The sequence below is a fragment of the Labrys neptuniae genome (genome assembly GCF_040797145.1).
GTDB lineage: Bacteria > Pseudomonadota > Alphaproteobacteria > Rhizobiales > Labraceae > Labrys > Labrys neptuniae.
Genome location: NZ_JBFNQD010000007.1, coordinates 166,428 through 349,725, shown reverse-complemented (window position 1 = coordinate 349,725; position 183,298 = coordinate 166,428). Strand labels below are relative to the sequence as shown.

Sequence of the window (183,298 nt, the reverse complement as noted above, 5' to 3'; positions counted from 1 at the left end):
GAAATCCCGCTGATCGTGTGCATCACCGAGGGCATTCCGGTCACCGACATGATCAAGGTGAAGCGGGCGCTGTCGGGCTCGAAGTCGCGCCTGATCGGGCCGAACTGCCCGGGGGTGATGACGGCGGACGAATGCAAGATCGGCATCATGCCGGGCAACATCTTCAAGAAGGGCTCGGTGGGCATCGTGTCGCGCTCGGGCACGCTGACCTATGAGGCGGTGTTCCAGACCACCCATGAGGGGCTGGGGCAGACCACGGCGGTGGGCATTGGCGGCGACCCGGTCAAGGGTACCGAGTTCATCGACGTCTTGGAGATGTTCCTGGCCGATCCCGACACCCATTCGATCGTGATGATCGGGGAGATCGGCGGCTCGGCCGAGGAGGATGCGGCGCAGTTCCTGGCCGACGAAGCCAGGCGCGGGCGGGCCAAGCCGACGGTGGGCTTCGTGGCCGGGCGCACCGCTCCCCCCGGACGGCGCATGGGCCATGCCGGCGCCATCATCTCCGGCGGCAAGGGCGATGCCGGCTCCAAGATCGCCGCGCTCGAAGCCGCCGGCGTCAGGGTATCACCCTCCCCGGCGCGCCTCGGCACCACGCTGACGGAACTGCTGAAGGGTTGACATCAAGGGGCTGAGAACGGGCCGGAACCAAGGTTCCGGCCTTCAGAACCGAAGGAACGGGACGATGGATCGTCAAGACGATAGGAACCTGCAAAGCTTCGCCTATGGCGGCGACGCCGAGTATCTCGAAGATCTCTATGCGCGCTACGAGGACAATCCGTCCTCGGTCAATGGCGAGTGGGCGGCCTTCTTTGCCGGTCTCGCCGACGACAAGGCGATCGTCGAGAAGAATGCGCGCGGCGCGAGCTGGGCCAAGCCCAACTGGCCGATCGTGGCCAATGGCGAAATCGTCTCGGCTCTCGACAGCAATTGGGGCCAGATCGAGAAGAAGGTCGGCGAGAAGATCAAGGCCAAGGCGGACGCCCAGGGCGCGGCCATCTCGTCCGAGGCCATGCTGCAGGCGACGCGCGATTCCGTGCGCGCCATCATGCTGATCCGCGCCTATCGCATGCGCGGCCATCTCTTCGCCAATCTCGATCCGCTCGGCCTGCAGGAGGCGCGCGACCACGAGGAGCTGCATCCGCAGACCTATGGCTTCTCGGAAGCCGACCTCGATCGCAAGATCTTCATCGACCATGTCCTGGGGCTCGAATTCGCCACCGTCCGCGAGATCGAGGCCATTCTCAAGCGCACCTATTGCTCGACCCTCGGCGTCGAGTTCATGCATGTCTCCGATCCTGCCCAGAAGGCGTGGATCCAGCAGCGCATCGAAGGGGCGGACAAGGAGATCACCTTCACCCGCGAGGGCAAGCGCGCCATCCTGTCCAAGCTGATCGAGGCCGAGGGCTTCGAGAAGTTCATCGACGTCAAATATACCGGCACCAAGCGCTTCGGCCTCGACGGCTCGGAATCGGCCATTCCCGCGCTGGAGCAGATCATCAAGCGTGGCGGCGCGCTCGGCGTGCAGGACATCGTGCTGGGCATGGCCCATCGCGGCCGCCTCAACGTGCTGGCCCAGGTGATGGGCAAGCCGCACCGCGCCATCTTCCACGAGTTCAAGGGCGGCTCCTACGCGCCCGATGACGTGGAAGGCTCCGGCGACGTGAAATACCATCTGGGCGCCTCGTCGGACCGCGAGTTCGACGGCAACAAGGTGCATCTGTCGCTGACCGCCAACCCCTCCCATCTCGAGATCGTCGATCCCGTGGTGCTCGGCAAGGTGCGCGCCAAGCAGGACCAGCAGGACGATACCGATTCCCGCGCCAAGGTGATGCCGCTGCTCATCCATGGCGATGCTGCTTTCGCCGGGCAGGGCGTGGTCGCCGAATGCCTGGGCCTGTCGGGCCTGAAGGGCCACCGCACCGGCGGCTCGATGCATTTCATCATCAACAACCAGATCGGCTTCACCACCTATCCGCGCTATTCGCGCTCCTCGCCCTATCCTTCCGACGTGGCGAAGATGATCGAAGCGCCGATCTTCCATGTGAACGGCGACGATCCCGAGGCGGTGGTGTTTGCCGCCAAGGTCGCGACGGAGTTCCGCCAGACCTTCCACAAGACCGTCGTCATCGACATGTTCTGCTATCGCCGCTTCGGGCACAATGAAGGCGATGAGCCGGGCTTCACCCAGCCCTTGATGTATCGCAAGATCCGCTCGCATCCGGGCGTGGTCGAGATCTACTCGAACAGGCTGATCGAGACCGGCGTGGTCACGGCCGGTGAGGTCGAGAAGATGAAGGCCGACTGGCGCGCGCGCCTGGAAGCCGAGCACGAAGCCGGCCAGGCCTACAAGCCCAACAAGGCCGACTGGCTCGACGGGCAATGGGCGGGGCTGCGCGCCATCGGCGCCACCGACGACGATCCGCGCCGCGGCGCCACCGGCGTCGACGCCGCCAAGCTGACCGCCATCGGCAATGCCCTGACCACCGTTCCCGAGGGCTTCCAGGTCCACAAGACCATCCAGCGCTTCCTCGACACGCGGCGCAAGATGATCGAGACCGGCGAGGGCATCGACTGGGCGACGGCCGAGGCTTTGGCCTTCGGCACGCTCTGCGACGAGGGCCATCGCGTGCGGCTGTCGGGCCAGGACTGCGAGCGCGGCACTTTCTCCCAGCGCCATTCGGTGCTGATCGACCAGGAGACGGAGAAGCGCTACACGCCGCTCAAGAACATCCGCGAGGGCCAGGGCAAATACGAGGTCATCAACTCGATGCTCTCGGAAGAAGCCGTGCTCGGCTTCGAATATGGCTATTCGCTGGCCGAGCCCAAGGCGCTGACCCTGTGGGAAGCCCAGTTCGGTGACTTCGCCAACGGCGCCCAGGTGGTATTCGACCAGTTCATCTCCTCGGGCGAACGCAAATGGCTCCGCATGTCGGGCCTCGTCTGTCTTCTGCCGCATGGCTATGAAGGGCAGGGGCCCGAGCATTCCTCGGCTCGCCTCGAACGCTTCCTGCAGATGTGCGCCGAGGACAACATGCAGGTCGCCAACTGCACGACGCCGGCGAACTATTTCCACATCCTGCGCCGGCAGCTCAAGCGCGACATCCGCAAGCCCTTGATCCTGATGACGCCGAAATCGCTGCTGCGCCACAAGCGCTGCGTGTCGAAGCTCAGCGAGCTGGGGGCCGATACCACCTTCCACCGCATTCTGTGGGACGACGCCCAGTTCGGCAACTCCACCACCAAGCTGGTGGCGGACGAGAAGATCCGGCGCGTCATCCTGTGCACCGGCAAGGTCTATTACGACCTGCTCGACGAGCGCGAGAAGCGGGGCATCGACGACATCTATCTGATGCGCGTCGAGCAGCTCTATCCCTTCCCGCTGAAGTCGCTGGCCAACGAGCTGTCGCGCTTCCGCAAGGCGGATGTGGTCTGGTGCCAGGAAGAACCCAAGAACATGGGCTCGTGGTCCTTCGTCGAACCCTATCTGGAATGGGTGTTGGGACAGGCGGGCACCAAGGCCAAGCGGGCGGCCTATGCCGGCCGGCCGGCCTCTGCTGCGACCGCGACGGGCCTGATGTCCAAGCATCTGGCCCAACTGCAGGCCTTCACCGACGAAGCCCTGACGATCTGACGGGCTCATTTCGCATCGACAGGCGGGACCCGCTTCCGCTTGTCGCAACTCCATTGAAAAGAGGGCGCCTGAAGGCGGGCGTGAAATCATGGCGACGGAAATCAAGGTGCCGACCCTGGGCGAGTCGGTCACGGAAGCCACCATCGGCAAATGGTTCAAGAAGCCGGGCGAGGCCGTGAAGGCCGACGAGCCGTTGGTGGAGCTCGAGACCGACAAGGTGACGCTGGAAGTCAATGCTCCCGCCGCCGGCGTGCTGGGTGAAATCCTGGCCAAGACCGGCGAGACGGTCGGCCCGGGGGCCACGCTCGGCACCATCGCGGCCGGCTCCGGTGCTGCCGCTGCCCCGGCGGCCGCACCCGCTCCAGCCCCCGCTGCCCCGACGTCGGCCCCCGCCGCGCCGGCTGCTGCCGCACCGGCCTCGCCCGCTGCACCGCCTTCGCCCGCTGCAGCCAAGATCGCCGCCGATCGTGGGCTCGATCCGGCCCAGATCGAAGGATCGGGCCGCCGCGGCCAGGTCCTCAAGGGCGATGTGCTTGCCGCGCCGGCTCCTGCGGCTGCTCCCGCTCCGGCTCCCGCCGCTGCTCCGGTGCCATCGGCGCCGCGGGTTGCTTCGCCGCCGGCCGATGCCGCACGCGAGGAGCGCGTGCGCATGACCAAGCTGCGCCAGACCATCGCCCGCCGTCTGAAGGAAGCCCAGGCCAACGCCGCCATGCTGACGACCTTCAACGAGGTCGACATGACCAACGTCATGGCGCTGCGCAACCAGTACAAGGACCTGTTCGAGAAGAAGCATGGCGTTAAGCTCGGCTTCATGTCCTTCTTCGTGCGGGCTTGCACCCAGGCCCTCAAGGAGATGCCGGCGGTCAATGCCGAGATCGACGGGCAGGACATCATCTACAAGAACTATTGCCATGTCGGCGTCGCCGTCGGCACCGACAAGGGCCTCGTCGTGCCGGTGATCCGGGATGCCGAGACGCTCGGCCTGGCCGGCATCGAAAAGACCATTGCCGATTTCGGCAAGCGGGCCCGTGACGGCCAGCTGAAGATCGAGGAGATGCAGGGGGGCACCTTCACCATCTCCAATGGCGGCGTCTATGGTTCACTGATGTCGACGCCGATCCTCAATGCGCCCCAGTCGGCCATTCTCGGCATGCACAAGATTCAGGAGCGCCCGATGGTGGTCGGTGGCCAGATCGTGGCACGCCCGATGATGTATCTGGCGCTGTCCTATGATCACCGCATCATCGACGGCAAGGAAGCGGTCACCTTCCTGGTGCGCGTCAAGGAGAGCCTGGAGGATCCGGCTCGCCTCGTGCTGGACCTGTAACAGCCGTCATCCTGGACGCGGCGCAACATGCAATGTTGTGCCGCAGATCCGGGATCGCGGGCCGCAATATTCCTCATCCTGATGACGGTCCCGGGTCTGCGCAGCACCGCTTCGCGCTGCGGCGCGCCCGGGATGACACCCAGAAGCGAGTCTCCCCATGCCCTCTCATGATCTCGTCGTTATCGGCACTGGCCCCGGCGGCTATGTCTGCGCCATCCGCGCCGCCCAGCTCGGCATGAATGTCGCCGTGGTCGAGAAGCGCGCCACCTATGGCGGCACCTGCCTCAATGTCGGCTGCATCCCGTCCAAGGCGCTGCTGCACGCCTCCGAATTGTTCGATGAGGCCGGGCATGGTTTCAAGGCCTTCGGTATCGAAGTCCCTGCGCCGGTGCTCAATCTGCCCCAGATGCTGAAGCACAAGCAGGAGACCGTGGACGCCAACGTCCAGGGCGTTGCCTTCCTGTTCAAGAAGAACAAGATCACGGCCTATCGCGGCACCGGCAAGATCCTGGCTGCCGGCAAGGTCGAAGTGACGGCCGATGACGGTTCGAAACAGACGCTGGACACCAAGTCGATCGTGATCGCCACGGGCTCGGACGTCGCCCAGCTTCCCGGCGTCACCATCGACGAGAAGATCGTGGTCTCCTCCACGGGCGCGCTCGAACTGGCTGCCGTGCCCAAGAAGCTGGTCGTCATCGGCGCCGGCGTCATCGGCCTCGAGCTCGGCTCGGTCTGGCGCCGCCTCGGCGCCGAGGTCACCGTGGTGGAGTTCCTCGATCGCATCCTGCCGGGCATGGATCTGGAAGTCGCCAAGCAGGCCCAGCGCTTGCTCGGCCGCCAAGGCATCGAATTCAAGCTTGCCACCAAGGTGACCGGCGTCGAGACCAGCGCCTCGGGTGCCGTGGTCTCCGTCGAGCCGGTCGCCGGCGGTGACAAGCAGACCATCGCGGCCGACATCGTCCTAGTCGCCACCGGCCGCCGTCCCTATACGGACGGCCTCGGCCTGGAGGAAGCCGGCGTCGTCACCGAGCGCGGACGCGTGATCATCGACGACCATTTCGCCACCAATGTCCCCGGCATCTACGCCATCGGCGACGTGGTGCGCGGGCCGATGCTGGCGCATAAGGGCGAGGACGAGGGCATCGCCGTCGCCGAGATCCTGGCCGGCCAGCACGGCCATGTGAATTACGATGTCATTCCGGCGGTGGTCTACACCTATCCCGAGATCGCTTCGGTGGGGAAGACCGAGGAAGAGCTCAAATCGGCCGGCATCGCCTACAAGGTCGGCAAGTTCCCCTTCACCGCCAATGGCCGTGCCCGCGCCAACCGCACCACCGAAGGCTTCGTCAAGGTGATTGCGGATGCGACAACCGACCGCGTGCTCGGCGTGCATATCCTCGGCGCCGGCGCCGGCGAGATGATCCATGAGGGCGTGGTGCTGATGGAGTTCACCGGCTCCTCCGAGGATCTCGCCCGTTCCTGCCACGCGCATCCGACCATGTCGGAAGCCGTCAAGGAGGCGGCGCTGGCCGTCGAGGGGCGCGCGATCCATATTTGATCGCGGCTTCTGCACCGCTTTGTTGTCACAAAGCCGCTAAAAGGCCATAGACAGGCTATAGGGCACATTTCCCAAGCAGAAGTCTCCCGGCGAGGTCCACGATGGGGCTCGCCGGGAGACTCTGCAAATGTTTGGTATCCTGCACAGTCCTCTTGATCGTGCCTGCGGCTCGATCAAGAGGACTGTGCTTGGAGCAAAGCGCGTTTGGCGAAAACGCTGCCTTGCTCTAGTCGTTCGCGCTCACGCGTCTTTGCGATTCCTTGGTGACATCGTCGAATCGCAAAACGTTTTGGAATGTGCCCATCTTGTTGCCAGGTGCCGGTTCCGGTCCCGCAGACCGGCCGTCTCGGAGTTTGCAATGCCCTTTGCCCGTACCGTTCTCGTCGCCCTGAGCCTGCCCCTGCTGGCGGGCACCGCCTTTGCGCAGAACGAGTCCGGTGCGCCACCCGCCGCCACGGTGCCGGCTGCCGCCGACGCTGTGCCGGCACCTGATCTTGTCGCCTCCAATCAGCCGCTCGAGATCGACACCCATCGCATCAATCCCAAGGCGCTGAGTGCGGCCGACAAGGCGACGCTCGACCAGATCGACAGCTATTTCAACAATATCAAATTCTTCTCCGGCAATTTCGTGCAGGTCGGTTCGGACGGCAAGCGCATCAACGGCAAGTTCTGGGTCTCCAAGCCCGGCCGCATGCGCTTCGACTACGACCCGCCGTCCTCGCTGCAACTCCTGGCCGACGGCACCTCCGTGGCCGTGCGCAACCGCAAGCTCAACACCCAGGATCTCTATTTCATCAAGCAGACGCCGCTGCGCTTCCTTTTGGCCGACAGGCTCGACCTGATCGAGGATTCCAGGGTGCTGGCTGTCGGCCGTGAGCCGGCCGGAATCAGCGTCATCCTGGAGGAGGGCTCGGCTGCCAGCGGCGGCAAGTCGCGCATCCAGCTGACCTTTCCGGCACCGAATTACGAGCTGAAGCAGTGGACCGTCACCGATCCGCAGGGCTACGACACCACGGTGACGATCTCCGGCATCGACCGCAAGCTGCAGCTGCCGGACAAGATCTTCTATATCGACCAGACCAAGATCCTGAAGTAGTGCGCGGCTGCCCGAGATCCCGGGAGGAGCCGATATCGAGGTGAAATGGCGCAGATTCCCTCATTGCGCTGGCTCGGTAAGTTCCTTTTCGGGCAGAACGGGCTTCGGCAGGGGAATGAGGTCGACATTCTTGGACTGGCCACCCAGGAAGGCGGGATCGAGCACGCCACCACCCGATGGATCGCCACCCGGCGGCGCATTCACGTTGACGGGGCCGGACAGGCCTTGCGTCGACGAATGATCGCCGTAGTAACGGGGCTTGCCGCCGACCAGCATGCCGTCCTTGATCTGGCCCTGTGCCTGGGTGACCTGGTCCGCCAGCTGTCGTGAATAGGGCAGCAGATAGGAACGGGGCTCGCCGCTGGGCAGATTGGCGGCGTCGAGTTCCTCGACCCACAAATGTACGGCACCGGGATTGGCGTGGGCCGGGTCGGGTTCGATCACATAGGTCCACAGCACCTTGAAACGCTCGGGCAGGGCAACCGGCGCCGACCAGCCGAGCAGGCCCTGTGTAGAAAAGAAGACTGCAATGTAGAAGCAGCTGGCCAGCACGATCGCGGCTGCCTTCGCGAGCCGGTTGAAGGCCATCCGGCTCAGGATGGCGAGCAGCAGGGCCGTCGTCGTGACATAGGCCAGCGTGAGCAGAAGCACATGGGTCTGGACCCAGCTCATGGCTTGGCCCCGTTGGCGCGAGGATTGTAGAAGGTCTGGAGGATCGACTTCGGCGTTCGCTCGACCTTCGTCACCGTGCCCTTGTCATCCATGGTAAAACGCAGGGCGGTTTTCTCGGTGCCGCCGTCGACCACCTCCAGCGTTTCCTTGCCCACGATCGTCACCTTCGGATTGAGTTTTTGCAGCGTGACCGTCACCGGCACGGCGCGGCCGGTCAGGGCGGTGAAATGATAGACGTTGATGGTGTACTCCCCAGCGACGAAGCCGCGGATGCTGACGAGTTCCTGCCGGGTCGCCGTCGGAACCTTGCTGCCATTGACCATGACGAAATCGTTCAGTCCGCCCCTGTCGTCGCGATCGAGCAGCATGAAGCCCGCCTCCCGGCGGCGGTACCAGACCACGTTGCCGAGCGGGTCCTGGACGAAGATATCCATGTCGTCGGGGTGATTGTCCGGCCAGTCCATGCTGATCAGGAACTCGGCCTTGCTGTCGACCTTGCCGTTATCGGCCTTGGGCGCCACGATCACCAGGGCGATGAAGAACAGGAAGGCGACGACCTGCAATGCCTTGAACAGCACCACGCTGAACGGATCGAACGCCTCCTCGCGAGGCATCAGGTCGAAATCGTCGATCATGCCGCTTGAGCCCGCCGCTCCAGCGCCGAGACCACATAGACTTCGGTAATATCCACGGCGAAGGCGAAGATGGCGGCGGTGGCGCTCTCCAGGAACTGGTACTGGATCTTCAGGAGGATGGAGCCGGCCAGCCCGACGAGCGTGGTATACATGGCCACGGCCATGCCGTCGCTCATCAGCGACATCGAGGTTCGCATCGCCGCATGGTTCTCGACGTCGAGACCGGCGATCGGCGCCAGCATCATGATGAAGCCGATGATGGTGCCCAGGAGCCCCAGCTTCATCAGGGTATCGCTGGCAAAGGCCCCCAGGCCGTTCGAGCCTCGCAAGCGATTGGCGAGAACGCGCAGGAGCAATGTCTGGTCGAGGCGCATATGCCCCTGCAGGCTGGCCTTCGTCTTGAGGTCCCGGATATGGGACGAGACAAGTCCTGCCGGCAGCTCCTTGACGAGATCGATTTTCGGCTCATCGGAACGACCATTCTCGTGGCGGACGAGAAGTCGCGCCGACCGCAGGGCTGCTTGGCCCTCCTTCGAGATGATCAGGACGCGCCACAGGCAGTGGAGGCTGGCGACGACATACAAGACGACAATGACGACCGAGATGAAGGTGCGGTCACCCTCGACCATCCTGGCGATCAGCCCGAAATACCAAGCCAGCAGGAAAGCGAATATAGTCACGCCAGTAAAGATCAACCAGGCCGGAAGCGGATCGCTGCCTGGCAAGTCTGCCACTTCCTCCGTCCTCACCGCGTCCTCCTTGCTGAATTCCGGCCGCCTTCAGGGCAAGCCCTCACGTTTCAGAAGGATAGGATGAGATATTTTTGGTATTCTGTCTTTATTTCTTCGATGAATGTAAATTAATAAGGGCTTTATTAGAGTAATCGCCAGTTGTTGTGACGGCGCAGTTGCTTCCTGTTCTATGATTGGGCCGTCGGGTATAGGGCCAGAGGCCGGCGCCGTAGGGAAACGCCTGTCCGGGACAGGCAGGATCAGCGCCGAGGTTTCGCCATCAGGGCGATCCGCATCAAGGCGCGCGAGACGATGGCCTGCCCCAGAACGGCGTTGCGGCGGGCATCGAGCACGGCTTCCGACAGATCGGCTACGATGCGGTCGAGCCGAGCCATGGTCAGGGCAGAAAGCTGGGCCGCGACGCCGGCCTTGCGGCGGAAATGCACCTGCATGCCCATCGAATCGACCACCGAGGCCGCAGGGCGGCCCTTCTCGACCTCGCCGCGCAGGCGATGAAGCAGCAGAGCGTGGCGCAGCGCCGTTCCCGCCAGTTGCGAGGTGTTGACGCCCTCGTTCCAGGCTTTGGCCAAGGTGGCGTCGAGCAGATCGGCCCGGCCGGAAAAGGCGGCATCGATGATCTCGTCGGTGGCGAGCGCACTGGCATCGCCCACCACGGCCTCGACGTCGCTCAATTCGATGCGCCCGGCGCCATGGGCGTAGAGCGTGAGTTTCTTCAATTCGCTGCGGGTGGCCAGGCGGTCGCCGCCGAGAAGGCCGATCAGCGTCTCGCGCGCTTCGGGCGCGATGGTCAGGCCTGAAATGGCAACTTCCTCGGCGATGATCTGGCCGATATTGGCATTCTCGTCGCCGAAGCAGGCGATCACCGCGCCAGCGCGGGATTTCTCCACCAGGGAGACCAAGGCGTGGCTCTTCTTGAGGTCGCCCGCCTCGATCACCACCCGGCAGGCTGTCGGCGGGTTGGCGAGCACGGGCTCGACCGCCGGCACGATGTTGCGGCTGCCGGCGCGCAGGCGTACGGCGCGGCGTCCGCCGAAGAGGGGAATGGTGAAGACCTCGTCGGCGAGCCGCGCCGGATCACTGCTGATCTCGTCGCCATCGAGGCGAACGAGCTGGAAGGGATCCTCGACATCGTCGACCGAGGCCGCGACCAGGGCACGCACCCGCTCGCTCACCAGGCCGGTATCCGGCCCATAGACCATGATCACCGCGAAATGGGCGTCCGGCTTCTTGATGAAGGCATCGACGGCGCGCCGTTCGATGGAGGCCATGTCTCAATCAGCCATCAGGGATGGTCGGCGAGCCAGGTCGCCAACCTCAGGCGGATCTGGTCAGCCATCACGTCGGCCGCATCGTTCTCCGCATCGCGTCGGGCACGCACGGTGGCGAAACGCTGCAGGCCGGAATTATAGGACTTGCGCGTGAAGTTCTTCGCCTTGAGCAGGATCTTGTCCGTGGCCGGGTCGAGCAGCGTGTAGTCGGTCGTCAGTGTCACCGTGTCGATTTGCGGCGTGGCGTTCAGCGCGTCGACCAGCGCCGAATCGGAGCTGGAGGAGGTTACCAGCACCAGCCGGTAGCGCGCCGGCGGAGCCTCGGCGCCGCCCGTGAGATTGAACGACAGCCGGTTGCGCACCTGCTGGCCGACACGATCCTCGACCGGATCGATGGCGATGGCGGCAAGCCTCCCCTTCAACCCAGGCGAACCGTTGCCGGGCTCGGCCAGCATCGGACGGAAGCAGCCACCCAGCATCACCGCCGGCAGGAGGGCGAGGGCCAACAGCGCGCCGCGGCGCGAGGTCTGACTAGACGACGACATTCACAATCCTTCCCGGCACCACGATGATCTTCTTGGGAGCGCGCCCTTCCAGCACGCGCTGGACGGTTTCGTTCGCCAATGTGGCAGCTTCGACTTCCTTTGGCGATGCCGATTTCGGCACCGTCAGATCGGCCCGCTTCTTGCCGTTGAACTGCACTGGCAGGGTGACGGTATCGTCCTCCAGCAGCGCAGGATCGGCCACCGGCCAGGAGGCCTGCGCCACCAGGCCCTGACCGCCGAGCACGCTCCAGCATTCCTCGGCCAGATGGGGCATCATCGGCGCGATCAACTGCACCAACATGACACCGGCTTCCTTCAGCGCAGCGGCCAGATTGGCAGGCACGGCCTCGCCGTTCTTGGTGCCGTCCAGCGTGCGGCCGAGGCTGTTCACCAGCGTGTAGATATGCGCCACGCAGCGGTTGAAGCCGAGACGTTCGATATCGCCTTCGACGGCTGCCAGGGCGCGGTGCGCCGCCTTGCGCACGGCGAGGACGTCATCCTCGCTTGCGGCAGGGCTAGCCGGTGAGGCCGAATGGGCGGCGATCTCGTTGACGATGCGCCAGATGCGCTGCACGAAGCGGCCGGCGCCCTGGACGCCGTCCTCGGTCCAGATGACGTCGCGCTCGGGCGGCGAATCCGACAGCATGAACCAGCGCGCAGTATCGGCGCCATAGTCGGCGATGATGTCGTCGGGGTCGACGACATTCTTCTTCGACTTCGACATCTTCTCGATCGAGCCGATCTCGACCGGCTCGCCGGTGCGGTTGTTGAAGGCGCGGCGCTCGGCACCGTCGCCCTCGATGCGCACGTCGGCCGGCACCACCCATTCGCCATTTTCAGCGCGGTAGGTCTCGTGCACCACCATGCCCTGGGTGAACAGGCCCTTGAAGGGCTCGTCCAGGCCGACATGGCCGGTCTTTTTCATGGCGCGCACGAAGAAGCGGCTATAGAGCAGATGCAGGATGGCGTGCTCGATGCCGCCGATATATTGGTCGACCGGCAGCCAGGCATCGGCTTCCTTGCGCACCGTCGGCGCCGTCTCGATCCACGGATCGGTGAACCGGGCGAAATACCAGGAGGAGTCGACGAAGGTGTCCATCGTGTCCGTCTCGCGACGGGCCGGCTTGCCGCATTGCGGGCAGTCGACATGGCGCCAGGTCGGATGATGGTCGAGCGGATTGCCGGGCCGATCGAAGGTGACGTCGTCGGGCAGCTTGACCGGCAGATCCTTCTTGGGCACCGGCACCACGCCGCAGACCTCGCAATGGATCACCGGGATCGGGCAACCCCAGTAGCGCTGGCGCGAAATGCCCCAGTCGCGCAGGCGGAAATTGACCTTGCGCTCGGCCACGGGTGCATTGCCATGCGTCCGGCTTTCCAGGCGACGGGCGACCTCTTCCTTGGCTTGCTCGATGGTCATGCCGTCGAGGAAACGCGAATTGATCATCAACCCGTCGCCGTCATAGGCGACGTCGGTGATCACGAAGCTGGCCGGGTCCTGGTCGGGCGGGCACACCACCGGCGTGTTGCCCAGGCCATAGGCATTGACGAAGTCGAGGTCGCGCTGGTCATGCGCCGGGCAGCCGAAGATGGCGCCCGTGCCGTATTCCATCAGCACGAAATTGGCGACGTAGACCGGCAGCTTCCAGTCCGGATCGAAGGGATGCACGGCGCGGATGCCGGTGTCGAAGCCCTTCTTCTCGGCCGTTTCGATCACGGCTGCCGAGGTGCCCGTGCGCTGGATCTCCTCGATGAACGCAGCCAGTTCCGGATTGTTCGCCGCAGCGGCCTTGGCGAGCGGATGATCGGCCGCGATCGCCATGAACTTGGCGCCGAACAGCGTGTCGGGGCGCGTGGTGTAGATCAGCAGTTCGTTCTCGCCCGCAGGCGCCGTAGCCGCGTCGAGCTCGAAGCGCACCTGCAAGCCTTCCGACTTGCCGATCCAGTTCTTCTGCATCAGCCGGACCTTTTCGGGCCAGCGATCCAGCGTATCCAGGGCCGAGAGCAGGTCCTGCGAGTAATCGGTGATCTTGAAGAACCACTGGGTCAGCTCGCGCTGCTCGACCAGGGCGCCCGAGCGCCAGCCGCGGCCGTCGATCACCTGCTCATTGGCCAGCACGGTGTGGTCGACAGGATCCCAATTGACCTTGGAGATCTTGCGCTCCACCAGGCCTGCCTGCAGGAAATCCAGGAACATCGCCTGCTGGTGACGATAATAGGAAGGATCGCAGGTCGCGATCTCGCGGCTCCAGTCCAGCGACAGGCCCATCGATTTGAGCTGGCCGCGCATGGTGTCGATATTGGCATAGGTCCATTTGGCCGGATGCGTCTTGTTCTGCATCGCAGCATTCTCGGCCGGCATGCCGAAGGCGTCCCAACCCATCGGGTGCAGCACGTTGAAGCCCTTGGCCCGGCGATAGCGCGCCACCACATCGCCCATGGTGTAGTTGCGCACATGACCCATATGGATGCGCCCAGAGGGATAGGGGAACATCTCGAGCACGTAGTAGCGCGGACGCGGATCCTCATTCCTGGTTTCGAAGATCGCCTGGTCGGCCCAGGTCTTCTGCCATCTGGGCTCGGCGTCGCGGGCGTTATAGCGCTCGGTGGTCATGGGGAAGGGAACTCGAAGTTGAGACGTCACCAAATGAGTGACATTGGAAAGGCCGCTTTTAGCGGGCGTATTGGTGCAATGCTAGCCTTGTCTCCTTTCGAAGGCCTGAAGAATCTGCGGGAAATCACCCGATAGGGTCGGCACAGGCACGGTTTTGTCATGCCCGGGCTTGACCCGGGCATCCAGCGCCGACGGATTTCCGCGCTGGAAACGAGAGTTGGATAGCCGGGTCGAGCCCGGCAATGACAAGGGTTGAGCCGACGTCGACGGCCGAACGTCGGACAGACCCTGCCTACTCGGCGAGCCTGACCGGCACCGGGCGCGTCAGGAGGTCGACGTAGAAGTCGAAGAAGCGCTTGTTGTCGAACTGCTTGACCACCTTAACCTTCTGCAGCAGGTCCGTCGGCTGCTTCTGCCAATAGCCGAGCGTGCGGCCATAGCCCGGCCCGAACGCCACATCGACGTCGATATAGAGATCCTCTACCTTGGTCGCGTAGCTCGGATCGACCAGATAGGCGAGGGCGAGCGTATCGAACACGCTGGCCTTGGCCTTGTCGTCCTTGGCGAATTTCTTGGCCATCCAGCTGTCCCGGAAGAGCTTCTGGACCGGGCCTTCGCCGGCGGTGAGGCGGTCGAATTCGGGCTTGCCGATCTGGGTGATGTCGGTGACGTCGAGGGGAATGAGGGCCTGCTCGATCGGCTCGCGCATGACGATGCGGGCGGCTTCCGGATCGATCCAGACATTCATCTCGGCGGCGGGCGTGGTGTTGCCCTTCACGTCGACTGCGCCGGCCATGTAGACGATACGCTTGATCAGCGGCACGATTTCCGGGTTCTTGCGGATCGCCAGGGCGATGTTGGTGGCCGGGCCGATCACCAGGAGCGAGACTTCGTGCGGATTGGCCTTGACCGTGTCGACGATGAAGTCGACGGCATCTTCCTTGCGCAGCTTGGCCTTCTTGGCGAAGCCGTCCGGTGGGGCGATCAGGTCGGCATCCTTGGGCTGCGGGCGATGGAACGAGGTCTTGTAGCTTTCGCCGAAGCCGAAAAGGGCCCGTTCATGCTCGAAGCTCCTGGGATCGTGGACGAGGGGCAGGTTCGCGCCGGCATAGACGCCGATCCTGTTCTCGATGCCGAGGCGCTCGACGGCGCGCAGGGCATCGGCGACTTCCTGTTTCAGCCAGTCATTGCCGGTGACCACGGTGATGCCCAGAAGGTCGATCGCCTTGTCCTTCTGCAACTGGGCCGCCATGATCAGCACTTGGCCGTCATCGCCGATCGTCGAGAAATCCGTGTCGAGAATGATCTTTTCGGGAGCCGCCTGGGCGGGCGAGGCCAGAAATGCACCCGCGGCCAGTACAAGAGCGGCCATTAATCGCTTCATCGAAAATTTCCTCCTGATCCAATTGTCTGGCCGCGCCTGAAGAATGGCGGGCCATGCCGCTCGAGTGGCGGCAACGCCACATTCGAGCCTGTAACAGGGGATGGCAAGCCGGCATGCGCCAAGCCTGGCCGGCGAGGCGTGAAGAGAGCCGATTTCTTTGATTACGGCGCTTTCTTGCCCGTCAGCCCAATCAGGCTCTCGAATGCGGCTGACGTGGCGTGACCGTCGGCCTTGGCCTTGACCAGCAGCTTGTCCTGATCCTGGGCAAAGACCGCCCGCTCGATCTTGACGTCGAGGCCCGGTATCGCCGGCACGGAGGCCCGGGCCTTGTCCTCGTCGAGGGCCTTGGCCACGGCAACGGTGAAGCGCTGGTTGAGATTGCCGAGCACGGCGGTCGCGATTTCGGTGATTTGCGGATCGCCCGTCTTGATCGAGGCTTCTCCCTTCACCCGCAAGGCGACCTGGCGCGGCGTCGGGATGTAGAGCTCGACCGGGATGGTGATGGCAATCCGGTCGGTGGCGATCTTGGTCTTGATCTTCTGTCCCAGCACCTTGGCGCAGCCCCAGGCCGTCACCTTGCCGGCAACGTCGATCACCGCCGTATCGCCCTCGGCCCGAATATGGGCGCTATCGATGCTGTTGACCACGAGATTGGGGCCCTTGCGGGCACAGGCATCCTCGGGAAACGGCAATTTGCGCGCGATCGCCAGGGCATTGTCCTGCAGCGATTTCAGGTCGCCGGTAACGGCGAGATCGAGTTGGACGCCGTCCGCCTCGCTCTTGCTGTCGAGGGAAGCCTGGATCGGAATGTCGAGGGGAATGCCGAAGACCGGCACGGAAATCGTGGTCGGGCCAATGTCGAGGGAGAAGGCTGCCCGTCCAAGTCCGCAGATCAGGAGCGCTGCCAGGGTGCTTCTTGCCAAGATCGATTTGGCCACCTTGAATTGCATCATCGGCCTGCCCTCCGCAAAGCGTTTTGTGATTTGGTCGTTTCACCAAGAATCGCAAAGACGCGTCGAATCAAAGAGCTAGAGCAAAATAGCGTTTTCGTCCAAACGCGCTTTGCTCTAGGCAACCCTTGTCCATGCGGGGCTTTTAGCATGGTCCGGCTAGGTTCCGGTAGCAATAGCCCGTCCGTCCTATTATGTCGGAGGCCTGTTTCGTCCTTTCGCCACTCTCTGGAAATCATGCCATGTCCGACGCTCCGGCCCGCCTTGCGGAGGTTCGCCTTGCCATCGCCCGCGCTGAGGCCGACGCGCTGCGCCCTGCAGGCACGGTGACCCTGATCGCCGTTTCCAAGACGTTCGGGCCGGAAGCGATCGAGCCGGTGCTTGCCGCGGGCCAGCAGGTCTTCGGCGAGAATCGCGTGCAGGAGGCGCAGGGCAAATGGCCTGCTCTCAAGGCTGTCTATCCCGATATCGAGCTTCACCTCATTGGTCCGCTGCAGTCCAACAAGGCCAAGGAGGCGGTGGCCCTGTTCGATGTGATCCACACGGTCGATCGCTCCTCGGTGGCCCAGGCGCTCGCCAAGGAAATCGCCAGGCAAGGCAAGGCGCCGCGCCTGCTGGTGCAGGTCAATACCGGCGAGGAAGCCCAGAAGGCCGGTGTCGCGCCCCAGGAGGCCGATGCCTTCATTGCGGCCTGCCGGGATGACTATGGTCTCGTCATCGACGGGCTGATGTGCATCCCCCCGTTCGAGCAGTCGCCCGGACCGCATTTCGCCCTGCTCGCCAAGATCGCCGCCCGCAACGGGCTTTCGATGCTGTCCATGGGCATGTCGAGCGATTTCGAGACGGCCATCGAGGTTGGTGCCACCCATGTGCGTGTGGGCAGCGCCATCTTCGGGACGCGCTGAGCCCTTTTCCGGGCTTTTCGAGAAATCGCGCATGTCATCCCCGGCGGTGCCTTTGGCTCCGGGAAGGGGATCCAGGGGCCACGCATATATCCCTTTAGCCCCTGGATTCCCTTTCCGCCGCTTGCAGCGGCGCCGGGAATGACAGGCCCGACATAGTCCGTTGATCTTATTGCGATAATGCTCCGTTGGGAGGTGTGGGACCGCTATTTCTTGCTGCCGTCGCTGGCGGGATCGGCGAGAGGATAGCTCTTGTCGGTCAGGCAGGCGCGCAACCAGGGGCTATCCTCATCCTCGCCGAGATCGGCGCTGATCTTGGGCGACGGTGTGTTCGTGCCGTTGGCATTGGCGGTTGCAGCCGGCTGGAGGGTCCAGTGCCGGTCGGCAGAAGGCTGGCCGTCGGGGCAGGGGCTGCTGCCGTTCTCGTCGCCGCAGGTCGCGATCGTCTTGAGCTTGCCATCGGATACCTCGGCCACGGTCTGGGTGATGTAGAGCGCGTTGGTGGCGAAGTCCGTCGTCACGGAGCAGACCCGGTCCTCGTTCTGGTAGGTGCGCGTTCCCAGGCAGGTATAGATCTGATCACTGCCGCTCGGCAGAAAGTCGCAATCCGCGCTGTAGCCCGCGAAGGGGCCTCCGGTGAATTGGGCGTTGAACCGGCGTTGCTTGAGGGCGATCTCGATCAGCCGCGGCAGCTTGGCAGCGGTCTTGGAGAATTCGGCCAAATCCGCGGTGCGCGCCTGGATTGCCTTGAGGAGATTGTTTTTGGGTGCTTCCTCGCCGCTATCTTCGGCACCTTCCGCTCCGTCCTCCTGGTCGAGACGAAGATCCCGCCGTGCCAGCCAGTGTTTCTGGCTTTCGATCAGCATGGCGCGGATCTCGGGATCCTGGCTGGCCTTGAGGATCCTGGCATAGGCCGCGCCCATGGCGGCGTCCGCCTGCCGCAACGATTTGTCGGCGCAGATGCGGCGTTCGATCGAGGTCGAGGCCTTCTTGCAGTCGATGGCGTGGGCGGGCAGGGTGTGGAGCACGGTCAGGGCAGCGATGCTGAAAGCCAGGCGTTTCATTGCGGATGTTCCAAGGAAAGGGCAAAGGAGGAGCGGCAGCGGAGTCGGGGGGCAAGGCGAGCGGGAAAGTTCAGGCGTCAGCGGCTTCTGCGCTGGTAGGTGCCGTCTATCAGGCCGCCCTCGCCGCCGCAGATGGCAGCGGCATCGGCGCCACGAACCGTGATCGCGCCCTTGTCGATGGAGAAGGAGAAGCCGAGACCGGGCTTGGCCGCATCACCCTGTTCATCGAGGCCGGCCACGATGTTGACGCGGGTGACCTTGCCTTCGAAGGCGTGGCCCGTGATCGAGCCTTCGGCAATGAAGCCGCAATCGGCAACCGTTGCCGCGCCGTTCGGAACGCCGCCGATGGCGGCACTTACCCGCCAATGCTCGCCGGTGCGCTTGACGATGAGCGTGGCTTCGCCGTTTTCCCGGCGGACATAGGTGCCGGTGGCGGTATCCTGCATGCTCATGGCCGCCGTCGCATCGGCGAAAGCCAGGGCGGCAATCGCACAGCCGGCTGCTGCGAAAATGATCTGTTTCATCAATAACCCTTGCTATGAAATATCCTGCCGACGTCGCGGAGCGGACGCCTCCGTCAGTCGATGACCATCACGGCACGGCGCGACAGTCTCGGCAGCACCTTGCGGAACACCTCCGGTGCCACGGCGACGCAGCCGGCGGTCGGCGCGTTGTTCTCGCGGGAAACGTGCCAGAAAATGGCGCTGCCCCGCCCCCTGACGATCGGTGCGTCGTTCCAGCCGAGCGGCACGATGACGTCATAGAGGCGATCGCCGCGGGCCAGCCTTTCCTCGGCGTTCTGGTCGAGGGGGCGCTGGATCAGCGTGTTGTAGCGCCGGTCGCAGACATCGTCGCACCAGGCATCCTGCGGGCGAATGGCGCGGAAGGGTAGTTGGCTGGGAATGCGGGGGGCGCGGTCCAGCCGCTGGAACAGGCCGCGGAGCGGCAGCACGGCCCGGGGCGTGACGCCATCTCCCTCCCGTTTGGTGACGGCAATGCCGCTGCGGCCCAGCACGCAGGGATAGGAAACCCCGCCCACCGTCAGGCGGCCACGGCTGCGCGAAAGCGGGGATGCCTGCACGCGAATGAGATCGATCTTGCGCTTCAAGGGCCGACTTCCAAATTTTTCACCGCAAATCCCTGTCGAAAGTGCCGTCATGCGATTCACAAATCATGGCGCACGCCGTCATAATGCGATAGAGCGCTAAAGCGTTTTGCGATTTGTCGGAATCACCAAGAATCGTAAAGACGCGTCAAGACAAGGAGCCGGAGCAAAAGGGCGTTTTCGCTAAAACGCGCTCTGCTTTGGTATTCAAAGCGCGAAAGCATACCGGGTTTCCTGCCGCGCACGCCGAGCGCCCTGGCAGATTCCTCCTGATCGATCGCTTTCGCCTTCTGGGGAATGTCATGTCCGGCAGCCGCAAAATTCTGATCGTCGACGATGATAATGAACTGCGCCAGGCGCTGGCCGAGCAATTGGCGCTTTATGACGAATTCGAGATCGATCAGGCCGAATCCGCCAGCCGCGCGGTCCAGATCGCCAAGACAGACCATCTCGATCTGGTGATCATGGATGTCGGCCTGCCCGATATGGATGGGCGGGAAGCGGTCAAGCTGCTGCGCAAGAACGGCTTCAAGTCACCGATCATCATGCTGACCGGCCATGATTCCGATGCCGATACCATTCTTGGCCTCGAAGCCGGCGCGAACGACTATGTCGTCAAGCCCTTTCGCTTTGCCGTGCTGCTGGCGCGTGTGCGCGCCCATCTGCGCCAGCACGAGACGAGCGAGGATGCCGTGTTCAACATCGGCCCCTTCACCTTCAAGCCGGCCTCCAAGCTCCTGTTGACCGACAAGGGTTCCAAGGTCCGGCTGACCGAGAAGGAAACCTCGATCCTGCGCTATCTCTATCGTTCTGGCCAGAAGGCGGTGCAGCGCGATGTGCTGCTGCAGGAGGTCTGGGGCTATAATTCGGGCGTGACCACCCATACGCTCGAAACCCATATCTACCGCCTGCGGCAGAAGATCGAGAAAGATCCCTCCAACGCGGCCTTGCTGGTGACCGAGGGCGGCGGCTACAAGCTCGTGCCGTGAGATCGTCACTGCACGTGATCGTGTGGCTGGAATCTCGTCATTGCGAACGCAGTGAAGCAATCAAGGGGGCAGGGTCCCAGCCCTTTGCCTGGATTGCTTCGTTACGCTCGCAATGATGGTGTGAATTATTGTTTGCGCGTAGGACGTTTCCTTCCGAACCCAAGGCCGCAGATGGCGCTCGAAGACGATATGGCATTGCTGGAAAGAGTGGCGCTGTTCCGCTCCATGGACCGTGATGCCCTGCGCCTGCTCGCCTTCTCGTCCGAGACCAGACGGCTGCGTGCCGGCGACACGCTGTTTCGCAAGGACGACATCTCCGAATATGGCTTCGTCGTCGCCTCGGGCGCGATCACGCTGATCGACGACGACGTCGCCACTGCCATCGTCGGACCCGGCACCCTGATCGGCGAAATGGCCCTGCTGTCGGAAACCCGCCGTCCCACCACGGCGATCGCGCGGGAGGCCAGCGTGGTGCTGCGCGTGTCGCGCCAGATGTTCAGGCGCACGTTGGAGGAATATCCGGCGACGGCGGCCCGCATCGCCGACGAGGTTCGCCGCCGCGTGCAGGACATGTCGAGCGAGCTGGCCGGGGTGAAGGACCGCCTGCGCCGTATCGGCATCGACCATCATGACGAGGAAAGCTGATTCGCTCGCTTTTCGTTCCAGTGCTGTTCGCTTTCCTAAAGTGTTGGCTGCAATAGGCTCAAGTTGTTCCACTGCGGGACATGCACCTGTGCCGTTCAGCTACGGTTCAGCCGCTGCCTGCTAAATTCGATACCCAGAAACCCTCATTGTTTCGACGCGTCTTTACGGTGCCTGGCGTTATTACCGAGCCGTAAAACGGTCAAGGAGAGTGCAGGATGAGAACGCCTATCGGGTTGATCTTCGCGGCTTGCTTTGCTGCGATTGGTTTCTTCGCGACCGCCCAGAGTTCATCGGCCATGCCCATCGCCCCCGCCGGCCAAACCAGAGCCGACGGTCAGGCGCTGAATAACGGCTTGGTCCAGACTATCCGCCATCGCCGCCATTGGCGTCCCTATTACCGCTACCATTACCGTCCCTATTACAGGCGCCATTACTACCGCCCCTATTATTATCGCCCCTATTATCGCCCCTACTACCGGCGTCATTATTATCGGCCCTATTACCGTCCCTATTATCGCCCCCGCTACTATCACCATCGGGGCTGGGGATGGGGCCATCGCCGTTGGCATCGCTGGTAGGAGCGCGCTTCGTCACCTAAAGACGACGTGGTTCGCGGGCCGGTCTCACGACCGGCCCGTTTTTTTGCCGGACGAAGTCGGTGATTCGGGCGCCCTTTGTTCCATGCCCGTACCAGGCCTTAAGCTGCGCTGCCGAAAACCAGGCCGGGTGGCCCATTCCGGGAATTAATCCATGCCGGCCGGAAGGAAGTGGCTGCAACGCTTTCTCCATGGACGAAGGGAGGCAGGTGCGAAGCTGCATTGCTCGGCGCGAGGCTTTCGGGGATTGCGGAACGCGGCCCGGCGGGACGGTCGGTGATTCGCTCCCGCTTCGTTCAAAGGCCGTTCCCAACATTAACGACCCACCACGAAATGCCGAAAGCTCGAACCAAAATGGGAACGAGTTCCTCGCATTGCCGGCATTGGCCAGGCCCGTCCTTAACCCTGTTCAGACATGGCGCACCAATCGTGCATGCCTGCCGACGACAGACGAGTGAAGCGGGAATTTCGCCCGGGCAGCGATTCGGGCGCCTTCCGTTCCAGTCTCGTTCGGGGGGTTAAATTTCGGCCATTCACGCCCATATTTGCGTTTCATGGCGAGACAGAATGATACGTGTCTGGTACCAGAATGCAGGAAATGCGCACAAAAGCCGTATTTCCTTGACGTCGCGGGGCATTGGGTGTCTGGCGAATCCTGAAACCGGGGTGCTCCGGCTTCCCTCGAGGCGTCTTGAGATTTGACCAAAGCAGGCCAAATCTCAAAGACGCTCTGGCCAATCGATTGGATTGGCTTGGAAACAACGAGTTAGAGCCAGGAAGCGTTGCCGCCGAAACGCGCTTTGCTCTGCGAAATGACGCCCGAAAGACCGCCGACCTTGATGCTGCCTCCCATCCTGCCCCCATCCGTGCGCGCCCGCGGTGTTACAGCGGTGCTGGGGCCGACCAATACCGGCAAGACCTATCTGGCCATCGAGCGCCTGCTCGGCCATGGCGCCGGTATCATCGGCCTGCCGCTGCGGCTGCTGGCGCGCGAGGTCTACAACAAGCTGGTGGAGCGTGTGGGCGCCGAGTTCGTGGCGCTCGTGACCGGCGAGGAGAAGATCAAGCCCGACAAGGCCCGCTATTGGGTGGCGACGGCGGAGGCCATGCCGCGGGACCTCGAAGTGCCGTTCGTGGCGCTCGACGAGATCCAGATCGCCGCCGATCTCGAGCGCGGGCATGTCTTCACCGACCGGCTGCTCAACCGGCGCGGCACGCATGAGACGCTGCTGCTCGGCTCGGCGACGATGAAGCCGATCGTCGAGAAGCTGATCCCGGGCGTGAATGTGGTGACGCGGCCGCGCCTGTCCCATCTCCTGTTCGCCGGCGACCGAAAGCTGACGCGCCTGCCACGGCGCACCGCCATCGTGGCCTTCTCGGCCGACGAGGTCTATGCCATCGCCGAACTGATCCGCCGCCAGCGCGGCGGCGCCGCCGTGGTGCTGGGTGCCCTGTCGCCGCGCACCCGCAATGCCCAGGTGGCGATGTATCAGAACGGCGATGTCGACTTCCTGGTCGCCACCGACGCCATCGGCATGGGCCTCAATCTCGACGTCGACCATGTCGCCTTTGCCGGCGACCGCAAATTCGACGGCTACCAGTTCCGCCGCCTGACGCCCGCCGAGTTCGGCCAGATCGCCGGCCGCGCCGGGCGCCATGTCCGCGACGGCACCTTCGGCTCGACCGGGCGCTGCGATCCGTTCGAGCCTGAACTGGTGGAGGCCATCGAGGGGCATTCCTTCGACAGCGTTAAAGTGCTGCAATGGCGCAATCCCGCCCTCAATTTCTCTTCGCTGGAAGCGCTGCAGGCCTCGCTGTCGGCAACGCCCGAGGAGCAAGGACTGACCCGGGCTCCCGACGCCGACGACATCCGGGCCCTGTCCATCCTCGCCCGTGACGAGGAGGTGAGGCGCCTCGCCAAGGGCGGCCAGGCGGTGGCGCGGCTGTGGGAAGTGGCCGGCTTGCCCGACTATCGCAAGATTTCCCCTCATTCCCATGCCGACATCATCACGAATCTCTATGGATTTTTGATGCGGGAGGGTAAGGTCCCGGACGACTGGTTCGCCCGTCAAGTTGCCATGTCGGATCGGACCGACGGCGACATCGATACGCTTTCAACCCGTATCGCCCATATCCGAACCTGGACTTTTGCGGCAAATCGGCTTGACTGGCTGAAAGACCCCGCTCATTGGCAAGGTGTGACACGCAGTGTGGAGGACAAGCTCTCCGACGCATTGCATGAACGGCTTGCCCAACGCTTTGTCGACCGTCGCACCAGCGTGCTGATGCGGCGCCTTAGAGAAAACGCCATGCTTGAGACTGAAATTACCAAAACCGGCGATGTGATTGTCGAGGGACAACATGTCGGAACGCTGCAGGGTTTCCAGTTCGCGCCCGACCCGAGTGCCGGCGACGGTGAGAGCGGCCGCGCCTTAAGGGCCGCGGCGGCCAAGGCTCTGGCAGGCGAGATCGACGCGCGCAGCCAGAAATTCGCGCAGGCGCCCGATACCGAATTCGCCCTGGCGGCGGATGGCACGGTGCGCTGGATCGGCGAGCCCGTGGCCAAGCTCATCGGCGGGGAGAAGCCGCTGACGCCGCGCATCCGTTTGCTGGCGGATGAGCAGCTGACGGGCCCGGCGCGCGATTCCGTGCAGACGCGGCTCGATATCTGGATCGGCAACCACATCACCCGCTTGCTCGGGCCGCTGCTGCTGCTCGACAAGGCCGAGGACCTGCAAGGCTTGGCCAAGGGCATCGCCTTCCAGCTCGTCGAGGCACTGGGCGTGCTCGATCGCTCCAAGGTGGCCGAGGACCTCAAGCAACTCGATCAGAATCAGCGCGCTTCGCTGCGCAAGCATGGCGTGCGCTTCGGCGCCTATCACATCTATCTGCCGATGCTGATGAAGCCGGCGCCCCGCGCGCTCGCCGCGCAGTTGTGGGCTCTCACCCATGGCGGCCTCGACCAGAAGGGGCTCGACGAGATCCCGCATCTGGCGGCCTCGGGCCGGACCTCCATGCCGGCCGACAAGACCATCGACAAGGGGCTCTATCGCCTGGTCGGCTATCGCGTCTGCGGCGAGCGGGCGGTGCGCGTCGACATTCTCGAGCGCCTCGCCGACCTCATTCGCCCGGCGATCGCCTATCGCCCCGGCACCACGGTGGGCCAGCCGCCGGCCGGTACCGCCGATGGTGATGGTTTCGTCGCCACCGTGCAGATGACCTCGCTGGTCGGCTGCTCGGGCGAGGATTTCGCCTCGATCCTGCGGGGCCTGGGCTATCGCTCCGACAAGCGCAAGGGCCCGGCGATCACCCAGGAAATCCGGCTGCCGGCGCCGACCGAGCCTGCCGCGCCCGTCGAGGCTGCCGCGGCTGAGGCTGCGGACGGTGCTGAGGCTGCCGAATCGAGCCAGGAAGCCGCCCCGACGCCCGCCGAGATCGATGCCATGGAGGCGATCGGCTCGCCGCCGCATGAGCACAGCTTCCAGGAAGTCGCCGAGGCTGCCGGAGAGGCGGTGAGCGACGCGCCGGCCGACGACACGCCCAGCGCCGAGGCTCCGACCGAGGAAGTGCAGATCGCGGAGGCCCTGGCCGAGGAAGCCCAAGGCAAGGAAGCTCAAGCCGAGCAGGTCCAAGCCGAGCAGGTCCAAATCGAGCAAGTTCAAGCCGAGCAGGCTCAGGTCTCCGAAGCCCCGGTCGAGGAAACGGCCGGGGCCGAGACTGCGGCTTTTGAGGAGCCCGCTGAGGCGAGCGAAGGCATCGAAGGTGCAGAGGCTGCGACCACGGCCGAAACCTCCTCCGAGACGCCCGCCGCCGAGGCGGCGGTCGAGGAAGTACCGGAGATCGAGGTCTGGCGACCGGCACGCTTCGAGCGGCACCAGCGTCCGCATCACCATGGCCGTCCCCAGCATGGCAACCGCCAGCCCGGCGCCGAGCGCAAGCCGGAGGCAGGCGGCGGCTTCCGCCGTGGTCGTCCGGCGCCAGCGGAAGGCGCAGCTCCTGCCGAAGGTGCGGAGGCCCGGCAAGGTGACCGGCCCAACCGCTTCGACCGGCCGCGCCGCGATGATCGCGGCAATGGCCGGCCGCGGGAGGACAGGGGCTTCGGCGAGCGCAAGCAGGGTAGCGAAGGCGGGCGGCCCCGGGGGGATGCCCGTCCCGACCGCGGACCGCGTCCCGATCGTGGCCCGCGGCCCGATCGGCAGGAGCGGGGCGGCGACCGCCCGCGCAACTGGTCGAGCGACTCCAAGCCGCAGGGAGGACGCGAATCCAATCGCGCGCCGGATCCCAATTCGCCTTTCGCCAAGCTGCTCGCCCTCAAGGAGCAGATGCAGGGCGGCAAGCCGGACAAGACCTGATCCACAGCGTTTTGCGATTTGACGGAGTCACCCCGAATCGCAAAGACGCGTCTGAACGCGTTTTGCTCTAGGGAACCGACTTATGAGCCAGGCCGGAAGCCAGGATCGTCTTCGGATCGACAAATGGCTCTGGCACGCACGCGTGGTGAAGACACGCTCCTTGGCCGCGAAACTGGTGGCGGACGGTCATGTCCGCCTCAACGGCACGCGCACGGATAGCCCGGCCAAGGCCGTCAAGGTGGGCGATGTGCTCACCATCGCCCTGGAGCGTACCGTCCGGGTCTATCGCGTTCTCGCCTTGGGCGATCGACGCGGCCCGGCGAGCGAGGCCCAGACGCTCTACGAGGACCTGTCACCCGAGCCGCCGGGCCGGCTGGCGGTGACCTGAGGCCATCGGCAATCCCGGTATAGGCGGCCTTTGCGCGGTCGAGGCAGAATTGGTGTGCCGGTCTGGAGATCGACACACCCGTCCGGGCCCTTATCGATTCGGTCCATAATCCCTATATTCGTGATAGACAGGATGGACTTTGTCCTGCGTGGAGCGAATCGGGCAATGCTGACGAACAAGGGCAAATATGGTCTCAAGGCGCTGGCGCACCTCGCCAGCCTGCCGGCCGGCGAGACGGCGCAAAGCCAGGAAATCGCCGAAGCCAACCGCATTCCCAAGAAGTTTCTCGATGCGATCCTGGGCGAGTTGCGCGTGGCCGGCATCGTACGCTCCAAGAAAGGCAAGGGCGGCGGCTACATGCTGGCGCGCGAAGCCAGCCAGATCAGCGTCGGCAATGCCATCCGGGTTCTCGACGGCCCGCTCGCGCCGATCGCCTGCGCCAGCCACACCGCTTATCAGCCTTGCCTCGACTGCCCGGATGTTCCAGGTTGCACCGTACGCCTTTTGATGCGGCGTGTGCGGGACCTCTCTTCCAACCTGCTCGACAACATGTCGGTGGAAGAGATGCGTCAGGCAGGGGGCGGGGAACAAGAGCTGACCTATTCGATTTGAACTCCCTGCGGCCCTTGAGCCCGAACCGGCACGGCCAAGTGCCGGACGGGTCCATTTGTTGTCATGAATATGGAGAGCATTCATGGAAAAACGTGCGATTGGACGGTCGGATCTGTCGGTTGCTCCGCTTGGCCTGGGTGGCAATGTCTTTGGCTGGAGCGCGGATGAGAAAGCCTCCTTCGCCGTCCTCGATGCTTTCGTCGGGGGTGGTTTCAACCTGATCGACACTGCCGATGTCTATTCATCCTGGGTTCCCGGCAATCAGGGCGGCGAATCCGAGGTCATCATCGGCAAGTGGATGAAGGCTCGCGGCAATCGCGCCGACATCGTGCTCACCACCAAGGTCGGCTCGGAAATGGGGCCGGGCAAGAAGGGCCTGTCGCGCGACTACATCGTCCAGGCGGTGGAGGACTCGCTCAAGCGCCTGCAGACCGACTATATCGACCTCTATCTCTCCCATTGGGAGGATCCGGAGGTCGAACTCGAGGAAACGCTGGGCATCTATGCCGAGCTGGTCAAGGACGGCAAGGTGCGGGTGATCGGTAATTCCAATCATAGCGCCAATACCATGTTCAAGGCGCTGGCGATCAGCACCAAGGAGATGTGGCCGCGTTTCGAGAACCTGCAGACGCAATATAATCTCTATGATCGCTCCGGTTATGAGCGCGAGCTCGAGGCTTTCTGTCTCAAGAACGAGATTGGCGTGACCAGCTATTTCTCACTGGCCAAGGGCTTCCTGTCCGGCAAATATCGCAGCGAAGCCGATTTCGCCAAGAGCAATGCGCGTGGCGGCGACATGGGCACCTACCTCAACGAGCGTGGCCTGCGCATCCTCGCCGCCCTGGACGCGGTGGCCGAGGCCAAGAACGCCACGCCCGCCCAAGTCGCCATTGCCTGGCTGATTGCAAGGCCCGGTATCGTCGCTCCGATCGCCAGCGCCACCAGCGTCGAGCAGCTCTCCGACCTGATCAAGGCGACCGAGCTCAATCTTGGTTCGGCCGAGATCGAGCAGCTCACCAAGGCGAGCGCATAATTTTCCTGTCGCTGTCGAAAGCGAACGGGATGGCGCGTCATTGTCATGCCGGCGCATCATGCGCCGGCGGAGACAGGAGGAACCCATGCAGTTCGCAATTCTGATCTACAGCAGCGAAGAAGCCATGCTGAAGGCGGATCCCGCCAACAAGCAGCAGATCCTAGCGGCCTATCAGGCCTATACGCAGGCGCTCCAGTCGGCCGGTGCCCTCGGCCCCTGGAGCCGCCTGCGCCCGACGGCTTCGGCCACCACCGTGCGCATCGCCGACGGCAAGACCCAGGTGCTCAACGGGCCCTTCGCCGACACACGCGAGCAGCTCGGCGGCTTCTATATCATCGACGTGCCGGACCTGGATGCCGCGATCGGCTGGGCGGCGCGCTGCCCGAGCGCCGCCATCGGGACCATCGAGGTCCGGCCGATATGGGACCCGAAGGACTATTGAGCGAACGGCCCGAGCCGGTGTCTTCAGCCCCCGCAGCCGAGCTTGCCGAAATCGTGGCGCGACGCAGCTATGGCCGGCTCGTCGCTCTTCTCGCGGCGCGCTCGGGCGACATTGCGGGGGCCGAGGATGCCCTGGCCGACGCCTTTGCTGCGGCCATGGAACATTGGCCGGCGGGCGGCGTGCCCGTCAATCCCGAAGCCTGGCTGCTGACCGCGGCCCGGCGCCGCCAGATCGATGCGGCCCGCCGCGCCAGGCTGCGCGGCGAAAAGGCGGACGAGGTCAGCCGCCATGTCGAGGCCCTCGCCTCGGGGCAGGGCGAGCGGCATGCCGTGCCCGATGAGCGCCTGCGCCTGATGTTCGCCTGCGCCCATCCCTCCCTCGATGCCACCGTACGTGCTCCCCTGATCCTGCAGGTGATATTGGGGTTCGATGCCGGCGCGATCGCCAGCGCCTTCCTGGTCTCGCCCGTGGCGATGAGCCAGAGGCTGGTGCGGGCCAAGGCTAAGATCAAGCAAGCCGGCATCCCTTTCCGCATCCCGGAGCCCGACGAGTTGCCCGGCCGTCTCGACGCGGTGCTGGAGGCCGTTTATGCCGTCTATGCCGAAGGCTGGGCCGATCCGGAAGGGGCTCATGCCCGCGAGCGCAATCTGTCGACGGAGGGGATCTGGCTCGGCCGGCTGCTGGCCTCGCTCCTGCCCGGCGAGCCCGAAGTGCTCGGACTGCTGGCCCTGATGCTGCACGCCGAAGCGCGGCGGGCGGCGCGCCGCGGCCAGGATGGCGATTATATTCCGCTGGAGCAGCAGGACACCGCGCTCTGGGATGCGGGGCTGATCGAGGAGGCCGAGGCCTTGCTTGCCCGGGCCGGCCAGGTGCGCCAGATCGGCCGCTATCAGCTGGAAGCCGCGCTGCAATCGGCCCATGCCCATCGACGCATCTGCGCGACGACGGACTGGGCCGCGATCGTCACATTGTATGAAGCCTTGGTTCTGCTGACAGCTTCTCCAGTGGCCGCCATCAACCGGGCCGTGGCGCTCGCCCGCCTCATGGGGCCGCAGGCTGGTCTGGCTGCACTTGACGAGGTCGCCGGTGACGGACGCATCGTCGATTACCAGCCCTATTGGGCCGCGCGTGCGGACTTGCTGGTGCGGGCCGCCAGACCGGAGGAGGCCCGCAATGCCTATTTGCGGGCGATCGGCCTGGAGAGCGATCCGGCCATCCGCCGCTATCTGCAGGCACGCCTGGCGGATTTGGCAGCGTGACTGCGCAGCGAGGGAGGAGGGCGGATATCGTCGCCCACTCTTGCTCTCTACGTCGCGCAACCCCTAACCCTCTCCCCGTAGGAGCGTGGTGAGGGCGCAACGCAGCCTTGGCGAAGCGGAGCGAGCGGGCAATGCCCGCGAAACGCGCTCAGGATTGCTTGGCGAAGGTCTCGTCGAAGGAATAGCCGGCACCGCGCACGGTGCGGATCGGATCGATCTCGCGCGTGCGGTTCATCGCCTTGCGCAGGCGGCCGACATGCACGTCGACCGTGCGCTCGTCGATATAGACGTCGCGGCCCCAGACGCTGTCGAGCAACTGCTCGCGCGCGAAGACGCGTCCCGGTGCCTGCATCAGGAATTCGAGCAGGCGGAATTCGGTCGGGCCGAGGCGGATCTCGCGATTGCCGCGATGGACGCGCTTGGTCTCGCGGTCGAGAGAGATGTCGCCGGCCTTGAGCAGGGAGGCGACGTGATCGGGCTTGGCCCGGCGCAGCAGGGCACGCACGCGGGCCGAGAGCTCGGGCACGGAGAAGGGCTTGACGACATAGTCGTCGGCGCCGGTGGCCAGACCCCGCACGCGTTCGGTTTCCTCGCCGCGCGCCGTGAGCATGATCACCGGCAGGCGCTCGGTTTCCGGCCGCATGCGAATGCGCCGGCACAATTCGATGCCGGACAGGCCCGGCAACATCCAGTCGAGCAGAACCAGGTCCGGCACGCTTTCGCGCAAGCGGATCTCGGCGTCGTCTCCGCGTGCGACACTATCCACCTCATAGCCTTCGGCTTCGAGATTGTAGCGCAGCAGCAGGGTCAGCGCTTCTTCGTCCTCGACGATCAGAACCTTGGGAGGCATGGCCTATCCCTTGTTATTTAGCCGGCACAGGAAGGTCGACGAGATCGGTGCTGTTGTCCGCCTTGGGCCGCTCTCCGGCCGGCGATTCACCGGTCACGAGATAGTGGACCGTCTCGGCGATGTTGGTGGCGTGGTCACCGATGCGCTCGATGTTCTTGGCGCAGAACAGCAGATGGGTGCAGAAGCCGATATTGCGCGGATCTTCCATCATGTAGGTCAGCAATTCGCGGAACAGCGAGGTATACATCGCATCGATCTCGCCGTCCGAGCGCCAGACCGAGAGGGCTTCCTCGACATTGCGCTGGGCGAAGGCGTCGAGCACCTGCTTGAGCTGCTCGAGTACCAGGTCGGCCATGTGGTCGAAACCGCCGAAGAGCTGGGCCGGCTGGGCGTGACTGTGGATGGCCACCACGCGCTTGGCGACATTCTTGCCGAGGTCGCCGATCCGCTCGAGGTCATTGGCCACCCGCAGGGCCGAGACGATCTCGCGCAGGTCGAGGGCCAGCGGCTGGCGCTTGGCGATGATCAGGATGGCCCTGTCCTCGACCTGGCGCTGCAGCTTGTCGATCGCGGCGTCGAGATCGATCACCGCCTTGGCGCGCTGGGTGTCGCGCTTGAGCAGGGCTTCGACGCTGTCGGCTACGCTCTTCTCGGCATAGCCACCCATTTCGGCGATCATGTTGCGCAGCTCGCGCAGTTCCTGGTCGAAGGATGTAACGATATGGTCGGACATGCCGCCTCCAAATGAATTCGACGCTGGCCGAGGGATCAGCCGAAGCGGCCGGTGATGTAATCCTGCGTACGGCTGTCGTTCGGGGTGGTGAACATCTTGTTGGTCTGGCCGACTTCGATGAGGTCGCCCAGATAGAAGAAGGCCGTCACATCCGCGCAGCGCGCCGCCTGCTGCATATTGTGCGTGACGATGACGATGGTGAAGTCCCGCTTCAATTCGTCGATCAATTCCTCGATCTTGGCGGTCGAGATCGGATCGAGCGCGGAGGTCGGCTCGTCCAGCAGGACGACTTCGGGCTTCACCGCGATGGTGCGGGCGATGCACAGGCGCTGCTGCTGGCCGCCGGACATGCCTAGGGCTGAAGCGTGCAGGCGGTCCTTGACCTCGTTCCACAAGGCGGCCTTGGTCAGGCACCATTCGACACGCTGGTCCATCTCCGCCTTGGAGATGGATTCATGCAGCCGCACGCCGAAGGCGATGTTGTCGTAGATCGACATCGGGAAGGGCGTGGGCTTCTGGAACACCATGCCGATGCGGGCGCGCAGCACCGCCGGGTCGATCTCCTTGCCGATGACGTTCTGGCCGTCGAGCAGCACGCGGCCCTTGGCGGTCTGCCCCGGATAGAGGTCGTACATGCGGTTGAGCACGCGCAGCAGGGTCGACTTGCCGCAGCCGGAGGGACCGATCATGGCGGTGACCTGCCGGTCGATCATGTCGAGATTGATGGCCTTGAGCGCATGCTTCTCGCCATAATAGAAGTCGAGATTCTCGACCTTGAGCTTCACGGCGGCGGCTGGATCGGCGAGGGGGCGTTCGGCAACCGCGATGGAGGCTTGGGGGGTAGCGGACATGGGAGCACTCATTTCTTGGGAGCGAGCACGAAGCGGGTCAGGATATTGAGCGCCAACACGCCGGCGGTGATGAGGAGGGCGCCGCTCCAGGCCACCGAGACGGCCTTGGGATCGGGGTAGGGCGCGAGCTGGTAGATGGCAGCCGGCAAGCTGGCAAAGGCATTGCCGAGATTGAGCGACCAGTTGGAATTGCCGAAGGCCGTGAGCAGCAGCGGTGCGGTCTCGCCGGCGGCGCGGGCCAGGGCCAGCAGGATGCCGGTAACGATACCGGTGCGAGCCGAGCGCCAGGTCACGAAGGTGATGACCTTCCACATCGGCGATCCCAGGGCAAAGGCGGCTTCACGCAGGCTGATCGGCACCAGCGCCAGCATGTCCTCGGTGGTGCGCACGACCACCGGCAGGATGATGATGGCCAGCGCCACCACACCGGCCCAGCCGGAGAACCCGCCCGTCGCCACCACGATCATCTGGTAGACGAACAGGCCGATCAGGATGGACGGCGCCGAGAGCAGGATGTCGTTGATGAAGCGCACCGCATCGGCGAATTTGCTGCCGCGGCCGGCCTCGGCCAGGAAGGTGCCGGCCATGATGCCGATCGGCGCACCGATCAGGAGGGCGAGCAGTACCATGACGAGAGAGCCGACGATGGCATTGCGCAGGCCGCCATCGGCCATGTCCTTGGTGAAGAGGTCCATGGTCAGCGAGGGCAGACCCTCGCGCAGCAGCGTGAACAGGATCCAGGCCAGCGCCAGCAGGGAGATCGCGGCAAAGCTGATCGAGACGACCTTGTAGGCATAGTCGAGGGCGCGGCGGCGGGCGAGACGGGCGCTGCTTTGGGCGAGATGGGCCATGATGCTCTCCCTTACTTGGCGTTGGTGCGCACGAGCATGCGGGAGATCGCAAGCACGATGAAGGAAATCACGAAGAGCACGAAGCCCAGCTCCAGCAGCGACTGGCTGCGCAGCGAGCCGGCCGGCGCGTCCGGGAATTCGTTGGCGATGGTGGAGGCGATGGTCGCGCCCGAGGAGAACAGCGAGGCCGATATTCGGTTGGCGTTGCCGATCACGAAGGTCACCGCCATCGTCTCGCCCAAAGCGCGGCCGAAGCCGAGCATGACGGCGCCGACCAGCGCCGTGCGGCCATAGGGCACCGAGACGTTGCGGAAGACTTCATAGGTGGTGGCACCGACGCCATAGGCCGATTCCTTCAGCATGGCGGGCACCGATTCGAGGATCTCGACGAACATCGCGGTGATGAAGGGAATGATCATCAGGGCCAGGATGATGCCGGCCGTGAGCATGCCGGCGCCGTTGGTGGGGCCCTTGAACAGATAGCCGAGCACCGGCACGTGCGAGAGGACGGAGATGATCGGCGGGTAGATCGTCTGGGCCAGGATCGGCGCCACGATCAGCGACCCCCACATGCCGAAGATGATCGACGGCACGGCCGCCAGGAGCTGGATGGCGATGCCGATCGGCCGCCGCACGCTCTGGGGCGCGATCTCCGTGAGGAAGAAGGCGATGCCGAAGGACATCGGCAAGGCAATGATCAAAGCGAGAATGCCGGTGAACAGCGTGCCGTAGATCATGACGCCGGCGCCGAATTTCTCGGTGACGGGGTTCCAGGCGGTGGACCAGTAGAAGCTCGGCCCGAAATGGGCCAGCGCCGGCCAGCCGCCATAGAAGAGCAGCACGACGATCGAGCAGAGCAGGATCAGCACGAGGGAGCCGCAGCCATAGAGGGCGGCCTTGAAGATGGGATCCAGATTGGCGCCCGGAACCGTCTTGGCCCCGGGCGAGGGAGAACCCTGCGCGACCTTTGCGGCCGAGTTGGATGCGTCCAGCGAGGAGTCGGCTACGGCGCTCATGGCGATGTTCCAGCCTGTGATTCGATCAGGGACGACGACCCGGCGCAGAACCGCGCCGGGTCGGGGTTTCAGCTTATTCGTAGACGGCCTTGCCGTCGGCAGCCTTCACTTCGCTCTTCCAGGCGGTGCGAACGGTATCGATCACCTCCTTGGGCAGCGGGATGTAGTGCAGCTTCTCGGCCGTCGCGCCGCCATCCTTGTAGGCCCAGTCGAAGAACTTCATGACTTCGGCCGACTGCTTGGCGTCCTTGGGATCCTTCGGCAGCAGGATGAAAGTGGTGGAAACGATCGGCCAGGAGGTTTCTCCGCCGACGTCGATCATCGAGACGGCGAAGTCCTTGGCACCCTTCCAATCGGCCTTGGCGGCTGCGGCCTGGAACGCAGGAACGGTCGGCTTGACGACCTTGCCGTCCTTGTTCTGCAGCTGCGTGGTGGTCAGGCTGTTGTTGGCGGCATAGACATATTCGACATAGCCGATGGCGCCCTGGGTGTTCTTCACGGCGCCGGCGACGCCGTCATTGCCCTTGGCACCCGAACCGGTCGACCACTGCACCGAGGTGGCGGCGCCGATATTGCTCTTCCAGTCGGGGCTCACGGCCGAAAGATAGGACGTGAAGACATAGGTCGTGCCCGAGCCGTCGGCGCGGTAGACCGGGGCGATGTCGAGATCGGGGAGCTTCACATCCTTGTTGAGCTCGGCGATCTTCGGATCGTTCCACTTGGTGATCTTGCCCTGGTAGATGTCGGCGATGATCGCGCCGGTCAGCGTGAGCTGATCGGCGGATACACCCTCGATGTTCACGATCGGCACGATGGCGCCGATGACGGTCGGGAACTGCAGCAGCTTGGCAGCGGTCAGCTTGTCGGTGGCCATCGGAGCATCGGAAGCGCCGAAATCGACGGTGCGGTTGGTGATCTGGGTCTGGCCGCCGCCCGAACCGATCGCCTGGTAGTTCAGCGCGGTGCCGGTCTTGGCTTTGAAATCGCTACCCCAGGCATTGTAGACCGGGGCGGGGAAGGTGCCACCGGCGCCGGTGATGTCGGCTGCGAAGGCGGCGGTCGCGGCGATCGTGCTGGACAGGGCTACCGAAGCGGCGAGCGCGAGGAAGGAAAGCTTCACGGTCTATCTCCGTTGTTCTCTGGACAGGCGCTACGATCGTTTACCGGTCGGCAACCCTGTCTACGGCGCGACTCCTAACAAGCCGGCAGCAACGGTTCTATGACAGTTAGGCTATCGTTTTATGACAAATAAAACCGTTATAATTCAATGGGTTGAATGTATTCTGTCAACCGCGTCGCAACGGTGGTGACGCGATTGTTAAAACCCGTCGAAACCCTATGACGATGGCTGCAGCCTCGATCGTCATGCCGGATTCGGGGATACGGGCCTGTCCTTGTTCGGGTGCCCGGCGATTTTCGAGGCCAAATCAAAGATTTGGCGAAATGGCCGAAAGAACCGGCAGTTCCTGAAAATGCCTCGCCGTCTCAATCGATCTGGTCGATCCGGACCGAGAAAACCGTGCTTTCACCCGGTACGCTCTCGATGCCCAGGCGGCCGCGGTGGCGCGCCACGATGTGCTTGACGATGGCGAGCCCGAGGCCCGTGCCGCCCTTCTCGCGGGATTTCGCGGCATCCACCCGGTAGAAGCGTTCGGTCAGGCGCGGTACATGCTCCGCCTCGATGCCCGGGCCGTAATCGCGCACCGTCACCACCGCCTCGCGGCCCTTGCCCTGCGGCTTGGGTTGCGAATCGAGGGTAACCTCGACCTTGCCGCCGGACGCGCCATATTTGATGGCATTTTCCACCAGATTCTCGAAGACACGGATCAACTCGTCCCGCTCGCCCCGTACTTCCAGCATCGGGACGCGCTTGTCGACGCTGAGCGTGACGCTGCGGTCCTGGGCGAGGGGCCCGAGCGTATCGGCGACATGGCCGACAACGGCACCGAGCTCGACCGGCTTGTCGGGCTGGACATGGGCATTGAGTTCGATGCGCGAGAGCGACAGGAGATCGTCGATCAGCCGGGACATGCGATTGGCCTGGGACCGCATGATGTCGAGAAATTTTTCGCGTGCAGCCGCGTCGTTGCGGGCCGGTCCCTGCAGGGTTTCGACGAAGCCGAGCAGGGAGGCGAGTGGCGTGCGCAGTTCGTGGCTGGCATTGGCGACGAAATCGACCCGCATCTGTTCGACACGGTGGCGCTGGGTGACGTCGCGCAGCACGATCACCACGAAGGCCGTGCGGCCGTTCTCGCCGGCAATGGTGGAGATCTGCGCCTCGATGACGCGATCGATCGGTACGCGTTCGGAATATTCGATCTGCCGGCTGGCCCCGGTGTCGAGGGCCGAGCGGATGGCATCGATCAGTTCCGGCACGCGCAGTGCATAGGTCAGGGCTTCCGAAATGCGCAGATTCGGCACGATGTCGCGGGCGCGGCGGTTGAAATAACGAACGGCAAGCTCCGAATCGAGCACGATGACCGGATCCGGAATGGCCATCACCAGATCGTCGAAGGAAGGCTTGCCGCCACCCTCGGGAAGAGTGGGCTGGATGCTGCCGTCATGCCCGCCGGTTGAGGGAATGGTGCCCGTCGCGGCGACGATCATGGCGAAGATGAGCAATCCATGCCAGGGATTGGCGCTGTCCCACAGCACGAGAGCGGCCAGCAGAACCGCGATCGAGAGCACGAGCCAACGGCGACCCCAGATGCGGTTCAGGATGTTTCGGTTCGAACTCACCGGACCAGCTACACCGCTCCAGGCCAATTTCGTCAAGAGCCAGGAGCGTTCCATCACCATCGACATTGCGGCTTTCCATCCAAAGCGTTTTGCGATTTGACGGATTGGTCTCGAATCGCAAGGACGCGTCCAACCAGAGAGCCAGGGCAAAGGGCGTTTCTACCAGAATGCGCTTTGCTCCAGGCGTTGTGGAAATCGTTCATGCTGGCAATGTAGACAGAGCGATGACAGTTTCACGACGATCGCGCGGATTTGGAGAGGTTCCATGACAAAGAAGGCGGGCAAGCAGACGGATGAAGCGCTCAAGAAGGCGATTGCCGGATTTCGTCTCGATGATCTCGACCTGCCTCCGGAGATCGACGAGGCAGCTTTCCGGTCGGGCAACTACCCGCACAAGGAAAAGCTGAAGTCCAAGACCTATGAACGGGATCTTCGCGCCTTGCAGATCGAGCTCCTCAAGGCGCAGACCTGGGTCAAGGAGCAGGGCGAGCGCGTGGTGGTGGTGTTCGAGGGGCGGGACACGGCCGGCAAGGGCGGTGCCATCCATCGCTTTACCCAGCATCTGAGTCCTCGGGATGCGCGCGTGGTCGCATTGTCGAAACCCACGCCCACCGAGCAGGGACAGTGGTATTTCCAGCGCTATGTCGGCCAATTGCCGACCAAGGGCGAGATCGCGATCTTCGACCGCTCCTGGTACAATCGCGGTGGCGTCGAGCCGGTGATGGGGTTCTGTACGCCGGAACAGACTGACAAGTTCCTGCACGAGGCGCCGCAATTCGAGGCGATGCTGGTGCGTGACGGCATCCGGTTGTTCAAGCTCTTCCTCACCATCGGCCAGGCCATGCAGCTCAAGCGCCTGCATGCGCGCTATGCGGACCCCCTCAAGCAGTGGAAGCTCTCGCCGATCGACCACCAGGCGGTGGGCAAATGGGACGACTATTCCCAGGCCTATGACCGCATGCTGGCGGCGACCGATACCGTCGACACGCCCTGGACCATCATCAAGGCCAATGACAAGCTGCGCACCCGCCTTGCCGCCATCCGCGCCGTGCTGACGGATCTGCCCTATCCCGACAAGGACGAGAAGCTGGTGGGTGGGCAGGACAGCAAGATCGTTCTGAGCGCGGAGCGTTTTCTCGCCAATGGCGGGGAGGTCTGAGACGCCTGCAACGCGGGTCCGCCGATGACCGGCTCTATCCTCGGATGCCGATCATCTCCACCTCGTGAGGGAGTGCAGGAGACCGGCACACCAATCCTGCCCGCCTGGGGAACCAGGCGCCCGCCCGCACGTTTTCATCGTGGCGGCCGGCCGATCGCGGTTTGGGCGAATGTCGTGCCATGACTTTGCCCGGTGCCCGACCCGTGCCGCCCCGTACAACGCGACGAGGGAGCGCAGCAATGCCACACACGACCGAACAGCGTATTCGAATGAAGGCCTACGAGATCTGGCTGCGCGAAGGCTGTCCGGAAGGCAGCGATCTTCGCCACTGGGAGATGGCCAAGAAGTTCATTGTCGGCGAGGAGGCAAAATCGACGCTGACCTCCCGTTTCTATGACGTGCACGAGCTGAATGAGAAGGGGGAGCCGGAGGAAAAGGCTGTCCCTGCTGTTGCCAAGCCCAAGACCCGCAAACATTGAGCCGTGTCGGCGGCTTGCCGGACATTCGCATTGTCCATCGCCTTTGGGCCTTGCTTCTCTAGCGGCTAGAGGAGTTAGGGTCCCTCCTGTGCCGCGGCATTGGGGTTGCGGCAGTGGCGAGGGGTTAGGATGGGACACGGGCACGCGCACGGGGCGGTCTCGCGCGGAGAGACGGCCGCTGGCCGCCACAAGGGCAGTTTGCTGGCTGCCCTTGCCTTGACCGCGGCCTTCATGGTGGCCGAGGTGGTCGGTGGCTTGTGGACCGGCAGCCTCGCTTTGCTGGCGGATGCCGCGCATATGCTGACCGATGCCGGCGGCCTGGCCCTGGCCCTGATCGCCATCCGTTTCGCCGAACGGCCCGCCACGCCGCAGAAGACCTATGGCTATGTCCGGACGGAGGTCTTGTCGGCGCTGACCAATGCCGTCGTGCTGCTGCTGCTGACCGTCTACATTCTCTATGAGGCCTATGAGCGCTTCCGCAATCCGCCCGAGATCCTTGGCGGCCCGATGCTGGCCGTTGCCGCGACAGGGCTGGTGGTCAACCTGATCAGCATGAAGCTCCTGTCCGGCGGTTCCTCGGAGAGCATCAACGTCAAGGGTGCCTATTTCGAGGTGCTGTCGGACATGCTCGGCTCCCTCGGCGTCATCCTGGCCGCCCTCGTGGTGATGCTGACGGGTTGGACGCTGGTCGACCCCATCATCGGCGCGGGGATCGGCCTGTTCATCGTGCCACGCACCTGGATCCTGCTGAAGCAGGCGGTGCACATCCTGATGGAAGGGACGCCGCCCGAGGTGGATCTCGCGCTGCTCGAGAAGAAGCTGGCCGAAATTCCCGGCGTGGTCGCCGTGCATGATTTGCATGTGTGGACGATCACCTCGGGGCTCGATGCCATGAGCGGCCATCTGGTGCTGGCCGACATGGCGAGGGCGCGCGAGGTGCTGGTGGCGGCGCGTGAGCTGGTCGAGCATGAGTTCGGCATCGGCCATGTCACGATCCAGACCGAGGATCAGGCATTGCGTGAGGCCGAAGGCGAAACCAGGCTGTAACGGCTATCCGGATCCGGCAGGCTCAATCGACGGCCGCGCCGATGCAGCGAGAAGCCGGTTTCGCCTAGCGTCTCGAGCCCGGCCCGCAGCTGCATGGTCGGGATCAGATAGTCGCCGGCATTCTGGCGCCGGTAGGGGATGGGCGATGTCGATTGCAGCGTTCGCATCCTGTCGCGCAGGCGTTCGGCCAGGGGCTCGAAACCCGCTTCCTTGAGGCCATCGGCGCGATAGGCCACGAAGGGCGGCAACACGTCATAGCCGGGATAATAGAGAATGCCGTGGTGGATCGGGAACAGGAGGTCGTCGATCGGGCCATTGATGCCGCGCGGCGTGTAATGCTCTTCCCAGCCTCCGGCCGTCACGATCAGCATCGCGCGCTTGCCGGCCAGGCTTCCTTCGCCATACCGGTCCCCCCAGCGCCGCTCGCTGTGCTCACCCACGCCATAGGCGAAACCATAGGCGAAGACGCGGTCGACCCAGCCCTTGAGGATGGCCGGCATGGTGAACCACCAGAGGGGAAATTGCAGGATGAGGACATCGGCCCAGAGCAATTTCTCGATCTCGGCCTTGACGTCGTCGGTCAACGTGCCGGCCTCGAAGGCCTTCTTGGAGGCTTGCACCGGCATCAGCCTGGCTTCGGCTTCCAGTGCCGGAAAATCGGCCTGGTCGACCTCGGATTTCCAGTTGTCGGCATAGAGGTCGGAGAGGCGAACTTCGTGGCCCTGGGCCTCGAGTTCGGCGATGGCGACGTCGCGGAGCCTTCCGTTGAGCGAGCGGGGTTCGGGGTGTGCGAAGACGAGCAGGACTTTCATGGGTGTTTCCAGGAATGAGAAATCATTCCTCAAAGCTAGGGAAGGTTCCTATAATCCGCTACATCGAGAGAATGCATAATATTGTGCCGGATTATGGATAAATCAGACGTCACTCTGGAGCGCATACGCAGCTTTGTCCGTGTCGCCGAGCGTGGAAACTTCTCGGCGGTCGCGCGCGAACTGAATATCGGCCAGTCCAGTGTCACGCGGCACCTGAGCGAGCTCGAGGATGCGCTGGGCGTGGCTCTTCTCAGCCGCACGACCCGGCGTGTCTCTATCACCGAGGAGGGCAGCCGTTACTATGCCCATGCCGTCCAGATCCTGCGTCTCGTCGAGCAGGCCGGCGACGAGGCGCGACAGGGGCATGGCGAGCATGCCGGCACGGTGCGCCTGTCCTGCACGGCGGCTCTCGGGGTTCGGCATATTGCCCGCCTGCTCTTCGCCTTCCAGGATCGTCATCCCGACATCAGGGTTGAATTCAGTCTCACGGACGAGCGAATCGATCTCGTCCGAGAAGGAGTCGACCTGGCGCTGCGGCTCGGACCGCTGAGCGAGAGTTCGATGAAGAGGCGGTCGCTGGGCCGAAGCCGGCGGGTCCTCGTGGCAGCGCCGGACTTTCTGGCCCGGCACGGCCGGCCCGAGACTCCGGAGGACCTGGCAGGCCTCGAGGGCATACGCATGTCGAACATCGCGGGCAGCGAGACGCTCGTTCTCGAGGGGCCGGACGGAAGCCGCCATGCCGTGCCCTTCGGTGGTCGCCTGCAGGTCGACCACGGACTTGCGGCGCGCGAAGCGTTTGCTGCCGGCCGCGGTTTCGGCCCGACCCATGTCTGGCTGGTCGACGATCTCCTGGAGCAAGGGCGGCTGGAGCCGATCCTGCCTGACTATGCGCCGCTGCCGACACCTTTGAACATGCTCATCGTGCCCGAACGCGCCGGCATTGCGCGTGTCAGGCTGTTGATCGAATTTCTCGTCGGCGCGATTGCCCGCCTGCCGGGCATCGACGCCAAGGCCCCCTGAGGGCTGTCGTCCTAACGCTATGGCCGTGCGCCTCAGCCGCGCATCGTTCCGGTTCCTTGCGATGGCGAGATAATGCACCTCTGGGTTGCAGGTAATATCAAACCTGTCAAAAGAGGGATGGAGAGACGTTTGCCCGAGCCAATCGATTCGGGACGCGTCGCTGCATTGCCTTCACGCCGGGTGGGGTGAGTGCAGCCAGACCTCCCAACCCATGAAGCGGCGCCCATGAATCTGGAAGAAAAGCGTCTTGCAGTTACGCGTAGGCTCGTCGGGGAGGTCGCCGACAAGCTTGGGGCGGATCTCAGCCTCGAATTGTGGAACGGCGAAGTTCTGCCGCTCGGACCTCATGCCAGAGACGATATCCGCTTCGTGTTGCGCTCGCCCGAGGCGATACGCCGGATGTTGACGCGCCCGAGGCTGATGACGCTGTTCGAGCTATACGCCGAACAGGAAGTCGATATCGTCGGCGGAAGTCCCCTCCAGGCGGCGGCACGCTGGAATCACAGCAAGGCACTCGCCACGGGGCGGTCATTCCCCAAAATGAAGTTGTTGGGGTTTGCCACGCCCTTCCTGTTCGGCCGCATGGCCAAGGCAGCCCCGCTGCCCAGCTTCGATGGCTCCGTCCCGATGCACTATGCCAAGGGGCGGGACGACAAGGAACTGATCCAGTTCCACTACGACGTCTCGAACGAGTTCTATCAATTGTTCCTCGATCCCGAGATGGTCTATTCGGCGGCCTATTTCCCCAGCCCGGAAGCCTCGCTCGAAGATGCGCAGCGGACCAAGCTCGACCGTATCTGCCAGAAGCTTCAGCTGAAACCCGGTGACCGATTGCTCGACATCGGTTGCGGCTGGGGCGGGCTGGTCTGCCACGCCGCCAGGCACTACGGCGTCACGGCCTATGGCGTGACGCTGGCGCAGCGCCAGCTGGAATTCTGCCAGGCAAAAATCGAACGGGAGGGGCTGGGAGACAAGGTCAAGGTAGAATTGCGCGATTATCGCAACATCGAGCCATCGGGGCAGTTCGATGCGGTCGCGCAGATCGAGATGTTCGAGCATGTGGGGCTGAAGAATCACGACCGCCATTTCATCCACATGCGTGACCTGATGACCCCCGACGGCCGCTATCTCCATCAGGCCAGCGTGCGGCGTGCCTTGTTCGACATGTCCAAGTTCGGCCGGGAAACGGCCTATATGAGGGTCATCCGTCGCTATATTTTCCCGGGGGGCGAGATGGACCATATCGGCATGACCGCGACCAATCTGGAGCGGCATGGCTTCGAAATCCACGACATCGAGCCGATGCGCATGCATTTTTACCTGACCCTCAAGCGCTGGGTCGACAATCTCTGGGCGAACCGGGAGAGGGCCCGCGCCATGGTCGGCTGGGAACGCACGAGGCTATGGCTGCTCTATTTGTCGATGTGCTGCATCAGTTTCCAGCGCGGCGGTATCAATGTGTTCCAGACCGTGGCAACCCGGCGCATTCATGGTCCATCGATCCTGCCCCTGCGAAGAGCGGAGTGGTTTCAGGAAGTCTGAATGTCCGCTGTCTGTCGTAAATGCATCGGCCTGCGAGACATGAAGGCATCGGACTCGGTTCAGGGGCCAGGTCCGATGCCGTAGGGACTGTTGCATCGTCGTCTTTGCCAAAAACCGGTGCCCGCCGTTTGGCACGACGCCCTATAGTCTGAAGATGCGCTTGGGCAGCAATTCGCCGCTATCGAGTTCGGCGAGGGCGACCAGCGTGCCGCCGGACATCACTGCCGCCACGCCTTCAAAGACCGGCGCGTCGCGTCCGCGCAGGATCACGCCCTGGCCGCGGGCGAGGCGGCCGGCGTCGTGCTGGGAAACCACCAGGGTCGGCAAGGCCTCGAGGGCGGTTTCGACCGGCAGCAAGGCTTCCGCCAGTGGCGGCAGATCGGTGGCACCTTCCTTCATGGCGCGCAGTTCGTCCGGCGTCACCGCATCATGCTCGTCGAAGGTGCCGACCACTGCCCGGCGCAGGGCGGTGACGTGGCCGTAGCAGCCGAGATCCCGGCCCATGTCGCGGGCAAGCGCCCGGACATAGGTGCCCTTGCCGCACTCCGCCTCGAAGGTGGTGGCCTCGCGGGAGTATTCCACGATGCGCAGGGCGTGCACCTCGATGTTGCGGGCCTCGAGTTCGACCTCCTCGCCGTCACGCGCCAGGTCATAGGCGCGCTCGCCATCGATCTTGATGGCGGAAAAACGCGGAGGGACCTGGCTGATCACGCCGGTATAGCGCGGCAGCAGAGCCTCGACCTCGGCCCTTTCAGGCCTGGCGTCGGAGGTTGCCACGGGGCCGCCCTCGGTGTCGTCGGTATTGGTCTCCACGCCCCAGGCCACGGTGAAGCGATAGACCTTGCGGCCGTCCATGACATAGGGGACCGTCTTGGTCGCTTCGCCCAGCGCGATGGGCAGGATGCCGGAGGCCAGGGGATCCAGCGTGCCGGCATGGCCCGCCTTCTTGGCGTTGAACACGCGCTTGACCACCGAGACGCCCTGGGTCGAGGTCATGCCGACGGGCTTGTCGAGGATGATCCAGCCATTGACCTCGACACGGGTAGAACGGGGAGCGCTCATTCCTCGTCCTCCTCCTGGCCCGGCAGCTTTTGCTCGAGATCGCGGCTGACGTCCGGCTGGCGCAGGAGCGTATCGACCTTGGAGGCGTAGTCGAAGGTCGTATCGATGAGGAAGCGGAAATTGGGGGCGTATTTCATGGTCACCCGGCGGGCGATCAGGCCGCGCAGATATTTGGCATGGGAGGCCAGCGCCTTGATCACGGCCTCGCCGTCCCCGCCGCCCAGCGGCATCACATAGACGGTGGCGACCTTGAGATCGGGCGACATCCTGACCTCGGGCACGGTGATGACCTTGCCTTCGAGCACGGGATCCATGATTTCGCCGCGCTGCAGGATGTCCGCAATGGCATGGCGGATCAGTTCCGCGACGCGGAGCTGACGCTGCGAAGGGGCCTTGGAGGAGGAGGGGGTAAGACGGGGCATGGTTCGTGGTCCAGATCGCGTCATTGCGAGCGCAGCAAAGCAGTCCAGTCTCGATCAGGCAACAAGACTGGATTGCTGCGCCATGCCAATCGAACCGATTGGCAGAGCGCGCAATGACGAACAGGCGGATTCATTCTTCATAAAACAGCAATGGCCGGGCGAAACCCGGCCATTGCTTGATTTTCTGCCGAGACCGATCAGAGCGTACGCTTGATTTCCTCGACGCGATAGCACTCGATGACGTCGCCCGAGCGCATGTCCTGGTAGTTCTCGAAGGCCATGCCGCATTCCTGGCCGACCTGGACTTCCTTGACCTCGTCCTTGAAGCGCTTGAGCGTGGACAGCTTGCCTTCGTGGATGACGACGTTGTCGCGGATGAGGCGGACATTGGCACCACGCTCGACATGGCCGTCGGTAACGCGGCAGCCGGCGACCTTGCCGACCTTCGAAATGTTGAACACTTCAAGGATCTGGGCGTTGCCGAGGAATTCCTCGCGCAGGGTCGGTGCCAGCAGGCCGGAGAGCACGCCCTTCACGTCATCCACGAGGTTGTAGATGATGTTGTAGTAGCGGATCTCGGTACCGGTACGCTCGGCCGCCTCGCGGGCTTCCTTATGCGCACGCACATTGAAGCCGATGACGGCAGCGCCCGAGGCCTCGGCCAAGGTGATGTCCGACTCGGTGATGCCGCCGACACCCGAATGGATGACACGTGCCTTCACTTCGTCATTGCCCACCTTGTCGAGGGCACCGATGATGGCTTCCACCGAACCCTGCACGTCGGCCTTGACGACCAGCGGCAATTCGCGGGCACCGGTGCCGGCCTTGACGGCCGCCATCATGTCGGCGAGCGAGCCACGGCCGGTCGACAGGCGCACGGCGGCGTTCTCGCGCTTCTGGCGCTCGCGATATTCGGTGATCTCGCGGGCACGAGCCTCGTTCTCGACCACCGCGACGCGGTCACCCGCTTCCGGCGTGCCGTTGAAGCCGAGCACCTCGACCGGCACCGACGGGCCGGCGGCCGGCATGGTGGCGCCGATATCGCTGACCAGGGCGCGCACGCGGCCCCATTCGGCGCCGGCGACGACGATGTCGCCGACCTTGAGCGTGCCGCGCTGAACCAGCACGGTCGCCACCGGACCCCGGCCGCGATCGAGCTTGGCTTCGATCACGGTGCCTTCGGCCGCACGATCGGGATTGGCCTGCAGGTTGAGGATCTCGGCCTGCAGCTGGATGGCTTCCAGCAGCTTGTCGAGATTGGTGCGCTGCTTGGCGGAAACCTCGACTTCGAGGGTCTCGCCGCCCATGCTTTCGACCTGGACGTTGTGCTGGAGAAGCTCGGTGCGCACGCGCTCGGGCTTGGCATCGGGCTTGTCGATCTTGTTGACCGCCACGATCATCGGCACCTTGGCGGCAGCCGCGTGATTGATGGCTTCCACCGTCTGCGGCATGACACCGTCATCGGCTGCCACCACCAGCACCACGATATCCGTCACCTTGGCGCCGCGGGCGCGCATGGCGGTGAAGGCGGCGTGGCCGGGCGTGTCGATGAAGGTCACCTTGCCGCCGAGCGGCGACGTCACCTGATAGGCGCCGATATGCTGGGTGATGCCGCCGGCTTCGCCGGAGACGACATTGGCCGAGCGGATGGCATCCAGCAGCGAGGTCTTGCCGTGGTCGACATGGCCCATGATGGTCACGACCGGTGGGCGCGGCTCCAGATGATCGTCGATGTCGGCCTCGTCGAACAGGCCTTCCTCGACGTCCGCTTCCGAGACGCGCTTGGCGGTGTGGCCAAGCTCTTCAACGATCAGCTGCGCCGTATCCGCGTCGATGACGTCGTTGATCTTCTTCATTTCGCCCTGCTTCATCAGCAGGCGAATGACGTCGACCGCGCGTTCCGACATGCGGTTGGCGAGTTCCTGAATGGTGATCGCTTCCGGAATCACCACCTCGCGCATGATCTTTTCCTTGGCCTCGACATGGCGATGGCCGGTCATGCGCTGGGTGCGGCGGCGGAAGGAGGCGACGGAGCGCGTACGCTCGTCCTCGTCCCCGGTCGCACTGGTGACGGTCAGGCGGCCGCGGCCCTTCTGTTCGGTCGTGCGCGGGGTTGCCTCGCGACGCGGCGCGGCGGCATTGCCACGCCCGGCGCCGCTGGGGCCGCGACGAACGCCACGGTTGCCGTCATCGTCATCCGCAACGGCGCGAGCACGAACCGGTCCACCGACATTGCGGCCGGCGGGCGGCGTGATGGCCGGCTCCGAAGGGGTGAAGGCCGTGGCGCCGCGATTGGCACCGAAGCCGCCGGGACGGCGGTCACCGAAGCCGCCACCGCCTTCGCGCGGCGGACCACGACGTTCACCGAAACCGGCGCCGCCCTCGCGCGGCGGACCACGGCGTTCGCCGAAGCCACCACCCTCACGCGGCGGACCACGGCGCTCGCCAAAGCCCGAACCGCCTTCACGCGGCGGACCGCGGCGTTCACCGGCCGGCCCTGCGCCGCCTTCACGGGGACGCCTGTCACCGAAGCCGGAACCGCCTTCGCGCGGCGGGCGCCGGTCACCGAAACGATCGCCGGAGCCTTCGCGCCGGTCGCCATAGCCGCTCGGCCGGGCCGGTGCGGCCCCTTCGCGGGGCGCAGGTGTGGCTTCGCCAAGATGGCGTCGTGCCTCGGCCTCGCCATGACGGCGGGTTTCTTCCTCGCGGCGATGACGCTCTTCTTCTTCGCGCTTGCGGATTTCGGCGGCCTTGCGCTCTTCCTCACGGCGAGCTTCCTCGGCCGCGCGGCGCACCGCTTCCTCGGCCGCGCGCTTGCGCTCCTCGGCTTCGCGGACACGGGCTTCGGCCAGCACGCGGGTGCGGGCATCCATTTCCTCGCTGGAGAGCGTGCGCAGAACCATGCCGGCACCCGGACGGTTCGGACGCTGCCCCTGGGGGCGGCCTCCCATCGGCTGTCCGGGCCGTCCACCCTGCTGGGGCCCACCGGAACGTCCCGGGGCGGGAGCGGCCGGACGCGGTGCCGGGGGAGCGGCAGCGGCGGGAGCCGCGGGGCGAGGAGCCGCCGGGGGCGCTGCAGCCGGAGCCTGGGCCGCGGGACGCGGGGCCGGTGCTTCTGCCTGCGGGGTCGGAGCCGGAGCGGCAGCCACCGGAGCGGCAGGCTTCTCGACAGCGGCCGGCGCGGGCTGAACCGGCGCGGGCGTCGGGGCCTTGGGCGCTTCCACGGGCGGCGGTGCGGGCGCCGGCTCGGCAGCGCGCGGAGGCGGAGCCGGCTGGGGCACTGCCGCCGCCGGAGGTGCGGCCGGCCGCGGAGGTTGCGCGACGGGGGCGGCCTGGCGCGGGGGCGGCGCGGCAGGCGGCGGCGCGGCAGGCGGTGTAACGGGGCCTGACGGACGGCGCTTCACCGTCTCGACGACGACAGTCTTCGAGCGGCCATGCGAAAAGCTCTGGCGAACCGTATCCGGCGCGCTCGAGGGCCGCTTCAGTGTCAGCGTCTTGGTGGGCGGAACAGTCAGCGTATCGCCCGGGTTTTTCGTATCAGTCATTCCGTGCCAAATCCTGCGGGTCGCCCCGTTTCATTCGAAAGTTCAGCTGACGTCGTCGCCGTCTTGCGACGGGGCGGCATCTTGCGTTGAGGGTTCGTCGTCCGCCTGCAGCGGGGCTTCGGAGGATGGATGTGGTTCAGCCGAAGCCAGTCCGCCATCCTGCCAGAAAGCAAGCGCTGCAACGCGATCCAGGAATCCGGTAACCGCCGGGCCCGCGCAGAGCGCAGCATGTATCACATTTGTCCGCCCTAATGCCAAATCCAAATGGGCAGAATCGAAAATCGTAATGAAGTTTGGTGCATTTTTATCCCAATAGGCCCGTTTGACGGCTTGTGCAAGCTTGCGGCCACCGTCTTCGGCACCGTCACGCGCTTGAATCACGGCCACGAGGCGGCGTGAAACACGTTCGGAGTCGATGGCATCCATCACTTTGGCGAAGCCGGAGAGTACGAGTCCGGCCTTGTTGGCAAAGCTGAGCATGTCGAGGGCCGCCTTGCGCAGGAGCCGCTCGATGACATCGGGTAGATCGGTCGGCACCTCGACCGGGCGTTTGAGCAGGCGGGCGAAGGCCCGCTTGCGCATGGCTTCCTCGACGCTGGCACGGTTGGCGGTGACCCAGACGCCGCGTCCGGGCAGGACGCGCTTGAGATCCGGGGTCAGGGTGCCGTCGGGCGCTGCGACGAGGCGTATCAGCGTATCGACAGGACGCACGAGGCGCGTGGCCGCACACAGGCGCTCGCGCGCCCGGCGGTCATCGTCATCCTCGATGCGTTCTGTCAGCACTATGGGTCATGCTCCATGCTCGGAGAGTGTGGAGGCTTCTTCCTCGGCGGGCTCTTCTTCGGCCGGAGCAGGAGCCTCGACCCAACCTGCCTTGATGCGGGCGGCCATGATGATCGCCTCGGCCTCGTCGCGGCTGAGTTCGAAGGCATCGAGATAGCCGGCATGCTTGGTGGTCTCGCCATCCTTGCGCTCGGTCCAGCCGACGAGATCGTCGGTGGCGCAACCGGCAAGGTCCTCGACCGATTTCACGTCGTTCTCGCCCAGCGCCACCAGCATGGCGGTGGAGACGCCCTCGACCGTCTTCAGTTCGTCTTCCACGCCGAGCGCCTTGCGCTTGGCATCGAATTCTTCCTCGACGGCGGTGAGGTAATCGCGGGCGCGGGTCTGGATCTCCTCGGCCGTCTCCTCGTCGAAGCCTTCGATCGACGATACGTCGGAGGGGTCGACATAGGCGACTTCCTCGACGGTGCGGAAACCTTCGGAGGCAAGCAGCTGGCCGACGACCTCGTCGACGTTCAGGGCGGTCATGAAGGTCTGGGTGCGCTGCACGAATTCCTTCTGGCGGCGCTCGCTTTCCTCGGCCTCGGTGAGGATGTCGATGTCCCAGCCGGTGAGCTGGGAGGCGAGGCGCACGTTCTGGCCGCGGCGGCCGATGGCCAGCGACAGCTGGGCCTCGGGCACGACGACTTCGATCTTCTCGGAATCCTCGTCCAGCACCACCTTCGACACTTCGGCCGGCTGCAGCGCGTTGACGATGAAGGTGGCCACATCAGGCGACCAGGGGATGATGTCGATCTTCTCGCCCTGCAGTTCGCCGACCACCGCCTGCACGCGCGAGCCGCGCATGCCGACGCAGGCGCCGACCGGATCGATGGAGGAATCGCGCGAGATCACGGCGATCTTGGCGCGCGAACCGGGATCACGGGCGACGGCCTTCACCTCGATCACGCCGTCATAGATCTCCGGCACTTCCTGCTCGAAGAGCTTGGACATGAACTGGGGATGGGTGCGCGACAGGAAGACCTGCGGACCGCGCTGCTCGCGGCGCACGTCGAAGAGATAGGCGCGGATACGGTCGCCGGGGCGGAAGACTTCGCGCGGCAGCAACTCGTCGCGGCGCACCACGGCTTCGCCGCGGCCGAGATCGACGACGACATTGCCATATTCCACGCGCTTGACCAGGCCGTTCACCACGGTGCCGACGCGATCCTTGAATTCGTCGAACTGGCGGTCACGCTCGGCCTCGCGCACCTTCTGCACGATGACCTGCTTGGCCGACTGGGCGGCGATGCGGCCAAAATCGAAGGGCGGCAGGGTTTCGGCGATCCAGTCGTCGACCTGCGCGGCCGGGTTCTTCCGGCGGGCGTCTTCGAGCAGGATCTGGACGGCGTCGTTCTCGATCTGGTCGACCACCTGCAGCAGCCGCGACAGGCGGATCTCGCCGGTCTTGGGATTGATCTCGGCCCGGACTTCCGTCTCCTGGCCGTAGCGCGAGCGGGCGGCCTTCTGAATCGCGTCTTCCATCGCGGCGAGCACGATCTGACGATCGATCACCTTCTCGCGGGCGACGGCGTCGGCAATCTGCAACAGTTCCAGGCGGTTCGCGCTGACGGCCATGATTCTTTCCTCTCAGCGGGTTTTTGGTTGTCTATGCGGCTGCTTGGACGGCGATTCCGGATCGGAGCTGTCGTCCGATTCCAGCTCGGCGGCTTCCTGAGCCTCGAGTTGTGCGGCCAGCGCCTTGGAAGCAGCCTTGGCCCGGCGCAGCGATTCCGTCACCAGCGCGTCGGTCAGAATGAGATGGGCTTCGCTCATCTCATCGACCTTCAATTCCACGTCGGTGGCCTCACCGGGGCCGGCATCGATACGGCGGATCCTGGCCTTGTTGCCTTCGGCGCCCAGCAGGATGCCCCGGAACCGGCGGCGGCCGGCCACGATCAGGGTCATCTCGATCTTGGCCTCGTGCCCGGCCCAGCGCTGGAAGTCGCTGACGCGCACCAGCGGGCGGTCGATCCCCGGCGAGGAGACCTCCAGGTGATAGGCCTTGCCGATCGGATCGTCGACGTCGAGGACGGGCGAGAGCGTCTTGGAGATCAGCTCGCAATCCTCCACCGTCATGGTGCCGTCGGGGCGTTCGGCCATGATCTGCACGGTGCCGCCATTATTACCGTTGAGGCGCACCCGCACGAGACGGAAGCCGAGCGGCAGGATGGTGCGCTCGGTGATTTCTGCCACGCGCGCGGCAACGCCCGTCTCGGTGAGACGGCGCGGTTCGTTCAACGCGTCGGCCGACGAATCGGCCTGGCTGACAATGGCTTCGGGTTCGGTCACGCAACCCTCGAAACAAAAAGAGCGGGTCCCGGGTGGGGCCCACTCTCAAAACCAATGATCCAGTGGACCATCTATGAGATGTCTCATCGAGACAGGCGCAATATAGGGATTTTTTGCCGTCATGCAAGGAAGGATTTGTTCACCTTGTTGATGAGCGACGCGCAAAGCCCATTTCAGGGGACAATTCCAGCCGCCTCGGCCGCTTGAGCGACGCTGAACCTGCGCCATTGCCCGGCCTGGACGACATGCATGGTGTCGTGCCGAGCCTGGAAGAGCGAAGGAGCGTTCTCCCGGTCGAAGGCGATGCCGGCGATTTCTTCCGTCAGCACTTCCGCGCCATCGGTTCCCAAGCGCAGCAGGACGAGGTCGGTGGCCTTGCCATATCCCCCCACGAGCATGGCCAGGGAGCCATCCACCGCAACCGCGCCGGCGCCATGGATCGGTGTCTGCCATTGGCGGCATTGCCTGGTTTCGTCGATCCGCATGATTGGAAAGTCGGAGTAGTAGTAAGCCCAAACCTGGTTGCCGCTGACATTGAGGGCGTAGCAGTCGTCGATGACGGAGCCCGTACCCTCCCAGGAATAGGACCAGGACGGACGGCCCTGGCAATCGAAACGCCGCAAGCCGGGGGCGCCGATCGGCTCGGGCCCGCCGGCATTGCCCCATCCCAGATTGCCGTAGACGCCCTCGTCGAAATAGCCGCACCAGATGCCGCCATCCGTGTCGCATTGCAGATGCTGAATGCCGTCGCCGAGGCAGAAGCGGCCGATGAGCGTGCCATCGGCCGCAAGGTGGCGGGCATTGTCATGTCCGACCGGGCATCGCGCACCAGCAACGATCCAGCTGTCATCGGGAAACTGGTCGACAAGGAGAAACCAGTCCTCCAGGGCGAATTCCGCCGTTTTGCCCCGTGCCTTGCCGTCGAAGCTGAACAAGCGTGCCCGCGCCCCGGCCGGCAAGGGCTTGCGGGCTCGAAACAGCGCCGCGACATCGCAATCGGCCTGCAGCATGGCGAGCGCCCCCGCCTGCGTTACGGCCTGGCTGATGTCGAACCAGCCGTTTTCCGGGGAAGGCAGGGGAATCGACAGGCCCTGCATTGTTCTGGATTGGACTGCCATGGCACCGAACGCAGGAATTGGGGAAGGGGATCCGCATATTTGACGGAGCGGCGAGAGGCCTGTGCCTGTTTCAGTAATAGACCCCGGCGGCCAGAGCCACATCCATCACGCTCAGGCGGTGCCATTGCTCGTTCCACACGACATGCAACATGTCGTGGCGGGCCGCAAACAGCCGCGCCGGCTTTTCGCGGCTATAGCCGAGGTCGAGATCGAAGGTGGCGAGAATCGTGATCTCATGGCCGCCACGCCGGAACAGCGCGATGCGGTGGCTGTCTTCTCCATAGCCGCCGATCAGCAGGCCGAGGTGGCGATCGATGGCGACGGCTTTGACACCGCTGATCTCATTCGACCAGAGCTGGCAATAGCCGGACCCGTCGACGCGCAGGAGGGGAAAATCGGTATAGTAGCAGCTCCAGATCTCCCTGCGCCCGACATTGAGCGCATAACAGTCCACCATCGGCAAACCAGCCCGGGCCATGCCCTGCGACCACAACGCAGTTCCGTCGGTGTCGAAGCGCATCAGGCCGCTGGCCGGCATGCCCGGCCCTCCTCGGCCCCAGGCGCGATTGATCAAGGCGCCTTCGTCCCAATAGCCGCACCAGATCCTGCCCTCGTCGTCGCATTGCAGATGTTCGATGGCATCGCCCAGGCACAAATGCCGCAGCACGGTGCCGTCCTCGGCCAGATGGCGGGCATTGTCCTGCCCCTGGCGACAGCGCGCATCGGCGACGATCCAGCCACCGCCCGGCAATTCGTCGAAAGCCGGATAGTCGAATTCCAAGGGAAAATGCGTTTGATTTCCCCGCCACTCGCCGTCGAAGCTCGTGAGCCTGCCTGTCGTCGACATGGGTTTGGGGGATGGCTCGTCCCCCAGGGCCAGCATGTCACGATTCGTATCGAGGCAGGCCAGCCGGCCATCCAAGGTGACTGCGTAGGCAAGTTCGAACCAACCGGACCCGCGCCCCGGCAGAGGAACGGTGCTGGAGGGGGCGATCTTCGATCTTGCCGTTCTATTGCCCTCGCTGCCACTCACTCGATCACCGATCCTGCGCTCTCCCGCTCGTCGAGCGCACCCTTCAGCATGGTCAGGCGGTCGGGGACGGTTTCGCCCCGCATCATCGCCAGGAGCAGAGCTGCGCCGGTGGAACCGAGTTCGAAGCGCGGCTGGCGAATGGTGGTCAGGGTGGGCTCGACGAAATCGCCGAACTCGATGCCGTCGAAGCCGACGATGGACACATCCTGCGGCACCTTGAGGCCGCCGCGGCGGATGGTCGTCATGAAGGCGATCGCCATTTCGTCGCTGGTGGCGACCACGCCGGTCGGCCGGCGGTCGAGGGCCAGGAAGGCCCTGCCCGAGGCGACGCCGGAGGCGAAGTCGTAATTGCCCTCGAAGCGCACGAAATCGTCGGCTCCAAGGCCGGCGGCGGCGATCTCGGCCTGGAAGCCGGCATAACGATGGCGTTCGTTGTAGTTGCCCCTGGGGCCTGCGAGATAGGCCAGATGCCGATGGCCCCTGTCGAGAAGATAGCGGGTTTGGGCCCGGCAGCAGACCTCGTCGTCGACCACCACCGCCGGTATGCCGGGAACGTCCGTCTCGGCGCAGATGCCGACGATAGGAAGGCCGGAATCGGCAATGGTGCGGCCGGCATGCGAGGGCACCGTCGAGGCAAGCACCAGGGCACCGTCGATATGGCCGCCGAAGACGAGGTCGACCAGATATTTCTCCTTGCCATCGATGCTGTCGAGATTGCCCATCAGCACGGCATAGCCGGCTTGGGAGAGGGCGACGTCGATGCCCCGGAGAACCTCGCTGAAAAAAGGCGGATTGCGGCGGGGGCCGACGACCACCAGCACAGTGCGGGAAGAACCGGCGCGCAACTGCCGCGCAGCGCTGTTGGGGATATAGCCGAGTTCGCGCACGGCAGCTAGCACGCGCTCACGCGTCTCGGCCTGGACACGATCAGGAAAGGTGAGGGCGCGGCTGACGGTGGCAGTCGAGACGCCGGCGGCGCGGGCGACGTCGCCGATGCGGGTCTTGGAGACATCGCGCGGTGCGCGTCTCTGGATGCGTCTGGTGCGTTCCTTGGCGGGCGGCATGGGACCACCGTTCTCCAACCTGCTGGCAAAACTTCGAAAAAGCTCTGCCATCTGCCTGTTGCGGGTGCGACCGGAGCCCTGAGTCAATCCCCTTGACACGAACCCCGATCGCAATCAATATCCCGACGCGTGCAATCGATTACATAAACACAGCATGCGATCCTTTAGGGAGGATGTCCATGGAAAAATTGAGGGCGATTCCGCAACGGGCTCCGGTGCGTTCCATGCTTGTCGGTGCACTTGCTGCGCTGGCGCTCGCTGGGCCGGCCGTGGCGCAGGACAAGCCCAAGGCCGAAGTGATGCATTGGTGGACATCGGGCGGCGAGGCGGCGGCCGTGAAGGTCTTCGCCGACCAGTACACCAAGGCCGGCGGTATTTGGGTCGACTCGGCGGTTGCCGGCGGCCAGGCCGCGCGCTCCGCTGCAATCAATCGCATCGTCGGCGGCAATCCGCCCACGGCCTCGCAGTTCAACACCGGCAAGCAGTTCGACGATCTGGTCAGCCAGGGCCTGCTCAACACCGTCGACCAGGTTGCCGAGGAAGGCAAGTGGAAGAGCTTCCTGCCGCCTTCCTTCATCGAAGCCGCGAGCCGGGAGGGGCATATGTATGCCGTTCCGGTGAACGTGCATGGCCAGAACTGGGCTTTCTATTCCAAGGAAGTGCTCGACAAGTCCGGTGTCACCGCAGTGCCCACCAACTGGGACGATTTCTTCGTCGCTCTCGACAAGATCAAGGCGGCCGGCTTTACGCCGCTGGCACAAGGTGGCGAGCCCTGGCAGGAGCGCCTGCTGTTCAATGTCGTGCTGCAATCGGTCAGCAAGGACACGTTCATGCGGCTCTATGCCAAGAACGATGCCACCGCTATCGATACGCCCGAGTTCAAGAAATCGGTCGAGATTTTCGGCAAGTTGCGTGCCTACACCGATGCCGGGTCGCCAGGACGCAACTGGAACGATACCACGGCTCTCCTGATCACCAACAAGGCCGGCGTGCAGTTCATGGGTGATTGGGCCAAAGGTGAATTCAAGGCGGCCAACAAGGAGGCCGGCAAGGATTTCTACTGCCAGATCGGCATCGACGACAAGGAACTGGTGATCGGCGGCGACGTCTTCGTTTTCCCCAAGACGACCGATGCAGCCCAGGTCAAGGCGCAGAACCTCCTCGCTTCGACCATGCTGTCGCCTGAGACCCAGGTGCTGTTCAATATCCAGAAAGGCTCGATGCCGGTGCGCACCGACGTCGACGCCAGCAAGTTCGATCTATGCGCGCAGAAGGGCATGAAGCTGCTCGCCGATCCTGCGCATCAGACACCGGTGATCGACATGCTGGCCAGTGCCGATCTGGTTGGAGCGCTCGAGGATGTCATCACCAATTTCTGGAACAACAAGAGCCAGACGCCGGACGAGTTCACCGCCAAGTTCGCGGATGCGCTGAAGTCGGCGCAGTAAGCTCCTCTGGGGCGGGTCTTCGGGCCCGCCCGGCCTGCGCACCGGCAAGCCGGTCTCGCGATTGCGACTTTTCCGTCAAATCGCCGAGAAGACCGGGCCCCAATTCCCACCGCAAGACGGATCCTGAAGGAGGTCGCAATGGCCGAGCCTGCAAGATTGTCGCGTCCACATCGTCGGCCCCACCGTCTGAGCATGGCGGCGCTGGCCTTGATACCGGCCTGGATCATCGTCGTCGCCGCCTATATCGGCACGGTGATCTGGACGATCGTCATCTCCTTCACCGGTTCCAAGCTGCTGCCGGTCTACAATTTTGTCGGTTTGGATCAGTATGTCCGGTTGTTTGCCTCGGATCGCTGGCAGGTTTCGGTGTGGCATCTGGCCGTCTTTGGCGTGCTCTTCATTGTCTGCTGCCTGATCGTCGGCTTCCTGCTGGCGGTGGCGCTCGACCAGAAGATCCGCTTCGAGAACACGTTCCGTACCATCTTCCTCTATCCCTATGCGATGTCCTTCATCGTCACGGGCCTGGTCTGGCAGTGGCTGATGAACCCCAATCTCGGCATCCAGAACACGGTGCGCAACTGGGGTTGGACGAGCTTTACCTTCGACTGGGCGGTGAATTCGAAGCTCGCCGTGTTTGCGCTGGTGATTGCCGCAATCTGGCAGGCTTCCGGCCTGGTGATGGCGCTGATGCTGGCGGGCCTGCGCGGCGTCGACAGCGAATTGTGGAAGGCGGCGAAGATCGACCGCATCCCGACCTGGCGGGTCTATGTCTCCATCATCCTGCCGATCCTGACCCCCACCATCACCACGGCCACCGTGCTGCTCTCCATCGCTGTGATCAAGGTCTATGACCTCGTGGTCGCCCTCACCAATGGTGGGCCGGGTACGGCCTCGGAAATGCCGGCCAAATTCGTGATGGACAATCTCGGCCAGCGCCAGAATATCGGCCTCGCCACGGCGGCCTCGACGGTGATGCTGATCACGGTGATCTGCGTGGTCTCGCCATGGCTCTACCATACCTATTTCCGCCGGCAGTCGCGGAGGCCGGCATGAGCGCCCTAGAGACACCACGCGGGCGCAAGCCGGCCCGCCTGACCCCCGGCCGCATCGGCCTCTATGTCTTCCTCGTCGTGGCAGCAGCCTTCTTCCTGCTGCCCGCCGTGGTGATGGTGCTGACTTCGCTTAAGACCATGGAGGAGATCCGCCAGGGCCAGATCTTCGCCCTGCCGCTGGCCTTCGATCTCGCCGCCTGGAGCAAGGCCTGGTCGAGTGCGAGTACGGGCCTTGTCCACAGTGGAATTAGTGTCGGTTTCTTCAATTCAGTTAAGATCCTCTTGCCTAGCCTCGTTATCTCCATCGCTGCGGGCGCCGTGAATGGCTATGCTCTGTCGCTATGGAACGTGCGATACGCCAACCTCCTGTTCGGCGTGCTCCTGATCGGCGCCTTCATTCCCTATCAGGTCTTCATTTATCCCTTCATCCGGATATTTGCATGGGCCAACATCTTCGGGACATTGCCCTGCATCGTCATCGTGCACACCATCTTCGGCATGCCGCTGATGACGCTGATATTCCGCAATTACTATGCCAGCCTGCCGGCCGAATTGTTCAAGGCGGCACGCGTGGATGGCGGCGGCTTCTGGCAGATCTTCTTCCACGTCATCCTGCCGATGTCGACGCCGATGCTGATCGTGGCCGCCATCCTGCAGGTCACCGGCATCTGGAACGACTTCATCCTCGGCCTGACTTTTGCTGGGCGAGACAATGTGCCGATGACGGTGCAACTCAACAACATCGTCAATTCAACCACGGGCGAGCGGGCCTACAACGTCAACATGGCGGCGACCCTGCTGACCGCCTCCGTGCCGCTCATCGTCTATTTCGTCTCCGGACGCTGGTTCGTGCGCGGCATCGCAGCCGGCGCGGTGAAGGGATAAAGCGCATGCACACCACGCCTTCCTCCGTCACCGTCAAGGACCTGTCGATCCGCTATGGTGCCGTGTCCGTCATCGACAATCTCCAGCTCGACATCCGCCAGGGCGAGTTCATCGTGCTGCTCGGACCCTCGGGCTGCGGCAAGTCCACCTTGCTGAACGCCATCGCCGGCCTGCTGGAGATCAGCGATGGCGAGATCTGGATCTCCGGCAAGAACGTCACCTGGGCCGAGCCGGCCGACCGCGGCATCGGCATGGTGTTTCAATCCTACGCGCTCTATCCGCGCATGAGCGTGGAGGGCAACATGTCCTTCGGCCTGAAAATGGCCCGCGTGCCCAAGGCGGAGATCGCCGCGCGTGTCGCCAAGGCCTCCAGGCTCCTGCATCTCGATCCGCTGCTGCAGCGCAAGCCCTCCGAATTGTCGGGCGGCCAGCGCCAGCGTGTCGCCATCGGCCGCGCCCTGGTGCGCAATGTCGACGTCTTCCTTTTCGACGAACCGCTGTCCAACCTCGATGCCAAGCTGCGCAACGAGCTGAGGGTCGAGATCAAGAAGCTCCACCAGAGCCTCGGCAACACCATGATCTATGTCACGCATGACCAGATCGAAGCCCTGACCCTGGCCGACCGCATCGCCGTGATGAAGGGCGGCGTCATCCAGCAATTGGCGAGCCCGCTCGAGATCTACCACAAGCCGGCCAACCAGTTCGTGGCGGGCTTCATCGGCTCGCCCGGCATGAACTTCGTCGAAGGCGAGCTTACGGGCGGGCCGGGAGGCTGGCGTTTCCAGGCCGCCGGCGAGAGCATCGACCTTGCAGCCTACGCATTCTCTGCCGATCCCGGCGCACGCAAGGCGGTACTGGGCATTCGGCCCGAGCATATCGATGTCGGTCCTGCATCGGCGGGACGGCATGCGGCTCGCGGCAGGATCGACATCGTCGAGCCGATGGGCGCCGAGACGGTGCTGTGGACCAGCTTTGCCGGCAAGCCCGCCACCATTCGCGTCGACGGCGACAATGAAAGCGGGCCCGGCGACGAGATCGGTTTTCATTTCGATGTCGGGCGCGCCTCGCTGTTCGACGCGGAAAGCGGAGAGCGCCTGTGAAGAAGCTTTGCCGCAATTGCCACCCAACCCGTTGATTTTTCTCATTTCATGAAAGGATCTATCATGGCTCTGCAATATCCCCTGTCGTTCCAGCTCTATTCGGGCCGCAACTTCCCACCGCTCGAGGGGCAGCTCAGGACGATCGCCGAGGCCGGCTTCAGCAATGTCGAGCCCTATGGCGCCTTCTACCAGGACGTGCCCGCCGCGGCCCGGCTGTTCAAGCAGTTCGGCCTGACCGCCAAGAGCGGCCATTTCGGCATCGATGCCCTGGAGGCCGATTTCGATGGAAATCTTCGCATTGCCGAGGCGCTGGGCATCGAAACCATCGTGGCGCCCTATCTGATGCCCGATGCCCGCCCGAGGGATGCGGCGGGATGGAAGGCGTTCGGCGCCCGGCTGGCGGCTGTGGCGCGCAAGGCCAGCCAGGCCGGCTACGCCTTTGCCTGGCACAACCATGATTTCGAGTTCATCGCCCTGCCGGATGGCTCCTATCCGATCGAGCACCTGCTGGTCGAGGGCGTGAAGTGGGAAGCGGACATCGCCTGGATCGTACGGGCCAATGCCGATCCCAAGCCCTGGATCGCGCGCTATGGCGCCATCATGCCGCTCGTCCATGTCAAGGACATCGCGCCGGCCGGCGAGAAGGTCAATGAGGATGGCTGGGCCGATGTCGGCACCGGCGTGGTCGACTGGGCGACGATCTGGCCGCTCTGCGTGGCCGCGGGCGCGGAGATCATGGTTGCCGAGCACGACAATCCCTCGGACCTCAAGCGTTTTGCCACGGTGAGCGGCGAGGCCATGCGCAAGCTGGCCGGCGTGTGACGCAGTGCGCCGGCCTTCTCAGCGACATCGACTGACTGTCGATGTCGTGGGACCGGCACCTGATTTTGAAGAATTATGCCGGGTCCGAAGTCCGGCGCACCAAAGTTCCTGGAGACCACCATGCCCTTACGCGTCGGATTGATCGGCTGCGGCAATATTTCGGACATCTACCTTCTCAACGCCGCCCTGTTTCGCGATTTCGATTTCGTCGCCTGCGCCGACCTCAGGGAGGAAGCAGCCAAGAAACAGGCCCAGAAATACAACCTGCAGCGGCGCAGCATCGAGGCGCTGCTGGCGAGTGACGATGTCGACATCGTGCTCAACCTTACCGTGCCCGAGGCGCATGCCGAGGTCTCGCGCGCCGCGATTGCGGCCGGCAAGCACGTCTATGGTGAAAAGCCGCTCGCCACACGCCTCACCGACGGCGTTGCGCTGATGGAGGCGGCGAAATCGAAGGGGCTGAGGGTCGGCTGCGCGCCCGATACCGTGCTGGGGGCCGCCATCCAGCAGTCGAGGCTGCGGATCGATGCGGGCGAGATCGGCCGGCCGCTGATCGGCACGGCCGCCGTGCTCGGCCATGGCATGGAGCACTGGCACCCCAATCCGGAGTTCTTCTTCAAACCCGGCGCCGGGCCCGTCTTCGACATGGGCCCCTATTATCTCTCCACCCTGGTCAACCTGTTGGGGCCGGTCGCTTCGGTGATGGCCCTCAGCCAGAGCGGTTTTGCGGAGAGGGTGGTGACCACGGAGGGCTCGCCCTTCAAGGGACAGAGCATCGCGGTGGAGACGCCCACCAGCATCCAGGCCCTGCTTGCCTTCAAGTCCGGTGCGCAGATCACCTTCCTGGCAAGCTGGGATGTCTGGGCCCATGGCCAGCAGCCGATCGAGCTGCACGGCACCGACGCGTCGCTGCGCGTGCCCGATCCCAACTGGTTCGGCGGCGAGGTTTCGCTGGCCCGCCCACGCGAAGCCTGGGAAAGCCATGCTTCGTCCGGCGACCGGTTCGGCCAGCCGAACTGGCCGGCCGACCATCCCGTCAATGCCAATTATCGCGGCCTCGGCCTCGCCGACATGGCACGGGGCATCATCGACGGCCGTCCCCATCGTGCCAGCGGCGAGATCGGCTTGCACGTCCTTGCGGTGATGGAAGGCATCCTCACCGCCGCCGAGCAGAAGCGGCCGGTGCTGATCGAACAGGGCTGCGAGCGGCCCGCGCCGCTCGGCGACGAGGAGGCGAGGGGACTGCTGGCCTGAAGCTGGCCGTCGATCAGCGGCTCTAGCTTCCGACCAACGGCTTCTTCGTGAAAAAACGCTGACCTTTGTCATGCCCGGGCTTCGACCCGGGCATCCAGCGGCCCGGCGCTTGAAGCTGGATTGCCGGGTCGAGGCCCGGCAATGACAAAGGTCGAGCCTGTCTGGGAGACGAACGGCATGCGTACTCGTCGCATGCGGCGGGCCGGCCTTACTCGTCCACCGGCTTCCATTCGTCGCGACCGAGGTCGATAACCTTGGGATCGCTGCTCGCGGTGCCGGTGCGCCCCTGAGGGGCAGGAGCCGGCCCTTCGCGCCACTGCCGCAACAGGCTCGGCAGAAGGAGGGCGAAGCCGATGACGTCGGTGACGAAACCGGGAATGATCATCAAGACACCGCCGAGCGCCACCATCAGGCTCTCGCGGGCGGCGCCGTTGTTCGGCTCACCGCCCTGCATTGCCCGCATCAGGCGGGAGAACACGCTCGTGCCCTGCCGGCGCAGCAGCGAGGCGCCGATGAAGGAGGTCGCCACCAGGGCGATCAGCGCAAGCGCGATGCCGATCCGGCTCGCGACCCAGACGAAAGCGGCGATTTCCGCGAAGGGCAGGATCACAAGTCCGGCCAGCCCGAGCCATGCCCAGCCAGCGGGAACATTGAAGCTGCGTGCGATCATCGGTGTCGTTTCTCCTGGAGCAAGGACGCGTTTTGCCAAAAATGCGTCTTTGCGGTTCCCTCTGGGCAAGACCTTGCGCAACGGCATACGCCGCATGCTGGCCATGTTTGCCCTTCATGGTAGCATGAAGCTGGCAAACTGCTCGATGCACACCATATAGGTGAGGATTGTGGCATTGCCACAGGGGGCTTGAGCCGTTATTTCGAGTCGTCACTCGGTCGGTGGGGATGCTGAAGGCACAAATGGGTAGTTTTGATATCATCACGCTGGTGTTTCTGGGGCTCGCGGTGTTCGTGATCTTCAAGCTGCGTTCCGTGCTGGGGGAGCGCACCGGCGCCGAGCCTCCGACATTCGAGGGATTGCGGCGCGATGCCCAGCCTGCGTCCCGCGACGACAGGGCCGCCAATCCGCCGCAGCGCGATGCCGAATCCCCGATCGAAACGCAGGCGCCGACGTCAGCTTTCCGCTGGGAAGGTTTTGCCGAGAAGGACACGCCCCTCGCAGCCGGGTTCGATGCGATCGCGACTGTCGATCCGAGTTTCCAGCCCCAGAGCTTCGTCCCGGGCGCCAAGGCGGCCTATGAAATGATCGTCACCGCCTTCAACAATGGTGATCGCAAGACCCTGAAGAACCTGCTGTCACGCGAGAATTTCGACGCGTTTTCCCAGGACATCACCGAGCGCGAGGCGCGTGGCGAGACCGTGCAGGCCAATTTCGTTTCGATCGACAAGGCCGATATCGTCGCCGCCGGCGTCAAGGGCCGCGTCGCCGAACTGACCGTCAATTTCGTCTCGCAGATGATCAGTGCCACCAAGGACAGGAATGGCGCGGTCGTCGACGGCAGCGTCGATCAGGTGGCTGTTGTCACCGACACCTGGACATTCGCGCGCGATACCAGCACCAAGGATCCGAATTGGCGCCTCGTGGCGACCGGCGGTTGAGCGCGGTCGGAAGAGGCGGGCGGGCCACGGTATCGATGTCATGGGGATCTTGCGCCGAGTCGGGCCCTTCGTCGCTTTCTTCGTCGCGGCCAGTCTAGCCTGGGCGGGCGAACGTCCGTCGCCACCGCCGCTGCCGGCGGGAGCGACGGCTACGCGGGTGCCTTTCGGCAAGCTTGCCGGATGGAAACGGGACGATCACGCCAAGGCCTGGCAGGTCTGGCTCGCCTCCTGCCGCTCCCAGGCCGAGAACAATCCCGCTCTCGATGCCGGTGTACCGGTTCCCGAGGACCTCGCGCGCCTTTGCGGCGAGGCCTTGAAGCGCGGCGCGCTGGATGCGCCCGCCGCCCGCGCCTTCTTCCAGGCCCATTTCAACGCCTGGCGCATCACTACGCGCAAGGGCAGCGGGCCCACCGGCGGAAAGGCCTTCTACACCGGTTATTACGAGCCCGAGATCCGGGGTTCGCTGGTGCGCGAGGGCGAGTTCCAGACCCCGCTCTATGACCGGCCGGCAGATCTGGTCAGCTTCGAGCCCAACGCCATACCGCCAGGCTTCCAGGGCTACAGCGCAGCCCGGCGCAAGCTCGACGGCAGCCTGGAAGTCTATCCGGATCGCAAGGCGATCGAGCAGGGAGCCCTCGACGGGAAGGGCCTGGAGATCGCCTATGTCGCCGATCCCGTCGACCGCTTCTTCATGCAGGTGCAGGGCTCGGGGCGGCTGCGGCTGCCGACCGGCAGCGTTGTGCGCTTTGCCTATGCCGGCAAGAACGGCCAGCCCTATTCCGCCATCGGCAAGGCGGTGGCCGACAGGCTCAACATCCCACCCCGCGACGTCACCATGGCGGGTTTGCGGGATTTCCTGGCGCGCGACCCCAAGCAGGCGCGCGAGGTGATGTGGGTGAACAAATCCTTCGTCTTCTTCAAGGTGGCTCCCTTCCTCGGCGCCGATGCCGGCCCGATCGGCGGCGAGGGCCTGCCGGTCACGCCGCTGCGTTCCATCGCCATCGACCGCAGGATCTGGCCCTATGGCTTGCCCGTCTTCGTCGAGACGGCAATCCCCGATGTCGGTGGCGGGGTGAAGCCCGAGCCCATCCGCAAGCTGATGATCGCCCAGGATACGGGATCGGCCATCATCGGCCCGGCACGCGCCGACATCTTCTTCGGATCGGGCGCCAAGGCGGGAGCGGTTGCCGGCGCTGTCCGCCATGGCGGCGGCTTCTACGCGCTATGGCCCAAATCGCAGCCTGACGCCAAAGATGGCGCCGGGGGGCGACCATGAGCCGCCGTAAGGGACTGACCGCCGAAGACAGTGAGCTCTGGGCCTTCGTCACCCGGGAAATCACCCCGCTGAAACGCCGTCGCCGCAAGCTGGCCGTCGCCAAGGCCGCGACGAAGGCAGCGGAAACGCTGCCCGAGCCGGAGACGACGCCCGTCAAATCGCCCGCGAAGCCGAAATCCGCGGCCAGCCGTCCGGTCAAGCCGCCGCCCGCGCCGCCGATACCGCCGATAGCGCCCATCGACAAGCGCGAGCGGCGCCAGGTCGTGCGCGGCACACGCGCCATCGACGCCAGGATCGACTTGCACGGCATGCGGCAGGCCGAGGCCCACGGCGCCTTGCGCGGCTTCCTCGCCATTGCCCAGATGCGTGGCTATTCCATGGTGCTGGTCATCACCGGCAAGGGCGGCGGCGGCGATATGGCGTTTTCAGGCGATGAGCGCGGAGTGCTGCGCCGCGTCGTGCCGCAATGGCTGCGCATGCCCGATCTCAGGCCGCTGATCCTCGGCTTCGAGGAGGCACATCACGGGCATGGCGGCAGCGGCGCCCTCTATGTCCGGCTGCGCCGCATCCGCAGGCTCGGCGACCGATGACCCCCTTCGGTGCCAGATTGCGCGCCCTGCGCGCGGCCCGTGGCCAGAGCCTCAAGGAGATGGCGGAGGCGCTCGGCGTCTCGGCCGCCTATCTGTCGGCCCTCGAGCATGGCAAGCGCGGGCAGCCGACCTGGATCCTGCTGCAGCGGATCATCACCCATTTCAACATCATCTGGGACGAGGCCGAGGACCTGCAGCGCCTGGCTGCGCTGTCCGATCCGCGCGTCGTGGTCGACACCGCCGGCCTGACGCCGCAGGCCACCGAGCTCGCCAACCGCCTTGCCCAGGACATCGCGAAACTGCCCGAGGCGGAGGTCGAGGCGATGCTGGCAAGGTTGAAGGCGATCGATGGCGCATGAAGGTTGGAACTCCGGGCGTGCCAAATCGCACCACGCCCCTCTTCACAATTCGGTCTTCCTGCGCGCATAAGGCAAGCCGTTCGACAAGAGCCGGTATTTCGGGAGTTGGTGTGTGACGGCGAACAAGGACGAGAACAAGCAGACCGCGAGATTGCTCGTCCTGCCGCCTGAGAATGAGAGGCTCTCCACCGTGCGGCGCCTGCTGCGCCGCGTGCCCTGGCGCTATGTCGGGCCGATCCTGTCGATCGGCCTGTTCGTCGGTGCGCTCGTCGTGCTGGCCTCGATCCTGCGTGGTGTCGAACCGGAAAAGGTGGTGGCCGCCTTCACCGCCACGCCGACCATGGCAATCGCTCTGTCGATCCTGTTCACCGCGCTCTCCTATCTGGCCTTGACCGGCTATGACGGCCTGGCGCTACGCCAGATCGGCGCCAAGGACATTCCCTATTCCACCGCAGCCATCGGCTCCTTCACCTCCTATGCGATCAGCTACACGCTCGGCGTGCCGCTATTGACCGCCGGCGCGGTGCGCTACCGCGTCTATGGTGGAGCCGGGCTGTCGGCGCCGCAGATCGCGGCGCTGACGCTGGTGTGCACCCTGACCTTCTGGCTCGGCATGGGCGCGGTGCTGGCGCTCGGCCTGGTGCTGGTGCCGGGATCGGTGGCGGGCGTCGACCATCTGCCGCTCTCGCTCAACATGTCGATCGGCGTCGCCATCATCGCGGTGATCGTCGGTTATGTCGGCTATGTCTCGACCGGCCGGCGTGTCGTTGCCGTCGAGGGCTGGTCGATGCCGCTGCCGGGCGGCAAGGTCACCGCCGCGCAGATCGTGCTCGGCATCTTCGATGTCTGTGCCGGGGCCGGCGCGCTCTACATCCTGCTGCCGGACCAGGCGGCGAGCGTGCCCTTCTTCACCTTCATGGTGATCTATGTGCTGGCGGCTTTCCTCGGCGTGCTCAGCCACGCGCCCGGCGGCATCGGCGTGTTCGAGACCACCATGCTGATCGCGCTGCCGACCATCGCCAAGGACGATCTGCTCGGCCGTATCATCCTCTACCGCGTCATCTATTATTTCGTGCCTTTCGCCCTCGCTCTGGCGATCCTGGGGGCCTATGAGCTGGCGCGCCGGCGCCATGTCGTCGGCAAGATGGTCGACCAGGTCGCCGGCATCATGAAGCCGCTCGCCCCGATCCTGGTGGCGGGCGCCATGTTCCTTGCCGGTGGTGCCCTGCTGATCACCGGCGCGGTGCCGGCCACCGAAGCCCGCCGCATCCTGCTCACCAGCCTGGTGCCGTTGCCGGTGGTGGAGACGGCCCATGTCATCGCATCGCTCTCGGGCGTGGCGCTGCTGTTCCTGGCGCGTGGCCTGATCCGGCGCATGGAGGCCGCCTGGCGCACGGCGATGATCGTCCTGGTGATCGCCACCGTCGCCACCCTGCTGCGCAGCGCCGATTGGCGCTTCATGCTGACCCTGTGCTGCGCCCTTATGGTGCTCGCCCTCAGCCGGCCGGCCTTTCCGCGCGGTGCCTGGCTGTTCGGCATCGATTATTCGCCGCTCCTGCTCGGCGCGATCGCCGCCATGCTGGCCGTGACGGTGTGGATCGGCTTCTTCGCCTTCCGCTTCGTCGACTACACGCCGGAACTGTGGGTCACCTTCGGCTATGGCGATGAGATGTCGCGCTTCCTACGCTCGACCAGCCTGGCGGTCGCAGCCGCCATCGTCATCGGTATCCTGAGCGCCTATTGGAAGGGTGGCATCGCCCTGGTGCCAGCGGCGTCGATCGACATATCGGGCCTGGTCGCGCGGGTGCCTTCGGCAGAGGCCAGGCTCGCTTTGCTGCCGGGCCAGATGCTGCTTGCCAACGACCAGGGCAACGCCGCCATGGTGGTGGCCCGCGCCGGGGCCTCGTCGATCGCGCTGGGCGATCCGATGGGCGATCCGGCCATGGTGCAGGACCTGCTCTGGGTCTTCGGCGAAAGGGCGGAGCAGCAGAGACTGTGGCCGGTGATCCTGTCCGCCTCGCCACGGATGCGGGCCGACTATCTGGAGGCCGGCCTGACGCTGACGCCGATCGGCGACCATGCCAGCGTCGATCTTGCCAGCCTGGGGGACGAACCCTATGCCGGTGCCAATGCGATCTTCTCCTGGGCCGATATCCACGCCCTCAGCCTGGATCTGGTTCCTGCCGGCGCCACGGCCACGATCATGCCGACTCTGGAAGCGGTGTCCCGCTCCTGGCTCGCCGGTACCGGGCGAAGCGAGGGCCATTTCGTCGTCGGGCGCTTTTCGCCCGGCTGGATCCGGACCAATGACTGCGCCATCCTGCGCCGGGCTGGCGCGGTGGTCGGCTTTGCCGTGGTGATGCGCAGCGCCGACAATGAGGAGTGGGCCGTCGACATCCTGCGCTATCTGCCGGAGCTCGGCATCTCGACGCTCGATTTCATGCTGCTGCGCCTCATCCGCCTGGCCAAGGCGCGCGGTGCCAAGCGCTTCGACCTCGGCCTGACGCCCAACCCGGCGCAGGCGGGCGAGAATCTCGGCCCGGCCTGGCAGCGCGTCACGCCGCTGCTGTTCCGCTTCGGTGACCACATCGCCAATTTCGACGCGCTGCGCGGTTTCAAGGCCCGCTTCAATCCCCGCTTCGAACCGCGCTATCTCGCCTGTACGGCCGGTTTCGCCCTGCCGCACATCCTTCAGGACGTCACCACCCTGATCGAGAAGGGTGGGGATGGCGAGGTGCGCGCCGACAAGGGCTCGTCGGCGCGGAGCTGACGGCGATGCGCTTCAGGCCGCTTTGGCGAAGCGCTGGGCCCGGAAGGGCGCCAGCAGGGGATGAGGGGAGCCCCAGGCGATCTCGCCGGCCAGGAGCTCTCCGGCGATGAGACCAAGCGTCGCGCCGCTATGGCTGAAGGCGACGTGGTAGCCGGGAATGCCCTCGATGGCCCCGAAGACCGGGTCGCCGTCACCCGGAATGGGCTTGGGACCGGCGCCGTAGCCGTCGAGCTCCAGCGTCGGGTTGCCCTCAAGCACCCTTGAGGCTTCTTCCAGCAGACCGTGAATGGTGGATTGCCGGATTTCGAAGCTGCCATCGTCGCGTATCACGATTTCTTCTTCCGACCAGGCGGAGTCGAGTACGAGGGCGCCGCTCGGCGTGGGGCGAACCGCGACGCGCGGTGTGTTCAATACGGCGCGCAGCCTGGTTGCGATCGGCTTGGTGCGGACGAGGAGTGCGATCGGGGTAGCGTCGGCGATAAACCGGCCTTCCCTGGCGACGAGGGCGGGAACGTCGGCGCCGGTCGCGACCAGAACCGCATCGGCCTCGAACAGGCGGCCGTCGGCGATCGAGACACCACTGGCGCGTCCGGCCGTGAGCTGTACGCTGGCCTTGCCCGCATCGGTCACCAGGGCACCGCCTTTTTCGATGAATTCGGCCAGCATCACCTCAATCACCGACGGCAGGTCGACCCAGCCTTCGCCGGGATTGAAGATCGCGCCCTGGGGCGTGATCGCTCGCCGATCGATGCCGGGTGTCACGTCGGCAACCTCTTCCGGGGAAAGGAGGAGGGCGTCATATCCCAGGGCCCGCTCATGGGCGAAGACGGAGCGGATCTCGTTGGTCGCGTCATCGGCATCCCAGGTCAGGCCTCCGTCGAAACGCAGCCAGGCCGCCTCCGGATGGCGTGCCGCCAGCGTGCGGTAGCGATCGATGCCGATCATGCGCAACTGGTGATAGGCCGCCGAGCGTCGCCGTGACGAATTGAGCCAGGCCAGAGACCGCCCCGAGGCACCGCTGGCCGGCCGGCTCTCCGTCACCAGCGTGGTGGCGATGCCGAGGCGGACGAGATGGGTGGCGGCCGAGACGCCGAAGATGCCGCCGCCGACGACGATGGCGCGGGATGGGGACGATGCTGCAGTCATGGCTGGAACTTTCAAGGCAAGATTGGATTTGGATGAGGGCCGGGACCGTCACAGCATTTCCGACAGGAAGCGCCGCAGGCGGGGGCTTTGGGGATTGTCGAAGATGGCATCCGGGGGACCGGCCTCGACGACCTGCCCCTCGTCCATGAACACCACCTGGTCGGCGACCCGGCGCGCGAAGTTCATCTCATGCGTGACCACGACCATGGTCATGCCGCTCTTGCCGAGCCGTGCCATGAGATTGAGCACGCCTTTCACCAGTTCCGGGTCGAGTGCGCTGGTGACTTCGTCGAACAGCATCAGTTCGGGCTTGAGCGCCAGCGCCCTGGCGATCGCAACGCGCTGCTGCTGCCCGCCCGACAGGTCGATCGGCCGATGATTCATCCGGGTTGCGAGGCCTACCTCGGCCAGACGTTCCTCGGCGATACGGCGGGATTCGGCCGTCGAAAGCCCCTGAACCTTGCGCAAGGCGAGTTCGACATTGCCGATCGCCGTATGGTCGGGGAAGAGGTTGAACTGTTGGAATACCATGCCGACACGGCGGCGGAGCAGGTCCGGCTTCATGCCCAGCACGCTCTGCCCGTCCAGACGAATATCGCCCGAGACGGGCTCGGCGAGGCGATTGAGGCAGCGCAGCAACGTCGATTTGCCGGACCCCGAGGGGCCGATCACGCAGGTGATCGTGCCGGCTTCGGCCTTCAGGCTCACGCCTCTCAGGACCTTGAAATCGCCATAGGCCATGTCGAGGCCGATGACATCGAGGCGGGCGCCCCGGATCGCCATCGGCAGGCCGGCTCCTGCTCCGGCGTCCGAAGGATGGCCTGCCGGCGTCTCGTCGAGCTCGCGCACCTCCTCCAGGCCGCTGGTAACCGCGCTGACCTTGCGGCCGGTGCGCAGGCGCCCGTCGATGGCGTTGACGACATGCGTCAGCGGCACGGTGATGACGAGGTAGAAGATACCGGCCAGCATCAGGGGCGATAGATTGCCCGACACCACGGCCTGGTCCTGGCCCACCCGGAACAGCTCCCGCTCGGATGCCAGCAATCCGAGAAAGTAGACCAGGCTCGAATCCTTGATGTTGCCGATGAACTGGTTGACCAGGGCGGGCAGCACGCGGCGCACGCCCTGGGGGATGACGATGAGGCGCATGCCCTTGGGATAGGTCATGCCGAGGGCACGGCAGGCTTCGAGCTGGCCGCGCTCCACGCTCTGGATGCCCGCACGGAAGATTTCGCCGATATAGGCGCCGGCGATCAGGCTCAGCGCCAGGATGCCGAGCGGATAGGGCGACGGCCCGAAGATCTGGCGGCCGATGCCGGCGAAGCCCTGGCCGATCAGCAGGATGGTGACGATGGCCGGCAGGCCGCGAAAGACATCGGTGTAGATGCGGGCGGGCAGGCGGATCCAGGCCGCGCGGGAGATGCCCATCACGGCCAGCACCATGCCGATGACGATGCCCAGCAATGTCGAGGCGACGGCCAGGATCAGGGTGTTCTTCAGGCCCACCATCAGCATGTTGGGCAGCACCTCCGCCATGGAGTCCCAATCGAAGAAACTCCGCTGGAGGATATCGAACCAGCTCATTGGGTGGTCTTTCGTGGCAAGCTAAAGCGCCTTGCGAGTGGGAGGGATCATCGGGAATCGCAAAGACGCTCCAGCCAATCCAGCGGATTGGCTTGGAAACAAGGAAGGGGAGCAAGAGAGGGGTGAGCACGGGCTCGACGCGGTTTCTCCCAGGATTTCTCCCAACAGATGCACCCGCGTCGTGTTCCCCGCCGTGCCTCAGCACCGGCTGTCAAGCGGCCCGCTTGGGAGGGCGTCACTTGGGCGATGTCATTTGGGCAGATATTGCTCGGGCATCGGCGAGCCCGGGAACCATTTGGTGTAGAGGGTTTTCCAGGTGCCATCCTGCATGGCGTCATGCAACGCCTTGTTGAGGGCCTGGCGAAGGGCGTCGTTGCCCTTCTTGACGACGAAACCGGCCGGCGCGTCGAAGGAGGGGATGTTGATCGCCAGCTTCAGGCCCTTGAAGCGCTCTCCATATTGCTTGGCCGCTTCGTAGTCGAGGAAATGGGCATCGACCGTACCGCTGTTGAGGGCGGAGATGGCCGAATTATTGTCCGGAAAGTTGACGATGTCCGACTTGGTGAAGTGGGTCTTGGCGTAGGTCTCCTGCAGCGTACCCTGCACGGCGCCCAGGCGCTTGCCGGCGAGATCGTCGGCGCTCTTGATCCCGGCCTGGGAAGTCAGCACCGTCAGGTAACCCGCCAGGTAGCCATCGGAGAAGTCGACGGTTTTCTTGCGCGCCTCGGTGGTGCCGATGGCGGCGACGGCCACGTCGAAGCGGCCATTGGCGACCGAGGGAAGCAGGGCCGAGAAATCCTGCCCCGTGAATGTCACGTGATCCTTGTCGAAGCCCAGCCTGCGCGCGACGTCCCGGAACAGTTCGATGTCGAAGCCGCTGAATTCGCCGTTGGCGTCGGTGAAGGTGTAGGGCTTGGCGTCTCCCATGCTGCCGACGCTGATCGTTCCGGCATCGATGAGATTGTAGGGATTGCTGCTCGCGGCGGCGCGCCCGCCGCCGGCCGTCATCCATGCCAGTGCGCCGAGCGCGGTGGCGGCCATCACGTCGCGTCGATTGGGATTCTTCATTTATTTCCCCTGGATTTTTTATTGAGACCGGTCTCTTAACATGAGAGACCGGTCTCTTCAATTGAAACTTCGCATTGACGCAGCTCCGGCAAAGGCGATAGTGGCGAGCATGGACAAGCACAATCCGACCCGACGACCCGTGACCGTCGCCGATGTGGCGCGAGCCGCCCAGGTGTCGAAGGCGACGGCAGCCAGGGCGTTAGGTGGCTATGGCGCCGTGCGTGCGGATCTGAAGGAACGGATCCTGGAAGCTGCGCGGCGACTCGACTATCGGCCCAACGAACTCGCGCGCACCATGGCGACGGGGCGTTCCGGCACGATCGGGGTGATCGTCGGCGATATCGAGAACCCCTTTTTCGGGCTGGCCGTGCGCGGGATCAGCGACGTTGCGGCCCAGGCGGGCTTCGATGTCATCCTGTCCAATTCCGGTGAGACGCTCGCCACGGAAAAGGCCTCCACCGAAGTCTTCCTCGCCAAGCGCGTCGACGGGCTGATCGTTGCGCCGGCCACGCGCCATGATGGCAGCCATCTTCAGGATGCCCTGGGCCGCGCTTGTCCCCTGGTGCTGCTCGACCGTGACGTACCGGGGCTGTCGGTGGATGTGGCGCTCGTCGACGACCACAAGGCGGCGCGGGAGGCCACGCAATTGCTCCTCGCCGCGGGGCACCGCCGGCTCGCCTACATTACCGCCACGGCCGCCGCCGATGTGCACTATCGCGGCCCCGAACAGATTCCCCTCACGACCGTGCTCAACCGCATTGCCGGTTTCCTGGAAGCCTCGGATATTGCGGGCCTAGCCGAGGCAGAGCGGCAGATACGCCTGGATGCGGCCAAGACGGCTCGCTCGCAGACGATACTTCTGGATCTGTTGCGGGCCTCTGGCCGACCGACCGCCTTGCTGGCATCCGACAGCAAGATCGCGCTCGAAGTGTTCCGGGCCGCCCGGGCCCTGGGGCTTCACATCCCCGGCGACCTGTCGCTGGTGAGTTTCGACGATGCCGATTGGACGAGCGCGGTCTCTCCGCTGGTGAGCGTGGTGTCCCAGCCCTCCTACGAACTTGGAGCGGCCGCGGCCCAGATGCTGGTGGCGCGCATCATGGGCGACAAGGCGCCACCACGCAGGCACATCCTCGACACGATCCTGATCCGGCGTGAATCGGTGGCGCCGCCCCGGTCTTGACAAAAGGGGATACCGGGTCGAGTATCGTTAGTATACAAACGAATTTGACCCGCCTTCGGGAGCTCGCTCCATGCCTTCTTATAGTGAGTTTTCCGCGCATAGCGAGTTTGAGGCGCCGGTTCCGGTGGCCTCGCCGGACGGCAAGATCCGCTGCGATGCCTGCCCGGTGATGTGCTACATCAAGCCGGGCATGGCCGGGGCCTGCGACCGCTACGCCAACGACAATGGCACGCTGGTCAGGGTCGATCCGCATATTCTCCTGGAACGCACCGTTTCCGAAGGTGGCGACCTCGTGCCCTTCGGCGGCAGCAAGGGATGGGACGGTTCCCTGGTGCCGAATCCGGAGAAATTCGTCACCGCCATCGGCGCGGGCACCACTTATCCCGACTATAAGCCGGCCCCCTTCATCGTCTCGTCCAAGGTCGAAGGCGTCGACATGGTCACGGTGGTGACCGAGGGCATCTTCTCCTATTGCGGCGTCAAAGTGAAGATCGACACGGATCGCTTCGTCGGCCCCGAGCAGAGCACGGTGCGGGTGAACGGGGAGGCGATCGGCCATGTCACCACCGGCGAATATGGCTCGCAGATGCTGTCGCTGGGCGGCGTGCATCACCTCACCGGCGGCTCGAAGAAGGAGGGGCGCGTCACCTGCGATGCCCTGCTCGATCTGTGCAACTGCAAGCCGGTCGAGATGACCGTCGATGGCGGCGCCACGCTGGTGATCGAGGCCGGCAAGGCGCCCGTTGTCAACGGGCAGCTCGAACAGCGCATGCGCGTCGGCTGCGGCTCGGCCACCATCGGCATCTTTGCCCGGCAATGGCTCGGCAAGGCTGACGAGGTGGTGGTGGTCGACGACCACATCACCGGCGTTCTGTCCGAGCACCAGGCCGGCAAGCTGCTCGACATTCCCGATACCGGCATCAAGCTCAAGGGGCGACGCTCCACGCCCGGACGCTATTTCCAGGTGGCGGAACCCGGTACCGGCTGGGGCGGTACCAATATCGACGACCCTCTTGCCATTCTCGGCCCGTTCGATGCCAAGATCGCCTGGCCGGGCCTGCGCCTCTTGATGGTGAGCACGACCGGGGAGCATCACGGCTATTACGAACTCGACGAGGCGCTCCAGCCGGTGCCGCGGGACCTACCGGCATCGCTGGTGGAGTCGGTGGAGCGCATTGCCGAAAATTGCGAGCCGGCCCTCGCCACGGTGCTGTTCATCGGCGGTGCCGGCGGATCCCTGAGGGCCGGGGTCACCGAAAACCCGGTGCGGCTGACCCGCTCGGTCAAGGACGCCCTGACTTATGTCACCTGCGGCGGCGCGCCCGTCTATGTCTGGCCGGGCGGCGGCATCACCTTCATGGTCGACGTCACCCGCCTGCCCGACAACGCCTTCGGCTATGTACCGACCCCGGCTCTGGTCGCCCCGATCGAGTTCACCCTGCGGCTCGACGACTACGAGGCGATGGGCGGCCATATGGGCCATGTCAGGCCGCTATCGAGCCTGCGCGAGGGGGTCGATCTCGCCCAGCGTGCCGACAATCCCTGGCCTTTCGCGCCGCATGCGGCCCGGAGGTCGCACGGATGAGGGCCGGGCCGCAGGCGGCGTTCCTGAACGATCACAGGCGCCTGCATTTGCAGCATGGCCCGATCGATCTCATCATCGAGGCGCAGGCCGAGCCCGAGGCTGTGCGGGCCGCTTACGCAGCGGCGGCGCAGCGTTTCGAGGGCCTGCTGGAAACGCTCTGCGAGGAACTGCCGCTGCTGCGGGCGCCACACACGGCAGGCAGCCTGCTCGCCCGAGGCGTGGTCGCGCGGCGCATGCAGGCCGCGGTCGCGCCCCATGCCGGCAGCCATTTCATCACCCCGATGGCCGCGGTCGCCGGCGCCGTGGCGGACGAGATCCTGGCGGCGATGCGCGCGGTGGCGCCGCTCGACCGCGCCTTCGTCAACAATGGCGGCGACATCGCCCTCTATCTGGCCGAGGGCGAGGATTTCGCCATCGGCCTGGTCGACCGCCCCGACAGGCCGAGCCTGTTCGCCCGCAGCCATGTGCGGGCAGGCGAGGGCATCGGCGGCATCGCCACCTCCGGCTGGCGCGGACGCAGCTTTTCGCTCGGCATCGCCGATGCCGTCACCGTGCTGGCCGGTGATGCTGCGGCGGCGGATGCGGCGGCCACCATCATCGCCAATGCCGTCGATATTCCCGGCCATCCCGCCATACGGCGCGTGCCGGCGTCCTCGCTGCAGCCCGACGGCGATCTCGGTGAGCGCCTGGTGACGCGTGCCGTCGGACCTCTTATGCGCGAGGACATCGCCCTGGCCCTGCGGGCAGGCGAAGAGAAGGCTCGCGGCCTCATCGGCGGCGGGCTGATCCGTGCCGCCGCCCTCCACCTTGCCGGCGTCACCACACTGGTGTCGACTGCCAACACCTTGCTGCAACCGAAAGCCGCCTGACATGCCCGAAATCGTCCTGCGCAAGCGCGCCGTCATCGTCGAAGAGATTTTCCATGAGGGCGGCCCCATCAGCGCCGTGCCGCTGAAGCGCGGCGCCATTCTGAGCGTGATCCACAACCCCTTTGCGGGGCGCTATGTCGAGGAGATTGCGCCCTTCATGGAGGAGTTGAAGCCACTCGGCGTCGAGATGGCCGCCGCCTTGCTGGCGGCGCTTGGCGGCAAGGCCGGGGATGTCCAGGGATACGGCAAGGGCGCCATCGTTGGCGCCGCCGGCGAACTTGAGCATGGCGCGCTCTGGCATGTGCCCGGCGGCTATGCCATGCGCGAGATTCTCGGGGACGCCAAGGCGATCGTGCCGTCGGCCAAGAAGCTCGGCGGCCCCGGCACGCGGCTCGACGTGCCCGTCACCCATATCAACGCCTCCTATGTGCGCAGCCATTTCGACGCCATGGAGGTGGGGCTCGCCGATGGACCGAAGGCCGACGAACTCCTGCTCGTCCTGGTGATGACCACGGGCGCACGCATCCACGCCCGCGTCGGCGGCCTCGCGGCCAAGGACGTCAAGGGCGTGGACGGTCTGCGCTGAGGCATCGTCCGGAAATAACTGAAGCGCCACCTTTGTCATGCCCGGGCTTGACCCGGGCGTCCAGAAGTCCCGCCTTCGATGTCTGGAAAGGGGCCCTGGATTGCCGGGTCAAGCCCGGCAATGACAAAGGTCGAATGAATTCGATTCACCTGTTGACCGGCGAGACCTAACTCTGCTCCGGAAAGGACCATCATCATGCCAGCCAGCATCCGCAAGCTCGTCACCTTCGTCGAGGAAGTGCGCCGCGAGATGGATCGTCCCATCGAGCCGCCGACGAGGCGCGCGGCTGCGATTGCCGTGATCGCCAATCCCTTCGCCGGCCGCTATGTCGAGGATCTCACGCCGCTGATGGAGATCGGCGAGGAGCTCGGCGCCCTGCTCACCCAGCGTGCGGTCGACGCCCTCGGCATCGAGGGGACAGCCGCCGAGAGCTATGGCAAGGCTGCGGCCGTGGGCGAGAATGGCGAACTCGAACATGCCGCCGCCATCCTGCATCCGAAAATGGGCACGCCGGTGCGCAAGGTGCTCGGCAAGGGCGCGGCCCTGATCCCGTCCGCCAAGAAGCGCTGCGGCCTCGGCGGCGTGCTCGACGTGCCGCTCGGCCACAAGGACGCGGCCTATGTGCGCAGCCATTTCGATGCCATGGAGGTGCGGGTGCCCGACGCACCGCGCCCCGACGAGATCCTGGTCGCCATCGTCGTCACCGACAGCGGGCGTCCCTTGCCGCGTGTCGGCGGCCTGACCAAGGCCGAGATCAAGGGCGAGGACGGTTTGCGGTAGAGGGACCGACAAGCGAGACGTTTGCAGTCTGGATGCTCATATTGAATTCAGCCTCAATCAAGGGCAAATACTTACCACTTGATCTGCTTGAGCTTTGTATTCTTCCCTATGGGAATTTCAAACATTGAAGGCGCTGCAACCAGTTTAGTGAACTGCTCAAGCTCAGGCCACTTCAAAACAATGGTGGAGGCGATCAAATGGCTTGGCGACTTCTGATATGCTGGTGCCAGCACGAAGCCATGCAGGCCCGCGGATCGAAGTGCCGCCCTCTCCGCAGGGTTCTTTAGCACTCGGCTATCCCCGGTCACGAAAATCCACACTTCAGGGGAGCTACGAAGATGATTGATCCAATCGACATCTTTCGCATTCCGTCCACCTGGCAGCCCAGGAACATCCTTAATATGAAATGCCCGATGGCCGAGGTGCGTGATATATCCGTCTAACGTCGACGCGAGCACAGGCGAAGTGCAATTGTCGAACATGACATTCAAGCAGCAAGGCCTTTCTCAAGCTGCATTTCAAATTTCATTGCTCGTTTTACCGACGTAAGGGGCACGTCAAATGCCCGCGCAGCAGGTCCAGCCCCTTCGGCACGCCCGGCAGCAGCAAGAACGCTGGTCGGGACGCCGGAAACCTCGTCGATAGGTTGTCCGAACGACCGAGCTGGATCGACAATGATCCGCTCCCTATGACCGACGGGCCACCAGAGCGATGGCGCACCGGTTTCATCGAACTCCACGCCCTTCAGCGAGCGCTCGATAATATGTGCAAAAGTATACTGCCGATGAAACGTATTCAGAAGCTTCTCCTGCTCTGAACCATCGGCGATATCGTCAATAACTCGCAGGAATATATCTTTGCCATCGGTTTTGAACCGATCGGTCGAAAGTGGATGGTCGTATCCATACACATCCCGGGCGACTTCAATAGCTGCTCGAACGCGTATGGCGGAGACGCCGTGCTTGATGAATTCCGCTGCCACCTTCAATTCCATGAGGTCACGAAAACCGAGATAGGTGTGGCCGTCTTCCAGATCAATCTGCGATTGCCACAACGGCTTGTAGGGCTGGCCCTTGATCATATGGCCGTTCAACCAGCGAACGATCTTCGCCGCCGGCACCCGCGTCAAACGCGCTGCCTCTGCCGGCGTGTAAAGACCGATCCCGATAAGCTCGCTCATAACGTCTCCAATCATTGGCATATGGTCAGCGCTGCTGTGGTCATGTCAATATCGATTTGAAGCAACAGCTTGCGGTCGCAGCACAAGGTCTCTCGCACCTGTTCTTTCCTGCAAATACAGCGGTTCCAAGGGATGGATGGGACGTCTGCAGTCCCAGGTGTGGTGTTTCTTAAACCTCGCATGACAGCCTTGACGCCGCCTCGCCCGATCTGTTCCCTGGGGCATTGCCGACGGCTCTGCTTCGGCCGACGGTCCGGCGCAGGCAGCGACAGGGAGCTTCGAGGATGCGGTTTTCACTCCGGCCGATGCTTGCCGGTCTTGCCTTTGTGCTGGTCGGGTGCACGGCTCTCTCCGCTCCCGCTTGGGCGGACAAGCGCATCGCCCTGGTGATCGGCAATTCGGCCTATCGCAACACCGTGCCGCTGCCCAATCCCCGCAACGATGCCACCGACGTCGCCAAGGCCCTGAAGGCGGTCGGCTTTACGGTGGTCGAAGGCTATGACCTCGACAAGCGCGGCATGGACGATGCCTTCAGGCGTTTCGCCAATGAGGCCGACGGCGCCGACGCGGCGCTGTTCTATTATGGCGGCCACGGTTTCCAGTTCCAGGGCTCGAACTATCTGATGCCCGTCGATGCCAAGCTGACCGGCGTCGGCGATGTCAATTACGAGATGGCGCGGGTCGACGACATCCTCAACGACCTGCAGCGCGCCAACGGCGTGCGCATCGTCATGCTCGATGCCTGCCGCGACAATCCCCTGGCCCAGCAGCTCTTGTCCAAGGCGAGTCCGACGCGTTCGATCGGCATCAGCCGCGGCCTCGCGCGCATCCAGCAGACGGCCGGCAGCGTGATCGCCTATTCCACCCAGCCCGGCGCCGTCGCCGCCGATGGCGGCGGCCGCAACAGCCCCTTTGCCGCGGCCTTTCTGGGGGAGGTCGGCAAGCCTGGGGTCGAGATCGGTGCCTTGTTCCGCCGTGTCGCCGCCAATGTCTACAAGGCTACCAATGAACGGCAACTGCCCGAGGTGACCTTCTCGCTGCTCGGCGATTTCTATTTCGCGGGCGGGGCTGCGGCGCCCACCCCGGTGCCGCCTGTATTGCCCACGCCTGCACCACAGACGCCCGCACCCGCGCCACTCGACGCTGCTGCCCAGGCTGCGGTGGAAGGATGCGACAAGATGGCGGCTTCGCCACAGGACATAGATCGCCCCTCCGGCGTGCCCGGTGTCGAGTTCAACCGCATCCAGCCCCGCCTGGCCGTCGAAGCCTGCCGGGCGGCCCTGGCCGCCGCTCCCGAGGATCGGCGCGTGCAGTTCCAGCTGGCGCGGGCGCTCGATGTCGCCGGCAGCGATGCCGAGGCGCGGGACCTGCTGACCAAGGCCGCCGCCGCGGGCTCGGTCTCGGCCATGTCGGACCTGGCCCTGATGCTGGAGACGGGCGAGGGCGGCCCCATGGATCTGCCGCGTGCCGTGGCCCTGTTCGACCAGGCCGCGGCGGCCGGCAATATCTCGGCCATGCGCAATATCGCCATCGAGTTCGAGAATGGCACCGGCCGCCCGCGCGATGCCGTGCAGGCGGCGCAATGGTACCGGAAGGCCGCCGACACCGGCGATCCGCAGGCGATGGGCTTCCTGGCCGTGCTCTATCTGCAGGGCACGGGCGTGCCCAAGAATGCCGGAGAGGCGCGCCAATGGATCGACAAGCTCGTCGAGACCGAGCACACCCAGACCATGCTGCGGGTCGGCTATGTGCTGCTCGGCCAGACCGGTGCGGTGAAGGATTTCGCCACGGCCCGCAAGCTGTTCCAGCGTGCGGCCGAACTGGGCGATGGCGACGGCAACGTCATGCTCGGGAACATGGCGGCCAACGGCATTGGCGGGCCGCGCGATTTCGGCAGGGCCACGGATTTCTTCGAGAGGGCCGCGGCGATCGGCAACCTCAATGCCAAGGCCAGCCTGATACCGTTCTTGATGGCGGGGGCTGGTGGCATCAAGCGCGATCCCGGCAAGGCGGCCGATTACGGCCTGGAAGCCTTGAGGGGCGGCTCGCCGGTGGCCCGCGGTCTCCTGATCGACAAGGCCTCGACCTCGCTTACGCCGCAGCTGCGCAAGGCCGTCGAGCAGCGGCTGGCCAAGGCCGGCCTGCTCAATCGCGCCCCGGACGGCAGCTACGGGGCGGACACGTTGGCAGCCCTGCAGGCCTTCGTGCTGGCGAAATAGGCCTCGTCGATGGCAGATAGGGCCTGTTTCTGACGATACAGGCAGGAATCGCAGGTCATGTCATCAACAGGACAGCAATCCCCAACAGGAACTGTCCCATGCGTCTGCGTCTTGCCCTAGCCGCCCTCATCGCGAGCGCCACCCCGGTCCTGGCCGCCGACCTCGGCTACACCACCGCCGAGCCGATCGCCCCGGTGGTGCCCTATAGCTGGACCGGCTTCTATGTTGGTGCCCATGCCGGGGCCGTGTTCGGCAATGCCAGGATCAGTGCCGACACCGGCGGCTATCGTCAGAATTTCAACGACGTCGGTTTCATCGGCGGCCTGCATGCCGGCTACAATTACCAGTTCGAGAACAATGTGGTGGTCGGGCTGGAAGGCGACATCGACTACACCTCCCTGTCGAAGACGCGCCACAGCGTCGCCGGTGCCGTCCCTTATAGCGTCCGCTTCAAGAGCGACTGGCAGGGCTCGATCCGCGGGCGGGTCGGCTATGCCTTCGACCGCTTCCTGCCTTATCTGACCGCCGGCGTCGCCTTCGCCAACCAGAAATACAACGTCAACGCCCCCGGCCTCGGGGCTTTTTCGGCCAGTACCACCCGGGCCGGCTGGACCGTCGGCGCCGGCCTCGAATATGCGCTCAACGACAATTGGTCGGTGCGCGGCGAGGTGCGCTACAGCGATTTCGGCAAATGGCGGATCCGGGCGGCCAATCCAGGCAAGGTCCGTTTCCACGAGACTACGGCCCTGCTCGGCGTGAGCTACAAATTCTGAAGGCGAGAAGCCGGGCGGGTGACGATCGTGGCGTGGTCCCACCAGGGATTGCGGTGGATACGGTGATCCACGATGTCGAATCCGGCCTCACCCAATTCGGCCAGGAGTGCCGGCAGCGGCCTGAGAGTACGGCTTGGAACGCCGCCGTCGACAAGGCATTGGTGTTCCACGTCATAGCGGGCACACGCTTCGGGCGAACGCGGCGGGCCGCACATGGTACTGGCGATGAAGATGCCGCCTGGCTGCAGAATGCGGCGAATTTCCGCCAGGCAAAGGCTGCGATCCGCGCCGATCAGGCAGTGCAGGCAGGCGCCGTCGAAGACCAAAGCGAAAGATGCCGCCTCGAAATCGGGCATGGTGCGCACATCGCCCCGGATGAAATGGCCAGCAAGCCCGGCGGCCTCAAAGGTTTCATGGGCCCAGTCGATGGCCGTTGGCGAGATATCGATGCCGTGCACCCGATAGCCGCGTTCGGCCAGCAGCAGGGCTGCCATGGCGGCATTGCCGCAGCCGAGTTCGAGGGCAGGGCACGGGGCAGGCGGCAGGAGATCGGATCGATGGAGGTCGTCCAACATCGCAGCGAGCTTCAGCCGGTTGCCGGCATGACAATCTCCGGCCCAACCCGGCAGGCCGGCTGCGCGCAGGTCCCGGTATCGTTTCTCGTAGTCCTGCATGCTTACCCGGAGGCTCGACCTTCCGCCGTGTTTACGTCAAACTTCGCGCTGACCTCAGGGAAGCAAGCGTGAGTCTGGGGGAATCATGAAGAGCATTCGTGGCCTGATTGCCATCACATTCATCGCGACCCTTGGGTTTTTTGCAACCGGTCCGGGTGGTTCCGCGTACGCCGCCGGCACTTGCGAGCATCGGGCCGCACCGGCCGGGGTGAGCGGCAAACGGGTGGCGCTGATCGTCGGCAATGGCAGTTATGGCAATGGCATTCCGGCCCTGCCCAATCCGGCTCGGGATGCGCAGGCCGTGGCCAAGGCGATGGGGGCGCTCGGCTTCGAGGTCTTCCTCGCCGGCGATGCCGACAGCGCGAGCCTGCAGAACTGCCTTGCCACCGCCTATGCCGGGGCGGCCGGGGCCGATGTGGCGATGTTCTACTATTCCGGCCACGGTATCCAGATCAAAGATGAGAACTACCTGGTGGCCGTCGATGCCACCTCGAAGGATCTCCAGCATGGCTTCGTGCCGGTGCAGCCGATCGTCGACACGCTGCAGAAAGGCGCGAAGGCGACCCTGGTCTTCCTCGATGCCTGCCGCAACAACCCGATGGCCGAGGGCGGTCAGGCCGGGCTTTCGGTCTCGACCGGGCGCGGCCTCGCCCGGGTCGAGGGGGCGGGAGCCACGGCAGCGCCGGGCGCCGTGCAGGCGCGCGGGCTGATGGTGGCCTATGCCACCTCGCCCAATGCGGTGGCGCTGGACGGCAAGGGCGAGCTCAGCCCCTTCACCGGTGCCTTCGTCAAGGCGGTCGGCACCTCCGGCTATTCGATCCAGCGCATCATGAGCGACGTCACCAAGGCGGTGGGGGAAGAGACCGATTGGGCCCAGACGCCCTGGATGAAATCCTCCCTGACCGACGAGCTCAAGCTCGGCGGCGGCCAGACCCTGGCCGAGGCCCAGTCCGTCTCCAACAATCATGCCACCCGTTCGCTGGAACTGCTCTACCAGGACAGTGACAAGCAGGCGGCGATCATCGAGGCGCTGAAGGGACTACCCTCCCAGTCGGACGATACTGCGCTGAAGCGCTTTCCCAAGGCCTATCTGGCGCTCTACACCGCCGTTCAGAGCCGCCAGATCAAGCTGCCCGTCGACACGGGCAAGACCATCCTCTGGACTGCTGTCTCGCCGCTGAACCGCGTTGGCCTCCTGGCGTCCAGTGCCGACTACCAGTCCGGCGAACTCGATTTGTGGTCGACGGACAAGGGCAAGATCGTGGCGAGGCTGGCTCTTGAGACGGGCGCCCGCAATCTGCTGTTCAGCCCACACGGCAAGTTCCTCGCCGTGAGCTCCTCCGGCAAGGTCTCGGTCTTGAACGGGCTTGATGGCACCAAGCTGTTCGACCTGCCGCGCGAAGGCGCGGTCTCCATGATGGATTTCAGTCCGGATGAGAGCCGTCTGCTGCTGGCGGGCGACAATTCCGGGTTCCTGACGGTCATTGACGTCGCCACGGGCGAGCCCATGATCCGGATCAAGGAAAGTGCGCTTGGCCTTGGCAAGGTCAACGCCTCGAAAGTGGCTTCCGCCGTCTTCGGCGGCAATGATGCGATCTGCCTCAGGCTTCAGGCCGACCTGATCCGTGCGCAGAAGGCACCCGGCGGGAATGCGGTGGCGATCTTCGATCTGCGCGAGAGCCGCACCACCCATCTGCGCTCGATCGATGCGTCCATTGAGCGCGTGTTGTGCGATCCCACACGCAAATATCTGATCGGCGCTTCTTCCATCGGCTTGGGCGATGGGCTCCTGGAAATCTGGGATCTCGCCCGCGATGAGATGACCGAAGTCAAGACGACGAACGAGAAGGTCGACGGGCTCGATCCAAGCGGGCGCTATGTCCGGACGACTGATCTGAGCGGGCGCAAGGGCGGCTTTGTGTATGAACTCGCCACCGGCAGGAAGGTGAGCCTTGCCGCCATTCCTGACGGGTTCCAGAATTCCGGGCCCCTCGTCTACAATATGTCGGGCGGGGTCGTCGGCCTGGACATGACCTCGAATCCCTGGCGCGACTGGCCGGATGAGAGCCTGTTCGGACCAAGCCTGGTGCAGAAGGCCGAGGCGGGATTGACCCCGCCGCAACGCCAGGAAGTCGCACGCGACCGGATCACCTTTGCCGAGGTTGCCACGGCACCGTGAAGCGACGCCGGCCTGGACCTTGAGCCGATTTCGGCTAGGGTTCTTCCGCAGACGGCCATTTGTTTTCGGGGTGACACCAGGAGGCAGCATGGAAAACGACATTTACACCACGGCCCTGCTCGCTCTGGGTGGCCTGTTCATAGGCCTGGGGTTGGTGATTGCCATTCTGTGGGGTTCGGCGGCCTGGGAGAGGCGGCGCCTTTCCAGACGGCGCCACTTGCGCCCGCTCTCTTTCGCTTTTGCGGCATCGGAGTGGGACGCCAGCGACACCGATGCTCCGGTCGGTAGCGGGGATGGCCATGGCGGCTGCGGGCATGGCGACGGAGGGCATTGAGGCAATTGTGCTGGGATCCGCGTTTGCGACGGCCAGGCCGGTCCTGCGCCTGCCTGGGGTGGTGGGTTTCGAGCCATGGCCACGGAGGCTGCGACGCGCTGCGTCATCGGGGTCTAAGAGGAACTGGGGTGGCAGGAGATCGTCCATGTCATCCACCCCGCAACCAGGCCTCCATCGCTGAGACCAGAAGGCTCGGTTCGGAGCGGTGGGGCTCGACCGAGTTGCCCCCGCCCTACAGCGGTACCCTCTGCGAACTCTACGGGCAGCGGCGCGGATAGGGGTTCTGGCGCGCGGGGGGCAGGAACAAACTTCGCGCTCAAAGGTTTCATTTTTTTACGATCATATCTTGACGTTAACGTAAACTGAATATATCTCCCGGTCATCTGCAAAGCAGGGGTCTCCGATGTCACTGAGCGAGATGGCATTCGCCGAAGAAGCAACCGACCCGCGCAAGGGTGGACAGCGCAAGGAGCAGTTCACCATCCACGAATTGGTCACCGAATTCGAGGTGACCTCGCGTACCCTGCGTTTCTATGAAGAGAAGGGCCTGCTGATCCCCACCAGGCGGGGGCAGGAGCGCATCTATTCCCGTCGCGATCGCGCACGCCTCAAGCTCGTCCTGATGGGCAAGAGCGTCGGATTCTCGCTCGAGGAGGTCAAGTCGATGCTCGACCTCTACGATCTCGGCGATGGCCAGGCCACGCAGCTGCGCGTCGCCCTCGAGCGGTTCGAGGAGAAGCTCGCCGAGCTCGACCGCCGCCGCCGCGACATCGACCACGCCTATGCCGAACTCAGCCATGCGCGCGACATCGTGCGCGGTCGTCTCGGCCGCCAGCAGAAATAATTCAACAGGAGCAGACCGATGCCCAGCTACAAGGCTCCCGTGGAGGATGTGATGTTCCTCCTCAACGACGTGCTCGACATCAACAAATACAACAATCTCCCCGGCTTCGAGGACGTCTCGCCCGAGACCGTGGGCGCTATTCTCGGCGAAGGCGCCAAGATGTGCGAGGAGTTGCTGCAGCCTCTCAATGCCAGCGGCGACCGTGAAGGCTGCATCCGTTCCGACGACGGCACGGTGACGACGCCGGATGGTTTCAAGCCGGCCTACCAGGCCTACCGCGAAGGCGGCTGGGTCGGCTTGCCGGCCCCGGCGGAATATGGCGGCGCCGGACTGCCGGCGGTGCTCAACTCGGTCATGCAGGAATTCGTCTCGGGCGCCAATCTGGCTTTCGGCATGTATCCGGGCCTGACCCAGGGCGCCATCGCGGCTTTGCTCGAGCATGGCAGCGACGCGCAGAAGCAGACCTATCTGCCCAAGATGATAGCCGGCGAATGGACCGGCACCATGAACCTCACCGAGCCGCATTGCGGCACTGATCTCGGCCTGATCCGCACCAAGGCCGTGCCCGCCGGCGATGGCTCCTACAAGATCTCCGGTACCAAGATCTTCATCTCCGCCGGCGAGCATGACCTCGCCGACAATATCGTGCATCTGGTGCTCGCCCGCATCGAGGGCGCGCCAGCGGGTACCAAGGGCATCTCGCTGTTCGTCTGCCCGAAACGTCTCGTCAATGCCGACGGCTCCCTCGGCGCCGGCAACAAGGTCTCCTGCGGCAAGATCGAGGAGAAGATGGGCATTCACGCCAATGCGACCTGCGTGATGAACTACGAAGAGGCGACCGGCTATCTCGTCGGTGTCGAGAACAAGGGCCTCGCCGCCATGTTCGTGATGATGAACGAGGCGCGGCTGGCCGTCGGCATGCAGGGCCTGGCGCTCGGCGAGGTCGCCACCCAGAATGCCGCGGTCTATGCCCGCGAGCGTCTGCAGGGCCGGGCGCTCACCGGTGCCAAGGAGGCCGACAAGGCGGCCGATCCGATCATCGTGCATCCCGATGTCCGCCGCACCCTGATGACGGCCCGCGCCCTCAACGAAGGCGGCCGCGCTCTGGCGCTCGCCACCGCGCTGCAGGCCGATATCCATCGCCGTTCGCCCGATGCGGCCGCCCGCCAGGCCGCCGACGATCGTCTCGGCCTGCTGACCCCGATCGTCAAGGCCATCCTCACCGAAAACGGCCTGCAGAATGCGATCAATAGCCAGCAAATGTTCGGCGGCCACGGTTATATCGCCGAGGTTGGTGTCGAACAGTTCGTGCGCGACGCCCGCATCACCCTGATCTATGAAGGCGCCAACGGCATCCAGGCCCTCGACCTCGTCGGCCGCAAACTGCCGCGTGACGGCGGCCGTGCCATGATGGCCTATCTCGGGGAATTGAACGGTTTCCTCAAGGCCTATGAGGCGGACGAGGCCCTCAAGCCCTATATTGCGCCCCTGAAGGCTTCGGCCGGCCATCTGCAGCAGGCAACGATGTGGCTGATGCAGAATGCCCTGGCCAAGCCCGACAATGCCGGCGCGGCTTCGACCGATTACCTGCATCTCTTCGGCCTGGTGGCGCTCGGCTATATGTGGGCGCAGATGGCCAAGGCAGCGTTGGCAATGGGAGAGAGCGATTTTGCGAGGAACAAGCTGATTACGGCGAAATTCTTTGCCGATCGGTTGCTGCCGGAAACCGGACTGCGCCTGGCCCGCGTCACCGTCGGTGCCGGCGACGTGATGGCCCTGTCGGCCGAGGCGTTTTGATCGGAGCGCGGACATCTTGTCCGCCCTTGCAGGCCAGATAATCTGATGGGGAAGAGCGGACAGGATGTCCGCGCTCCCAGGGAGAGACCCAATGAGCGAAGCCTTCATCTACGACGCCGTGCGCACACCGCGCGGCAAGGGCAAGGCCGACGGCGCCCTGCATGAGGTCACCAGCCTGTCGCTGGCGAGCCAGACGCTGCGGGCCGTGGCCAAGCGCAACGAACTCCCCGAGAATGCGGTTGAGGACGTCATCCTCGGCTGCGTCGATCCGATCGGCGAGGCCGGTGGCGACATCGCCCGCATCGCCGCGCTGCATGCCGGTCTCGGCGAGAAGGTGCCGGGCGTGCAGATCAACCGTTTCTGCGCCTCGGGCCTGGATGCGGTGAACCTGGCGGCCGGCCAGATCGCCGGGGGCCAGAAGGATCTCGTCGTCGCCGGCGGCGTCGAGAGCATGTCGCGCATCGGCATGATGGCCTCGGGCGGCGCCTGGGCGCTCGATCCCTCCAGCGCGGTGCCGACCTGGTTCATGCCCCAGGGTATTTCAGCCGACCTGATCGCCACCAAATATGGCTTCTCGCGGGACGACGTCGACGGCTATGCGGTTGAGTCGCAGCGCCGCACCGCCCAGTCCTGGAGCGAGGGGCGCTTCGCCAAGTCCGTCATCGCCGTCAAGGACATCAACGGCCTGACTATCCTGGACAAGGACGAGCATATGCGCCCTGCTACCACCATGCAGTCCCTGGCCGCCCTCAACGCCTCTTTCGTGCAGATGGGCGAGATGGGCGGCTTTGACGCCGTCGCGGTGCAGTCGCATCCGGAGGTCGAGAAGGTCAGCCACGTCCACCACGCCGGCAATTCCTCCGGCATCGTCGACGGCGCTTCCGCCGTGCTGATCGGTTCGGCCGAGGCCGGCAAGCGCTTCGGCCTCAAGCCGCGGGCCCGCCTTCGGGCGGCGGCCTCGATCGGTTCGGATACCGCCCTGATGCTGACCGGCCCCGTCGACGTCACCGAGCTTCTGCTGCGCAAGGCCGGCATGAGCAAGGCGGACATCGATCTGTTCGAGATCAACGAGGCCTTTTCCTCGGTCGTGCTGCGCTACATGCAGGCCTTCGACCTCGATCCGGCCAAGGTCAATCCCTGCGGCGGTGCCATCGCCATGGGCCATCCGCTCGGCGCCACCGGTGCGATGATCCTGGGCACCGCCCTCGACGAACTCGAGCGCACCGGCAAGTCGACAGCCCTGATCACGCTGTGCGTTGCCGCCGGCATGGGTGCCGCCACCATCATCGAGAGGATCTGAGATGAACAATTTCCGCTTCGATGTCGACAGCGACGGCATCGCCCTCGCCACCTGGGACATGCCAGGTCGCTCGATGAACGTCATCACCGTGGAGGTGATGGAAGAACTCGGCCAGGTTCTCGAGCGCGTGACTTCCGATGCCGCCATCAAGGGCTGCGTCATCGCCTCGGGCAAGGACGCCTTTTCCGGCGGCGCCGATCTCACCATGCTCGAGGGCATGGGCCAGCGTTACGCCAAGGCGCGGGCCGAGCTCGGCGAAGACAAGGCGATGGAGACCTTCTTTGCCGAGAGCCGCTTCCTGTCGCAGCTCTATCGCCGCATCGAAACCGCAGGCAAGCCCTTCGCCGCCGCCATCAACGGCGTCTGCCTGGGCGGTGCTTTCGAACTCACCCTGGCCTGCCACTATCGCGTCGGCGCCTCCGACAATGACAAGGCCCGCGTCGGCTTGCCTGAAGTCAAGGTCGGCCTGTTCCCCGGTGCCGGCGGCACCACCCGCGTGTCCCGCCTGATGAAGCCGGACCAGGCCCTGCAGATGCTGCTCAAGGGCGACCAGCTGCGCATCGGCCAGGCTCAGAAGATGGGCCTGCTGCACGCTGTCGCCCCGCGCGAGGAGCTGGTTGCCAAGGCCAAGGATTGGATCAGGGACGGCGGCTCGCCCGTGGCGCCCTGGGATGTCGAAGGCTTCCGCCTGCCCGCAGGCCCGGTCTATTCGAAGGCCGGCATGATGGTATTCCCGCCGGCCAACGCGCTCTATCGCCGCGAGACCTACGACAATTATCCCGCGGCCCGCGCCATCCTGCAGACGGTGTATGAGGGCCTCCAGCTGCCCTTCGACCGCGCGCTGACGGTGGAATCGCGCTATTTCGCCCATGTGCTGCGCTCGACCGAGGCGCGCTCGATGATCCGTACCCTGTTCGTCTCCATGCAGGAGCTCAACAAGGGCGCGCGCCGTCCGGCCCTGCCGCCGTCGAACCTCAAGCGCGTCGGCGTGGTCGGCGCCGGTTTCATGGGCGCGGGCATCGCCTATGTCTCGGCTTTGGCCGGGCTCGACGTGGTGCTGGTCGATCGCGACCAGGAAGCCGCCGACAAGGGCAAGGCCCATTCCGACGGTTTGATCACCGGCCAGATCAAGAAGGGCCGCGCCTCGATGGCGGACAAGGAAGCCCTACTCGGCCGCATCACCGCCACGGCCGATTTCGGTGCGCTGGCCGGCGTCGACCTCATCGTCGAGGCCGTGTTCGAGGATCGCACCGTCAAGGCCGAGGTGATCAAGAAGATCGAGGCGGTGATCGGCAAGGACACCATCTTCGCTTCGAACACGTCGACGCTGCCGATCTCCTCGCTGGCCGAGAACTCGGCCCGACCCGAGCAGTTCATCGGCGTGCATTTCTTCTCGCCTGTTGACAAGATGCTGCTGGTCGAGGTGATCAAGGGTGCCAAGACCGGCGACAAGGCCATTGCCGTCGCGCTCGACTTCGTGCGCGCCATCCGGAAGACGCCGATCCTGGTCAATGACGGCCGCGGCTTCTTCGCCAATCGCTGCGTGCTCAACTATATCCGCGAAGGCCATCTGATGCTGGGCGAGGGCGTGCCGCCGGCGATGATCGAGAATGTCGCCCGGGCCGCCGGCATGCCGGTCGGGCCGCTCTCGCTCAATGACGAGGTCGCGATCGACCTGGCCTGGAAGATCCTGCAGGCCACCAAGAAGGACCTTGGCGAGGCCGCCGTCGATCCGGCGCAGGAGAAGCTGCTCGACGCCCTGCTCAACCAGCATGGCCGCCTCGGCCGCAAGAACGGCAAGGGCTTCTACGACTATCCGGCCGGCGCCTCCAAGCGGCTATGGCCGGGCCTGTCGGACCTCCAGGCGGTGAAGCTCGATCCCGATACCATCGACCAGAAGACGCTGAAGCACCGTTTCCTGGTGGTCCAGGCGCTGGAAGCAGCCCGCACGGTGGAGGACGGCATCATCACCGACATGCGCGAAGCGGATGTCGGCTCCATCCTCGGCTTCGGCTTTGCGCCCTTCACGGGGGGAGCCCTGTCCTATATCGACGGCGTGGGCAGCAAGGCCTTCGTGGCTCTGTGCGACAAGCTCGCAGCCGCCTATGGCCCGCGCTTTGCGCCCAATAAGCTGCTGCGCGACATGGCCGTCAAGGACGAGCGTTTCTATCAGCGCTTCAAGCCTGAAAAGAAGGCGGCGTAAGGTTGTGGGGAGTGTCGACCAGGAGTCCGTGCTTCGGAGCGCGGACTTCTCAGCGACATGTCTTCATGTCGCGATGTCCGCATCTTTGAACCACAGAGCTAGCAGAAAGAGGCGGACAGGATGTCCGCGCTCCAAACTTACCGCAGTCCCTTCTTGATCTGCCGGATCAGGCCGGGGCCTTTGTAGACCAGGCTCGAATAGAGCTGCACCAAGGTGGCGCCGGCCGCGAGCTTGGCTTTGGCGGTCTCGGCCGAATGGATGCCGCCAACCCCGATCAGGGGGAAGCGGCCGCCGACGCGCCGGGCCGTCTCGGCCAGGACCTGGGTGGAAAGCTCGAACAGTGGGGCCCCCGACAGGCCGCCGGCTTCCTTGGCCGTCTCGCTCTCCCTCAGCGTCTCCGGCCGCGATATCGTGGTGTTGGAGACGATCATGCCGTCGAGCTTGTGGGCGAGCGCCCGGTCGACGATGTCGTCGAGCTCGAACATGGTGATGTCGGGCGCGATCTTGAGAAGCAGCGGTCGGCGCGGCCCGATGAGCGCAGCCGTATCGCGCGCCTCCACCGCACGGGCCAGCAACTCGTCGAGCGCCTCGCGCTTTTGCAGATTGCGCAGGCCCGGCGTGTTGGGCGAGGAAATGTTGAGGGTGAAATAGGAGGCGACGGGGGCGAAGACGATGATGCCGGCGGCATAGTCGGCAGCCTTGTCCTCGCTGTCCTTGTTGGCGCCGACGTTGACGCCGAGAATGCCGCGGCCCTTGCGGGCCTTGAGCCGGGCCAGCACGGCGGCATGGCCCTGATTGTTGAAGCCGAAGCGATTGATGACGCCCTCGTCCGCCGGCAGGCGGAACAGGCGGGGGCGGGGATTGCCCTCCTGGGGCCGCGGGGTGACGCTGCCGATCTCCACGAAGCCGAAGCCGAGCCTGAACAGGGGATCGACCACCTCGGCATTCTTGTCGAAGCCCGCCGCCACGCCGACCGGATTGGGGAAATCGAGCCCGAAGGCCTTCACCTGGAGCGAGGCCGGATCGGGCAGGGACGGAGGGATCGGCAGGCTGCGCAGGGCGGAGAGGGTGGCCTCATGCGCCTCTTCGGGATCCATGCGAAACAGGCGGGGGCGGATGAGGGCGAAGGCGGCGCCGATCATGGCTGCTGGCTCGAGAGAAATTCGAGCGGGAAGACATGGCGGCCATCCGCTCCGAGCGGCAGTGGCGCCGTCCATTCGATCAAATCGAGGGGCAGGGCGGCATAAAGGTGGGGGAACAAGGCGCCGCCGCGCGAGACTTCCCATTTGAGGGCTTCGCCGAGCCTGTCGGCTTCGACGGCGGCGAGGACGAGATCGTCCTGGCCGGCGAAATGCCGCGCCGCCGTCTCCTGCGCCGTCTCGGCGGAGGAGAAATGGATATAGCCGTCCTGGACGTCGATGGGGGCGCCGTCGAAACGCCCGGCAGCCTCGGCGTTGCGCCATTGCTGCGCCGTCAGGATCTTGAAAATGAGCGCCATATGTCCTCCAGCCTTTCGCCGCACGTCCTCTACAGGGCCTGAAGACTTTACGAAAGGGCCTGCCGCAGGGCGCCTGCACGGATTTTCCATCGGATACAGGGCTTCGAGGCTTGAATACGCCACGACAATGACGGATTGACGCCTTGTTCATGCCTTTCCCTGAGTGGAAAGCAAATGTCGCAAGCTGCGGTAGCCCTTGCTTAACCCGGCGCTGATATGACTGATCTGATTGTAATGATTTTGGAAGGCTGGGATGGCGCAGGGCCAACGGCGCATGGTTGAGCGGGTCGAACCCCGTTTCGAGCCCGAAAAGGGCGAGGAAGCCGATCAGGGCGATAGTTTCCGCCTGACCCGGGAAGACCGCCCCGCGCCGGTACCGCTGGAGTTGCGCGAGCGCTCGCCCTCCCGCGCCAAGACCGCGCGCTCGAGCAAGGGCTGGAGCCTGTTCGGCGGATCCTCCTCGCGGGGCGGCGGCTCCAACCGTCGTGGCGGCGGGGGCGGCGGCGGCAGTTCGGGAAGCGGGCGCAAGCCCAAGCGCCGGCGCTCCATGCTCTATCGCCTGACCTACTGGTCCTTCCTGCTGTGCATGTGGGGCCTGCTCGGCGTCGGTGGCGTCGTGGCCTGGTATGCCGCCAATTTGCCGCCGATCCAGAATCTGGAAGTGCCTCCGCGCCCGCCCAATGTGAAGATCGTCTCGGCCGACGGCACCGTCATCGCCAATCAGGGCGAAATGGGCGGCGCCGCCATCTCGATCAAGGACCTGCCGAAATATGTGCCGCAGGCCTTCATCGCCATCGAGGACCGGCGCTTCTATTCCCATTACGGCGTCGATCCGCAGGGCCTGGCCCGCGCCGGCTATGTCTATCTCACCACCCACCGCCTGACCCAGGGCGGCTCGACGCTGACGCAGCAGCTCGCCAAGAACGTCTTCCTCACGCCCGAGCGCAGTCTGCGCCGCAAGATCCAGGAAGCCATCCTCGCCGTCTATCTCGAGCGTAAATTCTCCAAGAACCAGATCCTGGAGATGTATATCAACCGCGTCTATTTCGGCGCGGGCTCCTACGGCATCGAGGCCGCGGCGCAGCGCTATTTCCGCAAGCCCGCCAAGGAACTCACCATTGCCGAGGCCGCGACCCTGGCCGGCCTGGTCAAGGCGCCGTCTTCGCTGGATCCAACCAAGAACCCCAAGGGCGCGCATGACCGGGCCCAGCTCGTGCTCGACGCCATGGTCGATACCGGCGCGATCAGCGCGCAGGACGAGAAGACGGCCCTGGCCACGCCCGTCAAGGTTTCCAAATTCGCCGCTCGCTCTTCCGGCAACTATCCGGCCGACTGGATTTCCAACCAGCTCAGCGACCTCACCGGCCCGCTCGACACGGACGTGGTGGTGGAGACCACCATCGATGCCAAGCTACAGAATCTTGCCGAACAGTCCCTGCGCCAGGGCCTCGACAAGTCGGGCGGCAAGCTGCGCGTGAGCCAGGGCGCCCTGGTGGCGATGGATCCCGATGGTGCCGTCAGGGCCATGGTGGGCGGGCGGTCCTATGCGGAGAGCCAGTTCAACCGGGCGATTTCGGCCTATCGCCAGCCTGGCTCCACCTTCAAGCCTTTCGTCTATCTCGCCGCGCTGATGAACGGCGCGACGCCCGATACCGTCCGTGATGACGCCCCGATCACCCTGGCGGGTTGGAGCCCGAAGGACTTCTCGCGCGAATATCGCGGCCCGGTGTCGCTGACCACGGCGCTCGCCCTCTCGCTCAACACGGTAGCGGTGCGCCTGTGCGCCGAAGTGGGGCCGAAGGCAGTGGTCGCCGTCGCCCACAGCCTCGGCATCAATTCCAATCTCGATCCCAATCCCTCCATCGCCCTCGGCACGTCGGAAGTCACGCCGCTGGAGATCACCTCGGCCTATGCCACCTTCGCCAATGGCGGGCGCATGGTGATCCCCTATGTGGTCAAGCGTATCAGGACCGAGAAGGGCAAGGTGCTGTTCCAGCGCCAGGCGCCCGGCAATCAACGCGTCATCGAGGACGACAAGGTCGGCATGATGAATGCGATGATGAGCCAGACCCTGACGGTCGGCACCGCGCGCAAATATGGCCTGCCGGGCTGGCAATCGGCCGGCAAGAGCGGCACCAGCCAGAACTATCGCGATGCCTGGTTCATCGGCTACACCAGCCACATGGTAACAGCCGTCTGGCTCGGCAATGACGATGGCACCTCCACCTCGCGCATGACCGGCGGCAGCCTGCCGGCCCAGATCTGGAACGAGTTCATGCGCGGTGCCCATAAGGGCGTGCCGCCGGCGCCGCTGCCGGGCCGTCCGTGGGTGCGCGAGGCGCCGCCGCCGGAGGACGTCATCGCGCAGCAGCCGCAATTCGACGGCGCACCGGAGGACCAGCCGGTGGCTGTCGAGCCGGTAATGACGGCGAATGCGCCGCGCAACACCGGCCGGCCGATCGCGGACTGGCTGAACCGGGTGCTGGGACGGTAAGTTTTGGGGGGCGGGTCTTCGGACCCGCCTTCTTTGCCTTCAGGCGCTGTGTTTCAGGCGGGTCCGAAGACCCGCCCCCCAAATCACCCCAGATCCATCTCGAACCAGTTGGCCTGATGGCGCGGCCAGCGCCGCGGCATCACGAAAACCGCATCGAAACGCTGGATCAGCTGGGTCTGATCGGGATGGCGCGCCAGCCAGGCCCGGGCGGCGGTGGCGATGCGCCGCTGCTGGGTGGGCGTGATCGCCTCCAGCGCTACGGCGAGGTCCGCACGCGCCTTCACCTCCACGAAGATCAGCGTACCCCCGCGCCGAGCGATCAGGTCGATCTCGCCGCCCGGCACCTTGAAGCGGCGGGCGAGCAGGCGATAGCCCTTGAGGCGCAGCACCCAGCCCGCTTTTGTCTCGGCATTGAGGCCGACGCGGAAGGCAGCCTGGCGTTCGAGCCTGCTCAAGAGGCCCTGCTGCGGCGCTCCGAGGCCATCTCGACGGCGCGAGCATAGACGTCGCGCTTGGGCAGGCCGAGGCGGGCCGAAACGGCGGCGGCGGCATCCTTGACCGAAAGCGTTTCGAGGGCTGCGGCCAGCGAGGCTTCGATGTCGTCGGCGCTGGCCTTTTCCTCGACCGGCGGTCCCACCACCACCACGATCTCGCCCCGCGGTTCGTCGGCAATGGCAAAATCGGTGGCCAGCGACACGAGCGTGCCGCGATAGACCGTCTCATAGGTCTTGGTGAGCTCCCGTGCCACGCTCGCCGCGCGGTCGCCGAGCGCCGTCGCCATGGCAGCCAGGCTGTCGGCGAGGCGCGGGCCGCTTTCATAGAAGATCAGCGTGGCCGGGATGGTCTTGAGCTCGGCGAGGCGATTGGAGCGCGCGCCGTCCTTGTTGGGCAGGAAGCCCTCGAAGAAAAAGCGGTCGGTCGGCAGGCCGGCAACTGCCAGGGCCGCGAGCGCGGCGGAGGGGCCGGGCGCCGCGAAGACGGGAATTTCCTCTTCGATCGCCTCGCGCACCAGCTTGAAGCCGGGATCCGAGACCATGGGCGTGCCGGCGTCCGAGACCAGGGCGACGCCCTGGCCGCTGGTCAGCCGCTCCAGGATCTGGGGCCGCACGCGGGGGGCGTTGTGGTCGTTATAGGCCAGGAGCTGGGCGCTGATACCATAATGGTTGGTGAGGCGGCTGGTGACGCGCGTATCCTCGCAGACGATGAGATCGGCGGCGGCCAGCGTGGTCAGCGCCCGCAGCGTGATGTCCTGGAGATTGCCGATGGGCGTCGCCACCACATGGAGGCCCGGCAGCAGGGAGGGAGCGGTCAGCCGCTGGCCATGCAGCAAATAGCTGTGTTCGGCGCCGACGATGGAGGGGGAGAAATCTGGACGCATGGGGTCCTGCCTTTGCCGGCCGCGAGTCGCAATCCGCAGCCTGTTCTCCTGTGTAGCTCCTTGAGAATCAAAGGCAAGTTGATCTTCCGGCCGGGGTGATCAAGATAGAGGCATTACGCCATCAAGAGAGAGATTTCATGAAGCCCGGCCCGAACGACGTCCTGTTGGTGATCGACGTGCAGAATGATTTCTGCCCGGGTGGGGCGCTGGCCGTGCCCGACGGCGATTCGGTGGTGCCGGATATCAACCGGATGGCCGTGGATTTCGCCCATTGCGTGCTGACGCAGGACTGGCACCCGCCCGGCCACTCCTCCTTCGCCTCCAGCCATCCGGGCAAGGCGCCGTTCACCACGACGACCATGCCCTATGGCGAGCAGACGCTCTGGCCTGATCACTGCATCCAGGGCAGCCCGGGAGCCGAGTTCCATCCCGGCCTGGCCCTGCCCAGGGCGGAGATGATCATCCGCAAGGGCTACAATCCCGCCATCGACAGCTATTCGGCCTTCTTCGAGAACGACCGCACGACGCCGACCGGGCTCTCGGGCTATCTCAGGGAACGCGGTCTCGGCCGGTTGTTCTGCGTCGGCCTCGCCACCGATTTTTGCGTGCGCTTCTCGGCCGAGGATGCCAGGCGCCTGGGCTTCGAGACCATCGTCGTGCTCGATGCCTGCCGCGGCATCGACCTCGGCGGATCCGTCGCGGCGGGGATTGCCGCGATGCGGGAGGCTGGCGCCACCCTGGTCGACCGGATCTAGGGCGTGCCCGGCTTGAAGACCAGTACGCCGGCTGGACTCAATGCGCCTGCGCGGTCGCCGCCGTTTGCGGCATGGCGCGGTACAGATGTCGGGTCAGCCGCTTCTCCAGCAGGTTCCAAACATGGGCGATGGCGAAGACCATGATCAGATAGAGGATCGCCGTCCACATATAGGCCTGGAAATCGAAGGTGCGCGAGAAGGCAAGGCGGGTCACGCCCATCAGTTCGGGGACTGCCACCAGGGCGGCGACCGAACTCGCCTTGAGCATCAGGATCAGCTCGTTGCCATAGGGGCGCAGGCTCACCATCAGGGCCTGGGGCAGGATGATCTTGCGGAAGATCTGGCCCGAATGCAGGCCGAGGGCGAGGCCTCCCTCGGTCTGGCCCCGCGGCAGCGACTCGATGCCGCCGCGCAGGATTTCGGCCTGGTAGGCGGCGGTGTTCAGGGTGAAGGCGATCACCGCGTAGTAGAAGCCGTCGCGCAGCAGCCACCACAGGCCGAGATCCTCGAACAGGGATTTGTGGGCGCCGAGAAAGATGCCGAGGCCGTTATAGATCAGATAGACCTGGGCCAGCAGCGGCGTGCCGCGAAAGAAATAGATATAGCCGAAGGCCAGCCCCCGCAGGATCGCATTGTGCGACATGCGCGCCAGCGCGATCGGGAAGGACAGCAGGGCGCCGAGTACCATGGCCAGGGCGACCAGCAGCAGCGTCAGGCGCAGGCCGGCCAGGAGACGCGGGCCGTAGGTCGCCAGCAGGTCGCTGTTGAGGCCGGCATCGCCGACGAGAGTGAGAAAGCCGGTCCAGAGCGTCTCCATGCTCAGGCCCTCGCCAGGTTCTGGCCGCGATTATAGTGCTTTTCCAGCATCGTCTGGGCGATGCCTGATAGAATGGCCATCACCAGATAGAGCAGGCAGCAGGCCGCGTAGAACATCAGGGGTTGCTTGGTCGCGAAGACGGCCCTGTTGGTCATGTACATCAATTCGCTGACCGCGATGGCTGAGACGAGCGAAGTATCCTTGAGGAGCGCCATCCAATTGTTGCCGAGGCCGGGCAGGGCCGTCCGAATCAGCTGGGGCAGAATGATCTTGCGGAATGTCTGGCCGCGGCTGAGGCCCAGTGCCGCCGCGCCCTCGCTTTGTCCCCTGGAAAGGCTGCGCAGGGCGCCGAGCCAGACCTCGCTGGAAAAAGCGCCGAGCACCAGGCCGAGGGCCACGAAACCGGCGGCGAAACCACTGACCTCGATCTGGATGCCCAGCCCGAGCGCCGCCAGAAGCGTATTGATGGCGGACTGGCCCAGGAAATAGACGATCAGGATGGTGAGCAGTTCGGGCAAGGCGCGGAACAGCGAGGTGTAGATACCGCAGACGACGCCGAGCCAGATGGGGCCGCCATGCTTGGCCATCGCCACGCCGAGCCCGAGCAGCAGGCCGAAAGGCAGGGTACACAAGGCCAGGCCCAGGGTCATCATGGCGCCCTGCAGCAGCGGGGTGCCCCATCCCGTTGCGCCAAATCCCAGAAGTTCCATTCCATGCCCCCGCCGCTGAGCCCTCGGGATATGGCTCTGGCACCGGATTCGGTGTCAGGCCGATCAAAGCGCTGCCAGGTCAGGCCGACGGCTGCATTCGATGCAGCCGGCCAAAAGCGTTTTGTGATTTGGCACAATCGCCAAGAATCGCAAAAACGCGTCTGACCAGAGAGTTAGAGCAAGGCAGCGTTTCCTTCTAAACGCGCTTTGCTCCAGGCCTGACGCGTCTCAGGCGGTGGCGTCAGGGCACCCAGAGGTCGAACGGAAAATATTTCTCGTTCAGCTTCTTGTAGGTGCCGTCGGCGTGAATTTCCTCGATCGCCTTGCTGATGGCGTCGCGAAGATCGGTGTCCTCCTTGCGCACGGCCGCACCGACACCGAGGCCGAAATATTTGACGTATTTCTTGATGTCGATCTCGGCCTTGATCTCGCAGCATTTGCCGGCATCGGATTTGAGCCATTCCATCATGGCGCTCTTGTCGGCTTCCACGGCGTCGATACGTCCGGCGGCGAGGTCGGCATTGGCCTCGTCCTGGGCGGGATAGAGCTTCACCTGGGCGCCGCCCGGGCCGATCTCACCCTCAAGGAAGTTGGAATGGATGGTGGAGGACTGGGTGCCGACGATGGAACTCTTCAGGCCGTCGGCGTCGAAGGATTTGACCTTGCTGTCCTTGGGGGCGACCCAGACGGCCGGCGTCTGGTAGTAGGACCTGGAAAAATCGACCTGTTTCTTGCGCTCGTCCGTGATCGACATCGAAGCGAAGATGGCATCGTATTTGCCGGCCTTCAGGCCGGGAATGATGCCGTCCCAATCCTGGGCGACGACGGTGCATTTGGCTTTCAGCTTCTCGCAGACGGCCTTGGCGATGTCGACGTCGAAGCCGACGATCTCGCCTGATGGCGTCAGGCTGTTGAAGGGAGGATAGGCCCCCTCGGTGCCGATCTTGATGGTCGACCAGTCCTTGGCGTGGGCCATGCCCATGCTGGCCATCAGCGCCAGTGCACCGGCGGCGAATGTTACGAAACGCATAAAACCTCCCTGGGTAGTATCGGAATGCTTCTTGGCTGGTGTCGTGCAAATGTCATCCCGTCGGGCGAATGAAACACCGCCCCCAGGCAAAAGCAATAGGGCTGGGATGGCGCCCGATGGTCGCTTTCGCTTCGTCGCTCTTGCTAAGGCTGGGCGTTTGTGATCACAATTCCAGGATGAGTCACTGGGATCCGTCCGATGAAATCCGTCTATTCCGAGCGTCACAAGGGCCATGCCGGCAATGTTGAACTGGTGGCCGGTGCCATCGTCCCGGCTTTCGAGATGCCCTCGCGCGCCGAGTTCATCCGCGCCCGCATCGACGAGGTCGGGCTCGGCCCGGTGCTGGCACCGCAGACCCATTCGCTCGATGCCGCCCGGCGCGTGCACAAGCCCGATTTCATCGATTTCCTCGAGCGGGCCTATCCGATGTGGAAGGCCGCCGGACGTGAGGGCACCGCGATGCCCTTCACCTGGCCGACGCGCGGCCTCAGGGGTGACAGGCCGCCGGAATCGATCGAGGCGTTGCTCGGCTATTATTCCTTCGACGCCGGCGCGACCTTCGTGGAGGGGACCTGGGATGCGATCAAATCCTCCTACGAGGTGGCGCTGACCGCCGCCGGACTGATCAAGGGCGGCGAAAAGTCCGCCTTCGCCCTCTGCCGCCCGCCTGGCCATCATGCCGGTTCCGGCTTCATGGGCGGCTATTGCTTCATCAACAATGCGGCCGTGGCGGCGCAATGGTTCCTCGACAATGGCGCCCGCAAGGTCGCGATCCTCGATATCGACTACCACCACGGCAACGGCACGCAGGAGATCTTCTACGAGCGTGACGACGTGCTGGTGCTCAATCTGCACGGCGACCCCGCCAATGAATATCCCTTCTTCCTCGGCTTTGCCGACGAGAAGGGCGCCGGCAAGGGGGAGGGCTTCAACGTCAACTATCCGATGCCGGCGGGCACGACCTTCGAGGTCTGGGGCGCGGCGCTGGACGATGCCTGCGCCAAGGCGGCGGCCTACAAGCCCGACGTGCTCCTGGTCTCGCTCGGGGTCGACACTTTCGAGAAGGATCCGATCAGCGCCTTCAAGCTGAAGACCGAGCATTATCCGCTCATCGGCGCCCGCATCGCCAGGCTCGGCCTGCCGACGCTCTTCGTGATGGAAGGCGGCTATGCCGTGGCCGAGATCGCGGTGAATGCCGTCGGCGTCCTCACCGGCTTCGAGGGCGCGTGATGGCAAAGACGACATTCGGCGTGGTGCAGTTCGCCTGCACCGACAGTGTTGATCAGAACGTAGCCACGGCGACGCGCCTGGTGCGCGAGGCGGCCGGGGCCGGTGCCCAAATCGTGCTGGTGCAGGAACTGTTCGAGGATCTCTATTTCTGCCAGGAAGAGAAGGCCGAGCACTTTGCCAAGGCCCGCACGCTCGACCAGGATCATCCGACCCTCAAGGCCATGCGCGCCCTGGCCGCCGAACTCGGCGTGGTCCTGCCCGTCAGCCTGTTCGAGCGTGCCAACCAAGCCTATTACAACAGCCTGGTCATGGTCGACGCCGATGGCGGCGTCCTCGGCCTCTACCGCAAATCCCATATCCCGGACGGGCCCGGCTATGAGGAGAAGTTCTATTTCCGGCCCGGCGATACCGGCTTCAAGGTCTGGCCGACCCGCTTCGGCACCATCGGCGTCGGTATCTGCTGGGATCAGTGGTTCCCCGAGGCGGCGCGGTCCATGGCGCTGATGGGTGCGGATGCGCTGCTCTATCCCACCGCGATCGGCTCCGAGCCCGCCACCGGCTTCGATTCGATGGAGCACTGGCGCACGGTGATGCGGGGCCATGCCGGCGCCAACATCATGCCGGTGATGGCCGCCAATCGCATCGGCGTCGAGCGTTTCGGCGAACAGGAACTGACCTTCTACGGCTCCTCCTTCATTGCCGGCCAGCATGGGGAATTGCTGGCGGAAGCGGGGCGCTCCAGCGAAGCGGTGCTGACGGCAAGCTTCGATCTCGAGGCGATTCGCGCCGAACGCGCCGCCTGGGGCCTGTTCCGCGACCGCAGGCCCGAGCTTTACGGCCGTATTGCTACTGGAGACGGCAGTCTTCCCCTGCGATGACTGGTTCGTGAGGCGATAAAACTTGAACGCGACGCGGATCGGCGCAATCATGACAGTGTGACGACAGGCCGTTTACACAGGAGGCGTCATGACGGAGGCTGATCCGCCTGGATCGCTGTTTTCGCGAAGCGAAAGCGCAGATGTCGCGCACCTTCCCGCTTCGCGCCGCCCCGATCCACCCGCCATCGCCTTCGACCGGCACGAACTGCGCCAGATTATGAATCTTTACGGCCGCATGGTCTCCTATGGCGAATGGCGCGACTACGCCATCGATTTCCTGCGCGACAAGGCCGTGTTTTCCATCTTCCGGCGTGCCTCGGAGATGCCGCTCTACCGTATCGTCAAGGATCCCTCCCTCGCCCAGCGCCAGGGCGCCTATAGCGTGCTGGCCCCGACCGGCATGATCCTCAAGCGTGGCCATGACCTGGCGCGCGTGCTGCAGGCCATCGACAAGCCGCTGCGGCTGGTGGTGTGAGCGCGCTCTTGATTCGCGTGGGGTGAACGGTAATCAGCCAAGCCGCAATGCCTGGGCCTCCTCGCCCCGTTCTTACGGGGAGAGGTAAGGTGAGGGGTGGCGCTGTGGCTGGCCAAGGCTGTGTAGCCCTCACCCTTACCCTCTCCCCGCTTTGCAGGGCGAGGGGGGCTTCGATGTGGCTGCTCGTCCTTGAGGACTTCAACTCGCCCGTCCGTTATACCCCGCCATCACGCAGAGCAGTTCGAACATCAGCGTCGCGCCGGTCAAAGCGGTGAGGCCGGACGGATCGAGCGGCGGGGAGACTTCCACCAGGTCCGCGCCGACCAGATGGGCGCCTTCCATCAGGCGGATCATCGCCTGGGCCTCACGCGTCGACATGCCGCCGATCTCCGGCGTGCCGGTGCCGGGTGCGAAGGAAGGGTCGAGCGCGTCGATGTCGAAGCTGAGATAGGCGGGCTGGTCGCCGATGATGGCGCGCGCTTCGGCCATGACATCGGCCACGCCGCGAGCCATGAACTCCTCGATGAAGACGATGCGGACCCCGGCGGCCCGGGCGAAGTCGTAATTGGCGGCATCGGAGATCGCGCCGCGAATGCCGATCTGGATCATGCGCCTGGGATCGACCAGCCCCTCCTCGATGGCGCGGCGGAACGGCGTGCCATGGTTGTAGCGGCTGCCGAAGAAGCTGTCATAGGTGTCGGAATGGGCATCGAACTGGACGAGGCCGACCGGCGCCTGTTTCGCCAGGGCACGCAGGATGGGCAGGGTGGTGAGATGGTCGCCGCCCGCCGTCAATGGGCGGGCGCCGGCGGCCTGGATCTGCGCATAAAAGGCCTCGATGCTTTCCAGGCTCGCCATCAGGTCGAGCGGATTGATCGGTGCGTCGCCGCAATCGCCGGCCCGGATCCGGTCAAAGGGCGAGATGCCGGTGACGTGGTGCACCCGCCGTACCAGGCTCGACTGGTTGCGGATCTCGCGAGGGCCATGCCGTGCGCCGGTTCGGTTGGTCGCGCCGCCATCGAAGGGAATGCCGACGAGGGCGATATCGATCTCGTCCGGTCGGGCCATGGGTAGGCGCATGAAGGTCGAGGGGCCGGCAAAGCGCGGCACAAGCCCCGAATCGAGCGGCTGGAAGGGATGGTTGCTGCTCACTTTTGGTTTCCTGTCCGGGAGCCTGAGACGATCAGTCGATGGTGTAATGCGCATCCCGGGGCATGCAGTCGGCGCCGTTCACCGGCACCAGGTCCTGGGGACAGGCCGAGAAGACGACGATCAGGTCCATCTCGGCCTTGAGGCGGACATGGGAGCCCGGCGTCGACACCGGCGGCTGGAAGGAGACGCTGCCATCGGCGCCGACCGGGATGTTCATGAACAGGTTGAGCGGGCTGGGTGTCTCCGCGCCGGTGACGCCGAGCGAAGCCAGGGCATGCGCCAGATTGTCGGTGCAGCTGTCGTGATGGCCGACATGGCCGAGCTGTTCGTAGCGATAGCGATCGCAGGCGGCGATCAGCGTGTCGTGGATTCCGCCGGAATTGTCTTCGACCAGGGTGAGCATGGGGCGTCGGCGATTGCTGCGCAGCGTGTTGCCGAGCTGGGGATTGACGCGCAGCATGGCGCCGCGGCTGTGCTCCATCGACATGAACTCGCCGGGATCCTCGGCATTGAAGGCCCAGCTGTCGACGACCTGGCTGCCATGGGTGTTGATGACGGTCACCGTCTGCCCGGCCCTGACCCGCTCCGCCACGCCCTTGCGTGCCGGGATGAGGCGCAATTCGCCCTTCGCTCGCCCCTCGATGCCCATTCGTGCTGCCTCCCTTGAATTTGCGTCGGCGCCTGACGCGCTCAACCTTTGGTGCGCAGCCTTATCGCAATTTCTTTACGAACTCCGCTACCACCGGTGCCAGCCTGGTGATGATCGCGTCGACGCCGGCAGCGGTCGGATGCATGCCGTCGGCCTGGTTGAGGCCCGGTGTGCCGGCGACCCCATCCAGGAAGAAGGGATAGAGTTCCGCCCCATACTGGTTGGCGAGATCGGGATAGATGCCATCGAACGCCTTCTGGTAATCGGCGCCGAGATTGGGCGCGGCGCGCATGCCCATGAGCAGGACCGGGATCTTGCGCTCCTTGAGCCGCTCCAGCATGGCCGCGAGATTGGCTCGGGCGAGCTTGGGATCGATACCGCGCAGCATGTCGTTGGCGCCGAGTTCGAGCAGCACAGCCTTGGTGCCGTCGGGGACCGACCAGTCGAGCCTGGCAAGGCCGCCGTCGGTGGTGTCGCCGGAAACGCCGGCATTGTCGATCGTCACTTCGATACCGAGCTTGGCAAGCGCCGCCTGCAGTTTGGCGGGATAGGCATCCCCAGCTTCCAGGCCGAGCCCGGCGGTGAGGCTGTCGCCCAGGGCCACCAGCCGCAGCGGTTCGGCGGCTGCCGACACGGTCGTGAGCGGGGTCATGACAAGCAATGTGAGAATTGCCACAATCGATGCATAAATACGATACACGATCACGAAAACCTTTCAGGCAGGATGCGAATGAGCGAAGCGATCGATCTGGCTGATGTCCATCTCAGCCTCGGCACCGGCGCGGCACGCGTTCACATTCTCAAGGGCGTTACGCTGAAAATAAGGCAGGGGGAAGCGGTCGGCCTCGTCGGCCCCTCCGGTTCGGGCAAATCCACGCTTTTGATGACGCTGGGCGGCCTGGAGCGGCCCGATAGTGGCAGCATCCGTATTGCCGGGCAGGATCTCGGCGTCCTCGACGAGGATGGCCTTGCCAAGTTTCGCGGCCGGCATATCGGCGTGGTTTTCCAGTCCTTCCATCTCATCCCCACCATGACGGCCCTCGAAAACGTCGCCGTGCCACTGGAACTGGCCGGCAGGCGCGATGCCTTCGCCCGCGCGGAAGCGGAATTGGAAGCCGTGGGGCTCGGTGCGCGCAAAGCCCATTATCCGGCCCAGCTCTCGGGCGGCGAACAGCAGCGCGTGGCGCTGGCCCGCGCCTTGGCGCCCGAGCCCGCCATCCTGATCGCCGACGAGCCGACAGGCAATCTCGACGAGGGGACGGGCGCCGGCATCGTCGAATTGATGTTCCGCCTGAAGCGCGAGCGCGGCGCCACCCTCGTGCTGGTGACGCATGACCTCGGCCTTGCCGCCCGCTGCGATCGCATGATTCGCATTCGTTCCGGCCATATCGAGGCGGACGAGGCCATGAAGGTGGAAGCGGCGGAATAGATCTCCCCGGCTCCATCAGGCCGATCGAGCGTGGCCGGCACGCCGGATGCAGCGCTTTTCGATAAGGCCGAGATCCCGAACTCGCCGTGCCATGGCCATGGAATGCGCCAGATTGCCGATTAGGCAGGTCCGTTTCGGGTCTCGCGCCCTGCGCGAGGGGCATTGGGGAAAAGTATGGTTGATTCGCAGCAGGGCAGGCGTGCCCTCTTCATCGTCAATCCCAACGCGCGCAATGGCGGCAAGGGCACCGATGCGATCCGCAAGGTGCTGGAAACGGGCGGCATTCATCTCATCGAGGCGAACCCGCAAGGGGACGAGAAGATTGCCGATGTGATCTTGCGACGCCAGGAAGAGTGCGACCTCGTCATCGTCGGCGGTGGTGACGGCAGCCTCAACGCCGCCGCCCGGGGGCTGATGGAGACGGGCCGGCCGCTCGGCGTGCTGCCGCTCGGCACTGCTAACGACTTCGCCCGCACCGTCGAGATCCCGGCCGATCCCCTGAAGGCCGCCGAACTCATCGTAACCGGACAGCCCAGGCCCATGGATCTCGGCGAGGTCAATGGTCAGCTCTATTTCAACGTGGCGAGCATCGGCTTCAGCGCCGACCTTGCCGCCGAACTCTCCGAGAAGGCCAAGAAGACGTTCGGCAAACTCGGCTACGGCATCGTGGCCGCCCGGCTGCTGGCGCGCTCGCAGCTCTTTACCGCCTATCTCGACCATGACGGCACCACCGAGAAGCTCAAGACCCTGCAGGTCTCGGTCGGCAACGGCAAATATTACGGCGGCGGCATGAGCGTGGAGCAGACCGCCACGGCCGATGACGGCAAGCTCGATTTCTACAGCCTGGAGGTCGACCATTGGTGGCGTCTGCTCAAGCTGCTGCCGAGCCTGCGCAAGGGAACCCATGGCCAGTGGGACGACGTGCGGGCTTTCGGCACCACCGAGCTGGTGATCCGCACCAACCGGCCGCGCCCTGTGAACACCGATGGCGAACTCACCACCTGGACGCCGGCGCATTTCAAACTCCGGCGCCACGCCATCGAAGTCTATGCCCCGCCGGCGAAATCCGGCTGATCAATGCCCCGACAGGCGCTGCGCCAGGAGTGAGCAGAACAGCGCCCATCCGGCGCCGATCACCCATCCGGCAATCACGTCGGTGGGCCAGTGCACGCCGAGATAGACGCGGCTGACGCCGACCACGAAGGTCAGCAGCGTGCACACCACCATGATGTAGATCGACAGGGCCCGCGTGGGAAAGCGGCGGGCCAGCATGATGCCGAGCGTGAAATAGACGGTCGCCGACATGAAGGAATGGCCGCTGGGAAAGCTCGACGTGTAGACCCTGGAGCCGTGCGCCACCAGGTCGGGCCTCGGCCGGTCGAAGCCATATTTCAGGAGCGAGCTCATCAGGATGCCGCTGCCGATGGCGAGGATGACGAAGACGGCGCTGCGCGGCGATCCTGATAAAGCGAGAAAACCTGCCACGGCCAGCGTTGTCAGGGTCAGCACGCCGACGCCGCCGAGACCAGTGAAGTCTCGCATCATCTCCTCGAGCCAGCCCGGCCCGAGCGGATCGGTGAGATCGGCGGGATCGCGCATCATCAGGAGGATGGCGCGATCGAAGGCTTCCGTGCCGCCTCGCATGACCAGGCCGGCCAGCACGGCGAAGATCAGAGCGGCGCCGGCGACGCACAGGATGGCGACCAGCGCCGAGCGCTCGGGATGTTGCTGGATCATGAGGATTGCTGGGCCTTAGAACTCGATGCCTTGCTGGGCCTTCACGTCGGCGGCGAAATGATGCTTCACCAGCGTCATCTCGGTCACCAGGTCGGCCGCCTCGATCATCTCGGGCTTGGCGTTGCGGCCGGTGACGACGACATGCAGGTCCGGTCGGCGCGCCTTCAAGGTCTCCACCACCTCGGCGAGGTCGAGATAGTCGTAGCGCAGGGCGATGTTGATCTCGTCGAGCACGAGGAGGCGGATGCCGGGATCCGCCAGCATCGCCTTGGCTGCGTCCCAGGCCCGGCCGGCGGCGGCGACGTCGCGCTCGCGGTCCTGGGTCTCCCAGGTGAAGCCCTCGCCCATGCTCTTCCAGGTCACCAGGTCGTCGAAGCGCTCCAGCGCCGTGCGCTCGCCGGTCGACCAGGCGCCCTTGATGAACTGCACCACGCCGATGCGCCAACCATGGCCGAGCGCGCGCATGATCAGCCCGAAGGCCGCGGTGGACTTGCCCTTGCCGGGACCGGTGTTGACGATCAGCAGGCCCTTTTCGGTGATGGTCTTGGAAGCGACCTCGGCGTCCTGCACGGCCTTGCGCTTTTCCATCTTCGCCTTGTGGCGTGCGGCATCGTCGGTCATTTCAGCATCCACTCACTTCACCACCAGAGGCAGGCCTGCCATCATGAAGATCACCCGGTCGGCGAGGGCGGCGATCCGTTGATTGAGCCGGCCCTGCTCGTCGCGAAAGGCCCGGCCGAGAGCGTTGTCCGGCACGATGGACAGGCCGACCTCGTTGCTAACCATCACCACCGGGCCGGAGACCGCCGCCAGGGCTTCCTGCAGCCGGAGAAAGGCGGATTTGAGGTCATGTCCGCCCAGCATGAGATTGCTGAGCCAGAGCGTCAGGCAGTCGACCAGCACCGGACCCCGTGTAGCGGCAAGCGCTTCCGGCAGGGCGAGCGGCGCATCGACCGTATGCCAATTGGCGTCGCGCCGGGCCTGGTGCTCGCCGATGCGCTCGCGCATCTCGTCGTCGAAGGCTTGCGCGGTGGCGATATAGGTCCAGGGCGCGGGATGGGTCGAAATCAGGCTCTCCGCATGCCGGCTCTTGCCGGAACGCGCACCGCCGAGCACGAGGGTGAGTCGAGAAGGAGACATGCCACCTTCCTGCCGGGTCTTGGGCAGGAAGGCAAGGGGAGCGATTTCACCCTTCCCTGGAGGGGAGGGTGAAGACTCACACCGGTCCCCATTTCAGGTCGGTGTTCTTGACCGGCAGGCTGCGGATGCGCTTGCCGGTGGCGGCGAAGATCGCATTGCACACCGCCGGTGCGATCGGCGGCGTACCGGGCTCGCCGATGCCGCCCCATTTCTTGCCGCCGCTGAGCACCAGATGGGTCTCGATCGGAGGCGTATCGGCGAGGCGGGCGACCTGGTAGTCGTCGAAATTGCCCTGCACCACCGCGCCCTTCTCGATGGTGATCTCCCCAAACAGGGCGGCCGACAGGCCATAGACGACCGCGCTCTCGATCTGCATCTCCACGGTGAGCGGATTGACGACATGGCCGCAATCGACGGCCGCCACCACGCGCTGGACCTTCACTTCACCCTGGGGACTGACGGCGAGTTCCACCACCTCGCCGACGATGGTGCCGAAGGATTCGTGGATGGCGATGCCGCGTCCCTGGCCCTTGGGCAGCGGCTTGCCCCAGTCGCTCTTCTCAGCCAGCGTATCGAGCACGGCGAGAAAGTCAGGCTTGCCTTCGAGCAGCTGGCGCCTGAAGCGGTAGGGATCCTGGCCGGCTGCCACCGCCATTTCGTCGATGAAGCTCTCCAGGGCGAAGGCATTCTGTGACGAGCCGACCGAACGCCAGAACATCACCGGCACATGGGTGTTCTTGAGGATGCAGTCGATCTGGGCCGCGCCGGAGCGGTAGGGCATGTTGGCGAGGCCCTCGACGGCGGAGGGCTCGACGCCGTTCTCCACCTTGCCCCAGCCGAGCGAGCGCTGGATGGAGCCGACGGCCGTGCGGACATGGATGGCCGCCGGCAGGCCGTCCTCGCCAAGGGCGGCCTGGAAGCGGATGGCCGCCTGGGGGCGATAGCGGTCGTGGCGCATGTCCTCCTCGCGCGTCCACACCAGCTTGACCGGCTTGCCCACCGCTTTCGACACGGTCACGGCCTGCACGAGCTCGTCGTTGACGGCGCGCCGGCCGAAGCCGCCGCCGAGGAAGCAATTGTGGATCTCGACCTGGGAGGGGGCCACGCCGGCTGCCTTGGCGGCAAGCTGGAGCGCCATGTCGGGGTTCTGCGTGCCCATCCAGACCTCGACCTTGCCGTCATGGACATGGGCGGTGCAGTTGAGCGGTTCCATCGGCGCGTGGGCGAGATGCGGGGCCTGGTAGAGAGCGTCGACCCGTTTGCCGCGGGCGAGGGCGGTGTCGACGTCGCCTTCCTTGTGCGCCGTGACGGCAGGGCCGTCGAGCGCGGCGACATAGTCGGCGTCGAAGCGCTTGCTGTCCGTTTCGGCAGCCGGACCCTCCTCCCAGATCACCGGCAAGGCGAGCGCCGCTTCCTTGGCGCGCCAGAACCGGTCGGCCACCACGGCGAGGCCGCCTTCGATCGGCACCACGGCCAGGATGCCGCGGCGGCCCTTGACGGCGCTTTCGTCATGGGATTTCACGCGGCCGCCGAAGACGGGACAGGTCACCACGGCGGCATAGACCATGTCGGGCAGGCGGATGTCGATGCCGAATTTTGCCGTTCCCGTCAGCTTGGGGGGCGTATCCAGGCGTGCCAGCGGCTTGCCGATCAGCGTGAACTGTTCCGGCGTCTTGATTGCCGGCTCCTTGGCGAGCGTGACCTTGGCGGCTTCGCCGGCAAGCTCGCCGAAGCGCAGGCTGCGATTGCTGGCCCGGTGTAGCACCTTGCCGGCATCGACGCTGCAGCTTTCGGCCGGCACCTGCCAGCGCGCGGCAGCTGCCTGCACCAGCCTCTCGCGGGCATTGGCGCCGGCCGCCTGCAGGAATTCGCGCGAGCGGCGCACGGCGCCGGAACCGCCGGTGCCCATGCGCTTGTAGACGGTGTTCTCGCGCAGGTTCCGGCTGGCCGAGGCGTATTCGGGCCTCACCCTGGCCCAATCGCAGCCGAGCTCCTCGGCGACGATCATCGGCAGGGCCGTGAAGATGCCTTCGCCCATTTCCGATTGCGCCACGCGGATGATCACGGTGTCGTCGGGTTCGATCAGGATCCAGGCGTTGATCTCGCTGTCAGTGGCCGTGCCGGTCCACGGCTCGTCGGCAATGGTCAGAGCGTGGGCGGCATCGGGGATGAACCCGCCGATCATCAGGCCGCCGGCGGCCGAGAGGCCGATGGCGAGAAAGCTGCGCCGGCTCAGCGCGGCGGAGGTGCGGTCGATCGCGTTCATGGCCTCACCCCTTCATCAGTTCGGCGGCGCGGTGGATGGCGGCGCGGATGCGCGGATAGGTGCCGCAGCGACAGATATTGGTGATGCCGTTGTCGATATCCGCGTCGGTGGGCGCTGGCGTGTCCTTCAGGAAGGCGACGGCGGCCATGATCTGGCCCGACTGGCAATAGCCGCATTGCGGCACGTCCTCGGCCAGCCAGGCCTGCTGCACCGGATGCTTGCCGTCCGCCGACAGGCCCTCGATCGTGGTGATGGTGGCGCCGTCGACGTCACCGATCTGGGTCTGGCAGGAACGGATGGCGGCGCCGTTCACATGGACGGTGCAGGCGCCGCATTGGGCGATGCCGCAGCCGAACTTGGTGCCGGTGAGGCCGAGTTCATCGCGCAGGACCCAGAGCAAAGGGGTCTCGGGCTCGATGTCGAGCTGGTGGGTGGTCGAATTGACGGTGATGGCAACCATGGGCAGGCCTTCCAGCGGCTGATGCCGGGCAGAAGAACCGGGCCCATCGGCGTCGGCCTTCTGGTGGGCGATTGCGGGAAGGCCAAATTGTGGCGGCAATCATGGCGCCGGGGTGACGGGTAACGCAGACGTGAGAGTTTGTGCAGTCTGGAAACGATCGAGAAACGTCGCCGCCCGTTCGGAAGGCCTGACTATTGCTTGAACCAGATCCGGCTGTAGCCGAGCGCGTCGCCGGCGATGGCGACAAGGACGCCGACCGAGACGAGGATAAGGCCGATCATGAAGGTGCGCACGATGCGGCGATAGACTGCTCCCTCCAGTGAAGTGGGCGAGAGCATGCCCGCCAGCGCCCAGACCTGGAAGACGATGCCGCCCCCGATGAGAAAGACGGCTGCCAGGTCTTCCGGGATCCAGGTTCCCGGCTGCGAGGCCCAGTTGTTGAGGAAGCCGAGCGAGAAGGCGAGCACGACGCCGATAGCCGTCACCGAACCGCCGCGGAAGATGACGTCGATCTTTTGCGGCTCGGGCGGCGGTGCCGGCGGCTTCTCTTCGGGCATGGCAATCTCGTTGGTGCGGCGACGTTGCTGCCCTTTATGCCGGATTTTGCGCCTCCTTTGGAAGCGGGAACATTGACAAGCCTGTCCGCGCACCCCTTATGTCAGCCACGATCGGTCTCTCGTTAAGAGAGAAGAGGGAATGCGGTGCGGATAAGAGGAGGCCGGTCGACGGCTGCCTTGGATGCCAAAGCCGCGGCTGCCCCCGCAACTGTAAGCGGCGAGCGTCCCGCCTTGAGGCCACTGGGTGACCGGGAAGGCGGCGGGAGGCGATGAGCTGCGAGCCAGGAGACCTGCCGGTCGCACTGCTGTCACCGGTCCGGGCGGGGCGCCTCGGAGGCCGGTTCCGTCTACCCGGACGATCGCCGGCCCTGCCGTCGGTCCCGCGCCCTCCATCCGCTTCGGCGGCGATGAACAGGGCCGATGCCAGAAACACCTCTTCCAGTCCGGCTGCTCGTCTGCGTGACCTGCAGGCGCGAGGGCGATGACCCCGAGGCGCCGCGCCAGGGCGCCCGGTTGCGCGATGCGCTCGCCGGCATGCTGCCGGATGACGTCGAGCTGCAACCTGTCGAGTGCCTGGGCAACTGCAAGCGCTCCTGCACGGTGGCGCTGTCGGCGCCCGGTACCTGGACCTATGTCTTCGGCGACCTCACCGCCGAGAGCGGCCCCGACATTCTCACCGGCATCGGGCTGCTGGCCCATTCCAGCGACGGCCTGATGCCCTGGCGCGGCCGTCCCGAAGTCTTCAAGCGCAGCATGATCGCGCGCATCCCACCCCTATCAACTCTCAAGGACGCCGCCGAATGAACGCGCATACCAAGGTTCCCTGCACCATCGTCACCGGCTTTCTCGGGGCCGGCAAGACGACGCTGATCCGCAACCTGCTCGCCACCGCCAATGGCCGCAGGCTGGCGCTGATCGTCAATGAATTCGGCGATGTCGGCGTCGATGGCGACATCCTGAAGTCCTGCGGCATCGAGAGCTGCCCGGAAGACGCCATAGTCGAACTCGCCAATGGCTGCATCTGCTGCACGGTGGCCGACGATTTCGTGCCGGCTTTGGAGACGCTGCTGGCGCGTCCGAACGCACCCGAGCACATCGTGATCGAGACCTCCGGCCTCGCTCTGCCCAAGCCGCTGGTCAAGGCCTTCAACTGGCCGGCGATCCGCTCGCGCGTCACCGTCGACGGCGTCATCGCCGTGGTCGACGGTGCCGCGGTTGCAGCCGGCCGCTTCGCCGATGATCCGGAGGAATTGAAGCGCCAGGCCGAGGGCGATGCCTCCCTCGACCACGACAATCCGCTCGAGGAGGTCTATGAGGACCAGCTCCTCTGTGCCGACCTCGTCGTGCTCAACAAGGCTGATCTCCTCTCAGCCGGCGAGGCCGACAGCGTGGAGAAGGACATCGAGAAGACCGTGCCGCGCGCCGTCAAGGTGGTGCGCACCTCCGAGGGCCGCATTGATGCCGCCGTGCTGCTCGGGCTCGGGGCAGCGGCCGAGAACGATCTGGAGGCGCGTCCCTCCCACCACGATCACGAAGCCGAGCACGACCACGACGATTTCGACACCTTCATCGTCGACCTGCCGGCCATCCTCGATGCCGATGCCCTGGTGGGCAAGCTGAAGGCGGCGGCCGAGGAACATGATATCCTGCGCATCAAGGGTTTCGTTGCCGTCGACGGCAAGCCGATGCGCATGCTGGTCCAAGGCGTCGGCGCCCGCTTCTCTCAGCATTTCGACCGCGCCTGGGCGCCGGAGGAAACCCGTTCGAGCCGCCTCGTCATCATCGGCGAGAAGGGCATCGACCAGGCCGGCATCCGCAAGACGCTGGAGGGATGATGCATCTGCTGCCGGCCGATACGCGTTCGCTCGATGCCAGCGAGGCCGCCATCGATCTGGGTCAGGCACCCGGCGCTATCGTGTTTGCCTCGCTGACCGACAGCGACCTCGCCCTGGCAGCCGCTTCCGGCCTCGACGATTTGCGCCTGGCGCCGCTGCAGAAGCTGCGCCATCCGATGTCCGTCGACCTCTACATCGATCAGACGGCCCGCCATGCCAAGGCGATCGTGGTGCGCCTGCTCGGCGGCCTCGACTATTGGCGCTATGGCGTGGAGGAACTGGCGGCGGCGGCGCGAACCCATGGCATCGCGCTCGCCCTCATTCCCGGTGACGACAGGCCCGACGGGCGCCTGTCTCAGCTCTCCACCGTGCCGCAGGAAGCCTTGGACCGGCTCGCGCAGTACTGGCGCGAAGGTGGCCCCCGGAATGCCCAGGCCTCGCTGCTCTATGCCGCCAGGCTGGGCGGTCTCGATTTCGGCGAGCCGGAAGCGCCGGTGGCCGTGCCGAAATACGGGGTGTTCCTCGGAGCGCGGACATCTTGTCCGCCTTTGACGGGGTGCATTGGTGAGAAAGATGCGGACAGGATGTCCGCGCTCCAAGTCGTCATCCTCTTCTACCGCTCCATCCTGCTCTCCGCTGACACTGCCCCCATCGAAGCCCTGGTGCGGGCGCTTGATGCCGAAGGCTTGGCCGCTACCGCCCTCTATGTCGGTTCGCTCAAGGATGGCGAAACGGCGGAATGGGTGCGCCGGCAGCTTAGGGAACTCAAGCCGGCGGTGATCCTCAACGCCACCGCCTTTTCGGCCCTGGACGACGATGGCGCCTCGCCGCTCGACGTAGCCGGTTGTCCGGTCCTACAGGTGATCACCTCTTCCTCGGCGCAGGAGGCCTGGGAGGCCTCGACCCGCGGGATGTCGGCCAGCGACCTTGCCATGCATGTCGCACTGCCAGAGCTCGACGGCCGCCTTTCGGCCGGCGTGATCTCCTTCAAGGCCGAACGCGAGGAGGGCGCCTTCACCCGCCTCGCCCATGCCCCCCATGACGAGCGCATCGCCGCAGTGGCCGCCAAGGCCGCTGCCTGGGCTCGGCTCGGCGCCAAGGCGCGGACGGAGCGCAGGCTTGGTCTGATCCTCTCCAACTATCCGGGCGCGGATGGCCGTCTCGCCCACGCCGTCGGCCTCGATGCGCCCGCCTCGGCCCTGGCGATCCTGGAGCGGCTCCGCGACGAGGGCTATGCGGTGGGGGACCTGCCGGAAAGCGGTGCCGATCTGCTGGAGTTGTTGGGCCGGTCATACCCTCCCCTGGAGGGGGAGGGTCGACGCATAGCGTCGGGGTGGGGTGACTGCCTCGACCGTTGTGATTCCCACCCCACCCCGAACCTGCGGTCCGACCCTCCCCCTCCAGGGGAGGGTAAGGCGCTTTCCCTCCCGCTCTCAGCCTATTCCGCCTGGCTCGACACCCTACCTGCCGCCCTCCGCGACAGGCTCGCGGCCCAATGGGGCGATCCCTCGGCCGACCCCCTTTGCCTCGACGGCGCCTTCCGCTTTGCCGGCCATCTCTGCGGCCATGTCGCGGTGGCGGTGCAGCCGGACCGCGGCTCGGCCCTTGACCGCAAGGGCGACCACCACTCGCCCGATCTGCCGCCGCGCCATGCCTATCTCGCCTTCTATCTGTGGCTGCGCCAGGCTTTCGGCATCGATGCGATGATCCATCTCGGCACCCATGGCACGCTCGAATGGCTGCCCGGTAAGGCGGCCGCGCTCTCCGCCCAGTGTTTTCCGGAGCTGGCCGCCGGAGCCGTGCCGGTGCTCTATCCCTTCATCGTCAACAATCCCGGCGAGGCGGCGCAGGCCAAGCGCCGGCTCGGGGCTGTCACCATCGGCCATCTCACCCCACCCCTGCGAGAGGCGGGCCTTTCCGGCGGCGCCATTGAGGTCGAGCGCCTGATCGACGAATATGCCAGCGCCGACGGCCTCGATCAGCGCCGCATGACCTATCTCAGGCGTGAGATCATCGAGCGGGCCATGGAGACCGGCCTCACCGCCGAATGTGGCATCGCACCCGGCCTCGATGAGGACGAGACGCTGGCGCGCCTCGATGCCTTCCTGTGCGACGTCAAGGAATTGCAGATCCGCGATGGCCTGCATGTGTTCGGACGTCGGCCGGAGGAGAGCGACCACCTCCTCGATGTCCTCGCCGCCACCAGCGGCGCGGAGGAGCGCCCGGCTTTGGCCGCGCGTCTCGACAGTTGCGGCGACAGCGAAATGGCCAGCCTTCTTGCCGGCCTCGACGGACGCTTCGTGCGGCCCGGCCCCGCCGGGGCGCCGACGCGCGGGCGTGCCGACGTGCTGCCGACCGGGCGCAACCTCACCACGCTCGATCCAAGGGCGGTTCCGACCCGTGCCGCCTACGCGATTGGATCGCGTGCGGCAGATGCCTTGATCCAGCGTTATCTGCAGGATCACGGCGACTATCCCCGGAACATCGTGTTCGACCTGTGGGGCTCGGCGACCATGCGCACCGGCGGCGACGATCTTGCCCAGGCCCTGGCCCTGCTGGGCGTCAAGCCGGTATGGGACAACGGCTCCAATCGCGTCTCTGGCTTCGAGATCCTGCCGCAGGCCCGGCTCGACCGGCCGCGCGTCGACGTGACGCTGCGCATATCCGGCTTGTTCCGTGACGTATTCGCCCAGCAGATCACACTGTTCGACGAAGTCGTCAGGGCCGTCGCCGCCCTCGACGAAAGCGCCGAATGGAACCCGCTGGCCGCCGCGGCGAAGGCAAGCGGCGAACGGCCGCTGCGCATTTTCGGCGCTGCGCCCTCGGCCTATGGCGCGGGGATCACCGATCGCATCGCACGCGGAGCCTGGGATAACAGGGCCGATCTCGGCCGCGACTATCTCGCCGCCAGCAGCCATGCCTATGGCGCCGGTATCGAAGGTGACGCCGTGCCTTCCGTCTTTGCCGAGCGGGTCGCTGCCGCCGATGCCCATGTGCATGGCCAGGACCATCGCGAGATCGACATCCTTGATGACGTCACCTTCGCCGCCCATCAGGGTGGCTTTGCGGCGGCGCTGGAGGCGCTGGGGGCCAAGGCCGCCCTTTATCACGCCGACCTTTCCAATCCTGACAAGCCCCGCCTGCGCAGCCTCGGCGAGGAGGTCGGCCGCCTCGTGCATGGCCGCGCCGCCAGCCGGCGCTGGATCGACGGCATGATGGCGCATGGCTATGCCGGCGCCGCCGAAATGGCCAATGCCATGGATTCGCTGTTCGCCTTCTCGGCGACGGCCGGCATCGTCACCAATGCCGCTTTCGACCGCATGCACGAAGCCTATGTCGAGGACGAGGAGGTCGCGGCCTTCCTCGCTTCAGCCAATCCCGCCGCGGGCCGGGCGATCCGGGCGCGGCTGGCCGAGGCGATCCGCCGGGGGCTGTGGCAGCCGCGCCGTAATTCGGCCAGCCGCCTGCTGGACGAGGCTGGGAGAGCGGCGTGAGCGAACCGTCCAATCAGGTCAAGGGCTGGTGTCCCGGGGCGCTCAGGCCGATGCGCTCGGGGGACGGATTGATCGTGCGCGTGCGCCTGACGGGCGGGGAACTTGCTCCGGAGCGTGCTGCCGCCCTGGCCGAGGCGGCCCGGCGCTTCGGCAATAGCCTGATCGATTTGACCTCCCGTGCCAATCTGCAGATGCGCGGGGTCCGCGACGAGACCCTCCAACCCCTGCTCGACCGGCTCGCGGAACTCGGCCTGCTCGATGCCAGTGCCGCCGCCGAACAGGTCCGCAACGTGATTGCGAGCCCGCTCGCCGGGCTCGATCCGAGCGCGCCCGTCGATGTGCAGCCTTTGATCCGGGCGCTGGAGCTGCGCTTGATAGGAAACGATCGTTTCCATTCCCTGCCGGCCAAGTTCGGTTTCCTGCTCGACGGTGGCGGCGTGCTGTCGCTTGACGGTGTCGAGGCCGACATCGCGTTGAGGGCCGAGGATGACGCGCATTTCCGGCTGGAAGCCGGTGGTGAAGCATTGGGACGGGTGAGGGTAGAGGAAGCTCTGGAAGCCGCACTCAGCGTCGCCGAACGCTTCCTCGCTCTGCGCCAACCCGACGAACGCCGCATGCGCGATGTGGTGGGGCGGATCCCATTACCCTCCCCTGGAGGTATCGGCACTTCCAAGAGGAAGTGCCTGGGGTCGACGCGTAGCGTCGGGGTGGGGTGGGAGGCGGAGGGCGTAGAGGTTCCCACCCCACCCCGGCCTTCGGCCGACCCTCCCCCTCCAGGAGAGGGTAAAGACCAGAGTCGCCTTGCCGGCCCCCACGCCGCCGGCTTCTTCACCGCGGCTGCTCCCTTCGGACGGCTCGATGCCCACCAGCTCGAGGGCCTCGCCGGCGTCGCCGCCCGGCATGGCGCGACGTTGCGCTTGACGCCCTGGCGCTCCATCCTGCTGGCGCCGCTTGCCGTCGACGTCACTCCGGAAGTGTCGTCCCTCGGCCTCGTCGTCGATCCCGGCGACCCGCGGCTTGCCATTGCCGCTTGCCCCGGCAGCCCTTCTTGTCTATCCGGCGAAGCGCCGGCGCAGGCCGATGCCGGCAGGCTGGCGCCGGTGCTGGCCGGTTTCGTCGAAAGGGGGGCGAGCGTACATGTCTCGGGCTGCGCCAAGGGTTGCGCGCGGCGCACGCCGGCTTCCATCACGCTGGTGGGGCAGGGAGGGCGCTATGGTATCGCCTTCGACGCCGACAGCAAGGCGCCGAGCGAGACGGAACCGATGTCCTTGGGCGAATTGACGGCGTTTTTGGCCAAGCGCCTGGCTGAGAAGAGTTTCAAGAGCAGTGAGCAGCGATGAACAGGGCGTTGTCATTCCGCACGTGCTGCATCATGAAATGATGCGGCGCAGATGCGGAACCGCCGTGAAAGTATGCCTTGTTCTGCCAGCGATCCCGGATCTGCATCGCATCACTGCGTGCTGCGCCGCGTCCGGGACGACCAAGTGAGTGACCATGTCTGAACGCGACTATATCCGTGACGGTGCCGAGATCTATCGCCGCTCCTTCGCGATGATCCGTGCCGAAAGTGACCTGTCGCGCTTTTCGGCCCTCGAGGCCCCCGTCGTCGTCCGCATCATCCATGCCTGCGGCATGGTCGAGGTCGCTGCCGATGTCGAGATGTCCGGCGATCTGGTAGCGAGCGCGCGCGCTGCGCTCAGGGCCGGCGCACCTTTGCTGTGCGATTCGAAGATGGTGGCCAATGGGGTGACCCGCGCCCGCCTGCCGGCCGACAATGACGTGATCTGCACGCTCGACGATCCGCGCACGCCCGAGCTTTCCCGGCAGATCGGCAATACCCGCACCGCTGCCGCCATGGAGCTCTGGCGCGACCGCCTTGGCGGCGCCGTGGTTGCCATTGGCAATGCGCCGACCGCGCTCTTTCATCTGATGGACATGATCGACCGGGGAGCGCCCAGGCCCGCCGCCATTCTCGGCATTCCCGTCGGTTTCGTCGGCGCTGCCGAATCCAAGGACGACCTCAAGGCCTGGGGCAAGGTGCCCTGGCTGATCGTGCGCGGCCGCAAGGGCGGCAGTGCCATGACTGCGGCGGCCATCAACGCCCTGGCGAGCGAAATCGAATGAGTGCCGGTCGTCTCTATGGCGTTGGCGTCGGCCCGGGCGATCCCGAGCTGATGACCCTGAAGGCGGCCCGGCTGATCCGCGCGGCACCGGTCGTCGCCTATTTCTGCAAGCAGGGACAGCGCGGCCATGGTCGCACCATCATCGAGGGCTTCCTGGCCGATGATGTCATCGAGGAGAAGCTGGCCTATCCGATGACGACCGAAGTGCCGGCTGGCGATCCGGTCTACCATTCGGCGCTCGGTGGCTTCTATGACGAATCGGCTCGCCGGCTCGCCGCTCATCTCGATGCCGGCCGCGATGTCGTGGTGGTGTCGGAAGGCGATCCCTTCTTCTACGGCTCCTTCATGCCGATCTTCCATCGCCTGGCCTCCTCCTACGAGACCGAGGTGGTTGCCGGCGTCTCGGGCATGGCGGGCTGCTGGACGCGGGCCCGCACGCCGATCACCTATGGTGACGACATCCTTACCGTGCTGCCGGCAACGCTGGACGCGGCGGCGCTCAAGCGTCATCTCGAACTGGCAGACGCGGCGGTGATCATGAAACTCGGCCGGCATTTTCCGAAAGTCCGCGCCGTGCTGGAGGAATTGGACCTTGCCGCCCGCACTGTTTATGTCGAGCGCGGCACTATGGCCGGCGAAAAGATCATGAAGCTGCCGCCGGCCGATTTCACCGGCGCGCCTTATTTCGCCATGCTGCTGGTGCCCGGCCAGGGGCGGCTGCTGTGACCGGCCGCGTCATGATCATCGGCCTCGGGCCGGGGCCGGCGAAATGGATCACGCCGGAGGCCAGCGCGCTGCTGGCCGAGGCGACCGATATCATCGGCTACGGCCCCTATGTCGACCGGGTGCCGCCGAGCCCGGCAAAACGCCATGCCAGCGACAACCGCGTCGAGGTCGATCGCGCCCGTCACGCGCTCGAGCTCGCGATGGCCGGCGCGCGCGTCGCCGTGGTCTCGGGCGGGGATCCCGGTGTCTTTGCCATGGCCGCGGCGGTCTTCGAGGCGGTCGAGGCGGGGGATCCCGCCTGGCGTGACCTCGATATCGTGGTCGTTCCCGGGGTCACCGCCGTGCTCGCCGCTGCCGCGCGGCTCGGCGCGCCGCTCGGGCATGATTTCTGCGTGGTCTCGCTGTCCGACAATCTCAAGCCCTGGTCCGTGATCGAGAAGCGGCTGGTTGCGGCGGTGGAGGGCGATTTCGTGCTCGCCTTCTACAACCCGGCCTCGAAGGCCCGGCCCGACCAGATCGGCAGGGCCTTCGAAGTGCTGCGTCGCCAGGCGGGCGAGCGTATCGTCGTGCTCGCCAAGGCCGTGGGCCGGCCGGACGAGGAGATCATCCTGACCAGCCTGTCCGCGGTGAAGCCTGAAGAGGTCGACATGCGCACGCTCGTGCTGATCGGCTCCTCGCAGACGAGGTTGATCGAGCGCGGGGAGGCCGAGCCCTGGATCTATTCGCCCCGGAGATGGGACGCGTGACCTCCTGGGACCGCAGGCTTCCAGCCTGCTCTGCCTCTCCGGCGTGTTCGACGTTTCCAAGAATGCAAGCTGGAAGCCTGCTATCCCAGGGGCAAGCAGTTCCGGGGGGCGGGTCTTCAGACCCGGCTTTGTCTTTCCGGCGGGCGCGACGTCTCCGGGCTGGTCTGAAGACCAGCCCCCCGGTGCTCGATCCAGGCCAAAGCCTCCTGCGCCGTTGCCACCGTCTCCACTTCGGCCGTCCCAGGCCGGCGCAGCAGGATGACCGGCAGGCCGAGGCGGCGCGCGGCGGCGATCTTGCCATAGGTGGCGCTGCCGCCGGAATTCTTGGTGACCAGGATGTCGACGGCCTCTTCCTGCATCAGGCTGTAATCATCGGCCTCCGCGAAGGGACCGCGGGCAAGGATCAGCCTGGCGCGCGGCGGCAGCTCTTCGGGCGGATCGACCGAACGGACCAGATAGAAATGCTGGGGTGCGGCGAGGAAGGCCGGCAGTTCGAGCCGGCCGGTGGTCAGGAAGACGCGACGTGGCGCGGTGCCGAGCGCCTCAACCGCGGCCTCGGCGTCAGGTACTTCGCGCCAGCGATCACCGTCCACCGCCAGCCAGGCCGGACGCCGCAGGGCCAGCAGCGGCACGCCCATGCGCCGGGCGGCCTCGACCGCATTGGCCGACATCCGCTCGGCGAAGGGATGCGTGGCATCGATGAGCGCGGTGACCGCATTTTCCTCGAGGAAGGCGCAAAGTCCTTCGACGCCGCCGAAGCCGCCGATCCGATGGGCGATCGGGGGCGGGGCGGGATTGATCGTCCGCCCGGCAAGGGACACCATGGCCGGAATGTCGGAGCGCGCGGCCAGGAGCCTCGCCAGGGCCGAAGCCTCGCTGGTGCCGCCGAGCAGCAGGACATGGGGACGGGAACGGGTCACTCAAGCGTCATTCAAGTTGGTTCGATCTTTGTCATTGCCGGGCTTGACCGGCAATCCAGCCTATTGCCCGATTGCGTGTGGCTTCTGGATAGCCGGGTCAAGCCCGGCTATGACAAACCGGATCGTTTCTTCTTAAGTGAATTGCGTTGGAACTGAAATGCGCTGTCGTCTCTTGAGGGTCGGATGAGCCCTGTCAACCATTCGGATCGCTGGCTGTCCATCGTCGGCATCGGCGAGGACGGCATGGCCGGCCTGTCGCCGCTGGCCGCCGCCGTGGTCGCCGGGGCCGAACTGCTGGTCGGTGGCGCCAGGCACCTGGCCATGGTGCCGGACAGAGCCGCCGAAAGGCCGGCGGAAAGGCTGGCCTGGCCGAGCCCGCTGACCGACGCCATCGGCCCGATCAGGGCGGCGCGTGGGCGGCGCGTCGTCGTGCTGGCCTCCGGAGATCCGTTCCTGTGGGGTGTGGGTGCCACGCTGGCGCGCTTCATCCCGCCCGAGGAGATCGCCTGCCATCCCGCGCCTTCGTCCTTTTCCCTGGCGGCGGCGCGGCTCGGCTGGGCGCAGCAGGATTGCGCCCTGATCTCGCTGCATGGCCGGCCCTTCGAGACACTGGTGCCGCATGTCCAGCCCCAGGCCCGCATCCTGGCCCTGACCTGGGACGGCCGCACGGCGGCCAAGGCGGCGGCCCGCCTCACCGAGCTCGGCTTCGGCGCGTCCCGCCTGACCGTGCTGGAGCGCATCGGCGCAAGCGCGGAGAGGATCCGCTCCGCCCGGGCCGAAGCCTTCGATCTCGACGGCATCGATCCGCTCAACGTCCTGGCCATCGAGGTGGTCGCCGGCCCCGACGCCCGGCCGCTACCGCTCGCCAGCGGCCTGCCCGACGATTTCTTCGAGCATGACGGCCAGCTCACCAAGCGGGAGATCCGCGCCGTCACGCTGTCGGCGCTGGCCCCGCTCAAGGGCCAACTGCTCTGGGACATCGGCCTGGGGGCGGGGTCGGTCGCCATCGAATGGCTGCTGCGCCATCCGTCCAACCGCGCCATCGGCATCGAGGAGAATGCCGACAGGGCGACGCGCGCGCTGGTCAACGCCGTCAATCTCGGCGTGCCGCATCTGCGCCTCGTCACCGGAGCGGCACCAGCCGCCCTTGCGGGACTGGAGCGCCCTGATGCCGTCTTCATCGGTGGCGGCACGGGTGATGAGGGTGTGTTCGAGGCTGCCTGGGCCGCCCTGTGCCCGGGCGGGCGCCTCGTCGCCAATGCCGTTACGCTGGAGAGCGAGCAGGCCCTGGCCCGGCGTTTCACCCAATATGGCGGCGATCTGATCCGTCTGGGCGTGGAGCGGCTGGTGCCCGTCGGCAGCATGCATGGCTGGCGCCCGGCGATGCCGGTGACGCAATGGAGCGTGGTCAAGCCAAGCCATGTCGCACCTGGAAATCCTGGGCAATGAAGCCGTTCGTCGCCGCCGGCCTCGGCTGCCGCAAAGGCTGCCCGGCCGAGGAAATCACCGCTCTCGTCCGGCTGGCCCTGCAGGAGGCCGGCTTGGAGCTTGCCGCGCTTTCGGGCCTGTTCGCGCCCGCCTTCAAGCAGGGCGAGGCGGGGCTGGCGGAGGCCGCCACCAGCCTGGGCGTCCCACTCGTGCTGATCCCCCAGGCTGCGCTGGAGGCCGCCGAGCCGCGCGTGCTGACCCGTTCGGAGCGCGTGGTCGCCCTGACGGGGCTGGGCAGCGTGGCCGAAACCGCGGCGCTCGCTGGCGCCGGCCCGCAATCCACCCTCAAGCGGGCGCGCATCGCCAGTGCGAACGCCACCTGCGCCATCGCCGTCAACGAGGCCTGACATGACCGTTCACTTCATCGGCGCCGGCCCCGGCGCGCCCGACCTCATCACCGTCAGGGGCCGCGATCTCGTGGCGCGTTGTCCGGTCTGCCTCTATGCCGGCTCGCTGGTGCCGCCTGAGATCATTGCGCTGGCGCCTGCGGATGCACGCGTGGTCGATACCGCGCCGCTGACGCTGGACCTGATCATGGCTGAGATCGAACAAGCGCATGAAGCGGGCCTCGATGTCGCGCGGCTGCATTCGGGGGATCTGTCGATCTGGAGCGCGCTGGGCGAGCAGACGCGGCGCCTGCGCGCCCTCGGCATTCCCTACACCATCACCCCGGGCGTGCCGTCCTTCGCCGCCGCCGCGGCGGTGCTCGGCAAGGAGCTCACGCTGCCGGAAGTGGCGCAATCGGTGGTGCTGACGCGCACGTCGGGCCGGGCCTCGGCCATGCCGGAGAACGAGACGCTTGAGGCTTTCTCCCAGACCGGTGCGACGCTGGCGGTGCATCTTTCCATCCACGCACTGGCGCGCGTGGTAGCCGAGACGACGCCGTATTACGGCAGCGCCTGCCCGGTCGCGGTGGTCTTTCGGGCAAGCTGGCCGGATGAGCGTGTCGTCACCGGTACGCTCGGCGATATCGAAGACAAGATCGCGGCCGAGCCGATGGAGCGCACCGCTTTGATCCTGATCGGGCGCACGCTGGCCACCGATGATTTCCGCGAAAGCGCGCTCTACGACACCGACTACAAGCGGCGCTATCGCGGCTTCGAGGGGTGACGAGCCGGTCCTCACGCCCCCTCCCAGGGTGTTGGCGTTTGAAAGCCCCGAGAGGGTGGCGCAGCCCCTCGTCCGCCTGCCGGCACCTCCAGTCAACGCAAGAGAGTTGACGACACCGCCAAGGGGAGAAAGCTGCCCATCGTTCTCAGCGACGCGCTGGTGCAATCGTCCGTCAATTCCGGCTCGGATCAGCCAGAAATGTCGCGCCTGGACTATTCGATGTTCGCTTTCCCGGCATTGTGGAAGTTCTTCCTCCTGGTCGCGTCCCCGTCATGTCTTCCCGTGGCTCCCACCTTTTTGGTGCGTTCCTCGCCCTCGCGGCGGGAACGGTGTTTTCGTTCGGCAGCATCACCATTCGTGAGTCGCCGCATCTCGACGCCGTGCAATATCTGATCTGGCGCAGCTTCGGCCTGCTGCCGCTGGTTCTCGGTGTGGCGCTGCTACAGGGCAAGTCGCCGCTGCAGCAGTTGATTTCGGGCGGCTGGCTGGGACTTGGTGGCGCGCTGTGCATGACGGTGATGGCTGATTTGTTCATCTTCGCCATGAAGACGACCACCATCGCCAATGCCCTGCTGTTTTCGAGCGCGGCGCCGCTGATCGGTGCCATATTGGCCCGCCTGATCCTGAAGGAGCGCATCTTCGTCTCCACCTGGTGCGGCATCGCCATCGGCATCGCCGGATTGCTGATCATGACCTGGGGGGAACTGGGCAGCGGCAATGCCATCGGCAATCTGGCTGCCTTCGGCGTGGGCTTTGCCTATGGCCTCTATTCCATCATTGCCCGGCTCGGCCGCGACAGGGACATGTCGGGTGTGGTGACGGGTTGGGCGGTGCTGACCATCCTCACCTGCGGTGCTTTCATGGCGCTGAGAGGGATCACCATCGCCACGCCGATGCTGGAAAACACCTATGCCATGATCCATGGCGCCGTTTTCATCGGTGGCGGCATGTATCTGCTCAATGCGGCCGCCCGGCATGTCGGCGCCGGGCAACTCACCTTGCTGGCCCAGACCGAGATGATCCTCGGGCCGGTCTGGGTCTATCTCTTCTTCGACGAGACACCGCGCCTGACCACCGTCCTGGGTGGCGGGGTGCTGCTCGCGGGCGTGCTCGTCGCCGCTCTCGGGCGCAGCTTCGCCCGCGATGAGGAAGCGCAAGTGGCGGCGCGTGCCTCGGTGTGATCCCGGGGCTATACGGCCTCAGGACGACTTCAGGCGCCAGCCACCGAGAATGTGCCAGATCACAGCCAGGAGCACGATGGCGCCGCCGATGATCGCGGCCATACCCGGATCCTCGGCGAAGATCAGATAGACCCACAGCGGGGCCAGCACCACGTCGAGCGTGGAGATCAGGCCGGATTCGGCGGCGGGGATCCGGCGTGCACCGGCCAGGAACATGAAGAAGGCCAGGGGGATCGAGGTGAAGGCGAACAGCGCCAGCACCACCCAGTCCTGCGCCGTCGCTGCGGCGGGCGAGGCGAAGGGCAGGCCCACCAGCGCGGTGAACAGGCAGCAGAACAGGTTGACCGGCAGCATTTCCAGCCCTGGACGGGCCCGCGCGACCACCGCCACGATGGCGAAGGAGGCGGCCATGCCGAGCGCCATGGCGTCGCCGAAGAGATGGCCGGATCCGAAGGAGCCACCCACCATCACGACCACGCCGACGAGCGCGCCGCCGGAAGCGATCAGCGTGCGCCGGGAGACCCTCTCGCGCATGATCAGCCAGGCAAGGCCGGCGGCCAGGAAGGGCGTGGTGGCATAGATCACCGATACGTTGGCGATGGTGGTGTGATAGAGCGCCCCGACGAAGAACAGCATCGACAGCGAGGCGCAGGCCGCGATGATGAGGCCGAACCAGCCGATCGAGCGGATCGCGGCCAGGCTGTCGGCGCGATGCACATAGACGAGACCGACCCCCATATAGATCGCGCCGATCGCCGCGCGCAGCGACACGGTCGTCCAGGCGTCCACCGTGAGCATGCGGGCGAAGATGCCGCTGATGCTCCAGGCGATGGCGGAGGCGACGACGAGAAAGACACCGAGCCGATGAACGGAACGGGCGTCGGGCGAGGCGGTGATGGCGGACATCGGAAAACCGGGGGTGGGAGGACGCAACTCACATGATTTTCAGCGGCACTCCCAACGGGCCGATGAAGCTGTGATCAGCCGCAATCTCCTTGTTTCCGATGCTTCGTTCAAGGGAGGAAAGCTATCTTGAACGACAAGAAAAGCTTGATGACGGAGACGGCGCTTGCGCTGTTCCTCCACTGTCTCTGCGTTCCTCGATCGCTTTCCGCTCAGTCGTGACATTGACAACTTACGCTATCCGATAGAGCGGCCGGGTCCGCCATCGTCGCCGGGCAGTGCCGCGTCTGTCGCAAGGGCAGCCGGACGGCGATCGTCGTCAGCCTGCGCTCATCTTGCTCTCGTAGTCGGCTTCGAGCCGCGTATGCAGGCCCCAGAAGCTCGGCGGTGCGTGTCCTCCGAGGCGGGCCGCGAGGATGTCGAGATGGGTGTGCCAGCCGGCAGCGACGCTGATCAGTTCGTCGCGGGTGAGCAGGCGGCTATGGGTGATGGTGATATGGGTCCGCCCGAGCTCCGGCTTGAGGTCGATGCGCACCTGGGAGCCGTCCCCCCAGGCATATTCGATCAAGGTGGGCGGCTCGCAGGCGATCACCCGCCCATGCATTTCCACCGTGCCGTTCAGATGCACATATTTGGGCGGCGGCGGGTCGTCGGGCGACGACAGGTCGCCATTGCGGAAGACATGGTTGACCCGTCCGCCCGGCTGCAAGTCCATCTCGCCGCCGGCCAGCCATTGCTGGCGCTTCTCGGCTTCGGTCAGGAAGGCCCAGACGCGTTCGATCTGTCCGGAAAGAACGCGTTCGATGCGTACGGTCTCGGTGTCGATGATCACGCCGTAGTCGGACATGGTTCAACTCCCTAGAGTAAAGCGCTTTCATGAGCGCTTGTTTTCTCTGATGCTTTATTTCCCAGCCAATCCGACGGATTGGCCAGGGCACCTTTGCGATTCCTGCAGATACCGGCAAATCGCGAGACGCTTCAGGCTCAACTCCCTTGAGGGTTGGCAATCGCATCCGCGATCAGCAAGGCGTCAAGCGTGTCGAGCCGCTGATTCCAGAGTTTTTCATAAAAACGCATCCATTCCAGGCCGGCATGCAGAGGCCGCGGATTCAGCCGGCAGGTATGGGTGCGTCCTTCGACACGGCGTTCCACCAGGCCGGCCTTCTCCAGCACCTTGATATGCTTGGAGGCGGCGGCCAGAGAGATAGCGAAGGGGTGGGCGAGTTCGCCCACCTTGCGGGGCTCGGCGGCGAGGCTGCGCAGCATGGCCCGCCTGGTCGGATCGGCCAGGGCATGAAAGACGGCGTCGAGAGGATCTTGATATTCAACCATACGGTTGAATATCTTCCTTTGCCCCTCAACTGTCAACCAAATGGTTGACGACAGCATCGGACCGATCTCGAAATCGGGGCCGATACTGTCGATTTGGTCGTCGCATGGTTTTTCCGAAAACCGGTGTCCACTTTGCCGACGATGCTGACTGTTTCCGTCGCGTTCGGCACCTGGGATGTCGCGCCATGCAAAGGCGTTTCCGGCAAGGCCCTGTCTAGTCGCCACGAGCAAGAGGGAGAATTCCATGGCCGCAGCAGCCAAGACATTTGCAGCTAAGACATTTGCAATCGTTGGAACCGGGGTCATCGGTGCCGGCTGGGCGGCACGGGCGCTCGCGCACGGCCTGGACGTCGTCGCCTACGATCCGGCTCCGGGCGCCGAGGAAAAGCTGCGCGCGGCCATCGACAATGCCTGGCCGGCCCTGGAGAAGCAGGGGCTCGCCGCCGGTGCCGACCGCAAGCGCCTCAGCTATGCCGGTTCGATCGCCGAGGCGGTCGCCGAGGCGGACTTCATCCAGGAGAACGCACCGGAGCGCGAGGAGCTCAAGCAGGACCTGCTGGCGCAGATCGACGCTGCCGCCAAGCCCGGCGCCATCATCGGCTCCTCCACCTCGGGCCTGTTGCCGAGCCGGCTGCAGGCCAAGATGGCCGATCCGACCCGGCTGGTGGTGGGCCATCCCTTCAACCCCGTCTACCTGCTGCCCCTGGTGGAAGTGCTCGGCGGCGAGAAGACCTCCCCCGAGACGGTCGAGGCCGCCAAGGCGTTCTACACCTCGATCGGCATGCGCCCGCTGCATGTCAAGGTGGAGATCGAAGGCTTCATCGCGGACCGGCTGATGGAAGCGCTCTGGCGCGAGGCTCTCTGGCTGGTCAATGACGGGGTTGCCACCACCGAGGAAGTCGACGCGGCCGTGGTCTATGGCTGCGGCCTGCGCTGGTCGCTGATGGGCACCTTCCTGACTTTCCATCTCGCCGGCGGCGAGGGCGGCATGCGTCACATGCTGCACCAGTTCGGCCCGGCCCTGAAGCTGCCCTGGACCAAGCTGGTGGCTCCGGAACTGACGGATGAACTGATCGACCGCGTCGCCGATGGTTGCGAGCAGCAGGCCGCCGGGCGCTCGATCAAGGCGCTGGAACGCCGCCGCGACGACTTCCTCATCGAGGTGATGGCGCTGGCCAAGAAATATTGGCCGGAGGCCGAGGGGCTGGAGGGGCGGATCTAGCTCTCAGGGGACCGCAGGCTTTCAGCCGGCTCTTGGAACCGTCACACTTGCACGATGGGCGATGCAGGCGGGACGCCTGCAATCCTAGAGCAAAGCGCGTTCACACGTGAACGTTTGTTTGCTCTATCTCTTTGTTTCGACGCGTCTTTGCGATTCTTGATGATTCCAAGAAATCACAAAACGCTTTGGGGGCCTCCCATGCACCTTCTCGACGAAACCGTCCGCTCGGAATGGATCGACTATAACGGCCATCTCTATGACGGCTATTACGCGGTGATCTTCGCCAAGGCCGTGGACGAGTTCCTTCCCCGCGTCGGCCTCACGCCGGCGGTGCGCGAGACGACGCGCCATACCATCTATACCATGGAGACCCATGTCCGCTTCCTGTGGGAGGTCAAGCTCGGCACGCCCGTTTCGGTGACCTGCCAGGTGCTGGACCTCGATGCCAAGCGCGTCCGCATCTTCCTGAGCATGTATGACAAGGTGCGCAACCTCGTGGTGGCGACCTCAGAACAGCTCCTGATGTCGATCGACCAGACCGAGCAGCCGCACGCCGCGCCTTGGCTGCCGCAGAGCGCGGCAGTGCTGGAGGGGCTGCTGAAGGAGCACGCCACCCTGCCGATGCCGAAGGATGCCGGCCGCAGCATCGGCATCAAGCGGTAGAAAAACCCGCGATAAGGTATCGCGACTTATTTGTATGTCGCGATGTCCTTCCTTCTCGTTTTCCAGGTGTGGTGTTTCCAAGAGCGGACGGGACGTCCGCGCACCCGGAAAGATGTCATCTCCCGGGTGCACGGGCATCTTGCCCGTACTTCCTATCCTACAAGCACGACGCCTCAATCCGGCCAGCCGCCGGGGCTGGTCTCGGCGCCGTCGTCATATTTCGACAGCCACTCCACCGCGGTGTCGCGGAAGCGGGTGAGGCCCTTGTAGTCGACCAGTTCGGGCGGCAGGGTCTGCAGCACGCGATGCAGGCGCCGGCCCCATTTGGGCACCGTCACCAGTTCCTCCAGCTTGATCAGGTAGCAGCGGATCGGGAAGACGATGGCGTTGGAGCGCGGCAGGCGGAAGAAGCTCTGCAGCTCAACGCGCAGATGCAGCTTGTTGCCGATATTGTCCAGCGTCAGCGTGGTGCGATCCTTACCCCATTTGTGATAGTTCTCGGGCGAGGTATCCAGGCGCGGATTGACCGTCATCGTCCAGTTGAGCCGCCGCGTCGGCGAGCCCTGGCGCAGGTTCAGCATGAATTTGAGCGCCCGTTCGAACACGCCGAGCTGGTGGGCCAGCGGCACCGGACCGTGCCATTCCATGAAGTTCATGCCGATATCGAAATCGAGCGACCAGTCGGCCTGGGTGGTCACGATGCCCGCATCCATCCACAGATTGCCGTCGCGCTGGTCGAGCAGGCAGAAATCGCCCTGGGACTGGCGGGTGATGTATTCCATCGGCCCATAGGGCAGGGTGGCGACATCACCGAAGGTGAAGCGATCGTCGATGCCCAGGGGACGGTTGATCCAGTGCCATTGGTCGCCGTTCCGCTCGAGCGTGAAATGCTCGGGATAGGAGGTCGACATGCTCTCCATCAGGAGTTCGAGCAGATCCCAGCCCGCCAGCGTCATGTGGGGCAAGGACTGGCAGCGCAGCGGATCTTCCTTGAGGACCTGTGCCCGATCGGCCATCTCCGAGACATAGTGCTCGTCGACGTCGATGGGATGCTCGAAGACCGAGCCGTTCGGGCCTGCGGTATGCGGTTCGATATTGACCGCATACATGTAGTTGTCCTTGTCGAAGGGGAACGGGAAGCGGCGGATCCCCGTTTCCGAATTGCGGAAGGTGAAGTCGTCGCGGAAGGTTTCCTGGCGGAATTGGATGCCCATGGTGCGTATCCTCTGTGAGAGCTTCCTGGGCCGGCAGGCGTCTCGCCTGCTCTTGGACACACGGCGATTCAAGAGCAGGCGAGACGCCTGCGGTCCCAGGAATTAAGTTACAAATCCAGCACCAGTTCCCGGCCCTCGAAGCGCGAGACGCAGGGCATGACCTTGGTGCCGGAGGCCTTGTCGGCTTCCGAGAGGTAGTGGTCGTTGTGCATGAGCGTGCCGTCGCAGGAGAGCACTCGCGTCTCGCACTGGCCGCAGGCGCCGCCGCGGCACAGATAGGGCGCGTCGACCCCGGCCGCCTCGATCGCCTCCAGCATGCTCTGATGCGGCCCGACCTGGGCCTTCTTGCCTGATTGGGCCAGGGTAATCTCGTAGGGCTTGCCGGAAGCCGGCGCGAGGAACTGCTCATTGTGCAGGTTCTGCTCGGGCCAGCCTTCGTTGCGGGCGGTGTTGAGCACCCATTTGATCATGCCGCCGGGCCCGCAGACATAGAGATGCGTGCCGAGGGGCTGGCGGGCGAGCAGGTCGACCAGGGGGATCGCTTCGCTCTTGGCGTCGCGATAGATGTGGATCCGGCGGCCATAACGCTCGGCCAGATGGGCGAGATAGGCGCCGTGCTCGTCCGAGCGCACGGCGTAATGCAGCTCGAAGGGGCGGTCCTCGTCGGAAAGCTGGGCCATCATCGCCATGAAGGGGGTGATGCCGATGCCGCCGGCAAAGAGCAGGTGCTTCTTGGCGCGCTGGTCCGGCGGGAACAAATTGACGGGATGGCTGATGCGGATGATGTCGCCGGGGCGGACCCTGCCATGCAGGAACAGCGAGCCGCCACGGCCGTTGTCGTCGCGCCTGACGCTGATGGTGTAGCAGGCCGTGTCGCCCGGGCGGCTCATCAGCGAATAGGGGTTGCGCCGGAGGGTGGCGCCGTCTTCCATCTCCACCACCACATGGGCGCCGCCCGAGAAATTGGGCAGGGGTGAGCCGTCTACGGGCTTGAAATGGAAGCGCTTGATCTCGGGCGTGACCTGGTGGATCTCGCTGACGCGCACCTCGATCTTGGGTGTCTTGTCACTCATGGAAAGGCCTCCTCGGTCGGCGGAACGACACCGGGCTCTTCGGCGTCGATGCACACGCCCTGGAATGCGGCGATGCGGCGCGAATAATGGTCTCGCACCAGCAGAGTCAGGCCGCAATGGGCACATTTGACCGGCTGCGTGCGCACATGCTCGGTGATGCCCTTGCAATGCACGCATTGCACCCGGCGCTCTTCCGAGCCGCGATGCTCGGTCTGGATGGAAAGATGGTCGACGCCGGCCTCGATCGCAAGCTTCATGGCCTGGCCGATCAGGCCTTCCGTGCCGGCCAGATAGATCTGGGTGCCCATATGGGCCGTCGCCAATGTCTGGGCCAGGCGCGGCAGGGCGGCGGCGATGCTCGGGCCCTCATAGAACATGTCGGGACCCAGTGCCCTGAGCGCCTCTCCCAGATTCTTGGCAGCGGCTCCGCCGGGCACATAAATGATGTGAGCCCTGTCGAGAAAGGCGGCGTCGGCCGTCTTGGCCGCGTCGAGGATCGCCTGACCGCCCTCGGCATCCGCCACGAACAGGTGCCGCTTGGCGCCGGGGCGGATGGCAAGCGTGCCATAGACAGGACGGCTCTTGATGCCGGATACGAGCATGGTTCTATCGAAACTCCAGCGCGAACGGAAACAGACGCAGCCAGGATCTGGCTATCACGTATGAGGGGCCCTCTCCCGTGGGAGAGGGCCAGGCACCTTACAGCGCCGTACGCTTCTTCTTCTCCGGATCATCGAAGGTGATGGTGTGGGCGATGGCCGAGCACTGCACATTCTTGCCCTTGACCTCGAGCTTGGTGCCCTGCTTGGCGACGTCGACGGCCATGCGGGCGATCGCCATCGAGCGGTTGGTCAGGCGCGAATACATGCCGCAGGTGACCACGCCCACCTTCTTGCCGCCGGCCCAGAGCTCGTCGCCGGCATCGAGGATCTTGTCGGTGTCGGCGAGGACGCCGAAGATCTTGAAGCGCTCCTTGCCCTTGAGGCGGTAGTGCTCCTCGGCGCCGCGGAAGCCGGTCTTGCCGGGCGAGACGGTGAAGGTGAGGCCGAGTTCCCAGAGCGTGTCGCCCGGGCCCTCGTTCTCGAAGGGATACATCTGCGAATTGTCATAGGGATAGAACAGCAGATAGCTCTCCACCCGGAGCCAGTCGAGCGCGGTGAAGGAGGCGGGCACGATGCCCATGCGCTTGCCTTCCTTGAGGATGGTGTCCCAGATCTCCACCGCGTCCTCGGACTTGCAGAAGATCTCGTAGCCGCGCTCGCCGGTATAGCCGGTGCGCGAGATCATCACAGGCTTGCCGAACAGCGTGGTCTGCATGTGGTGGAAATATTTGAGGTCCTTGATGCCGGGCACATGCTTGGTGAGGTATTTCACCGCCAGCGGGCCCTGCAGCGACAGGTCCTGCAGATCGTCGTCGAAGATGACGGCAACATTCTTGCCGGCGGCATCGCGAGCCATGTCCTCGAAGCCGGTGCCCGAGCCATAGACCGTCATCCAGCTGTTGGGGCCGGTGCGATAGAGGATGCAGTCGTCGGTGAACTTGCCGGCATCGTTGAGCACGCAGGCATAGGCCGACTTGCCGGGCACGATCTTGCGCACGTCGCGCGTGGTCAGGCGCTGCAGCACCTGGTGCGAATGCGGGCCGACCAGATGGGACTTGCGCAGGCCGGACACGTCCATCAGCGCCGCCTTTGTGCGGATCGCCTCATGCTCGTCGGCGAGGTCGGACTTGGTATAGGTCCAGGCCGTCTCCATCCCGTTCCAGTCTTCCAGGGTGGAGCCGAGGGCTCGGTGGCGGGCTGCGAGCGGCGAACGCCGCCAGGACATGACACTCATGGATGTTCCCTTCTGTGATTGGTGGCCGGTCTTCGGCCCGGTGTGGTTGGGCTGGCAAGGCCGGAGAGCGAGGCCGTGTTACATCCTCACCCTCGTCTTGTCCGGGTCGTAATGGGCAAAGCGCACGACCTTGGCCTTGAGGCGCTTCTGGTGGCCGTCGAGCTTGCCGATCTCGAGTTCGGTGCCGATCTCGGCCGAGCCGATATCGACGCGGGCGAGGGCGATGTTCTTGTCGAGAATGGGCGAACGCATGCCGGAGGTAACCACGCCGATGCGGGCGCGCCCGGCATAGACATGATCGCCGTGATGGGCGGTCTCGCGTCCCTCGATTTCCAGGCCGACGAGCTTGCGCTGCGGCTCGGCCTTGCGCTTGACCAGGGCCTCCTTGCCGACGAAGTCACCCTTCTTGGAGACCAGCGGCACGGTGAAGGTGATGCCGGCCTCGAACGGGTCGGTCTCGTCGGAGAATTCGTAATGGGCGAAGATCAGCCCGGCCTCGATGCGCAGCATGTCGAGCGCTTCCAGCCCCATGGGCACCACGCCGAGCGGCTTGCCGGCCTTGAAGACGGCATCCCACACGGCCTCGCCATCGCGGGGATGGCAGAAGATCTCGTAGCCGAGCTCGCCGGTATAGCCGGTGCGAGAGACCACAACGGCCGGGCCCTGGGCATGGCCGAGCCGGCCGACGGTCGAGCGGAATACGCCGATCTCGTTGGCAGCCGGCTGGGCCGGCGGCGTCCAGATGATCTTGGCGATGAGGTCACGGCTCTTGGGGCCCTGCACGGCGAGATTGTGGAGCTGGTCGGTCGAGGAGCGGATCCAGACCTTGAAGCCCTTTTCCTCGGCGAGCTGGCGCAGATGCACGCCGACATAGGGATCGCCGCAGACGAGGCGGAACTGCTGCGGCCCGAGGCGGAACACGGTGCCGTCGTCCAGCATGCCGCCATGTGGGTAGCAGATGGCGGTGTAGACCACCTGGCCGACCGAAAGCTTGGTGATGTCGCGCGTCACGGCATAGTCGAGCAGCGCCTCGGCATCGGGGCCGAGTACCTCGAACTTGCGCAGGGCGGAAAGGTCGATCACCGCCACCTTTTCGCGGCAGGCCCAATATTCGGCCACCGCGCCATCGGCGAGGAAGGAATTGGCGAGCCAATAGCCGCGATACTCGACCATGCGGCGCGAAAGGGGAGCGACCTTCGAATGGAACGCCGTCTCCTTGGTGAAGACCGGAGGGGAATCGGGTGTCATGCGCGTAGCGATCGCCTTGGGGAATTCGTGATCGGAGTCATAGACGCGGACCTGGATGTCGGTGGGGTTCCAGCCATTGGCTGGATCGATGTCGTCGGCACAGGAGGAGGCGGCGCAGGTGAGGTCGATCAGCGCGCGCATCAGCACATAGTCGCCGGGGCGCGACCAGGGCTCGTCGGCACTGATGGTGCCGTCATGGTTGACCTGCGTGTTGAAGAAGAAATTGATCGCCGGCCAGCCGGGGCGGGGGGCGATGCCGTCCTGCGCCAGCACCCTGTTGAAGTTCTCCGAGCAGGAATCATGGCCCGGATAACCCATGTCGTCGTAATATTTCATGGTGCAGGCGAGGCCGAAGGTGTCGTGCCGTCCGCAGGTGTCCTGCACCACTTCCACCGTGGCCCGCATGCGCTGGTCGAAGAATTTCGAGAACAGGCCGGGGCCGGGATAGGCGCGGCCCATCAGGGTGCGGGTCGCGGTGGCGTCGAGGCCGCATTCGATGCCCTGCTTGAGCAGCTCAGTGTCGAAAGCCAGGAAATCCGAGCATTGGCGCCCGTCAATGTCCATGATCTGGATATATTGGCCGGCCTTGACCTCGAAACGCTCCGCGGTCGCGGCCTTCACCCGAAAATCCTGGACCGGCGTGGCGAGAGGGGCGGCGGGCTGGCTCTGCGGCGCGCGCTTGGCGGTTTCATCGCTGCGCGCGATCTCCAGATGGAAGTCGGTGGCCGGAACCACGGCATCCGCCGTCGAATCGCCGGCCGGCACGATCAGCACGCAGGTCATGTCGCGCTCGGCCGCCAGCGAGAGGGCCTCTCCCGCCGGGGCGTCGGGTCCGGAGATCAGGATGCCGCTGGCACTGGCAAGATCGCGGCCGGCGAGTTGGTGATGGGTGGCGGCGGCATTCTCATTGGCGGCGATCAGGCCCGCCAGTGCATCGCGCGGGGCAGCGGGATGGCCCGAAGGCAGGCTCTCCTGCGCCGCAAAGGCATAGAGCAGGGCGTTCTGGCCGCCCTCCAGATCGGTCAGACGCAAGCGATCGCCCTTGCCGAGGGCGAAGACCTGGCTCGATCCGCCGGCGACACGAAGCATTTCGGCTTCAGGCATGGCAAACCACTCCTACAGGCAAGCGAACGGGCAGGACGCGCCCGGATGATTGACGATATGCAGCGCTACTCGGCTTCCTCTCCCAGCACCCGGTAGCGGCCGCCGAAGAAGAGCAGCGGCTCGCCCTCGACATTGTGCTCCATGTCGACCACCCGGCCGACGATGATGCGGTGGTCGCCGCCCTCGTACTGGGCATGGTGCAGGCAGTCGAAGGCCGCCATCGTGTCCGGCAGGATCGGCGCCCCGAAGCGCCCGGCCGTGTAGGCCACATCCGCCCATTTGTCCTGGCTCTGCCGCGCAAAGCGGGCCGAAAGGGCGCGTTGTTCCTTGCGCAAGACGTTCACGCAGAAGCCCGGCGCTTCCAGGAAGGCCGACAGGCTGCGGGCCTTGTTGGCGATGGAGAACAATACCAGCGGCGGATCGAGCGAGACCGAGGAAAAGGAATTGGCGGTGATGCCGATCAGCCCCGCGGTCGGATGGGCGGCGGTCACCACGGTGACGCCGGTGGCAAACAGGCCGAGCGCCCCGCGAAAGCGCAGGGGATCGATGGTTTCTGGAACGGTATCGGCCTTCGCTGGCTTTGTTGCAGAACCCTGGACCATCTTGCCTCATACCCTTACCGACGTCGGCGCTTACGCTCCGACACCGGTATACCCCGGATTCGCTCGAATCCGGGAGGCGGCCGCAAACCATTGCCGCCTCGTCGGGGCGGAAACCGAAACGGACCGCATTTCCTGCCGGGGATTGCGTTTCCAGCCGCATCTTACGCCGTCTTCCGAATGGCAGGGGGATTGATTTCCGCCAGAAGCCGCTCGGCCAGAGCGCGCTTGGCGTCCACATCCATCTTCTTGATCTCGTTGTTGAGAACGCGCTCGTTGATTGAGGTGTTCCAATAGTCGACCGCCTCGAAACCCAGCAGCGAGGTCTTGCCCACGAACTGGCGCAGCACTTCGTTGGTGGGCCCCATCACCCAGCCGGCCTTGGCGTCGCGCAGATAGCGCTCGATCTGCAGCTCGGGCTTGTAGCCAGTGCCGCCGCAGGCATGCAGCATCTTGTCGGAGACGGCGGCGACGTTCTTGGCGGCAGCGAATTTCAGCTGCCAGAGCCAGTGCAGCAGGCCGGCGCGCGGCAGGAAGGAGACATCGTTCTTGTGGATCGACCAGTCATTGTTGCCGGTGGCGTCGTCCAGCGCCTTGGCGATGAGGAAATCCATCGAGCGCACCACATTGGTGTCGATGATCGCTTCGCCGACGTAATCCTGGATGGTGGCGTAGTCGGCCACCCGCATGCCGACATCCTTGTGGGTCTTCTTGGTGGTGTGCGCCTTGGCGATGTCGATCATGCCCATGGCGATGCCGCTCCAGCAGGCGGAGGAGCACAGCAGGAAGAAGGGGTCGACGATCTCGTCATTGGAGCGGGCGCCGTCCCCGACCGGGCCGACCAGGCGGTTGCGCGGCACCACCTTGTTGACTTCCAGCGGGCCGGACTGGTTGCCGCGCAGGCCAAGGCCGTTCCAGCTGCCGGGATCGCTGGTGATCTCGTCGCCGAGGATGAGGAAGCAGGAGAGGTCGGCATAATTGCCGTTGAAGTTGGGGGAGGTCGTCTGGACGATATACCAGTCGGCAAAGCCGCCGGAGGTGGTCCAGGACGCCTTCTTGCGAACGTGCCAGCCTTCCTTGGTCTCCTCGACGCCCGAGGAGATCGGATACCAGAAATGCGATCCGGTCTCCGGATCGGAATAGGACAGGGTGCCGATCAGGCAGTCCTTGTCGAGACGGCGCAGGATGTCCTTCAGGGCTGCATTGTCGTGATGGCGCAGCAGGGCGGCGGCGACGGCACCGGTATGCATGGTGTAGCACATGGCCGTGGAGGCACAGCCATAGCGGGCGATGGTCTCCACCACCATGGCGACGCAGATGTGATTCTCGCCCTGGCCGCCGAGCTCCTTGGGCACGATCAGGCCCAGGAAGCCATGCTCGGCCAGGATCTGGAAATTCTTGCGCGGATAGGCGCGGTTGCGGTCGCTCTCGACAGCGTTGGCGCGCATCTCCGTCTGGCACAGCTCGATGAGCTTGGCCTGCAAGGCCTTCTGGCGGTCGGTCAGCATCCATTGCGGATCCCACTCGAAACCGAGGCCCCAGAATGGCTCATTCCCCCACATCTTGCGTGACGACATACGGGCATCCTTCGAATGGTTCGTCCCGCGCATTTTGCTTGCCCGGTGACGCCTGAAGTTTCCAGAGAAGAAACAAGTTTGTCCAGCAGGAAATTTTATCAGCCCGAATTCTTTTTGGTCCGTGACGGTTGGAGCCCTCCAATCGGATTGCTGTTGTGCTCAAAAAATAGGCAGAAATTCGGTTATTTCCCAGGGAATCGCAGAAAACTAAGGGTTGACGCTTCCTCAGAGTGTGTCAATCTTCACTCGCAGTAAAAAAGAGAGACGGTGGGTGAAGACGAGAGCCGTCGTGGAACTCTCGCAGCCAGCACCGCCCCAGCATCCAGTGCAGTCGATCAGATCCGGGGAACACAATGACGGCGACAACTGACGCAAATACGAGCGCAGGGGGCGAGAGCCAACTGCTGCGCCATATCGATTGGCGAGGAGCCTTCTGGGTAGCAAGCGGCGTACCGCCGCTCGTGCTGTTCTCGATCGGCGGCATTGCCGGCACCACCGGTACGCCGGCCTTCCTGATCTGGACGGCCTCCATGATCATGGGCTTCATCCAGTCCTTCACCTATGCGGAGATCGCCGGCCTGTTTCCCAACAAATCGGGTGGCTCCTCCGTCTATGGCGCCACGGCCTGGCTGCGTTACTCCAAGTTCATCGCGCCGCTCTCGGTCTGGTGCAACTGGTTCGCCTGGTCACCCGTGCTGTCGCTCGGCTGCTCCATTGCCGCCGGCTACATTCTCAATGCCCTCTTTCCAATCCCCGTCTTCACGGACAGTTCACCCGAAGTCCTGGCCTATATCGCTGCCCATGCCGGCACGGCGCCAGCTGACGCCATCACGGCGCTGACGGCGGCGGCGACCCCGGCGATCCGGACCTGGACGCTATTCAGCCATACCTTCCCGCTCTTCGGCTTCTCGCTCAATTCGGTCTTCTTCATCGGCGCCGCGCTGATGCTCCTGACCTTCGCGATCCAGCATCGCGGTATTCTCGGCACCGCCAACACCCAGAAGATCATCGGCCTGATCGTCATCATCCCGATGCTGATCGTCGGCATCGTGCCGATCATCACCGGCCAGATCAACTGGGCCAACTATTCGCCACTGGTCCCCCTCGCTACGGCCTATGCGCCGGCGCCCGGCAGCTGGAACGTCGCGGGCTGGACCCTGGTGCTCGGCGGCATGTTCATCGCGGCCTGGTCGACCTACGGCTTCGAGACCGCGGTCTGCTACACCAGCGAGTTCAAGGATCCGGGCCGCGATACCTTCAAGGCCATCTTCTATTCCGGCCTTCTGTGCATGCTGCTCTTCATCCTGGTGCCCTTCACCTTCCAGGGCGTACTCGGATTGAACGGCATGCTGGCGACCCCCATCGTGGACGGTTCGGGCGTGGCAGCGGCGATGGCCGACATGGTGCATGGCGGCGCCATCATCAGCCAATTGCTGGTCATGCTGATGATCCTGGCGCTGATCCTGGCCATCATGACCGCGATGGCCGGCTCCTCCCGTACCCTCTATCAGGGCTCGGTGGATGGCTGGCTGCCCAAATATCTGAGCCATGTGAACTCGCATGGCGCCCCGACCCGGGCGATGTGGACCGACCTCATCTTCAATCTGATGCTGCTCGCCATCGCTGCGGCCGATGCCACCAGCTTCTTCTTCATCCTGGCCGTGTCGAATTGCGGCTACATCATTTTCAACTTCCTCAACCTCAATGCCGGCTGGATCCACCGGATGGACAATGGCCACATCAACAGGCCTTGGAAGGCGCCGACCTTCGTCATCGCCATCGGCGCCATCTTCGCCTATGTGAATGCCATGTTCATGGGGGCGGGCGCCAAGGTCTGGAACCCCCTGGCGCTGTGGGCGGGCCTGTGCACCGCCGCCCTCATCATCCCGGTGTTCTGCTACCGGCATTACATTCAGGATGGCGGCAAGTTCCCCGAGCACATGCTCGACGATCTCGGCCTCAGATCCGTCGACCTCCAGCAGAAGAAGGCGGGCATCCTGCCCTACCTTACCCTCGTGGCCGGCTTGGCCGTGGTGCTGCTGGCGAACTGGTACTTCGTCCTCTGACAAGGCCATACGGCCTTGACGACGAACGGGGCGCTTCGGCGCCCCGTTTTGCGTGAATAGGTTGAGACAATCCAGGGACCGGGCTTCGTCCCGCCGGGCCGATCAGGTCCGATAGCGTTCGAGCTGCGCGATGCCGAGCCGCGCGATGCCTGCGAGCTCCTCGCTGCTGGCGCCGTCCTGCGCCTGCACGGACATGCCCTGCACCAGGGCGCCGAGGAAGCGGGCGAGAGCAGCCGTATCGGTATCCGGCTTGAGGTTGCCCTCCCTGACGGCGCGCTCCAGGCGTTCGCGAAACATGGCAAGGGCGCCCAGGCGCAATGAAGAGACATGTTCGGCCACCGGCCGGTTCTCGCTGGCGCAGCGCAGCACGGCGGTGGAGATCATGCAGCCTCGAGGGTGTTCCTTGCGGGCATATTGGTCGGCCCAGGCGAGCAGGATGCGCTCGAAGGCTCGGACCACATCCGCTTCCTGCGCCAGTATTTGCGGCCCGAAAGCACCCACATGGCCGCGATACCAGATCAGGGCCTCCCTATGCAGTTCGGCCTTGGAGCCGAAGGCGGCATAGAGGCTCTGCGGCGTGATGCCCATCGCCTCGGTGAGATCGGTGATCGACGCGCCCTCATAGCCGAGGGCCCAGAAGGTATGAGCGGCGGCGGCGAGCGCCTCTTCACGATCAAAGCTGCGGGGACGCCCGCGGGGGCGTCTTTCGGCCCCGTTATTTTTCACAGTGTTCACTCTAGAAATATCCGAAGACCTGCTGTATTCAGGAATGACCATTGTGATAATAGTGGATGCCCGCTCATGAGTCTTCAGCCAAATGTCGCAGCCCTTTCCGCCGATCCGTTCCTCGACCGCCTGGATGGCGTGATCGACCGGGCGCTGGCCGAAAAGCGCATTGTCGGTACGGTCGTTCTCGTCGCCAGAGACGGCGATCGTGTCTATGAGCGCGCGGCCGGCCTGGCGGATCGCGAGGCCAGGCGGGCGATGGCGCCCGATACCATTTTCCTGCTCGCCTCGATCACCAAGCCCTTCGTCACGGTGGCGGCCATGCGCCTGGTCGAGCAGGGCGTGATCGGCCTCGACGATCCCGTGTCCAGCTGGCTGCCCGACTTCCGCCCGCGCATGGCCGACGGGACCGAGCCGGTGATTCGCCTGCGGCATCTCATGAGCCACAGTGCCGGCCTCAGTTATGGCTTCCTCGAGCCGCAGGGCACGCCCTATCACCAGCTCGGCGTCTCCGATGGGCTCGACCACCATCCCGGCCTGACGCTGCCCGAGAATTTGCGGCGTCTGGCTTTGGCGCCGCTCGCCTTCGAGCCCGGTGCCGCCTGGCGTTATTCGCTGGGCATGGACGTGATCGGCGCCGTGCTGGAACAGGCGAGCGGGGAGAGCCTGCCATCCGTGGTGCGCCGCCTGGTCACCCGGCCGCTCGGCCTGGCCGATACCGGCTTCGTGGTGACGGACAGGTCCCGCCTGGCGACCGCCTATGCCGACGGCAACCCCGAGCCGGGATTGATCGAGGACGGGATGGACGTGCCGCTCTGGGATCAGGCGGTGCGTTTCGCGCCGAGCCGGATCTTCGATCCTGAGGCCTATCCGTCAGGGGGCGCCGGCATGGCCGGGACGGCCGGCGAGGTTCTCGCCCTCCTGGAGGCGATCCGGCGGGACGGTGCTCCGCTGCTTCGGGCCGAGACGGTGCGCATGATGATGACGGACCAGATCGGCAGCGAAGCGCAGGGGCCGGGCTGGCGCTTCGGGCTCGGCTGGGCGGTACTCGACGATCCCGGCCTGGCGCTGTCGCCCCAGACCAAGGGCACGATCCGCTGGGGTGGTGCCTATGGCCACAACTGGTTCATCGACAAGGAAAGCGGGCTCAGCGTCGTCGTCCTGACCAACACGGCTTTCGAAGGCATGTCCGGCGCGTTCTCGCTGGATGTCCGCGACGCGATCTATGGCGCTGCGCCCTGAACTAGGAGGGCGGCTGCGGTCGCCTTGGCTTCCGCCAGCAGCCAATTGCGGAAGCGGCCCACATCGGGCCGTCCGGCGACAGTGCGGGGGTAGACCAACCAGTAGCTGTAGTCGTTGGGCAGGATCGGATCGACCGGGCGCACCAGGCGGCCTTCCCGCAGGGCGCGTTCGGCCAGGAACAGTTTGCCGAGCGCTATGCCCTGTCCCTCGGCGGCCGCCTGCAGCAGATGGCCGTGGTCGTCGAAGGCATGGCCCGCCGCAGGGGCGGCTTCGGGCAGGCCGGCATGGCGGAACCACCGCGACCAGGCATCCCTGGGCGTGTCATGCAGCAGATGGCTGGCGAGCAGGTCCGAAGGCGAGCAAGGCGAGGGCAACCCTGCTGCGACCGCCGGACTGCAGACCGGGCCGAGCATCTCCTGGGCGATCAGGTCGGCTTTGAGCCCGGGCCAGCGGCCGAGGCCCGAGCGGATGGCGAGATCGAAGCGGTCCTCGGTGAAGGCCCAGCTATCGGGTGAACTCGTCAGTTTTAGCTCGATATCGGGATGGCTTTCGCGAAAACGCCCGAGCCGGGGCACCAGCCAGCAACTGGCGAAGGAGGGCAGCACCGTGATGCGCAGGGGACCGTCGCGCCGGCCGCGCACGGTCTCGGTCACCGCCGCCAGGCGATCGAGCACCTCGCCGACTTCGGCAAGATAGGCACCTCCGGCCTCGGTCAACCGCAGGGCATGGCCCGCGCGTTCGAACAGCCGGACACCCAGCCAGGTTTCGAGCTGCCGCACCTGATGGCTGATCGCGGTCTGGGTCACGCATAATTCGTCGGCGGCCCGGGTGAAGCTGAGGTGCCGGGCGCCGGCCTCGAAGGCTCGGACGGCCACCAGCGGCGGTAGGCGACGCATGCTCGATGAATCCAGTTCATGGAGGGCGTGAAAATAGATCGTTTTGTCCGGCCCGAATAGTGGTGTTTCCATCCTTCCAGCGTACCGGCCTGTGCCCGGTGCGGCGTGTTGAAATGAGATCGCCATGCTCGTCTGGAATGTCTGGATTCTCTTCGCCGGCTATGCGGTGCCTCTGGTCATCAGTCCGGGACCGGGCAATACCGTGCTCACCGCCATGGGCGCCCAATATGGGGTGCGCGGTTCCGTGCGCTTCTGGGTGGGCTTCGAGATCGGCAATCTGGCGCTTTGCCTGATCTATGGCTTCGGCCTGGGGGAGGTCGTTCGCGCCCACCCCGGTTTCGCCTTCGGGCTGAAACTGGCGGGCATAGCCTACCTGCTCTATCTGGCCTGGAGCTTCTTCCGGTCGGCGGGCCACGACGCCGCTTCTGCGCAAAAGCGCCAGCCGCATCTCGGCCTGGTCGACGGCATCCTCTCCGTCGCCGTCAATCCCAAGATCCATTCGATAGTGCTGGCGATGTTCACGCAGTTCCTCGATCCCGCCGCCGGTGTCACCAGCACCGTCATCCAGCTCACGGCCGGTTTCGTGCTGATCTCGGTGCTCTGCCATTTTCTCTGGATCTATGCCGGAGCCAGTCTGCTTGGGCGTTTCCGCTCCGAGCGTGCCCAGCGGGCCCAGGGCTGGACCTTCGGCACCTGCATGCTGCTGGTCGCCGCCTTTACGGCGATCAATTGAGGATCGGTGCGGCGGCGTGACTTTCCGCCCGCGAGAGGACACCTCGCAACTGGTCCTGGCTTGGCCGGCTCAACCGGTCTATGAGCGCAGCTGGAAGCGTGCCCATGTTCGGCGGGCAGCGGAAAGCGGAGAAAATTATGCCCCACCTCATTGTGAAAATGCTGCCCGGCAGGTCCGAGGAGCAGAAGCGCAAGCTCGCCGATGCCCTGACCCAGGCCGTGATCGACAGCCTGAACAGCCAGGACAAGTCGATCTCGGTCTCGATCGAGGACGTGCCGGAAGAAGAGTGGACCCGGAAGGTCTACATTCCCGACATCCAGGACAAGCCGGATCTCGTCTACAAGAAGCCCGGTTACGACCCGTTCGCCTGATGGCGGATAGGCCGGCGCTCAGCGCGCCTCGGCGGCTTCCTCGATCACGCCGGCGATGGCATCGAGCATGGCGGTGTCGTCGCCGGCCATGCCGTCCATGTCGGCCATGCGGCCGATCACGGTGGCCGCGATCTTTTCCTCCACCGTATTCTCGGCATAGGCGTAGTAGATCACGGCGCGCTGGCCGTCACGATGGCAGCGCCCCTCGATCTGCTGGAGCTGGATGGCGCTGTGGCGCATGTCGTGCACCACCAGCGAACGCTCGCGTTCTCCGCCCGGCATTTCGCCGCGATGGAGGGAGATCGCTTCGGTGACGGTGAACACCACGGCATCGAGCTCGCCGCGCTGGAAGGCCTGCCTGACGGCTTCGTTGCGCTCGCCGCTCTGGGTGCCGTTGATGGCGTCGACGCGCCAGCCATGGCCCCGCAATTTCTCGACCAGCAGTGCGCTCGTTTCCAGGAAGGCGACGGAAATCGCCACTTGCTGGCCATTGTCCATCAGGTCGTCGGCAAAATCGGCGGTGCCGGCGACGCGCAGGAGGCTGCCTTTCTGGCGAAAGCGCAGATCGGCGGCCCAACCCGCCGCCCGCCGCGTCGAGCCGCCGGCCAGGCCGAGTTCCCGGCGGAATTCGCGCCAGGTCGCCTCATAGAGGCGCCGGTTCTCGGCATCGAGCGCGGTCGGCGTTACCTCGCGCTGCACTTCGGGCCAGCCGGCGATCTCCTCGGGCCGACGACGCAGGCCGATGGCATCGCGCCCCTTGTAGAGTAGAGAGGACATGGTGCGGCGGTCGTCCTCGTTCGGCTCCCAGGACCAGTTTTTCCAGCGCCCCTTGGCGCGCCCGATCCCGAGCCGCTTCATCAGGGCCCGGAAGCCATCGAGATCGGCGGCCAGGCCCTCGCCCTTCCGCTTGTCGCCTTCCCGCGCGAGCAGGCAGGCGAGATAGGAAAGTTCGTGCGGCGCCTGCCCGGCGGTGGCGCTCATATAGAGGGTGAAGTCGGCGGCCGCCGCCATCTGGCGGCAGACCAGTCCCTGCTGCGAATTGGGATTGCGGATGCGGTGGGCTTCGTCGATCACCACCAGCGGCCAGCTACGCTTGGGCGTGCCGAGCTTGGCGAGCTCGTTGTTCTTGGCCCGGGTCGAACGCTTGGTGCTGGTGGCGGGCGGCGCCATCAGCATCTTCGTGCGCTCGAAATTCATCACGGTGACCGCCTTGGCCGGCAGGCCGGCCTGCGCCATTGTCAGGCGCCATTGCGGAATGGCCCCCTTGGGGCAGATCACCAGGATTTCCTGTTCCGGCATGGCGCTCAGCGCCAGCCAGGCCGACAGCGTCTTGCCGAGGCCGGTCAGGTCGCCCAGCAGGAAGCCCGGCCGCCCGGCGCGGCGGGCGGCGAGGATGGCCTCGCTCGCCTCGACCTGATGCGGGCGGGGGATGAGCTGGGGTGCGGTGCTCACGCCTCGTCGCGGAAATAAGGCTCGACCTTGCCCTTGAGCTTGATGGTCAGGGGATTGCCGCGCCGGTCCTTGGCATTGCCGGCGGCGACCCGGATCCAGCCCTCGCTGACGCAATATTCCTCGACATTGGTCTTCTCGGCGCCGTTGAAGCGGATGCCGACGCCACGCTCCATCAGGGCCTGGTCGAAAAAGGGGCTGTCGGGATTGGCGGCGAGGCGGTCGGGTGGGCTATCGGTCATCACGTCTCTCTCATGAAGATGTCAGACGCCGGATTAGCGCCCCAGGGCCGGAATGCCAACGCCTGATGTGAATTTTATGCCATCGGGCGTGCCTTTCGCCGCAAGGCCGTCTAAGGAAAGCTCTGATGTAACGAACAAGGAGTGGCGCGATGGATGATCGGCCCATGAAGAAGGCCCGTATGCTCGCCGAGATCGCCAGCATCCAGAAGCAGGCCAAGGTCCTGGCGGTGCAGAAGAACCGCGGCGCCCATTACGAGCGGCTGGCCCGCGAGGCGGAAGAGCGCGTTGCCAAGCTGCGGGAATCGATCGCGGCCATCGAGGCCGAGCTCGCTGCCGCCAAGCAGTGAGGCGCAGCGCTATTGGAGTGGCAGGTTGCTGCAAGGTGCGGCACCGCCTGCCTGCGAAGGTGTCAATTGCATTGCGGATTTATGTCAGGAATGCAATATTGCATACGTGTTGAGCGAATTGGTTAAGAACTCGCCATATTCGACCCTTTAGCCATGCGAGCTATGCAATTCGGCATTGCGACGATGTATGTTGCAGCGCAACATGAGAAGGTGGATACTCCCTGGCAACAAAGGAGTAGTCATCATGATCTTCGCAAGCATCATTGCTTATTTTAAGGACCGCATGGCCAAGCAGGCCGAGTTCCTGCGCCTGCTCGATGAGATCAACAGCCTGTCCGACCGCGATCTGCGTGATCTGCGTGCCGACCGCATGGAAATGATCCGTCATGCTCGCCAGCAGGTCTACGGTGCCCAGGCTGTCTGAGCACCGCCTTCCGTCGACGGACGAGTTTCGAACGCGCCGCCTTCTTCCCTGAAGGTGGCGCGTTCTGCTTTTGGGGGCAATGAACCCTCGGCAGCATCAGGCATAGGCAGGCATCTGGCCGTGCAGGGAGTGATCGAGAGCCTTGCGCAAATAGCGCCTGGCCTGTTCGAAGGCTGCGCTGTCGCGATCGCGCGGGCGAGGCAAGTCGACGCTGACCGTCTCTTCGATACGTCCGGGCTTCGGCGCGAGGACGACGACGCGATCGGCGAGCAGCAGCGCCTCCTCGATGTCATGCGTGACGAGAAGAAGGGTCTGCCGGTCCTCCAGCCAGAGCCGGGCGACATGATCCTGCAGGCTCGCGCGGGTCAGCGCATCGAGGGCGGAAAACGGCTCGTCGAGAAGAAGGATGCCCGGCCGCGCCGCCAGGGTGCGGGCGATGGCGACGCGCTGGGCCATGCCACCGGACAATTCCTTGGGCCATCTTCTACCCTGTCCCTCCAGACCGACGCGTGCGAGGACTTCGGCGACCCGCCTGTCTCGCTCCTGCCGGGGCAGGCTGGCGAGGCCGAAGGCGACATTCCCCGCGACGGTCAGCCAGGGCAGCAGGCGCGGCTCCTGGAAGACGAAGCCGACGGTCTCCGCCGGGCCGCTGACGGGCACGCCATCGATCTCCACCCGCCCACGGGTCGCGGTTTCCAGGCCACCGATCAGGCGCAGCAGCGTGCTCTTGCCGCTTCCCGAGCCGCCGATGATGGCAACGGCCTCGCCGGGCGCGACGGACAGGTCGATGCCGCGCAGCGCCTGCGTGCCATTGGCATAGGTCTTGTCGAGATTGCGCAGCGACAGCATCAGCGGTCCCCGCCGGCGAAACTGTCTTCGTGACGCAGGAAGGGGTGGCTGAGCGCGACCAGGATCATGTCGCTCGCCTTGCCGATCAGCGCGAACAGGATGATGGTGGCGACGATCTCGTCGGGTTTGCCCAGTTGCTGGCCATCGACGAGCAGATAGCCGAGCCCTTCGGAGGCTCCCATGATCTCGGCAGCCACCACGAACATCCAGCCGAGGCCGAGGCCGACCCTGAGCGCCGTGACGACCTGTGGCAGGATCGCCGGCAGGAGGATGCGCCGTACCAGCTGCAGCCCTTTCAGCCGGAAGACCTGGCCGACCTCGACGATCTTGCGATCGACCGAACGGATCGCGCTGGAAACGCCGAGATAGACCGGAAAGAACACGCCGACGGCGATGAGGATGATCTTGGATTGCTCGAAAATGCCGAACCACAGGATGAAGAGCGGTACCCAGGCGAGGGAGGGAATGGCGCGCAGCCCCTGCAGCGTCGGGTCGACCAGGGTCCGGAACAGGGACGAATAGCCGGAGGCAGCGCCGAGTGCGATGCCGGCGAGAGCGCCGAAGAAGAAGCCGGCCCCGACCCGGGCCAGCGTTGCGAGGATGTGGGTGGTGAGGTCGCCATTGCGCGCCAACTCCAGCAGCGTCGCGGCGATGCGGCTCGGTGGCGGCAAGAGCCGTCCGTCACTCCAGCCGGCATGGACGGCATATTCCCATGCCAAGGCGAGGGTGAGGGGCAGAAGCAGCCCGGCATAAGGCCGGACATGGCGAAGAGAAGGCCTGGTCGCCGGACGCCGCTCTTTCAACGCCTCCGGCGCGGCAGGGCTTTCGAGTGCCGTCATCGCCCGGCCTATTGCGTCTGTGCGCCGAAACGCGGGTCGATCAGCCCGTTCACTGCCGCGGACACGTCGATCTCGGCCTTGATCACGCCGGCGCCCTGCAGGGCTTGCCCGGCGGCCACCAGGGTCTGTCGCTGGGCGTCCCCGATCGTGCCGGTCGACAGGTCGGTGCGGGTGAGCTGGCGTTCGATCACCGCATCGGGCAGCTTGGCGGCCGCGATCAGGCTCTGCTTGAGATCGGCGGGATTGGCGAGGGCGTGCTGGCGGCCCTTTTCATAGACGGCCAGCACGCGGCGCACGAGCTCGGGATGGGCAGCGGCAAAGGCCTCGCGTACATTCAAGACTCCCCAGCTGTTGAGCGCGGCATCGCGGAAGAAGAGTTTGGCGCCATTTTCAACCTCCGCGCCGGCCATGATCGGGTCGAGCCCCGCCCAGGCGTCGACATCGCCGCGGATCAGGGCAGCCTTGCCGTCGCCATGCTGAAGCGGCACGAGCGCAATGTCTTTTTCCTTCAGCCCGGCCGAAGCCAGCGCGCGGATGAGGAAGATGTGAGGATCGGTGCCGCGCGTCGCCGCCACGCGCCGGCCCTTGAGATCGGCGACGGCGGCGATGCCGGTGTCGGGGCGCGTCACCAGCGCCGTCCATTCCGGGCGCGAATAGACATAGACGGCTTTGATCGGGTTGCCGTTGACGCGGCCGACCAGGGCGGCCGCTCCTGCCGTCGAGCCGAAATCGATGCTGCCGGCATTGAGGAATTCGAGGGCCTTGTTGGAGCCGAGGGACTGGATCCAGCGCACCGCGATGCCGTCGGCCTTGAGCTCCTCCTCCAGCCAGCCCTTGTCGCGGATCAGCAGGCCGACGGGATTGTAGGTGGCATAGTCGATCCGCAGTTCGGACGGATTGTCGGCGGCCCTGGCGAGCCGAGGCGCTGCAAGGCCACCGGCGACGAGGGAGGCTAGGCCGGCAATGAAGCGGCGTCGGGTCGGCAGAGCGGGGCGGGACACGGCATATCTCCGAAACAGATCCTCGTTCTATTAATACATAAAGATTGTAGACAAAATAGATAAAAACATCTCGCGCGGCCGCCCGAAGGGGGATTGTTCTCGCTGGGCATGGCTGCTAGCATCCGGCCATGCGCATTTCGTCTTTCTCAGCAAGCTGGTGGTGGCCCGTCTAAGCACGGACGGCCACGCATGATCATTGCTCATCTGGCCGTCCCGGGAGGGGCGGCTTTTGATTTTTTGAAGATCAGCGCAGGAGCACCCAACCCGAGACGGCCGCAACTCGGAGTTGGCTCCATGACGGACCATATCTACCATTCGGCCGGCGGCATCCGGATCCATCGCACTTGCCGCGACCTCGACTATCCTCATGACCTGTCCGCCCTCGTCGATCGCCTGGACCGGCAGCGCGGCGCGTTGTTCTCCTCGGGCTGCGAGGTGCCGGGGCGCTATCGGCGCGGCGAGATCGGCTTCGTCGATCCGCCATTGGTCATCACCGGCAAGGACCGACGTTTTCGGATCGAGGCCCTCAACCCGCGCGGCACCTGCCTCCTCCCGGCGATCGAGGCCCGCCTGCGCCCGCTCGACCTCTTCGAGGCCTTCACTACGGGTGAGGACCATCTCGCAGGTGAGGTGCGCGAGGTGGAAGGCGGCTTTGCCGAAGAGGAGCGCAGCCGCCAGCCCAGCCTGTTCTCGCTGCTGCGGGCGGTGGTCGAACTCTTCGCCGCGCCCGACGACCCCCATCTCGGCCTCTACGGTGCCTTCGGCTACGACCTCGTCTTCCAGTTCGAGCCGATGGACCTCAGGCTGCCGCGCGGCGAGGACCAGCGCGATCTCGTGCTCTATCTGCCCGACGAACTGGTGGTGGTCGATCATGCCCGCCAGCGGGCGCAACGGCTGAGCTACGATTTCGGCGTCGAGGGACGCTCGACCCGAAACCTGTCCCGCGCCACTGAACCCCATCCCTATCGCATGCTGGCCGGCCCGGACCTGCCGCCCGAGAGCGACCACGCGCCTGGCGAATATGCTGCCATGGTCGAACGGGCCAGGGCCGCCTTCGCCCGCGGCGATCTGTTCGAGGTGGTGCTGGGGCAATTGCTGTCCAAACCCTGCGCGCAAGCGCCGAGCACCGTCTTTCGCCGGCTCAACAGCGCCAATCCCTCGCCCTTCGGTGCCCTGATCAATCTCGGCGAGGGCGAGTTCCTGGTGGCGGCCTCGCCGGAAATGTTCGTGCGGGTCGACGGCCAGCGCGTCGAAACCTGCCCGATCTCTGGCACCATCCGTCGTGGCGCCGACGCCCTTGAGGATGCCGAGCGCATCCGCGAGCTCCTGAATTCCGCCAAGGACGAGGCGGAACTGACCATGTGCACCGATGTCGACCGCAACGACAAGTCGCGCATCTGCGAGCCCGGCAGCGTCAGGGTGATCGGCCGGCGCCAGATCGAGCTCTATTCACGCCTGATCCATACCGTCGACCATGTCGAGGGCCTGTTGCGGCCGGGCTACGACGCCCTCGATGCCTTTCTCAGCCATGCCTGGGCGGTGACGGTGACCGGGGCACCCAAGCGTGGTGCGATCCGCCATATCGAAGCCGAAGAGAAGAGCGCCCGGCGCTGGTATGGCGGGGCCTTCGGCTCGATCGGCTTCGATGGCGCCTTGAATACCGGCCTGACGCTACGCACCATCCGCCTGCAGGATGGGGTGGCGGAAGTCCGTGTCGGTGCCACCCTGCTGCATGACAGCGATCCCCTGGAGGAAGAGGCGGAAACCCGGTTGAAAGCCTCCGCCATGCTGGCCGTGCTCGAGGAGGAAACCCCCACGGTTGGCCGGCTGGTGGTACCGGTCCGCAGGGCTGGCCCCGGGCCGCGCCTGCTGCTCGTCGATCACGAGGATAGTTTCGTGCACACGCTGGCCGGCTATTTCCGGGCCGCCGGTGCCGAAGTCGTGACCCTGCGCCCGGCTTTGGCGCGGCAAAAGCTCGCGGACGGGGAGCCGGCAGATCTCCTGGTGCTCTCGCCGGGGCCGGGACGGCCGGCGGATTTCGCCATGCAGCGGACCCTGGCGCTTGCCTTGCAGCGCGGGCTGCCGGTCTTCGGCGTCTGCCTCGGCCTGCAGGGCATGGTCGAATATTTCGGTGGCCGGCTCGACCTGCTCGCGAGGCCTATGCATGGCAAGGCCTCGCGGGTGGAGGTCGAGGACGGCAGGCTCTTCGCCGGCCTGCCCGGCAGCTTCCCGGTGGGGCGCTACCACTCCATCCATGCCGATGCGCAGGTTCTGCCGGCGGAGCTGCGGGTCACCGCGCGCGACGGCAACGGCGTCATCATGGCGGTGGAGCATGCCAGCCTGCCGCTGGCCGCCGTGCAGTTCCACCCGGAATCGGTAATGACCAGGCCCGAGATCGGCCGACGGATGATCGAGAACGTGCTGGCGATGATCGGAGGTGAGGCCGTGGCGGTCGCGGCGGAGTAACAGTCGGCAAGGACGACCTTATCGCTGCCGGAAGAGGCGGGTGAATCCCTCCCCGGTTTTGGCTGCCGGATTCACACATCTCAATACTGCCTCGTCGAGATGTGTGGATTCAATGGCCGTCGTCGAGGAAGGATTACTGCGCTTGGTTCTGCGGAAATAAGCGCATGTCTTGACGGTTTCCTGTGAGCTTTAGGTCACCTTGCTTCCTATTTCGCTTTGGTTCTCCGTTCCGAACCCGCGTCCTCAGCTCCCTCCACCCATGCGCAGGTTCCAGGTCTCGTAGGGGCGGCGGAAGGTCGGCAGGCGATCCTTCATGGCGGGCAGCGGCGCGAAGGGCTTGTGCGGCTCGGCCTGATACCAGAATGCCACCGAGGAGAGGTCGTCCGAGCGCCGGTTGGCGTGGCCGTGCTCGATGCTGACCCGGATCGATCTATGGAAGATCACCGGGTCCTCGATGTGCCAGCGATAGAGCGTCACCGGTTCGGTCCAGTTCGGGCCGCCGGCGGCGATGATGCCGTGATACGGCGCGCTGTAGTCCTGCGTCGGGCACCAGGCCGTGTTGAAGTAATCCTCCGTGCCGGTGCCGTGCAGGGTCGGCGGCCACGCATCGTTGGCGCCGGGGCTGCTCTCGCTGCGCGGCGCGATCGGCTCGGCCTTGGGCCCGATGCGCGGATCGGGCTTGCGCACCGTGTCGGGCACCGACAGGCCCGGCTCGCCATCGACGAAGATCATGTCGTCGCCCTCGCCATACCAGTCCCATAGGTCCGAGCGCCGCCGCGAATAGACGCTGTAGAGCACGCCGACATAATGGCCGTGCCCCTCCGCCTCCAGGATGGTGTAGTTGTCCTTGCCGTCGACGGTCTCGCCGCCGAACAGGAATTGCTCGTTGGCCAGGCCCGTTTCGTCCACGCCTTTGGGCCGGTCCTGGCGATATTGGGCGTGGAAGCGGCCGAGTCCCGGCTCGAGCTCTTCGTGCAGTTCAAGGTCGACATAATAGTAGAACAGCAGGTCGTCCTCGGCCTCGTTGGTAATGGTCAGCCTCATGTGGCTGGCGAACGGCATCGGGAAATAGCAGTTGAAGGCTTTGCCGTCCTCGGGGCTGGCCTGCACCGGCAGGCTGGCGAAGTTGCGCGTGGCCGCATGGCCCATGCCGAAGAAATCGCCGATCGGCGTCTCGACGCTCGGATGCTCCTCGCCGTCCCAATAGGCCCGGAGCACGATCTTGCGCAGGAACAATTCGCTCTTGCAGGCGAGGGTGGCCCAGATATGGGTGACGATGCCGGCGCCGGCATATTCGGCGATAACAACCGTCTGTCCCGGCTCGATATGCAGCCTGTCGTCATTGCCGCCGGTGCGGTCATAGCTCGAGAAGCGGCGGGAGCGGCCCTCGCGCAATTTGGCGAGGCCGCGCAGGGGCGAAAGTCCGGACTGGGTCATGCTCACTTCCTCGAAAGGCTTTTTTGGAAACAAGGGGGCGGCTCATTTCAGGCCGCTGGTCTTGATGGATTCGGTGATCTGGCGCTGGAACACGGCAAACAGGATCAGCATCGGCAGCGCGACGATGGTCGAGGCCGCCATCACATAGTTCCAGGCCCCGGCATATTGGCTGCGGAAATTGGCGATCGCGACCTGGACCACCCATAGGCTGGAATCGGAGGCGACGGTGAGCGGCCAGAGGAAGGCGTTCCAGTTGGCGAGGAAGAACAGGATGGCCAGCGCCGCCAGGATCGGCCGGCTCAGCGGCAGCACGATGCTCCAATAGATGCGCCAGCGCCCGGCGCCGTCGATCAGGGCGGCTTCCTCCAATTCGCGCGGCAGCGACAGGTAATATTGCCGGAGGAGGAAGATGCCGAAGGCGTTGAAGATCGAAGGCACGATCAGCCCGGCATAGGAATTGAGCATGCCCATCGCCCGCACCAGGATGAAGAGCGGCACGATGATCACCGGCAGCGACACCAGGAAGGTGGAGAACATGGCGAGGAAGATCGCGTCCCGCCCCGGGAAATGCAGCCGGGCCAGCGCATAACCTGCCATGGAATGGAAGAACAGCGCGACGAGGGTGACGATCGCCGAGACCAGGAAGGAATTGAGCAGGTAGCGCAGGAAGGGGATCTCGGTCAGCACATAGAGGAAGTTGCCGATCGTCGGCCGCTGCGGCACCAGATCGGGCAGGAACACCTCGGCCGGCGGCTTGAAGGCGACGACCAGCATCCAGACCAGCGGGAACACCGTCATCAGCGCCAGGACGAGGCTGACCAGCATCCACAGGAAGCGCACGAGCTGGCCCGATGGGGGCAGGGCAGGGGCGTTGCGCTCAGGCATGATGGAAGCGCCCGCCCCGCGTCAGCCTGAACAGGATGAGGGTCACGGCCATCAAGAGCGCCACCAGCAGCGAGGCCATGGCCGAGGCATAGCCGAAGGCGCCGAACTGAAAGGCCTGGCGATAGATGTAGACGATCAGGGCGGAGGTGGCGTTGGCCGGGCCGCCCTTGGTCATGACATAGATGAGATCGAAGACTTGGCCACCGGCCGCCGCCATCACCACCGAGACCAGCACCACGAAGAAGCTGGTGGGACGCAGCAAAGGCAAGGTGATGTAGCGAAAGCGGGCGATCGGGCCGGCACCGTCGAGCTCGGCCGCCTCGTAATATTCGGCCGGAATGTCCTGCAGGCCGCCGAGGAAGATCAGCATGTAGAAGCCCATCATGAACCAGACGCTGACAGCCACCAGGGTGAACAACGCCAGGTTCGGGTCGCCCAGCAGGGAAAGCCCGGGCAGGCCGAGTGAGGCGAAGAGGCGGGAGAGGATGCCGACCTTCTCCACCAGCAGGATCTGCCAGACCATGGCGACCACCACCAGGCTGACCATTTGCGGGGCGAAGAACATCGAGCGGATCACGGTTTCGAACCGCCCGCCGCGCTGTACCAGCAAGGCGAGGCCAAGCCCGCCGACATAGAGGGCGGGCACCAACAGGGCGGCATAGATGAGCGTCACCCTCAGCGAGGTCCAGAACAGCGGATCGCGCCACATCCGCCCGTAATTGGCCAGGCCGACGAAGCGATAGCCGCCGAAGCCGTCGACCTCATAGAAGCCGATGGCCAGCGCCAGCAGCATCGGCAGGCCGACGAAGAGGGCCAGGCCGAGGGCGTCGGGCAGCACGAAGAGATAGCCGGCGAGGGCATCGCGGCGGGCGCTGCGAGCGGATGTCATGGCGCGGCTCCCGCAAATCCATCAAGCGAGCAGTACAAGCCGCGACCACCCTTCTCCCCTTGCGGGAGAAGGTGCCCCGTAGGGGCGGATGAGGGGAGAAACGCAACCTTGCAAGGCGTCCGCCAACACCCCTCATCCGGCGCTTCGCGCCACCTTCTCCCGCAAGGGGAGAAGGGTGGCAGCGGCTTTTTCTGAGGCCGCGCACCTGCATCCCATATCGACGACAACACCACCCTACCCCTCACAGGATCGGTGCGCCGCTATAGCCGGCGAGGAAGGCGTCGAGCTGCTGGCTGGCTGCCGTTGCCGCTTCACGCGGATCGGTGCCGCCGAGCTGGGTGGCTTGGATCGCGTCGGAGATGATCTTGTAGACCTCGGGCGGTACGCGCGGTTCGGCCCGCGTGCCCGGATAGATCTCCTTGGAGAAGACGCCCATCCGGCCGGCCTGGAAGGCGGCGGAACCGGCGGCGAGGGCGCTGGAGCGCGGCGGCATGTCGCTCTTGGCGGTCGTGCACCAGTCGACCACCCGCTGGATCGAACCCTTGTCCATCGAGGCCAGGGCCCAAGCGCAGAATTTGGCCGCCGCGTCGGGGTTTTGGCCCTTGGCATTGGCGACGAAGGCCCAGCCGCCGCCGACGGTGACATACTTCCCGCCGGCCGGAACCGGCAGCTTGAACACGCCATAGGGCATGTCCTTGGCGTTGTTCTCCATGGCGGCGATGCCCCAGATGCCGACATTCTGCATGGCGGTGAGGCCGGCGCCGAGATTGGAGACGATGTCGAAGCCGCCGCTGACCACCTGCCGGGGCGCCGCGCCGGACTGGATGGCGTCCTGCCAGAGCTTGAGGGCCTGCACGGTGGCGGCGGAGTCGAAGGCGCTCTTGCCGTCCTTGCCCTGGATCTCGCCGCCGCCCTGCCAGAGGAAGGGATACCAGGTGAAGTTCTGATAGTAGCCCGGCGTGGTCTCGAACAGCACGCCATAGCGGTTCGAGGTGGTCAGCTTCTTGGCAAGCTCGAGGAGGTCGTCCCAGGTCTTGGGTATGTCGTTCTCGTTGAGCTTGGCTTCCTCGAAGGCCTTGACCGAATAATAGAAGGCCATCGGCTCGACCTCCATGGGCACGCCATAGATCTTGCCGTCGACCTTGCGGTTGGCGATCACGCTGTCGGGAAAGTCGGTGCGGGCTGCTTCCTCGATATGGGGCGTGAGATCGGCCAGCACGCCGCCATTGTAGTAGCGCAGGAAATCGCCGGGGCTGATCAGGAAAATGTCCGGACCCTGGCCCGAGGCGAATGCGGTGGCGAGCTTGGAGCCGGAGATGTATTCGCTGTTGACGATATATTCGAGCTCGACCTTGGGGGAGTGGTCGGCATTCCAGGCCGCCACCAGATCCTGGAACCATTTGACCTGCGGCTTCACGTCCCCGCCCGGCGCATAGAACTGCCAGAATTTCAGGGTGGCGTCCTGGGCCTGGGCCCCGGAGCGGCTCAGATAGGGGGCGTTCAGGAAGCCGCCCGCCAGGCCGGCGCCGGCGACGATGAGGTTGCGCCGGCTGATACGAGCACCACGGTTCTCGGGACCTATGGCCTTCACAGTCATGATTTCCTCCCTGTTGCCGGTTGTCGTGCCACCGGCTTGTCGTTCTCGACGGATGCGGCGTCTGCCGCCTTCCCGTCAGGCTGAATCGAAGGGGTGCAGGATGGATGGCACGGTTGCCGTGCGCGGCGCGCCGGTGAAGCTGCCGTTCAGGCGTTCCAGCAGCATGGTTGTGGCCTGCCGGGCGAGGGTGGCCGGGCTGTTGCCCACCCGCGTCAGGCGCGGGCGGACATATTCGAGCTGGGGCAGGTCGTCGAAGACGGATACGGCGATCTGCCCGGGCACCGAAATGCCGCTGTCGTAGAATTCGGTCAGGGCGCCGGAGGCCATCAGGTAGTTGGCGAAGAATACGGCCGTCGGCAGGGCGTGGCCGTGCTCGTGCCTGAGCCAGGCTGCGGCCTCGCGGCCCGATGGCGCCAGATAGCTGCCGGTGAAGCGCAAGGCGGGGTCGATCGCGACGCCATTGTCGCTCAACGCCTTCTCGAAGCCGTCCGCGCGCGCCATCGCCTCTGAGAAGAAGTCCGGGCCGGTGACATGGGCGATGCGCCGATGGCCCTGGCGGGCCAGATATTCGCCCATCAGATAGCCGCCGCCGAAATCGTCCAGCCGGATGCTGTCGACCGCCTGATTGGGCAGATGACCGATGAAGACGGTGGGAATGTCGATGTCTTCGAGCACGTCATGCATGCCGTGCAGGGCGAAATCGCCGACGATGAGGCCATCGACCCGGCGGTTGCGGATCTGCCTGAGATATTCGCGGCCATGGTCCTGGGAGTGGCCACCGGGCACGTCCGTGTTGAAGATCAGCATGTCCAGGCCGACATTCTCGAGCTCCGACTGCGCCGTCTTCACCAGCTCGGGATAGAAGGGGTTGCGGATGTCGGGGATCAGCATGGCGACCGTATCGGTGCGCCCCGTGCGCAGGCTGCGTGCCTGGGGGTTGGGCTGGTAGCCCAATTCGCGGATCGCCTGTTCGACGCGCTCGCGCAATTCCCTGGACACGCGATCGGCATGATTGATCGCATGCGATACGGTCGTGCGTGAAACGCCAGCTCTCTCGGCGACTTTCGATATCGTGCTCACTGGGGCATGATAGCCAAGATGAATGCATTTGCAAATCGATTTGCATGAATGTTTCGAGCGAAATATTCCCGCGTGCGCGAACGTCTCATCCGCTCTTGGAACCATGACAGCTTGGGAAACGAAGATGCGGACGTCGCGGCATGCGAGCATGTCGCTGTGACGTCCGCGCACCCGCAGGGTCAGGGCGTGGCCTGCACCAGGGTACCGGAATAGAGGATGGGGCCGGTGGGCTGGCCTGAGGGGGAGCCGCCCTCCGGCTCCAGGGTCACCGCCAGGACGGCCTGCTGCACCACCTGCTCGGGTACGCTGGACAGGCGTGCCTTCTCCACCGTGAAGGGCCGGTCGCCGATCACGCCGAGCGATCGCGGGCCGGGCAGCTTGTCGTTCACCAGCCACAATTCATAGGACTTGTTCGGCTGGGGCCGGGCGGCCACCGGCCGGATGGTGAGGGAGCGTGTTTCGACATTCACCGAGACGATGAAGGCGGGGGAGGCGGCGTCCTTCTGCAGCACGGCGACGAAATTGCCCGGTTGCGCCGGATTGCGGAGTGAGGGCGTGAGGGCGAAGAGGGCCAGCCCCGCGGCCAGCGCGCCCGCACCCAGGGCGGCCATGCGCCAGCGCCGCAGGCGCCTTTCGAGCAGGGGAACCAGACTGTCTGTCCCGCCGTCGAGGCGGCCGAGGATGCTCGGGAACAAGGAAGCAGGCGCCTCCACCGGTGCGATGGTTTCGGCCAATGGGGCCAGACGACGCTCCCAGGCCGTGATGGCGGCATCGAGATCGGGCTCGCGCTGGCGCCGGGCCGCGACGGCGGCACGTTCGGCCGTGTCGAGCGTGCCGAGCACATACTCGCCTGCCAGGAGATCGAGATCATCGCGCTCAGTCATGGCCGAGGCACTCCCTCAGCTGGGCGAGGCCGCGATGCAGCAGGGTCTTGACCGTGGGCACCGGCCGCTCGAAGCGCCGGGACAGGGCCTCGCGCGTGGCGCCGCGATAGTAAGCGAGCAGGATCATCTGGCGCCGCTCCTCGTCGAGGCCGGCGAGGCAGGAGAGCAGTCGCCGCAATTCCTCGCTGCGTTGGCGAGCCTCGAGCGGTTCGCTTGCTTCGGCCGGCAAATCCTCGATCTCCTGGACGTCGGCACCGGCTGAGGGGCGCGCGCTGCGCAGCAGGTCGATGGCGCGGTTGCGGGCGATCGTCGCCATCCAGGTCATGGCGGAGGCCTTGCCGGGGTCGAAATCCGCCGCCTTGTCCCAGATTCTCACGTAGATCTCCTGCACTGCATCGTCGGCCGCAGCCCTGTCACGCAGGATACGGAGCACCACCCCGTAAAGTTTCGCCTGTGTCGCATCATAGAGGCGCCGAAACGCGGCCCTGTCGCCGGAGGCGACGGCGTGCAGCAGGCCCTCCAGCGACGACCCTTCCTTCTCGTTGACGCCTCTGCTGCTGCTCAAGCCGATTGCCCCGGTTTCCGCCTGGCCTGGACTGGTCGCCCGCTTCAATCAAACAATAATTCGCTGCCCGGCGAAACAGAATTCCATCCTGAAATCCGGCGGGTTGGTGCGTACGTTGCAGCTGCGCAAAGGTTTCATCGAAATATGGAAATAATTTTATTCACAGAAATGAAACCTTATCACCGTTGTATCGTATCTGTATATTTCATTGTTATTTCGAAGTAGAAGATAAAATTCAAGAATATTTTTTGAATTCTGAAACCCCGGCGAAATCGAGGCGTAGATCTTCACGAGACGCGGACATCCCCGTGCTCCACCGCTCGGAACGAGCGGTGCAATCTTCCGGAGATCTATCATGACCCGTCGCACCTCCTCTTACGCAGCCGTTATCGGTGTGGTTCTCGCCGCCTCGGTGTTCTACACGGGCGCGGCCTTTGCCGAGACCACCGTCAATGTCGGCGGCGCTCCGATGTATCCCTCCAAGAATATCATCCAGAACGCCGTCAATTCGAAGGACCACACCACGCTGGTCGCTGCGGTCAAGGCGGCCGGCCTGGTGGATACCTTGATGACCCCCGGCCCCTTCACCGTGTTCGCCCCGATCAACAAGGCCTTCAACAAGCTGCCCAAGGGCACGGTCGACACGCTGCTCAAGCCCGAGAACAAGGCGACCCTGACCGCCGTGCTGACCTATCACGTCGTGGCCGGCAAGCATTCGGCCGCCGAGCTGATGTCCGAAGTCAAGGCGGGGGGTGGCAAGGCCACGCTCAAGACCGTGCAGGGCGGCACGCTCACCGTCGTGCAGGACGGCCGCAAGCTCGACATCATCGACGCCAAGGGTGACCGCTCCACCGTGACCATCCCCGACGTCAACCAGAGCAACGGCGTCATCCACGTCGTCGACACCGTGCTGCTGCCGCAATGATGGCTTGCGCCGGACCGCGGACGCCTCCGCGGTCCGGTGCCTCCTTGATCCCTTTCGGGAGTCCGTCGCCATGACGCAATCTCACCCCCTGCCGGTTCCGGCCGTCGCGCCGATCCACCCGATGATCGTGCGGATCAGCCATTGGACCAATGCGGTCGCGATGCTGATGATGATTTCCTCAGGCTGGGCCATCCACAATGCCTATCCCACGCTGCCGTTCCCGTTTCCTTCGGCCCTCACGCTCGGCGGCTCCTTGATCGGCGGTCTGCAATGGCATTTCGCCGCCATGTGGCTGGTGCTGGCCAATGGCCTGGTCTATCTCGCCTATGGCCTGGTTTCCGGCCGGTTCCGGCACAAATTGCTGCCGGTCACGCCGGCCGCCGTGCTCACCGATCTCAGGGCGGCGTTGGCCGGCCGGCTCGGCCATGAGGATCTCAGCCACTACAACGCCGTGCAGCGCCTGCTCTATCTCGGCGTGATTGGCGCCGGCGTGCTGGTGGTACTGTCGGGCCTGGCGATCTGGAAGCCGGTGCAATTGCGCCCGCTCGTCATGCTGCTCGGCGATTTCGACACGGCCCGCCTGATCCATTTCGGCGCAATGTCGGTGATCGTCGGCTTCCTGGTCGTGCATGTCGCGATGGCCCTGCTGGTGCCGCGCAGCCTCGTCGCCATGATCCGCGGGCATTGAGGGAGGGTGTCATGCTGCGTGAACCCAAAAAGGCCCATTCCGATACTGGCGCGATCCTCAAAGAGGCCGCCGGTCGGCTCGATCGCGCCACGCGGCGCCAGTTCCTGCGCCGGGCGCTCGGTCTGGGAAGCCTGACCCTGCTCGCCGGCTGCGATGTCACCGACGGCTATAGCGCCGAGGCGATGCTGGGGCGGATCTCCGATTTCAACGACCGCGTGCAGGCCTGGCTGTTCTCCCCGGAGCGCTTGGCGAAGGAATATCCCGAAAGCATGATCACCCGGCCCTTCCCGTTCAACTCCTTCTACGAGCCCAACATTCCGGACAAGGCACCGGTGATCGATGCCGGCTTCTATCGCCTGAACGTCACGGGCCTGGTCGAGCAGCGGGCGGACTGGACACTGCCGCAGTTGCACGCCTTGCCGCGCGTCACCCAGATCACTCGCCATATCTGCATCGAGGGCTGGAGCGCCATCGGCAGCTGGTCCGGCGTACCCTTCTCGCATTTTCTGCGCCGGATCGGCGCCGACCTTACGGCGCGTTATGTCAATTTCCGCTGCGACGACAATTACGTCACCAGTATCGACATGCCGACCGCCCTGCATCCGCAGACGCAGCTCACCTTCTGGTTCGACGGGCAGGTGCTGCCGCGTGCCTATGGCTTCCCGATGAAACTGCGCGTGCCGACCAAGCTCGGTTTCAAGAACCCCAAATTCATCGGCGAGATCGAGGTGAGCAACGACTATCTCGGCGGCACCTGGGAGAGCCAGGGCTATAATTGGTTCAGTGGGCTGTAGCTGCCTGTTTGCTCGTGGAAAAGAAAATGCGGGCGACGATGCCCGCACTTCCATGGATACTTCGCTTCCAGCGCTTCCGCGACGGGGACAGGCTGGCCTATTCGGCGGCGGCCTTCGTCGTCACGCTCGCCTCGGCGGCTTCCTGGGCCTTGAGGGCTTCGGGATGCGGCATCGAGATGATGTTGTAGCCGGAATCGACGAAATGCACTTCGCCGGTGACGCCGGTGGACAGATCGGAAAGCAGATAAAGCGCCGAACCGCCGACCTCTTCGATGCTCACCGTGCGGCGCAGCGGCGCATGGGCGCGCTGGTAGTTGAACATCAGGCGGGCATCGGAAATGCCGGCACCGGCGAGGGTGCGGATCGGCCCGGCCGAGATGGCGTTGACCCTGACGGCCTGCGGGCCGAAATCGGAGGCAAGGTAGCGCACCGAAGCTTCCAGCGCGGCCTTGGCGACACCCATGACGTTGTAGTTCGGCATCACTCGGGTGGAGCCGCCATAGGTCAAGGTGAGGATCGAGCCGCCATCATGCATCAGGTCGGCGGCGCGCTTGGCGATCTCCGTGAAGGAGAAGCAGGAGATCACCATGGTCTTGGCGAAATTGTCGCGCGTGGTGTCGGCGTAGCGGCCCTTGAGCTCGCTCTTGTCCGAATAGGCGATGGCGTGGACGAGGAAGTCGATCTTGCCCCATTCCCGCGCCAGCGTGGCGAAGACGCCGTCGACGGAAGCGACATCCTCGACGTCGCACGGCACCAGCAGGCTGGAGCCGACGCTGTTGGCCAGCGGCTCCACGCGCTTGCGCAGGGCATCGCCCTGATAGGTGAATGCCAATTGGGCGCCTTGGGCGGCAAGGCTCTTGGCGATACCCCAGGCGATCGAATGATCATTGGCCACGCCCATGATCAGACCGCGCTTACCTTGCATGAGCCCTGTCATGGCCTGCAACTCCAAATCCTGGTCATCAGTCACCAAAGCAAAGCGCGTTTTCGTGTGAACGTTACTTTGCTTTGACTCCTTGGTTGGACGCGCTTTGCGATTCGACGCGATCCCGTCAAATCGCAAAGCGCTTTGGGGCGCAATCAGACCAGAATCGGCCGATCAGCCCGCATTTCCGCCTCTTTACCACGTTTTGACAAAGCAGCCGGGGATTTGCTGGCTTCCCGGATCACTTTATCTGTCTCTTTGTTACCGGGCATGCTCATCCACGGTCTTCAAACTATGGATGAGCGCCTACCCTGGATAGTCCGGGCGGAACAGGCGGTGACCGATCTCAGGCGTCGAGGCGCTTGAAGACCAGGGCCGCGTTGGTGCCGCCGAATCCGAAAGAGTTGGACAGGACATGGCTGAGCTTGGCATTGTCGATACGCTTGCGGACGATCGGCATGTCAGCAAAGGCCGGATCCAACTCCTCGATATGCGCGCTCTCGCAGATGAAGCCATTATTCATCATGAGGAGTGAATAAATTGCTTCCTGCACGCCCGTCGCGCCCTGCGAATGGCCTGTCAGAGCCTTGGTCGCGGCGATCGGGGGGCATTTGTCACCCGAGCCGAACACTTTGCGGATGGCCTCGATTTCCGGCGGATCGCCGGCCGGCGTCGAGGTGGCGTGCGGATTGATGTAGTCGATCGGTGCCTTGATATTGGCCAGCGCCATGCGCATGCAACGCTCGGCGCCTTCGCCCGAGGGGGCAACCATGTCATGGCCGTCGGAGGTTGCGCCATAGCCGGCGATCTCGCCATAGATGCGCGCGCCGCGGGCCTTGGCGTGCTCCAGTTCTTCCAGCACCAGCACACCGGCACCGGCGGAGATCACGAAGCCGTCGCGATTCTTGTCATAGGGGCGGGAGGCCGTAGACGGGGTGTCGTTATATTTGGACGACATCGCACCCATGCCGTCGAACAACACGGCGAGCGTCCAGTCGAGTTCCTCGCAGCCGCCGGCGAACATCACGTCCTGCTTGCCATATTGGATCTGCTCATAGGCATTGCCGATGCAATGGTTCGAGGTCGCGCAGGCCGAGGAGATCGAGTAGTTCGTGCCCTTGATCTTGAACCAGGTCGAGAGCGTGGCCGAAGCGGTGGACGACATCGCCTTGGGCACGGCGAAGGGGCCGACCTTCTTGGAGCTGCCCGACTCGCGCGCCTTGTCGGCAGCCTCGACGATGGTGCGGGTAGAGGGGCCGCCGGACCCCATGATGATACCGGTGCGCTCGTTGGAAACTTCGTTGGCTTCGAGGCCGGAATCGAGGATGGCCTGCTCCATCGCCACATGGTTCCAGGCGGTACCGCCACCGTGGAAGCGCATGGCGCGGCGATCGACCACCGAGGCAGGGTCGAGCGTCGGCGCGCCATAGACCTGCGAGCGGAAGCCGTATTGGGCGAACTGCTCGGCGCGCGTGATACCGGATCTGGCCTCGTGCAAGCTGGAGAGAACCTCCTGCGTCGAGTTGCCGATCGAAGACACGATACCCATGCCGGTAACGACGACACGTCTCATGGCGATCCCTTCCAGTTTCGTGACCGCCCCACGATCCTCTCCGAGGAGATCGCTAGGCCGGCACTGCGTTCCCTAGAGAAAAGCGCGTTCAATGTGAACGCTCGCTTGCCCTAGCTCCTTGTTTCCAAGCCAATCCGGCGGATTGGCGGGAGCGTCCTTGCGATTTGAGGCAATTGCGTCTCATCGCAAAACGCTTGAGCAGAATTTCGCAAGCGGCCCGGTTCTGGGCAAGCTCGGAAATTATGCTCGCTGCCCGCGGACGGGCAGGACCCGGACACGGACAGCCTAACAAAGCATCGACCCCGTCGGCGCGTCGAGCGTCGTCGGGGCCGCACCCTGCATGTTTCAAAGCGCATTGCAACAGGCAGGCCGATGCCAGGCCCGACCGGAAACGCGCTCGATCCGCGCCGCGCTCAGGCCAGAAATCAGGCTTGGAACAAGCCGACGCGCAGATCCTTGGCTTCATAGATGGTGCGGCCATCGGCCTTTAGCCAGCCATCCGCAATGCCGAGAATCAATTTACCCTTGAAAACCCGCTTGAGGTCGACGCCATACTCGACCTGTTTGACGCTGGGCAGCACCTGGTCGGTGAATTTGACTTCGCCGACGCCGAGAGCACGGCCGCGTCCGGACTGGCCGAGCCAGCCCAGGAAGAAGCCGGTCATCTGCCAGAGGGCGTCGAGGCCAAGGCAGCCCGGCATCACCGGATCGCCCTGGAAGTGGCAGGAAAAGAACCACAGGTCCGGTTTGACATCGAGCGTGGCGCGTACGCAGCCCTTGCCATTTGGCCCGCCGGTCTCGGAGATCTCCGGGATGCGATCGAACATCAGCATGGGGGGGAGGGGCAATTGCGCATTGCCGGGGCCGAACATCTCGCCGCGCCCGCAGGCCAGGAGATCTTCATATTCAAAGCTCGAACGGCGTTCCGCCATTGCGTCTCAGTCCTCATCGACCAGTCAAAACCGCGTGGCCGGACAGGCGAGCCTGCCCGCTCCACGGCCTCCCCTTAACATAGCAATCCCGCAGCCGAAAGCGGGGGAAGGGTCGCGGGGGCGATGTTGCCCCCTTAAAAAGGACTCAAGCGGCTTTGTCGGACCATGGACCGGCTGGTCGGCAGGGGCATGCGTGCTATCGCGCCGCCGAATCGTAGCGGAATACCAGCGTGTCGTCGCGCCAGCCGGTTTGCGCACAATCCTTGGCACGTCGGGGAGCCTTGCCACGCAGGGTGATGATCGGCGGCTTTCCGGCCGCCGAGCCCTCGACGCGATAGGAGATCGGCCCGCATTCGCGCGAGAAGACATAGGCCTGGCCGCGATAGACGCCGCCGCTGGCGCTCCCCTTGAACAGCAGTGCCCCCTTGCGGACCCCGACCTCGGCCAGGCCCGGGCGCGGCGCCTCATAATAGAACAGGCGGTTGCCCTCGCTCGCCGAAAGCGCCACACGCGAGCCGTTATGGTTCCAATAGCTCGAGATCGTGTAGGGTGGCGGATCGGGTCGAGCGGGCGCGGGCGCAGGTGAAGCGGAGATCGGCGCCGGCCCGGCCGCAGGCTTGGCCAGGGCTTCCAGCCGCCGGCGCACCGAGGCGGCGCAATAGCCCTTCGGAAAATTGTCGAGATAGGCTTCGAGCTTGATCGGGGTGGGTTCGGTACCGAGATCGGTGCAGGCCGCCATGTCCGCCTTGTCGGGGACCGGGCTTCCCGGCGCTGGCGATGGCTGCTGCGTGGCGATGGGGACCGAACCGGATATGGCGCTTCCCGACAGATAGAGATCACCGAGCAGGGCTTCATCCACCCACGGCGTCTGGCGCTGGTTCGTGGCGGCATGGACGTCCTGGCGTACCAGCGCCAGCATGCGACGGATCTCGATGCCGGCCTCCGGCAGTCGCTTCAGCAAGGCGGCCGCGAAGGGAGAATGGCCGTTGTCCCCATCGTCGGCGACGGCATTGGGGCCGGTGGCGAAGGCGACCAGCGTGCCGGTGCTGGCGGCGTCGAGCCGCGCGAGGCCGCGTGAGGCGCCGCGGCTTGCGCTTGCCGGCAGGGGATTGTTGCGGCAGGCATCCACCAGCAGGATCTTGGCCTTGGCGCCGGAAGCGCTCAGGATGTCGCTGATGTCGTCGAGTTTGATGGTCTGCGTGGCGAGATCGACGCGACTCTTGATGTCGGCGCCGACGGGAATGAGGAAATTGCGCTGGTCGACCTGCATGCCGTGGCCGGCATAGTACACCAGGGCGATATCGGCATCGGTGGCCTCGTTGCCGAATTCGGACATCGCCCTGAGCATGGCGGCATGATCGGCGTCGGTGGCGCGGATCACCTTGAAGCCGAGTGGGCCACCTGCGAGCAGCGTGGCCATGGCGTCGGCATCGGCGACGGGGTTGGCGAGGCGGCCGAGCGTGCGATAGTCGCCGTTGCCGATGACGAGGGCGACACGCTTGTCGGCGAGCGCGGCGGTGGCGCCGGCCAGCCAGAACAGACACAACAGCATTACGCAACGCCGGATCATCGCCCCACCCCGGATTCACGGCAGCACCACATCGATTGTGGCACGCGCGCCAGGCGCTGGCCAGTTCGGGGGGAACAGGCCGTAGGGCAGCTTTGCCAGGGCACCAGGACGTCGCCTCTTCGTGATAGATTTGTAAACGCTCGCACACTTTCCTCCGCATGGCTTTCCTTCGAGGATCGTGGAGGCTATCGTCGCGGCCCGAAATCGAAAGGCCACGCAGGGCCAAGGCGTCTTGCGATCTGGCCGTCGGCCGGGAATCGCAAAGACGCGTTCCGCTTGACTGCGTTCTGCTCCAGGGAGCCCCATTCGTGACCCTTCTTCCCCAGGAAATCATCCGCAAGAAGCGCGATGGCGCCGCTCTATCCGCGGCTGACATCGAGAGTTTCGTGCAAGGGCTGGTCGCCGGCAGCGTCACCCATGCCCAGGTCGCGGCCTTTGCCATGGCGGTGTTCTTCCGCGGCATGGCGATGGAGGAGCGCATTGCCCTGACGCGGGCGATGACCCAATCGGGCACCGTGCTCGACTGGCGCGGGCTCGACCTGCCGGGGCCGGTGGTGGACAAGCACTCGACCGGCGGCGTCGGCGACAATGTCAGCCTGATGCTCGGGCCGCTGGTGGCGGCCTGTGGCGGCTTCGTGCCGATGATCTCGGGCCGGGGCCTGGGGCATACCGGCGGCACGCTCGACAAGCTCGATTCGGTGCCCGGCTACGCCACCCAGCCCGATCTCGACCTGTTCCGCCGCGCCGTGCGCGAGGCAGGCACCGCCATCATCGGCCAGACCGCCGATCTCGCCCCGGCCGACAAGACCGTCTATTCGATCCGCGACGTCACGGCCACGGTCGAATCGATCCCGCTGATCACGGCCTCGATCCTGTCGAAAAAGCTCGCAGCCGGACTTCAGGCCCTGGTGATGGACGTGAAGACGGGCTCTGGCGCCTTCATGCCCACCCTGGAGGGCTCGCGCGAACTGGCCGAATCGATTGCGACCGTCGCCACGGGAGCCGGGCTGCCGACCACTGCACTGATCACGGCGATGGACCAGCCCCTTGCCAGCGCCGCCGGCAACGCCCTGGAGGTCCGCAATGCCGTGGACTTCCTCACTGGAGGGCAGCGGGACCTGCGCCTCCTGGAGGTCACCGTCGATCTTTGCGCCGAAATGCTGGTGCTCGGCGGGCTTGCCCGCGATACCGCCGAAGGCCAGGCGCGCATCGAGCAGGCTCTGGCGAGCGGGCGGGCGGCCGAACATTTCGCCCGCATGATCGCGGTGCTCGGCGGGCCGGCGGACTTCGTCGAACGGCCCGAGGATTATCTGCCCGTTGCACCAGTGATTAAACCCGTCTTCGCCGAGCAGACAGGGCGGGTCGGCGGTATCGATACGCGGGCCGTCGGTCTCGCGGTGGTGGCGCTGGGCGGCGGGCGCACCCGCCCGCAGGATGCGATCGACCATGCCGTGGGCCTGACCGGCCTCGCCGAACTCGGCACCGAGGTCGGGCCTGACAGTCCCCTCGGCTTCGTGCATGCGCGCAGCGACGCGGCAGCCGAAGCGGCGGCCGCCAGCCTGCGCACCGCCTACCGCATCGGAGAAGGCGAAGCAGCCTTGCCGCCGGTACTCGAACGCATTGGAGGAAAGTGACATGGGCCGCGCTCTCCTTCTGGTGATGGATTCCTTCGGCATCGGCTCGGCTGACGATGCCGAGCGCTATGGCGATGCGGGAGCGGATACGCTCGGCCATATCGCCGCGGCCTGCGCGGCGGGCCGGGCGGGGGAGAACGAGCATCGCACGGGGCCCCTGCGCCTGCCCGTGCTCACCAGCCTGGGCCTCGGCGCGGCTGCGCAGGCTGCGACAGGCACACTCCCGCCTGGCCTGGAAGGCGGCGTGGCCGAGGGGCTGTGGGGCTATGCGGCGGAGGTTTCCAAAGGCAAGGACACGCCATCCGGCCATTGGGAGATTGCCGGCTATCCCGTGCCGTTCGACTGGGGCTATTTCCCCAGGGAGGTGCCCTGTTTTCCTCCCAAGCTGATCGCCGCCATCGTCAAGGAGGCCGGGCTTGCCGGGGTGCTCGGCCAGCGTCATGCCTCGGGAACGCAGATCATCGCCGAACTCGGTGCCGAGAGCATAGAGACGGGCAAGCCGATCTTCTACACCTCCACCGACAGCGTGCTGCAGATCGCCGCCCATGAGGAGGCGTTCGGGCTGGAAAGGCTGTTGTCCCTGTGCGAGATCGCCCGGCGCCACGTCGACCACCTCAATATCGGCCGGGTGATCGCGCGGCCTTTCGTCGGCGATGCCGTCGGCGGTTTCACACGCACCGCCAACCGGCGCGACTATGCGGTGCCGCCGCCGTCCGACACGTTGCTCGACGTGGCAGAGCGCGCGGGACGGGGCATCGTCACCATCGGCAAGATCGGCGATATCTTCGCCCATCGCGGCACTGGCGAGATCGTCAAGGGCCCGAGCAACGACGCCCTGATCGATCGCACGCTCGAAGCTATGGGGCGCCTGCCCGATGGCGGCCTGCTCTTTGCCAACTATGTCGATTTCGACACGCTCTATGGCCATCGCCGCGATATTCCCGGCTATGCCGGCGCCCTGGAGCAGTTCGACATGCGCCTGCCGCAGATCCTGACGCGGCTGGGCGAGGAAGACCTTCTGATCATCACGGCCGACCATGGCTGCGACCCGTCCTGGACGGGAACGGACCATACGCGCGAATTCGTGCCGGTGCTGGCGCGTCTGGGCAAGCGCACGGGGCCGATCGGCCGGCGCGACAGCTTCGCCGACATGGCCGCCAGCGTGGCGGAGCACCTCAGGCTGGACTGGCAGGGGGCGGGCAAGTCGTTCCTGTAGTCCGGAGGGCGTCGCCGAGGGAGAAGCGGGCAAGTGCCCGCGCACCCGCAGGTCCACTCACATCTTCTCAACCATGATTCCAGACGGTGCGGCGAATTCGTGCCGCGTTAACGCCCGAGCATCCGCGACGCTTCCATCATGACCCCCGTTTCGAGGTGGGTCGGTTATGATCGAGCGTATGCATATGGTGTTGAAGGGCGGCATTTCCGCCGAGGACAGGGCGCAGTTCTGGGTGGGGCTGACGCTGGCCGTCGCCACCGTCGTGCTGCTGTGCGCCAGCTTCCTCGACCTGGTCTCGATCTGAGGTTCTATCCGAGATTTTCCGGGCCGAAGCTCTCGGGCAGCAGCTCGTCGAGCGTGAAGCTGCGGCGGATGCCCTCGGGCCCTGCGACATGGATGGGTGTCGACGGCCTCGCGAATTCACGGATGCGCTGGCGGCAGCCGCCGCAGGGCGTGGTCAGGCCGGGCGCATCGGGATGGGCGTCGGTCCAGCCCAGTACCAGGATTTCAGCGATTCCCGTTTCGCCATCCGCCACCATGGCCGAGATGGCGCCGCCTTCGGCGCAGGCCCCGACCGGATAGGCGGCATTCTCGACATTGCAGCCGGCATAGATCCGGCCCGAACGGCCGCGGATGGCCGCTCCCACCTTGAAGCGCGAATAGGGGGCGTGCGCCTTCTCGCGCACGGCCCTGGCGGCTTCGAACAGATCGGCGAGCGCGTCCATCAGCGTTCCTTGAGATAGGGAATGCCCGCGGCCTTGGGCGGCGTCGCCGCGCCGACGAAGCCGGCCAGCATCAGCACGGTGAGGATGAAAGGCAGCGCCGAGATCAGCTCGGAGGGCACCAGCATGCCAGCGACGACGAAGCCCGACCCCATGCGGATCGAGATGGCGTCGAGCAGGCCGAAGAGCAGGCAGGCGCCGAGCGCGGGCCAGGGCCGCCATTTGGCGAAGATCAGGGCCGCCAGGCCCATATAGCCGCGCCCGCCGGTCATGTTGGAGACGAAGGCGGCCGAATCGGCGGTGGAGAGATAGGCACCGGCGATGCCGGTCAGCAGGCCGCAGATCAGCACGGCCCGGTAGCGCAGCCAGGCGACCGAGATGCCGGCGGTGTCGACCGCCTGCGGGTTCTCGCCGACGGCGCGCAGGCGCAGGCCGAAACGGGTCTTGTAGAGGACCCAGGCCGTTACCGGCACGCAGATGAAGGCGAAATAGACCAGGATCGAATGGCCGGAGAGCACGTCGGCATAGAGCTCACCGATCACCGGCACGCCCTTGATCGCCTCCGCACCCGGCAGCTCGATCGGTTGGAAACGGGCGGCGCCGCTGAGGCTCGGCGTGCGGCCGCCCTCGCCATACCAGGCATTGCCGATGAAGGCGGTACTGCCGAGCGCCAGGATGTTGATGGCGACGCCGGAAACGATCTGGTTGCCGCGATAGCGGATGGAGGCGATGCCGTGCAGCAGCGCAAAGCCGATGGAAACGATGATGGCGGCGATGAGGCCGAGCCAGGCCGAGCCATAGGTCGCGGCGGTGACCGCGGCGGCGAAGGCCCCCACCAGCATCTTGCCTTCGAGGCCGATGTCGACGATGCCCGAACGTTCCGAATAGAGGCCGGCGAGGGCGCAGAGCAGATAGGGCGTGGAGATGCGGATGGCGGCGGCCGCCACGCTGGCCAGCATGATCACGGTATCCATGGCGTCATGCTCCCTTGCCGGCGGGGGTGAACAGTTGGAACAGGGCAGCGAGCTGGGGTCGGAACATGGTCTCCAGGGCGCCGACGAAGAGAATGATGATGCCCTGGATCATCACGATCATGTTCTTGTCGAACACGGGGTTTTCGAAGGACAATTCCTGACCGCCCTGGATGAGCGCTCCGAACAGGATGGAAGCAAGCACGATGCCGGCCGGATGGGAGCGGCCCATCAGGGAAACGGCGATGCCGATGAAGCCGGCGCCGGCCGTGTAGTCGATGATCATGCGGTGCTGCTCGCCCATCAGCACATTGGCGCCCATCAGGCCGGCCAGGCCCCCCGAGATCAGCATGGCGATGATAATGATTTTCGCAGGCGAGATGCCGGCATAGACGGCGGCCGTCTGGTTGTGGCCGACCGTGCGCATCGCATAGCCGAGCCGCGTGCGCCAGATCAGGGCCCAGACCAGTAGGGCTGCGATCAGGGCGATCGGAAAGGCGAGATTGACGAGGGTGAGGTCGAGCTGGATGCCGATGCCGGCCAGGATGTCGCTGAGCAAGGGCATGCCCGTCGAATCCGGAAAAAGCTCGGACTTCGGCTCGCCCGAGCCCGGCTTCATCATCACGTTCACCAGAAGATACTGCACCAGAGCGGTGGCGATGTAGTTGAACATGATGGTGGTGATGACGACATGGCTGCCGCGCTTGGCCTGGAGGTAGCCCGGAATGAAGGCCCAGGCGGCGCCGAAGAGCATGCCGGCGGCCATGCCGAGCGGGATGGCGAGGAGCCAGGGCAGGCCGCCCAGATGCAGGCAGGCCCAGGCGATGCCGATGCCGGCGATCTGGCCCTGGCCGTCCACACCGATATTGAACAGTCCGGCATGAAAGGCGACGGCGACGGCAAGGCCGGCAAAAATGAAGGTGGTGGCATAATAAAGCGTGGTGCCCACGGCGTTGGCATCGCCGAACGCCCCGCCGATCATGGTGACGCCGACGGTCAAGGGGTCGGCGCCGACGATGATCCACACCGCGATGCCGGAGACGATGAAGGCCACCAAGACGTTGAGCAGCGGCAGGATGATGGTGTCGGCCCACCAGGGCAGGGTGATCAGGCTGGCGCCGCTGCGCCCCGAAAAGATCGCCCCCAGAAAGGCCCCGGGCGTGGTGGTCTGCCCGCTCATGCCGCTTCTCCCGAAACGCCGGCCATCAGGAGGCCAAGGCCGTTCTCGGTGGCGTCCTTGGCCAGGCACTCGCCGGTGATGCGCCCGCCGCACATCACCAGGATGCGATCAGAGAGGCCCATGATCTCGTCGAGCTCGACCGAAACCACCAGGATGCCCTTGCCGGCGTCGCGCATGCCGATCAGGCGGCGGTGAATGAACTCGATGGCGCCGATGTCGACGCCGCGCGTCGGCTGCCCCACGATCAGCAAAGCCGGGTCGCGCTCCATCTCGCGGGCTAGCACGATCTTCTGGGCATTGCCGCCCGAGAAATTGGCCGTCTTCAGTTTCGGATCGCGCGGGCGCACGTCGAAACGTTCCATCTTGTCGGTGAGGTCGGCGATGATGCGGCGATAATTGAGGAAGGGGCCGCTGCCGAGCTTGCGATCCTTCTGATAGCCCAGGATCGCACTTTCATAGGCGGCGAACGGCTTGACCAGACCCATCTTCATGCGGTCTTCGGGCACGTGGGCCAGGCCGAGCTTGCGCAACTCCGCCGGGTCCGCGGCTGCGGCATTGCTGCCCCGCAGCCGGATCTCGCCGGAAAAGACCGGCCGGATGCCGGCAATGGCTTCCAGCAGCTCCGATTGGCCGTTGCCGGCGACGCCGGCGACGCCGACGATCTCCCCGGCCCGCACGGTGAAGGAGACGTCATCGACGCGGGTGATGCCCTTCTCGTCCTTGACGGTGAGGTTTTTCACTTCGAGGATGACGTCGCCCGGCTTGGCCTCGGCCTTGTCGACACGCAGCAGCACCCGGCGCCCGACCATCAGCTCGGCGAGCTCGGTGGGATTGGTCTTGGCGGTATCGACGGTGGCTACCATCTCGCCGCGCCGCATCACCGAGACGCGGTCGGTGATCGCCATGATCTCGCGCAGCTTGTGGGTGATCAAGAGGATGGTCTTGCCCTGCTCGCGCAGGACCTTGAGGATTTCGAAGAGCTGGTCGGCCTCGGACGGGGTCAGCACGCCGGTGGGCTCGTCCAGGATGAGGATGTCGGCACCGCGATAGAGCGCCTTGAGGATCTCGACGCGCTGCTGGGCGCCGACAGGCAGTTCGCCCACCACGGCATCCGGATCGACTTCCAGATGATAGCTCTTTTCCAGCCGTGCCAGTTCGGTGCGGGCATGCTCGCGCCCCTTCGCCAGCAGGCCGCCGCCCTCGGCGCCGAGCATGACGTTTTCCAATACCGTGAAGGGATCAACCAGCATGAAGTGCTGATGGACCATGCCGATGCCGGCATCGATGGCATCCTGGGAGGAGCGGATCGCCTTCACGGCGCCGTTGACGTGGATCTCGCCGCTGTCGGCCTCGTAGAAGCCGTAGATGATCGACATCAGCGTGGATTTGCCGGCGCCGTTCTCGCCGATGATGCCGTGGATGGTGCCTCTCTCGACCACGAGGTCGATCGCCTTGTTGGCGTGGACGGGGCCGAAACGTTTGTCGATTTGCTTCAGTTCGAGGGCAGTTGCCAAAGGGAGCCTCGCGGGAGCAATAGGGGCCGATCCCGGATCGGCGAAGGCGGCGGTTCATAGCTGAAAGGCGAGCCCGGGCCCAATGCGGTTCACTTAGGGAGGAAACGCTCCGATTTGTCATAGCCGGGCTTGACCCGGCTATCCAGGAACCCCACGCGCAACCGGTCGGGAGGTGGATTGCCGGGTCAAGCCCGGCAATGACAAAGGTCGTGCAGTCTCGAAGACGCTTGAGTGAACGGCACTAAATCCGGGGACCCGCCTTTCAGCTTACGAAAAATGGTCTGTCCGCCCTCTCAGTTTACCGGGCAAACATTGTCCTTCTCGTAATTATGCACCACCACCTTGCCGTCGGCGATGTCCTTGGTCACTGCCTCGATGGCGGCCTTGTTGGCGTCGGTGACCAGGGGCTTGTTGTTGTCGTCCATGGCCAGGGCCACGCCGCTATCCTTGATGCCGAGCACATGGGTGCCGGCCTTGAACTTGCCTTCCTCGCCGTCCTTGAAGCCCTGATAGATCGCCTCGTCCACCCGCTTGAGCACTGAGGTCAGCACCTTGCCGGGATGCAGGCCGTTCTGGTTGGAATCGACGCCGATGCCGAGCTTGTCGCCGTCGGCGGCGGCCTGCAGCACGCCCAGGCCCGTCTGGCCGGCGGCGGCATAGACGATGTCGGCGCCTTGCGAGATCTGCGCCTTGGTGAGTTCGGCGCCGCGGCCGGGGTCGTTCCAGGCCGCCGGCGTGGTGCCGGTCATGTTCTGGATGACCTTGATCTGCGGATTGGCGGCCTTGGCGCCCTGGACATAGCCGCAGCCGAAATTACGGATGAGCGGCACGTCCATGCCGCCGATGAAGCCGATCGTGCCTGTCTTGGTGGTCTTGGCGGCGAGATAGCCGGCGAGATAGGAGCCTTCGTCGGCGCGATAGACGTAGGAGGCGACGTTGGGCAGGTCGACGACGCTGTCGACGATGCCGAAATGCACCTTCGGATAAGCCTTGGCCACCTTCGCCAGCACGTCCTCATAGGCAAAGCCCATCACGATGATGGGATCGTTGCCGTCCTTGGCGAAGCGGCGCAGTGCCTGTTCGCGCTGGGAAGCATTGGTGATTTCGAAGTCGCGATAGGTCTTGCCGCTTTCCTTCTTCCAGCGCTCGGCGCCGTTATAGGCTCCCTCGTTGAAGGACTTGTCGAATTTGCCGCCGAGGTCATAGATGACCGCCGGGCCCGGCTTGTCGGCTGCCTGTGCCGCGCCAAATCCCGCAGTGCCGGCTGCCAGCAGGGCAGCCAGGCCAAGAAGGGTCGATTTCATCACGCTCTCCCGCGCTCGTTCTCGCTCTTGGATGGGGGCCGCGCGGGAAAGGCTTCCCGTGCAGACCTTATGGTCAACATGGCATGCCGATTGCGCTATTGAGAAGAGGCGTTGTGCGGTTGCCCCTGATTTTCACATGGAATCAGGTGGGAAACGCCGGTTGGAAACGAGGATATGAGATGGCAAAGCTGGTCCGGCGCACTCTGGCGCTCGTCGCGCATGATCTGAAGAAGGACGAAATGGTCGAGTTCGCGCGCACCCACCGGGCCATTCTGGCGCGCTTCAATCTCGTCGCCACCGGTACCACCGGCAGCCGCATATTGGCCGCCTGCCCGGAACTGTCGCTGACACCGCTGAAGAGCGGTCCGCTCGGCGGCGACCAGCAGATCGGCGCCCTGATCGCCGAGGGGCAGGTGCATGGCCTGTTCTTCTTCGTCGATCCGCTTTCGCCCCTGCCGCATGATGTCGACGTCAAGGCGTTGACCCGGCTCGCGCTCGTCTACGATATTCCCATGGCCCTCAATGCCTCGACGGCGCACATGATCGTGGGCCAGCTGGTGGATTGAGGAGGGAGAGGCAAAGGCCCGGTGGGCGAAGAACGCGACACCAGCCGCCCCTTCGCCCCGTTCTTACGGGGAGAAGGTGAGGATGAGGGGCAGCGGGTCGCGCGCAAATAATAAGGCATTGCGTAGCCCCTCACCCGTACCCTCTCCCCGCAGGCGGGGCGAGGGGGACGCGAACGTCGCACTTTCGTATCGAAGCCTTCATCTCGCCCGACCATGAAGGTCAGTATGGATCCTCACAAAATACCCTCCAGCCGGACATAGCTGGCTTCCATGCCGTGCTCCATGCCGGTCGCCAGCATCTGCTCGCGCACTTCGGCGCTCGGGAGGGTCATGCGCAGGGTCATCAGCGTGCCCGCGCCGTCTGCCTCGAAGCGGGTCTCGACATGGTTGTCCGGCGTGGGGTCGGGCAGATGCATGCGCTCGACATGCACGATGCGGCTATGGGGCTCGAGCTCGACATATTCGCCCGTCAGGGAGAAGCCGCCGCTCCCCGAGGCGTCCTGCCATTCGAAGCGGATCTTGCCGCCGGGCCTGGCCTCGCTGATGCAGACGGGCATGGTGTAGCCGTCCGGTCCGAGCATCCATTGCTGGATGAGCCTGGGCTCGGTGTGGGCGCGGTAGACCGCCTCGGGCGGGGCGGCGAAGCGCCTGGTCACCACGACATGGGTTTCGCCTTCGGTTCGGATCGTGAGCTTGGTCATGGGCTTTCCTCTGTTTTCTCGGGCAGGCCAGGTTTCTCGGGCAGTCCTTGGGCCAGGAGCGCGTCCAGCCGGTCGTAATTGCTGGTGAGGGCTTCGCGCAGCAGGCCCAGCCATTGGTCGATGGCGGCGATGCCCTCCGGGGCGAGCCGGCAGGGTCGTCTCGTTCCCTCGGCGCGGCGGACGATCAGCCCGGCGCCTTCGAGGACCTTGAGATGGCGCGAGATGGCGGGCTGCGTCATCGCGAAGGGTTCCGCCAGCTGCATCACCGTCGCTTCGCCGCGTGCCAGGCGGCTGAGGATGGCCCGGCGGGTCGGATCGGACAGGGCGGCAAAGGTGTGGTCGAGATCGGGCATGGCGATTGTGCTTCATAAATAACAATTTTGTTATATAACAAGATTGTTATAGTCAAGGTGATTTTCGCCTGCCTTCGTCGTGAGGGCAGGCCGGCGAAATCGAGTGACCGGGGATGCTGGCTGATGTATCGCTATACCGCCTGTTGGCTTGCCTTGGCCGGAGACGGCCGACGCTTCGTCCAAGAATTGTGACGAAGACGCAAATTCCTTAGCGGACAGGCAGCTTTCGCGCCTTGCGGCCTGTGAAAGCCCCCCTTATATACCCGCCGAACCCGTGATTAATCCAACGTCAGTCACGGGGTTTCCGATAGGGACCGGCCGGGTTCCTGAGGGCTTTCCCGGCCTAGGCGCTGCTGCTTCGGGGCGCGCCGGTCTGCTGAATAGGAAGGATGAGAACTATGGCTAAAGTTATTGGTATCGACCTCGGCACCACCAATTCGTGCGTGGCCGTCATGGAAGGCACGAGCGCCCGGGTCATCGAAAATTCCGAGGGCATGCGCACCACGCCCTCCATCGTCGCCTTCACCGACGATGGCGAGCGCCTCGTGGGCCAGCCGGCCAAGCGCCAGGCTGTGACCAATCCCGAGCGCACCTTCTTCGCGATCAAGCGCCTGATCGGCCGCACCTACGACGATCCCATGACCAAGAAGGACATGGGCCTGGTGCCCTACAAGATCGTCAAGGGCGGCAATGGCGACGCCTGGGTCGAGGCGGACGGCAAGTCCTACTCCCCGTCGCAGATTTCGGCCTTCACCCTGCAAAAGATGAAGGAAACGGCCGAGGCTCATCTGGGCCAGCCGGTGACGCAGGCCGTCATCACCGTTCCCGCCTACTTCAACGATGCCCAGCGCCAGGCCACCAAGGACGCCGGCAAGATCGCCGGCCTGGAAGTGCTGCGCATCATCAACGAGCCGACGGCGGCTGCGCTCGCCTACGGCCTCGACAAGAAGAAGGCCGGCACCATCGCGGTCTATGACCTCGGCGGCGGCACTTTCGACGTCTCGATCTTGGAGATCGGCGACGGCGTGTTCGAGGTGAAGTCCACCAACGGCGACACCTTCCTCGGCGGCGAGGACTTCGACATGCGCCTGGTCGAGTATCTGGCGGATGAGTTCAAGCGCGAGCAGGGCATCGACCTCAAGAAGGACAAGCTCGCGCTCCAGCGCCTGAAGGAAGCGGCCGAAAAGGCCAAGATCGAGCTGTCCTCGACGGCCCAGACCGAGATCAACCTGCCCTACATCACGGCCGACGCTTCGGGTCCGAAGCATCTGGCTCTCAAGCTCTCGCGCTCCAAGTTCGAAAGCCTGGTCGACGATCTCGTCCAGCGCACGGTCGAGCCCTGCCGCAAGGCCTTGAAGGATGCCGGCCTGGCTGCTGGCCAGATCGACGAAGTGGTGCTGGTCGGCGGCATGACCCGCATGCCCAAGATCCAGGAAGTCGTGAAGCAGTTCTTCGGCAAGGAGCCCCACAAGGGCGTCAACCCGGACGAAGTCGTGGCCATCGGTGCCGCGGTCCAGGCCGGCGTGCTGCAGGGCGACGTCAAGGACGTGCTGCTGCTCGACGTGACCCCGCTGTCGCTGGGCATCGAGACGCTGGGTGGCATCTTTACCCGTCTGATCGAGCGCAACACCACGATCCCGACCAAGAAGAGCCAGACCTTCTCGACCGCCGAGGACGGCCAGACGGCCGTAACCATCCGGGTCTTCCAGGGTGAGCGCGAAATGGCGGCCGACAACAAGGCCCTCGGCCAGTTCGATCTCGTCGGCATTCCGCCGGCGCCCCGCGGCATGCCGCAGATCGAGGTGACCTTCGACATCGATGCCAACGGCATCGTCAATGTCTCGGCCAAGGACAAGGCGACAGCTAAGGAGCAGCAGATCCGCATCCAGGCTTCCGGCGGTCTTTCCGATGCCGACATCGAGAAGATGGTCAAGGACGCCCAGGCCAACGCCGAGGAAGACAAGAAGCGGCGTGAGCTCGTCGAGGTCCGCAACCATGCGGATGCGGCGGTGCACCAGGCCGAGAAGTCGATCAAGGAGCTTGGCGACAAGATCTCCGAGGCCGACAAGTCGACCGTCGAGTCCGCGATCACCGCCCTGAAGTCCGCGCTGGAAGGCGAGGATGCCGAGCTGATCAAGACCCGCACCAACGACTTGCAGCAGGCTGCCATGAAGCTGGGCGAGGCCCTGTATCAGCAGCAGCAGGCGGCTGGCGCGACGGAAGGCGAGGCCGGCACGAAGAATGACGATGTTGTTGATGCCGACTTCGAAGAAGTCGACGACGACAAGAAGCGTGCGTAATCTCTGACGATCGTGTGCGAGCCCTCGCCAAACGGTGCAAGCCAAAGCTTGCACCGGACATGGCGGGGGCTTTCGCGCACCTTCGGGAGCAAGGCGCGTTCTAGCGGAGGCGCCCTTCGCTCGAATTGGTTGTTTCACACGTCTTTGCGAGCGCCGGTGGTTTGCCGCCCTTCGCAAAGACGCTTTCGCTGGGATGCTTTGAGCGATTCCTATGGCCAAGCGTGACTATTACGAAGTGCTCGAGGTTACTCGCGAAGTAACCGAAATCGAACTCAAGGCTGCTTTCCGCAAGCAGGCCATGAAGCATCATCCCGACCGCAATGCCGGCAACAAGGATGCCGAGGCCAAGTTCAAGGAAGTGAACGAGGCCTATGAAGCCCTGAAGGACCCGCAAAAGCGTGCGGCCTACGATCGCTTCGGCCACGCCGCCTTCGAACAGGGCGGCGGTGGAGGCGGCTTCGGTGGAGGCGGGGGCTTCGGTTCCTTCTCCGACATCTTCAACGACATCTTCGAGGATCTGGCCGGCCGCGGCCGCGGGCGCAGCAATTCGGGCGGGCGCGAGCGCGGCGCCGATCTGCGCTACAACATGGAGATCACGCTGGAGGAGGCCTTCAACGGCAAGACCGCCACCATCAAGATCCCGACCTCCGTCACCTGCGATGCCTGTTCCGGTTCCGGTGCCAAGGCCGGTTCCAAGCCGAAGACCTGCGGAACCTGCGCCGGCCATGGCCGCGTGCGCGCCACCCAGGGCTTCTTCTCGATCGAGCGCACCTGCCCGACCTGCCAGGGCCGCGGCGAGGTCATCGACAATCCCTGTCCGTCCTGCGGCGGTGCTGGACGCACCACGCGCGAGCGCACCCTCTCGGTCAACATCCCGGCCGGCGTGGAGGACGGAACGCGCATCCGCCTCGCCAATGAAGGAGAGGCCGGCTCGCGCGGCGGGCCGTCGGGCGACCTCTATATCTTCCTGTCGCTGGCGCCCCACGAATTCTTCCAGCGCGACGGCGCGGACCTGCATTGCCGCGTGCCGATCTCGATGGTGACGGCCGCCATCGGCGGCGAATTCCAGGTGCCGACCGTCGACGGCGGCAAGGCCAAGGTGGCGGTACCCGAGGGTACGCAGACCGGCCGGCAGGTGCGCCTGCGCGGCAAGGGCATGCCGGTGCTGCGCTCGCGCGAGCATGGCGACATGTATGTCCAGCTCTTCGTCGAGACGCCCAAGAACCTCACGCGCCGCCAGCGCGAGTTGCTGGCCGAGTTCGACGCGCAATCGTCGAAGGAGACCCAGCCCGAAAGCGCAGGCTTCTTCGCCAAGGTCCGTGATTTCTTCGACGGGCTCGGACAGTAATGGGGGGCGGGTCTTCAGACCCGCCTTTGTCGTGAGGCCGGAAGGGGGACTGGCGAGTCTGACGATCCGTCCCCTGAAACGGCGGGAATGTGTTGCATGAATCTCCTGATCTTCGGCCTCGGCTACACCGCCTCGCATTTCGCGGCCCGCTATGGCGAGCGCTTCGCCGCGGTCACTGGCACTTTCCGCTCGACGGCGCCGCACGAGAAACTGCCGGACCTGCCTGGCGTGGCGCGCCTGGCCTATGACGGCCTTGCCGGTTCGCCGGCCGCCGAGGCGGCGATTGCCGAAGCGACGCATATCCTCACTTCCATCGCCCCCGACGATGGCGGCGATCCTGTCCTGCGGCATTTCGACCGGGCCCTGAGGCAGGCGCCGAAGCTGCAATGGATCGGCTATCTCTCCACCGTCGGGGTCTATGGCGACGCCGGCGGCGCCTGGATCGACGAGACCGCGCCGCTGCGCCCGACCATGGCCCGCAATGCCATGCGGGTCGATGTCGAGAAGGAATGGCTCGAACTTGGCCGCGGCAAGGATGTGCCTGTGCAGCTTTTCCGGCTCGCCGGCATTTACGGCCCGGGGCGCAATGCCGTCGTCAATCTCAAGCGCGGCACCGCCCGTCGTATCGTCAAGCCGGGCCAGGTCTTCAACCGCATCCATGTCGAGGACATCGCCGGCGCCGTCGCTGCCGGCATCGAGAAGCCCGGGGCGGGGCCGGCCTTCAACGTCACCGACAACGAGCCGGCGCCACCTCAGGACGTGGTTACCTATGCGGCCGAATTGCTTGGTGTGACGCCTCCGGCCGAGATCGCCTATGACGAGGCCCAGATGACGCCGATGGCCCGGTCCTTCTATGGCGAGAACAAGCGCGTCTCGAACCGGCGGGTTCGTGAGGATCTCGGCTACATGCTGCGCTATCCGACCTATCGCGAGGGCATCCGCGCCTGTTTCGACGCGGATGCGTAACGGTCTTTTGCGGCCGCGACGATACAAGGCTGCTCAGGCAGTCCTCGATCGGCTCATTGCGGAATGATCGGCCGTCCCGGCCGGCCGGGACGGAAGACAGGCTTCGGACGCGGGCCGCCATGATGGGGAGGCCTCACGCCGGGCGGGCGAACGCCAGGAGGGCGGCCTCCAGGTGGACGGACCACTGGTGGGCGCGTCCCGGGCGGGCCAATGACGGGCGGCCGTGGACGCCAGCCAGGCCCGTGATGCGGCGGCCGTGGCCGGCCATGGCCCCACCAGGTGTTGTACCAGGGACGCCGCACATAATAGCGATCCCAATAGGCATAGCTGAACACGATGGCGGGGATCGCCAGCGCGCCGATACCGACATTGCGGTTCGCGGCGGCGGACAGATATTTGTTCGCCGACCAGCCCCGCTCGCCGCGAACGGAAATATCGCACCAGGAGCGGTCGGAGAGGCAGCCATGGATGAGCACGGCTTCGCCCGGCCGCAACGTGGTGACAGCCGGATATTGGGTGCCGGGACCGGCACGCAGATTGACATTGGCGGTGGCATAGCCGCGGACGGCCGCCTGCGCACCGCCAGCCAACAGGAGAACGCCGCTACTGGCCAGGACGGCGATGAGCAAAGCCCGGACCAGGAGTGGGATCCGGATGAGGAGGCCCGTCTGATCGGGCTGAGGTGAGGGCATCATGCAACCCCATGCAGTGGAAGCCGCTCCGCAGGAGAGCCGGAGCGGCCTGACGCGGCCGACAATGCAACGTGCAGGCCTCTTCGCCAAGCAGGCAAGCCGACTATTTCGGTATTATTCGGTAGATTGGCAGCCGTGATGCTTCAGAGCGAAGCCGACAGATCGGTCAGGAAGCCGGCAATGTCGTCCGTGACATAGTCGACATGCTCGGCCTGGACGCGCTCGATTTCCCAGGCGTCGCGCACGATCTCGGCATCGAGCTTCGGCACCACCAGCACGGTGCGCATGCCCCGGTCATGCGGCACGATCAGATTGCGTGAGAGATCTTCGAACATGGCGGCACGAGCCGGATCGACGTCATGGCGGGCGAAGAAACTGGCATAGGTATCGGCGGCGGGCTTGGGCAGGTAGTCGGCCGAGACGATGTCGAAGACATCGGCAAAATGCTCCTCCACCCCCAGGCGCTTGACGATGTTCAAGGCGTGCCGGGTGGTGCCCGAGGTGAAGATCAGCTTGCGGCCGGGCAGCAGGCTGAGCGCGGTGCCGAGCAGTGGGTTGGGCTCCAGCGGGGAATGGTCGATGTCATGGGCAAATTCGAGGAAATACGCGGGATCCACGCCCTCGTCGATCATCAGGCCGCGCAGCGAAGTCCCATAGCGCTGATAGTAATATTTCTGCAGCCCGCGCGCGGTGAGGCCGTCGACACCGTAGTAATTCGCCATCCAGGTGGTGATGCGGTTGTCGACCTGCTCCCACAGATTGGCGTGGTGAGGGTAGAGCGTATTGTCGAGATCGAAGACCCATGTGTCGACATGGGCGAAATCCGCCGACAGCTTCTCCGTGATTGTGGCTACGCTTTGATCCATGCTCGTCTCTATCATCCTTATGCCAGCATCGGGTGGCAAAGTTAAGGATGGATTGCGTGCGAACAGGGCGGCATTTCGCCCTTGTCCTGTCATCGGCTGCCTTGGGGATGCTATCAAATGCGGCGCTCCCCTGATTCCGTGGGGAGCCGAAATGTATGGAAGGGCAGCGATGACAGGGCGCGGTGAAGTCAAGCCGATCGACAGCTGGTATGTCGACCTGGAGGCCGAGAACGCCATGGGCGAGGGCCACGCCCCGATCTGGCGCCACCTCATCGGCCTGGTGATGGAGCGCGACCTCAGCGACTGCACCGTCCTGGACTTCGGCTGCAACCAGGGCGGCTTTCTGCGCCACCTCCATGCCATGCTGCCCTTCAAGCGGGGGCTCGGGGTCGATATCGCCGAGAAGTCGATCGAGAAGGCCAACCAGCTCAGGGCCGGCCTGCCCATCCGCTACGAGGTGCGCTCGACGATGCAGGGCGAGGATGCTCGGTTCGACCTCGCCTTCAGCCATGAGGTGATCTATCTCATTCCCGATATTGCCGCCCATGCCGCCGATATCCTCTCGGCCCTCAAGCCGGGCGGCGTCTACTACGCCGTGACGGGCTGCCATACCGACAATCCGCTCTGGCCGCGCTGGCGCAAGCTGGTGGCAGAGCGGACGAACACCGTCGTCCAGGACCGTTCGATCACCGATTACGCCCGCGTCTTCAGCGAGGCCGGTTTCGAAGTCTTCGGGCGCAGGCTGCGCTTCGAGGGCTTCCTGCCCTATTCGGGCGCCAGCGGCTGGATGCCCGACTTCGCCGACGAACTCGATTATTACGGGCAGACCAAGATCCTGTTCCGCCTGGTCAAGCCGCGCTGAGCGGATCCTATCCGCTCACGCTTGGCGGCGGCCGTGCCCCGATCTCGACATCGAAATGCGGAGCGCTGCCGGGGCCAAGGCTGACGAAGCGCCCGCGCACGTTGAACACGCGCTCGATCAGGCCGCTCGCCGCCAGGGCCTCTGCCGTGCCGTCGAACACCAGCCGGCCCTTTTCGAGCAGGGATATGCGGTCGCAGACCGTCATGGCCTGGTTGAGGTCGTGCAGGGCCATCACCACGGTGACGGCGCGCTCGCGGGCGAGGCGCGTGAGCAACTCCAGCACCTCCACCTGATGGCCGATGTCGAGGAAGGAGGTCGGCTCGTCGAGCATGATGATGTCGGCCTGCTGGGCGAGGGCCGCCGAGATCCAGGCCCTCTGTCGCTCGCCGCCCGATAATTGGCGCAGGCTGCGCTGGGCCAGGGCGGTCAACCCGGTGCTTTCCAGCGCCCAGTCAATGGCGTCGAAGTCGGCGGGGCCGTAGCTGCGCAACAGGCCGACATGGGCAAAGCGCCCCTGCCGGACCAATTGTTCCACCGTCATCTCGTCCGGAGCCTGGGGCTGCTGGGGCATGAAGGACAGGCGCCGGGCAAGCTCTCGGCGCGACATCGTCGACAGGGTCCGGCCGTCGAGAGTGACCCCTCCCGCGCTGGGCTGGATCAGCCCGGCGGTGGCCTGCAGCGCGGTGCTCTTGCCCGAGCCGTTGGGACCGATCAGGGCGCGGATCTCGCCGCGCTCCAGCCTGAAGTCGAACCCCTGCAGTGCCTTGTGGCTGCCATAGGAGACGGAAAGGGCGGAGCAGGAAAGGATCATGGCGGCACTCATGGCAGGCGGCGCAGCAGGATGACGAGGATGGGGGCGCCGCCGATGGCCGTGACGACACCGATCGGTATCTCATCGGCCTGCCCGATCAG

General features: G+C 65.1%; 174 protein-coding genes and 1 riboswitch (1 of these 175 running past the window's edge). Of the genes, 82 read left to right on the top strand and 92 right to left on the bottom strand.

The annotated features are described in order from the left end of the window. The 5 genes from ABXS05_RS21420 to ABXS05_RS21400 all read left to right on the top strand — a co-directional run. Window positions 1-621: succinate--CoA ligase subunit alpha (locus tag ABXS05_RS21420; RefSeq protein WP_367625323.1), on the top strand; the 621-nt coding region annotated here is incomplete at its 5' end. Window positions 622-685: 64 nt separating this feature from the next. After that, window positions 686-3,634 carry a 2-oxoglutarate dehydrogenase E1 component gene (locus ABXS05_RS21415; protein ID WP_367625322.1) on the top strand — a complete coding sequence of 983 codons (2,949 nt, stop codon included), beginning with the start codon at window positions 686-688 and terminating at the stop codon, window positions 3,632-3,634. Between the two features lie 88 nt (window positions 3,635-3,722). Next, entirely contained in the window at window positions 3,723-4,961 is a 1,239-nt protein-coding gene (gene odhB / locus ABXS05_RS21410) for a 2-oxoglutarate dehydrogenase complex dihydrolipoyllysine-residue succinyltransferase (protein ID WP_311944194.1), read from the top strand. 157 nt (window positions 4,962-5,118) lie between these two features. Next, on the top strand, window positions 5,119-6,519 hold the full coding sequence (gene lpdA, locus ABXS05_RS21405) for a dihydrolipoyl dehydrogenase (RefSeq protein WP_367625321.1): 1,401 nt from the start codon (window positions 5,119-5,121) through the stop codon (window positions 6,517-6,519). A 358-nt stretch (window positions 6,520-6,877) separates the two neighbouring features. Continuing rightward, complete coding sequence (locus ABXS05_RS21400; protein ID WP_367625320.1) at window positions 6,878-7,615, top strand: outer-membrane lipoprotein carrier protein LolA; 738 nt, start codon at window positions 6,878-6,880, stop codon at window positions 7,613-7,615. A gap of 60 nt (window positions 7,616-7,675) precedes the next feature. Here ABXS05_RS21400 and ABXS05_RS21395 read toward each other — a convergent pair whose 3' ends face one another. The 8 genes from ABXS05_RS21395 to ABXS05_RS21360 form a co-directional block, all read right to left on the bottom strand. Then, the gene (locus ABXS05_RS21395; RefSeq protein WP_367625319.1) at window positions 7,676-8,287 is read right to left on the bottom strand and encodes a hypothetical protein; all 612 of its coding nucleotides are present in this window, start codon (window positions 8,285-8,287) and stop codon (window positions 7,676-7,678) included. Then, a complete protein-coding gene (locus ABXS05_RS21390; RefSeq protein WP_367625318.1) occupies window positions 8,284-8,922 on the bottom strand; it encodes a hypothetical protein in 639 nt (212 codons plus the stop codon). The genes ABXS05_RS21395 and ABXS05_RS21390 overlap by 4 nt, the downstream gene beginning before the upstream one ends. Beyond that, window positions 8,919-9,656, bottom strand: a complete 738-nt coding sequence (locus tag ABXS05_RS21385; protein ID WP_367625317.1) for a MotA/TolQ/ExbB proton channel family protein — start codon at window positions 9,654-9,656, stop codon at window positions 8,919-8,921. Before ABXS05_RS21385 ends, ABXS05_RS21390 begins: the two co-directional genes overlap by 4 nt. 257 nt (window positions 9,657-9,913) lie before the next feature. Beyond that, a complete protein-coding gene (gene holA, locus ABXS05_RS21380; RefSeq protein ID WP_367625316.1) occupies window positions 9,914-10,942 on the bottom strand; it encodes a DNA polymerase III subunit delta in 1,029 nt (342 codons plus the stop codon). 14 nt (window positions 10,943-10,956) lie between these two features. Further along, window positions 10,957-11,487: an LPS assembly lipoprotein LptE gene (gene lptE, locus ABXS05_RS21375; protein ID WP_311944200.1), complete on the bottom strand. Its 531-nt coding sequence runs from the start codon at window positions 11,485-11,487 to the stop codon at window positions 10,957-10,959. Beyond that, the gene (gene leuS, locus ABXS05_RS21370; protein WP_367625315.1) at window positions 11,474-14,101 is read right to left on the bottom strand and encodes a leucine--tRNA ligase; all 2,628 of its coding nucleotides are present in this window, start codon (window positions 14,099-14,101) and stop codon (window positions 11,474-11,476) included. Before leuS ends, lptE begins: the two co-directional genes overlap by 14 nt. Window positions 14,102-14,393: 292 nt before the next feature. Then, window positions 14,394-15,473, bottom strand: a complete 1,080-nt coding sequence (locus ABXS05_RS21365) for a nucleoside hydrolase (protein WP_367625314.1) — start codon at window positions 15,471-15,473, stop codon at window positions 14,394-14,396. Window positions 15,474-15,646: 173 nt separating this feature from the next. Continuing rightward, window positions 15,647-16,438 (bottom strand): hypothetical protein, encoded by a 792-nt coding sequence (locus tag ABXS05_RS21360; protein WP_367625313.1) that lies wholly within the window; start codon window positions 16,436-16,438, stop codon window positions 15,647-15,649. Between the two features lie 239 nt (window positions 16,439-16,677). Between ABXS05_RS21360 and ABXS05_RS21355 the strand changes: the two genes are divergently transcribed. Then, window positions 16,678-17,340 carry a YggS family pyridoxal phosphate-dependent enzyme gene (locus ABXS05_RS21355; RefSeq protein ID WP_367625311.1) on the top strand — a complete coding sequence of 221 codons (663 nt, stop codon included), beginning with the start codon at window positions 16,678-16,680 and terminating at the stop codon, window positions 17,338-17,340. A 203-nt stretch (window positions 17,341-17,543) separates the two neighbouring features. On the opposite strand, the gene ABXS05_RS21350 is transcribed toward ABXS05_RS21355, so the two are convergent. From ABXS05_RS21350 to ABXS05_RS21340, 3 genes are all read right to left on the bottom strand, one after another. Then, entirely contained in the window at window positions 17,544-18,401 is an 858-nt protein-coding gene (locus ABXS05_RS21350) for a lysozyme inhibitor LprI family protein (protein ID WP_367625310.1), read from the bottom strand. A gap of 77 nt (window positions 18,402-18,478) precedes the next feature. Then, window positions 18,479-18,925 carry a hypothetical protein gene (locus tag ABXS05_RS21345; protein ID WP_367625309.1) on the bottom strand — a complete coding sequence of 149 codons (447 nt, stop codon included), beginning with the start codon at window positions 18,923-18,925 and terminating at the stop codon, window positions 18,479-18,481. 53 nt (window positions 18,926-18,978) lie between these two features. Beyond that, complete coding sequence (locus ABXS05_RS21340) at window positions 18,979-19,509, bottom strand: L,D-transpeptidase family protein (RefSeq protein ID WP_367625308.1); 531 nt, start codon at window positions 19,507-19,509, stop codon at window positions 18,979-18,981. 299 nt (window positions 19,510-19,808) lie between these two features. Here ABXS05_RS21340 and ABXS05_RS21335 point away from each other — a divergent pair, with 299 nt between their 5' ends. The 9 genes from ABXS05_RS21335 (at window position 19,809) to ABXS05_RS21295 (ending at window position 29,822) form a co-directional block, all read left to right on the top strand. Next, window positions 19,809-20,495 (top strand): response regulator transcription factor, encoded by a 687-nt coding sequence (locus ABXS05_RS21335; protein WP_105864259.1) that lies wholly within the window; start codon window positions 19,809-19,811, stop codon window positions 20,493-20,495. 171 nt (window positions 20,496-20,666) lie between these two features. Beyond that, complete coding sequence (locus ABXS05_RS21330) at window positions 20,667-21,140, top strand: cyclic nucleotide-binding domain-containing protein (RefSeq protein WP_367625307.1); 474 nt, start codon at window positions 20,667-20,669, stop codon at window positions 21,138-21,140. Between the two features lie 215 nt (window positions 21,141-21,355). Next, complete coding sequence (locus tag ABXS05_RS21325) at window positions 21,356-21,718, top strand: hypothetical protein (protein WP_311944216.1); 363 nt, start codon at window positions 21,356-21,358, stop codon at window positions 21,716-21,718. Between the two features lie 857 nt (window positions 21,719-22,575). After that, complete coding sequence (locus tag ABXS05_RS21320; RefSeq protein ID WP_367625306.1) at window positions 22,576-26,088, top strand: helicase-related protein; 3,513 nt, start codon at window positions 22,576-22,578, stop codon at window positions 26,086-26,088. Window positions 26,089-26,170: 82 nt separating this feature from the next. Further along, entirely contained in the window at window positions 26,171-26,476 is a 306-nt protein-coding gene (locus tag ABXS05_RS21315; protein WP_367625305.1) for an RNA-binding S4 domain-containing protein, read from the top strand. 165 nt (window positions 26,477-26,641) lie between these two features. Continuing rightward, window positions 26,642-27,088: an RrF2 family transcriptional regulator gene (locus ABXS05_RS21310; protein ID WP_068299180.1), complete on the top strand. Its 447-nt coding sequence runs from the start codon at window positions 26,642-26,644 to the stop codon at window positions 27,086-27,088. A gap of 82 nt (window positions 27,089-27,170) precedes the next feature. After that, window positions 27,171-28,121 carry an aldo/keto reductase gene (locus tag ABXS05_RS21305; protein ID WP_311944219.1) on the top strand — a complete coding sequence of 317 codons (951 nt, stop codon included), beginning with the start codon at window positions 27,171-27,173 and terminating at the stop codon, window positions 28,119-28,121. Window positions 28,122-28,206: 85 nt separating this feature from the next. Next, window positions 28,207-28,563 carry a YciI family protein gene (locus ABXS05_RS21300; protein WP_311944220.1) on the top strand — a complete coding sequence of 119 codons (357 nt, stop codon included), beginning with the start codon at window positions 28,207-28,209 and terminating at the stop codon, window positions 28,561-28,563. Next, window positions 28,560-29,822 carry an RNA polymerase sigma factor gene (locus ABXS05_RS21295; RefSeq protein ID WP_367625304.1) on the top strand — a complete coding sequence of 421 codons (1,263 nt, stop codon included), beginning with the start codon at window positions 28,560-28,562 and terminating at the stop codon, window positions 29,820-29,822. Before ABXS05_RS21300 ends, ABXS05_RS21295 begins: the two co-directional genes overlap by 4 nt. Before the next feature lie 148 nt (window positions 29,823-29,970). Here ABXS05_RS21295 and phoB read toward each other — a convergent pair whose 3' ends face one another. The 7 genes from phoB to ABXS05_RS21260 all read right to left on the bottom strand — a co-directional run bounded on the left by phoB (window position 29,971) and on the right by ABXS05_RS21260 (window position 36,928). Continuing rightward, window positions 29,971-30,672, bottom strand: a complete 702-nt coding sequence (gene phoB / locus ABXS05_RS21290; RefSeq protein WP_068299173.1) for a phosphate regulon transcriptional regulator PhoB — start codon at window positions 30,670-30,672, stop codon at window positions 29,971-29,973. Between the two features lie 13 nt (window positions 30,673-30,685). After that, window positions 30,686-31,405, bottom strand: coding sequence for a phosphate signaling complex protein PhoU (phoU, locus tag ABXS05_RS21285; RefSeq protein ID WP_068299159.1), 720 nt, complete (start codon window positions 31,403-31,405; stop codon window positions 30,686-30,688). A gap of 35 nt (window positions 31,406-31,440) precedes the next feature. Further along, window positions 31,441-32,268, bottom strand: coding sequence for a phosphate ABC transporter ATP-binding protein PstB (gene pstB / locus ABXS05_RS21280; RefSeq protein WP_311944223.1), 828 nt, complete (start codon window positions 32,266-32,268; stop codon window positions 31,441-31,443). Then, window positions 32,265-33,107 (bottom strand): phosphate ABC transporter permease PstA, encoded by an 843-nt coding sequence (gene pstA / locus ABXS05_RS21275; RefSeq protein WP_311944224.1) that lies wholly within the window; start codon window positions 33,105-33,107, stop codon window positions 32,265-32,267. The genes pstB and pstA overlap by 4 nt, the downstream gene beginning before the upstream one ends. An 11-nt stretch (window positions 33,108-33,118) precedes the next feature. Continuing rightward, a complete protein-coding gene (pstC, locus tag ABXS05_RS21270) occupies window positions 33,119-34,123 on the bottom strand; it encodes a phosphate ABC transporter permease subunit PstC (protein ID WP_311944225.1) in 1,005 nt (334 codons plus the stop codon). Window positions 34,124-34,196: 73 nt separating this feature from the next. Beyond that, window positions 34,197-35,243: a phosphate ABC transporter substrate-binding protein PstS gene (pstS, locus tag ABXS05_RS21265; protein ID WP_311944226.1), complete on the bottom strand. Its 1,047-nt coding sequence runs from the start codon at window positions 35,241-35,243 to the stop codon at window positions 34,197-34,199. Between the two features lie 365 nt (window positions 35,244-35,608). Then, window positions 35,609-36,928 carry an ATP-binding protein gene (locus tag ABXS05_RS21260; protein ID WP_311944227.1) on the bottom strand — a complete coding sequence of 440 codons (1,320 nt, stop codon included), beginning with the start codon at window positions 36,926-36,928 and terminating at the stop codon, window positions 35,609-35,611. 199 nt (window positions 36,929-37,127) lie between these two features. On the opposite strand from ABXS05_RS21260, the gene ppk2 reads away from it, so the two are divergent. The 3 genes from ppk2 (at window position 37,128) to ABXS05_RS21245 (ending at window position 39,547) form a co-directional block, all read left to right on the top strand. After that, window positions 37,128-38,021 carry a polyphosphate kinase 2 gene (gene ppk2 / locus ABXS05_RS21255; protein WP_367625303.1) on the top strand — a complete coding sequence of 298 codons (894 nt, stop codon included), beginning with the start codon at window positions 37,128-37,130 and terminating at the stop codon, window positions 38,019-38,021. Window positions 38,022-38,260: 239 nt separating this feature from the next. Then, on the top strand, window positions 38,261-38,500 hold the full coding sequence (locus tag ABXS05_RS21250) for a DUF2934 domain-containing protein (protein ID WP_311944229.1): 240 nt from the start codon (window positions 38,261-38,263) through the stop codon (window positions 38,498-38,500). Between the two features lie 129 nt (window positions 38,501-38,629). Next, window positions 38,630-39,547: a cation diffusion facilitator family transporter gene (locus ABXS05_RS21245; RefSeq protein WP_367625302.1), complete on the top strand. Its 918-nt coding sequence runs from the start codon at window positions 38,630-38,632 to the stop codon at window positions 39,545-39,547. On the opposite strand, the gene ABXS05_RS21240 is transcribed toward ABXS05_RS21245, so the two are convergent. Next, the gene (locus ABXS05_RS21240) at window positions 39,508-40,359 is read right to left on the bottom strand and encodes an NAD(P)H-dependent oxidoreductase (RefSeq protein WP_367625301.1); all 852 of its coding nucleotides are present in this window, start codon (window positions 40,357-40,359) and stop codon (window positions 39,508-39,510) included. The two genes, ABXS05_RS21245 and ABXS05_RS21240, sit on opposite strands and share 40 nt — an antisense overlap. Before the next feature lie 93 nt (window positions 40,360-40,452). On the opposite strand from ABXS05_RS21240, the gene ABXS05_RS21235 reads away from it, so the two are divergent. Further along, entirely contained in the window at window positions 40,453-41,379 is a 927-nt protein-coding gene (locus ABXS05_RS21235; protein WP_367625300.1) for a LysR family transcriptional regulator, read from the top strand. A 225-nt stretch (window positions 41,380-41,604) separates the two neighbouring features. Further along, the gene (locus ABXS05_RS21230; RefSeq protein WP_311944235.1) at window positions 41,605-42,921 is read left to right on the top strand and encodes a class I SAM-dependent methyltransferase; all 1,317 of its coding nucleotides are present in this window, start codon (window positions 41,605-41,607) and stop codon (window positions 42,919-42,921) included. A gap of 141 nt (window positions 42,922-43,062) precedes the next feature. On the opposite strand, the gene truB is transcribed toward ABXS05_RS21230, so the two are convergent. From truB to ABXS05_RS21185, 9 genes are all read right to left on the bottom strand, one after another. Beyond that, window positions 43,063-43,983 (bottom strand): tRNA pseudouridine(55) synthase TruB, encoded by a 921-nt coding sequence (gene truB, locus ABXS05_RS21225; protein ID WP_311944237.1) that lies wholly within the window; start codon window positions 43,981-43,983, stop codon window positions 43,063-43,065. After that, window positions 43,980-44,405: a 30S ribosome-binding factor RbfA gene (gene rbfA / locus ABXS05_RS21220; protein WP_311944238.1), complete on the bottom strand. Its 426-nt coding sequence runs from the start codon at window positions 44,403-44,405 to the stop codon at window positions 43,980-43,982. Before rbfA ends, truB begins: the two co-directional genes overlap by 4 nt. A 197-nt stretch (window positions 44,406-44,602) precedes the next feature. Continuing rightward, the gene (gene infB / locus ABXS05_RS21215; RefSeq protein WP_367625299.1) at window positions 44,603-47,950 is read right to left on the bottom strand and encodes a translation initiation factor IF-2; all 3,348 of its coding nucleotides are present in this window, start codon (window positions 47,948-47,950) and stop codon (window positions 44,603-44,605) included. Between the two features lie 42 nt (window positions 47,951-47,992). After that, window positions 47,993-48,733, bottom strand: coding sequence for an RNA-binding protein (locus ABXS05_RS21210; protein WP_367625298.1), 741 nt, complete (start codon window positions 48,731-48,733; stop codon window positions 47,993-47,995). 6 nt (window positions 48,734-48,739) lie between these two features. Continuing rightward, on the bottom strand, window positions 48,740-50,350 hold the full coding sequence (gene nusA, locus ABXS05_RS21205) for a transcription termination factor NusA (RefSeq protein WP_311941008.1): 1,611 nt from the start codon (window positions 50,348-50,350) through the stop codon (window positions 48,740-48,742). A gap of 12 nt (window positions 50,351-50,362) precedes the next feature. Beyond that, window positions 50,363-51,064: a ribosome maturation factor RimP gene (rimP, locus tag ABXS05_RS21200; protein ID WP_367625297.1), complete on the bottom strand. Its 702-nt coding sequence runs from the start codon at window positions 51,062-51,064 to the stop codon at window positions 50,363-50,365. 173 nt (window positions 51,065-51,237) lie between these two features. Beyond that, entirely contained in the window at window positions 51,238-52,161 is a 924-nt protein-coding gene (locus tag ABXS05_RS21195; protein ID WP_367625296.1) for a YxiH-YxzG fusion protein, read from the bottom strand. A 91-nt stretch (window positions 52,162-52,252) separates the two neighbouring features. Beyond that, the gene (locus ABXS05_RS21190; protein WP_367625295.1) at window positions 52,253-53,065 is read right to left on the bottom strand and encodes a YxiH-YxzG fusion protein; all 813 of its coding nucleotides are present in this window, start codon (window positions 53,063-53,065) and stop codon (window positions 52,253-52,255) included. A gap of 146 nt (window positions 53,066-53,211) precedes the next feature. Next, window positions 53,212-54,279 carry a LacI family DNA-binding transcriptional regulator gene (locus ABXS05_RS21185; protein WP_311940996.1) on the bottom strand — a complete coding sequence of 356 codons (1,068 nt, stop codon included), beginning with the start codon at window positions 54,277-54,279 and terminating at the stop codon, window positions 53,212-53,214. 179 nt (window positions 54,280-54,458) lie between these two features. Between ABXS05_RS21185 and ABXS05_RS21180 the strand changes: the two genes are divergently transcribed. The 6 genes from ABXS05_RS21180 to ABXS05_RS21155 all read left to right on the top strand — a co-directional run bounded on the left by ABXS05_RS21180 (window position 54,459) and on the right by ABXS05_RS21155 (window position 60,840). Continuing rightward, window positions 54,459-55,727, top strand: a complete 1,269-nt coding sequence (locus ABXS05_RS21180) for an ABC transporter substrate-binding protein (RefSeq protein ID WP_311940993.1) — start codon at window positions 54,459-54,461, stop codon at window positions 55,725-55,727. Between the two features lie 138 nt (window positions 55,728-55,865). Continuing rightward, window positions 55,866-56,780, top strand: coding sequence for a carbohydrate ABC transporter permease (locus ABXS05_RS21175; protein ID WP_311940990.1), 915 nt, complete (start codon window positions 55,866-55,868; stop codon window positions 56,778-56,780). Next, entirely contained in the window at window positions 56,777-57,664 is an 888-nt protein-coding gene (locus ABXS05_RS21170) for a carbohydrate ABC transporter permease (RefSeq protein ID WP_311940987.1), read from the top strand. Before ABXS05_RS21175 ends, ABXS05_RS21170 begins: the two co-directional genes overlap by 4 nt. 5 nt (window positions 57,665-57,669) lie before the next feature. Continuing rightward, entirely contained in the window at window positions 57,670-58,764 is a 1,095-nt protein-coding gene (locus ABXS05_RS21165) for an ABC transporter ATP-binding protein (RefSeq protein WP_367625294.1), read from the top strand. A 63-nt stretch (window positions 58,765-58,827) separates the two neighbouring features. Further along, entirely contained in the window at window positions 58,828-59,586 is a 759-nt protein-coding gene (locus ABXS05_RS21160) for a sugar phosphate isomerase/epimerase family protein (RefSeq protein ID WP_367625293.1), read from the top strand. A 120-nt stretch (window positions 59,587-59,706) separates the two neighbouring features. After that, a complete protein-coding gene (locus tag ABXS05_RS21155; RefSeq protein WP_311940979.1) occupies window positions 59,707-60,840 on the top strand; it encodes a Gfo/Idh/MocA family protein in 1,134 nt (377 codons plus the stop codon). Window positions 60,841-61,048: 208 nt separating this feature from the next. On the opposite strand, the gene ABXS05_RS21150 is transcribed toward ABXS05_RS21155, so the two are convergent. Next, window positions 61,049-61,510, bottom strand: a complete 462-nt coding sequence (locus tag ABXS05_RS21150) for an FxsA family protein (protein ID WP_367625292.1) — start codon at window positions 61,508-61,510, stop codon at window positions 61,049-61,051. A gap of 242 nt (window positions 61,511-61,752) precedes the next feature. Here ABXS05_RS21150 and ABXS05_RS21145 point away from each other — a divergent pair, with 242 nt between their 5' ends. From ABXS05_RS21145 to mprF, 5 genes are all read left to right on the top strand, one after another. Further along, window positions 61,753-62,451, top strand: coding sequence for a Tim44/TimA family putative adaptor protein (locus ABXS05_RS21145; RefSeq protein WP_311940974.1), 699 nt, complete (start codon window positions 61,753-61,755; stop codon window positions 62,449-62,451). Between the two features lie 40 nt (window positions 62,452-62,491). Further along, window positions 62,492-63,727 carry a murein transglycosylase A gene (gene mltA / locus ABXS05_RS21140; protein WP_367625291.1) on the top strand — a complete coding sequence of 412 codons (1,236 nt, stop codon included), beginning with the start codon at window positions 62,492-62,494 and terminating at the stop codon, window positions 63,725-63,727. Further along, entirely contained in the window at window positions 63,724-64,317 is a 594-nt protein-coding gene (locus tag ABXS05_RS21135) for a Smr/MutS family protein (protein WP_367625290.1), read from the top strand. Before mltA ends, ABXS05_RS21135 begins: the two co-directional genes overlap by 4 nt. Next, window positions 64,314-64,676: a helix-turn-helix domain-containing protein gene (locus ABXS05_RS21130; protein ID WP_311940964.1), complete on the top strand. Its 363-nt coding sequence runs from the start codon at window positions 64,314-64,316 to the stop codon at window positions 64,674-64,676. The genes ABXS05_RS21135 and ABXS05_RS21130 overlap by 4 nt, the downstream gene beginning before the upstream one ends. Before the next feature lie 112 nt (window positions 64,677-64,788). After that, window positions 64,789-67,446, top strand: coding sequence for a bifunctional lysylphosphatidylglycerol flippase/synthetase MprF (mprF, locus tag ABXS05_RS21125; protein ID WP_367625289.1), 2,658 nt, complete (start codon window positions 64,789-64,791; stop codon window positions 67,444-67,446). A 12-nt stretch (window positions 67,447-67,458) separates the two neighbouring features. Here mprF and ABXS05_RS21120 read toward each other — a convergent pair whose 3' ends face one another. The 3 genes from ABXS05_RS21120 to ABXS05_RS21110 all read right to left on the bottom strand — a co-directional run bounded on the left by ABXS05_RS21120 (window position 67,459) and on the right by ABXS05_RS21110 (window position 71,217). Beyond that, the gene (locus ABXS05_RS21120) at window positions 67,459-68,592 is read right to left on the bottom strand and encodes an NAD(P)/FAD-dependent oxidoreductase (RefSeq protein WP_311940958.1); all 1,134 of its coding nucleotides are present in this window, start codon (window positions 68,590-68,592) and stop codon (window positions 67,459-67,461) included. Between the two features lie 48 nt (window positions 68,593-68,640). Then, complete coding sequence (locus ABXS05_RS21115; protein ID WP_367625288.1) at window positions 68,641-70,176, bottom strand: amino acid ABC transporter permease/ATP-binding protein; 1,536 nt, start codon at window positions 70,174-70,176, stop codon at window positions 68,641-68,643. A gap of 249 nt (window positions 70,177-70,425) precedes the next feature. After that, window positions 70,426-71,217 (bottom strand): ABC transporter substrate-binding protein, encoded by a 792-nt coding sequence (locus ABXS05_RS21110; protein WP_311941032.1) that lies wholly within the window; start codon window positions 71,215-71,217, stop codon window positions 70,426-70,428. 136 nt (window positions 71,218-71,353) lie between these two features. Here ABXS05_RS21110 and ABXS05_RS21105 point away from each other — a divergent pair, with 136 nt between their 5' ends. The 5 genes from ABXS05_RS21105 to ABXS05_RS21085 all read left to right on the top strand — a co-directional run bounded on the left by ABXS05_RS21105 (window position 71,354) and on the right by ABXS05_RS21085 (window position 76,244). Next, window positions 71,354-72,424 (top strand): LacI family DNA-binding transcriptional regulator, encoded by a 1,071-nt coding sequence (locus tag ABXS05_RS21105; protein ID WP_367625287.1) that lies wholly within the window; start codon window positions 71,354-71,356, stop codon window positions 72,422-72,424. A gap of 169 nt (window positions 72,425-72,593) precedes the next feature. Then, entirely contained in the window at window positions 72,594-74,009 is a 1,416-nt protein-coding gene (locus tag ABXS05_RS21100; protein WP_367625330.1) for a 6-hydroxynicotinate reductase, read from the top strand. Then, window positions 74,006-74,878, top strand: a complete 873-nt coding sequence (locus tag ABXS05_RS21095) for a UPF0280 family protein (protein WP_367625286.1) — start codon at window positions 74,006-74,008, stop codon at window positions 74,876-74,878. The genes ABXS05_RS21100 and ABXS05_RS21095 overlap by 4 nt, the downstream gene beginning before the upstream one ends. Before the next feature lies 1 nt (window position 74,879). Then, window positions 74,880-75,464: an amino acid synthesis family protein gene (locus ABXS05_RS21090; RefSeq protein WP_311940947.1), complete on the top strand. Its 585-nt coding sequence runs from the start codon at window positions 74,880-74,882 to the stop codon at window positions 75,462-75,464. A gap of 195 nt (window positions 75,465-75,659) precedes the next feature. Then, window positions 75,660-76,244: an amino acid synthesis family protein gene (locus tag ABXS05_RS21085; RefSeq protein ID WP_367625285.1), complete on the top strand. Its 585-nt coding sequence runs from the start codon at window positions 75,660-75,662 to the stop codon at window positions 76,242-76,244. Between the two features lie 71 nt (window positions 76,245-76,315). Here ABXS05_RS21085 and ABXS05_RS21080 read toward each other — a convergent pair whose 3' ends face one another. Beyond that, entirely contained in the window at window positions 76,316-76,726 is a 411-nt protein-coding gene (locus ABXS05_RS21080; RefSeq protein ID WP_068299556.1) for a PIN-like domain-containing protein, read from the bottom strand. 5 nt (window positions 76,727-76,731) lie between these two features. Then, the gene (locus tag ABXS05_RS21075) at window positions 76,732-77,424 is read right to left on the bottom strand and encodes a hypothetical protein (RefSeq protein ID WP_367625284.1); all 693 of its coding nucleotides are present in this window, start codon (window positions 77,422-77,424) and stop codon (window positions 76,732-76,734) included. A 284-nt stretch (window positions 77,425-77,708) separates the two neighbouring features. On the opposite strand from ABXS05_RS21075, the gene ABXS05_RS21070 reads away from it, so the two are divergent. After that, the gene (locus tag ABXS05_RS21070) at window positions 77,709-79,643 is read left to right on the top strand and encodes a caspase family protein (RefSeq protein WP_367625283.1); all 1,935 of its coding nucleotides are present in this window, start codon (window positions 77,709-77,711) and stop codon (window positions 79,641-79,643) included. A gap of 98 nt (window positions 79,644-79,741) precedes the next feature. Next, the gene (locus ABXS05_RS21065) at window positions 79,742-80,416 is read left to right on the top strand and encodes an outer membrane protein (protein WP_311940940.1); all 675 of its coding nucleotides are present in this window, start codon (window positions 79,742-79,744) and stop codon (window positions 80,414-80,416) included. Here ABXS05_RS21065 and ABXS05_RS21060 read toward each other — a convergent pair. Next, the gene (locus tag ABXS05_RS21060) at window positions 80,404-81,090 is read right to left on the bottom strand and encodes a class I SAM-dependent methyltransferase (RefSeq protein ID WP_311940938.1); all 687 of its coding nucleotides are present in this window, start codon (window positions 81,088-81,090) and stop codon (window positions 80,404-80,406) included. The genes ABXS05_RS21065 and ABXS05_RS21060 overlap by 13 nt on opposite strands. 85 nt (window positions 81,091-81,175) lie before the next feature. On the opposite strand from ABXS05_RS21060, the gene ABXS05_RS21055 reads away from it, so the two are divergent. From ABXS05_RS21055 to ABXS05_RS21030, 6 genes are all read left to right on the top strand, one after another. Then, window positions 81,176-83,269, top strand: coding sequence for a caspase family protein (locus ABXS05_RS21055; RefSeq protein ID WP_367625282.1), 2,094 nt, complete (start codon window positions 81,176-81,178; stop codon window positions 83,267-83,269). Window positions 83,270-83,357: 88 nt separating this feature from the next. Next, window positions 83,358-83,603: a hypothetical protein gene (locus tag ABXS05_RS21050; RefSeq protein WP_311940933.1), complete on the top strand. Its 246-nt coding sequence runs from the start codon at window positions 83,358-83,360 to the stop codon at window positions 83,601-83,603. A 403-nt stretch (window positions 83,604-84,006) separates the two neighbouring features. Then, window positions 84,007-84,447, top strand: a complete 441-nt coding sequence (locus ABXS05_RS21045) for a MerR family transcriptional regulator (RefSeq protein WP_311940930.1) — start codon at window positions 84,007-84,009, stop codon at window positions 84,445-84,447. Between the two features lie 18 nt (window positions 84,448-84,465). Next, window positions 84,466-86,244 carry an acyl-CoA dehydrogenase C-terminal domain-containing protein gene (locus ABXS05_RS21040; protein ID WP_367625281.1) on the top strand — a complete coding sequence of 593 codons (1,779 nt, stop codon included), beginning with the start codon at window positions 84,466-84,468 and terminating at the stop codon, window positions 86,242-86,244. Between the two features lie 91 nt (window positions 86,245-86,335). Then, entirely contained in the window at window positions 86,336-87,544 is a 1,209-nt protein-coding gene (locus ABXS05_RS21035) for an acetyl-CoA C-acetyltransferase (RefSeq protein ID WP_149253743.1), read from the top strand. 1 nt (window position 87,545) lies between these two features. Continuing rightward, on the top strand, window positions 87,546-89,747 hold the full coding sequence (locus ABXS05_RS21030; protein WP_367625280.1) for an FAD-dependent oxidoreductase: 2,202 nt from the start codon (window positions 87,546-87,548) through the stop codon (window positions 89,745-89,747). A gap of 137 nt (window positions 89,748-89,884) precedes the next feature. Here ABXS05_RS21030 and ABXS05_RS21025 read toward each other — a convergent pair whose 3' ends face one another. Both ABXS05_RS21025 and ABXS05_RS21020 read right to left on the bottom strand, forming a co-directional pair. Next, window positions 89,885-90,889 (bottom strand): quinone-dependent dihydroorotate dehydrogenase, encoded by a 1,005-nt coding sequence (locus ABXS05_RS21025; protein WP_311940918.1) that lies wholly within the window; start codon window positions 90,887-90,889, stop codon window positions 89,885-89,887. Beyond that, window positions 90,886-91,245, bottom strand: coding sequence for a DUF952 domain-containing protein (locus tag ABXS05_RS21020; protein ID WP_068299482.1), 360 nt, complete (start codon window positions 91,243-91,245; stop codon window positions 90,886-90,888). Before ABXS05_RS21020 ends, ABXS05_RS21025 begins: the two co-directional genes overlap by 4 nt. 253 nt (window positions 91,246-91,498) lie before the next feature. Between ABXS05_RS21020 and ABXS05_RS21015 the strand changes: the two genes are divergently transcribed. After that, a complete protein-coding gene (locus tag ABXS05_RS21015; RefSeq protein WP_311940910.1) occupies window positions 91,499-93,739 on the top strand; it encodes a transglycosylase domain-containing protein in 2,241 nt (746 codons plus the stop codon). An 83-nt stretch (window positions 93,740-93,822) separates the two neighbouring features. Here the strand turns inward: ABXS05_RS21015 and ABXS05_RS21010 are convergent, their stop codons facing one another. Together ABXS05_RS21010 and rsmI are read right to left on the bottom strand one after the other, a co-directional pair. Continuing rightward, entirely contained in the window at window positions 93,823-94,194 is a 372-nt protein-coding gene (locus ABXS05_RS21010) for a YraN family protein (RefSeq protein ID WP_367625279.1), read from the bottom strand. After that, complete coding sequence (rsmI, locus tag ABXS05_RS21005) at window positions 94,191-95,117, bottom strand: 16S rRNA (cytidine(1402)-2'-O)-methyltransferase (protein WP_367625278.1); 927 nt, start codon at window positions 95,115-95,117, stop codon at window positions 94,191-94,193. Before rsmI ends, ABXS05_RS21010 begins: the two co-directional genes overlap by 4 nt. A 137-nt stretch (window positions 95,118-95,254) precedes the next feature. Between rsmI and pncA the strand changes: the two genes are divergently transcribed. Next, entirely contained in the window at window positions 95,255-95,872 is a 618-nt protein-coding gene (gene pncA, locus ABXS05_RS21000; RefSeq protein ID WP_367625277.1) for a bifunctional nicotinamidase/pyrazinamidase, read from the top strand. A 37-nt stretch (window positions 95,873-95,909) separates the two neighbouring features. Here the strand turns inward: pncA and ABXS05_RS20995 are convergent, their stop codons facing one another. The 3 genes from ABXS05_RS20995 to ABXS05_RS20985 all read right to left on the bottom strand — a co-directional run bounded on the left by ABXS05_RS20995 (window position 95,910) and on the right by ABXS05_RS20985 (window position 98,429). Continuing rightward, entirely contained in the window at window positions 95,910-96,689 is a 780-nt protein-coding gene (locus ABXS05_RS20995; protein ID WP_367625276.1) for an ABC transporter permease, read from the bottom strand. 2 nt (window positions 96,690-96,691) lie between these two features. Then, window positions 96,692-97,399 carry an ABC transporter permease gene (locus tag ABXS05_RS20990; protein ID WP_311940893.1) on the bottom strand — a complete coding sequence of 236 codons (708 nt, stop codon included), beginning with the start codon at window positions 97,397-97,399 and terminating at the stop codon, window positions 96,692-96,694. A 241-nt stretch (window positions 97,400-97,640) separates the two neighbouring features. Continuing rightward, window positions 97,641-98,429, bottom strand: coding sequence for a transporter substrate-binding domain-containing protein (locus ABXS05_RS20985; RefSeq protein WP_367625275.1), 789 nt, complete (start codon window positions 98,427-98,429; stop codon window positions 97,641-97,643). A gap of 198 nt (window positions 98,430-98,627) precedes the next feature. Between ABXS05_RS20985 and ABXS05_RS20980 the strand changes: the two genes are divergently transcribed. The 3 genes from ABXS05_RS20980 (at window position 98,628) to ABXS05_RS20970 (ending at window position 101,012) form a co-directional block, all read left to right on the top strand. Then, window positions 98,628-99,659 (top strand): histone deacetylase family protein, encoded by a 1,032-nt coding sequence (locus tag ABXS05_RS20980; protein ID WP_367625274.1) that lies wholly within the window; start codon window positions 98,628-98,630, stop codon window positions 99,657-99,659. After that, a complete protein-coding gene (aguB, locus tag ABXS05_RS20975; protein ID WP_367625273.1) occupies window positions 99,659-100,537 on the top strand; it encodes an N-carbamoylputrescine amidase in 879 nt (292 codons plus the stop codon). Before ABXS05_RS20980 ends, aguB begins: the two co-directional genes overlap by 1 nt. An 88-nt stretch (window positions 100,538-100,625) precedes the next feature. Beyond that, window positions 100,626-101,012, top strand: coding sequence for a DUF2794 domain-containing protein (locus ABXS05_RS20970; RefSeq protein ID WP_367625272.1), 387 nt, complete (start codon window positions 100,626-100,628; stop codon window positions 101,010-101,012). 198 nt (window positions 101,013-101,210) lie between these two features. Here the strand turns inward: ABXS05_RS20970 and speB are convergent, their stop codons facing one another. From speB to ABXS05_RS20955, 3 genes are all read right to left on the bottom strand, one after another. Next, entirely contained in the window at window positions 101,211-102,092 is an 882-nt protein-coding gene (gene speB, locus ABXS05_RS20965; protein ID WP_367625329.1) for an agmatinase, read from the bottom strand. Between the two features lie 103 nt (window positions 102,093-102,195). Beyond that, window positions 102,196-102,813: a DUF1989 domain-containing protein gene (locus ABXS05_RS20960; protein WP_367625271.1), complete on the bottom strand. Its 618-nt coding sequence runs from the start codon at window positions 102,811-102,813 to the stop codon at window positions 102,196-102,198. A 61-nt stretch (window positions 102,814-102,874) separates the two neighbouring features. After that, window positions 102,875-103,465 carry an arylesterase gene (locus tag ABXS05_RS20955; RefSeq protein WP_367625270.1) on the bottom strand — a complete coding sequence of 197 codons (591 nt, stop codon included), beginning with the start codon at window positions 103,463-103,465 and terminating at the stop codon, window positions 102,875-102,877. 78 nt (window positions 103,466-103,543) lie between these two features. Here ABXS05_RS20955 and ABXS05_RS20950 point away from each other — a divergent pair, with 78 nt between their 5' ends. Together ABXS05_RS20950 and ABXS05_RS20945 are read left to right on the top strand one after the other, a co-directional pair. Then, entirely contained in the window at window positions 103,544-104,242 is a 699-nt protein-coding gene (locus tag ABXS05_RS20950; RefSeq protein WP_210250000.1) for an ABC transporter ATP-binding protein, read from the top strand. A gap of 174 nt (window positions 104,243-104,416) precedes the next feature. Further along, window positions 104,417-105,316, top strand: a complete 900-nt coding sequence (locus tag ABXS05_RS20945; RefSeq protein WP_367625269.1) for a lipid kinase — start codon at window positions 104,417-104,419, stop codon at window positions 105,314-105,316. Here the strand turns inward: ABXS05_RS20945 and ABXS05_RS20940 are convergent, their stop codons facing one another. From ABXS05_RS20940 to ABXS05_RS20915, 6 genes are all read right to left on the bottom strand, one after another. Beyond that, window positions 105,317-105,979 (bottom strand): phosphatase PAP2 family protein, encoded by a 663-nt coding sequence (locus ABXS05_RS20940; RefSeq protein ID WP_367625268.1) that lies wholly within the window; start codon window positions 105,977-105,979, stop codon window positions 105,317-105,319. It abuts the gene before it with no gap. Window positions 105,980-105,994: 15 nt separating this feature from the next. Continuing rightward, window positions 105,995-106,600: a cob(I)yrinic acid a,c-diamide adenosyltransferase gene (gene cobO / locus ABXS05_RS20935; RefSeq protein ID WP_367625267.1), complete on the bottom strand. Its 606-nt coding sequence runs from the start codon at window positions 106,598-106,600 to the stop codon at window positions 105,995-105,997. Between the two features lie 12 nt (window positions 106,601-106,612). Further along, window positions 106,613-107,119 (bottom strand): bifunctional adenosylcobinamide kinase/adenosylcobinamide-phosphate guanylyltransferase, encoded by a 507-nt coding sequence (cobU, locus tag ABXS05_RS20930; RefSeq protein WP_367625266.1) that lies wholly within the window; start codon window positions 107,117-107,119, stop codon window positions 106,613-106,615. A 76-nt stretch (window positions 107,120-107,195) separates the two neighbouring features. Next, window positions 107,196-109,385 (bottom strand): xanthine dehydrogenase family protein molybdopterin-binding subunit, encoded by a 2,190-nt coding sequence (locus ABXS05_RS20925; protein ID WP_367625265.1) that lies wholly within the window; start codon window positions 109,383-109,385, stop codon window positions 107,196-107,198. Between the two features lie 4 nt (window positions 109,386-109,389). Further along, on the bottom strand, window positions 109,390-109,845 hold the full coding sequence (locus tag ABXS05_RS20920; RefSeq protein WP_149253765.1) for a (2Fe-2S)-binding protein: 456 nt from the start codon (window positions 109,843-109,845) through the stop codon (window positions 109,390-109,392). Window positions 109,846-110,036: 191 nt separating this feature from the next. Continuing rightward, window positions 110,037-110,402 (bottom strand): putative sulfate exporter family transporter, encoded by a 366-nt coding sequence (locus tag ABXS05_RS20915; protein ID WP_367625264.1) that lies wholly within the window; start codon window positions 110,400-110,402, stop codon window positions 110,037-110,039. A 95-nt stretch (window positions 110,403-110,497) separates the two neighbouring features. Then, a riboswitch (cobalamin riboswitch) is annotated at window positions 110,498-110,714 on the top strand. Between the two features lie 108 nt (window positions 110,715-110,822). Between ABXS05_RS20915 and ABXS05_RS20910 the strand changes: the two genes are divergently transcribed. From ABXS05_RS20910 to cobJ, 7 genes are all read left to right on the top strand, one after another. Next, entirely contained in the window at window positions 110,823-111,206 is a 384-nt protein-coding gene (locus tag ABXS05_RS20910; protein ID WP_367625263.1) for a DUF1636 family protein, read from the top strand. Continuing rightward, window positions 111,203-112,237 (top strand): cobalamin biosynthesis protein CobW, encoded by a 1,035-nt coding sequence (gene cobW, locus ABXS05_RS20905; protein ID WP_149253768.1) that lies wholly within the window; start codon window positions 111,203-111,205, stop codon window positions 112,235-112,237. Before ABXS05_RS20910 ends, cobW begins: the two co-directional genes overlap by 4 nt. Beyond that, window positions 112,237-115,731, top strand: coding sequence for a cobaltochelatase subunit CobN (gene cobN / locus ABXS05_RS20900; protein WP_367625262.1), 3,495 nt, complete (start codon window positions 112,237-112,239; stop codon window positions 115,729-115,731). Before cobW ends, cobN begins: the two co-directional genes overlap by 1 nt. Beyond that, entirely contained in the window at window positions 115,728-117,071 is a 1,344-nt protein-coding gene (gene cobG / locus ABXS05_RS20895; RefSeq protein WP_367625261.1) for a precorrin-3B synthase, read from the top strand. Before cobN ends, cobG begins: the two co-directional genes overlap by 4 nt. A 154-nt stretch (window positions 117,072-117,225) precedes the next feature. Beyond that, window positions 117,226-117,855 carry a precorrin-8X methylmutase gene (locus tag ABXS05_RS20890; RefSeq protein ID WP_367625260.1) on the top strand — a complete coding sequence of 210 codons (630 nt, stop codon included), beginning with the start codon at window positions 117,226-117,228 and terminating at the stop codon, window positions 117,853-117,855. Further along, window positions 117,852-118,580, top strand: a complete 729-nt coding sequence (locus tag ABXS05_RS20885) for a precorrin-2 C(20)-methyltransferase (protein WP_367625259.1) — start codon at window positions 117,852-117,854, stop codon at window positions 118,578-118,580. Before ABXS05_RS20890 ends, ABXS05_RS20885 begins: the two co-directional genes overlap by 4 nt. Further along, window positions 118,577-119,326, top strand: a complete 750-nt coding sequence (cobJ, locus tag ABXS05_RS20880) for a precorrin-3B C(17)-methyltransferase (protein WP_367625258.1) — start codon at window positions 118,577-118,579, stop codon at window positions 119,324-119,326. The genes ABXS05_RS20885 and cobJ overlap by 4 nt, the downstream gene beginning before the upstream one ends. 116 nt (window positions 119,327-119,442) lie before the next feature. Here cobJ and ABXS05_RS20875 read toward each other — a convergent pair whose 3' ends face one another. Then, the gene (locus tag ABXS05_RS20875) at window positions 119,443-120,246 is read right to left on the bottom strand and encodes a cobalt-precorrin-6A reductase (RefSeq protein WP_367625257.1); all 804 of its coding nucleotides are present in this window, start codon (window positions 120,244-120,246) and stop codon (window positions 119,443-119,445) included. Window positions 120,247-120,429: 183 nt separating this feature from the next. Here ABXS05_RS20875 and cbiE point away from each other — a divergent pair, with 183 nt between their 5' ends. The 4 genes from cbiE (at window position 120,430) to ABXS05_RS20855 (ending at window position 124,025) form a co-directional block, all read left to right on the top strand. Continuing rightward, window positions 120,430-121,695: a precorrin-6y C5,15-methyltransferase (decarboxylating) subunit CbiE gene (cbiE, locus tag ABXS05_RS20870; RefSeq protein ID WP_367625256.1), complete on the top strand. Its 1,266-nt coding sequence runs from the start codon at window positions 120,430-120,432 to the stop codon at window positions 121,693-121,695. Then, on the top strand, window positions 121,692-122,081 hold the full coding sequence (locus tag ABXS05_RS20865; protein ID WP_311940825.1) for a cobalamin biosynthesis protein: 390 nt from the start codon (window positions 121,692-121,694) through the stop codon (window positions 122,079-122,081). The genes cbiE and ABXS05_RS20865 overlap by 4 nt, the downstream gene beginning before the upstream one ends. A gap of 1 nt (window position 122,082) precedes the next feature. Continuing rightward, window positions 122,083-122,844 (top strand): precorrin-4 C(11)-methyltransferase, encoded by a 762-nt coding sequence (gene cobM, locus ABXS05_RS20860; RefSeq protein ID WP_367625255.1) that lies wholly within the window; start codon window positions 122,083-122,085, stop codon window positions 122,842-122,844. Window positions 122,845-123,116: 272 nt separating this feature from the next. Then, window positions 123,117-124,025 (top strand): DMT family transporter, encoded by a 909-nt coding sequence (locus tag ABXS05_RS20855; protein WP_367625254.1) that lies wholly within the window; start codon window positions 123,117-123,119, stop codon window positions 124,023-124,025. An 18-nt stretch (window positions 124,026-124,043) separates the two neighbouring features. Here the strand turns inward: ABXS05_RS20855 and ABXS05_RS20850 are convergent, their stop codons facing one another. The 3 genes from ABXS05_RS20850 to ABXS05_RS20840 form a co-directional block, all read right to left on the bottom strand. Further along, the gene (locus tag ABXS05_RS20850) at window positions 124,044-124,931 is read right to left on the bottom strand and encodes a DMT family transporter (RefSeq protein WP_367625253.1); all 888 of its coding nucleotides are present in this window, start codon (window positions 124,929-124,931) and stop codon (window positions 124,044-124,046) included. A 316-nt stretch (window positions 124,932-125,247) separates the two neighbouring features. Continuing rightward, window positions 125,248-125,775 (bottom strand): SRPBCC family protein, encoded by a 528-nt coding sequence (locus ABXS05_RS20845; RefSeq protein WP_311940812.1) that lies wholly within the window; start codon window positions 125,773-125,775, stop codon window positions 125,248-125,250. A 137-nt stretch (window positions 125,776-125,912) separates the two neighbouring features. Further along, window positions 125,913-126,506: an ArsR/SmtB family transcription factor gene (locus tag ABXS05_RS20840; RefSeq protein ID WP_311940809.1), complete on the bottom strand. Its 594-nt coding sequence runs from the start codon at window positions 126,504-126,506 to the stop codon at window positions 125,913-125,915. On the opposite strand from ABXS05_RS20840, the gene ABXS05_RS20835 reads away from it, so the two are divergent. Continuing rightward, window positions 126,505-127,482 (top strand): L-carnitine dehydrogenase, encoded by a 978-nt coding sequence (locus ABXS05_RS20835; RefSeq protein ID WP_367625252.1) that lies wholly within the window; start codon window positions 126,505-126,507, stop codon window positions 127,480-127,482. The genes ABXS05_RS20840 and ABXS05_RS20835 overlap by 2 nt on opposite strands. A gap of 198 nt (window positions 127,483-127,680) precedes the next feature. Beyond that, window positions 127,681-128,145, top strand: coding sequence for a thioesterase family protein (locus tag ABXS05_RS20830; RefSeq protein ID WP_367625251.1), 465 nt, complete (start codon window positions 127,681-127,683; stop codon window positions 128,143-128,145). Between the two features lie 173 nt (window positions 128,146-128,318). Here the strand turns inward: ABXS05_RS20830 and ABXS05_RS20825 are convergent, their stop codons facing one another. From ABXS05_RS20825 to ABXS05_RS20795, 7 genes are all read right to left on the bottom strand, one after another. Next, window positions 128,319-129,359: a heme-dependent oxidative N-demethylase family protein gene (locus tag ABXS05_RS20825; protein WP_311940799.1), complete on the bottom strand. Its 1,041-nt coding sequence runs from the start codon at window positions 129,357-129,359 to the stop codon at window positions 128,319-128,321. A 107-nt stretch (window positions 129,360-129,466) separates the two neighbouring features. Continuing rightward, window positions 129,467-130,432: a PDR/VanB family oxidoreductase gene (locus tag ABXS05_RS20820; protein ID WP_367625250.1), complete on the bottom strand. Its 966-nt coding sequence runs from the start codon at window positions 130,430-130,432 to the stop codon at window positions 129,467-129,469. Next, the gene (locus ABXS05_RS20815) at window positions 130,429-131,034 is read right to left on the bottom strand and encodes a dimethylamine monooxygenase subunit DmmA family protein (RefSeq protein WP_311940794.1); all 606 of its coding nucleotides are present in this window, start codon (window positions 131,032-131,034) and stop codon (window positions 130,429-130,431) included. The genes ABXS05_RS20820 and ABXS05_RS20815 overlap by 4 nt, the downstream gene beginning before the upstream one ends. A gap of 97 nt (window positions 131,035-131,131) precedes the next feature. Further along, window positions 131,132-132,259, bottom strand: a complete 1,128-nt coding sequence (locus ABXS05_RS20810; protein ID WP_437178686.1) for an aminomethyl transferase family protein — start codon at window positions 132,257-132,259, stop codon at window positions 131,132-131,134. 87 nt (window positions 132,260-132,346) lie between these two features. Next, window positions 132,347-134,620 (bottom strand): trimethylamine N-oxide demethylase, encoded by a 2,274-nt coding sequence (locus ABXS05_RS20805; RefSeq protein ID WP_367625248.1) that lies wholly within the window; start codon window positions 134,618-134,620, stop codon window positions 132,347-132,349. Between the two features lie 65 nt (window positions 134,621-134,685). After that, a complete protein-coding gene (locus tag ABXS05_RS20800) occupies window positions 134,686-135,222 on the bottom strand; it encodes a flavin reductase family protein (protein WP_311940792.1) in 537 nt (178 codons plus the stop codon). 161 nt (window positions 135,223-135,383) lie between these two features. After that, complete coding sequence (locus ABXS05_RS20795) at window positions 135,384-136,796, bottom strand: acyl-CoA dehydrogenase family protein (protein ID WP_311940789.1); 1,413 nt, start codon at window positions 136,794-136,796, stop codon at window positions 135,384-135,386. Window positions 136,797-137,149: 353 nt separating this feature from the next. On the opposite strand from ABXS05_RS20795, the gene ABXS05_RS20790 reads away from it, so the two are divergent. Further along, window positions 137,150-138,862 (top strand): trimethylamine N-oxide permease, encoded by a 1,713-nt coding sequence (locus ABXS05_RS20790; RefSeq protein WP_367625247.1) that lies wholly within the window; start codon window positions 137,150-137,152, stop codon window positions 138,860-138,862. A gap of 102 nt (window positions 138,863-138,964) precedes the next feature. Here the strand turns inward: ABXS05_RS20790 and ABXS05_RS20785 are convergent, their stop codons facing one another. Continuing rightward, on the bottom strand, window positions 138,965-139,639 hold the full coding sequence (locus ABXS05_RS20785; protein ID WP_367625246.1) for a TetR/AcrR family transcriptional regulator: 675 nt from the start codon (window positions 139,637-139,639) through the stop codon (window positions 138,965-138,967). Window positions 139,640-139,663: 24 nt separating this feature from the next. Between ABXS05_RS20785 and ABXS05_RS20780 the strand changes: the two genes are divergently transcribed. Continuing rightward, a complete protein-coding gene (locus tag ABXS05_RS20780) occupies window positions 139,664-140,830 on the top strand; it encodes a serine hydrolase domain-containing protein (RefSeq protein ID WP_367625245.1) in 1,167 nt (388 codons plus the stop codon). Here ABXS05_RS20780 and gcvA read toward each other — a convergent pair. Further along, a complete protein-coding gene (gcvA, locus tag ABXS05_RS20775) occupies window positions 140,812-141,726 on the bottom strand; it encodes a transcriptional regulator GcvA (protein ID WP_367625244.1) in 915 nt (304 codons plus the stop codon). The genes ABXS05_RS20780 and gcvA overlap by 19 nt on opposite strands. Window positions 141,727-141,850: 124 nt before the next feature. Between gcvA and ABXS05_RS20770 the strand changes: the two genes are divergently transcribed. Together ABXS05_RS20770 and ABXS05_RS20765 are read left to right on the top strand one after the other, a co-directional pair. Further along, window positions 141,851-142,459, top strand: a complete 609-nt coding sequence (locus ABXS05_RS20770) for a LysE family translocator (RefSeq protein ID WP_367625243.1) — start codon at window positions 141,851-141,853, stop codon at window positions 142,457-142,459. 137 nt (window positions 142,460-142,596) lie between these two features. Beyond that, the gene (locus ABXS05_RS20765; RefSeq protein ID WP_311940771.1) at window positions 142,597-142,830 is read left to right on the top strand and encodes a tautomerase family protein; all 234 of its coding nucleotides are present in this window, start codon (window positions 142,597-142,599) and stop codon (window positions 142,828-142,830) included. An 18-nt stretch (window positions 142,831-142,848) separates the two neighbouring features. On the opposite strand, the gene ABXS05_RS20760 is transcribed toward ABXS05_RS20765, so the two are convergent. Both ABXS05_RS20760 and ABXS05_RS20755 read right to left on the bottom strand, forming a co-directional pair. Then, complete coding sequence (locus ABXS05_RS20760; protein WP_367625242.1) at window positions 142,849-144,282, bottom strand: DEAD/DEAH box helicase family protein; 1,434 nt, start codon at window positions 144,280-144,282, stop codon at window positions 142,849-142,851. Further along, entirely contained in the window at window positions 144,279-144,521 is a 243-nt protein-coding gene (locus tag ABXS05_RS20755; protein ID WP_311941021.1) for a DUF3297 family protein, read from the bottom strand. The genes ABXS05_RS20760 and ABXS05_RS20755 overlap by 4 nt, the downstream gene beginning before the upstream one ends. 149 nt (window positions 144,522-144,670) lie before the next feature. On the opposite strand from ABXS05_RS20755, the gene ABXS05_RS20750 reads away from it, so the two are divergent. Continuing rightward, window positions 144,671-144,868 (top strand): hypothetical protein, encoded by a 198-nt coding sequence (locus ABXS05_RS20750; RefSeq protein WP_068287917.1) that lies wholly within the window; start codon window positions 144,671-144,673, stop codon window positions 144,866-144,868. A 244-nt stretch (window positions 144,869-145,112) separates the two neighbouring features. Next, window positions 145,113-145,292, top strand: coding sequence for a hypothetical protein (locus ABXS05_RS20745; RefSeq protein ID WP_311940764.1), 180 nt, complete (start codon window positions 145,113-145,115; stop codon window positions 145,290-145,292). Between the two features lie 96 nt (window positions 145,293-145,388). Here ABXS05_RS20745 and ABXS05_RS20740 read toward each other — a convergent pair whose 3' ends face one another. Genes ABXS05_RS20740 through ABXS05_RS20730 form a run of 3 tightly spaced genes read right to left on the bottom strand, consistent with a single transcriptional unit; the run spans window position 145,389 to window position 147,966 of the window. Continuing rightward, window positions 145,389-146,141, bottom strand: a complete 753-nt coding sequence (locus ABXS05_RS20740; protein ID WP_311940762.1) for an ABC transporter ATP-binding protein — start codon at window positions 146,139-146,141, stop codon at window positions 145,389-145,391. Next, window positions 146,141-146,980 (bottom strand): ABC transporter permease, encoded by an 840-nt coding sequence (locus ABXS05_RS20735; RefSeq protein ID WP_367625241.1) that lies wholly within the window; start codon window positions 146,978-146,980, stop codon window positions 146,141-146,143. The genes ABXS05_RS20740 and ABXS05_RS20735 overlap by 1 nt, the downstream gene beginning before the upstream one ends. 8 nt (window positions 146,981-146,988) lie before the next feature. After that, on the bottom strand, window positions 146,989-147,966 hold the full coding sequence (locus ABXS05_RS20730; RefSeq protein ID WP_437178685.1) for an aliphatic sulfonate ABC transporter substrate-binding protein: 978 nt from the start codon (window positions 147,964-147,966) through the stop codon (window positions 146,989-146,991). Between the two features lie 309 nt (window positions 147,967-148,275). Between ABXS05_RS20730 and ABXS05_RS20725 the strand changes: the two genes are divergently transcribed. Beyond that, the gene (locus ABXS05_RS20725; protein WP_367625240.1) at window positions 148,276-150,447 is read left to right on the top strand and encodes an anthranilate synthase component I; all 2,172 of its coding nucleotides are present in this window, start codon (window positions 148,276-148,278) and stop codon (window positions 150,445-150,447) included. Window positions 150,448-150,690: 243 nt separating this feature from the next. On the opposite strand, the gene ABXS05_RS20720 is transcribed toward ABXS05_RS20725, so the two are convergent. The 7 genes from ABXS05_RS20720 to ABXS05_RS20690 all read right to left on the bottom strand — a co-directional run bounded on the left by ABXS05_RS20720 (window position 150,691) and on the right by ABXS05_RS20690 (window position 157,784). Next, window positions 150,691-151,884 carry a glycoside hydrolase family 172 protein gene (locus ABXS05_RS20720; protein WP_367625239.1) on the bottom strand — a complete coding sequence of 398 codons (1,194 nt, stop codon included), beginning with the start codon at window positions 151,882-151,884 and terminating at the stop codon, window positions 150,691-150,693. A gap of 42 nt (window positions 151,885-151,926) precedes the next feature. Next, complete coding sequence (locus ABXS05_RS20715) at window positions 151,927-152,769, bottom strand: carbohydrate ABC transporter permease (RefSeq protein ID WP_311940751.1); 843 nt, start codon at window positions 152,767-152,769, stop codon at window positions 151,927-151,929. Next, window positions 152,762-153,658, bottom strand: a complete 897-nt coding sequence (locus tag ABXS05_RS20710; RefSeq protein ID WP_311940747.1) for a carbohydrate ABC transporter permease — start codon at window positions 153,656-153,658, stop codon at window positions 152,762-152,764. The genes ABXS05_RS20715 and ABXS05_RS20710 overlap by 8 nt, the downstream gene beginning before the upstream one ends. 241 nt (window positions 153,659-153,899) lie before the next feature. Further along, window positions 153,900-155,255 carry an ABC transporter substrate-binding protein gene (locus ABXS05_RS20705; protein ID WP_367625238.1) on the bottom strand — a complete coding sequence of 452 codons (1,356 nt, stop codon included), beginning with the start codon at window positions 155,253-155,255 and terminating at the stop codon, window positions 153,900-153,902. A 75-nt stretch (window positions 155,256-155,330) separates the two neighbouring features. Continuing rightward, a complete protein-coding gene (locus ABXS05_RS20700) occupies window positions 155,331-156,335 on the bottom strand; it encodes a LacI family DNA-binding transcriptional regulator (RefSeq protein ID WP_367625237.1) in 1,005 nt (334 codons plus the stop codon). Window positions 156,336-156,514: 179 nt separating this feature from the next. Continuing rightward, window positions 156,515-157,219 carry an anti-sigma factor gene (locus ABXS05_RS20695; RefSeq protein WP_367625236.1) on the bottom strand — a complete coding sequence of 235 codons (705 nt, stop codon included), beginning with the start codon at window positions 157,217-157,219 and terminating at the stop codon, window positions 156,515-156,517. Beyond that, a complete protein-coding gene (locus ABXS05_RS20690; protein ID WP_367625235.1) occupies window positions 157,212-157,784 on the bottom strand; it encodes a sigma-70 family RNA polymerase sigma factor in 573 nt (190 codons plus the stop codon). The genes ABXS05_RS20695 and ABXS05_RS20690 overlap by 8 nt, the downstream gene beginning before the upstream one ends. A gap of 355 nt (window positions 157,785-158,139) precedes the next feature. On the opposite strand from ABXS05_RS20690, the gene ABXS05_RS20685 reads away from it, so the two are divergent. The 3 genes from ABXS05_RS20685 to ABXS05_RS20675 all read left to right on the top strand — a co-directional run bounded on the left by ABXS05_RS20685 (window position 158,140) and on the right by ABXS05_RS20675 (window position 160,191). Continuing rightward, window positions 158,140-158,709: a fasciclin domain-containing protein gene (locus ABXS05_RS20685; protein ID WP_367625234.1), complete on the top strand. Its 570-nt coding sequence runs from the start codon at window positions 158,140-158,142 to the stop codon at window positions 158,707-158,709. A 70-nt stretch (window positions 158,710-158,779) separates the two neighbouring features. After that, window positions 158,780-159,397 (top strand): cytochrome b/b6 domain-containing protein, encoded by a 618-nt coding sequence (locus ABXS05_RS20680; protein WP_367625233.1) that lies wholly within the window; start codon window positions 158,780-158,782, stop codon window positions 159,395-159,397. 11 nt (window positions 159,398-159,408) lie between these two features. Then, window positions 159,409-160,191, top strand: a complete 783-nt coding sequence (locus tag ABXS05_RS20675; protein ID WP_367625232.1) for a molybdopterin-dependent oxidoreductase — start codon at window positions 159,409-159,411, stop codon at window positions 160,189-160,191. Between the two features lie 97 nt (window positions 160,192-160,288). Here ABXS05_RS20675 and fabI read toward each other — a convergent pair whose 3' ends face one another. The 5 genes from fabI to ABXS05_RS20650 form a co-directional block, all read right to left on the bottom strand. After that, complete coding sequence (gene fabI, locus ABXS05_RS20670) at window positions 160,289-161,128, bottom strand: enoyl-ACP reductase FabI (RefSeq protein WP_311940723.1); 840 nt, start codon at window positions 161,126-161,128, stop codon at window positions 160,289-160,291. A 143-nt stretch (window positions 161,129-161,271) separates the two neighbouring features. Next, window positions 161,272-161,394, bottom strand: coding sequence for a hypothetical protein (locus ABXS05_RS20665; protein WP_311940720.1), 123 nt, complete (start codon window positions 161,392-161,394; stop codon window positions 161,272-161,274). Between the two features lie 68 nt (window positions 161,395-161,462). Further along, window positions 161,463-162,689, bottom strand: coding sequence for a beta-ketoacyl-ACP synthase I (fabB, locus tag ABXS05_RS20660; protein WP_149253818.1), 1,227 nt, complete (start codon window positions 162,687-162,689; stop codon window positions 161,463-161,465). Between the two features lie 425 nt (window positions 162,690-163,114). Further along, window positions 163,115-163,621 carry a 3-hydroxyacyl-[acyl-carrier-protein] dehydratase FabA gene (gene fabA / locus ABXS05_RS20655; protein ID WP_068287971.1) on the bottom strand — a complete coding sequence of 169 codons (507 nt, stop codon included), beginning with the start codon at window positions 163,619-163,621 and terminating at the stop codon, window positions 163,115-163,117. Between the two features lie 196 nt (window positions 163,622-163,817). Then, a complete protein-coding gene (locus tag ABXS05_RS20650) occupies window positions 163,818-165,173 on the bottom strand; it encodes a caspase family protein (protein WP_367625231.1) in 1,356 nt (451 codons plus the stop codon). A gap of 326 nt (window positions 165,174-165,499) precedes the next feature. Here ABXS05_RS20650 and deoA point away from each other — a divergent pair, with 326 nt between their 5' ends. The 3 genes from deoA (at window position 165,500) to ABXS05_RS20635 (ending at window position 168,345) form a co-directional block, all read left to right on the top strand. After that, window positions 165,500-166,825 carry a thymidine phosphorylase gene (deoA, locus tag ABXS05_RS20645; RefSeq protein WP_367625230.1) on the top strand — a complete coding sequence of 442 codons (1,326 nt, stop codon included), beginning with the start codon at window positions 165,500-165,502 and terminating at the stop codon, window positions 166,823-166,825. 1 nt (window position 166,826) lies between these two features. Next, window positions 166,827-168,041 carry a phosphopentomutase gene (locus tag ABXS05_RS20640; protein ID WP_311940708.1) on the top strand — a complete coding sequence of 405 codons (1,215 nt, stop codon included), beginning with the start codon at window positions 166,827-166,829 and terminating at the stop codon, window positions 168,039-168,041. Window positions 168,042-168,207: 166 nt separating this feature from the next. Beyond that, entirely contained in the window at window positions 168,208-168,345 is a 138-nt protein-coding gene (locus ABXS05_RS20635) for a hypothetical protein (RefSeq protein ID WP_311940706.1), read from the top strand. A 4-nt stretch (window positions 168,346-168,349) separates the two neighbouring features. Here ABXS05_RS20635 and ABXS05_RS20630 read toward each other — a convergent pair whose 3' ends face one another. The 5 genes from ABXS05_RS20630 to ABXS05_RS20610 form a co-directional block, all read right to left on the bottom strand. After that, the gene (locus ABXS05_RS20630) at window positions 168,350-168,766 is read right to left on the bottom strand and encodes a cytidine deaminase (protein ID WP_311940702.1); all 417 of its coding nucleotides are present in this window, start codon (window positions 168,764-168,766) and stop codon (window positions 168,350-168,352) included. Beyond that, complete coding sequence (locus tag ABXS05_RS20625) at window positions 168,766-169,737, bottom strand: ABC transporter permease (RefSeq protein ID WP_311940699.1); 972 nt, start codon at window positions 169,735-169,737, stop codon at window positions 168,766-168,768. Before ABXS05_RS20625 ends, ABXS05_RS20630 begins: the two co-directional genes overlap by 1 nt. A 4-nt stretch (window positions 169,738-169,741) precedes the next feature. Further along, the gene (locus ABXS05_RS20620) at window positions 169,742-170,914 is read right to left on the bottom strand and encodes an ABC transporter permease (RefSeq protein WP_311940696.1); all 1,173 of its coding nucleotides are present in this window, start codon (window positions 170,912-170,914) and stop codon (window positions 169,742-169,744) included. After that, window positions 170,911-172,428, bottom strand: a complete 1,518-nt coding sequence (locus tag ABXS05_RS20615) for an ABC transporter ATP-binding protein (RefSeq protein ID WP_322430643.1) — start codon at window positions 172,426-172,428, stop codon at window positions 170,911-170,913. Before ABXS05_RS20615 ends, ABXS05_RS20620 begins: the two co-directional genes overlap by 4 nt. Before the next feature lie 293 nt (window positions 172,429-172,721). Further along, complete coding sequence (locus ABXS05_RS20610) at window positions 172,722-173,732, bottom strand: BMP family lipoprotein (RefSeq protein ID WP_367625229.1); 1,011 nt, start codon at window positions 173,730-173,732, stop codon at window positions 172,722-172,724. A gap of 179 nt (window positions 173,733-173,911) precedes the next feature. Between ABXS05_RS20610 and ABXS05_RS20605 the strand changes: the two genes are divergently transcribed. After that, window positions 173,912-174,298, top strand: a complete 387-nt coding sequence (locus tag ABXS05_RS20605) for a methylglyoxal synthase (RefSeq protein WP_068288004.1) — start codon at window positions 173,912-173,914, stop codon at window positions 174,296-174,298. Between the two features lie 233 nt (window positions 174,299-174,531). On the opposite strand, the gene ABXS05_RS20600 is transcribed toward ABXS05_RS20605, so the two are convergent. Both ABXS05_RS20600 and ABXS05_RS20595 read right to left on the bottom strand, forming a co-directional pair. Continuing rightward, on the bottom strand, window positions 174,532-174,999 hold the full coding sequence (locus ABXS05_RS20600; protein ID WP_367625228.1) for an SRPBCC domain-containing protein: 468 nt from the start codon (window positions 174,997-174,999) through the stop codon (window positions 174,532-174,534). Next, window positions 174,996-175,352, bottom strand: a complete 357-nt coding sequence (locus tag ABXS05_RS20595) for an ArsR/SmtB family transcription factor (RefSeq protein ID WP_367625227.1) — start codon at window positions 175,350-175,352, stop codon at window positions 174,996-174,998. Before ABXS05_RS20595 ends, ABXS05_RS20600 begins: the two co-directional genes overlap by 4 nt. Window positions 175,353-175,750: 398 nt before the next feature. Between ABXS05_RS20595 and dnaK the strand changes: the two genes are divergently transcribed. From dnaK to ABXS05_RS20580, 3 genes are all read left to right on the top strand, one after another. Further along, window positions 175,751-177,652: a molecular chaperone DnaK gene (dnaK, locus tag ABXS05_RS20590; protein WP_311940681.1), complete on the top strand. Its 1,902-nt coding sequence runs from the start codon at window positions 175,751-175,753 to the stop codon at window positions 177,650-177,652. A 211-nt stretch (window positions 177,653-177,863) separates the two neighbouring features. Further along, window positions 177,864-179,000 carry a molecular chaperone DnaJ gene (dnaJ, locus tag ABXS05_RS20585; protein WP_311940678.1) on the top strand — a complete coding sequence of 379 codons (1,137 nt, stop codon included), beginning with the start codon at window positions 177,864-177,866 and terminating at the stop codon, window positions 178,998-179,000. Window positions 179,001-179,096: 96 nt separating this feature from the next. Continuing rightward, complete coding sequence (locus ABXS05_RS20580) at window positions 179,097-179,966, top strand: SDR family oxidoreductase (protein WP_311940675.1); 870 nt, start codon at window positions 179,097-179,099, stop codon at window positions 179,964-179,966. 53 nt (window positions 179,967-180,019) lie between these two features. On the opposite strand, the gene ABXS05_RS20575 is transcribed toward ABXS05_RS20580, so the two are convergent. Both ABXS05_RS20575 and ABXS05_RS20570 read right to left on the bottom strand, forming a co-directional pair. After that, the gene (locus tag ABXS05_RS20575) at window positions 180,020-180,661 is read right to left on the bottom strand and encodes an SH3 domain-containing protein (RefSeq protein WP_367625226.1); all 642 of its coding nucleotides are present in this window, start codon (window positions 180,659-180,661) and stop codon (window positions 180,020-180,022) included. A 140-nt stretch (window positions 180,662-180,801) separates the two neighbouring features. After that, entirely contained in the window at window positions 180,802-181,524 is a 723-nt protein-coding gene (locus tag ABXS05_RS20570) for a pyrimidine 5'-nucleotidase (RefSeq protein WP_367625225.1), read from the bottom strand. Between the two features lie 169 nt (window positions 181,525-181,693). Between ABXS05_RS20570 and ABXS05_RS20565 the strand changes: the two genes are divergently transcribed. Then, the gene (locus tag ABXS05_RS20565; RefSeq protein ID WP_311940666.1) at window positions 181,694-182,386 is read left to right on the top strand and encodes a class I SAM-dependent methyltransferase; all 693 of its coding nucleotides are present in this window, start codon (window positions 181,694-181,696) and stop codon (window positions 182,384-182,386) included. A 7-nt stretch (window positions 182,387-182,393) separates the two neighbouring features. Here the strand turns inward: ABXS05_RS20565 and ABXS05_RS20560 are convergent, their stop codons facing one another. Together ABXS05_RS20560 and ABXS05_RS20555 are read right to left on the bottom strand one after the other, a co-directional pair. After that, the gene (locus tag ABXS05_RS20560) at window positions 182,394-183,197 is read right to left on the bottom strand and encodes an ABC transporter ATP-binding protein (RefSeq protein ID WP_367625224.1); all 804 of its coding nucleotides are present in this window, start codon (window positions 183,195-183,197) and stop codon (window positions 182,394-182,396) included. A gap of 8 nt (window positions 183,198-183,205) precedes the next feature. Beyond that, window positions 183,206-183,298: the 3' end of a FecCD family ABC transporter permease gene (locus ABXS05_RS20555; RefSeq protein WP_367625223.1), read on the bottom strand. The gene runs 945 nt beyond the window's last position; 93 of the gene's 1,038 nt are visible here — the last part of the coding sequence; its start codon lies beyond the right edge, outside the window; the stop codon is at window positions 183,206-183,208.

Coding starts and splice junctions, on each gene's coding strand:
- holA (WP_367625316.1), bottom strand. CDS start 10,942: ATGGCCTCCATCGAACGGCGCGCCGTCGATGCCTTCATCAAGAAGCCG.
- ABXS05_RS20970 (WP_367625272.1), top strand. CDS start 100,626: ATGACGGAGGCTGATCCGCCTGGATCGCTGTTTTCGCGAAGCGAAAGC.
- ABXS05_RS21110 (WP_311941032.1), bottom strand. CDS start 71,217: ATGGCCGCCACCGCGCTCGGCGCACTGGCATGGATGACGGCCGGCGGC.
- ABXS05_RS20675 (WP_367625232.1), top strand. CDS start 159,409: ATGCTGCGTGAACCCAAAAAGGCCCATTCCGATACTGGCGCGATCCTC.
- ABXS05_RS20735 (WP_367625241.1), bottom strand. CDS start 146,980: ATGACGGCACTCGAAAGCCCTGCCGCGCCGGAGGCGTTGAAAGAGCGG.
- ABXS05_RS20990 (WP_311940893.1), bottom strand. CDS start 97,399: ATGGAACTTCTGGGATTTGGCGCAACGGGATGGGGCACCCCGCTGCTG.
- cbiE (WP_367625256.1), top strand. CDS start 120,430: ATGAGCCCTGTCAACCATTCGGATCGCTGGCTGTCCATCGTCGGCATC.
- ABXS05_RS21115 (WP_367625288.1), bottom strand. CDS start 70,176: ATGAGCTGGTTCGATATCCTCCAGCGGAGTTTCTTCGATTGGGACTCC.
- nusA (WP_311941008.1), bottom strand. CDS start 50,350: ATGGCCGTCAGCGCGAACCGCCTGGAACTGTTGCAGATTGCCGACGCC.
- ABXS05_RS21160 (WP_367625293.1), top strand. CDS start 58,828: ATGGCTCTGCAATATCCCCTGTCGTTCCAGCTCTATTCGGGCCGCAAC.
- gcvA (WP_367625244.1), bottom strand. CDS start 141,726: ATGCGTCGCCTACCGCCGCTGGTGGCCGTCCGAGCCTTCGAGGCCGGC.
- ABXS05_RS21135 (WP_367625290.1), top strand. CDS start 63,724: ATGAGCCGCCGTAAGGGACTGACCGCCGAAGACAGTGAGCTCTGGGCC.
- ABXS05_RS20570 (WP_367625225.1), bottom strand. CDS start 181,524: ATGGATCAAAGCGTAGCCACAATCACGGAGAAGCTGTCGGCGGATTTC.
- ABXS05_RS20725 (WP_367625240.1), top strand. CDS start 148,276: ATGACGGACCATATCTACCATTCGGCCGGCGGCATCCGGATCCATCGC.
- ABXS05_RS20865 (WP_311940825.1), top strand. CDS start 121,692: ATGAAGCCGTTCGTCGCCGCCGGCCTCGGCTGCCGCAAAGGCTGCCCG.
- ABXS05_RS20945 (WP_367625269.1), top strand. CDS start 104,417: ATGGTTGATTCGCAGCAGGGCAGGCGTGCCCTCTTCATCGTCAATCCC.
- ABXS05_RS20780 (WP_367625245.1), top strand. CDS start 139,664: ATGAGTCTTCAGCCAAATGTCGCAGCCCTTTCCGCCGATCCGTTCCTC.
- ABXS05_RS21030 (WP_367625280.1), top strand. CDS start 87,546: ATGAACAATTTCCGCTTCGATGTCGACAGCGACGGCATCGCCCTCGCC.
- ABXS05_RS20665 (WP_311940720.1), bottom strand. CDS start 161,394: ATGAGCATGCCCGGTAACAAAGAGACAGATAAAGTGATCCGGGAAGCC.
- ABXS05_RS21355 (WP_367625311.1), top strand. CDS start 16,678: ATGTCCGACGCTCCGGCCCGCCTTGCGGAGGTTCGCCTTGCCATCGCC.
- ABXS05_RS21075 (WP_367625284.1), bottom strand. CDS start 77,424: ATGAGCGAGCTTATCGGGATCGGTCTTTACACGCCGGCAGAGGCAGCG.
- ABXS05_RS20835 (WP_367625252.1), top strand. CDS start 126,505: ATGGCCGCAGCAGCCAAGACATTTGCAGCTAAGACATTTGCAATCGTT.
- ABXS05_RS21240 (WP_367625301.1), bottom strand. CDS start 40,359: ATGAAAGTCCTGCTCGTCTTCGCACACCCCGAACCCCGCTCGCTCAAC.
- dnaK (WP_311940681.1), top strand. CDS start 175,751: ATGGCTAAAGTTATTGGTATCGACCTCGGCACCACCAATTCGTGCGTG.
- ABXS05_RS21190 (WP_367625295.1), bottom strand. CDS start 53,065: ATGCTGGCCCTGGGGGACGAGCCATCCCCCAAACCCATGTCGACGACA.
- ABXS05_RS20625 (WP_311940699.1), bottom strand. CDS start 169,737: ATGGATACCGTGATCATGCTGGCCAGCGTGGCGGCCGCCGCCATCCGC.
- ABXS05_RS20940 (WP_367625268.1), bottom strand. CDS start 105,979: ATGATCCAGCAACATCCCGAGCGCTCGGCGCTGGTCGCCATCCTGTGC.
- ABXS05_RS20630 (WP_311940702.1), bottom strand. CDS start 168,766: ATGGACGCGCTCGCCGATCTGTTCGAAGCCGCCAGGGCCGTGCGCGAG.
- ABXS05_RS21345 (WP_367625309.1), bottom strand. CDS start 18,925: ATGAAACAGATCATTTTCGCAGCAGCCGGCTGTGCGATTGCCGCCCTG.
- ABXS05_RS20915 (WP_367625264.1), bottom strand. CDS start 110,402: ATGCCCGAAGAGAAGCCGCCGGCACCGCCGCCCGAGCCGCAAAAGATC.
- ABXS05_RS20560 (WP_367625224.1), bottom strand. CDS start 183,197: ATGATCCTTTCCTGCTCCGCCCTTTCCGTCTCCTATGGCAGCCACAAG.
- ABXS05_RS20770 (WP_367625243.1), top strand. CDS start 141,851: ATGCTCGTCTGGAATGTCTGGATTCTCTTCGCCGGCTATGCGGTGCCT.
- ABXS05_RS20790 (WP_367625247.1), top strand. CDS start 137,150: ATGACGGCGACAACTGACGCAAATACGAGCGCAGGGGGCGAGAGCCAA.
- fabA (WP_068287971.1), bottom strand. CDS start 163,621: ATGGCGGAACGCCGTTCGAGCTTTGAATATGAAGATCTCCTGGCCTGC.
- ABXS05_RS20950 (WP_210250000.1), top strand. CDS start 103,544: ATGAGCGAAGCGATCGATCTGGCTGATGTCCATCTCAGCCTCGGCACC.
- ABXS05_RS20825 (WP_311940799.1), bottom strand. CDS start 129,359: ATGGGCATCCAATTCCGCCAGGAAACCTTCCGCGACGACTTCACCTTC.
- ABXS05_RS21060 (WP_311940938.1), bottom strand. CDS start 81,090: ATGCAGGACTACGAGAAACGATACCGGGACCTGCGCGCAGCCGGCCTG.
- pncA (WP_367625277.1), top strand. CDS start 95,255: ATGAAGCCCGGCCCGAACGACGTCCTGTTGGTGATCGACGTGCAGAAT.
- ABXS05_RS21320 (WP_367625306.1), top strand. CDS start 22,576: ATGCTGCCTCCCATCCTGCCCCCATCCGTGCGCGCCCGCGGTGTTACA.
- ABXS05_RS20685 (WP_367625234.1), top strand. CDS start 158,140: ATGACCCGTCGCACCTCCTCTTACGCAGCCGTTATCGGTGTGGTTCTC.
- ABXS05_RS20580 (WP_311940675.1), top strand. CDS start 179,097: ATGAATCTCCTGATCTTCGGCCTCGGCTACACCGCCTCGCATTTCGCG.
- ABXS05_RS21180 (WP_311940993.1), top strand. CDS start 54,459: ATGGAAAAATTGAGGGCGATTCCGCAACGGGCTCCGGTGCGTTCCATG.
- ABXS05_RS20745 (WP_311940764.1), top strand. CDS start 145,113: ATGATCTTCGCAAGCATCATTGCTTATTTTAAGGACCGCATGGCCAAG.
- ABXS05_RS21035 (WP_149253743.1), top strand. CDS start 86,336: ATGAGCGAAGCCTTCATCTACGACGCCGTGCGCACACCGCGCGGCAAG.
- ABXS05_RS21185 (WP_311940996.1), bottom strand. CDS start 54,279: ATGCCGCCCGCCAAGGAACGCACCAGACGCATCCAGAGACGCGCACCG.
- ABXS05_RS21260 (WP_311944227.1), bottom strand. CDS start 36,928: ATGTCGATGGTGATGGAACGCTCCTGGCTCTTGACGAAATTGGCCTGG.
- ABXS05_RS20720 (WP_367625239.1), bottom strand. CDS start 151,884: ATGACCCAGTCCGGACTTTCGCCCCTGCGCGGCCTCGCCAAATTGCGC.
- ABXS05_RS21235 (WP_367625300.1), top strand. CDS start 40,453: ATGGATAAATCAGACGTCACTCTGGAGCGCATACGCAGCTTTGTCCGT.
- ABXS05_RS20920 (WP_149253765.1), bottom strand. CDS start 109,845: ATGGTTGCCATCACCGTCAATTCGACCACCCACCAGCTCGACATCGAG.
- ABXS05_RS21330 (WP_367625307.1), top strand. CDS start 20,667: ATGGCGCTCGAAGACGATATGGCATTGCTGGAAAGAGTGGCGCTGTTC.
- ABXS05_RS20815 (WP_311940794.1), bottom strand. CDS start 131,034: ATGCTCGTATCCGGCATCAAGAGCCGTCCTGTCTATGGCACGCTTGCC.
- ABXS05_RS21080 (WP_068299556.1), bottom strand. CDS start 76,726: ATGTTCGACAATTGCACTTCGCCTGTGCTCGCGTCGACGTTAGACGGA.
- ABXS05_RS21155 (WP_311940979.1), top strand. CDS start 59,707: ATGCCCTTACGCGTCGGATTGATCGGCTGCGGCAATATTTCGGACATC.
- ABXS05_RS20595 (WP_367625227.1), bottom strand. CDS start 175,352: ATGCCCGATCTCGACCACACCTTTGCCGCCCTGTCCGATCCGACCCGC.
- ABXS05_RS20840 (WP_311940809.1), bottom strand. CDS start 126,506: ATGGAATTCTCCCTCTTGCTCGTGGCGACTAGACAGGGCCTTGCCGGA.
- ABXS05_RS20705 (WP_367625238.1), bottom strand. CDS start 155,255: ATGACTGTGAAGGCCATAGGTCCCGAGAACCGTGGTGCTCGTATCAGC.
- ABXS05_RS20680 (WP_367625233.1), top strand. CDS start 158,780: ATGACGCAATCTCACCCCCTGCCGGTTCCGGCCGTCGCGCCGATCCAC.
- ABXS05_RS20995 (WP_367625276.1), bottom strand. CDS start 96,689: ATGGAGACGCTCTGGACCGGCTTTCTCACTCTCGTCGGCGATGCCGGC.
- cobN (WP_367625262.1), top strand. CDS start 112,237: ATGCATCTGCTGCCGGCCGATACGCGTTCGCTCGATGCCAGCGAGGCC.
- ABXS05_RS21315 (WP_367625305.1), top strand. CDS start 26,171: ATGAGCCAGGCCGGAAGCCAGGATCGTCTTCGGATCGACAAATGGCTC.
- ABXS05_RS21015 (WP_311940910.1), top strand. CDS start 91,499: ATGGCGCAGGGCCAACGGCGCATGGTTGAGCGGGTCGAACCCCGTTTC.
- ABXS05_RS20565 (WP_311940666.1), top strand. CDS start 181,694: ATGACAGGGCGCGGTGAAGTCAAGCCGATCGACAGCTGGTATGTCGAC.
- ABXS05_RS21325 (WP_311944216.1), top strand. CDS start 21,356: ATGAGAACGCCTATCGGGTTGATCTTCGCGGCTTGCTTTGCTGCGATT.
- ABXS05_RS21045 (WP_311940930.1), top strand. CDS start 84,007: ATGTCACTGAGCGAGATGGCATTCGCCGAAGAAGCAACCGACCCGCGC.
- ABXS05_RS21065 (WP_311940940.1), top strand. CDS start 79,742: ATGCGTCTGCGTCTTGCCCTAGCCGCCCTCATCGCGAGCGCCACCCCG.
- fabB (WP_149253818.1), bottom strand. CDS start 162,689: ATGAGACGTGTCGTCGTTACCGGCATGGGTATCGTGTCTTCGATCGGC.
- rbfA (WP_311944238.1), bottom strand. CDS start 44,405: ATGCCCCGTCTTACCCCCTCCTCCTCCAAGGCCCCTTCGCAGCGTCAG.
- ABXS05_RS21310 (WP_068299180.1), top strand. CDS start 26,642: ATGCTGACGAACAAGGGCAAATATGGTCTCAAGGCGCTGGCGCACCTC.
- ABXS05_RS20610 (WP_367625229.1), bottom strand. CDS start 173,732: ATGAAATCGACCCTTCTTGGCCTGGCTGCCCTGCTGGCAGCCGGCACT.
- ABXS05_RS20695 (WP_367625236.1), bottom strand. CDS start 157,219: ATGACTGAGCGCGATGATCTCGATCTCCTGGCAGGCGAGTATGTGCTC.
- pstB (WP_311944223.1), bottom strand. CDS start 32,268: ATGAGTGCTCCCATGTCCGCTACCCCCCAAGCCTCCATCGCGGTTGCC.
- ABXS05_RS20600 (WP_367625228.1), bottom strand. CDS start 174,999: ATGACCAAGCTCACGATCCGAACCGAAGGCGAAACCCATGTCGTGGTG.
- ABXS05_RS20955 (WP_367625270.1), bottom strand. CDS start 103,465: ATGACCCCGCTCACGACCGTGTCGGCAGCCGCCGAACCGCTGCGGCTG.
- ABXS05_RS20985 (WP_367625275.1), bottom strand. CDS start 98,429: ATGCGTTTCGTAACATTCGCCGCCGGTGCACTGGCGCTGATGGCCAGC.
- leuS (WP_367625315.1), bottom strand. CDS start 14,101: ATGACCACCGAGCGCTATAACGCCCGCGACGCCGAGCCCAGATGGCAG.
- ABXS05_RS20820 (WP_367625250.1), bottom strand. CDS start 130,432: ATGAGTGACAAGACACCCAAGATCGAGGTGCGCGTCAGCGAGATCCAC.
- ABXS05_RS20810 (WP_437178686.1), bottom strand. CDS start 132,259: ATGTCCTGGCGGCGTTCGCCGCTCGCAGCCCGCCACCGAGCCCTCGGC.
- ABXS05_RS20925 (WP_367625265.1), bottom strand. CDS start 109,385: ATGAACGCGATCGACCGCACCTCCGCCGCGCTGAGCCGGCGCAGCTTT.
- speB (WP_367625329.1), bottom strand. CDS start 102,092: ATGCGCCTACCCATGGCCCGACCGGACGAGATCGATATCGCCCTCGTC.
- cobW (WP_149253768.1), top strand. CDS start 111,203: ATGAACGCGCATACCAAGGTTCCCTGCACCATCGTCACCGGCTTTCTC.
- aguB (WP_367625273.1), top strand. CDS start 99,659: ATGGCAAAGACGACATTCGGCGTGGTGCAGTTCGCCTGCACCGACAGT.
- ABXS05_RS21040 (WP_367625281.1), top strand. CDS start 84,466: ATGCCCAGCTACAAGGCTCCCGTGGAGGATGTGATGTTCCTCCTCAAC.
- pstC (WP_311944225.1), bottom strand. CDS start 34,123: ATGAGCGCCGTAGCCGACTCCTCGCTGGACGCATCCAACTCGGCCGCA.
- ABXS05_RS21085 (WP_367625285.1), top strand. CDS start 75,660: ATGCCAGCCAGCATCCGCAAGCTCGTCACCTTCGTCGAGGAAGTGCGC.
- ABXS05_RS20755 (WP_311941021.1), bottom strand. CDS start 144,521: ATGACCGATAGCCCACCCGACCGCCTCGCCGCCAATCCCGACAGCCCC.
- lpdA (WP_367625321.1), top strand. CDS start 5,119: ATGCCCTCTCATGATCTCGTCGTTATCGGCACTGGCCCCGGCGGCTAT.
- ABXS05_RS20795 (WP_311940789.1), bottom strand. CDS start 136,796: ATGTCGTCACGCAAGATGTGGGGGAATGAGCCATTCTGGGGCCTCGGT.
- ABXS05_RS21070 (WP_367625283.1), top strand. CDS start 77,709: ATGCGGTTTTCACTCCGGCCGATGCTTGCCGGTCTTGCCTTTGTGCTG.
- ABXS05_RS21245 (WP_367625302.1), top strand. CDS start 38,630: ATGGGACACGGGCACGCGCACGGGGCGGTCTCGCGCGGAGAGACGGCC.
- ABXS05_RS21415 (WP_367625322.1), top strand. CDS start 686: ATGGATCGTCAAGACGATAGGAACCTGCAAAGCTTCGCCTATGGCGGC.
- ABXS05_RS21305 (WP_311944219.1), top strand. CDS start 27,171: ATGGAAAAACGTGCGATTGGACGGTCGGATCTGTCGGTTGCTCCGCTT.
- rsmI (WP_367625278.1), bottom strand. CDS start 95,117: ATGCGTCCAGATTTCTCCCCCTCCATCGTCGGCGCCGAACACAGCTAT.
- ABXS05_RS20850 (WP_367625253.1), bottom strand. CDS start 124,931: ATGTCCGCCATCACCGCCTCGCCCGACGCCCGTTCCGTTCATCGGCTC.
- ABXS05_RS21335 (WP_105864259.1), top strand. CDS start 19,809: ATGTCCGGCAGCCGCAAAATTCTGATCGTCGACGATGATAATGAACTG.
- ABXS05_RS21350 (WP_367625310.1), bottom strand. CDS start 18,401: ATGAAACGCCTGGCTTTCAGCATCGCTGCCCTGACCGTGCTCCACACC.
- ABXS05_RS20620 (WP_311940696.1), bottom strand. CDS start 170,914: ATGAGCGGGCAGACCACCACGCCCGGGGCCTTTCTGGGGGCGATCTTT.
- ABXS05_RS20885 (WP_367625259.1), top strand. CDS start 117,852: ATGAGTGCCGGTCGTCTCTATGGCGTTGGCGTCGGCCCGGGCGATCCC.
- ABXS05_RS20805 (WP_367625248.1), bottom strand. CDS start 134,620: ATGCCTGAAGCCGAAATGCTTCGTGTCGCCGGCGGATCGAGCCAGGTC.
- lptE (WP_311944200.1), bottom strand. CDS start 11,487: ATGTCGTCGTCTAGTCAGACCTCGCGCCGCGGCGCGCTGTTGGCCCTC.
- ABXS05_RS21090 (WP_311940947.1), top strand. CDS start 74,880: ATGCCCGAAATCGTCCTGCGCAAGCGCGCCGTCATCGTCGAAGAGATT.
- fabI (WP_311940723.1), bottom strand. CDS start 161,128: ATGACAGGGCTCATGCAAGGTAAGCGCGGTCTGATCATGGGCGTGGCC.
- ABXS05_RS20830 (WP_367625251.1), top strand. CDS start 127,681: ATGCACCTTCTCGACGAAACCGTCCGCTCGGAATGGATCGACTATAAC.
- ABXS05_RS21165 (WP_367625294.1), top strand. CDS start 57,670: ATGCACACCACGCCTTCCTCCGTCACCGTCAAGGACCTGTCGATCCGC.
- cobO (WP_367625267.1), bottom strand. CDS start 106,600: ATGACCGACGATGCCGCACGCCACAAGGCGAAGATGGAAAAGCGCAAG.
- ABXS05_RS21150 (WP_367625292.1), bottom strand. CDS start 61,510: ATGATCGCACGCAGCTTCAATGTTCCCGCTGGCTGGGCATGGCTCGGG.
- pstA (WP_311944224.1), bottom strand. CDS start 33,107: ATGGCCCATCTCGCCCAAAGCAGCGCCCGTCTCGCCCGCCGCCGCGCC.
- ABXS05_RS21020 (WP_068299482.1), bottom strand. CDS start 91,245: ATGGCGCTCATTTTCAAGATCCTGACGGCGCAGCAATGGCGCAACGCC.
- ABXS05_RS20740 (WP_311940762.1), bottom strand. CDS start 146,141: ATGCTGTCGCTGCGCAATCTCGACAAGACCTATGCCAATGGCACGCAG.
- ABXS05_RS20960 (WP_367625271.1), bottom strand. CDS start 102,813: ATGGGCATCGAGGGGCGAGCGAAGGGCGAATTGCGCCTCATCCCGGCA.
- ABXS05_RS20980 (WP_367625274.1), top strand. CDS start 98,628: ATGAAATCCGTCTATTCCGAGCGTCACAAGGGCCATGCCGGCAATGTT.
- ABXS05_RS21095 (WP_367625286.1), top strand. CDS start 74,006: ATGAGGGCCGGGCCGCAGGCGGCGTTCCTGAACGATCACAGGCGCCTG.
- ABXS05_RS21400 (WP_367625320.1), top strand. CDS start 6,878: ATGCCCTTTGCCCGTACCGTTCTCGTCGCCCTGAGCCTGCCCCTGCTG.
- ABXS05_RS21145 (WP_311940974.1), top strand. CDS start 61,753: ATGGGTAGTTTTGATATCATCACGCTGGTGTTTCTGGGGCTCGCGGTG.
- ABXS05_RS20575 (WP_367625226.1), bottom strand. CDS start 180,661: ATGATGCCCTCACCTCAGCCCGATCAGACGGGCCTCCTCATCCGGATC.
- cobM (WP_367625255.1), top strand. CDS start 122,083: ATGACCGTTCACTTCATCGGCGCCGGCCCCGGCGCGCCCGACCTCATC.
- ABXS05_RS21170 (WP_311940987.1), top strand. CDS start 56,777: ATGAGCGCCCTAGAGACACCACGCGGGCGCAAGCCGGCCCGCCTGACC.
- ABXS05_RS21100 (WP_367625330.1), top strand. CDS start 72,594: ATGTGCTACATCAAGCCGGGCATGGCCGGGGCCTGCGACCGCTACGCC.
- odhB (WP_311944194.1), top strand. CDS start 3,723: ATGGCGACGGAAATCAAGGTGCCGACCCTGGGCGAGTCGGTCACGGAA.
- ABXS05_RS20635 (WP_311940706.1), top strand. CDS start 168,208: ATGATCGAGCGTATGCATATGGTGTTGAAGGGCGGCATTTCCGCCGAG.
- ABXS05_RS21365 (WP_367625314.1), bottom strand. CDS start 15,473: ATGGCCGCTCTTGTACTGGCCGCGGGTGCATTTCTGGCCTCGCCCGCC.
- ABXS05_RS21055 (WP_367625282.1), top strand. CDS start 81,176: ATGAAGAGCATTCGTGGCCTGATTGCCATCACATTCATCGCGACCCTT.
- ABXS05_RS21250 (WP_311944229.1), top strand. CDS start 38,261: ATGCCACACACGACCGAACAGCGTATTCGAATGAAGGCCTACGAGATC.
- ppk2 (WP_367625303.1), top strand. CDS start 37,128: ATGACAAAGAAGGCGGGCAAGCAGACGGATGAAGCGCTCAAGAAGGCG.
- ABXS05_RS20785 (WP_367625246.1), bottom strand. CDS start 139,639: ATGGTCATTCCTGAATACAGCAGGTCTTCGGATATTTCTAGAGTGAAC.
- ABXS05_RS21390 (WP_367625318.1), bottom strand. CDS start 8,922: ATGATCGACGATTTCGACCTGATGCCTCGCGAGGAGGCGTTCGATCCG.
- phoU (WP_068299159.1), bottom strand. CDS start 31,405: ATGTCCGACCATATCGTTACATCCTTCGACCAGGAACTGCGCGAGCTG.
- ABXS05_RS20715 (WP_311940751.1), bottom strand. CDS start 152,769: ATGCCTGAGCGCAACGCCCCTGCCCTGCCCCCATCGGGCCAGCTCGTG.
- mltA (WP_367625291.1), top strand. CDS start 62,492: ATGGGGATCTTGCGCCGAGTCGGGCCCTTCGTCGCTTTCTTCGTCGCG.
- ABXS05_RS20605 (WP_068288004.1), top strand. CDS start 173,912: ATGGCAAAGCTGGTCCGGCGCACTCTGGCGCTCGTCGCGCATGATCTG.
- ABXS05_RS20910 (WP_367625263.1), top strand. CDS start 110,823: ATGCCAGAAACACCTCTTCCAGTCCGGCTGCTCGTCTGCGTGACCTGC.
- ABXS05_RS21395 (WP_367625319.1), bottom strand. CDS start 8,287: ATGAGCTGGGTCCAGACCCATGTGCTTCTGCTCACGCTGGCCTATGTC.
- ABXS05_RS21105 (WP_367625287.1), top strand. CDS start 71,354: ATGGACAAGCACAATCCGACCCGACGACCCGTGACCGTCGCCGATGTG.
- ABXS05_RS20650 (WP_367625231.1), bottom strand. CDS start 165,173: ATGCTGTTGTGTCTGTTCTGGCTGGCCGGCGCCACCGCCGCGCTCGCC.
- ABXS05_RS20890 (WP_367625260.1), top strand. CDS start 117,226: ATGTCTGAACGCGACTATATCCGTGACGGTGCCGAGATCTATCGCCGC.
- ABXS05_RS20640 (WP_311940708.1), top strand. CDS start 166,827: ATGGGCCGCGCTCTCCTTCTGGTGATGGATTCCTTCGGCATCGGCTCG.
- ABXS05_RS21360 (WP_367625313.1), bottom strand. CDS start 16,438: ATGATGCAATTCAAGGTGGCCAAATCGATCTTGGCAAGAAGCACCCTG.
- ABXS05_RS20765 (WP_311940771.1), top strand. CDS start 142,597: ATGCCCCACCTCATTGTGAAAATGCTGCCCGGCAGGTCCGAGGAGCAG.
- ABXS05_RS20800 (WP_311940792.1), bottom strand. CDS start 135,222: ATGGTCCAGGGTTCTGCAACAAAGCCAGCGAAGGCCGATACCGTTCCA.
- ABXS05_RS20845 (WP_311940812.1), bottom strand. CDS start 125,775: ATGTCCGACTACGGCGTGATCATCGACACCGAGACCGTACGCATCGAA.
- ABXS05_RS20855 (WP_367625254.1), top strand. CDS start 123,117: ATGTCTTCCCGTGGCTCCCACCTTTTTGGTGCGTTCCTCGCCCTCGCG.
- dnaJ (WP_311940678.1), top strand. CDS start 177,864: ATGGCCAAGCGTGACTATTACGAAGTGCTCGAGGTTACTCGCGAAGTA.
- ABXS05_RS21050 (WP_311940933.1), top strand. CDS start 83,358: ATGGAAAACGACATTTACACCACGGCCCTGCTCGCTCTGGGTGGCCTG.
- infB (WP_367625299.1), bottom strand. CDS start 47,950: ATGACTGATACGAAAAACCCGGGCGATACGCTGACTGTTCCGCCCACC.
- cobU (WP_367625266.1), bottom strand. CDS start 107,119: ATGTCTCCTTCTCGACTCACCCTCGTGCTCGGCGGTGCGCGTTCCGGC.
- truB (WP_311944237.1), bottom strand. CDS start 43,983: ATGAGCGCTCCCCGTTCTACCCGTGTCGAGGTCAATGGCTGGATCATC.
- ABXS05_RS21130 (WP_311940964.1), top strand. CDS start 64,314: ATGACCCCCTTCGGTGCCAGATTGCGCGCCCTGCGCGCGGCCCGTGGC.
- phoB (WP_068299173.1), bottom strand. CDS start 30,672: ATGCCTCCCAAGGTTCTGATCGTCGAGGACGAAGAAGCGCTGACCCTG.
- ABXS05_RS21120 (WP_311940958.1), bottom strand. CDS start 68,592: ATGACTGCAGCATCGTCCCCATCCCGCGCCATCGTCGTCGGCGGCGGC.
- ABXS05_RS21195 (WP_367625296.1), bottom strand. CDS start 52,161: ATGCAGGGCCTGTCGATTCCCCTGCCTTCCCCGGAAAACGGCTGGTTC.
- ABXS05_RS20710 (WP_311940747.1), bottom strand. CDS start 153,658: ATGACATCCGCTCGCAGCGCCCGCCGCGATGCCCTCGCCGGCTATCTC.
- ABXS05_RS21230 (WP_311944235.1), top strand. CDS start 41,605: ATGAATCTGGAAGAAAAGCGTCTTGCAGTTACGCGTAGGCTCGTCGGG.
- ABXS05_RS21025 (WP_311940918.1), bottom strand. CDS start 90,889: ATGATCGGCGCCGCCTTCGCCCTCATCCGCCCCCGCCTGTTTCGCATG.
- ABXS05_RS20750 (WP_068287917.1), top strand. CDS start 144,671: ATGGATGATCGGCCCATGAAGAAGGCCCGTATGCTCGCCGAGATCGCC.
- ABXS05_RS21175 (WP_311940990.1), top strand. CDS start 55,866: ATGGCCGAGCCTGCAAGATTGTCGCGTCCACATCGTCGGCCCCACCGT.
- ABXS05_RS21300 (WP_311944220.1), top strand. CDS start 28,207: ATGCAGTTCGCAATTCTGATCTACAGCAGCGAAGAAGCCATGCTGAAG.